General features: G+C 61.8%; 211 protein-coding genes, 2 tRNA genes, 1 pseudogene and 2 riboswitches (2 of these 216 cut by a window edge). Of the genes and pseudogenes, 132 read left to right on the top strand and 82 right to left on the bottom strand.

From position 1 onward, the window contains the following. A protein-coding gene (locus I6E81_RS11225; RefSeq protein WP_197107676.1) for an ABC transporter permease crosses the window boundary here: on the top strand, positions 1 to 960 show its 3' portion. 159 nt of this gene lie to the left of the window's left edge; 960 of the gene's 1119 nt are visible here — the last part of the coding sequence; its start codon lies off the left edge, out of view; its stop codon occupies positions 958 to 960. Between the two features lie 11 nt (positions 961 to 971). On the opposite strand, the gene I6E81_RS11220 is transcribed toward I6E81_RS11225, so the two are convergent. Next, complete coding sequence (locus I6E81_RS11220) at positions 972 to 1580, bottom strand: PH domain-containing protein (protein WP_197107674.1); 609 nt, start codon at positions 1578 to 1580, stop codon at positions 972 to 974. Between the two features lie 53 nt (positions 1581 to 1633). On the opposite strand from I6E81_RS11220, the gene I6E81_RS11215 reads away from it, so the two are divergent. Then, a complete protein-coding gene (locus tag I6E81_RS11215; RefSeq protein WP_197107672.1) occupies positions 1634 to 3307 on the top strand; it encodes an ABC transporter ATP-binding protein in 1674 nt (557 codons plus the stop codon). An 81-nt stretch (positions 3308 to 3388) separates the two neighbouring features. Here I6E81_RS11215 and I6E81_RS11210 read toward each other — a convergent pair whose 3' ends face one another. Continuing rightward, positions 3389 to 4984, bottom strand: a complete 1596-nt coding sequence (locus tag I6E81_RS11210) for a chitinase (RefSeq protein WP_197107670.1) — start codon at positions 4982 to 4984, stop codon at positions 3389 to 3391. Further along, the gene (locus I6E81_RS11205; protein WP_197107668.1) at positions 4981 to 7293 is read right to left on the bottom strand and encodes a glycosyltransferase family 2 protein; all 2313 of its coding nucleotides are present in this window, start codon (positions 7291 to 7293) and stop codon (positions 4981 to 4983) included. Before I6E81_RS11205 ends, I6E81_RS11210 begins: the two co-directional genes overlap by 4 nt. 196 nt (positions 7294 to 7489) lie before the next feature. On the opposite strand from I6E81_RS11205, the gene I6E81_RS11200 reads away from it, so the two are divergent. From I6E81_RS11200 to I6E81_RS11155, 10 genes are all read left to right on the top strand, one after another. Continuing rightward, positions 7490 to 8794: an NAD(P)/FAD-dependent oxidoreductase gene (locus I6E81_RS11200; RefSeq protein ID WP_197107666.1), complete on the top strand. Its 1305-nt coding sequence runs from the start codon at positions 7490 to 7492 to the stop codon at positions 8792 to 8794. Continuing rightward, positions 8791 to 9750, top strand: a complete 960-nt coding sequence (locus I6E81_RS11195; RefSeq protein WP_197107664.1) for a bile acid:sodium symporter family protein — start codon at positions 8791 to 8793, stop codon at positions 9748 to 9750. Before I6E81_RS11200 ends, I6E81_RS11195 begins: the two co-directional genes overlap by 4 nt. Then, positions 9747 to 10703, top strand: coding sequence for an NAD-dependent epimerase/dehydratase family protein (locus tag I6E81_RS11190; RefSeq protein WP_197107663.1), 957 nt, complete (start codon positions 9747 to 9749; stop codon positions 10701 to 10703). Before I6E81_RS11195 ends, I6E81_RS11190 begins: the two co-directional genes overlap by 4 nt. Before the next feature lie 180 nt (positions 10704 to 10883). Then, positions 10884 to 11555 (top strand): GntR family transcriptional regulator, encoded by a 672-nt coding sequence (locus tag I6E81_RS11185; protein WP_197107661.1) that lies wholly within the window; start codon positions 10884 to 10886, stop codon positions 11553 to 11555. 11 nt (positions 11556 to 11566) lie between these two features. After that, complete coding sequence (locus I6E81_RS11180; protein ID WP_197107659.1) at positions 11567 to 13060, top strand: MmgE/PrpD family protein; 1494 nt, start codon at positions 11567 to 11569, stop codon at positions 13058 to 13060. After that, the gene (gene prpB / locus I6E81_RS11175; RefSeq protein ID WP_197107657.1) at positions 13060 to 13965 is read left to right on the top strand and encodes a methylisocitrate lyase; all 906 of its coding nucleotides are present in this window, start codon (positions 13060 to 13062) and stop codon (positions 13963 to 13965) included. The genes I6E81_RS11180 and prpB overlap by 1 nt, the downstream gene beginning before the upstream one ends. Before the next feature lie 48 nt (positions 13966 to 14013). Continuing rightward, entirely contained in the window at positions 14014 to 15156 is a 1143-nt protein-coding gene (locus tag I6E81_RS11170) for a bifunctional 2-methylcitrate synthase/citrate synthase (protein ID WP_197107655.1), read from the top strand. Positions 15157 to 15228: 72 nt separating this feature from the next. Continuing rightward, positions 15229 to 16059 (top strand): aldo/keto reductase, encoded by an 831-nt coding sequence (locus I6E81_RS11165; RefSeq protein ID WP_197107653.1) that lies wholly within the window; start codon positions 15229 to 15231, stop codon positions 16057 to 16059. Between the two features lie 164 nt (positions 16060 to 16223). After that, positions 16224 to 16667, top strand: a complete 444-nt coding sequence (locus I6E81_RS11160; RefSeq protein ID WP_197107644.1) for a hypothetical protein — start codon at positions 16224 to 16226, stop codon at positions 16665 to 16667. Positions 16668 to 16688: 21 nt separating this feature from the next. After that, on the top strand, positions 16689 to 17564 hold the full coding sequence (locus I6E81_RS11155) for a hypothetical protein (protein ID WP_197107642.1): 876 nt from the start codon (positions 16689 to 16691) through the stop codon (positions 17562 to 17564). A 45-nt stretch (positions 17565 to 17609) separates the two neighbouring features. On the opposite strand, the gene I6E81_RS11150 is transcribed toward I6E81_RS11155, so the two are convergent. After that, on the bottom strand, positions 17610 to 17750 hold the full coding sequence (locus I6E81_RS11150; protein WP_197107640.1) for a hypothetical protein: 141 nt from the start codon (positions 17748 to 17750) through the stop codon (positions 17610 to 17612). A gap of 2 nt (positions 17751 to 17752) precedes the next feature. Next, positions 17753 to 18328, bottom strand: a complete 576-nt coding sequence (locus I6E81_RS11145) for a helix-turn-helix transcriptional regulator (protein ID WP_197107638.1) — start codon at positions 18326 to 18328, stop codon at positions 17753 to 17755. A gap of 367 nt (positions 18329 to 18695) precedes the next feature. Here I6E81_RS11145 and I6E81_RS11140 point away from each other — a divergent pair, with 367 nt between their 5' ends. The 4 genes from I6E81_RS11140 (at position 18696) to I6E81_RS11125 (ending at position 27896) form a co-directional block, all read left to right on the top strand. After that, on the top strand, positions 18696 to 25550 hold the full coding sequence (locus I6E81_RS11140) for a PA14 domain-containing protein (RefSeq protein WP_197107636.1): 6855 nt from the start codon (positions 18696 to 18698) through the stop codon (positions 25548 to 25550). A 544-nt stretch (positions 25551 to 26094) separates the two neighbouring features. Then, a complete protein-coding gene (locus I6E81_RS11135) occupies positions 26095 to 26409 on the top strand; it encodes a hypothetical protein (protein WP_197107634.1) in 315 nt (104 codons plus the stop codon). Between the two features lie 29 nt (positions 26410 to 26438). Then, positions 26439 to 27560 (top strand): RHS repeat-associated core domain-containing protein, encoded by a 1122-nt coding sequence (locus tag I6E81_RS11130; protein ID WP_197107632.1) that lies wholly within the window; start codon positions 26439 to 26441, stop codon positions 27558 to 27560. Positions 27561 to 27647: 87 nt separating this feature from the next. After that, positions 27648 to 27896, top strand: a complete 249-nt coding sequence (locus I6E81_RS11125) for a hypothetical protein (RefSeq protein WP_197107624.1) — start codon at positions 27648 to 27650, stop codon at positions 27894 to 27896. 98 nt (positions 27897 to 27994) lie between these two features. Here the strand turns inward: I6E81_RS11125 and I6E81_RS11120 are convergent, their stop codons facing one another. Continuing rightward, positions 27995 to 28768: an MBL fold metallo-hydrolase gene (locus tag I6E81_RS11120; RefSeq protein WP_197107622.1), complete on the bottom strand. Its 774-nt coding sequence runs from the start codon at positions 28766 to 28768 to the stop codon at positions 27995 to 27997. An 11-nt stretch (positions 28769 to 28779) separates the two neighbouring features. Between I6E81_RS11120 and I6E81_RS11115 the strand changes: the two genes are divergently transcribed. Further along, positions 28780 to 30720: a thioredoxin domain-containing protein gene (locus tag I6E81_RS11115; protein WP_197107620.1), complete on the top strand. Its 1941-nt coding sequence runs from the start codon at positions 28780 to 28782 to the stop codon at positions 30718 to 30720. Positions 30721 to 30745: 25 nt separating this feature from the next. Here the strand turns inward: I6E81_RS11115 and I6E81_RS11110 are convergent, their stop codons facing one another. The 8 genes from I6E81_RS11110 to I6E81_RS11075 form a co-directional block, all read right to left on the bottom strand. After that, a complete protein-coding gene (locus tag I6E81_RS11110) occupies positions 30746 to 31090 on the bottom strand; it encodes an HNH endonuclease (RefSeq protein WP_197107610.1) in 345 nt (114 codons plus the stop codon). Positions 31091 to 31121: 31 nt separating this feature from the next. Continuing rightward, positions 31122 to 32351: a CynX/NimT family MFS transporter gene (locus tag I6E81_RS11105; protein ID WP_197107600.1), complete on the bottom strand. Its 1230-nt coding sequence runs from the start codon at positions 32349 to 32351 to the stop codon at positions 31122 to 31124. Continuing rightward, positions 32348 to 33778, bottom strand: a complete 1431-nt coding sequence (locus I6E81_RS11100) for an amidase (protein ID WP_197107599.1) — start codon at positions 33776 to 33778, stop codon at positions 32348 to 32350. Before I6E81_RS11100 ends, I6E81_RS11105 begins: the two co-directional genes overlap by 4 nt. After that, complete coding sequence (locus I6E81_RS11095) at positions 33775 to 34836, bottom strand: P1 family peptidase (RefSeq protein ID WP_197107597.1); 1062 nt, start codon at positions 34834 to 34836, stop codon at positions 33775 to 33777. The genes I6E81_RS11100 and I6E81_RS11095 overlap by 4 nt, the downstream gene beginning before the upstream one ends. Next, entirely contained in the window at positions 34833 to 36656 is a 1824-nt protein-coding gene (locus tag I6E81_RS11090; protein WP_197107595.1) for an ABC transporter ATP-binding protein, read from the bottom strand. Before I6E81_RS11090 ends, I6E81_RS11095 begins: the two co-directional genes overlap by 4 nt. Continuing rightward, entirely contained in the window at positions 36653 to 37531 is an 879-nt protein-coding gene (locus tag I6E81_RS11085) for an ABC transporter permease (protein WP_197107593.1), read from the bottom strand. Before I6E81_RS11085 ends, I6E81_RS11090 begins: the two co-directional genes overlap by 4 nt. Then, positions 37528 to 38475, bottom strand: coding sequence for an ABC transporter permease (locus tag I6E81_RS11080; protein ID WP_197107591.1), 948 nt, complete (start codon positions 38473 to 38475; stop codon positions 37528 to 37530). The genes I6E81_RS11085 and I6E81_RS11080 overlap by 4 nt, the downstream gene beginning before the upstream one ends. Positions 38476 to 38588: 113 nt before the next feature. Beyond that, the gene (locus I6E81_RS11075) at positions 38589 to 40100 is read right to left on the bottom strand and encodes an ABC transporter substrate-binding protein (RefSeq protein WP_197107589.1); all 1512 of its coding nucleotides are present in this window, start codon (positions 40098 to 40100) and stop codon (positions 38589 to 38591) included. A 213-nt stretch (positions 40101 to 40313) separates the two neighbouring features. On the opposite strand from I6E81_RS11075, the gene I6E81_RS11070 reads away from it, so the two are divergent. Next, positions 40314 to 41078 (top strand): FadR/GntR family transcriptional regulator, encoded by a 765-nt coding sequence (locus I6E81_RS11070; RefSeq protein ID WP_197107587.1) that lies wholly within the window; start codon positions 40314 to 40316, stop codon positions 41076 to 41078. 12 nt (positions 41079 to 41090) lie between these two features. Here I6E81_RS11070 and I6E81_RS11065 read toward each other — a convergent pair whose 3' ends face one another. The 4 genes from I6E81_RS11065 to I6E81_RS11050 form a co-directional block, all read right to left on the bottom strand. Then, positions 41091 to 41663 (bottom strand): CoA-binding protein, encoded by a 573-nt coding sequence (locus I6E81_RS11065; protein WP_197107585.1) that lies wholly within the window; start codon positions 41661 to 41663, stop codon positions 41091 to 41093. Between the two features lie 2 nt (positions 41664 to 41665). After that, positions 41666 to 42970 (bottom strand): O-acetylhomoserine aminocarboxypropyltransferase/cysteine synthase family protein, encoded by a 1305-nt coding sequence (locus I6E81_RS11060; protein WP_197107583.1) that lies wholly within the window; start codon positions 42968 to 42970, stop codon positions 41666 to 41668. Positions 42971 to 43042: 72 nt separating this feature from the next. Next, complete coding sequence (locus I6E81_RS11055) at positions 43043 to 44728, bottom strand: dolichyl-phosphate-mannose--protein mannosyltransferase (protein WP_197107581.1); 1686 nt, start codon at positions 44726 to 44728, stop codon at positions 43043 to 43045. Positions 44729 to 44794: 66 nt separating this feature from the next. Next, on the bottom strand, positions 44795 to 45370 hold the full coding sequence (locus I6E81_RS11050; protein ID WP_231600030.1) for a TetR/AcrR family transcriptional regulator: 576 nt from the start codon (positions 45368 to 45370) through the stop codon (positions 44795 to 44797). Positions 45371 to 45506: 136 nt separating this feature from the next. Between I6E81_RS11050 and I6E81_RS11045 the strand changes: the two genes are divergently transcribed. Further along, positions 45507 to 48050 carry an MMPL family transporter gene (locus I6E81_RS11045; RefSeq protein ID WP_197107563.1) on the top strand — a complete coding sequence of 848 codons (2544 nt, stop codon included), beginning with the start codon at positions 45507 to 45509 and terminating at the stop codon, positions 48048 to 48050. Between the two features lie 38 nt (positions 48051 to 48088). Here the strand turns inward: I6E81_RS11045 and I6E81_RS11040 are convergent, their stop codons facing one another. After that, positions 48089 to 48958, bottom strand: coding sequence for a DMT family transporter (locus tag I6E81_RS11040; RefSeq protein WP_197108557.1), 870 nt, complete (start codon positions 48956 to 48958; stop codon positions 48089 to 48091). A gap of 133 nt (positions 48959 to 49091) precedes the next feature. On the opposite strand from I6E81_RS11040, the gene rsmI reads away from it, so the two are divergent. Further along, complete coding sequence (gene rsmI / locus I6E81_RS11035) at positions 49092 to 49904, top strand: 16S rRNA (cytidine(1402)-2'-O)-methyltransferase (protein ID WP_197107561.1); 813 nt, start codon at positions 49092 to 49094, stop codon at positions 49902 to 49904. 65 nt (positions 49905 to 49969) lie between these two features. On the opposite strand, the gene I6E81_RS11030 is transcribed toward rsmI, so the two are convergent. From I6E81_RS11030 to I6E81_RS11015, 4 genes are all read right to left on the bottom strand, one after another. Beyond that, positions 49970 to 50419 (bottom strand): SRPBCC family protein, encoded by a 450-nt coding sequence (locus I6E81_RS11030; RefSeq protein WP_197107560.1) that lies wholly within the window; start codon positions 50417 to 50419, stop codon positions 49970 to 49972. Between the two features lie 78 nt (positions 50420 to 50497). After that, positions 50498 to 52570, bottom strand: a complete 2073-nt coding sequence (locus tag I6E81_RS11025; RefSeq protein WP_197107558.1) for a fructose-specific PTS transporter subunit EIIC — start codon at positions 52568 to 52570, stop codon at positions 50498 to 50500. A 38-nt stretch (positions 52571 to 52608) separates the two neighbouring features. Next, complete coding sequence (locus I6E81_RS11020; RefSeq protein WP_197107556.1) at positions 52609 to 53586, bottom strand: 1-phosphofructokinase family hexose kinase; 978 nt, start codon at positions 53584 to 53586, stop codon at positions 52609 to 52611. After that, on the bottom strand, positions 53583 to 54371 hold the full coding sequence (locus I6E81_RS11015; protein WP_197107554.1) for a DeoR/GlpR family DNA-binding transcription regulator: 789 nt from the start codon (positions 54369 to 54371) through the stop codon (positions 53583 to 53585). Before I6E81_RS11015 ends, I6E81_RS11020 begins: the two co-directional genes overlap by 4 nt. A gap of 209 nt (positions 54372 to 54580) precedes the next feature. Here I6E81_RS11015 and metG point away from each other — a divergent pair, with 209 nt between their 5' ends. From metG to I6E81_RS10985, 6 genes are all read left to right on the top strand, one after another. Continuing rightward, a complete protein-coding gene (metG, locus tag I6E81_RS11010) occupies positions 54581 to 56161 on the top strand; it encodes a methionine--tRNA ligase (RefSeq protein ID WP_197107553.1) in 1581 nt (526 codons plus the stop codon). Then, positions 56158 to 57141, top strand: a complete 984-nt coding sequence (locus I6E81_RS11005) for a TatD family hydrolase (RefSeq protein ID WP_197107551.1) — start codon at positions 56158 to 56160, stop codon at positions 57139 to 57141. Before metG ends, I6E81_RS11005 begins: the two co-directional genes overlap by 4 nt. Then, positions 57138 to 57968 carry a 16S rRNA (adenine(1518)-N(6)/adenine(1519)-N(6))-dimethyltransferase RsmA gene (rsmA, locus tag I6E81_RS11000; RefSeq protein WP_197107549.1) on the top strand — a complete coding sequence of 277 codons (831 nt, stop codon included), beginning with the start codon at positions 57138 to 57140 and terminating at the stop codon, positions 57966 to 57968. Before I6E81_RS11005 ends, rsmA begins: the two co-directional genes overlap by 4 nt. 43 nt (positions 57969 to 58011) lie before the next feature. After that, a complete protein-coding gene (locus tag I6E81_RS10995) occupies positions 58012 to 58239 on the top strand; it encodes a 4-diphosphocytidyl-2C-methyl-D-erythritol kinase (protein ID WP_197107547.1) in 228 nt (75 codons plus the stop codon). Between the two features lie 97 nt (positions 58240 to 58336). After that, positions 58337 to 59275, top strand: a complete 939-nt coding sequence (locus I6E81_RS10990) for a 4-(cytidine 5'-diphospho)-2-C-methyl-D-erythritol kinase (RefSeq protein ID WP_197107545.1) — start codon at positions 58337 to 58339, stop codon at positions 59273 to 59275. A 19-nt stretch (positions 59276 to 59294) separates the two neighbouring features. Next, entirely contained in the window at positions 59295 to 61127 is a 1833-nt protein-coding gene (locus I6E81_RS10985) for an ABC-F family ATP-binding cassette domain-containing protein (protein ID WP_197107543.1), read from the top strand. On the opposite strand, the gene I6E81_RS10980 is transcribed toward I6E81_RS10985, so the two are convergent. Both I6E81_RS10980 and I6E81_RS10975 read right to left on the bottom strand, forming a co-directional pair. Continuing rightward, a complete protein-coding gene (locus tag I6E81_RS10980) occupies positions 61124 to 62272 on the bottom strand; it encodes a sensor histidine kinase KdpD (RefSeq protein WP_197107541.1) in 1149 nt (382 codons plus the stop codon). The two genes, I6E81_RS10985 and I6E81_RS10980, sit on opposite strands and share 4 nt — an antisense overlap. Then, a complete protein-coding gene (locus I6E81_RS10975) occupies positions 62269 to 62967 on the bottom strand; it encodes a response regulator transcription factor (protein ID WP_197107539.1) in 699 nt (232 codons plus the stop codon). The genes I6E81_RS10980 and I6E81_RS10975 overlap by 4 nt, the downstream gene beginning before the upstream one ends. A gap of 162 nt (positions 62968 to 63129) precedes the next feature. Here I6E81_RS10975 and I6E81_RS10970 point away from each other — a divergent pair, with 162 nt between their 5' ends. Both I6E81_RS10970 and I6E81_RS10965 read left to right on the top strand, forming a co-directional pair. Continuing rightward, on the top strand, positions 63130 to 63579 hold the full coding sequence (locus I6E81_RS10970; protein WP_197107538.1) for a DM13 domain-containing protein: 450 nt from the start codon (positions 63130 to 63132) through the stop codon (positions 63577 to 63579). Further along, on the top strand, positions 63576 to 64079 hold the full coding sequence (locus I6E81_RS10965) for a DoxX family membrane protein (RefSeq protein ID WP_197107537.1): 504 nt from the start codon (positions 63576 to 63578) through the stop codon (positions 64077 to 64079). The genes I6E81_RS10970 and I6E81_RS10965 overlap by 4 nt, the downstream gene beginning before the upstream one ends. Positions 64080 to 64198: 119 nt before the next feature. Here the strand turns inward: I6E81_RS10965 and I6E81_RS10960 are convergent, their stop codons facing one another. Then, complete coding sequence (locus I6E81_RS10960; protein ID WP_197107536.1) at positions 64199 to 65275, bottom strand: YeiH family protein; 1077 nt, start codon at positions 65273 to 65275, stop codon at positions 64199 to 64201. Then, complete coding sequence (locus I6E81_RS10955) at positions 65268 to 65759, bottom strand: MarR family winged helix-turn-helix transcriptional regulator (protein ID WP_197107535.1); 492 nt, start codon at positions 65757 to 65759, stop codon at positions 65268 to 65270. Before I6E81_RS10955 ends, I6E81_RS10960 begins: the two co-directional genes overlap by 8 nt. A 149-nt stretch (positions 65760 to 65908) precedes the next feature. Here I6E81_RS10955 and I6E81_RS10950 point away from each other — a divergent pair. The 4 genes from I6E81_RS10950 to I6E81_RS10935 all read left to right on the top strand — a co-directional run bounded on the left by I6E81_RS10950 (position 65909) and on the right by I6E81_RS10935 (position 70276). Beyond that, positions 65909 to 65980 (top strand) — tRNA-Gln (locus I6E81_RS10950). 71 nt (positions 65981 to 66051) lie between these two features. After that, entirely contained in the window at positions 66052 to 67488 is a 1437-nt protein-coding gene (glmU, locus tag I6E81_RS10945; RefSeq protein ID WP_197107529.1) for a bifunctional UDP-N-acetylglucosamine diphosphorylase/glucosamine-1-phosphate N-acetyltransferase GlmU, read from the top strand. A 40-nt stretch (positions 67489 to 67528) separates the two neighbouring features. After that, on the top strand, positions 67529 to 68506 hold the full coding sequence (locus I6E81_RS10940; RefSeq protein WP_197107527.1) for a ribose-phosphate diphosphokinase: 978 nt from the start codon (positions 67529 to 67531) through the stop codon (positions 68504 to 68506). A 66-nt stretch (positions 68507 to 68572) separates the two neighbouring features. After that, positions 68573 to 70276 carry a long-chain-fatty-acid--CoA ligase gene (locus I6E81_RS10935; protein WP_197107524.1) on the top strand — a complete coding sequence of 568 codons (1704 nt, stop codon included), beginning with the start codon at positions 68573 to 68575 and terminating at the stop codon, positions 70274 to 70276. Between the two features lie 64 nt (positions 70277 to 70340). Here the strand turns inward: I6E81_RS10935 and I6E81_RS10930 are convergent, their stop codons facing one another. Next, positions 70341 to 70712, bottom strand: coding sequence for a hypothetical protein (locus tag I6E81_RS10930; RefSeq protein ID WP_197107522.1), 372 nt, complete (start codon positions 70710 to 70712; stop codon positions 70341 to 70343). 95 nt (positions 70713 to 70807) lie between these two features. Next, positions 70808 to 72265, bottom strand: coding sequence for an NADP-dependent phosphogluconate dehydrogenase (gene gndA / locus I6E81_RS10925; RefSeq protein ID WP_197108555.1), 1458 nt, complete (start codon positions 72263 to 72265; stop codon positions 70808 to 70810). Positions 72266 to 72456: 191 nt separating this feature from the next. On the opposite strand from gndA, the gene I6E81_RS10920 reads away from it, so the two are divergent. Then, positions 72457 to 72774 (top strand): putative quinol monooxygenase, encoded by a 318-nt coding sequence (locus I6E81_RS10920; RefSeq protein WP_197107520.1) that lies wholly within the window; start codon positions 72457 to 72459, stop codon positions 72772 to 72774. Between the two features lie 98 nt (positions 72775 to 72872). Here the strand turns inward: I6E81_RS10920 and I6E81_RS10915 are convergent, their stop codons facing one another. Continuing rightward, positions 72873 to 73298: a pyridoxamine 5'-phosphate oxidase family protein gene (locus I6E81_RS10915; protein ID WP_197107518.1), complete on the bottom strand. Its 426-nt coding sequence runs from the start codon at positions 73296 to 73298 to the stop codon at positions 72873 to 72875. 212 nt (positions 73299 to 73510) lie between these two features. On the opposite strand from I6E81_RS10915, the gene I6E81_RS10910 reads away from it, so the two are divergent. From I6E81_RS10910 to I6E81_RS10890, 5 genes are read left to right on the top strand one after another with little or no spacing between them, the layout of a single operon-like run. Beyond that, complete coding sequence (locus tag I6E81_RS10910) at positions 73511 to 74032, top strand: gluconokinase (protein WP_197107516.1); 522 nt, start codon at positions 73511 to 73513, stop codon at positions 74030 to 74032. Between the two features lie 22 nt (positions 74033 to 74054). Next, a complete protein-coding gene (locus tag I6E81_RS10905; RefSeq protein ID WP_197107514.1) occupies positions 74055 to 75464 on the top strand; it encodes a GntP family permease in 1410 nt (469 codons plus the stop codon). 9 nt (positions 75465 to 75473) lie between these two features. Beyond that, positions 75474 to 76247 (top strand): SDR family oxidoreductase, encoded by a 774-nt coding sequence (locus I6E81_RS10900; protein ID WP_197107512.1) that lies wholly within the window; start codon positions 75474 to 75476, stop codon positions 76245 to 76247. Between the two features lie 56 nt (positions 76248 to 76303). Continuing rightward, positions 76304 to 77350 carry an L-idonate 5-dehydrogenase gene (locus I6E81_RS10895; protein WP_197107510.1) on the top strand — a complete coding sequence of 349 codons (1047 nt, stop codon included), beginning with the start codon at positions 76304 to 76306 and terminating at the stop codon, positions 77348 to 77350. A 9-nt stretch (positions 77351 to 77359) separates the two neighbouring features. Next, complete coding sequence (locus I6E81_RS10890; RefSeq protein WP_197107509.1) at positions 77360 to 77761, top strand: NUDIX domain-containing protein; 402 nt, start codon at positions 77360 to 77362, stop codon at positions 77759 to 77761. Positions 77762 to 77822: 61 nt separating this feature from the next. On the opposite strand, the gene I6E81_RS10885 is transcribed toward I6E81_RS10890, so the two are convergent. Further along, positions 77823 to 78539 carry a FadR/GntR family transcriptional regulator gene (locus I6E81_RS10885; RefSeq protein WP_197107508.1) on the bottom strand — a complete coding sequence of 239 codons (717 nt, stop codon included), beginning with the start codon at positions 78537 to 78539 and terminating at the stop codon, positions 77823 to 77825. Positions 78540 to 78840: 301 nt separating this feature from the next. On the opposite strand from I6E81_RS10885, the gene I6E81_RS10880 reads away from it, so the two are divergent. The 3 genes from I6E81_RS10880 (at position 78841) to mfd (ending at position 83896) form a co-directional block, all read left to right on the top strand. Next, positions 78841 to 79464 carry a 50S ribosomal protein L25/general stress protein Ctc gene (locus tag I6E81_RS10880; protein WP_197107507.1) on the top strand — a complete coding sequence of 208 codons (624 nt, stop codon included), beginning with the start codon at positions 78841 to 78843 and terminating at the stop codon, positions 79462 to 79464. A 26-nt stretch (positions 79465 to 79490) separates the two neighbouring features. Beyond that, positions 79491 to 80072, top strand: coding sequence for an aminoacyl-tRNA hydrolase (pth, locus tag I6E81_RS10875; protein WP_197107506.1), 582 nt, complete (start codon positions 79491 to 79493; stop codon positions 80070 to 80072). Positions 80073 to 80194: 122 nt separating this feature from the next. Further along, positions 80195 to 83896, top strand: a complete 3702-nt coding sequence (gene mfd / locus I6E81_RS10870; protein WP_197107505.1) for a transcription-repair coupling factor — start codon at positions 80195 to 80197, stop codon at positions 83894 to 83896. A gap of 3 nt (positions 83897 to 83899) precedes the next feature. Here the strand turns inward: mfd and I6E81_RS10865 are convergent, their stop codons facing one another. From I6E81_RS10865 to I6E81_RS10855, 3 genes are all read right to left on the bottom strand, one after another. After that, positions 83900 to 84814, bottom strand: a complete 915-nt coding sequence (locus tag I6E81_RS10865; protein WP_197107504.1) for a CPBP family intramembrane glutamic endopeptidase — start codon at positions 84812 to 84814, stop codon at positions 83900 to 83902. Between the two features lie 57 nt (positions 84815 to 84871). Beyond that, on the bottom strand, positions 84872 to 85522 hold the full coding sequence (locus I6E81_RS14645) for a thermonuclease family protein (protein WP_197107503.1): 651 nt from the start codon (positions 85520 to 85522) through the stop codon (positions 84872 to 84874). 66 nt (positions 85523 to 85588) lie between these two features. Then, a complete protein-coding gene (locus I6E81_RS10855) occupies positions 85589 to 86314 on the bottom strand; it encodes a GDSL-type esterase/lipase family protein (RefSeq protein WP_231604139.1) in 726 nt (241 codons plus the stop codon). A 190-nt stretch (positions 86315 to 86504) separates the two neighbouring features. On the opposite strand from I6E81_RS10855, the gene I6E81_RS10850 reads away from it, so the two are divergent. The 11 genes and pseudogenes from I6E81_RS10850 (at position 86505) to I6E81_RS10805 (ending at position 95517) form a co-directional block, all read left to right on the top strand. After that, positions 86505 to 87182, top strand: a complete 678-nt coding sequence (locus tag I6E81_RS10850) for a YabN family protein (protein ID WP_197107502.1) — start codon at positions 86505 to 86507, stop codon at positions 87180 to 87182. A 270-nt stretch (positions 87183 to 87452) separates the two neighbouring features. Then, positions 87453 to 87617: pseudogene (locus tag I6E81_RS14395) on the top strand (TetR family transcriptional regulator); the annotation flags it as partial. A gap of 18 nt (positions 87618 to 87635) precedes the next feature. Then, the gene (locus I6E81_RS10845) at positions 87636 to 88052 is read left to right on the top strand and encodes a hypothetical protein (RefSeq protein WP_231600161.1); all 417 of its coding nucleotides are present in this window, start codon (positions 87636 to 87638) and stop codon (positions 88050 to 88052) included. Positions 88053 to 88088: 36 nt separating this feature from the next. Beyond that, on the top strand, positions 88089 to 89378 hold the full coding sequence (gene hisS / locus I6E81_RS10840; protein ID WP_197107498.1) for a histidine--tRNA ligase: 1290 nt from the start codon (positions 88089 to 88091) through the stop codon (positions 89376 to 89378). 27 nt (positions 89379 to 89405) lie between these two features. Further along, positions 89406 to 90362: a CPBP family intramembrane glutamic endopeptidase gene (locus I6E81_RS10835; protein ID WP_307783920.1), complete on the top strand. Its 957-nt coding sequence runs from the start codon at positions 89406 to 89408 to the stop codon at positions 90360 to 90362. 60 nt (positions 90363 to 90422) lie between these two features. Further along, positions 90423 to 91703, top strand: a complete 1281-nt coding sequence (gene eno, locus I6E81_RS10830; RefSeq protein ID WP_197107496.1) for a phosphopyruvate hydratase — start codon at positions 90423 to 90425, stop codon at positions 91701 to 91703. Between the two features lie 30 nt (positions 91704 to 91733). After that, complete coding sequence (locus I6E81_RS10825) at positions 91734 to 92240, top strand: septum formation initiator family protein (RefSeq protein WP_231600028.1); 507 nt, start codon at positions 91734 to 91736, stop codon at positions 92238 to 92240. Next, positions 92237 to 92809, top strand: coding sequence for a DUF501 domain-containing protein (locus I6E81_RS10820; RefSeq protein ID WP_231604137.1), 573 nt, complete (start codon positions 92237 to 92239; stop codon positions 92807 to 92809). Before I6E81_RS10825 ends, I6E81_RS10820 begins: the two co-directional genes overlap by 4 nt. A gap of 26 nt (positions 92810 to 92835) precedes the next feature. Then, on the top strand, positions 92836 to 94053 hold the full coding sequence (locus tag I6E81_RS10815) for a S8 family serine peptidase (protein WP_197108547.1): 1218 nt from the start codon (positions 92836 to 92838) through the stop codon (positions 94051 to 94053). Positions 94054 to 94091: 38 nt separating this feature from the next. After that, positions 94092 to 95408 (top strand): NAD(P)/FAD-dependent oxidoreductase, encoded by a 1317-nt coding sequence (locus tag I6E81_RS10810; RefSeq protein WP_197107494.1) that lies wholly within the window; start codon positions 94092 to 94094, stop codon positions 95406 to 95408. Between the two features lie 35 nt (positions 95409 to 95443). After that, positions 95444 to 95517: transfer RNA gene (locus I6E81_RS10805), tRNA-Leu, on the top strand. A 62-nt stretch (positions 95518 to 95579) separates the two neighbouring features. On the opposite strand, the gene I6E81_RS10800 is transcribed toward I6E81_RS10805, so the two are convergent. Both I6E81_RS10800 and I6E81_RS10795 read right to left on the bottom strand, forming a co-directional pair. Next, a complete protein-coding gene (locus tag I6E81_RS10800; protein ID WP_197107492.1) occupies positions 95580 to 96002 on the bottom strand; it encodes an arsenate reductase ArsC in 423 nt (140 codons plus the stop codon). A gap of 63 nt (positions 96003 to 96065) precedes the next feature. Beyond that, positions 96066 to 97043, bottom strand: coding sequence for a metalloregulator ArsR/SmtB family transcription factor (locus tag I6E81_RS10795; protein WP_197107490.1), 978 nt, complete (start codon positions 97041 to 97043; stop codon positions 96066 to 96068). Positions 97044 to 97109: 66 nt separating this feature from the next. Here I6E81_RS10795 and I6E81_RS10790 point away from each other — a divergent pair, with 66 nt between their 5' ends. Beyond that, positions 97110 to 97796, top strand: a complete 687-nt coding sequence (locus I6E81_RS10790; protein ID WP_197107482.1) for an MIP/aquaporin family protein — start codon at positions 97110 to 97112, stop codon at positions 97794 to 97796. Here the strand turns inward: I6E81_RS10790 and I6E81_RS10785 are convergent. After that, a complete protein-coding gene (locus I6E81_RS10785) occupies positions 97793 to 98095 on the bottom strand; it encodes a putative quinol monooxygenase (RefSeq protein WP_197107480.1) in 303 nt (100 codons plus the stop codon). The two genes, I6E81_RS10790 and I6E81_RS10785, sit on opposite strands and share 4 nt — an antisense overlap. A 55-nt stretch (positions 98096 to 98150) precedes the next feature. On the opposite strand from I6E81_RS10785, the gene I6E81_RS10780 reads away from it, so the two are divergent. The 6 genes from I6E81_RS10780 (at position 98151) to I6E81_RS10755 (ending at position 104409) form a co-directional block, all read left to right on the top strand. Next, complete coding sequence (locus I6E81_RS10780; RefSeq protein ID WP_231600026.1) at positions 98151 to 98891, top strand: hypothetical protein; 741 nt, start codon at positions 98151 to 98153, stop codon at positions 98889 to 98891. A gap of 140 nt (positions 98892 to 99031) precedes the next feature. Next, positions 99032 to 100258: an amino acid deaminase/aldolase gene (locus tag I6E81_RS10775; RefSeq protein WP_197107478.1), complete on the top strand. Its 1227-nt coding sequence runs from the start codon at positions 99032 to 99034 to the stop codon at positions 100256 to 100258. Positions 100259 to 100272: 14 nt separating this feature from the next. After that, on the top strand, positions 100273 to 101622 hold the full coding sequence (locus I6E81_RS10770) for a D-arabinono-1,4-lactone oxidase (protein ID WP_197108539.1): 1350 nt from the start codon (positions 100273 to 100275) through the stop codon (positions 101620 to 101622). A 62-nt stretch (positions 101623 to 101684) separates the two neighbouring features. Then, positions 101685 to 102827 (top strand): FAD-dependent monooxygenase, encoded by a 1143-nt coding sequence (locus I6E81_RS10765; RefSeq protein WP_197107476.1) that lies wholly within the window; start codon positions 101685 to 101687, stop codon positions 102825 to 102827. Positions 102828 to 102919: 92 nt separating this feature from the next. Further along, positions 102920 to 103486, top strand: a complete 567-nt coding sequence (locus I6E81_RS10760; protein WP_197107474.1) for a LemA family protein — start codon at positions 102920 to 102922, stop codon at positions 103484 to 103486. 38 nt (positions 103487 to 103524) lie between these two features. After that, positions 103525 to 104409: a M48 family metalloprotease gene (locus tag I6E81_RS10755; RefSeq protein ID WP_197107472.1), complete on the top strand. Its 885-nt coding sequence runs from the start codon at positions 103525 to 103527 to the stop codon at positions 104407 to 104409. A gap of 51 nt (positions 104410 to 104460) precedes the next feature. Here I6E81_RS10755 and I6E81_RS10750 read toward each other — a convergent pair whose 3' ends face one another. Further along, positions 104461 to 105693, bottom strand: coding sequence for a winged helix-turn-helix domain-containing protein (locus tag I6E81_RS10750; protein WP_197107457.1), 1233 nt, complete (start codon positions 105691 to 105693; stop codon positions 104461 to 104463). A 205-nt stretch (positions 105694 to 105898) separates the two neighbouring features. Here I6E81_RS10750 and I6E81_RS10745 point away from each other — a divergent pair, with 205 nt between their 5' ends. From I6E81_RS10745 to ilvA, 6 genes are all read left to right on the top strand, one after another. Further along, entirely contained in the window at positions 105899 to 107011 is a 1113-nt protein-coding gene (locus tag I6E81_RS10745; RefSeq protein ID WP_197107455.1) for an ABC transporter substrate-binding protein, read from the top strand. Positions 107012 to 107046: 35 nt separating this feature from the next. After that, positions 107047 to 107988, top strand: coding sequence for an ABC transporter permease subunit (locus I6E81_RS10740; RefSeq protein WP_197107453.1), 942 nt, complete (start codon positions 107047 to 107049; stop codon positions 107986 to 107988). Further along, positions 107985 to 108881, top strand: coding sequence for an ABC transporter permease (locus I6E81_RS10735; RefSeq protein ID WP_197107451.1), 897 nt, complete (start codon positions 107985 to 107987; stop codon positions 108879 to 108881). The genes I6E81_RS10740 and I6E81_RS10735 overlap by 4 nt, the downstream gene beginning before the upstream one ends. Then, complete coding sequence (locus I6E81_RS10730; RefSeq protein ID WP_197107449.1) at positions 108878 to 109966, top strand: ABC transporter ATP-binding protein; 1089 nt, start codon at positions 108878 to 108880, stop codon at positions 109964 to 109966. The genes I6E81_RS10735 and I6E81_RS10730 overlap by 4 nt, the downstream gene beginning before the upstream one ends. A gap of 63 nt (positions 109967 to 110029) precedes the next feature. Then, on the top strand, positions 110030 to 111196 hold the full coding sequence (locus tag I6E81_RS10725) for an AI-2E family transporter (RefSeq protein WP_307783918.1): 1167 nt from the start codon (positions 110030 to 110032) through the stop codon (positions 111194 to 111196). Continuing rightward, on the top strand, positions 111186 to 112424 hold the full coding sequence (gene ilvA / locus I6E81_RS10720) for a threonine ammonia-lyase (protein WP_231600025.1): 1239 nt from the start codon (positions 111186 to 111188) through the stop codon (positions 112422 to 112424). Before I6E81_RS10725 ends, ilvA begins: the two co-directional genes overlap by 11 nt. A 13-nt stretch (positions 112425 to 112437) precedes the next feature. Here the strand turns inward: ilvA and greA are convergent, their stop codons facing one another. Further along, positions 112438 to 112929: a transcription elongation factor GreA gene (gene greA, locus I6E81_RS10715; protein WP_197107447.1), complete on the bottom strand. Its 492-nt coding sequence runs from the start codon at positions 112927 to 112929 to the stop codon at positions 112438 to 112440. Between the two features lie 67 nt (positions 112930 to 112996). Continuing rightward, on the bottom strand, positions 112997 to 113452 hold the full coding sequence (locus I6E81_RS10710; protein ID WP_197107445.1) for a DUF4307 domain-containing protein: 456 nt from the start codon (positions 113450 to 113452) through the stop codon (positions 112997 to 112999). A gap of 96 nt (positions 113453 to 113548) precedes the next feature. On the opposite strand from I6E81_RS10710, the gene I6E81_RS10705 reads away from it, so the two are divergent. After that, positions 113549 to 113893, top strand: a complete 345-nt coding sequence (locus I6E81_RS10705; protein ID WP_197107443.1) for a hypothetical protein — start codon at positions 113549 to 113551, stop codon at positions 113891 to 113893. Here the strand turns inward: I6E81_RS10705 and I6E81_RS10700 are convergent. Then, positions 113874 to 114530: a hemolysin III family protein gene (locus I6E81_RS10700; RefSeq protein WP_231604243.1), complete on the bottom strand. Its 657-nt coding sequence runs from the start codon at positions 114528 to 114530 to the stop codon at positions 113874 to 113876. The genes I6E81_RS10705 and I6E81_RS10700 overlap by 20 nt on opposite strands. A gap of 156 nt (positions 114531 to 114686) precedes the next feature. Here I6E81_RS10700 and I6E81_RS10695 point away from each other — a divergent pair, with 156 nt between their 5' ends. From I6E81_RS10695 to I6E81_RS10685, 3 genes are all read left to right on the top strand, one after another. Continuing rightward, a complete protein-coding gene (locus I6E81_RS10695) occupies positions 114687 to 115472 on the top strand; it encodes an isoprenyl transferase (protein WP_197107439.1) in 786 nt (261 codons plus the stop codon). 218 nt (positions 115473 to 115690) lie between these two features. After that, positions 115691 to 117022 carry a PhoH family protein gene (locus I6E81_RS10690; RefSeq protein ID WP_307784167.1) on the top strand — a complete coding sequence of 444 codons (1332 nt, stop codon included), beginning with the start codon at positions 115691 to 115693 and terminating at the stop codon, positions 117020 to 117022. Between the two features lie 94 nt (positions 117023 to 117116). Next, positions 117117 to 117863 (top strand): fumarate hydratase, encoded by a 747-nt coding sequence (locus I6E81_RS10685; protein WP_231604136.1) that lies wholly within the window; start codon positions 117117 to 117119, stop codon positions 117861 to 117863. Here I6E81_RS10685 and I6E81_RS10680 read toward each other — a convergent pair. Genes I6E81_RS10680 through xseA form a run of 5 tightly spaced genes read right to left on the bottom strand, consistent with a single transcriptional unit; the run spans position 117860 to position 122084 of the window. Next, positions 117860 to 119257 (bottom strand): class II fumarate hydratase, encoded by a 1398-nt coding sequence (locus tag I6E81_RS10680; protein ID WP_197107433.1) that lies wholly within the window; start codon positions 119255 to 119257, stop codon positions 117860 to 117862. The two genes, I6E81_RS10685 and I6E81_RS10680, sit on opposite strands and share 4 nt — an antisense overlap. 53 nt (positions 119258 to 119310) lie before the next feature. Next, complete coding sequence (locus tag I6E81_RS10675) at positions 119311 to 119952, bottom strand: carbonic anhydrase (protein WP_197107431.1); 642 nt, start codon at positions 119950 to 119952, stop codon at positions 119311 to 119313. Beyond that, on the bottom strand, positions 119949 to 120596 hold the full coding sequence (locus tag I6E81_RS10670; protein WP_197107429.1) for a DUF4245 domain-containing protein: 648 nt from the start codon (positions 120594 to 120596) through the stop codon (positions 119949 to 119951). Before I6E81_RS10670 ends, I6E81_RS10675 begins: the two co-directional genes overlap by 4 nt. Beyond that, complete coding sequence (locus I6E81_RS10665) at positions 120596 to 120844, bottom strand: exodeoxyribonuclease VII small subunit (protein WP_197107427.1); 249 nt, start codon at positions 120842 to 120844, stop codon at positions 120596 to 120598. The genes I6E81_RS10670 and I6E81_RS10665 overlap by 1 nt, the downstream gene beginning before the upstream one ends. Positions 120845 to 120863: 19 nt before the next feature. After that, on the bottom strand, positions 120864 to 122084 hold the full coding sequence (gene xseA, locus I6E81_RS10660; RefSeq protein ID WP_197107426.1) for an exodeoxyribonuclease VII large subunit: 1221 nt from the start codon (positions 122082 to 122084) through the stop codon (positions 120864 to 120866). A gap of 135 nt (positions 122085 to 122219) precedes the next feature. Between xseA and I6E81_RS10655 the strand changes: the two genes are divergently transcribed. Next, a complete protein-coding gene (locus I6E81_RS10655; protein WP_197108525.1) occupies positions 122220 to 123266 on the top strand; it encodes a 4-hydroxy-3-methylbut-2-enyl diphosphate reductase in 1047 nt (348 codons plus the stop codon). Positions 123267 to 123271: 5 nt separating this feature from the next. Further along, on the top strand, positions 123272 to 123868 hold the full coding sequence (locus I6E81_RS10650; RefSeq protein WP_197107425.1) for a DUF6264 family protein: 597 nt from the start codon (positions 123272 to 123274) through the stop codon (positions 123866 to 123868). Between the two features lie 111 nt (positions 123869 to 123979). On the opposite strand, the gene fbaA is transcribed toward I6E81_RS10650, so the two are convergent. After that, positions 123980 to 125005, bottom strand: a complete 1026-nt coding sequence (fbaA, locus tag I6E81_RS10645; protein ID WP_197107424.1) for a class II fructose-bisphosphate aldolase — start codon at positions 125003 to 125005, stop codon at positions 123980 to 123982. A gap of 212 nt (positions 125006 to 125217) precedes the next feature. Between fbaA and glpX the strand changes: the two genes are divergently transcribed. Continuing rightward, positions 125218 to 126207: a class II fructose-bisphosphatase gene (gene glpX, locus I6E81_RS10640; RefSeq protein WP_197107423.1), complete on the top strand. Its 990-nt coding sequence runs from the start codon at positions 125218 to 125220 to the stop codon at positions 126205 to 126207. A 52-nt stretch (positions 126208 to 126259) separates the two neighbouring features. Here glpX and rmuC read toward each other — a convergent pair whose 3' ends face one another. Next, positions 126260 to 127573: a DNA recombination protein RmuC gene (gene rmuC / locus I6E81_RS10635; protein ID WP_197107422.1), complete on the bottom strand. Its 1314-nt coding sequence runs from the start codon at positions 127571 to 127573 to the stop codon at positions 126260 to 126262. 78 nt (positions 127574 to 127651) lie between these two features. Here rmuC and I6E81_RS10630 point away from each other — a divergent pair, with 78 nt between their 5' ends. From I6E81_RS10630 to I6E81_RS10615, 4 genes are all read left to right on the top strand, one after another. Then, on the top strand, positions 127652 to 128572 hold the full coding sequence (locus I6E81_RS10630) for a LysR family transcriptional regulator (protein WP_197107421.1): 921 nt from the start codon (positions 127652 to 127654) through the stop codon (positions 128570 to 128572). Positions 128573 to 128681: 109 nt separating this feature from the next. Further along, a complete protein-coding gene (locus tag I6E81_RS10625; protein WP_197107420.1) occupies positions 128682 to 130178 on the top strand; it encodes a CoA-acylating methylmalonate-semialdehyde dehydrogenase in 1497 nt (498 codons plus the stop codon). 73 nt (positions 130179 to 130251) lie between these two features. Further along, the gene (ychF, locus tag I6E81_RS10620) at positions 130252 to 131328 is read left to right on the top strand and encodes a redox-regulated ATPase YchF (protein ID WP_197107419.1); all 1077 of its coding nucleotides are present in this window, start codon (positions 130252 to 130254) and stop codon (positions 131326 to 131328) included. A 247-nt stretch (positions 131329 to 131575) separates the two neighbouring features. Beyond that, positions 131576 to 132697 (top strand): PD-(D/E)XK nuclease family protein, encoded by a 1122-nt coding sequence (locus I6E81_RS10615; protein ID WP_197107418.1) that lies wholly within the window; start codon positions 131576 to 131578, stop codon positions 132695 to 132697. Positions 132698 to 132917: 220 nt separating this feature from the next. Here the strand turns inward: I6E81_RS10615 and I6E81_RS10610 are convergent, their stop codons facing one another. Next, on the bottom strand, positions 132918 to 133874 hold the full coding sequence (locus tag I6E81_RS10610) for a class II glutamine amidotransferase (RefSeq protein ID WP_197107417.1): 957 nt from the start codon (positions 133872 to 133874) through the stop codon (positions 132918 to 132920). 176 nt (positions 133875 to 134050) lie between these two features. Here I6E81_RS10610 and I6E81_RS10605 point away from each other — a divergent pair, with 176 nt between their 5' ends. The 5 genes from I6E81_RS10605 to I6E81_RS10585 all read left to right on the top strand — a co-directional run bounded on the left by I6E81_RS10605 (position 134051) and on the right by I6E81_RS10585 (position 136914). After that, a complete protein-coding gene (locus tag I6E81_RS10605; protein ID WP_197107416.1) occupies positions 134051 to 134308 on the top strand; it encodes a DUF4190 domain-containing protein in 258 nt (85 codons plus the stop codon). A gap of 9 nt (positions 134309 to 134317) precedes the next feature. Continuing rightward, positions 134318 to 134704: a hypothetical protein gene (locus I6E81_RS10600; RefSeq protein ID WP_197107415.1), complete on the top strand. Its 387-nt coding sequence runs from the start codon at positions 134318 to 134320 to the stop codon at positions 134702 to 134704. Between the two features lie 123 nt (positions 134705 to 134827). After that, on the top strand, positions 134828 to 135502 hold the full coding sequence (locus I6E81_RS10595; protein WP_197107414.1) for an SDR family oxidoreductase: 675 nt from the start codon (positions 134828 to 134830) through the stop codon (positions 135500 to 135502). A 55-nt stretch (positions 135503 to 135557) separates the two neighbouring features. Beyond that, a complete protein-coding gene (locus I6E81_RS10590) occupies positions 135558 to 136577 on the top strand; it encodes a hypothetical protein (RefSeq protein ID WP_197107413.1) in 1020 nt (339 codons plus the stop codon). A gap of 31 nt (positions 136578 to 136608) precedes the next feature. Further along, on the top strand, positions 136609 to 136914 hold the full coding sequence (locus I6E81_RS10585; protein ID WP_197107412.1) for a hypothetical protein: 306 nt from the start codon (positions 136609 to 136611) through the stop codon (positions 136912 to 136914). A 56-nt stretch (positions 136915 to 136970) separates the two neighbouring features. On the opposite strand, the gene I6E81_RS10580 is transcribed toward I6E81_RS10585, so the two are convergent. Then, positions 136971 to 137555, bottom strand: coding sequence for a nitroreductase family protein (locus I6E81_RS10580; protein WP_197107411.1), 585 nt, complete (start codon positions 137553 to 137555; stop codon positions 136971 to 136973). Positions 137556 to 137736: 181 nt separating this feature from the next. Between I6E81_RS10580 and I6E81_RS10575 the strand changes: the two genes are divergently transcribed. The 5 genes from I6E81_RS10575 (at position 137737) to I6E81_RS10555 (ending at position 142120) form a co-directional block, all read left to right on the top strand. Beyond that, positions 137737 to 138096: a zinc ribbon domain-containing protein YjdM gene (locus I6E81_RS10575; RefSeq protein WP_197107410.1), complete on the top strand. Its 360-nt coding sequence runs from the start codon at positions 137737 to 137739 to the stop codon at positions 138094 to 138096. 74 nt (positions 138097 to 138170) lie between these two features. Beyond that, a complete protein-coding gene (locus I6E81_RS10570) occupies positions 138171 to 138659 on the top strand; it encodes a heme-binding protein (RefSeq protein WP_197107409.1) in 489 nt (162 codons plus the stop codon). Positions 138660 to 138701: 42 nt separating this feature from the next. Continuing rightward, a complete protein-coding gene (locus I6E81_RS10565; protein WP_197107408.1) occupies positions 138702 to 139706 on the top strand; it encodes a Ppx/GppA phosphatase family protein in 1005 nt (334 codons plus the stop codon). After that, on the top strand, positions 139703 to 140740 hold the full coding sequence (locus I6E81_RS10560; protein WP_197107407.1) for an LLM class flavin-dependent oxidoreductase: 1038 nt from the start codon (positions 139703 to 139705) through the stop codon (positions 140738 to 140740). The genes I6E81_RS10565 and I6E81_RS10560 overlap by 4 nt, the downstream gene beginning before the upstream one ends. Positions 140741 to 140851: 111 nt before the next feature. Next, positions 140852 to 142120, top strand: a complete 1269-nt coding sequence (locus tag I6E81_RS10555) for a Fic family protein (protein WP_197107406.1) — start codon at positions 140852 to 140854, stop codon at positions 142118 to 142120. On the opposite strand, the gene I6E81_RS10550 is transcribed toward I6E81_RS10555, so the two are convergent. Next, positions 142105 to 143457 (bottom strand): MFS transporter, encoded by a 1353-nt coding sequence (locus I6E81_RS10550; protein WP_197107405.1) that lies wholly within the window; start codon positions 143455 to 143457, stop codon positions 142105 to 142107. The two genes, I6E81_RS10555 and I6E81_RS10550, sit on opposite strands and share 16 nt — an antisense overlap. Further along, positions 143448 to 143557: riboswitch (TPP riboswitch) on the bottom strand. (Overlaps the previous gene by 10 nt.) Before the next feature lie 195 nt (positions 143558 to 143752). Between I6E81_RS10550 and I6E81_RS10545 the strand changes: the two genes are divergently transcribed. Genes I6E81_RS10545 through I6E81_RS10535 form a run of 3 tightly spaced genes read left to right on the top strand, consistent with a single transcriptional unit; the run spans position 143753 to position 145656 of the window. Then, on the top strand, positions 143753 to 145042 hold the full coding sequence (locus tag I6E81_RS10545; RefSeq protein ID WP_231604133.1) for an iron-containing redox enzyme family protein: 1290 nt from the start codon (positions 143753 to 143755) through the stop codon (positions 145040 to 145042). Next, entirely contained in the window at positions 145039 to 145245 is a 207-nt protein-coding gene (locus tag I6E81_RS10540) for a CDGSH iron-sulfur domain-containing protein (RefSeq protein ID WP_197107404.1), read from the top strand. Before I6E81_RS10545 ends, I6E81_RS10540 begins: the two co-directional genes overlap by 4 nt. Before the next feature lie 21 nt (positions 145246 to 145266). After that, a complete protein-coding gene (locus I6E81_RS10535) occupies positions 145267 to 145656 on the top strand; it encodes a PPOX class F420-dependent oxidoreductase (protein WP_197107403.1) in 390 nt (129 codons plus the stop codon). Positions 145657 to 145750: 94 nt separating this feature from the next. Here the strand turns inward: I6E81_RS10535 and I6E81_RS10530 are convergent, their stop codons facing one another. Continuing rightward, positions 145751 to 145915 (bottom strand): hypothetical protein, encoded by a 165-nt coding sequence (locus I6E81_RS10530; RefSeq protein WP_197107402.1) that lies wholly within the window; start codon positions 145913 to 145915, stop codon positions 145751 to 145753. A gap of 214 nt (positions 145916 to 146129) precedes the next feature. Here I6E81_RS10530 and I6E81_RS10525 point away from each other — a divergent pair, with 214 nt between their 5' ends. Further along, on the top strand, positions 146130 to 147791 hold the full coding sequence (locus tag I6E81_RS10525; RefSeq protein ID WP_197107401.1) for a VWA domain-containing protein: 1662 nt from the start codon (positions 146130 to 146132) through the stop codon (positions 147789 to 147791). An 89-nt stretch (positions 147792 to 147880) separates the two neighbouring features. Here I6E81_RS10525 and ctlX read toward each other — a convergent pair whose 3' ends face one another. Together ctlX and I6E81_RS10515 are read right to left on the bottom strand one after the other, a co-directional pair. Next, on the bottom strand, positions 147881 to 148873 hold the full coding sequence (ctlX, locus tag I6E81_RS10520; RefSeq protein WP_197107400.1) for a citrulline utilization hydrolase CtlX: 993 nt from the start codon (positions 148871 to 148873) through the stop codon (positions 147881 to 147883). Positions 148874 to 148880: 7 nt separating this feature from the next. Then, complete coding sequence (locus I6E81_RS10515; RefSeq protein ID WP_197107399.1) at positions 148881 to 149912, bottom strand: ornithine cyclodeaminase; 1032 nt, start codon at positions 149910 to 149912, stop codon at positions 148881 to 148883. 131 nt (positions 149913 to 150043) lie between these two features. Between I6E81_RS10515 and I6E81_RS10510 the strand changes: the two genes are divergently transcribed. The 5 genes from I6E81_RS10510 to I6E81_RS10490 all read left to right on the top strand — a co-directional run bounded on the left by I6E81_RS10510 (position 150044) and on the right by I6E81_RS10490 (position 157358). Continuing rightward, positions 150044 to 150475: an Lrp/AsnC family transcriptional regulator gene (locus tag I6E81_RS10510; RefSeq protein WP_197107398.1), complete on the top strand. Its 432-nt coding sequence runs from the start codon at positions 150044 to 150046 to the stop codon at positions 150473 to 150475. Between the two features lie 151 nt (positions 150476 to 150626). Then, positions 150627 to 150748: riboswitch (glycine riboswitch) on the top strand. Between the two features lie 139 nt (positions 150749 to 150887). Continuing rightward, on the top strand, positions 150888 to 152045 hold the full coding sequence (gene gcvT / locus I6E81_RS10505) for a glycine cleavage system aminomethyltransferase GcvT (RefSeq protein WP_197107397.1): 1158 nt from the start codon (positions 150888 to 150890) through the stop codon (positions 152043 to 152045). A 2-nt stretch (positions 152046 to 152047) separates the two neighbouring features. Beyond that, positions 152048 to 152419, top strand: a complete 372-nt coding sequence (gene gcvH / locus I6E81_RS10500; RefSeq protein ID WP_197107396.1) for a glycine cleavage system protein GcvH — start codon at positions 152048 to 152050, stop codon at positions 152417 to 152419. Further along, entirely contained in the window at positions 152419 to 155343 is a 2925-nt protein-coding gene (gene gcvP, locus I6E81_RS10495; RefSeq protein WP_197107395.1) for an aminomethyl-transferring glycine dehydrogenase, read from the top strand. The genes gcvH and gcvP overlap by 1 nt, the downstream gene beginning before the upstream one ends. A gap of 257 nt (positions 155344 to 155600) precedes the next feature. Next, positions 155601 to 157358 carry a VWA domain-containing protein gene (locus I6E81_RS10490; RefSeq protein ID WP_197107394.1) on the top strand — a complete coding sequence of 586 codons (1758 nt, stop codon included), beginning with the start codon at positions 155601 to 155603 and terminating at the stop codon, positions 157356 to 157358. 32 nt (positions 157359 to 157390) lie between these two features. Here I6E81_RS10490 and I6E81_RS10485 read toward each other — a convergent pair whose 3' ends face one another. From I6E81_RS10485 to I6E81_RS10470, 4 genes are read right to left on the bottom strand one after another with little or no spacing between them, the layout of a single operon-like run. Beyond that, positions 157391 to 157813, bottom strand: coding sequence for a VOC family protein (locus I6E81_RS10485; RefSeq protein WP_197107393.1), 423 nt, complete (start codon positions 157811 to 157813; stop codon positions 157391 to 157393). A gap of 19 nt (positions 157814 to 157832) precedes the next feature. Further along, on the bottom strand, positions 157833 to 158309 hold the full coding sequence (locus tag I6E81_RS10480) for a GyrI-like domain-containing protein (protein WP_197107392.1): 477 nt from the start codon (positions 158307 to 158309) through the stop codon (positions 157833 to 157835). A gap of 51 nt (positions 158310 to 158360) precedes the next feature. After that, entirely contained in the window at positions 158361 to 159143 is a 783-nt protein-coding gene (locus tag I6E81_RS10475; RefSeq protein WP_197107391.1) for a CPBP family intramembrane glutamic endopeptidase, read from the bottom strand. Next, positions 159140 to 159541: a thiol-disulfide oxidoreductase DCC family protein gene (locus tag I6E81_RS10470; protein WP_197107390.1), complete on the bottom strand. Its 402-nt coding sequence runs from the start codon at positions 159539 to 159541 to the stop codon at positions 159140 to 159142. The genes I6E81_RS10475 and I6E81_RS10470 overlap by 4 nt, the downstream gene beginning before the upstream one ends. Before the next feature lie 249 nt (positions 159542 to 159790). Between I6E81_RS10470 and I6E81_RS10465 the strand changes: the two genes are divergently transcribed. The 7 genes from I6E81_RS10465 (at position 159791) to I6E81_RS10435 (ending at position 169786) form a co-directional block, all read left to right on the top strand. After that, entirely contained in the window at positions 159791 to 161401 is a 1611-nt protein-coding gene (locus tag I6E81_RS10465) for an ABC transporter substrate-binding protein (RefSeq protein WP_197107389.1), read from the top strand. A 137-nt stretch (positions 161402 to 161538) separates the two neighbouring features. After that, entirely contained in the window at positions 161539 to 162468 is a 930-nt protein-coding gene (locus I6E81_RS10460) for an ABC transporter permease (RefSeq protein WP_197107388.1), read from the top strand. After that, a complete protein-coding gene (locus I6E81_RS10455; RefSeq protein ID WP_197107387.1) occupies positions 162458 to 163417 on the top strand; it encodes an ABC transporter permease in 960 nt (319 codons plus the stop codon). The genes I6E81_RS10460 and I6E81_RS10455 overlap by 11 nt, the downstream gene beginning before the upstream one ends. After that, positions 163414 to 165165 (top strand): ABC transporter ATP-binding protein, encoded by a 1752-nt coding sequence (locus tag I6E81_RS10450; RefSeq protein WP_197107386.1) that lies wholly within the window; start codon positions 163414 to 163416, stop codon positions 165163 to 165165. The genes I6E81_RS10455 and I6E81_RS10450 overlap by 4 nt, the downstream gene beginning before the upstream one ends. 108 nt (positions 165166 to 165273) lie before the next feature. After that, positions 165274 to 167076 carry an ABC transporter family substrate-binding protein gene (locus I6E81_RS10445; protein ID WP_307784145.1) on the top strand — a complete coding sequence of 601 codons (1803 nt, stop codon included), beginning with the start codon at positions 165274 to 165276 and terminating at the stop codon, positions 167074 to 167076. A gap of 203 nt (positions 167077 to 167279) precedes the next feature. Next, entirely contained in the window at positions 167280 to 169187 is a 1908-nt protein-coding gene (gene typA / locus I6E81_RS10440) for a translational GTPase TypA (RefSeq protein WP_197107385.1), read from the top strand. Between the two features lie 74 nt (positions 169188 to 169261). Continuing rightward, a complete protein-coding gene (locus I6E81_RS10435) occupies positions 169262 to 169786 on the top strand; it encodes a hypothetical protein (RefSeq protein ID WP_307784144.1) in 525 nt (174 codons plus the stop codon). A gap of 88 nt (positions 169787 to 169874) precedes the next feature. Here the strand turns inward: I6E81_RS10435 and efeB are convergent, their stop codons facing one another. The 3 genes from efeB to efeU all read right to left on the bottom strand — a co-directional run bounded on the left by efeB (position 169875) and on the right by efeU (position 173247). Then, positions 169875 to 171146 (bottom strand): iron uptake transporter deferrochelatase/peroxidase subunit, encoded by a 1272-nt coding sequence (gene efeB, locus I6E81_RS10430; protein ID WP_197107384.1) that lies wholly within the window; start codon positions 171144 to 171146, stop codon positions 169875 to 169877. A 71-nt stretch (positions 171147 to 171217) separates the two neighbouring features. Further along, the gene (efeO, locus tag I6E81_RS10425) at positions 171218 to 172390 is read right to left on the bottom strand and encodes an iron uptake system protein EfeO (protein ID WP_197107383.1); all 1173 of its coding nucleotides are present in this window, start codon (positions 172388 to 172390) and stop codon (positions 171218 to 171220) included. Next, entirely contained in the window at positions 172390 to 173247 is an 858-nt protein-coding gene (gene efeU / locus I6E81_RS10420; protein ID WP_197107382.1) for an iron uptake transporter permease EfeU, read from the bottom strand. The genes efeO and efeU overlap by 1 nt, the downstream gene beginning before the upstream one ends. A 115-nt stretch (positions 173248 to 173362) precedes the next feature. On the opposite strand from efeU, the gene I6E81_RS10415 reads away from it, so the two are divergent. The 4 genes from I6E81_RS10415 to I6E81_RS10400 all read left to right on the top strand — a co-directional run bounded on the left by I6E81_RS10415 (position 173363) and on the right by I6E81_RS10400 (position 177392). After that, positions 173363 to 174559, top strand: coding sequence for a PIG-L family deacetylase (locus tag I6E81_RS10415; protein ID WP_197107381.1), 1197 nt, complete (start codon positions 173363 to 173365; stop codon positions 174557 to 174559). Further along, a complete protein-coding gene (gene fdxA, locus I6E81_RS10410; RefSeq protein ID WP_197107380.1) occupies positions 174556 to 174891 on the top strand; it encodes a ferredoxin in 336 nt (111 codons plus the stop codon). Before I6E81_RS10415 ends, fdxA begins: the two co-directional genes overlap by 4 nt. Next, the gene (dapC, locus tag I6E81_RS10405) at positions 174891 to 175997 is read left to right on the top strand and encodes a succinyldiaminopimelate transaminase (protein WP_197107379.1); all 1107 of its coding nucleotides are present in this window, start codon (positions 174891 to 174893) and stop codon (positions 175995 to 175997) included. The genes fdxA and dapC overlap by 1 nt, the downstream gene beginning before the upstream one ends. A 99-nt stretch (positions 175998 to 176096) precedes the next feature. Continuing rightward, positions 176097 to 177392, top strand: a complete 1296-nt coding sequence (locus I6E81_RS10400; RefSeq protein WP_197107378.1) for a citrate synthase — start codon at positions 176097 to 176099, stop codon at positions 177390 to 177392. 103 nt (positions 177393 to 177495) lie between these two features. On the opposite strand, the gene dapD is transcribed toward I6E81_RS10400, so the two are convergent. Continuing rightward, on the bottom strand, positions 177496 to 178437 hold the full coding sequence (gene dapD / locus I6E81_RS10395) for a 2,3,4,5-tetrahydropyridine-2,6-dicarboxylate N-succinyltransferase (protein WP_197107377.1): 942 nt from the start codon (positions 178435 to 178437) through the stop codon (positions 177496 to 177498). Positions 178438 to 178463: 26 nt separating this feature from the next. Between dapD and dapE the strand changes: the two genes are divergently transcribed. The 3 genes from dapE to I6E81_RS10380 all read left to right on the top strand — a co-directional run bounded on the left by dapE (position 178464) and on the right by I6E81_RS10380 (position 181056). Beyond that, positions 178464 to 179561, top strand: a complete 1098-nt coding sequence (gene dapE, locus I6E81_RS10390) for a succinyl-diaminopimelate desuccinylase (RefSeq protein ID WP_197107376.1) — start codon at positions 178464 to 178466, stop codon at positions 179559 to 179561. Continuing rightward, positions 179543 to 180790 (top strand): mannosyltransferase family protein, encoded by a 1248-nt coding sequence (locus I6E81_RS10385; RefSeq protein WP_197107375.1) that lies wholly within the window; start codon positions 179543 to 179545, stop codon positions 180788 to 180790. Before dapE ends, I6E81_RS10385 begins: the two co-directional genes overlap by 19 nt. 92 nt (positions 180791 to 180882) lie before the next feature. Next, positions 180883 to 181056 (top strand): DUF3117 domain-containing protein, encoded by a 174-nt coding sequence (locus I6E81_RS10380; protein ID WP_197107374.1) that lies wholly within the window; start codon positions 180883 to 180885, stop codon positions 181054 to 181056. A 138-nt stretch (positions 181057 to 181194) separates the two neighbouring features. Here the strand turns inward: I6E81_RS10380 and uvrA are convergent, their stop codons facing one another. Together uvrA and I6E81_RS10370 are read right to left on the bottom strand one after the other, a co-directional pair. Then, positions 181195 to 183663, bottom strand: coding sequence for an excinuclease ABC subunit UvrA (uvrA, locus tag I6E81_RS10375; RefSeq protein WP_197107373.1), 2469 nt, complete (start codon positions 183661 to 183663; stop codon positions 181195 to 181197). A 138-nt stretch (positions 183664 to 183801) separates the two neighbouring features. After that, positions 183802 to 184434 (bottom strand): O-methyltransferase, encoded by a 633-nt coding sequence (locus I6E81_RS10370; protein WP_197107372.1) that lies wholly within the window; start codon positions 184432 to 184434, stop codon positions 183802 to 183804. A 62-nt stretch (positions 184435 to 184496) separates the two neighbouring features. On the opposite strand from I6E81_RS10370, the gene I6E81_RS10365 reads away from it, so the two are divergent. Further along, a complete protein-coding gene (locus tag I6E81_RS10365; RefSeq protein WP_197107371.1) occupies positions 184497 to 184892 on the top strand; it encodes a sec-independent translocase in 396 nt (131 codons plus the stop codon). A gap of 29 nt (positions 184893 to 184921) precedes the next feature. Here I6E81_RS10365 and I6E81_RS10360 read toward each other — a convergent pair whose 3' ends face one another. Continuing rightward, the gene (locus tag I6E81_RS10360) at positions 184922 to 186484 is read right to left on the bottom strand and encodes a succinic semialdehyde dehydrogenase (RefSeq protein ID WP_197107370.1); all 1563 of its coding nucleotides are present in this window, start codon (positions 186482 to 186484) and stop codon (positions 184922 to 184924) included. Positions 186485 to 186544: 60 nt separating this feature from the next. On the opposite strand from I6E81_RS10360, the gene I6E81_RS10355 reads away from it, so the two are divergent. Both I6E81_RS10355 and I6E81_RS10350 read left to right on the top strand, forming a co-directional pair. Further along, positions 186545 to 187942, top strand: coding sequence for an MFS transporter (locus I6E81_RS10355; RefSeq protein WP_197107369.1), 1398 nt, complete (start codon positions 186545 to 186547; stop codon positions 187940 to 187942). Beyond that, complete coding sequence (locus I6E81_RS10350; protein ID WP_197107368.1) at positions 187939 to 189429, top strand: aminotransferase class V-fold PLP-dependent enzyme; 1491 nt, start codon at positions 187939 to 187941, stop codon at positions 189427 to 189429. The genes I6E81_RS10355 and I6E81_RS10350 overlap by 4 nt, the downstream gene beginning before the upstream one ends. 19 nt (positions 189430 to 189448) lie before the next feature. Here I6E81_RS10350 and I6E81_RS10345 read toward each other — a convergent pair whose 3' ends face one another. Next, on the bottom strand, positions 189449 to 189886 hold the full coding sequence (locus tag I6E81_RS10345; protein ID WP_197107367.1) for a GNAT family N-acetyltransferase: 438 nt from the start codon (positions 189884 to 189886) through the stop codon (positions 189449 to 189451). 34 nt (positions 189887 to 189920) lie between these two features. Next, the gene (locus I6E81_RS10340) at positions 189921 to 190835 is read right to left on the bottom strand and encodes a LysR family transcriptional regulator (RefSeq protein ID WP_197107366.1); all 915 of its coding nucleotides are present in this window, start codon (positions 190833 to 190835) and stop codon (positions 189921 to 189923) included. Between the two features lie 72 nt (positions 190836 to 190907). Between I6E81_RS10340 and I6E81_RS14505 the strand changes: the two genes are divergently transcribed. Further along, complete coding sequence (locus I6E81_RS14505; RefSeq protein ID WP_255528508.1) at positions 190908 to 191030, top strand: hypothetical protein; 123 nt, start codon at positions 190908 to 190910, stop codon at positions 191028 to 191030. 94 nt (positions 191031 to 191124) lie between these two features. Here I6E81_RS14505 and I6E81_RS10335 read toward each other — a convergent pair whose 3' ends face one another. The 3 genes from I6E81_RS10335 to I6E81_RS10325 are packed head-to-tail and all read right to left on the bottom strand — an operon-like array spanning position 191125 to position 194093. Continuing rightward, a complete protein-coding gene (locus I6E81_RS10335) occupies positions 191125 to 192246 on the bottom strand; it encodes a P-loop NTPase (protein ID WP_197107365.1) in 1122 nt (373 codons plus the stop codon). Next, entirely contained in the window at positions 192236 to 192775 is a 540-nt protein-coding gene (locus I6E81_RS10330; protein ID WP_197107364.1) for a DUF1003 domain-containing protein, read from the bottom strand. Before I6E81_RS10330 ends, I6E81_RS10335 begins: the two co-directional genes overlap by 11 nt. Beyond that, the gene (locus tag I6E81_RS10325) at positions 192762 to 194093 is read right to left on the bottom strand and encodes a CBS domain-containing protein (RefSeq protein WP_197107363.1); all 1332 of its coding nucleotides are present in this window, start codon (positions 194091 to 194093) and stop codon (positions 192762 to 192764) included. Before I6E81_RS10325 ends, I6E81_RS10330 begins: the two co-directional genes overlap by 14 nt. Before the next feature lie 36 nt (positions 194094 to 194129). On the opposite strand from I6E81_RS10325, the gene I6E81_RS10320 reads away from it, so the two are divergent. After that, the gene (locus I6E81_RS10320; RefSeq protein ID WP_197107362.1) at positions 194130 to 194744 is read left to right on the top strand and encodes a general stress protein; all 615 of its coding nucleotides are present in this window, start codon (positions 194130 to 194132) and stop codon (positions 194742 to 194744) included. Between the two features lie 86 nt (positions 194745 to 194830). Here I6E81_RS10320 and I6E81_RS10315 read toward each other — a convergent pair whose 3' ends face one another. Both I6E81_RS10315 and I6E81_RS10310 read right to left on the bottom strand, forming a co-directional pair. Beyond that, positions 194831 to 196309: an aminopeptidase P family protein gene (locus I6E81_RS10315; RefSeq protein WP_197107361.1), complete on the bottom strand. Its 1479-nt coding sequence runs from the start codon at positions 196307 to 196309 to the stop codon at positions 194831 to 194833. A 96-nt stretch (positions 196310 to 196405) separates the two neighbouring features. Further along, complete coding sequence (locus I6E81_RS10310; RefSeq protein ID WP_197107360.1) at positions 196406 to 197419, bottom strand: endonuclease/exonuclease/phosphatase family protein; 1014 nt, start codon at positions 197417 to 197419, stop codon at positions 196406 to 196408. A 33-nt stretch (positions 197420 to 197452) separates the two neighbouring features. Here I6E81_RS10310 and I6E81_RS10305 point away from each other — a divergent pair, with 33 nt between their 5' ends. Together I6E81_RS10305 and I6E81_RS10300 are read left to right on the top strand one after the other, a co-directional pair. Further along, positions 197453 to 198319: a PHP domain-containing protein gene (locus I6E81_RS10305; protein WP_197107359.1), complete on the top strand. Its 867-nt coding sequence runs from the start codon at positions 197453 to 197455 to the stop codon at positions 198317 to 198319. 58 nt (positions 198320 to 198377) lie between these two features. Further along, positions 198378 to 199550, top strand: a complete 1173-nt coding sequence (locus I6E81_RS10300; protein WP_197107358.1) for a MalY/PatB family protein — start codon at positions 198378 to 198380, stop codon at positions 199548 to 199550. Here I6E81_RS10300 and I6E81_RS10295 read toward each other — a convergent pair. Next, the gene (locus tag I6E81_RS10295; RefSeq protein ID WP_307784142.1) at positions 199547 to 200251 is read right to left on the bottom strand and encodes a TetR/AcrR family transcriptional regulator C-terminal domain-containing protein; all 705 of its coding nucleotides are present in this window, start codon (positions 200249 to 200251) and stop codon (positions 199547 to 199549) included. The genes I6E81_RS10300 and I6E81_RS10295 overlap by 4 nt on opposite strands. Positions 200252 to 200335: 84 nt before the next feature. Between I6E81_RS10295 and I6E81_RS10290 the strand changes: the two genes are divergently transcribed. Together I6E81_RS10290 and I6E81_RS10285 are read left to right on the top strand one after the other, a co-directional pair. Further along, positions 200336 to 201073: an NAD(P)-dependent oxidoreductase gene (locus I6E81_RS10290; RefSeq protein ID WP_197107356.1), complete on the top strand. Its 738-nt coding sequence runs from the start codon at positions 200336 to 200338 to the stop codon at positions 201071 to 201073. A 56-nt stretch (positions 201074 to 201129) separates the two neighbouring features. Continuing rightward, positions 201130 to 202083 carry an L-lactate dehydrogenase gene (locus tag I6E81_RS10285; RefSeq protein WP_197107355.1) on the top strand — a complete coding sequence of 318 codons (954 nt, stop codon included), beginning with the start codon at positions 201130 to 201132 and terminating at the stop codon, positions 202081 to 202083. On the opposite strand, the gene I6E81_RS10280 is transcribed toward I6E81_RS10285, so the two are convergent. Next, positions 202072 to 202806: a hypothetical protein gene (locus tag I6E81_RS10280; protein ID WP_197107354.1), complete on the bottom strand. Its 735-nt coding sequence runs from the start codon at positions 202804 to 202806 to the stop codon at positions 202072 to 202074. The two genes, I6E81_RS10285 and I6E81_RS10280, sit on opposite strands and share 12 nt — an antisense overlap. A gap of 420 nt (positions 202807 to 203226) precedes the next feature. Here I6E81_RS10280 and I6E81_RS10275 point away from each other — a divergent pair, with 420 nt between their 5' ends. Genes I6E81_RS10275 through I6E81_RS10245 form a run of 7 tightly spaced genes read left to right on the top strand, consistent with a single transcriptional unit; the run spans position 203227 to position 211455 of the window. Continuing rightward, a complete protein-coding gene (locus I6E81_RS10275; RefSeq protein WP_197107353.1) occupies positions 203227 to 204876 on the top strand; it encodes an ABC transporter substrate-binding protein in 1650 nt (549 codons plus the stop codon). Next, positions 204873 to 205850 carry an ABC transporter permease gene (locus I6E81_RS10270; protein ID WP_197107352.1) on the top strand — a complete coding sequence of 326 codons (978 nt, stop codon included), beginning with the start codon at positions 204873 to 204875 and terminating at the stop codon, positions 205848 to 205850. Before I6E81_RS10275 ends, I6E81_RS10270 begins: the two co-directional genes overlap by 4 nt. After that, entirely contained in the window at positions 205850 to 206719 is an 870-nt protein-coding gene (locus tag I6E81_RS10265; protein WP_197107351.1) for an ABC transporter permease, read from the top strand. Before I6E81_RS10270 ends, I6E81_RS10265 begins: the two co-directional genes overlap by 1 nt. Beyond that, the gene (locus tag I6E81_RS10260; RefSeq protein WP_197107350.1) at positions 206716 to 208395 is read left to right on the top strand and encodes an ABC transporter ATP-binding protein; all 1680 of its coding nucleotides are present in this window, start codon (positions 206716 to 206718) and stop codon (positions 208393 to 208395) included. Before I6E81_RS10265 ends, I6E81_RS10260 begins: the two co-directional genes overlap by 4 nt. Next, positions 208392 to 209498: an FAD-dependent oxidoreductase gene (locus I6E81_RS10255; protein ID WP_197107349.1), complete on the top strand. Its 1107-nt coding sequence runs from the start codon at positions 208392 to 208394 to the stop codon at positions 209496 to 209498. Before I6E81_RS10260 ends, I6E81_RS10255 begins: the two co-directional genes overlap by 4 nt. Next, complete coding sequence (locus I6E81_RS10250) at positions 209498 to 210271, top strand: transcriptional regulator (RefSeq protein ID WP_255529058.1); 774 nt, start codon at positions 209498 to 209500, stop codon at positions 210269 to 210271. Before I6E81_RS10255 ends, I6E81_RS10250 begins: the two co-directional genes overlap by 1 nt. Next, a complete protein-coding gene (locus tag I6E81_RS10245; RefSeq protein WP_231604131.1) occupies positions 210268 to 211455 on the top strand; it encodes a MalY/PatB family protein in 1188 nt (395 codons plus the stop codon). Before I6E81_RS10250 ends, I6E81_RS10245 begins: the two co-directional genes overlap by 4 nt. On the opposite strand, the gene I6E81_RS10240 is transcribed toward I6E81_RS10245, so the two are convergent. Both I6E81_RS10240 and I6E81_RS10235 read right to left on the bottom strand, forming a co-directional pair. Continuing rightward, positions 211444 to 212175, bottom strand: coding sequence for a transcriptional regulator (locus I6E81_RS10240; RefSeq protein ID WP_197107347.1), 732 nt, complete (start codon positions 212173 to 212175; stop codon positions 211444 to 211446). The two genes, I6E81_RS10245 and I6E81_RS10240, sit on opposite strands and share 12 nt — an antisense overlap. 54 nt (positions 212176 to 212229) lie before the next feature. Next, positions 212230 to 213729, bottom strand: a complete 1500-nt coding sequence (locus tag I6E81_RS10235) for a DEAD/DEAH box helicase (protein ID WP_197107346.1) — start codon at positions 213727 to 213729, stop codon at positions 212230 to 212232. A gap of 175 nt (positions 213730 to 213904) precedes the next feature. On the opposite strand from I6E81_RS10235, the gene I6E81_RS10230 reads away from it, so the two are divergent. Further along, a complete protein-coding gene (locus I6E81_RS10230) occupies positions 213905 to 214621 on the top strand; it encodes a ferritin-like fold-containing protein (RefSeq protein WP_197107345.1) in 717 nt (238 codons plus the stop codon). Between the two features lie 14 nt (positions 214622 to 214635). On the opposite strand, the gene I6E81_RS10225 is transcribed toward I6E81_RS10230, so the two are convergent. Together I6E81_RS10225 and I6E81_RS10220 are read right to left on the bottom strand one after the other, a co-directional pair. Continuing rightward, on the bottom strand, positions 214636 to 214926 hold the full coding sequence (locus tag I6E81_RS10225; protein ID WP_197107344.1) for a hypothetical protein: 291 nt from the start codon (positions 214924 to 214926) through the stop codon (positions 214636 to 214638). A 2-nt stretch (positions 214927 to 214928) separates the two neighbouring features. Continuing rightward, a complete protein-coding gene (locus tag I6E81_RS10220) occupies positions 214929 to 215153 on the bottom strand; it encodes a DUF3107 domain-containing protein (protein WP_129073342.1) in 225 nt (74 codons plus the stop codon). Positions 215154 to 215227: 74 nt separating this feature from the next. On the opposite strand from I6E81_RS10220, the gene I6E81_RS10215 reads away from it, so the two are divergent. Beyond that, on the top strand, positions 215228 to 218329 hold the full coding sequence (locus I6E81_RS10215) for an ATP-dependent DNA helicase (RefSeq protein ID WP_197107343.1): 3102 nt from the start codon (positions 215228 to 215230) through the stop codon (positions 218327 to 218329). Further along, positions 218326 to 221592, top strand: coding sequence for an ATP-dependent DNA helicase (locus tag I6E81_RS10210; protein ID WP_197107342.1), 3267 nt, complete (start codon positions 218326 to 218328; stop codon positions 221590 to 221592). Before I6E81_RS10215 ends, I6E81_RS10210 begins: the two co-directional genes overlap by 4 nt. 12 nt (positions 221593 to 221604) lie before the next feature. Here I6E81_RS10210 and I6E81_RS10205 read toward each other — a convergent pair whose 3' ends face one another. Then, positions 221605 to 222459 (bottom strand): LysR family transcriptional regulator, encoded by an 855-nt coding sequence (locus I6E81_RS10205; protein ID WP_197107341.1) that lies wholly within the window; start codon positions 222457 to 222459, stop codon positions 221605 to 221607. Between the two features lie 87 nt (positions 222460 to 222546). Here I6E81_RS10205 and I6E81_RS10200 point away from each other — a divergent pair, with 87 nt between their 5' ends. Then, the gene (locus tag I6E81_RS10200; RefSeq protein WP_197107340.1) at positions 222547 to 223998 is read left to right on the top strand and encodes an MFS transporter; all 1452 of its coding nucleotides are present in this window, start codon (positions 222547 to 222549) and stop codon (positions 223996 to 223998) included. A 110-nt stretch (positions 223999 to 224108) separates the two neighbouring features. On the opposite strand, the gene I6E81_RS10195 is transcribed toward I6E81_RS10200, so the two are convergent. Beyond that, positions 224109 to 225110, bottom strand: coding sequence for a phosphotransferase (locus tag I6E81_RS10195; protein ID WP_197107339.1), 1002 nt, complete (start codon positions 225108 to 225110; stop codon positions 224109 to 224111). A gap of 67 nt (positions 225111 to 225177) precedes the next feature. On the opposite strand from I6E81_RS10195, the gene nudC reads away from it, so the two are divergent. After that, positions 225178 to 226104, top strand: a complete 927-nt coding sequence (nudC, locus tag I6E81_RS10190) for an NAD(+) diphosphatase (protein WP_197107338.1) — start codon at positions 225178 to 225180, stop codon at positions 226102 to 226104. Next, the gene (locus I6E81_RS14640) at positions 226101 to 227795 is read left to right on the top strand and encodes an ATP-dependent helicase (RefSeq protein WP_197107337.1); all 1695 of its coding nucleotides are present in this window, start codon (positions 226101 to 226103) and stop codon (positions 227793 to 227795) included. Before nudC ends, I6E81_RS14640 begins: the two co-directional genes overlap by 4 nt. Here the strand turns inward: I6E81_RS14640 and I6E81_RS10180 are convergent. Beyond that, positions 227713 to 228603, bottom strand: a complete 891-nt coding sequence (locus I6E81_RS10180) for a hypothetical protein (RefSeq protein ID WP_197107336.1) — start codon at positions 228601 to 228603, stop codon at positions 227713 to 227715. The genes I6E81_RS14640 and I6E81_RS10180 overlap by 83 nt on opposite strands. A gap of 131 nt (positions 228604 to 228734) precedes the next feature. Next, on the bottom strand, positions 228735 to 230078 hold the full coding sequence (locus I6E81_RS10175; RefSeq protein ID WP_197107335.1) for a zinc-dependent metalloprotease: 1344 nt from the start codon (positions 230076 to 230078) through the stop codon (positions 228735 to 228737). Between the two features lie 108 nt (positions 230079 to 230186). Here I6E81_RS10175 and I6E81_RS10170 point away from each other — a divergent pair, with 108 nt between their 5' ends. Beyond that, on the top strand, positions 230187 to 230686 hold the beginning of the coding sequence (locus I6E81_RS10170; protein ID WP_197107334.1) for a S16 family serine protease. It continues 613 nt past the right edge of the window; the window shows 500 of its 1113 coding nt (coding positions 1-500); it begins with the start codon at positions 230187 to 230189; its stop codon lies off the right edge, out of view.

The following is a 230686-nucleotide window of genomic DNA, read 5'->3' as shown; positions in this document are numbered from 1 at the left end:
GTGCTGCTCGCCTTCACCTCGGTGGGCACCGTCATCGGCGGTACCGGCAAGCTCACACCCGACCCCTCCGGCACGCGACTCATCGTCGATGGATTCCGCATCCCCGGTTGGTGGGGCTACACCTGGTGGGAGCGTTACGACATCATGCTCCCCGGTGGTGCCCCGACCTTTACGTGGTGGCCGTTCAGCTTCGGCGAGCACCCCTTCGGGCAAGACAACACCGGTAAAGACGTCTTTGCTCGCGTGATGCGCGGCATGCAACAGTCGCTCAACGTTGTCTTCATCGTGGGAATCATCTCGACCGTTATCGGCGTCGTTCTCGGTGCTCTCGCCGGGTACTACCGCGGGTGGGTCGACCAAGTAATCATGCGCATCACTGACGTGATCATCATCGTGCCGCTGCTCATCCTCGGTGCCGTTCTCGGCCAGACGATCGGTGGCGACGCGTTCCTGCTGGCCGTCATGATCGGGCTCATCGCCTGGACCGGAATGGCGCGACTCGTGCGTGCCGAGTTCCTGAGCCTGCGCGAGCGAGAGTTCGTGGATGCAGCCCGGGTGGCTGGCGCCAGCGACTTCCGCATCATTTTCCGCCACATCCTGCCCAACACCGTCGGCGTGATCGTCGTGAGTGCGACGCTGCTCATGAGCGCCGTGATTTTGCTCGAGACCTCGCTGAGCTTCCTCGGCTTCGGCATCACTGATCCCGACATTTCACTCGGTCAAATCATCAGCCAATACAACGAAGCGTTTAAGACGCGCCCGTGGCTGTTCTGGTGGCCAGGTCTGTTCATCGTGGTCATTGCGCTGTGCATCAACTTCATCGGTGATGGTCTGCGCGATGCGTTCGACCCCCGCCAGAAGCGCGTGCCGCGTCAGCGCAGCCTGGGTTCCGAGGTCGGCAGCTTCTTCAAGGCCTACATTCCCGGAGCACGTCCCGGCGACAGGACGTCGAACAAGTGATGGCGTCGCAGCTAGTTGAACGACGTGAGCATGCTGAGCAGCGTCAGCGCAATGAGAGCCGCGATGGTGCGCCAGTGCCACGTGACTCGCAGCTTGGTGAACTCGCTCGTGGCGGCATCCAAGTGACCGGCATCGCGCAATTGCTCCCAGTGCGTGCGGATAACGAACGCGGCCTGACCGGAATCCGACGTGATGAGGTCGCCGGGTCGCACCGTGCCCGCAAGGTAGCTCGATTCGGGCAGGTTCTTGCCGTCTTGGCGCACGGCGCTGAAGACCGCATGGCGGCCCGGAGCGGGCGCGGCCCACGCCGTGGCTTTGCCGTGCGCGGTTTCCAGAGTGAGAGCGTATTTGGTGTCGATGCGGCGGATCTCGGGCCACGCGACCTCAATGGTGCGCAGCACGTTATGCAAGGTCACGCCGGCAGCGGTCACGCGCACCTGGGGGCGCCAGAACATGGCCCACGTGAGCACGCTGAGCAGTCCGAAAACGGGGGCGACTTGCAGGGCATCCAGCCACCGGCCTTGAACAGCCGTGACAACGAGTCCCGCTGCAAAGGCAGCAATAACAACAATCGAAAGTACGCGCCCGAATCGCGAGTGCAGGGTGAAGTTTGGCGACACGGAACCATGTTCCCACGAGAGCCACGCATCCAGGGTGAAAGGCGAGACTCCTGATGACTGAATCAGCTACTACTGAGGCAACCGCAAAGGTTCCCGCGATCGAGGTCACTGACCTTGGCGTCGACTTCTGGGTCGAAGGCGAGTGGGTCACCGCGGCCAAGAACGTCAGCTACACGCTGCACGGCGGCGACGTTCTCGCCATTGTGGGCGAGTCAGGTTCGGGCAAGAGCACGAGCGCTATGGGACTGCTTGGGCTTCTGCCCGAGAACGGCCGTATCTCGGGCAGTGTGAAGCTCGCCGGTGAAGAACTCGTCGGAGCCTCCCTCCACCGACTGCGTCAGCTGCGCGGTGCCGGCATCGCTGTGATCTTCCAAGAGCCCATGACGGCGCTCAACCCGGTGTACACCATCGGCTTCCAGATCGTTGAGGCGCTTCAAGTGCACAACGCCGGCATGTTGCGGGTGGATGCCAAGAAGCGCGCCCTCGAACTGCTGGCGATGGTGGAGCTTCCCGACCCGCAGAAGGCGTTCGACTCGTACCCGCACCAGTTGTCGGGAGGGCAGCGCCAACGCGCCATGATCGCGCAATCCATCTCGTGCGACCCCCGGGTGCTCATCGCCGACGAGCCGACGACGGCTCTCGACGTGACCGTGCAGGCCGAAATCTTGGAACTGCTGCACCACTTGCGTTCCAAGCTCGACAGCGCGATCATCCTCATCACTCACGATATGGGCGTTGTCGCAGACCTCGCCGACCGCGTGATGGTGATGAAGGATGGCGAAGTTGTGGAGACCGGAACAGCAGATTCGCTGTTCGCCGGCGCCACGCATCCGTACACTCAGGCTCTGCTCGCGGCCGTGCCTCACCTCGGTGAAGCTGGCGAAGCATCCGCCTCGAAGGATGATCGTGAAGTCGTCGTGACGATGACTAACGTCGCCATTGAATACCCCAAGCGGGGTCGGGTTCCCGCGTTCCGCGCCGCCGATAACATCAACCTCACGATTCGTCAGGGTGAAGTGCTCGGCCTTGTGGGGGAGTCTGGCTCGGGCAAGACCACGATCGGTCGTGCCGTTGTTGGCCTGCTCCCCGCGGTAGAGGGCACGCTCGACATCGTCGGCACCAACATGGTGGGCATCAACAAGGCCAAACTCCGCGCGGTTCGTCGCGATATCGGCATCGTCTTTCAAGACCCGGGTTCGTCGTTGAACCCCCGGATGCCGATTGGCGAGAGTATCGGAGAACCGATGCGTCTCGGTGGCGGTTTCAGTCGCAAAGACGAAGAAGCCCGCGTGAGTCTTCTGCTCGACCGAGTGCAGCTTTCCTCTCACATGCGTAACCGGTACCCGCACGAACTGTCGGGCGGTCAGCGCCAACGTGTCGGCATCGCGCGCGCTCTGGCGCTCAGCCCCAAACTGCTTGTGGCCGATGAGCCAACGTCGGCGCTCGACGTGTCGGTGCAAGCGAAGGTGCTTGAGCTCTTTCAAGAACTGCAGAAAGAACTCGGATTCGCGTGCCTGTTCGTGACCCACGACTTGGCGGTGATCGATATTCTGGCCGACCGCATCGCAGTGATGCACCGCGGCAAGATCGTGGAGCAGGGAACGCGCGATCAAGTGCTGCGTAGTCCGAAAGAGGAATACACCCAGCGTCTCATTGCGGCCGTGCCGCTACCGGATCCGGAAGAACAGCGTCGCCGCCGTGCCGAGCGCGAAGGCCTTTTCTCCTAGCGGAACGGAAACTCAGCAGACGGCGGGAACCCGATTCCCGCCGCCTGCCTCCCGTGACCAACCGGGCAAAGAACGGGAAATCTAGCGTTCCGTGCTGGCTGGAGCTAGTGTCGTCGACTCGTCAATCGTGCTGCTGTCGGCGATGGCTTTGACTTCTTCAGAGGTGAGCGGAATCCACGGTGATCCATCTGGATCAGAGGAGAACGCTGCGGGGCTGTCACCCTGAGTCCACCATTTGGCTTCGTAGGGAACACCGTCGAAGAGAACGCGATCCTCTTCTTCGTACACTGACGTGCCATCCCAGTTGGGGTAGGTGCCGTCAGGTACGGTCGGAACCTCGACCGGGGTCTCGCCCTCAAGAACCGGGCCGACAAGCGTCCACGGCGTCTCCCACGAGTTGAGTACTGGGTTATCGGGAACATCTCCGCGAGTCCACCACTTGGCCTGGTACACGTTGCGGTGCAACACGACCTTGGTGCCCGCGAGGTAGCTGGCGTCTTCGTCCCAAATTGCGTAGGGGCTGGTTGCCGGGTCGTCGGCGAGGTCTGCAGGATCAGACGGTTCTTGAGTAGTGATGGTCTTGGCCGAACTGGCGAGCTCGCCCTCGAAGTTCTCTGCCAGCACATCAGCGAAGAAGAGGTCGCCCTGATCCACACCACTGCACGCATCGGAAACACGAGTGACATCGGCATAGTTCGGGCCACAGGTCGTGTCGCGGTTGAGCGACCACATCGACATGCGCCCGATTCCTTGCTCGGTTGTGAATTGGTTGAGGGTCGTGGCGTCGTCCATCGTGAAGACTTCGTCTTCGTTGTCGTTCTGGCCGATCATCGGGGTTGCGCCGAGCTTCGTCCAGAGGGTGGCATCCGTCAGTTCGATTCCCGCTTGGTCATAGAGAATGCCGAGTTGGCGGTGAGTCTCCTGAAGGGCGCGAATGGAGGCATCCCCGCTGGTTTCGTCGTCGGTCATGCTCTGACCAAAGTTCATCGTCATGATGTTGACGCCAGAGACGTCTACTCCGGCATCCAACATTTGCGTGACTGCTGTGGTGCCATCTTCGGTGAGGCCGAAGGTGGCAGCGGGCAGCGTGAGCCATACAGCGAGGTCGTCGCCAGCAGCGCGGCGCGACTGCTGCAGGTCAGCAATAGCGGCGGCGCGACGTTCACCGGCAGCGGTATCGCTGAGGTTCTCGCCCTCAATGTCGAGGTCGATCGTGGTGGAGGCGTAGCGGTCAATCACCGAGCTGTAGGCCTCAACGAGACTGTCGTGATCGGTGCAGGATGTTGCGAGCTCGTCGTTCAGCAGGCCGCCGAACGATACCCCGACATCCCCACCCTGCTGTTGCAAGCGTGCGATGCGGCGATCGAGGTCGAGCGATACTGCTGCCTCATCCATTGTGTAGGCGGTGCCCCAGGTGGGAGTGCAGGCATCATCGGTCGCAGCGACGATGAACGACAGCATGACCTCTTTTCCGCTGTCGTTCACAGCGGACTCGAACTCGTAACTTGGCGTTGCCGTGACATCCACATAGGCGGCGAACCACGGGTCGGGGGCTGGTGCCGCTTGGGTGGAAGCCCAAGCTTGATAGGCGAACAGGCCGCCAGCAGCAACGGCGACAGCCACAATCGCTGCAATAACGAGTCGCCAGAAGGAAAGACGACGGGTAGCTGAACTCATGATCGGACCTCTCTGGTTTCATCAATAGGGGGGAGCATCTCGGCGAAGACAATGGAGTCGCGCACCTTGCGGTGCGATCCGCTGTCATCCCCGTAGTAGAGGATCGAACGCCAGTCGAGCGTGGTCGACTCCGGCTCGGGTTCCGCCTTCTGCTTTTTGGGTTTGCGTTCGACGAACAGAGGACTAGTGACACCGATCCAGATGTCGACGATCGCATTCCAGATGCCGATGTAGGAGACGAGTGCGAGCCCAGCGAGGATCGTGTTGAACGCTGCGAAAGCGGCGTTGCCCCAGTTGCCGGCATTGAGGTCGCGCCAGAAGGTGAAGGCGGAGAACCCAATGATGATCAGCGGTGCAATCACATACAGCAGCGGGGTTGCCGTGCGGTTGCGCACCTTGGGGGTGCGAGCGAACGGAATCTTCTTGCTCGTGATGGCCTGCTCAAGCGACTTCAGCACGCCGGCCAAGTTCACCGGAAGAAGGATCAGGTTGAAGCCGTAGATGCGGAAGATGTCGCTGAACTTGTAGCCGCTGTAGCGCAGGTCGCTTCCCATTGCCAAGAAGTACGGAACCGCCGCCAGCAGAACCACCGGGCTCAGCAGCCGGCTGTCGTACGGGTAGGCGAGGAGGAAGACGAGGCCGAAGCTGGCCCACGTAATCGACGTCATGTAGTTCACGCGCAGGAAGAACTCGGTCCACGGCACCGTTTCGCCACGGGCCCGACGTTCACGCATCTGGCGCATGAGCTTCGGCATGATCAAGAGACCACCGTTGGCCCAGCGTCGGCGCTGAACAACCAAGGATCCGAAGTCGGGCGGGGTGGCGCTGTAGCTCAGGCGCTCGGGGTAGTTGACGAGCGTCCAACCGTGGGTGCCGAGGTCGATGCTCGATTCGGTGTCTTCGATAACCGTGCGGTCTTGAACGTACCTTTTGACGGTGAAGCCGCCCTCGGTTTCGGTCTCGACAATGTCATCCAGAGCAGCCTTGCGGATGACGGCGTTGGCGCCCACCCAGAAGGTGGCGCCGTAGTACGACTTGCCCTGGTGCAGGATGTGCTGCAGGTCGGTGGTGGCCCCAGCGAGGCGTTCGATGCGCGTGCTAGCACCGCGGAACGATGAGTACGGAGTCTGCGTCACGGCAACGCGAGCGTTGTCTTTTTGCTCGAGAAGGTAGACGAGGCGCAGGCAGTAGTCGCGCAGCAGGAGCGAGTCGGCATCGAGGGTGAGGAGGTATTCCGAATCGGGAATAGAGAGGTCGCCGGCTCCGGCGTGGCTTACGGGCCGAAGCACCGTGCCGTCGGGAGTTTCTTCGGGGCGGTAGTTGCCACCCATCAGGCCGATGTAGGCGTTGAGGTTCATCGCCTTGTTCGCTTCGTGAGAAACGGAGGCGTACAACTTGCGCTCGAAGGTCGACAGCTCAGCATCGAAAGTGCGCGCGAGACGGCGGTAGAGCTCGTGCAGTCGAGTTGCTGGCGGAACCATGCGCTCGTCGAGCGCTGCGCCCAACGCGTCGGCCGTCAGTTGCAGTTCGCCAGCCAAGCCCTGAAGGACCTGCGTGACAAAGAACTCATCAACGTGGTCGATGCGCTGCTCGTTGTCTGCCTTGTTCTCGAGCCACGCGGATGCCCACTGGTACTGACCGGCAAGATCCTCGAGCTCAGCGATGCCCATCGGGCGTTGTTGGCGCAGTCGTGATTCGAAGGTCGACAGAGCATCAGCGAAACGTGCGCGGGGCGCTGCAAGCTCACGCTGAATCTCTTCGGTGAGCTGGCGTGACTTCGACAGCTGGGCTGCGGCATCCGGGTCATCGGGAAAGGGCGGGTCATCGAGCAGGAGCACGACGCGAAGGCTGGGGTACTCCTGAAGGCATGCCGACCAGAGGGTGGCACGAACAACATCGGGCTCTTCGCTGTAGCTGGGCACCAACACGGTGATGGAGCCCTGGTTGTCGGCAAAGTGCCGGTCGAGTTCAGCCCGCGGCACACGAGCGTGCGCGCGAAAGCGTTGGAAGGCGCCGTGACGGGCGATCAAGTACATGAGCGCCGAGAAGGTCAGGAAGGTCACCACGATGACGTAGGAGATGGCCTCCGTCGTGAAACGGAAACTCTCGGTGCCGTTGTTGATGAACTGACGAACGATCGTGTAGATCACGTAGGTCAGCCAAAACACAACGGTGGCGACAATAGCGAGGCGAGCGAGCGCGATTTTGCGGTCGCTCGGCGCGGGATGGACAGTGGGCAGCGGTTCGAGGCGCGACTCAGCGCCCCACTGGCGACGCCGTGAAGGCGCAACCGTAGGAGTTTCGGGCATAGTGGTTAGATCCCTTGTGTGCAAGATCGGCATCTTTCGGGTAGATGCCGGCGGGTATCCTGCACGCCCAGTATTCGCACTGGGTTTAGTTCTTGCAACAAAATGCTACGCCTCGACAAATTGGTCTACCCGCCAAAAACGGTCTAGTAGGCTGCGGAAACGCCGTGAATATCGTTGTTCATCCCGGGAGGAACGAATGCCTCGCACCATCGCCATCATCGGCGCTGGTCCTTCGGGACTCGCCGCTGCCCGCGCTCTCGATAAGGCAGGCATCCATTTCGTCGGTTTTGAGTCTGCTAATGACGTTGGTGGCCTCTGGAATATCGACAATCCGCGCAGCACGATGTACGAGTCGGCGCACTTGATTTCGTCGCGCACCACCACCGAGTTTCACGAGCTGCCCATGCAGACCACGGCGGATTACCCCAGCCACCGCGAACTCAAAAAGTACTTTCGGGCCTATAGCGATCGGTTCGATCTGGGCGAGAAGTTCCTCTTCAACACCACCGTCGACCGCCTCGAACCCACCGATGATGACGGCTGGAACGTCACGAGCACTACCGCGGGGCACGAGCCGCGAACGGAACGCTTCGACGGTGTTGTGCTCGCCAACGGCACGCTAGCCCGCCCCAGCATCCCGCAATTTGACGGTGAATTTGCTGGTGAGATCATTCATTCGAGCCAGTACAAGAAGGCGACGATGTTTGCGGGCAAGCGGGTTCTCGTGGTGGGTGCCGGCAATAGCGGCTGCGATATTGCGGTGGATGCCGTGCACCATGCCGACAGCATCGACCTGAGTGTGCGCCGGGGCTACTACTTTGTTCCGCGCTACCTCTTCGGTAAACCGGCGGACACCCTCAATCAGGGCCGCCCGCTGCCAGCCCGCCTCAAACAATTTGTCGACAAGCGAGTGTTGCGCGCGTTCACGGGCGACCCGGTGAAATTTGGTTTCCCGAAGCCGGACTACCGCATCTACGAATCACATCCGATCGTGAACACTCTCGTGCTTGCCCATCTCGGCCAGGGCGATCTGCGCGTGGTGCCTGCTCCCGAACGTTTCGACGGCAACACCGTGCACTTTAGCGATGGCACCGAGGCAGACTACGACCTCATCGTGTTGGCTACCGGTTACACGCTCGCGTACCCCTTTGTGGGGCGGGAGCACCTTAATTGGTCTTCCGACGCGCCCGAGCTGTATCTGAATATTTTCCCGCCCAGCTTCAATGGTCTCTACGTGATGGGGATGATCGAAGCGAGCGGTATCGGCTGGCAGGGAAGGTACGAACAAGCGGAGCTCTTGGCGGCGTATCTGGCAGCTCAAGACACCGCTCCGCGCGCCGCCGCCCACTTTCGAGAGACCGCCGAAGAACCGTGGCCCGACCTCACCGGTGGCTACAAATATTTGGCGCTCGAGCGCATGTCGTACTACGTCAACAAAGATGCCTACCGGCGCACCATTCGACGCTTGCTTGAGACGCTCACCCGGAAGGTCAATTCATGACGATCGATGATGCGCAACTCAACTTCAGCCCGGGTTCACTCATCGCGCTCAGCATTGTGCTCGGCCTCATCATGTTCGGGATCGCACTCGATACGAGTCTCGAAGACTTTCGGGCAGTTCTGAAAGCACCCCGCGCATTCGCGATCTCGCTCGTTGCTCAACTTGTGCTGCTGCCTGCTGTGACCTTTGGGCTTACCCTGCTGCTGCAGGTCGGTCCGTCGATTGCCCTCGGGATGATTTTGGTTGCGTGTTGTCCGCCGGGAAACATTTCCCAAGTGCTCACCTATCGGGCGCGGGGCAACGTTGCTCTCTCGGTCTCGATGACGGCGGTCACCAACGTGATCTACATCGTCATGCTTCCCGTGAACTTGTCGCTGTGGGGCGGCTGGCACCCCACCGCATCCACGATTCTGGAAAGCGTCAGCATCAATGGCTGGCAGATGCTGCTCGAAATTGTGCTCATCATCGGGCTGCCGTTCGCCGTGGGATTCGCCATCAAAAACCGCTGGCCCGCCTTCGCCAAAAAGGTGCAACCCACCGTGAAATGGATCAGTCTGCTTGCGCTCCTCGGATTCATCATCGCGGCGCTCGCCGGAAACTTTCAGTTCTTCATCGCCTATGTAGGGGTAGTGCTGCTCGCGGTGTTCCTGCACGATGCGGTCGCGCTCGGTCTCGGCTACGCCAGTGCGCGACTCGGTGGGCTCGCGCTCTACGAAGCCAAAGCAGTCACGTTCGAAGTCGGAATCCGCAACGCCGGTCTCGGCCTAGGACTTGTCTTCGCCTTCTTTGGGGGACTAGGCGGAATGGCCGTTGTTGCGGGATGGTGGGGTATCTGGGACATCATCGCCGGACTCGCACTCGCGACCTGGTGGGGACGCCGTAAGGCTCGGGGTGCCACAGACCGTTCGGGGCCGATCTCCGGTAACCCCGCAAATGACGCGGAGGCACACGCATGAGTCGAGTTCTTGTGACGGGTGGCACCGGATTCTTGGGTACCTCTGTGGTCGCCGGGTTGGCTGCATCCGATGCCATTGAATGTGTCGTGAGCGCTGATATTCGCACTCCCGGCCCCGGTGTGCGGCTGCCAGGGGTGCTCTACGAACGTCTCGATGTGACGGATGCCGCCGGCCTTCCTGCTCTGTTGCGTCGCCACCACATCGACACGGTGGTGCATCTCGCTTCCATCGTGAACCCTGGCAAGAGCACGACGGTTAGCCAAGAATTCGCGGTGGACGTTGAGGGATCACGCGCCGTCTTCGATGCCTGCGTAGAAGCGGGAGTGTCACGCATCGTTGTGTCATCCAGCGGTGCAGCGTATGGGTATCACCGCGAGAACGCTGAATGGATTACCGAGGGCGATCCGCTTCGCGGCAATGACGACTTTCCCTATAGTCGGCACAAGCGCCTGGTCGAGGAGATGCTGGCTGAGTTGCGCGAGACAGCACCGCAACTCACTCAGACGGTGTTCCGCATCGGCACCATTTTGGGCCCGGCAGTCGACAATCAGATCACGGCGTTGTGGGAAACACGTCGCGTGCTCAAACTTGCAGGCTCAGACAGCCCCTTCGTATTTGTGTGGGTGGATGACGTCGTTGAGGTGATGGTGCGCGCAGCAAGCGGTGGGCCGGCCGGCATCTTCAATGTGGCCGGAAATGGCAAGATGACTGTTCGCGAGATCGCGGCAGCGCTCGGCAAGCGATTGATTATCATCCCGCCGTGGCTCTTCAGCGTGGTCTTGACGGTCGGGCATGCTCTGAAGCTCACGCCGCATAAACGAGCACAGGTGAACTTCTTGCTCTATCGCCCGGTGCTCGACAACGGCGCTCTCAAATCAACGTTCGGGTTCACGCCCCGCAAATCGAGCCGCGAAGCCTTTAGTGCGTATCTCGAGGCCAAGGCGCTGCGCTAGCAACCGCTGCCAGCGGTTGGCCAGTGGCCAGAGAGCTGGCGCGCCTCAGGTCTGTATACAGTTCATCCAAAATTCGGCTTGATTTCTCCCGAATCAGGCCTAGACTGAAGTTCTTGTATACAAACCCGAGCGGGGTGGCAATTCGCCCCCACGGGAAGTTCACGGTCTTGGGAGGTGCGCATGGCAACACCCATCCGCGCCAGTGACCGCGCCTATCAAGCTCTGCGCGACGACATCATCGAGTGGCGTCTGGCGCCCGGAACGATTCTCGGTGAGGTCGAGCAGGCTGCGCGACTTGGGGTGTCCCGCACGCCGCTGCGAGAAGCGCTGTCACGACTGATGACGGATGGGCTGGTGTCGAGCCAGTCTGGTCGCGGCCTTGTCGTTACCGATGTATCGGTCGACAACATCCGCGAACTCTTTGATGTGCGCAAGGCCCTCGAAGTGAAAGCGGTACGTCTGGCGGCGCTGCACCACACGGGAAGCACCTTCGCCGATCTCGAGCGGGAGTTTGAAACCGTTCCTGACCTGCTGGCGCGCGATGACAGCGACCGCAGCGCCTACTTCGATCTCGTGCGTCGCTTTGATGCGGCCGTCGATGACGCCGTGGAGAACGACTACCTCACGGGTGCCCTCAACTCACTGCGCACCCACCTCGTACGCGTGCGTCGACTCGCCAAAGACAACCCCGAGCGCCTAGCGGCCGCGGCCAAAGAGCACCTCCTTATCGTGCAGGCCATCGTTGCCGGCGACCAAGAACTTGCCGCGCACGCTACTCATGTTCATCTCCATCACGCGCTCACAAGCGCATTAGCCATGGCTGCAGATTCCCCTCTGCGCGCCGCCAATTGAAAGGCTCCACCGTGAAAAATCATGCTCTCCGCGTCTACCGCAGCGACGAGAATCTCGCTCGCGAAGACCAACTTGCCCACAAGATCGCGGCGATCGCAGCCGAACAGCTTGAACCGACGGATGCCGTGACCGACATGGTCATCAACCGTGTGATTGACAACGCTGCTGTTGCCACCGCATCCCTCACTCGTGCACCGGTGGTGTCAGCGCGAGCGCAAGCTGAGCGTCACCCCGCGGAGCCGGGCTCCACTGTGTTCGGTTCTGATCTTCGCGTCAGCCCGGAGTGGGCAGCCTGGGCTAACGGTGTTGCCGTTCGCGAGCTCGACTACCACGACACCTTCTTGGCCGCCGACTACTCGCACCCCGGCGACAACATCCCGCCGATCTTGGCTGTTGCTCAGCACACCGGTCGCACGGGGGCCGACCTGCTGCGCGGCATCGTCACGGGCTACGAGATTCAGATCGACCTCGTGAAGGCGATCTGCCTGCACAAGCACAAGATTGACCACGTTGCTCACCTCGGCCCGAGTGCGGCAGCCGGCATCGGTACTCTTCTCGGGCTCGACACCGAAACAATCTTCCAGGCCGTTGGCCAAGCGCTTCACACGACCACCGCCACGCGCCAGTCGCGCAAGGGCGAGATCTCCACGTGGAAGGCACACGCTCCCGCTTTCGCCGGCAAGATGGCCGTCGAAGCCGTCGACCGTGCCATGCGCGGCCAGACCAGCCCCACCCCGATTTATGAAGGCGAAGACGGCGTAATTGCGTGGATGCTCGACGGTCCAGACGCACACTACGAGGTTCCGCTGCCCGAGCTGGGGGAGGCCCGCACCGCGATCCTCGACTCCTACACAAAGGAGCACTCGGCTGAGTACCAGGCACAGGCGTGGATCGACCTCGCCCGCAAGTTGGGGCGCGAGCATCCTGAACTCGTCGAAGAGAACATCAACCGCATCGTGCTGCACACGAGCCACCACACGCACTATGTGATCGGCTCGGGCGCGAACGACCCGCAAAAGTACGACCCCAACGCGAGCCGCGAAACGCTCGACCACTCCATCCCGTATATCTTCACGGTCGCGCTTCAGGACCAGGCATGGCACCACGTCAACAGCTACGCTCCCGAGCGCGCCAACCGCGCAGACACGGTCGCATTGTGGAAGCGTGTGACCACCGAAGAGGACGCCGAATGGACGCGTCGCTACCACTCGATCGACCCCGCCGAGAAGGCATTCGGCGGTCGCGTAGAGATCGAAATGACTGACGGAAGCCGCATCGTTGAAGAGATCGCCGTCGCTGACGCGCATCCGCTCGGTGCTCGGCCCTTCGCCCGTGAGCAGTACATCAACAAGTTCCGCACCCTCGCGGATGGTGTGCTCGCGAGCGACGAAATCGAACGCTTCTTGGACGTCGCCCAGCGCCTGCCGCAACTCTCGGCATCCGAACTTGGTGAGTTGACCGTCCGCGGCAACTTCCCCGCCATCACCGCCAAAGGAATCTTCTAATGTTGTACGCCCAAACCGATCCAGCAACCAAGCGTGCCCAGTTTCGCGAGCGTCTTGCGAGCGGCGAACTGCTGCGCGTGCCCGGCGCGTTCAACCCGCTGAGCGCTCGTCTCATTCAAGACAAGGGCTTTGACGGCGTCTACATTTCGGGTGCTGTCATCAGCGCCGATTTGGGCTTGCCCGACATCGGCCTGACGACTCTCACTGAGGTGGCCGGTCGTTCACAGCAGATCTCGCGGATGACCGACCTGCCGTCACTCGTTGACGCCGACACCGGTTTTGGCGAACCCATGAACGTGGCTCGCACCGTGCAGACTCTCGAAGATGCGGGTGTCTCCGGGCTCCACATCGAAGACCAGGTCAACCCGAAGCGCTGCGGACACCTCGACGGCAAAGCAGTAGTCGACACGGATACTGCGCTCAAGCGCATCCGCGCCGCAGTCGATGCCCGTCGCGACCCGAACCTGCTGATCATGGCTCGCACCGACATCCGCGCCGTTGACGGTCTGGACGTTGCGATGGACCGCGCGAAGCAACTTGTTGACGCGGGCGCCGACGCGATCTTCCCTGAGGCGATGAAGGACCTCAGCGAGTTTGAGGCGATGCGTAACGCCGTGGACGTTCCGATCCTCGCAAACATGACAGAGTTTGGTAAGAGCGAACTTTTCACGACAACCCAATTGGGCAATATCGGCGTAAACATTGTTATTTACCCCGTAACCCTGTTGCGTAGTGCCATGGGTGCTGCGGAGCGCACTCTCGATGCAATCAACGCCGACGGCACTCAGCAGTCTGTTGTCGGCGAAATGCAGACGAGGGCTCGCCTGTATGAACTGCTCGATTACAAAAGCTACAACACCTTCGATTCATCGGTGTTCAACTTCACGCTCGACAACCACCACTAAACGACGCACTCATTAACTTGAACTCGAAAGACACCACCGAGGAGCACCATGACTGACCTAACAGGTACCCCCGCCGCCGAGATTCGCAAGGGGTTGGCCGGCGTCGTCGCCGACACCACTGCGATCTCCAAAGTGAACCCGGAGACTAACTCCCTTCTCTATCGCGGTTACCCCGTGCAGGAACTGGCCGAGAAGTGCACCTTTGAAGAGGTGGCTTATCTGCTGTGGCACGGTGAACTGCCCACCGGCGAGCAGCTCGAAGAGTTCCAGCGCGTCGAGCGGGCGCAGCGTCACCTCGACGCTCACACCAAGCGTGTGATTGACGAGCTGCCGCTCAGCGCGCATCCGATGGATGTCGTACGCACCGCCGTCAGTGTGATCGGCGCGATGGATGACACCCTCACCGACCCCGCCAGCATGATCGACGCAGACCTCAACTTTCAGCGCTCGCTGACTCTCTTTGCGAAGCTGCCCGCGATCATCGCGTACGACCAGCGCCGTCGCCGCGATCAGGAACTTGTTGAGCCGCGCGATGACCTCAGCTATTCGGCCAACTTCTTGCACATGACCTTCGGCGAGGTTCCTGACCTCGTTGTCGTGAACGCGTTCGACGTCTCGATGATTCTGTACGCCGAGCACTCCTTCAACGCCTCAACCTTCACCGCCCGGGTCGTCACGAGCACGCTCAGTGACCTCTATAGCGCCGTCACGGCCGCAATCGGCGCCCTCAAGGGTCAGTTGCACGGTGGAGCGAACGAAGCTGTCATGCACGTCTTCGACGAGATCGGCACTGCCGCGAACGCCGAAGCGTGGCTCGAGACGGCGCTCGCCGAAAAGCGCAAGATCATGGGCTTTGGCCACCGGGTCTACAAGAACGGTGACTCGCGGGTTCCCACCATGAAGGCGGCGCTCGAAACTCTGATCGCCGAGTATCGCCGCCCCGACATGATGGAACTCTACGAGGCACTCGAAACGGCCATGACGAGCCGCAAGAACATCAAGCCGAACCTCGACTACCCGAGCGGCCCCGCGTACAACCTCATTGGCTTCGACACCGACATGTTCACGCCGCTGTTCGTTGCTGCGCGAATCACCGGCTGGACCGCTCACATCATGGAGCAGGCTGCTTCGAACGCCCTCATCCGCCCCCTCGCGGCGTACTCGGGTGTTGACGAGCGCCACATCAGCTAGAAGGTTTGCCCGTTCGCTGGGAGCGTGATCTGCGAGGGTGGAATCGTCAGGCGTGAGTGGCAGGATGGGGACATGACTGTTCCCCAGATTGAACTCAACGACGGCAATTCCATCCCGCAGCTCGGGTTCGGAGTCTTCAAGGTTGACCCCGCAGAAACCGAGCGCATCGTCATCGACGCGCTCGAGGTTGGCTACCGCCACCTCGACACCGCCATGATTTACGGCAACGAGCAGGGCGTCGGCAACGCCATCAAAGCCTCGGGCATCCCGCGTGAAGAAATCTTCCTCACGACGAAGCTGTGGAACAGCGACCAGGGCACCGACTCTGCTCGCGATGCCATGGATCTCAGCCTCGAAAAGCTGGGCCTCGACTATGTGGATCTGTATCTCATCCACTGGCCTCGCCCCGACCTCGACCGGTACCTCGAGACTTGGCTCACGATGGAAGACATCAAGGCTGAAGGCAAGACGCGATCGATCGGTGTCAGTAACTTCCACCGCCCGCACCTCGAGAAAATTCTTGCGGGAAGCGAAACGGTGCCCGCAGTGAACCAGATCGAACTTCACCCCGCGTTTGCTCAGCGCGAGCTCCGCGCCTATGGTGCCGAGCTTGGCATCCACACGGAGGCGTGGGGCCCGCTTGGGCAAGGCAAGTACGACCTGTTCAGCGAGACGGCACTGCAGACTGCCGCCGAAGCACATGGCGTTTCACCTGCTCAAGTTGCGATCCGTTGGCACCTGCAGAGCGGCATCATCGTGTTCCCCAAGTCGAACTCGCGTGAGCGTATGGCCGAAAACTTCGACGTCTTTGGCTTCACACTTTCTGCGGACGAGATGGCATCGATTGATGCGATCGACCGCGACCAGCGTGTAGGCACGAACCCCGACGAGGCTACTTTCTAAGGACAGCTTCGCGCTTCGTATCGAGGCCGGCATCCGCACTCCTTTCGGTGAGCGGATGCCGGCCTCTGTCGTGGGGAGCGCTGGTACGCTTGACCTTCACAGAGTGTTGCTCGCGCTATGAGCGAGCGCGCAACACAACGAATTGAGCGGCGAGGACCAGAGTCATGACAAACCCCGGTCTCTATCAGAGCCCCACAGAGGGTTGGGCGTTTATCCCGTTTCTGGGTGCCGTTGCCACGTTCGGGATCGCTGTGATCGCAGTCCTCTATTGGCTTGCCGGCCCTGGCCGCAAGTTTCGGCTCCGTGCTTTCGGGCTCACCGTGCTGGCGATTGCCGCCGGAACGGCGAGTGCGTTTGGACTGATCGCTGCGGCAGACAGCTTCGATGAGCGCCACACTGCGGCATTTGCGGACTACTCGACTGCCGTGCAGGAGTGGGCAGCAGAAGAATACGGTGTCACCCTTACGGATGATGACGTCATTGATATGAGCCAGGGCCGGCCCGCCATCGTCGAGCGCAATGGTCAGGATTGGCGTGTGCTGCTTGAAGTCGTGGCAGTCAATGGCGACGTGCAGCTGCACGAAACTCGCGAGATCCCGACTCCCTAGCGCTTGGCCGAAAGAGGCAGCATGGACCGGTCTGCGGTACTAGCGCTCCTCAAGGAGCTGGCGGCATCGACTGACGGCGTGCACGCCGAAGTTGGTATCGGGGGAGTGCACCCGAACGATGAGACTTTTCTCCAGCTCACTTCGCTGGCGAACCGCGATGAGTACGCGATCGTTTCCGTGGGTACGGGCGGCTGGTTTCAGCTGGACGTCTCCGGTGGTTTCTATCACGCGCAGGCGGATGATCTTGCCTCGGACGAAACCCTGCGGGAGTACGTAGAGCAATATTTTCAGGCCGCGCTGGCTTACCTTGCCGGCGATTGGTCGACCCGTACGTCAAGGCTTTTCCGACTTCCGATTGTGGTGGTGGATGGCGCTGTGGATCTTTTCGGCCAGCCGCTCGCTCTCGGGCTCAGAATTCGTGATTCGTGGAGAATGCTGTCCCGGCGTCCGCCGCGCGCTACGTTCAGCGATGAACACTCGATGTTTGCTCCCGTGACCGATGAGGATCGAGCGAATTTCCCTATTCCGTTGCTGCCGACGGTGGGCATCTGTCGTGCCGGTGAGTATCAGGGGCTGTACCTGTTTTCGAATCTTCTTAATCTCTTTCCCGTCGCTGAGCGCATGTGGGACATCGTCATTGCCGGAGGCGGCCCCGGCGGCGACGACGAACTATTCTTTGCGGAAGGCGGCCTCGGAGTCGCAACCGTTCGCGACTTCGACATCGAGTGGGCTCCGGCGCACCTGCAGAATGTTGCCCGCCGCGAGTTGTTCCACGGGCTCAGGATTGATGTACCCATTCAGCATCCCTCGGGGTGGGAAAGCGATGGCCACCAACCTCACATTGCCTCACGCGTTGCCGCGGACGGCCCGTGGGCTCGTTTCGAGCAGCCTGCATAAGTACGCCAGTGAGGGCGGCGGTGATTCGCGCCTCCGGAGACGAACCTAGAGATTCATGAACGTAAAGAGCGATAGAGCCGCTCCGCCAACCAACCGGATTCCTGCCACTTCGCCCTCCGCGCGTAGCTCCGCAATCAGTTCACGCAATCCGGTGATGATGTCATTCCTGTCGAGAGTGGTTGCCACGACTACACGCTCTCGAACGTGTCACGCCACGCAAGCACGCCGCGTTTAGCGAACTCGGTGGGGACTTCTGCGAGGGGAGCAACAGGGTCTGCGGGATCCACGTCAAGAGTTCGGTGTTTGCTGAGGAACCGGTTGGGGAGATCAACCCACTGCGGCAGAGGAATGCCCTCGTCTGCGAGTCGCCACGCTACAAGCGCTGCTAGTGCGGCATCCCACACTGGGTCTCGAGTTGACTCGGGCTCGGCAAGCCCGAGGACTCCGCGAATCAGTCCGTGCTCGGCCACAAGGTTGTCGTTGAGCTGCAGCAGCGCTCGGAGAGCCCGGTCCTTATCGCCGGCTGCGAGCTGGTGACGGATTTCGGTGGCGGCGGTTGCGGCGTCGTCCCGGCGAGTGGGGGCCGAATACAAGCGGTGTCCTGCCCCAGCTAAGAGGCGGTCAATCGTATCGAAGCTTGCATCGCGGCCTCGTTCTGAGCGAGAAACGCTGCCCTGATCGACCGAGGAACGGGACGCAAGCTGATCTTGGGTGAGGCGTCGACTTTTTCGGGCAGCGCGGATCAATGTGGATGCATTCGCCATAGTGATCACCGCCCTTCTTGCTCCTAAATATAGCTTACACATCATATTCTGACCTAGTCGGTTCGCAGTCAGTTCGCAGTCAGTTCGCAGTCAGTTCGCAGTCATTACGTTGTTGCCGATAGAGCTGCGTGGTCGTGCCGAGCTCCAACTCGGAGCTCGGCGGGCAAGGCATTGCGCGCCCCCAAAGTGAGGGGATTGCCAGTCGAGCACCCCTGAACTGGGGCCACAAAGAGCTGGGTTGTCCTCATTAATGTGGACAGCGGAGTAAATCTCAGAACCGATAGCTTCTGAATTGGCAGCCATTCGCGTGGATTCGCCCCCACGTCCTCCCCGAGGGTCGCGGGTACCGCCATCCGAAGGTGCTGTTTTGCTTCTTTCTGTTCGTTGGTCCCTGTTCTTCGTAGTTGCCATAACCACATCGTTGGTTCTGATCGCAACGCTGATTCAGCCGGTGCAGCGCGCAGCCGCGGCTCCTGTTGATCTCGCCGAATCGGTTGAGCTGCTTCCGGCAATCGACTCACCACCGGTCGTGCCTGATGCCTCGGAATTTCCGGCAGGCCGCTTTGATGAAGCGTCAAGCCAACCCTTGAACGAAGCAACGCGCAGGGGCCTGGCTAAGTCGGCGCCCCGCTCGACGAATGTCGACCTCGATGAGTTCGATCCGGCCGATGCCGATGTCGTGTCGCGCACCGAGTTCGAGACGACATATCGACTCGAAGACGGAACCAACGTGTCCGAGCTATCGCTCGTGCCGCTGAACGTTCGCACTCCGGATGGAAACTGGGCAGAACTTTCTACCGAGATCACCGATTGGGAAGCTGGCCGGTGGGGAGCAGACGAGCATCCGCTCAAGCCGACTTTTGGTGACGAGGCTGACGACAAGGCGGTGCTTGAGGTTGCCCGTGATGGATACAAGGTGTCTTTTGCACTCGAAGGTTCCGCTGACAGTCGGATGTCGCGCCCGATCGCGAACCGTCGTTTGGCCGACCCGAGCAGCATCGAATACCACGAAGTATTCGACGACGTGGATCTTCGGTACGACGTAGAAGCCGGGTCCGTCAAAGAGACTCTCGTCTTGAACGAAGTGCCGTCGAAGGCAGACTCCTCGTGGGCGTGGATTGTGTCTGCACCCGGCCTCACTTTGGAAACGAACGAGTTCCGCGAGATCGTATTCCTCGACAAGGCTGGCGTCACCAAATTTCACATTCCTGCGCCGATCGCTTGGGACTCCTCGGGTATCGAAGAGGTGCGCGAGCCATCGCTGATCAACCTCGACACGGAGCTGAGTCAAGTCGGCGATAAATGGCGACTGCAGCTATCGGCTGATCCCCAGTGGCTGACGGCACCTGAGCGAGAATACCCCGTGATGATCGACCCGACGATGAGTGTGGGCGACTCGTACATTCACGCCTACAAGTCAGACGGGGTTATCCGTACGGATGCTGTTCAAGTCGGCAACTCGCGAAGTGCGGGCAACACCATCTGGCGTTCGGGAGCAAAGTACGTCTACACCTCCCTCGCGGGCAAGCAAGTTCTGGCAGCCACATTCGCTGGCGCATATGGCGGGTACGGCACCACCACAACTAGAACTCAACGGGTATCGCAGAACATGTGCTGGGGCTACAGCTGTTACAGCTCGACTCTGGGGTCATTCTCGCTCAGCTCCGGTTCAGCCAGTACGTCCGCCACTGCGCTGGCTCAGTTCTACTCTGACCGTGTCAATGCGAATTCACTGCAGGCATCTCTCAATATCCGGGGAGATGAGAGTTCGACCTATACCTACAAACAACTCGATACAGCACTCGCCATTTCATGGAAGAACTACCCGTCCGTTACTGGATTCGTTGCACCGTCACCGGCCAACGGGGCGGTTGGTGCACCTGTCATGCCTCGACTCAAGGCCACCGGTAGTGATCCGGGCGGACAAGGCCTGGCTTACCAATACAAAATCGGCACGACGAGCAACGTTGAGGCTAGCGCTGTCTACACGTCGCCGTGGTCGACAACAGCAGAGCATCAGGTGCCGTCGCAGGACCAGTTGGATGGCGGAATTAAGTACTACTGGAAGGCCTACGTCAAAGACGGCTACAACGGTCATCTCGGTACATCAACCATCCGGTCGTCTTCGACACAATCGTTCACGACTAGTGCGCCGCCGCCCACCCCTGACCGCGCATCAGCTTCACCGGTCGATGACGCCGTGTTGGTTTCGTTGACGCCGACGCTCAGCAGCGACGCCGTCAACGATCCTGAAGGCGCGACGGTGGAGTACCAGTTCCGTATCGCGACGGGCACTGATGGCAAGACGGGCGCCATCATTTCTTCGGGTTGGTTGCCGACGCCATCGTGGGAAGTTCCAGCGGGAACCCTGCAAGACGGCGGTACCTACACCTGGGTGGTGCAAACCAACGACGGTGTTGACGACAGTATCGACCCGTCATGGGTCAATTCATTCAAGGTCGACCAGCGCATCGGTTCTGCGGGTCCAGCTCCGACCGATGCTGCTGGCCCTGTCTCGGTCAACCTCGCCAACGGAAATGTGAGCTTGGGCTTCACCTCGCCGATGGTGTCGACTGTCGGCGGGCCGATGGGCATGTCGTTCGCCTATAACTCGCTGCGGTCACCCGCCTCCAAGAAGGGGCTTATCGGTAGCTACTACAACGCGAAAGCATCGCTGACATCCACCCCGGATTTCGATTTTGATGACAAGCAGCCGGTGCTGGTGCGCACAGACCCAGCAGTGTCGTTCGAGTGGACCGATGAGTCACGTGCGCCGGCAGTGCCAGAAGAAAACTTCTTGGTTCGATGGACAGGTTTCATCACTCCGCCCACGGGTGGCACTGGCGAGTATGTGTTCGAGGTCGTGGGCGATGACGGCGTGAAGTTGCGCGTCGCGGATACTGAACTGCTTAGCGCCTGGACGACCGGCGCGAAAGATCTCCCCGCCACCCCCATTTCGTTGACCGCGGGCGTTCCTGCGCGCTTCCAGTTCGACTACTACCAGGCCACAGGTGCAGCGAACGTCAAGCTCCTGGTGAAATTCGACGGTGCGGCAGAGGCGATGGAGGTTCCACCCGACTGGTTCACCACTGAGATCCCCGTTCTGCCTTTCGGGTGGAACGGTTCCGCGCCGGTGAATGGCAACTCTGGTGTCTACGCTTCGGCGACGGTCACCGAGTCATCGGTGACTCTCACCGACATTTCGGGTTCTGTGCATATCTATGCCAAGAAGTCTGCGGGCGGCTACACGACTCCTAAGGGCGAATACGGTGTGCTCTCGGTTGATGGCAAGGGGCTCGTCACACTCACTGAAGACGACGGCACGGTCTATTCGTTCACAGCGCAAGGCAAAGTGGGGTCGGTAACGAGCCCTGCTGATTCACAGAAGCCCGCGACGCCGATTGTGCACTACCGGGAGGGCACTGGTCAGATTGACCGGATTTCTGACCCGCTTTCTGAGGTGCTACCGGCGACGTCTCCACCGACGTACTCTCGCGAGGTCCGTTTCGCCTATTCTGGCGATGTTGTTGGCGATGTCGGGCTAGGACTGACTGACTCGGCCGACCTGTCAGGCAATGCCTGTCCGTTCGATGCGGCTCTTGGCTATGCTGAGCCACCGGCAAACATGCTGTGCCGCATTGTTTACCCTGGGCATGTCGAGGGCGCAGATGACACGACCCGTCTGTTCTACAACAGCAACGGGCAACTGACCGCGATTCTTGATCCCGGTAACGAGCTGTCGAGCTTCGGATATGACGCCGAGGGTCGCATGTCGTCCATCCGCGATTCGCTGGCTAACGATTGGCTTGCAGCGACGTCAAATGCTCCGGCAGCCGAATCGACGGTTGAGATCGCCTATGACGCAGCAGGTAAGGCGACGTCTGTAACGTTGCCGGCACCGGATGGCACCGCGGCTGCGGATCGCCCTAAGAAGACGTTTACCTATGACGGAAGCAGCACCTATGTAGATGTTGACGGGCTCACGGTGCCTTCGGGCGCCCACGCCAAGACGGTCACGTTCGACTCGGCGTGGCGACAGCTGACGGCAACATCGGCGATGGGGCTCACCGCATCACAGGTGTGGAACGACGACGACATGATTCTGTCGGCGACGGATGCCACGGGACTGATGACGACTACGATCTACGGCGGCGAAGACCGGGCGACCGACAGCTACGGCCCAGCGCCAGCGAGCTGCTTCGGCACGGATCGGCTGCCTTTGCCGTCCTGTGCGATTGTGCCTGCCCATACCGAGACCGCGTTCGACGACTCACTTGACGGCTTGCACATCGCATTCTACTCGAACCCGATCTTGTCGGGCTCCCCGAAGGCATTCAACTTTGGGCTGGAGGGCACGGGTGGCGCGCTGGCCAAGGACTGGGGCGCAGCAGCGCCGGCAGGGCTGGGGGTCACCGATAACTGGTCGCTTCGAGCGACTGGTTTGATCACGTTCCCGGATGCTGGTGTCTACAACTTCCGCACGGTCGCCGACGACGCGACGCAGTTGTGGATCGACGACATTTTGGTGATCGGCGATTGGGCGGGGGAGAACGCTCACACCTCTGCTGAGCGCGATATTCCCGCAGTAACGGCAGGTCAAACGACGAGCATCCGACTGGCCTACGCGGATCGCACAGGCGAGGCAGAGTTGGATCTGCAGTGGAAGGTGCCCGGGTCGGCGACCTGGGCAACGGTTCCTGGCTCTGCGTTCTCACCCGATTATGGGCTGGCGAACCGCACCACCGTGCATGATTCAGCACCGGTATCGAGTGGGCTGTCTGATGCGCAGGTGCCCGATATCGTGACGTCGCTGCAGTATGAGCACCCGTGGTTGGGTGCGGCGACGAGCACAACGATTGACCCCGACGGGTTGGCGCTGACGACGGCGGAAAGTTACGAAGCTCCGGGCGGCAGCGGATATCTACGTCGTCTGACCCGTCACCTTCCGGGTGCTGTTGAGGCGGCAGGCGCTTCCGATCCGGCTGCGTCTGCGGGCAACTCCTCGGTTTACTACGGCGACACTGAGACACTGGCTGAGGCCGGTTTCACTGCGGATGTCTGTGGAGTTCCGTTGAGCACACCGCAGCACGGCTTCATGAAGACGTCGACCGGTGCAACGCCCGCAGTGGGCAGTGCCGTAGTGTCGGAATTCGTTTATGACCTGTGGGGTCGCACGGTTGGAACCAAGCGTTCCGGCGACACGAGTTGGAGCTGCAACTACTTCGATGATCGCGGCAGGGCAACCTCGAGTGTGCTGTCCGCATTCGGCTCGTCTCCTGCCCGCACGGCCACGACAACCTACGGGTTCGTCGGAGATGAAATGGTTGTGACGACAGCAGATTCGGCTGGCGACATAATCTCGACTAGTGACCTTCTTGGCCGCACGGTGACCTACACGGATGTGTGGGGCACGGTGACGACGCCTGAATATGAGGTCAAGACGGGTCGCGTCAAGTCGGTCACGACGACCGGTGGTGGTGGGACGGGCGAGCAGTCCTTCACATACGACGCAGATGGCAAGGTGACTGTGGTCAAACACAACGGCGTTGTCATTGCGACGCCATCGTACGTAACAGCAACGCAGCTTCTGGAGTCGGTGGCGTATGCCAATGGCAGCAGCCTGGGCAGCATCACTCGTAATGAGGCTGGTGCGAGTACTGGTATCAGTTGGAGTTTTCCGGATTCCACGGTGGTGTCGGATTCGGTGGTGCGGTCGCAGTCGGGCCGGATCATTCAGAACACTCTGTCGGATTCGTGGGTGGCTGATCCGCGCACGGAAACCTCGACTTACACGTTCGATGCTGCTGGTCGTTTGACTGAGGCGGTCATCCCGAGGCATGTGCTGTCGTATGGTTTCGGCGACACCACGTGTGGTGCGGGTGCGAGTGATCTTGCGGGTCGTAACGGTAACCGCACCTCGTTCTCTGATGTGAAGGATGCCGGCACCCCGATCACCACTGACTACTGTTATGACGGCTCTGATCGGTTGTTGTCGACGGCGGTGGCGGGTGCTCCGGCTGGGGCAAACACTCTGCTCTCAACAAACCTGGGCGCTGCAACGCTGACGTATGACGCGCATGGCAACACGATCAGGTTGGCTGATCAGCAACTGTTCTATGACGGTGCTGATCGGCATATGAAGACCGTGTTGGATGACGGCACCGAGATCGAATATCTACGGGATGCGACGGGGCGGATTGTTCAGCGCAGCTCCCAAGCGCCGGGCGAGGATGCGGAGGTTATCCGTTACACGTTTACTGCCGGTGGCATGTTTGGTGTTCTAGATGGTGCCGGTGCGTTGATTGAGGAGACGCTGTCGCTACCGGGCGGGGTGAGTGTGTCTCTGCCGGTGGGTGCGGATGCGAAGTGGTCGTATCCGAACCTGCACGGTGACTCGATCATCCTCACCGACCATCTTGGTGCTCGGATCGGTGCGCGGGCGGCGTTTGATCCGTTCGGGCAACCCATCGACCCGGTCACCGGCGACATTGGCACGGAGGTTGCGGATGATGCGGTCACTGATACCTCGCCGGGGGATGCTGACTATGCGTTTGTGGGGCAGCATCGGAAGTTGTATGAGCATCAGGGGTCGATCGCGACGATCGAGATGGGTGCCAGGCAGTATGTTGCGGGACTCGGCAGGTTCCTGGAGGTTGATCCTGTTGAGGGTGGGGTGACGAATGCGTATGACTATCCGGCAGACCCGATTAACCAGCTTGACCTGAGCGGCGAGATGACGGCGGATAGGGCGGAGCGTTACGGAACTAAAGCTCGAGTAATGTTCCAAGCCAATCGACCTCTTCCTCCGTGTACGACTTCGCGATCTTCGGTTTGTGGTCACTTCATTGCCGCACCCCGCCCTGTTCCAGTGTCAGCGGCTCAAAACGATAAGAACTGGGCGAATTTCGGAAGTGGCCTATCAGTTGTGGCTGTCGCCACGGGGGCGATCGCGCTCGTGCTTGCGGCAACAGGGGTTGGCCTTCCTTTTGCAGCTGCGCTTGGCGTAGTGTCTACGGTTGCAAATATAGGGTCGGTCGTAATCGATTGTGTTCGCGGAGAAACCGGAAAGTGTATTTCTGGCGGGTTAACCGCAGGGATGGGGGGCATGCTCGGTTTTGCTGCTCGTTGGGCGGGGGTAGGGGCGCGTGAGGTCATGATTACAACCGGTATATTTGAGGTGCCAACTGGAGCGGTTACATTCCTCCAGTATCTGGGGTCCTAGGGAGCAGATGTGTCGACAAGTGAAAGAGTTTCTCTGCTGCCTGGCCCCTCAGCGCTCCGCATCCACAGGCAGCAGAACGCTATCGCGGGAGCGGCGCTACTTGTGATGGTGGTGTCCGGCATCGTTGGGCTTGTTGGCACTCAAGGAAACGCTGTCTTGTTATATATCGCGGTGCCTTTTTTCGGTATAAGCGTCGTTGTTGTGAAATGGACGTCACTCTATGGGAGTCTGCGAGTGGACCGAAGGGCAGCGATGGAGGCCGAAGCGGGTTACAACACGATCAGTCACTTGAGATACGAGTTGCCGTTGGTCGACGATCGAACAGGTCTCGTGCTGCGAACGGCTTCGAAAACGTATCGTGGTGACCGTCCGTGACGCCGCGTCGCAAAAGCTGACACAGTTTCCGGGGCTGAGAAGCCCGATCTCGAGGCAGCGGGCGGCCTTGTAAGGCACAAGCGAAGTCTAGTCCTTAGGAATCCAACGCTGCATCCCGGTGCGGTCGCAGTCGGGCCGGATCATTCAGAACACTCTGTCGGATTCGTGGGTGGCTGATCCGCGCACGGAAACCTCGACTTACACGTTCGATGCTGCTGGTCGTTTGACTGAGGCGGTCATCCCGAGGCATGTGCTCTCGTATGGCTTTGGCGACACCGCGTGTGGTGTGGGGGCGAGTGATCTTGCTGGTAGTAACGGTAACCGCACGTCATTCTCGGATGTGAAGGATGCCGGCACTCCGATCACAACGGATTACTGTTACGACGGGTCTGACCGGTTGTTGTCGACGGCGGTGGCGGGTGCTCCGGCTGGGGCAAACACTCTGCTGTCAACAAACCTGGGCGCTGCAGCGCTGCAGCGCTGACGTATGACGCGCATGGCAACACGATCAGGTTGGCTGATCAGCAACTGTTCTATGACGGTGCTGATCGGCACATCAAGACGGTGTTGGATGACGGCACCGAGATTGAATATGTGCGGGATGCGACGGGGCGGATTGTTCAGCGCACTTCGATCGCTCCGGGTGAGGATGCGGAGGTTATTCGTTACACGTTCACTGCGGGTGGCCTGTTTGGTGTGTTGGATGGTGCCGGTGGTCTGATTGAGGAGACGCTGTCGTTGCCGGGCGGGGTGAGTGTGTCACTCCCAGTGGGCGCGGATGCGAAGTGGTCGTACCCGAATCTGCATGGTGATTCGATCATCCTCACCGACCACCTCGGTATCCGAATTGGTGCACGCGCGGCGTTTGATCCGTTCGGGCAACCCATCGACCCGGTCACCGGCGACATCGGCACAACAACAGCGGATGACGCGGTCACGGACACTTCGCCGGGTGAAGTAGATTACGCGTTCGTCGGGCAGCACCGAAAGCTGTATGAGCATCAAGGTTCGATCGCGACGATCGAGATGGGTGCCAGGCAGTATGTTGCCGGCCTTGGCAGGTTCCTGGAGGTTGACCCTGTTGAGGGTGGGGTGACGAATGCTTATGACTATCCGGCAGACCCGATCAACGAACTCGATCTGAGTGGGAGGTGTTCCTGGGACCCAGAATGTGGGACGGTAAGTTGGGAGCCTCCAGCGCAATCGCAGGCAGATATTGAATTACAGGCAGCGGTAGATCGCCTAACGTATGCATCGTTCAACGATTCGAGTAAACCGCTGTGGCTTCGAGATGCCGCGCGGTGGCAATACGAACATCAAGACGCGATGAAGGCGTCGGTTGCGCTGATTGCTGCTGGAGCGGTGGGTCTGCCTACGCGGGCACCCGCTATACAGTTCGGGGGGAACCCGAACGCGACATATCACACATTCCGACACACGGACAAGGTTGGCCTTAGCCGGGTAGCAGTATCGAAAGTCGTACGTGCGGACCTGAGGCCGATTGCTCGAGGCCTTACTGGTCAACGCTCGGGTGGAGTCACTGTGTCTGGGGTAGCCCTGACTTATAGTGCCTTTAGGGTATCAAGCCAAGTCATAAATGTCGGACGCATCACTGTAAACAGAAGGGCGGTTTGACCGTTGGAACCAACCTATCGTCCCCCCACCTCTGGTGAATTGCGACTGATTAGAGCCTTATTGGAGAGAGCGCCCAAAATTTTGGCTTTGAACGCCACGTTTCCAGACATTTCCGTCTTGGAAATGGACGACGGTGGCATGGGCAGTTTGACAATACGTGGCCGCGCAGTAGAAGAGCGGGTTGAGAGGCAAGTAGCGGAGGTGACCTTCTTTGACTCTGATGGAATGTGGGTTTCCGCCACGCTGAACGTCGATCAATTCGATGACTTGTTTGAACTTGACGTTTTCAAGGGTGACTTTTCTCCGCTGATCGAGATCCCCCAAGCGTTCAATTGAACCGGCGCTCTCGCCGCAGCTCGTTAGACGCTCGCTCGTCGAGCAAATCAGATGGTTTGTGGTGTCCCACCATTGATGCTTAGCGACGAAAGTAGAGCTCAGAGACCGGCCAAGCGTCTAGTCCCAACCTCCACCTCAACCCCTGGCGGCGTCTCCACGAGCAACCCCGTCCCCGCGAACGCAGCCTCGAGGTCGGCGCGGGTTTCGGTGAAGTGTTCCCACCCCTCGGTGTGGAGGCCGACCACATGGGTGGCGCCCAAGATGCGGGCGGCTTCTGCGGCATCCGCTGATGTCAAAGTGAGAGGGCCGTTGACGGCGGCGATGCGGGCAGCACCCGCGAAGAGCACGGCGATGCTGATGTCGGGGAAGCGGTCGGCGATTTGCTGCACCAGCGGCAGGGAGGCGTTGTCGCCGCTGACGTAGATGGTGGGTTCGCCCTCGGCCTGCAGCACGAAACCGGTGACCGGGCCGACGCGGGCTTCTGCGCCGGGAGGGCCATGCAGGGCCGGCACTGCGGTGACGGTCACGGCGCCGACTTCGCGGGATTCCCAGGAGTCGAGGCCGAGAACGCCGCCGCCGAAGAGGTCAGAGCCCGCCTTCATGGTGCTGATCGTCAGCACACCCGTAGCGAGGAGTTCGAGTCCCTCGTAGTCGAGGTTGTCTTGGTGTTCGTGATGTGAGAGCAACACCAGATCGACAGCGCCAACATCCGCTCGGCTCAGCGCCGGACCCGCCGTCTTGGTGAGCGGCACACCGCCCTCGTCGGGGTAGAGCTGCGGGGCATCGAATGTGGGATCAGTCACGATGCGCAATCCCGCATATTCGAGCAACGCGGTGGGGCCGCCAATGTAGGTCACGGTCAACTTCGACATACTCTGAGACTATGCCCAATCGTCTGGAAACTGCTGCGAGCCCGTACCTGAGATCACACGCCACCAATCCGGTGGACTGGTGGGAGTGGTCTGCCGAAGCTTTTGCCGAAGCCGAGCGCCGAGATGTGCCCGTGCTCGTCTCCATCGGCTACTCCACGTGCCACTGGTGTCACGTGATGGCGCGCGAATCCTTCAGCGACCCCGTGTTGGCCGCCTACCTCAACGAGAACTTCGTGGCGATCAAAGTCGACCGCGAAGAGCACGCCGAAGTGGACTCCACCTATTTGGCGGCGGCATCCGCCTTCACTCCCAACCTGGGCTGGCCGCTCAACGTGTTCGTCACCCCTGCGGGGCGAGCATTCTTTGCCGGCACCTACTGGCCGCCGACCGCGGTGGGGCAGCATCCCGCATTCCGGCAAGTACTTGAATCGGTGACGGATGCGTGGACTGCGCGGCGTGAGCAAGTGGAGACGAGTGGTGCTGCGATTGCCCAAGCGCTCGCCCAGAGCCGCGGTGTGGAGAGCGAACTCGTCACCGACTTTGCCGACGTTATTGACGCGCTCGCGGCCGCCGAAGATCTTGACCATGGCGGATTCGGCGACGCCCCCAAATTTCCGGTCACGCCGGTGCTGCGGTTCCTTCTCGATCGCGGTGCCCGCTCCGCCGAACACTCGCCCGAGGCAGCCGGCCTCGCCGACCGCACGCTGACGGCGATGGCGGCATCCGCCCTGCGCGACCCGGTCGATGGCGGCTTCTTCCGCTATTCCACCCAGGCCGACTGGACCGACCCGCACTACGAACGCATGCTCTACGACAACGCCCAACTGCTCGCCGCCTACGCGCTCGCCGATTCGGCTGAGATCGCCACGGGCGTCGCCGAGTTCTTGCGCGACCGATTGTTGCTGCCCTCTGGAGCATTCGCATCGGGCCTCGACTCCGAGAGCACTGTCGACGGCAAACGCGTCGAAGGTTTCTACTATTCGCTGGATGCCGCGAGCCGCGCCCGCGTCGAAGCCCCGCCCCGCGACGACAAGATCCTCACCGGCTGGAACGGTCTCGTCATCGAAGCTCTCGCCCTCGCCGGCGCTCGTCACGGCAACACCGAGTGGATCGCGCTGGCTCGCGGTGCCGCTGACTTCTTGCTGGCTGAGCATGTGGGCGGTGTTGGCGGTGCGGGGCAGCGCCTCGTGCGCACCTCCATCGATGGCATCCTTTCCGACGCCGCCGCAACCCTTGAAGACAGCGGAATGCTCGCCCAAGGTCTGCTCGAGCTCTCGATCGCTACCGGCGAGGTTCGGTACGCGCTCGCGGCCCGTGACCTCGTCGACGGAGCGCTCGCAGCCGGAGCCGCGGGCTCGGGAAGCTCGCCCTTCGGCCTCCCCGGCGGCAGCGATTCCGTGCTCGCCGCGCAGGGTCTCTCGACCGAAGCCGACATCAGCGACGGAGCCCACCCCAGCGGCCTCAGCGCCATGGCCGCCGCCGCTCACACCCTTTTCGCTCTCACCGGCGACGCCCAATATCGGGATGCCGCCGAGGCTTCTATGAAGCTGGTCGGCCAACTCGCAGCCCAGCAACCGATCTCGTTCGGAACCGCCCTCACCCTCATGTCGGAGCTCGGTGCACCCTTGCGCCAACTCGTCGTCGTGACGGCGGAGGAGACAGGCGCGGCGGACTCCGGTGATCCTGCCAGCGAGGCTGGCGGCACCTCCGACGGAAGCGCCGCAACGAGCGGCGAGCTCACGAGTCTGGCGCGCAGGCTGCACCGCGCTGGGGGCATTGGTGTCGCGGTCTCGCAGGCTCAGGCGGACGCGTTTGCGGCATCCGGTTTCGAGCTGTTTGCCGCGCGCACCGCTACCGGCGGCGCACCGACGGCGTATCTGTGCGAAGAGTTTGTGTGTCGCCTGCCACTCACGGATGCACCTGCGCTGCGAGCATTGCTGGGAGCGAGCTAACGGTCGACAACGTCACGCGGGCGAGCTACAGAATCCCGAGCGCCTGCCGCACGTGCACGTACTGCGTGAGGAAGGCGCGTTCATCGAGGCGTTTGCGGCGCATCCACGACGTCACTTCGCTGTTGCTTTTGCTGGCGTTGCAGGAGCCGCAGGCGGGCACGACGTTGCCCACGGTGTAGCTGCCGCCGCGGGAGATCGGTTGAACGCAATCTTTTTGAAGCGCAGCATCGGCAGCGGTGCAATACGCGCAGCCGCCCCACTCGCGCTTGAGCGATTCCCACTGCTCGGCGGTGAGATCGTTGTCGGCAGCGTCGACACGACGTTTGCGGCGTCGTGCAGCGCGCGCCCGTCGAGTGTGCGCTACAGCCATAGAGCTAAGTTAGTGCACCGCTGGCCACCGCCTAGGCTGACGTCGCCGTGGCATGCGACCGCCGCGAGCCCCCACCCGGATTCTCTAGAGTTCCCGGAGTCATCAGTAGCAGTGCAACGCCACCAACCACGGCGGAGGCGACGAGCAGCACGATGAGGGGCGCCGTCCAGTTGCCCGAGATGGCGTGAACGACACCGACCGACAGCGGTCCGAGGGCTCCGAGCACGTAGCCGACTCCCTGCACGAAACCGCTGAGCGCGATTGAGCCTTCATAGGTGAGGGTGCGTAGGTTGACCAGCAGCAGGCTCAGCGGAAAGATCAGCGTGCCGATTCCGAGGATGGAAACCCACAGCCAGGTCATGACCGACGGTGCCAGGATGAGCCCGAGATACCCGACAACGAAGGCGGCAACGCCCGGGTAGACGAGGAGCAGTGGCTCGCGCATCCGGTTCGCAATAAAGGGCACGAGGATCGCGGCAGGGATGCCGATGGTCGCGAACAGCGAGAGAAGTTGCCCGGCTTCGGTTTCGGTGGCGCCCGCGGTCGATACCAGCATGGGGGGCAGCCACGCGAACATCGCGTAGCCGTTGAAGCTGGAGATGGCGAAGATGAGCGAAACGCCCCACGCGATCCGCGATTTCCAGAGGCCACCGATGCGGGGCGTCGGGATTGTGGAGGCGGCATTGGCGGTGTCTCGACTGCGGCGCCCGACAACGAGTGCGATCCACGGGATGATCGCCAGCATGCCAATGAGTGCCCACGAGCCGAGCGACTCACGCCAGCCCGTCGCCTGCGCGAGAGGCACCGCCAGCAACGGTGGCACGAGCGCGCCAACGGAGATAAGCGTCACATACAGCGACGTGACGAGCCCGATGCGTCGCGGAAAGTACTTCTTGACCAGCGGAGGCAAAAGAACGTTCGCGACGCCCATGCCGAGGAACGCGAAGATGCCACCCAGGAGGAGGCCCGCGAAGGAGAAGCTCGTCGCACGCACGAGCTGACCGCCCACAATCGCCACGAGAGCGCCAAGCAGAATCCACTCCGCGTGCAGGCGACGACTGACCAGATGCATCGTGAGGCCGGCGACAGCGAAACATGCCGGCGCGAGCATACCGAGGATGCCGAGAGCAACACTGTCGAGCGAAATGTCCCGCTGCACTGCGACAATAATCGGCGACAACGATGCGACCGCCGGGCGAAGGTTCAGGGCGACGAGCAGGATGCCGGCCAGGGCGAGGGGGCCGCCCCAGCGTCGATTCACAGTGGCCAAGCCGGGGCGGCGGTGGACGGGCGGGTCTGCTCGTACCAGTGGCTGGCGCGCATGACTTCGAGGTCGTCATAGCGGCGCCCGGCGATCTGTAGTCCGATCGGGCGACCGTCGGCGGTGAAGCCGCAGTTGAGCGTCGATGCTGGCTGTTCCGAGAAGTTGTAGGGCGCCGTGTAGGCAATGTGGTGCAGCGAGGTTGCGGCATCATTGCTGGGCATCGGCCACTCGGCAGGGAACGCCGCGACGGGCGATGCTGCCGACAGCACCAGATCGTAGGGCGCGGTGGAACGCACCGTGCTGTCACGCATCGACTGAATCGTTTGGTAATGACGCAGTGATTCAACGCCCGTGACTCCCCGACCGGCGAGAACCCAGTCTTGGATGAACGGCAGCACCATCGCTTGACGCTCCGGGCTCAACGCCTCGAAGTCTCCGAGCGAACGCACCCGCAAGAACATGTCGAGGTCATCGAGATACTCCTCGGTCATGGGCGGAGCTATCTCGGTGATCTCGGCACCGGCGGCAGCAAAGTGGCTGACGGCATCCTGAATCGCAGCGGCGACCTCAGGGTCGGTCGGCAAGCCAGCGCCACCCTCCAAGTGGAAGGCGACCTTCTTGCCGCGCATCGCAGCCTCAAGGTCGGGATAGTGGATGTCGCTCCAGTCGAGATCTTGCTGGCCGAGGCTCGTGTAGTCACGAATATCGGGTCGCGTCATCACGCTCATCATGAGGGCAGCGTCATCGACCGTGCGGGTGAGGGGGCCAGCGACGCGACCCATGTAGGGCGGATCGACGGCGACGCGTCCCGAGCTGGGCTTGAGCGTGACAAGCCCGAGCCACGTTGCCGGAAGGCGCAGTGATCCGCCGATGTCAGAACCGGAATGCAGCGGGCCAACGCCCGCCGCCGCTGCAGCACCGGCTCCACCACTGGAACCACCAACAGTCCACGCGGGGTTCCAGGGGCTGCGGGTGATGCCGTGCAGCGACGAGACACCCGAGGAAAGCATCCCGTAATCAGGCATCACAGTGATGCCGAAAATGACGCCACCCGATTCTTTGAGGCGGGCCGCGAGAGGGCCGTCGGCGGTGGCCGGAGGCGCGTCGAACTTCGCTGCCGTGCCCGAGGGCTGGCTGAAGCCGGCCAGCGCTACGTTCTCTTTGATCGTGGCCGGAACGCCGTCGATGGCGCCCAGCGGTTCGCCAGCAGCCCAGCGCTTCTCGCTCGCCTCAGCCGCAGCGGTAGCCCCCGCGGCATCGATGGCATAAAAACAGTTCAGCTCAGCCTGCTTGGCTTCCGCTCGCTCGAGCACAGCGCGGGTGACCTCGACGGGGGAGATCGCTCGGCTCGCGAAGAGAGAAACAAGTTCAGTAGCGGTCAGCGTTGCCAGCGATGCGGTGCTGCCGGTGGGGGTGGCGGTCATGCGAGGACACTCCAGTCGAGGTCAGTGGGGAGAGGGAAACGTTCCAGAGTCACTACCGGGGTCGTCACGGTGCGAGCGCAATCAATGGCATCCAGGATGGCGAGACGCATGGCTTCGGCCGCTGCGGTTTGCAGAGCGAAGAGCGACGCTACGCGGCCGCTGCGGTCATCGCCGGCCAGTTCCTTTTTGGACGTAGCGAGCACAAAAATGGTGTCGCCATCGGTAAGCGTGTGCACGGGGTTCAACACCCGAGCGAACCCATCGTGGGCGGTCGTCGCCGTGCGCGACGCTTCCGCCGGATCGAGAATCGCATTCGTCGCGACTACAGCGATGGTCGTGTTGAGTCCCTGCGGCGGCGATGCCGAACGCACCGGCTCGAGTCCAGCCGCCGCGGCTGCAGCTTTACCGCCTGCGGTAGTAGACGCAGCCGTCTGAGGAAGCCACGGCATCCCGACCGCATTAACGACCACGATTGCCCCGACGACGATGTCTCCGTTGTCTCCGGGGAGAGTGACCGAGGCTGTGCCGACGCCGCCCTTGTAGAGTCCGCCGAGCGCGCCACCGGTGCCAGCACCGACGTTGCCGCGCTCAACAGGGCTGAAGGGTGGGCTGGCGGCAGCGGCTGCTGCGGCGTCGTAGCCCATCTGCTCGGTAGGGCGATTGCCAAATTCTCCACCGCGCCCGAGATCAAAAATTGCGGCAGCGGGAACAATCGGCACCACCTCGTGGGGGAGAGTTCCGACGAGAATTCCGCGCTCATCCTCGGCACACCAGCGCTGAGCGCCCTGGGCCGTAGCGAGCCCAAAAGCACTCCCGCCCGTGAGTACAACTGCATCGACCGTGGGCACCAGCGTGCGTGGATCGAGGGCATCGGTTTCGTGGGTGCCGGGGCCACCGCCGCGCACATCAACGCCGCCGATGGTGTCGGCGTCAGGCAACACCACGGTCACGCCGCTGAGCCAACCATCGCCCTGCTTGTTGACCTGACCAACACGGATGCCGTCGACATCAGTAATGGAACCAACGTCGCGGCGGCCGGCGCCGGCTGCGCCGCTCACGAGCGGGCCCGTCCGGCGAGCTCGGAGATCGACGGAGTCGCACTCACGAGCTTCTGGGTGTACGGGTGAAGGGGATTGTCGTAGACGTCATCGGTCGGGCCGCATTCGACGATGCGACCATCCGACAGCACCGCAACGGTGTCGCACGCGTGCCGGATAACCCCGAGGTCGTGGGAGACGAACAACAGCGTGAGCGCGTACTCGTCGACTAGGTCTGAGAGCAGGTTGAGCACCTGTGCGCGCACCGAAACATCCAGAGCGCTCACGGCCTCATCGGCCACCAACACGCGAGGACGCGTGATGAGGGCCCGCGCGATCGAAATGCGCTGGCGCTGACCGCCGGAGAACTGGTGCGGATGACGGTGCATGACATCCGCCTCCAAACCGACAGATTCCAGCTGGGCAATCACTCGCTCGCGGGACTCATCGCGGCTGACCCCGCGCAGTGGCTCAGCCACGATCTGCTCGACCTTCATGCGCGGATCGAGCGACCCCATGGGATCTTGGAACACGATCTGCACTTGGCTGCGGAAGTCGCGCAACTCGCGCTCCTTTGCGCCCGCAAGCTCTTGCCCGGAGACCGTGATGCTGCCGCCGGTGGGCTCATCGAGGGCACACATCAAGCGCATCAGCGTCGACTTTCCCGACCCTGATTCGCCGACGATGCCGAAGCGCTGGCCCTTGGCCACATCGAAATCAAGCCCGCGCAGACCGTGCACGACGGGCGGCTTGCCGAAGAGCTTGCCACCACCGCGGCGCTTGTACTGGCGCGTGAGGTCGCGCACCCGAATCAGCGGTTCGCCCTCGATTTCGTTGAAGATGATCCGCTCATCCGGGTCGGTGCGGCGCTGGTGAGGGATCACGAAATCGAGCGTGCTTGCCGACGCCGGAGTGGCGATGGTCGGCTCCACCGGGGCGGTCGGAGCAGCAGGCTCCTCCAGCGCAGCGGCGAGCTCGGCAGCGGTGGGAAGCGTGATCGCACTGGTCGCAATCGTGTGCAGACGACCCCGCTCATCCACGACAGAAAGGTTCGACGCGGCGATGAGTGCTTTCGTATACGGATGCTGCGGGTTGGTGATGACCTGCTCGACCGTTCCGTCTTCCACAATGTCGCCCTTGTACATGACGAGTACGCGCTCGCAGACTTCGGCGACCACTCCGATGTCGTGGGTGATGAAGAGGAGCGAGGTGCCGCGTTCGGTGACGAGCCCCTCGATCAGGCGCAGCACTTCTGCCTGCACCGTGACATCCAGAGCGGTGGTCGGTTCGTCGCACAGCAGCAGCTGGGGGTCGTTGGCCATGGCCATGGCGAGCATGACGCGCTGGCGTTGACCACCCGAGAGCTGGTGGGGGAACGCGAGCGCGGCTTCGGCGGGGTTCGGTAGCTTCACTTGCGCCAGCAGCTCAACGGCGCGGGCGGCGGCCGATTGGCCGGCCGGAACCGTGCCGTGCTGCGTCATGATTTCGGCGACTTGCGCGCCAGCTTTCATGAGCGGGTTCAGCGCGGTCATGGGCTCTTGGAACACCATGGCCATGGTGTTGCCGCGCAACTGGCTCAACGTGGATTCGGAGGCGTGCACGAGATCTCCGTGGCCACCGGCAAGGTGAATCTCGCCATTGGCGGCGAGTGTCTCGGGCAGTAATCCCATAACGGATGTTGCGGTCAGCGACTTGCCAGAACCGGATTCTCCGATGAGTCCGACGCGCTCACCGGGGGCGATGTCGAAGCTGATGCCGTGCAGTAGCTCGGCGAAAGCGGAGTTGACGGTGAGGTTGCGAACGCTGAGCGTCGGTTCGATGGGGGAGTCTGTCGTGGTCATCGTTTTACCTGCATTCTGGGGTCGAGCCGGTCGCGTAATCCGTCACCGAGGAGGTTGAAGCCGAGCACCGCAATCGCGATCGCGATTCCGGGCCAGACGACCAAGAGCGGTTGAACGTAGAGGTAGCCCTGGGCGTCTTGCAGCATGCGGCCCCAGGACGGTGTCGGCGGGGTGGTGCCGAGGCCGAGGTAGGAGAGGGCTGCTTCGGCGAGCACGGCGATGCCGAAGGAGACGGATGCTTGCACGATAAGAATTCCGGAGATGTTGGGCAGCACGTGCTTTACGCCCACAAACCAGCCGTTTTTTCCGGAGGCTTTGGACGCCTGCACATACTCACGGCTCATCACCTGTTGAGTGCCACTGCGGGCGATTGAGGCGAAGGATGGCGCTGAACCGATGCCGAGCGCGACCATCGCGGTGGTGGTGTTTGCTCCGAAGACGGCACCAAAGATGATGGCGAGCAGCAGGGCGGGGAAGGCGAGCAGGATGTCGTTGCCGCGCATCATGAACTGGTCGAGTCGTCCTGGGTTCATGCCAGCGACGATTCCGAAAGGAACTCCGAGTACAGCCGCAATGCCGACGGCGACGATTCCGACGATCAGTGAAATTTGGGCGCCACGAAGGATCGAGCTGAGCACGTCACGCCCGAAGTTGTCGGTGCCGAGGAGGTGCTCGGCACCGGGTGGAAGCAGAAGTTCTCCGGGAAAGACACCTTCGGGGTCGAACGGAGTCCAGAACGCGGAGAGCACGGCGGCGAAGACGATGAGCCCGATCAGGATGATGCCGACGACGAGGTTGCCGTTGCGGCGTTTGCCCGAAGGAATGGCGTTTTTGCGCAGGCGCGGGGCTGCGGGAGCGGGAGTGGTTGTCGTCATGATGCGCTCCGGAGTCGGGGGTCAACGATGGTGTATGCGATGTCGATGAGAAGGTTGAGCAGCAGTACGAGGGCCACGAGAACCATCACAATTCCTTGGATGCTTGGCAGGTCGCGCAGGGCCACCTTGTCGAGCAGGAGGCTGCCGAGGCCGGGGATTGCGAAGACGCGTTCGATGACGACGGCGCCAATCAGCAGCGATGCAATTTGAAGGCCGAGCACGGTCATCACAGGAATGGCGGCGTTACGAAGGCCGTGTCGCATGAGCGCACGGTTGGGGGTGAGGCCCTTGGCGCGGGCGGTGCGAAGGAAGTCCTCGCGCATCACCTCGAGTACCGATGAGCGAACGTAGCGGCTGAGCACTGCGCCCTGCACCGAGCCGAGCGCGATGGCCGGAAGGATGAGGTGCTCGAGAAAGCCAATGAAGTCTTCTCCCGGGTCGTCCCAGCCTCCAGCCGGCAGCCATTTGAGCTTCACGGCGAAGAGCGCCACAAGAAGGATTCCGAAGAGAAAGCCGGGGATCGAGATTCCGATCTGGCTGATGCCGGAGATGATCACGCCGTCGGCTTTGTTCTGGCGAACGGCCGAGAGGATGCCCATGGGGATGGCGAAGAGCAGCGCGAGGATCACGCTCGAGATCACGAGCACTCCGGTGATGGCAAGAGCGTCGCCGATCTGGGGCCCAATTTCTTGACCCGACACCGTTGAGGTGCCGAAGTCGCCGATGAGGAGGTGTCCGAACCAGTCGAAGAACTGAGCGTAGAGGGGGCGGTCGAGGCCCATGAGTTGCTCTTGGGCGGCGACTTGAGCTTCGGTGGCGTCGATGCCGAGGGCGACGCGCGCCGCGTTGCCGGGGAGGATCGACAGCATCAGGAAGGTGATGATGGATGCCGCCACCAGAGTCGCAGCAAAGATGCCGATTCGGCGGGCGATGGTCAACAACATGATTGGGCCTTTTCGCAGTGATGGATCTGGGGCCTGGCGGGCGGAGCCGGAGCGTCAGGGATGGTGACGTACCGGCCCCACCCGTCAGGGGAGTGGTGCTGGTGAGGCTAGTTCTAGCGTGCGATTGTTGTCAGGTCGAATGACAACGTCGGCGCGTTCAGCGGAACCCCGGTGAGGTCAGCGTCTGCCGCCGTCACGTTCGGGTTCAGGAAGAGCCAGTCGGCCGCGGCTTCTTCGGCCATGGTCGCGGTGGCTTCCTTCATCAACTCGACGAAGGTTTCTTCGTCGCTCGCGTCAGCTTCAGCGAACAGTGCCATTACTTCGGGGTTGTCGTATCCCGCGTAGTAGGTTGGCGCCGCAAATGCGCTGACATCGCGCGGTTCGGTGTGAGCGATGATCGAGATGTCGTAATCGTGGTTGGTGAAGACCTCGTCGAGCCAGACTGCGGGGAACTCCAGTGTGGTGACGTCGGCGGTGATGCCGACCTGCGCGAGCTGATCCTTGACGACCTGTCCGGCATCCACCGCGTAGGGCAGGTTGGGGAGCTTCATCGAAACGGTGAGGTCACTGACGCCTGCTTCGGCCAAAAGTGCTTCTGCCTTGGCGGGGTCGTAGGGGTAGAGGTCAACGAGTGAGTCATCGAACCAGGGGTCAGTCGGCGGAACCATCGAGCCGATGATCGAACCGTAGCCGCTGTTCACGGTGTCGAGCACGGCCTGGCGGTCGACGGCGTACATGACGGCTTGACGAACGCGAACGTCGCTGAAGGCGTCGCTCTGGTTGTTCAAGGTCATCGTGGTCTCGCCGGTTGATGTTCCCTCGTAGACGGCAAAGTCGTCATCCGATTCGAACTGACCGATGAGCTGGTACGCGGTGAGGGCGGAGATGAGGTCGATATCTCCACCGAGCAGGGCGTTGGTCTGTGCTGTGGCGTCGGCGTAGTAGTTGAACGTGACGTCGCTCATGAAGGGTGCTTCACCCCAGTAGTCGTCACGCTCGGTCAGCTCGAGGCTGGTGCCTGAGGTGAATTCGCTCACGTCGTAGGGGCCGGTGCCGACCGGGTCGGTGGCGAGGTCATCGATGCCGTCCGGGCTGAACATGGTTCCGACCGGGCCGGCCATGTTGAAGAGCCAGCTGTTGCTCGGAGTGCTGAGCGTGATCGTGACCTCGGTGTCGGAGACAACATCGACGGATGCGATGGGGTCGAGGTAGCCAGGGCCGTTAGCGGTCCAGTTGTCGGCGACGCGTTCGAGGCTGAACTTGACGCTCTCGGCGGTGAAGGGCGAACCGTTGGAGAAGGTCACGCCTTCGTGGAGCAGGAACGTGTAGACGAGTCCATCGTCGCTGACCGAGTAGGACTCAGCGAGCAGCGGCTGGATGTCGCCGGCGTTGTCGATTTTGACGAGGCCTTCGTAGACGTTGTAAAGCAGTGCCTGCGGGATCGCGGCACCGCCGGTGGTCGAGTAGTCGAGGCTTGCCGGGGAAGCAAGCAGGCCGACAACAAGCTCGGTGCTTGCGGCAGCATCGCTGGAATCGTCGGCGGCTGAACATCCGACGAGTGCGAGGGAAGCAACCATTGCGGTTGCGGTGATGGCGAGGGATTTCCGCCGGGTAAAGGACCTCATGTCTTGACAATCTCCTTGGTTTGTTTCCGATTTATTGCGGGAAAGGGAGTGGTGCGAAACGGGGTTGAAATGTGATGGATAACGGCCCGAAACAACTGGTCTGACCAGTACACTTGGGACGTGTCCGATAGTGTTGCACGCTCCACGAGGGTCGTCAACACGGGGCGCGAAATGATTAAAAATCGGCAACAATGATGTGCAAAAGGAAAGTAGATGACTGACAAAACTGAGTTCGTCGCCGTCAAGCCTGTGCGCGCGTATGAAGCGATCGTGGAACAGATCGAGCAAGCGATCGCCACGCGTCAACTCAACCCCGGAGATCGTCTGCCGAGCGAACGAGACCTGATGGGCACCTTCGCTGTGAGCCGCGCGACCGTGCGCGAAGCCCTTCGTGTGCTCGAAAGCGGTGGGCTGGTGCGCTCACGGCCCGGCGATCCTCGCGGGCCAGAGATCCTCCAAGCATCACCGGCAACGCTGCATAAAGCGATGAACCGCTTGGTGCGCAGCGGCACAATCCAGCTCACTGAGCTGGTTGAATTCCGCGTCATGCTCGAAGGGGCATCCTGCACCCTGGCTGCCGAACATCGCACACCGGAGCAGCTCGAAGTAATGCGCACCGCGGTGGAAGCCATGGAGTCGAGCATCGCCGGCGGCTCAGCGGCGTTTAGCCAAGCAGATGTCGAATTCCACGCCACGGTGTGGGAGGCAAGCCACAACCAACTCATGCAGATTTGCGGTGATGCCGCCCGCGGCGCGCTCGTTGATCTGGTGAACGACCGCATCAACAGTGCGCCAGACTCCGGCGCGCAAATGAAGCTGTCGCTCGCCCATGACTACGAAATCTTCAACGCCATCGAAGCCCAGGATGGCGCTCGGGCTGGGCAGCTCGCCCGCACCTTCGTTATTGAGTACTACGGCGACATGATCGAGCACGGCGATCGCAACGGCCTTGCCCTGCTGGGAGTGCCGAGCGAGTAACGCCCCGTGAGGCTAGCGCCCCGCGCGACGCGACGAGATAACCCCGGTGTCGAAACCCATGAGGTTGAGGCCACCGTTGAAGCGTGCGTGCTCGACCTTAAGGCAACGGTCCATGACGATGGTGAGCCCCTGCGATTCGGCGTAGACGGCGGCTTCTTCATTCCAGATTCCGAGCTGCACCCACACAGTCGTTGCGCCGATCGCGAGTACGTCCTCGATGACGGCGGGGATGTCGCTGGCTTTGCGAAACACGTCGACGATGTCGGGCACTTCGGGCAGTGACGCAAGGTCGGGGTAAGCCTTCTGGCCCAGAATCGTGTCAGCGTTGGGGTTCACGAAATACACCCGGTAGTCGGTCGACTGCAGCAGGTACGTGCCCACGAAGTAGCTCGACCGTGAGGGACTGGGGGAGGCCCCCACAATCGCAATTGACTTCGCCGCGCGGAGGATCGCCGCTCGTTTTTTGGCATCCGGTCCCACCCAGGTACGCTGCGATTTCAGCGACTTGGCGAGCGGGGAACTGGCGGGCAGATCGCACGTGAGCCCATTGCTGAGCTGGGTGGTCTGCACTTCTTCTGTCGGCATCCTTAGCCCTTCACTGCGGTGGTCAATGCCTGATCGAGATCGGCGATGATGTCTTCTGGGTCTTCGATTCCGACGCTGATGCGCACAACGCCGGGCAATACGCCGCCGTCGATGAGTTGCTGCTCGGTGAGCTGCGCGTGCGTCGTTGACGCGGGATGAATCACGAGCGTTTTTGCGTCACCAATGTTGGCCAGGTGGCTGGCCAGCTCGACGCTTTCGATGAACTTCTGACCGACGGCTCGACTGTTCTGCGTTCCCGTGCCGCGAACCTCGAAGGAGAAGACCGAACCGGCACCCTTGGGCAAATACTTCTGCGCGCGGTCGAAATGCGGATGCCCCGGCAGGCCAGCCCAGTACACGGTTTCGATGCGCGGGTCGGCTTCGAGCCACTCGGCAACGATGCGGGCGTTGTCGACGTGGGCTTGCATCCGGAAAGGCAGAGTCTCAACACCGGTCGCGAGCAACCAGGCCGAGTGCGGCGCAAGGGCGGGCCCGATGTCGCGCAACTGCTCAGCGCGCAATCGAGTGAGGAAGGCGTATTCGCCAAAGTTGCCGCTCCAGTTGAGGCCGCCATAACTGGGAACAGGCTCATCGAAGAGGGGGAAGTGCTCGTTGGCCCAATCGAAACGACCACTCTCGACGACGACACCGCCGAGGGTGGTGCCGGCACCGCCGAGAAACTTGGTGGCCGAGTGAGTGACGATATCGGCGCCCCACTCGATCGGGCGGCTCAAGTACGGGGTCGCGACCGTCGAGTCGATAACGAGCGGAATGTTGTGGGCGTGCGCGACCTCAGCGAGTCCCTCAATGTCCGCGATCTCGCCGGAGGGATTCGCGATGGTCTCCGCAAAGATCAGCTTCGTCTTCGGGGTGATCGCCGCCGCATAGTCGGCAGGGTCGGAGGAGCGCACAAACGAGGTCTCGACCCCGAAACGGCGCAGCGTGACATCCAACTGCGTAATCGAGCCGCCATAGAGGTTGGCACTCGAGACAATGTGATCGCCTGCACCCGCGAGCGCCGCGAACGTGATGAATTGCGCGCTCAGTCCGCTGCCGGTGGCCACAGCGCCGAGGCCGCCCTCAAGCGAAGCCACGCGTTCCTCAAAGCTGGCGACGGTGGGGTTGGCCAGCCGGGAATAGATGTTGCCGTACTTCTGCAGAGCGAAGCGGGCTGCGGCATCCGCGGTGTCATCAAAGACGTAGGCGCTGGTCTGATAGATCGGCAGAGCGCGAGCGCCCGTCGCCGCATCAGGGATGTTGCCCGCGTGAATTGCACGCGTGCGGAAACCATAGTCGCGATCAGCCATGGCTTCAGGCTACAGAGAACGGATGCCGCCAGCGGTCTTTCGACGTAACAGAACGCCACGAAAGTGGTCGGTCTAGATCCACGTCGGCAGCCACCAGCGCAGCCGCAGCAGGTCGTAGTCGATGGTTTGGCCGGTCCAGAGCGGCCAGAAGAACACGCTGACCGCGATGGCGACGACGACAAAGACGGCGACGACGCCGAGCCCGCTCGTGCGTCGATAGCGATCGTCGTCGCGACTGCCGATGATCACCCCGAGTGCGGCCACGAGCGCCAGGATCAGGTACGGCTCGAACACGATTGTGTAGAACTGGAACACGGTGCGGTTCAGGTAGAGCAACCACGGCAGGTAGCCGGCGGCGATGCCCATCAGAATGAAGCCGGTCTGCCACTGGCGGTAGCGCACCAGTCGGTACACGAGATACAGCATGGCCGCGGTCGCAGCCCACCAGATGATGGGGTTGGCGATTCCAGAGATGGAGGCGCCGCAGGCATCCGCGAGACAGCCGTCGTCGCCGCGGGACAAGTTTTCGTAGAACATGCTCGTGGGGCGGATGAGCAGCAGCCAGGTCAGCGGGTTTGCTTGATACGGATGTGGTCGGCTTTCGCCCACGTGGTAGCTGTAGACGCTCGACTGAAAGTGCCACAGGCTTTGCAGGTCGAGCGGCACCCAGCTGAAGAAACCTGTCCACGCGTTGCCGTCGTTTTCGGCCCAGTTGCGGTCGTAGCTGTTGTCGCTGAGGAACCAGGCGGTCCACGTGCTGAGGTACACGAGCAGCGCAATCGGCACGGTCAGCAGGAAGCTGACGGGGGCTTGCTTGAAGAGAGTGCCGGAGCCCCAGAAGCTGATGCCGGCGCTGCGGCGCGCCAGAGCATCCACTACCAGGCTGTAGACGGCGAAGGCGGCCAAAAAATAGAGACCATTCCATTTGACGGCGGCAGCAAGCCCGAAGGCGACGGCGGCGAGAATGAGCCAGGGCCGCCACCACAGCGCAGGACCCCATTCGGTGCTCGCGCCGCGGAGCCCACGGCGACTGATCCACAGCGCCAGCCGGGTGGCTGAATGCTCGCGATCCAGCAGCATCGCACCGACCCCGAGCAGGGCGAAGATCATCACAAAGTTGTCGAGCAGCGCGACCCGACTCATGACAATCGCGTTGCCATCGATCGCCATCAAGAGCCCGGCGAGAGTCGCCAATAGCGTGGAGCCAAACAGTTTCTTGGCGATCAGCATGAGCACCACGACCGCGAGAATGCCGACAATGGCGGTCGCGATGCGCCAGCCAAAGGGATCTTCGCCTCCGCCCGGCAGCATGCCCAACCCGATCAGCCACTTGCCGAGCGGCGGATGCACCACAAACGACGGGTCATTCAGAAAGATGTTGACCTTGCCACTGTTGAACAGGGCGTCGGCTTCGGCTGGCCACTGTGCCTCGTAGCCGAGGTTCACGAGCGTCCACGAATCCTTCACATAGAAGGTCTCGTCAAACACCAGCGACGACGGATGCCCGAGGCCAACCAGTCGCGTGATTGCCGCGATCAGCACCACAATCGCCGGCCCAGCCCAGCCGAGCCAGCGCCGGGTCAGCGGACTTCTCGCCGCCCACCAATCGTCGAGACCCGAGCCTTCGTCGGCGGCATAGTGGCGGCCAGGGGGTGCTGAAGAATCCGAAGCCTCTGAGCCGTCCGAAATCTCAGACGCACGTGCCGGCGACTCGTTCGACAGGATGTCGTCGAAGTCGCGCGGGTTCGTCTGGCTCACCCCGCAATGGTACTGAGGGAAACCATGCGCTGCAGACCGGAGCCCAGTGTTCTGGGGGAGTCGACGCTAGCTCGCGGGAAAGATTTCGTCCCAGCGCCCACTCGGAGTTCCGAAGGACTGCCAGATCCAGGTCACTGCGGTCTCGGCCGATGGGCGCGGTTCCATGGCGAGCCACGCTTCGATGATGCCGAAGGTTGCGCCGGTGATGCTGGCACTTTCAATGTCGAGGGCGATGCCTTCCAGCTGGTCGCTGCCGTGGTTGATGATTCCTTCGCGCACGATCTGTTTGAGCCGGGTGCGCATGCGCGAGGCGACGAGGGCTGAACCTCGTGGACCTAAAACGCTCGAGTAGACCGCCGCATTGGCATCGATGTGGCCGAGATAGTTGCTGAGCGCGGGTGGGGCTGTGGCGCTTTCGGGGTCGAGGTCGGCGAGTTGAACGCCGGCCTCATCCGCCGCGGCTTCGATGGCGAAGGCCAACAGGGTCTCTTTGTCGGCGTAGTGCTGGTAGAAGCTGCTGCGGTTGACGCCGGCGCGTTCGGCGATGTCGCTGACGGTTACTTCGTCGAAGGCGCGTTCTTGGGTGAGGGCGAAGAGTGCCTGTTGCAGGCTCTGTCTTGTTCGTTCTACGCGCACATCCATTCTTTGATTCTGGCAGACAATCTCACCGCGAATGTGAGTTTTCCGACAGTTGTTGGAAAACTCGTTGAAGACGAATACGATGGCCATGGCCCGATGAAGTGCCCCGTACTGTTTTCTACGAGAGGTCCTCTTCAGCATGGCTGAACTTCTGTATCGCCTTGGCCGACTCTCGGCCCGCCGCGCTTGGCTCTTTATCGTGAGCTGGATCGCTGTTCTTGGTCTCGCCGTTGGTGGCTTCGCCCTCTTCGGCGGCACGCTGTCGTCGACGATGTCGATTCCCGGCACCGAAACAGAGCGTGTGGCCTCCGAACTCACCGACCGCCTCGGCGACATTGGCGGCATCTCCGCCACCGTTGTGTTCGGTTCAGAAGATGGCGAAGCGTTCTCTGCTTCGCAGCAGTCTGAGATCACGGATGCTCTCGCCGAGCTCACCTCACAGAACGATGTCAGCGCGGTCATCGACCCCTTCGAGACTGACGCCCAACGCGACGAGCAAGCGCAACAAATCGTCGACGGTCGCGAGCAGATCGACGCAGGCAAGCAGCAGATCATTGACGGCCAGGCCCAATTGGATGCAGGCGCTCAAGAACTTGAGGCTGGTCAGACCCAACTGGATGCCGCGATCGAGCAGGCCAAAGCGGCAGGCTTCTACGAGGCATCCGTCGCCCAGTTCGATGCCCAACAGGCTCAGATTGATGCCGGACTAGCCGAGCTCACCGCCCAGCAGGCCACGATCGACGAGAACGCGACGCTGCTCGACGAGCAGGAGCAGCAGCTTGGCTACGGCGAGCGCCTCATGGATGCCGCCGCCGCAATCACTTTTGTCTCCGACGATGGCGCTACGGCGCTCGGCCTCCTCACGTTCGACAGCGAACTGCTCGACCTCTCGGGGGAGACGAAGAGCGCGATCGCTGCTGAGCTCGATGCCATCCAGATCGATGGAGTGACCGTCGACTATTCGTCGTCGATTGCGACCTCGACCGATGGCCTTCTCGGCATCGGCGAGTTGATCGGTGTGCTGCTTGCAGGTCTCGTCTTGCTCGTGTTGTTCCGTTCGTTCTTGCCTGCGGTGCTGCCGATTGTGTCGTCGCTGATTGGTGTTGGCGTGGGTGTTGCGGGTTCGCTCGCGCTGTCGGGCGTCGTAGAAATGACCTCGGTGACACCGATTCTTGGTGTGATGCTTGGCCTCGCTGTCGGAATCGACTACACACTCTTCATCGTGCAGCGTCACCGTCGTCAGTTGGCGGCGGGCATGGAGCTCCACGAGTCGATCGGTCTCGCCAATGGCACGTCTGGCAATGCGGTGTTGTTCGCCGGGTCGACGGTGTTGGTGGCGTTGCTCGCCCTCAATGTCAGCGGCATCCCGTTCCTCGGTGTGATGGGAACGGTCGGCGCCGTCTGCGTGCTCGTCTCGGTTCTCATCGCGGTCAGCCTCACTCCGGCACTGTTGTCGTTGCTCGGCACTCGCGTTCTGTCGCGTCGTGCCCGCCAGGAAATCGGGCATGAGGTGCACAAGCAGGTTGCCGCGCGACCGATGCGCACGAGCCGCGCGATTGCGATTCTCGTGGTTGCCATTCTCGGACTGCTCGTGGTTGCCATCCCCGCGCTCTCGATGCGTCTCGGTTTGCCGGATGGCTCGTCTGAGCCGGCCGATTCGACCCAGTACCGTGCCTACACGACGGTCGCCGAAGAATTCGGTGCCGGTCAGAACGGTGCGCTCTTAGTCACGGCCACCCTGCCCGAAGGTGTGGAGGAGGATGCGGTTGTCGAGACGCAAGCCGACCTCGCCGACATGCTGCTGGCCTTCGATGACGTCGTCGCGGTTGCCCCCGTTGGTGTCTCGGATGAGTCAGATTACTTCGCGTTCCAGGTCATCCCTGTTGACGGTCCGTCGAGTGAGTCGACCGGCCAACTCGTGCACGACCTGCGCGACAGTTCGCCGCTCGATGGTGGAATCGAACTCGGTGTTGCGGGTTCGGCCAGCGGAAACATCGACATCTCCGAGAAGCTCGCGGGAGTGCTGCCGCTCTATCTCGCCGTGGTCGTGGGGCTCTCGCTGCTCATCCTGATTCTGGTCTTCCGTTCGCTACTCGTGCCGGTTATTGCGACTCTCGGCTACGTGTTGTCGCTGCTGGCCGCGTTCGGCGCGATGGTCGCCGTGTACCAGTGGGGCTGGTTGGGTGCCGTCTTCGGCGTCACCGATCCGGGGCCGCTGTTGAACTTCGCCCCGATCATCATCATGGGCGTGCTGTTTGGCCTCGCCATGGACTACCAGTTGTTCCTAGTTTCGGGCATGCGCGAAGCGTACGTTCACGGTGTCCCGGCTAGGGCCGCGGTCATGAGCGGATTGCGCAGCGGGCGAGCGGTTGTCACGGCCGCCGCGATCATCATGATCGCCGTCTTCGGAGGCTTCGTCTTCTCGCACCTCGCGATGGTGCGCCCGCTCGGCTTCGGTCTTGCCGTCGGCGTGCTGTTCGATGCCTTCGTCGTGCGGATGTTGCTCATCCCGTCGCTCATGCACTTGCTTGGGGCCTCCGCGTGGTGGCTGCCGAAGTGGCTTGACCGCATCCTGCCCAGTGTGGATGTCGAGGGCGCCGCTCTCGAGCGCAGTCACCCCATGCACGTTGTTGCTCCGGATGACGCGAGCAGCAGTTCAGAGCCTGCACCCGCTGAGCGCTAACCGCTAACACTCGCTCCCGCTGCCCGGGGAGGCTTCCGCTACAGCGGGGTCTCTTCGGGCAGTAGTGCGTTCGGCCCAGCCCCGGGTTCTCCCGGCACGCGGGATGCCGCTCGCACTGCCCCGATTGATGCCGCGATCACGAGCGCAATTCCGACTCCCTGAATCAGGGTGATGCTTTGCCCGAGCACGAAGAAGCCAGCGCCGGTCGCGATAGCGGGAGCTAGAGCCATGAGCACCGAGAACGCGGCGGCGGAGATGCGACGCAGTGCGATGAGTTCGAGGGCGTAGGGAATCGCTGATGAACAGATGGCGACCGCGAGGCCGCGCACGAGAATCGATGGTTCAAGCAGAGTGCTTCCGGCCTGCGAGATGCCGAAGGGGAGGCTGATGATCGCGCCGATTGCCATGGCGATAGCGAGGCCATCCAAGCCGGCAAAGACTTGGCCGGTTTTGCGGGACGCCAAGATGTAGCCTGCCCACGACACGGCGGCGGCGAGCGCGAAGGCAACACCGACGGGGTCGAGGGCGCCAACGCTGCCCAGGCTGAGCAGGGCGACACCGGCGAAGGCGAGCACCGCCCACAGCCATGCGCTGGCGCGGCGGGCGACAATAACCGAGAGCACGAGGGGGCCGAGTACCTCAATCGTGACGGTCGCGCCTAGGTCGACGCGAGAGAGGGCTTCGTAGAACAGCAGGTTCATGCCGCCGAGCGAAATACCAAAAATGACCGCCATGATCCACGCGCGCTTCGAGATGGCGCGCAGGTTGGGGCGGGCAATCGCCAGCAAAATCGCGGCGGAGAAAACCAGGCGCAGCGACACCATTCCGGCGGGGCCGACTTCGGGGAAAAGCAGCACCGCTACCGAAGCGCCGACGTCCTGAAAGATCAGGCCCAACACCACAAGCATGACAGCGCCGAGGGGCGTTCCCCTCAAGGGCGGACGAGTCGACATAGTGCAACCCTACGACCTCAGAAGGGGTGATCTGCGCGCGAACGGGAGCCGAATTCTGCGCGTTGTGCGCGGGTGGGAGAATGGCCGAGTGATCATTCTTGCGGCGACTCCCATTGGCAACCTTGGCGACGCGTCTCAGCGCCTCATCGAGGCCCTCACGAACGCTGAGGTGATCGCGAGCGAAGACACCCGCACGACCATCCATCTCATGCGCGCTCTCGGCATCGACAACCGGCCGCGGCTCATCCCGCTGCACGAACACAACGAGTCAGAGAAAGCCGCCGAGATCGTCGAGTTGGCCCGTGACGCCGACGTTCTGGTGCTCAGCGATGCTGGGATGCCCGCCATCAGCGACCCCGGATTTCCTCTCGTCTCGGCAGCCGCCGCTGCGGGGGTAACCGTGACAGCTCTGCCCGGACCGAGCGCTGTGCTTACCGCCCTCGCCGTCTCCGGCCTGCCGACTGACCGCTTCAGCTTCGAAGGTTTCTTGCCGCGCAAGGGCCGCGTCGCCTACTTCCGCACCCTCGCGCGCGAAGAGCGCACGATGGTGTTCTTCGAGAGCCCTAACCGTCTGCCCGCGGCGCTCGCCGACCTCGCCACCGCCTTGGGCGATGACCGTCGCGCCGTCGTCTGCCGTGAACTCACCAAGATGTATGAAGAGGTTGCCCGCGGCACCGCCGCTGAACTTGCCGCCAAGTTCAAAGACGGCGCCCGAGGCGAGATCTGTCTCGTCGTCGAGGGTGCCCCGCCCGCGACATCCGATCTCCCGACCGCAGTCACTTACGTGCTCGCGCTGGTCGCCGATGGTGCTCGCCTGAAAGAGGCGGCGACCGAAGTGGCCGAGCAAACCGGGCTCAGCAAGCGCGAACTCTACGAAGCGGCCTTGCGCTCCAAGCCGTAACCTCTCGACTCCAACTGACGGTCATCCCGCCGCTGAAGCGAGGGATCGTTGTCATCGTGAGCGGTTTAGGCCGCTGACTCGCACGCAACCTTCAACTCGTGGTGGTCTTTCGTGAGCGCCTTCTTTGTTGCGCCGAGGAACAGTAATCCGACCACGCTCATGAGACGTGCCCCGAAGGTGAGCGGTGTCATCGTGAAGCGGTAGTCCAGCCGAGTTCCACCGTGACTCGGCATGAACAGGTACACACTTTGGTAGTGCATGCCGTGCGACTGCGCATCCACGGTGTACGACACATCTTGCTCGTAGGCCGTCACCCACATCACTTCGGTGGCTTCTTTTCCCGCAAACACGCGGGTCTCACGCCACTTGGTGCCGACAGAGAGTTGCGCAGGGCCCTCAAGAACTTCGAGCGAGAGGATGCCGCTGACTCGGGACGGTGTGCCGTCGAGGTCAGTGAAAATCTCGAAGACGCGTTGCGTTGGCGCATCAATGTGCACGCTTTCGGTGATCTTCATTGAGTCTCCCAAATTCGACGCACGACGTGAAGCTCTCGGCGCATGAGCGGCAGCGTTGCGTAGATGAAGCCTACGACCTTATGCCGCGACGGGCACCTGCGCGTTCGCGTCAGTGACGGTGCTGCTCTTGCGCACGAAACGCTTGAGGGCGACGACGATGAGGGCGGTGACGATGGTTCCGGCAACAATCGCGAGCAGGAACATCGGGAATGGATTGATCGCGAAGAACACGAACACTCCACCGTGCGGCGCCTGCGAGGTAACGCCCGCAGCCATGATGATTCCACCCGTGACGGCACTGCCGATGGCGCTGGCAGGGATCACGCGCAGCGGGTCAGCAGCAGCGAACGGGATGGCGCCCTCCGAGATGAACGAAGCGCCGAGCAACCAGGCTGCCTTGCCGTTTTCCTTCTCGACAGGCGAGAACAGGCGGCGAGCAAGCACGGTGGAGGCGAGCGCCATCGCGAGAGGCGCAACCATTCCTGATGCCATGACGGCGGCCATGATCATCCACGGTGCCTGGTTGTCGATGGCACCGGCACCGAGACCGGCGACAGCAAAGGCGTACGCCACCTTGTTCACGGGGCCACCGAGGTCGAAGCCCATCATGGCTCCCAAGATGAGACCGAGAACGACAGCGGAGGCGCCGGTCAGGCCGTTGAGGAAGTTGTTGAGAGCAACGGTGAGGGAGGCGATCGGCCCGCCGAGGATCAGCACCATGAGGCCGGAGGCGAAGATCGACGCCAGCAGCGGGATCACGACGACGGGCATGAGACCGCGGAACCAGGCTGCGGTCTTGCGCTGAGCAAGCCAGTGCGCGGCGACACCGGCGAGGAGTCCACCGACGATTCCGCCGAGGAAGCCAGCGCCCATCAGACCCGCGACAGCTCCGGCGGTGAAACCGGGGGCGATGCCGGGGCGGTCAGCAATCGCGTAAGCGATGTAACCGGCAAGGGCGGGCACGAGGAAGCCCATCGAGGCGGCACCGATCTTGAAGGCTGCAGCGCCGAGGTACGCCGCGAGGCCACCCTCAGGCAAGTTCCAGAGGCTGTTCTGCGCGATGATGTCGCTCGCGGTGTCGGTGATCAGGTAGCCACCGAGCAGGAAGCCGAGAGCGATCAACAGACCGCCACCCGCCACGAACGGAATCATGTAGCTCACACCCGTGAGCAGGGCGCGCTTGACGGTCTGACCGAAGTGCTCGTCGCTCGTGCTGCTGGTGGCCTCGCTTGCTGCGCTGTCACCGGCAACGCGCGCAGCGTCGGGGTCGCTCGCGGCGGCGAGAGCTTCAGCGATCATCTCGTCTGGCGCGTCGATGCCGCGCTTCACGGGCGACTGCACAAGAGCCTTGCCGGCGAAACGAGCCTTGTCGCGCACATCCACATCCACAGCAAAGATGACAGCGGATGCCGCAGCAATAACCGCAGGATCCAGCGGCGTTGCCCCTGACGAGCCCTGAGTCTCGACGTGGAGTTCGACGCCAGCTCGTTCTGCGGCGGCGGCGAGTGAATCGGCGGCCATGTAGGTGTGGGCGATGCCGGTGGGGCACGCGGTGACGGCAATCAACACGGGGCGCGCGGCGCCGTCTGAGCCCGAGGCAGCGGTCGCGGCGGGAGCAGCGTGCTTGGCGGTGCTCGCTGCCCCGGCGGCACCAGCACCAGCAGCAGATCCAGCCCCAGCGGCGGGAGCAGCCTTCTCTTCGGGCGCGGTGGCCTGCTCGACGAGAGCAACGATGTCTTCGCGGGTTTCCGCGGCACGCAGGCTGTCAACGAACTCGGGGTTCACGAGCGACCGGGCAAGAGCGGAGAGAACCGTGAGGTGTTCTTGGTCGGCGCCGGCCGGGGCCGCGATCAAGAAGATGAGGTCGGCTGCAGCATCCGTCGCCCCGAAATCAACGGCGGGCTTCAGGCGTGCCATCACGAGGGTGGGTTCGGTGACGGCTTCTGAACGGCAGTGGGGGATGGCGATTCCGCCGGGAACTCCCGTGTCGGTGAGCTGTTCGCGAGCCCAGGCGTCGTCGAAGAGCGACTCCGCGTTCGTGGCACGGCCCTGTTCGGCGACGAGATTCGTCAGCGCGCGAATGACACTTTCGCGGTCGGTGCCGAGATCGGCATCCAACAACACGAGGTCGGTGGTGATGAGGTGCGACATTGCTTTCTCCTTGTAGGCAGCAGTGGTGATGCTGAGATTTATGGTGCGGTGGGGCGGCTGAGTAGGCGCACGTCAGCGGCGGTGGGGGTGGTGTCTTCGGGGCTCGGCATGGTGCTGCCGGGCAGGGAGGCGGCGGCTGCTCCGTGAGCGACGGCCTGCGCGAGGCGTCGTTCGGGGGCAGCACCGCGCTGGTCGGCGAGAAGGTAACCGGCTAAGGAGGCATCTCCGGCGCCGACGGTGCTCTTGGCCGCCACGGGAGGCATGGTGGCGCGCCAGGTCTCGTCGGCGGTCACGAGAAGTGCTCCGCGCGATCCGAGGGTCGCGAGAACGGCACGGCAGCCGCGGTGCACGAGCGTGAGCGCGGCGGCGGCCGCGGCATCCGGATCGTCCTCAAAACTGTCGGGAAGGCCGGTCATTTCGGCGAGCTCCTCGGCGTTGGGCTTAATGAGGTCAACGCCAACACCCGACTCGATGAGGGCCAGCATGGGGGAGCCGGAGGAGTCCACGGCGATGCGCGGGCACGCGCCAGCAGCCGTATCGTCAGCAGCGGCAGCGCGAATGGCTTCAATGATGCGCACATAAAAGTCGTCGCTCAGGCCGGGAGGAAGCGAGCCGGCAAGAACAACCCATTCAGCACGGCGAGCGTGCGAGACGACAAGGTCGATGAGGGCGGCATCGTCATCAGCGGTGAGCTGCGGGCCGGGTTCGTTGATCTTGGTGGTCGTGCCATCGGGCTCGGTGATCGTCACGTTGGAGCGCACGCGACCCGCGATCGGCAGCCCAGCGGTCGGAGTGTGCTCGGCGCGCAGGGCGACCAGCATCGGGTCAGAAGCATCGCCGGGCAGCACAGCAATCGTGTCGAGGCCCGACGCAATGAGCGCTCGCGACACGTTGACACCCTTGCCGCCTGGCTGCTCACTGCTAGCTGCCGAGCGCTGAACTTCGCCGCGGTCGAGAGCAGAGTCGAGCTCGATCGTGCGATCGAGGCTGGGGTTGGCGGTGACGGTGACAATCATGCGATCACCGTTTCGACATCCGCACGCTCGAGCGCTCGAGTGAGGTCGTCGTCGGGGGAGTGATCTGTGATGATCGTGTCGACCTCCGAGAGTGACGCGAAGCTGATGAGGGTTTCGATGCCGAGCTTAGAAGCGTCGACGAGGGCGATCGCGCGACGCGAACCGCGAGTGAGCGCGCTCTTGACGGCTGCTTCGTCGGGGTCTGGCGTGCTGAAACCAAAGTCGGCGTGAACACCGTTGGCTCCCAAGAATGCGATATCGGGGCGGATGCCCGCCAGCTGGGTGAGCGTGGCGGAACCGACCGCAGCCCCGGTGATGCCGCGCAAGCGACCGCCGATGAGCTGAACCTCAATGTGCGGGCTCTCGCTCACGATGGCCGCAATGGAAATCGAGTGAGTGATGACGGTCAGCGAACCAGTGGATGCCGCGGGCTGCCAGTCACGCAAGTGCTGCGCCAAGCGACTCGTGGTGGTGCCCGAGTCGATGCTGATCGCGCCGGTGAAGGTGGACGGAATAAGGGCCATCGCGGCCACCGCAATGCGTTCTTTGGCATCCGAGTTGCGGTCGGTGCGGGCAGCGACACTTTCCTCGACGCGACTAATCCGAGCCGCCGAGACCGCGCCCCCGTGCACGCGACGCAATACGCCTCGTGCTTCGAGCTGATCGAGGTCTCGACGGACCGTTTCGCTTGACACGTCGAACGTGCGGGCGAGGTCGATTACGGCGACGCGACCAACGTCAGCAAGCGTGCCCTCTATGTGCTGTTGCCGCTCTTCTGCGTACATCCGTAATCTCCAGTGATTGCCAACGCACCCGACTGCGTTTCTGCGAGAGTACGCCTGTTGCCGCGGCAATGCAACACAAATACAGAAAAAACCACACACTCCCACATCGGGAGGCGTGCATCCGACTCCCGACTCGGTCGTGGACTGTCACTGCTGCGCTCTGAACACCCCCGGCGTAATCAATCGACACAGGCGAATAGAATGGGGGCATGTCTGCCGGCGACTCCTTCTACATTGCGACGCCCATTTTCTATGTAAACGACGTTCCCCACATCGGGCACGCGTATACGGAGGTGGCCGCCGACGTTCTTGCGCGCTGGCACCGTCAGCGGGGTGAAGACGCCTGGTTGCTCACAGGCACCGACGAGCACGGCCAAAAGATTCTGCGCACCGCCGTGGCCAACAACACGACTCCGCAAGAGTGGGCCGACCGCCTCGTTGCCGACTCCTGGCAGCCGCTGCTCGAGACGATCGACATTGCCAACGACGACTTCATCCGCACGACTGACGAGCGTCACGAGAAGGCAGTGTCGACCTTCCTGCAGCGCCTCTATGACGACGGCCACATTTATGCCGGCGAATACGAGGGTTACTACTGCGTCGGTTGCGAAGAGTACAAGCAGCTTGATGACCTCGTCACAGCCGCCGACGGCGAATACAAGGGGCAGCTCGTGTGTGCGATTCACTCGCGCCCCGTCGAAATTCTCAAAGAGAAGAACTACTTCTTCCGCATGAGCGACTTCGGCCAGAAGCTGCTCGACCTCTACGAAAGCCAGCCCGACTTCGTGCAGCCCGCGAGCGTGCGCAACGAAATCGTGCAGTTCGTCAAGCAGGGGCTCGACGACCTCTCCATTTCACGCTCCAGCTTCGACTGGGGTGTCAAGGTTCCGTGGGATGAAACCCACGTCGTGTACGTCTGGTTCGACGCCCTGCTCAACTACGTCAGTGCCATCGGTTACGGCGTCGACGACGAACAGTTCGCTAAGCGCTGGCCTGCCGTACAACTCGTCGGTAAAGACATTGCCCGCTTCCACGCGGTCATCTGGCCCGCCATGCTCATGGCCGCTGGGCTACCCGTGCCGCGCGCCGTCTTCGGACACGGCTGGTTGCTCGTCGGTGGCGAAAAGATGTCCAAGTCGAAGCTCACCGGTATCGCCCCGAGCCAAATCACCGACACGTTCGGTTCGGATGCGTTCCGCTACTACTTCATGAGCGCCATCACGTTCGGTCAAGACGGCTCCTTCAGCTGGGAAGACCTGAGCGCGCGCTACCAGTCAGAGCTGGCCAACGGCTTCGGCAACCTTGCCTCGCGCGTTATTGCGATGGTGAATAAGTACTTCGATGGTGAGATTCCGGCGCTCGGTGAGCTGACGGCATCCGACGAAGCGATTATTGCCACCCAGAAGCGTGCGACCGAGCAGTCGAACGCGTTAATTGACACGTTCGCGATCAACGAAGCGCTGGCCTCGGTATGGCAACTCGTGGATGAACTCAACGGGTACATCACCGAGCAAGAGCCGTGGGCGCTGTCGAAAGACCCCGCCAACCGCGAGCGTCTTGGCACCGTGTTGGCCATGACCGTCAACGGTCTGGGCACCCTCGCGATTTTGCTGTCGCCCGTGCTGCCGAAGGCAACCGAAAAGCTCTGGCAAGCCATCGGTGGTGTGGGTGAACTGCGCGAGCAGCGCATCGACGATGCCACGAACTGGTCGAACACCGGTCGCGTGACCGCGCTCGAATCGTCACTGTTCCCGCGCATCGAAGTGGATGCCGAGAGCGGCACGGCGTGACCGAACCGTTTATTAGGCAGCGTCACCGCAGCGCCGACGATAAAGCCTCTGAGAAGATGCAGTATCCGCCGCTGCCCGAGCCGCTCGAGGGCGTTGTCTACGACAATCACACGCACCTCGAGATCGCTGACGGCGGGCCAGACGGCGCGCTCGACTTCACCGAACATCTCGCGCGCGCAGCCTCGGTCGGTGTGCGTGGCGTCGTGCAGGTTGGCACCGATGTCGCCACGAGTCGCTGGTCGGCTGAACTTGCCGCGACCAACCCGCGCGTTCTCGCTGCGGTAGCGATTCACCCGAACGATGCCCCCGAACTCGACGCAGCAGGAGAGTTGGATGCCGCGCTCGCGGCCATCGACGCACTCGCCGCGCTTCCACGAGTGCGCGCGGTCGGCGAAACGGGTCTCGACTTTTTCCGCACGGATGACGCGGGCCGCCCGGCGCAGTTCCGCTCCTTCGAAGAGCACATTGCGATTGCCAAGCGGCACGGCCTTGCGCTGCAGATTCACGATCGCGACGCCCACGACGAGGTCATTGAGACGCTGTTGCGCGTCGGCGCTCCGGAGCGCACGGTCTTCCACTGCTTCTCGGGCGATGCGGCAATGGCGCGCATTGCTGCCGACAACGGCTGGTTTTTGTCGTTCGCCGGCACGGTCACGTTCAAGAACGCGGCGAACCTGCGTGAAGCGCTCTCGGTGATCGATCTCGACCGCATCATGGTCGAAACCGACGCTCCCTACCTCACGCCGCATCCGCTGCGGGGGCGGCCCAATGCGCCGTACCTGATGCCGCACACGGTGCGCGCGATGGCAGCCCACCTCGAGATCACCGAGCTCGAGCTTTCGGCTCAGCTCTCCGCCACTACCGAGGCCGTCTATGGTTCGTGGGATACCGAACTTCCCGCCGACATCGAGGCCGCACCCGCGCGCGGCGACGCGACCGCTGCATCCGTCTCGAGCGCACAGAATGTAGGCACGCGATGAATACTTTGCTCGGTCCCGCCGAGATCCGCGATCTTGCTGATCTGCTCGGCATCCAGCCCACCAAGAAGTTGGGCCAAAACTTTGTCATTGATCCCAACACGGTGCGCCGCATTGTGAAGGCCGCGCACGTCGTCTCGGGCGAAACAGTGGTCGAGGTCGGTCCAGGGCTGGGATCGTTGACCCTCGGGTTGCTCGAGACCGGGGCATCCGTCGTCGCCGTCGAAATCGATAAGCGCCTCGCCGCCCAGTTGCCCATCACCGTCAGCCAGATGCAGCCGGATGCTCAGCTCACCGTCATCACCGACGACGCGTTGCGCGTCACTGAGCTACCCAACGACCCCCGTGTTTTCGTCGCGAACTTGCCGTACAACGTGTCGGTGCCGGTGTTGCTGCACTTCTTGGAGCACTTCGATTCGCTCGACCGCGGCCTCGTCATGGTGCAGGCCGAAGTCGGCAATCGCGTCGCGGCAGGCCCCGGCAGCAAGGTCTACGGTTCGCCGAGCATCAAGGCGGCCTGGTACGGCGAGTTCTCCACCGCCGGTCTCGTCAGCCGCCAGGTGTTCTGGCCCGTGCCCAATGTCGACTCGGTGCTCGTGCGCTTCGAACGCCGCGAACAGCCGGGCACGATCGACGAACGCAAAGCTACCTTCGCGCTCGTGGATGCCGCCTTCCAGCAGCGTCGCAAAATGTTGCGTCAGTCGCTCTCAAGTCTGTTGGGCAGCTCAACCGCCGCCTCCGACCGTCTCATTGCGGCGGGTGTCGCTCCGACGGCTCGGGGCGAGGAGCTCACGGTGCACGATTTCCTTGCTATTGCCCGCGCGGCGTAACGCAGCCATTCCGTTTGGTGCCGAACGACGGTAGGTTTACCTCATGTCGGAAGCAACGAACAGCACCCCCAGTGACCGCGACGTTCTGGAAGGAACAGGGCGGCATCCCGATGAGTGGTTTGCTTTTCTCGATATGGCGGGCGCAACCACGTGGCAGCACTCCCAGTTTCTGAGCTGGTTTGAAGCCAATGCTGCTCACGTGAGCAGCGAGTGGGCGGAGTCAGTTACAGCGCGCTATGCGGCGATCCGCGGGCTCACTATTTCCCCGTGATTTCGCTACGGTAACGAGACCCTCACAATTGTGCGCGGGGGCCAGTTATCCCCATCCGGCGCACAGACAGGTCCGCCGCACAAGGTAAGTTTGGTTCATGACTACCGCCCCGGCAGCCTCCACAATGGTTCACGCCCGTGCCCCCGGCAAGGTCAACGTCTTTCTCAAAGTGGGCTCGCTGCTCGACGATGGCTATCACGATGTTGCGATTGCCTATCAGGCCCTTTCGCTGTGTGAAGATGTTCGAGCATTCCACGCCGACGACTTCTCTGTTTCTGTCACGGGAACGGTAAACCTGTCGCGCGTTCCCACTGATGGTTCGAACATTGCGATTCAAGCAGCCCGCCTGCTTGCCCGCCGCACCGGCTACCGCGGTGGCGTTCGTCTCGAGATCGAAAAGCATGTTCCTGTCACCGGTGGCATGGGTGGTGGTTCTGCGGATGCCGCAGCAACGCTTCTTGCCTGCGACGCGTTGTGGGGCACCAACATCTCTCGCGAAGAAATGCTCGGCCTCGCTTCTGAACTGGGTTCCGACGTGCCGTTCGCGCTCACCGGCGGAACCGCGATCGGAACAGGTCGTGGCGACCGACTCAGCCCGGCTCTCGCCAAGGGACAGTTTCAGTGGGTGTTGGCGCTCGCCGACTTCGGGCTCTCCACCCCGGAGGTCTACACCGAGCTCGACCTCCACCGTCAGCGTCACTCTCAAGACATTTTTCCCGCCGAGGTTGCCCCAACGGTCGAGACCGATGTGCTGCAGGCGTTGCGCGCCGGCGACCCGCACATGCTCGCCGAATGTCTCCACAATGACCTTCAGGCTCCCGCCCTCAAGTTGCAGCCGTCTCTCGCCGCGGTCATCGAACTTGGCGAAAAGAATGGTGCCCTTGCTGGCGTCGTTTCGGGCTCAGGGCCAACCGTAGCGTTCCTCACGGCCGACCTCGATTCGGCTCTCGAACTGCAGATTGCGCTCAGCGCAGCGCAAATGAATGTGGTGCGAGCAACCGGTCCAGTGCACGGAGCGCGAATCATTAACGCCTAACCGCAGTAGGCTTGCCCGAATGGCACACCTTCTTGGCGCTGAGTCCCTTCATCTTGAATTTCCGACCCGCGTAATCTTCGACAATGTCACCATCGGCCTCGACGAGGGCGACCGTATCGGCATCGTCGGTCGCAACGGTGACGGCAAAACCACCCTTATGCGGATGCTCTCGGGCAAGCTCGACCCCGACGACGGGCGAGTAACCAGACGCAACGGCGTCACCCTCGGCATGCTCGATCAGGCCGATGAGCTCGATGGCACCAAGACGGTGCACGAGACCGTCATTGGCGACATTGATGAGCACGTGTGGGCGGGCGACCCCAAGGTTCGCGACGTCATTGCGGGTCTTGCTGCTGACATCCCATGGGAAGCCAAAGTTGGCGACCTTTCCGGTGGTCAGCGTCGCCGGGTTGCTCTTGCTGCTCTCCTGATTGGTGACTGGGATGTCATCTTCTTGGATGAGCCCACTAACCACCTCGACGTCGAAGGTATCTCGTGGCTTGCGAACCATCTCAAGCGCCGCTGGGGCACTAACGCCGGTGGGTTGCTGGTCGTCACTCACGACCGGTGGTTCCTCGACGAGATTTGTACCGCAACGTGGGAGGTGCACGATCGTCTGATCGAGCCCTTCGAGGGCGGCTATGCGGCCTACATTCTGCAGCGTGTTGAGCGTGACCGCATGGCGGCTGCATCGGAGTCGAAGCGTCAAAACCTCATGCGCAAGGAGTTGGCGTGGTTGCGCCGCGGTGCTCCGGCGCGCACGACGAAGCCGAAGTTCCGCATCGATGCGGCGAATGATTTGATCGAAAACGAGCCGCCCGCCCGCGATAGCGTTTCGCTGTCGTCGATGGCGATGCAGCGTCTCGGCAAGGATGTCGTTGACCTCGAAGACGTCACCGTCACCTATCAGGTAACGGATCCCGCCTCCGGAGCCGCGGGCGAGAAGACTGTACTGAAAGACGTCACCTGGCGCATCGCTCCTGGTGAGCGCACGGGCATCCTGGGCGTCAACGGCGCCGGAAAATCGACGCTGCTGTCGCTCGTCTCGGGAACCCTCTTGCCCACCAAGGGTCGCGTCAAGCGCGGTAAGACCATCAAGGTCGCCACGCTCACGCAGCAGCTTGCTGAGCTCGAAGACATTTGGAACGAGCGCGTCAGCACGGTCATCGGTCGCCACAAGAGCACCTATGTCACGGGCGGCAAAGAAATGACGCCGACCCAGATGCTGGAGCGCGTTGGTTTCACAAGCACGCAGCTCTCCACCCCGGTGAAAGACCTCTCGGGTGGTCAGAAGCGTCGCCTCCAGTTGCTGCTCATTTTGCTCTCCGAGCCGAACGTGCTGATTCTCGATGAGCCCACTAACGACCTCGACACCGACATGCTTGCGGCCATCGAAGACCTTCTCGACACCTACCCCGGCACGCTGCTCGTCGTGAGCCACGACCGGTACTTGCTCGAGCGCGTCACCGACCAGCAGTATGCCGTGATGGAGGGCAGCTTCCGCCACCTTCCGCGCGGTGTTGACCAGTACCTCGAATTGCGCACGCAGCAGCTCAAGGGCTCCACGGGGGCAAGCGGCGCTGCCGCTGGTGCTCCGGATGCCACAGCCGCCAAAGCGAAGCCCAAGTTGGGCGGTGCTGAACTGCGCAACTCGCAAAAGGAGCACGCTGCGGCCGGTCGCAAGATCGCCAAACTGCAGGGGCAGATCGCTGAGCTTCACCAGCGCATGGCCGCTCATGACCAGTCAGACTTTGCTGGTCTTGGTGCCCTTGTTGGCGAGCAGCAGGCTCTGCAAGAGGCTCTCGACACCGTCGAGAACCGCTGGCTCGAACTCGACGAACTACTCGCTTAGCGGGCTGCCACACCGGTCGGCAGCGCGACGTTGAGGCGGAACCCCTCGGGGCCGTTCTCGGCGTTCACGCCGCCACCGTGTGCTTCGACGATGCCGCGCACAATCGCGAGCCCGAGTCCTGCACCGCCTGAACCGCTCGACTCCTGATCGGGAGTGCGGGCTTCGGTGGCACGCCAGCCAATCTCAAACATGTGGCTGAGGTCTTCACTGGCGACCCCGCTGCCCTGATCGAGCACCGAAAGCACGAGGCTCGTGTCGTCGCGCTGGTCGGCACTCACCAGAATCTGCGAGTCTGCCGGCGAGTACCGGATGCTGTTGGTGAGCAGATTCACGACGACGCGAGTGAGCTCGTGGGGGTCGGCCCAGAGCATCCGCCCCTCCACACCGGCATGGCTGATCTGGATGCCGCGGGCCGCAGCCAGCTGGCTGACGTCGGCAACGGCATCCGACACAATATCGAGCAGCTCAACGTTCTCGGGCCGGAGCTTGAGGGTGCCGCTCTGGATAAGCGACAGCTCGAAGAGGTCATCGACGAGACGATTCATCGTGCCAACTTGGGCGCGAATCTGGCGCAGGTAGTCACTCGGGTCATCCACGACTCCCGCATCGAGGGCTTCGGCGAGGGCGCTGATGCCGGTCAGGGGAGTGCGCAGGTCGTGGGAGATCCAGGCGAAGAACTGGCGGCGCGAGGCGTCGAGGCGAGTGATTTCGTCGCGAGCGGCAGCAAGCCGCTGGGAGGCTTCAGAGAGTTGCACCGATACTTCGGCAACCTCTTTCCACGTGTCGGAGTTGGCCGCGACGACGTCGCCGGCACCAACCTGCGCGACGCTTTCTCGCAGCTTGGCAAACGCCCGCCGAACCGCACGCCCGCTCACGAGGGCCGCACCGAGACTCATGACCGTGGAGATTCCCACGACCCAGAGCACGACCTGCAGATCGTGGGCCGAGAGATACATTTGCGCGGTCACCACCACGGTCGTGAGTGCGATCGACACAATCGCGGCAATCACGACAACAGTGAACTGGAAGGCGATTGAGCGGCGACGCCCGAGCCGCAGAACGAGAAGCGCGACCAGCATGACGACGGCCGTGCAGACGGCAGCGGTCGCGAGAATGAAGAGCAGCTCGCTGGAGTTGAGGATCATGCGGCATCCTTCACGGTGAAGCGGTACCCCTTGCCCCACTCCGTGAGGAGGTAGCGGGGGTAGCGCGGTTCGGGTTCAATCTTTTCGCGCAGGCGGCGAACGTGCACGGTCACGGTGGAGGCCTCGCCAAAGCTCCAGCCCCACACCTCGCGCAAAATATCGTCGCGGCTCAGCACGCGTTCGGGATTCTGCAGCAGAAAGAGAAACAGCTCGTATTCGCGGGTGGTCAGCGTCATGTCGTGGCCGTCGAGCAAGATCTTGCGATGCGCCGGATCAACCCGAAACTGCCCGAGAGCGAACGGTTCGGATGACACGTGCGAGCTGCGCGTGCGACGCACCATCGCGTCCACCCGCAGCTGCAATTCGCGCAGCGAGAAGGGCTTCGCGATGTAGTCGTCGGCACCGTGTTCGAGACCATCGATGCGTTCTTCGACGGCATCCAGAGCGGTCAACATGATGATCGGCAGTTGCGGGGATTCCGCACGCGCCTGGCGACAGAGTTCGTCGCCCGCGACGCCGGGCAGCATCCGATCGAGAATAAGAACATCGGGCAATGGCCCGCGCAAGGCATCGCGGGCCTGAAGGCCATCGCTAATGCCGGTAACGGAATATCCACGTGCGCGCAGAAATTCGGTGACAACCGAGAGCACGGTGGCATCGTCTTCGACGATCATGACGCTCGGCTGGTTTTCCATAACCCCAGCCTAGATTGAGCGGTCGCGGCGTAACGGGTTTCAATTCTTACGCTCTTGAAACATTCGTCATTTTCAGGGATGCCGCGGCTTACCTTCGTAACCGTCACCGCGTCATCGACTCGGAGGCATCACCCATAACCTCACGAACTTAGGAACTCCCTCATGAGAAAAACAGCTATTCCAGCCGCAGCAATTCTCGCGCTCTCCCTCATGCTCAGTGCCTGCAGCGGTGCAGCCACTGACACGTCGAGTAGTGAATCCACGGCTCCGGAATCCTCGGAGACCGAAACTGACACGGAGATGATGCACGAAGAGGTCACAGGAACCTTCGAGGGCGCCGGTGAACACTCCGTCGAAGGAACCGTCACTGTCAGCGACATTGAGATCGTGCTCTCGGGCTATTCCTCCGACGAGGGTCCCGACCTGAACATTTATCTCACCAACGGTGCCGATGAAGATGCCGTAGCAGCAGGCATGCAGGTCGACTCCGTCGTGTTCGACGAAGCCAGCCAGACCTTCACCTTCGACGCCATGGATATCTCCGGCTACGACACCGTCGTCATCTACTGCGACAAGGTCAAGGCAATCTTCGGATCAGCACTCCTCTCATGATGAACCGCGCGCTTTCCCTCGTCGCTTCCGTCATCACGGGAGCGGCGAGGGTGGGCCTCGGCATCCTGTGGTTGAACGAAGGTCTCTTCAAGATCAAGGCAGGATTCGACGGGGCCGACATCGGTCTGGTCGTTCAAAGCACGGCATCCAATAATCGGGTGGCTGATGGTTTCGAGGCTTTCACTGCCACTTTCCTTGGTGGTGCCACCGGCTTTTTCGGCTGGGCCATTCCCGCTCTCGAAGTGGGGCTGGGTATCGCCCTGATCGTGGGCGTGCTGACCTTCCCCGCCGCGCTCATGAGTGCGGTGACGCTTCTGTCGTACTGGTCGGCCGACCAGCTGATCGAGGAGTACCCGATCATGCTTGCGCTCTCGGTCGTTGTTGCGGCGTTCGTGGTCAGTGCTTCACGACTGTCGGTGACGACCATCATCGAAAAGCTGGTTCTTCGAAAGAAGCCAGAATCTCGTTGGTTCGCAGCACCCGTTCGTCGCTGGCTCTAGTCGGCTTCGACGATCCACGAGGTATCGTTCACGGCCCGTCGCTCGCACTCTGCGGGTTGCGGGCCGTTTCGCGTGCCAGCAGTAGATCTAGCCGACAGGAGACCTAGCCGACAGGAGACCTAGCCGAGAGCTGCGACGCCTGCGGCGCGGGCGATCTCGACCGCGCCGAGCGAGATCAGTGCGATAAACGCCCACGAGATGAGGGCGACAACCAGTGAACGACCACCGGTGCGGATGAGGTTGCCAATGTTGATCGCGGCGCCAAGCCCGAACAGCGCCATTCCGAGCATGAGTTCTTGACCGTAGCTGGCCACCTCAAGGAAGCCGTCGGAGACGGGCACGAAAGTGCGCACGAGCACGGCGGCGAGGAAGCCAACAACGAACAGCGGCAGGATCGCGGGGCGCTTCACGGCACCGCCGTCGGCAACGGGTACTCCCGATGCTGCCGCTGCGGCGGCCTCTTTGCGGTCAACGCGCGCGGCAACAACACCAGCAAGAGCGACCATCGGCGCGAGCATCGCGACCCGGGTGAGCTTCACGACAACAGCGACGGCGAGGGCTGTTGCTCCGGCGATTTGAGCCGTAGCGACGACCTGGCCGACATCATGCACACTCGCGCCCACCCACATCCCGAACTCCGCGGTATCGAGACCGAGGAGCGGGCGCAAGGCAGGAAGGAGCGCGATCGCGAGAGTGCCACACAGAGTGACAAGCGCGATTGGGGTTGCCGTGTCAGAGTCTTTGGCGCGCGTCACACCCGCCATGGCTCCAATGGCCGAAGCGCCACAGATGGAGAACCCGGCAGCGATCAAGACGGACTGCTGACCGGGGAGGCGCATCATCCGGCCAAGCCCCCAGGTGAAGAAGAACGTGATCACCACGATCGCCACAATCATGCCGAGCACCAACCAGCCCAGCTCGGCGATGTTGACGAGGCTCAACTTGAAGCCCAACAACACCACGCCGATGCGCAACAAGCGGCGAGCAGCAATGGCGAGCCCTGGCTTCACCTCGGCGCGAACGGCATGACGCCACGGCAGGGCCGTGAACAGGATGCCCAACACCACGCACGCCGTGAGTGTGGGGATCGCCGGCACCAGAAAACTGATGATTAGCGCGAGCCCGAATGCCCCTAGTGCCAACCCCAATCCGGGAATGTTGCGTCGGAATGCGGTTTGCGCGGGGGTGTTATTCACCGTCGAGGCTCAACTTTCTGAGCAGTCCGCTCAATCGCTCTTGTTCTGCAGGAGACATGCGGGCCAGTAGTGCCGTTTCGTCATGCACCAAGGATGTGATGGCGCCATCGACGCTTTCGCGACCGCTCGCCGTCATTCTCACAATCACACCACGACCATCATTGGGGTCGGTACGACGTTGAACGAGACCGCGCGAGACCATACGATCAATGCGATTTGTCATGGTTCCGCTCGACACCATCGTCTGCTGCACGAGAGCGGTGGGGCTCAACTGGTACGGAGCGCCCGCCTTGCGCAGCGCCGACAACACATCAAACTCCCACGGCTCAACACCCGCAACAGCGAACGCCGACCGACGGGCGCGCTCCAAGTGCTTGGCGAGGCGACCAACCCGGCTGAGAACATGCAGCGGCGCAAAGTCGAGATCAGGACGCTCGCGGGACCACGCTTCGACAATTCGGTCGACTTCGTCGCGTTGGGGCATCCGGTCATTATCCCAGTTTCACGACACGGATGTGTGCAGCTAAACCGCCCCGAAAGGCGCCGTGAGCGTGTGTGAACGCTCCGAATGAGGCTAGGTGCACGACAGAGTGCCAAGGACATGGCAGAATTGGTTAGCGCCTTCGGGTGCGGTCCGCTTTGGTGTAATGGCAGCACGGCAGCCTTTGGAGCTGTCCAGTCTAGGTTCGAATCCTAGAGGCGGAGCTTTTTCTCCAGCTTTTCCCGACTTCGGCGGCGGCGTTTTGAGTGCCGCTCATTCAGGGCAGAATAGGTCTATGACCGAACACAAACTCGCCGTCATTGTTCTCGCTGCAGGCCAAGGCACCCGCATGAAGTCCGCTAAGCCCAAAGTGTTGCACCGCCTTGCCGGTCGCGAACTCATTGGGCACGTGGTGGCTGTCGCCCGCGAGCTGAACCCTGATCATGTGATTGCCGTTGTGCGACACCAGCGTGACGAAGTTGTAGCGAGCTTGACGGAACTCATGCCCGACATCCTCATCGTTGACCAAGACGATGTCGCCGGCACTGGTCGTGCCGTTGAGGTCGCGGTCGATTCTTTGCCTGCTGACTTCGACGGGGATGTCGTTGTGGTCAGCGGAGACGTTCCTCTTCTCGATTCGGCCACTCTGGCGGCGCTGCTCGAGCAGCACCGCGCGCAGTCTGCTGCCGCCACCGTGCTTTCCGCCATTCTTGACGACGCCACCGGCTATGGCCGTGTTGTGCGTGACGCTCAGGGCGGCCTCGATCGCATCGTTGAGCAAAAAGATGCAAACACCGACGAGCTCTCGATCACCGAAATCAACTCGGGAACCTACGCGTTCCGTGTTGGCCCGCTGCGTGAGCAACTTGTGCGTTTGACGACCGACAACGCCCAAGCCGAGAAATACATCACCGACGTCGTCGGGCTGCTTCGTGGCGTTGGAGCCACGGTTGCTGCGATGCCTGTGACGGCTGGCTGGATGGTCGCCGGCGTCAACGACCGCGTGCAGCTGGCCGAAGCCGCTCGTCGCATGAACGAACTCATTGTGCAGAAGTGGCAGCGCGCCGGAGTCACGATCGAAGATCCAGCCACGACCTGGATCGATGCGGATGTCACACTCAACGCTGACGTCGAAATTCTGCCCGGAACCCAGCTCAAGGGCGCAACGCTCGTGCAGTCTGGCGCCATCATCGGCCCGGACACGACCCTCGTTGACTGTGAGGTTGGCGAGAATGCTGTCGTGAAGCGCACGGATGCCACCCTCAGCGTGATTGGAGCAAACGCCTCCGTTGGCCCGTTTGCCTATCTCCGCCCCAACACCAAGCTCGGTGTCGGCGGCAAGATCGGTACGTTCGTCGAGACCAAAAATTCCACTATCGGTGAGGGAAGCAAGGTGCCTCACCTCAGCTACATCGGTGACACCGAAGTGGGTGTTCAGTCCAATGTTGGTGCGGGAACAATCACGGCAAATTACGACGGAGTGAACAAGAGCCGCACAGTAGTTGGCTCGCACGTGAGAAGTGGGTCGCACAACGTCTTCGTCGCTCCGGTTAGAATTGCTGATGGAGCGTATACCGGAGCCGGGTCGGTCATCCGAAAAGATGTACCGGCGGGGTCTCTGGCAATCAATGTTGCTCCGCAGCGCAATATCAGTGGCTGGGTTGAAACCAATCGGGCGGGTACTGCAGCGGCTCAGGCAGCTGCCGCAGCACACGACGAAAACGACGCCTGACCGAAGTACGCCGTAACCACGGCAGAGAGCGAGTCCCCACGTGGCCAGCATTAAAGTTTCCGGTCAGAAGCGACTCGTGCTCGTCTCCGGACGAGCTCACCCCCAGCTTGCGCTCGACATCGCTGAAGAGCTCGGCAGCGATCTGGTTCCCACCGATGCTCGCACCTTTGCAAACGGTGAAATCTACGCCCGCTATGACGAAAGTGTTCGTGGCTGCGATGCGTTCGTCATCCAGTCGCACACCGAGCCCATCAACGAGTGGCTCATGGAACAGCTGATCATGGTGGATGCCCTCAAGCGCGCTTCCGCTAAGCGCATCACCGTCGTCTCGCCCTTCTATCCCTACGCCCGCCAAGACAAAAAGGGCCGCGGTCGCGAACCGATTAGCGCTCGCCTGATTGCGGATCTCTACAAAGCCGCCGGTGCTGACCGCATCATGAGCGTTGACCTTCACGCCGCCCAGATCCAGGGCTTCTTCGACGGCCCCGTCGACCACCTGTTCGCGATGCCGGTTCTGCTTGAGCACTTCCAGAAGCTGCTCGACCCCTCCACTCTCACCGTGGTGAGCCCTGACATGGGCCGCGTGCGCGTTGCCGATATCTGGAGCGACAAGCTTGGTGCGCCGCTGGCGATCATCCACAAGCGTCGCGATCCTCTGGTTCCCAACAAGGTCACCGTTCACGACATCGTCGGCGATGTCGACGGTCGCGTGTGCTTGCTCGTTGACGACATGATCGACACCGGCGGAACCATTGTGAAAGCTGCCGAAGCGCTCAAGCGCGCCGGGGCGCTCAAGGTCGTTGTGGCTGCAACTCATGCCATCTTCTCTGACCCCGCTCCCACCATTTTGCAGAGCGAGTTCATCGACTCCGTCGTTGTTACAGACACGCTGCCGGTGCCGGAGCACAAGCGGTTCCCCACCCTCACCATTCTGCCGATTGCTCCGCTGCTGGCGCGCGCCATTCACGAAGTCTTCGATGATGGTTCGGTTACCTCGATGTTCGACGGCGCTGCCTAAGCAACCACGGCATTTGCCCGGCGCACTGTGTTTTTTGAGTGCGTCTCACAGGCATACAGTTAACGTATGACTGCGTTGTCCGACCGCCCGTGGCTTAAGAGCTATGCCGACGGTGTACCCCAAGAAATTCCGCTCCCCGACGGATCACTTTACGATCTGGTCGAGGCATCCATCGCTGAGTATCCGCGCGGTGTTGCGCTGGAGTTTTTTGGCAAAGAGACCACCTACGGTGAGCTGGGCGCACAAATCGACCGTGCGGCGGAAGGCCTTCGCCTTCTTGGTGTACAAAAGGGTGATCGTGTCGCCCTCGTGCTGCCCAACTGTCCTCAACATGTTGCGGCGTTCTATGCGGTGTTGCGTCTCGGCGCGATCGTGGTCGAGCACAACCCGCTCTACACTGCGCGGGAACTCCGCCATCAGTTCGAAGATCATGGTGCGCGTGTCGTCATCGCCTGGAATAACGCGGTAGAGACCCTGCAAGATTTCCCGGATGACCTCGCGCTCGAGACCATCATCTCGGTTGACGTGCCTCGGGCGATGCGCCTCGTTACGCGAGCGCTGCTGCGGTTGCCCATCGCGAAAGCGCGGGAGTCACGCGCTGCATTGACCACGAGGGTGCGCGGCACGATCACGTGGGAAGAGTTGATTACGTCGAATCCGATCGACGCGCACATCGTGCGGCCAGGGTCTGACGACCTTGCACTTATTCAGTACACCAGCGGCACGACCGGCTTCCCCAAGGGAGCCATGCTCACGCACCTCAACCTGCTCACCAACGCTGCGCAGGCGCGTGCCTGGGTGCCGGCGGTGCCTCGGGGAACCTCTGTCGTTTACGCCGTCTTGCCGATGTTCCATGCTTACGGCCTCACGCTCTGCCTCACGTTCACTACGAGCATGGGAGCGCGGCTGGTGTTGTTCCCCAAGTTCGATCCCGACCTCGTGCTCGCTGTGGTCAAGAAGCGTCCCGCCACATTTTTCCCGGCCGTGCCGCCCATCTATGCGCGTCTCACGGAGGCAGCTGACGCTGCCGGGGTATCACTCAAAGGTATCGAGATTGCCATTTCTGGTGCGATGCCGCTCTCGGCCGCCGTCGTAGAGCCGTGGGAAGAACGCACTGGCGGCACGCTCGTCGAAGGTTACGGTCTCTCGGAAACCAGCCCGATCCTCATCGCTAACCCGGTCGGGCCCACGCGACGCGCGGGCACCGTCGGGCTGCCGCTGCCCAATACCGAGATCCGCGTTGTTGACCCCGACAACCCCACCGTCGACCGTGCGCTGGGGGAGGAGGGCGAGCTCATCGTTCGCGGGCCTCAGGTGTTCTCGGGTTACTGGGGCAAGCCCGACGAGACCGCGGAAGTGTTTGCGCCCGCATCGGATGACGGCAAAGAGTGGTTCCGCACGGGCGATATCGTCACGGTGGACTCCGATGGTTTCGTCACGATCGTTGATCGCATCAAAGAACTGATCATCACGGGTGGCTTCAATGTTGCTCCGAGCGAGGTCGAAGAAGCGCTGCGGAGTCATCCGTCCATCGCGGATGCCGCCGTGGTGGGGCTTCCGAGCGAGCACAGTGGTGAAGATGTCGCTGCGGCCGTGGTTCTCGCGCACGGCGAAAGCCTCGACCAGGAGGCTGTGCGCAGCTACCTGCGCGAGCATCTCTCGGCCTACAAGGTTCCTAAAACGATCGTGAGCGTCGAGGATCTTCCGCGGTCGCTCATCGGCAAGGTGTTGCGCCGCCAGGTTCGCGACGAACTGCTCGCTGACCGGTAGCAGTCGCTGACCGGTAGCAGTCGCTGACCGGTAGCAGTCGCTGACCGGTAGGCGTCGCTAACCGCTAGGTGTTATCGGCCGGGCTTGTCGGAATCACCGCAGGCCCGGGAATCAACCCCAGCGAACGAAGCAATGTCTCTTTGCCGTTGAAGGCGATTGCGTAGCATTTCCAGCCGGGATCGCCATCGCCGGTGAGCTCGAAACGCACCGAATACGACACCGCTTGGGGCGCCAGATACTGCACGTAGGTCGCGCAGGTGCGATTGGCTGTGTTGTCGGCGGTGGCGGCAGCAGAGACGATGCCGGGAACCACGAGCCCGATGAGTCCTAAGACGACAACAACGCGCATCACCCATACGAAGGTGCGCGAGCGCAACGGTCGTTCGTTGTGCGGCTCGTAGCCATCGAGCTCGGGGTGCTCATCAGAGGTGCTCATCGTTGGCCATTCTGTCACTTGCAGGTGGTGACGACGCTACTGTCGCCGAGTTAAGACACGAATGGCGGCGAACCCACGGTTCGCCGCCATCTCGATTAGTGCGAGTCAGTCGCTTCGATCTCGGTGCGATCGCCCGACCACAGGGTGTGGAAGGTGCCATCCATGTCGACGCGCTTGTAGGTGTGTGCGCCGAAGAAGTCGCGCTGACCCTGAACGAGGGCGGCAGGAAGGCGCGGTGCGCGCAGGCTGTCGTAGTAGGCGAGCGACGAGGAGAATGCTGGAGTGGGGATGCCGGCAGAGGCAGCGCCACCCACAACACGACGCCACGAGTCCTGCGTGCCTGCCATCGCGTCGGTGAAGTACGGCGCAGTAACAAGGGCCACGAGGCCGGGGTTCTCGGCGTAGGCCTCGGTGATGCGGTTCAGGAAGCGCGCACGGATGATGCAACCACCGCGCCAGATCTTGGCGATCTCGCCCTTCTTGATGTCCCAGTTGTATTCTTCAGCGCCGGCAACAATGGCGTCGAAGCCCTGGCTGTACGCGATGATCTTCGAGGCGTAGAGAGCCTGGCGAACATCTTCGATGAACGCGGCCTTGTCTTCGACGGTAGGCACCGAGCTCGGTCCGGGGAGGGCGCTGGCGGCCGCACGCTGGGCGGGCTTCGAGGAGACAGCGCGAGCGAACACCGCTTCGGCGATACCGGATACGGGGACTCCAAGGTTGAGCGCGGTCTGCACGGTCCACACGCCGGTTCCCTTGGAACCAGCCTGGTCGAGGATGATGTCGACGAGGGGCTTGTCAGTCTTGGCGTCGACCTGGCGCAGAACTTCAGCGGTGATCTCGATGAGGTAGCTCTCGAGCTCGCCCTTGTTCCACTCGGCGAAGATGTCAGCGATTTCGGCGGGGGTGGCGCCGGTGCCTTGGCGGATGAGGTCGTAGGCCTCAGCGATGAGCTGCATGTCGGCGTATTCGATGCCGTTGTGGATCATCTTGACGAAGTGGCCAGCACCATCGGTGCCGACGTGGGTGACGCAGGGCTCGCCTTCGGCAATTGCGGCGATCGACTTGAGGATCGGGCCGAGGGTCTCCCAGGCTTCAGCGGAACCGCCAGGCATGATCGATGGGCCGAGAAGCGCGCCCTCTTCGCCACCAGAGATGCCAGCGCCGACGAAGTTGATGCCGGTCTCGCGCACTGCCTTCTCGCGACGGATGGTGTCGGTGAAGAGCGCGTTGCCGCCGTCGACGATGATGTCGCCGGGCTCGAACGCTTCGGTCAGAGCGTCAATCACGGCATCCGTGCCCTTGCCGGCCTGCACCATGATGATCGCGGTGCGTGGCTTCGACAGCGACGCCGCAAATTCTTCATACGTGGATGCGGGAACGAAGTTAGCTTCGGGGTGCTCGGTGAGCAGCGTCTCGGTCTTCGAGTAGGAACGGTTGTAGATGGCAACGGTGTTGCCTTCGCGACTCGCGAGGTTACGGGCGAGGTTGGAGCCCATAACTGCGAGCCCTACTACGCCAATGTTTGCGGATGCTTGCTCAGCAGCGGTCATATCGTTCACTCCTTGACTCTGGGACAAAGTGGCGGGCTCACGACTGGTTGGCCCAATCATCAAGCCTAGGGCACACCGCGGAACAGCCTCGCGGCATCCATTCAGGCTTCACGGCCGCGGGGAAGCCGCAGGGAGCCTGACGCCGTAGTCGTCCCAGACAACGTACGAGATCTGAGGAGTAGCGTGGGGGTATGAGCCAGCCAGTGATCGTTACCGCCATTTTTCACATTCGACCCGATAGCCGCGATGCCGTTGTCGAGGCACTTCACACCGCACTTCCGCTCGTGCATGAGGAGCCCGGTTGCGAGCTCTACGCCATCCACGAGACGGCAGACGGCACGCTTGTCATGATCGAGAAGTGGGAGTCGGAGGCACTTCTTGATGCTCACGGTCAAAGCCCGGCTGTCGCCGCTCTTGTCGGCGAGATCGGTCAGTACCTCACGGCCGAGGTTGCCGTGACGCGAATGTCACCCATCCCCATCGGCACCACGGGAAAGGGTGCGCTCTAAGCGGCAGCGTTCTTCTCACTGTTCCGCGTCGATCGATTGCGTCTTCTGGGCGCAACCGATCGACGCGTTCGTGTGTGCGGGCGCAGCAGCGCCTCGTTCTAGTACCGCTCGGGCTCAGGGCCCAAGAGGAAGCGTCGCCCGCTGATCTCGGTGGGAGTGATCTCGACCCAAATGTATTTGAGCGTAGGAATGAGCGGGCGAAGCGGCAGTTGGTCTGCTTCGTAAATCTCATCCTGAGATTCGATGACGCGCGCGGTGCCTTTGGCTACGACACTCCACGCAGTGTGCGGGCCCACGAAGTCGGTTTCGAAGGCGACGCGCTCATTGATGGTGAGTTTGAGAAGCTTTGTCCCCTGCGACGTACGCAAGAGCAGCCGCTCGCCGACCGCAATGAAATTGACGGGCGTAATGTCAGGTTCTCCCTGAAAGCTGACGGCGATCCTGCCCAGATCGGCGGTGCGCAGCAATTCCCAACAGGTTTCCAGCGCTAATTCTTCAACTGGCTCATTCAGATTCTCGCTCATGGAGTGATCCTTCCGTGGCCCAATTCTCCCACTGTGGTCCGCGAGTTACCAGCCTTTGTTGCGGGGAAATGCGCGGTTAGTGGGCAGCACTGGAGGCATCCGCGTGCGGGCCTTCGGAGATATATTCTCAACAACTTTGCATTAAGTCTGCTTTAAGGCACACTGGTCAGATTGATATCAGACGTAACGATGCGTCGAATGTTAGGAAAACAGTGGCTTCACAATTTCCACCCCTCATCGTGATGGGTGTCTCGGGATCCGGTAAATCGACCGTTGGCGCTGCCCTCAGTGAATCTCTGGGAATGCAGTTCATCGACGGTGACGACCTTCACCCGCGAGCTAACAAAGAGAAGATGGCTGCAGGCCACGCTCTGAACGACGAAGACCGCGCTCCGTGGCTTGAGATCATCGCTGACCGTATCGGCGCCGAACTCGCTGAGGGAAACCCCATCATCGTCGCGTGCTCATCGCTCAAGCGGTCGTATCGCCGCATCCTCACCGCGCACGCTCCCTCGACGGTCTTCGTCCACTTGCAGGGAGCCCGCGAAGTCATCGCCGAGCGTCAGTCGCACCGCAACCACGAGTACATGCCCAACAGCCTGCTCGACTCCCAGTTCGACACTCTCGAACCGCTCCAGGCCGATGAGCGCGGTGTGCTCGTCGACCTCACTCAGACTCCGGATGACATCGTCCGGTCCATCAAAAAAGACCTCACCGACCACTACGTCGGCTGAGCTGCACTAGAGAAAAAGGACAATGATGACCGATCTCCAACTGCTGTGGGAGTTGCCCACGTGGGGCCTGCTGCTGCTCGCTGCAGGCGCCATTGCGCTCCTGCTTGTATTGATCATTGTGGGGCGCGTTCACGCGTTCCTTTCGCTGATCATCGTCAGCCTCGTGACTGCGCTTGCCGCAGGTATCCCCACGAACCAGATAATTCCGACGCTCACGTCGGGCTTCGGTGGCACTCTCGCCAGCGTTGCGCTACTGGTCGGTCTAGGAGCGATGCTCGGTCGGATGCTCGAGATGAGTGGCGGAGCGCAAGTGCTCGCCGATTCACTCATCAACCGCTTCGGTGAAAAGCGTGCGCCGCTGGCTCTCGCTGTAGCGTCGCTCATGATGGGGTTCCCCATCTTCTTTGACGCCGGTCTTGTCGTCATGCTGCCGATCATCTTCACGGTTGCTCGTCGCCTCGGCGGATCGCTCCTGCTCTACGCCTTCCCCGCCGCAGTGGCGTTCTCGGTCATGCACATCTTCGTGCCGCCGCACCCCGGCCCCGTTGCAGCAACCGGTCTTCTTGGCGCTGACGTCGGACTCGTTCTGATCTTTGGTCTCATCGTCGCGATCCCCACTTGGTACGTCGTCGGTTACAAGTTCGGCACCTGGACCGGTAAGCGCTTTGATATTGCGATTCCCGACATCCTCTTCGGTGTTCACGACGACGAGAAGGCTGCAGAGTTCAAGTCGAACCCCAAGCTCGGTACCATCCTCTTCCTCCTCCTCCTTCCTCTCGTGCTCATCTTCATGAACACCGGCCTCAACGCCCTCGCAACCGCTGGCGTCGTTGACCTTGAGAGCCCGCTCGTTCAGGCGCTTCGTCTCCTCGGCGAAACTCCCATCGCTCTGCTCATCACTGTCGTGTTCGCCATGTGGCTGCTCGGCTGGAAGCGCAACAAGAAGCGCACCCTCATCGAGACCATCGTTGACAGCGCCCTCGGCCCGGTTAGCTCGATCATCCTCATCACCGGTGCCGGTGGAATGTTCGGTGGCGTACTGCGCGCCAGCGGAATCGGCGCCAGCATCGCAACCTCGCTCGAGTCGATCGGTATGCCGCTGATCGTTGCCGGCTTCGTGATCGCCGCGATCATCCGCGTCGCCCAAGGTTCCGCAACAGTCGCGCTCACCACTTCGGCCGCGCTCATTCAGCCTGTCGTACTCGCTGACGCAAGCCTCAACCCCGTCGAACTCGCCGCCATCGTGCTCGCGCTCGCCGCCGGTTCAGTGTTTGCTGGTCACGTCAACGACTCAGGCTTCTGGTTGGTCAGCCGCTTCTTCGGCATGGACACCCAGACCACCCTGCGCACGTGGACCGTCGGCCAGGCACTCATCGGTGTCATGGGCTTCGCGATTGCGTTCGTCATTTTCATCATCGCCGGATTGTTCTAGGAGATAGCCGTGGCATCCACTCTGTTTGACCTCACTGGGCGCATTGCCCTCATCACCGGATCGAGCCGAGGAATCGGGCGCGTAATTGCGCAAGCCCTCGCCGAAGCCGGTGCAACGATCGTGCTGAACGGTCGCGATGAAGAGCGCCTTGCCGCGACTCACGCCGACTTCAGTTCCGAATTTGGGGCCGAACGCGTCTACGCTCGTGCGTTTGACGTCGCGGATGCCACGGCTGTCGCCACCGCGATCGCCGAGATCGAGGCGTCCATCGGTGCGATCGGGGTGCTCGTGAACAACGCGGGTATTCAGCATCGCGAACCGATGCTCGACCTCGACGTGGAGGACTGGAACCGAGTCATCTCCACCAACCTCACCAGCGCGTTCCTCGTCGGTCGCGAAGTTGCGCGCCACATGCTGCAGCGCGGCGCGGGCAAGATCATCAACATCGCTTCGGTGCAGACCGATCTTGCACGACCGACCATCGGGCCGTACACGGTCTCGAAGGGCGGCATCCGCAATCTCACTCGTGCCATGACGGCGGAGTGGGCCAACGGCGGGCTGCAGATCAACGCGATCGCGCCCGGGTACATCCACACCGAGATGACGCAGGCGCTCGTCGACGACGACACCTTCAACAACTGGATTCTCGGGCGCACGCCTGCCGGTCGCTGGGGAACTCCCGCCGACCTGGGCGGCCCTGCCGTCTGGCTCGCCTCGAGTGGTTCCGATTACGTCAACGGCCAAGTCATCTTCATCGATGGCGGCATGACGGTCGTCGTCTAACCTCCTGCTTTATCGCCGAGCGTCGCTGCCGGCACCGTTCTACAGAAAAGATTGTCATGACAAGTGCAGCCCCCGCCGAAACTCTCGCGGTCACGATTCACGCTCAAGATGACTTGCGCGTGGAGAGCATTCCGTTGGCCGCTCCGGCCGCCGACGAAGCCGTGATTCAGATTGCGTTCGGCGGGGTCTGCGGGTCTGACCTGCACTACTGGTCGCACGGTGCGGCGGGCGAGTCGATTCTCAAGGCGCCGATGATCCTCGGCCATGAGGTTGTCGGCACCGTCGTTCAGCAAGCTGCTGATGGCACCGGCCCTGTCGCGGGAACGGCCGTGGCCGTGCATCCTGCAACCCCCGGCGGCACCGAGCCTCGCTGGCCCGAAGACCGCCCCAACCTTTCTCCCGGCTGCACCTACCTTGGCAGCGCGGCACGCTTTCCGCACACCGAAGGTGCCTTCGCCGAGTTCGTTACTTTGCCGAGCCGGATGCTGCGAGCACTCCCCACCTCGTTGACCCTGCGCGATGCCGCTCTCGTCGAACCCGCCAGCGTGGCTTGGCATGCCGTCTCGCGTGCCGGTGACGTTCGCGGAAAACGTGCTCTTGTGATTGGCGCTGGCCCCATCGGCGCCCTCATCGTCGCTGTGCTCAAGCGCGCCGGTGCCAGCGAGATTGTGGCCGTCGATATGTTCGCCGGCCCCCTCGCGATCGCCCGCCAAGTCGGCGCAACCGACACTCTTCACGCCACCGACGTGGATGCCATTGCCGCCGTAGACGCCGACATCGTCTTTGAATCATCGGGCAGCTACCGCGGTCTCGAGTCTGCCGTGCGCGGAGCCACTCGTGGCGGTCGCGTTGTCATGGTGGGGCTCTTGCCCTCCGGCCAGCAGCCCGCACTCATCTCTCTCGCCATCACGCGCGAGCTCGAACTCGTCGGGTCATTCCGCTTCAACGACGAGATCGACGAAGTCATCGCGGCGCTCGCCGACGGAAGCCTCGTTGTCGCGCCGATCGTGACACACGAGTTTGCGGCATCCGATGCTCACGAGGCCTTTGCCGTTGCCAAGGACTCGGAGAACAGCGGCAAGGTGCTGCTGCGCTTCTCATAAGCTAAGGCCATGGACGATCCGCTCAGACACCAAGTTGCGTGCGGATTACTGGCGAGACACGGCCAAGTTCTTCTGGTTCACCGATCGCCAGACAAGCGGTGGTTTCCCAACGTGTGGGACTTTCCGGGAGGACACCTCGAGCTAGGGGAGACCAGCAGCGCAGCACTAGTGCGGGAGCTGCGGGAAGAACTGGGCATTGAGATCGCTCCACCAGAGGGAACGCCTCTGCTCACTCTCCAGACGCGCAATGCCAGCATTGAAATCTGGAAAGTTATTGACTGGGCGGGCGTAGTCCATAACGCCGCCCCTGAAGAGCACGACGCTTTCGGATGGTTCTCGCCGCAAGAAGCACGTTCTCTCGCGCTAGCCGACTCCGCATATCCAGCACTCATCTACCGCGCGTTGTCGTGAGAGTGCCCGGCGGCGCCGCAGAAGCTGAAGCCGGATGCTCCGCTATCGGAATGCCGCGCGTCTAGTCGAGGAAGATGCGCGGTTCGCCAGCCCAGATGGGCTCGACTTCTTCGATCGTGCGGCTCATGATGCGCTCCATCGAGGCGAACGCGTCGGCCGGACGCTTGCCCTGGATGGCATCCGCAACATCCACGTGTAGCTGTAGTGCTTCTTCGTGCGGAGTCGATGGCATGAGACCACGGTGGGTGCGGCCCGTCAGCACTTCGGCGATCACGCGGTCGAGGCGTGCAAACATCTCGTTGCCGCTCGCGGCAAGAACCAGCGAATGAAAGCGGATGTCGAGCTCAAGAAACAATTCGAGGTCGCCTGAGCGCCCCACGGCCCGCATTCGCGCGGCCAGCGCCAGTAGCTCGCCGGCTGCCTCGTTGGAGGCGTGCAGGGCTGCGAGTTTCGCGGCCTGCGGTTCGATGGCGCTGCGCAGCTCGGTGAGGGAGCGCAGTTGGCGTCCATTTTCGGCCTGCTCGAGGCGCCACCGGATTACGAGGGGGTCGTAGAGACTCCACTCTGACATCGGCAGCACGCGCATCCCGACCCGCTTCACTGAGGCGACCATGCCGAGGGACTGGAGCACGCGAACCGCTTCGCGAACGACCGAACGGGAGACGCTGTACCGCTCTTCGAGCTGTTCGGCGAGGATCGTAGAATCGGGGGAGATCTCGCCCGAGACGATGCTGAGCCCGAGATCGTTAAGCACGCGTGCGTGAAGACCTCCGGACATGCTCCTACAGTAGCGGGTGAGGGCTCCCGCGAAGGGCGGCGCTCAGGCCCGCAGAAATACGGAGTGCAGTCGCTCATTAACCGTGTAAACTCGGCAGTTGAACTTCGGCGAGGGAACCATTTGGTTCCGTTATCGACGCGGCGGGCAAGTCACAGGGCTTTTCCTCACGCGGCAGATCTTTGGTCTGCCGGCGTTCGAGTTGAACTACAGACAATGATCTGGGCGCTGCGCCCGCCACGAGCACTCCGCTCGTTGCAGGCACCGGGCCCACAACAGACTTCGGTCTTACTAGGAGATAACAATGGCTAAGCCAGGCGTTAACCACGTAGTCACGGATGCCCGTGAATCCTTCGGCAAGGGTGCTGCTCGCAAGCTCCGCGCTGCAGGCAAGATCCCCGCCGTCATCTACGGTCACGGCACCGACCCCATCCACGTTGCCCTCCCGGGTCACGAGATCGGGCTCATCCTCCGCAAGTCGAACCAGATCTTGGACCTCGACATCAACGGCAAGAGCCAGCTCGCCCTCGTGAAGGACGTGCAGAAGGACCCCGTTCGCCAGATCATCGAGCACATCGACCTCGTTGTCATCCGCAAGGGTGAAAAGGTCATCGTTGACGTGCCGATCCACGTCACCGGCGAGTCGGCTCCTGGCACCATCGCCAACCTCGACGCACCGACCATCTCGGTTGAGGCTGAAGCAACTCACATTCCTGAGTTCTTCACCATCGACATCGAGGGCCGCGAAGACGGCGCTCACATCTACGCCAAGGACATCACGCTCAGCGAAGGTTCGGACCTGCTTTCCGACCCCGAGCTTCTCGTTATTGGTGTCAGCACCCCGCGTTCGTCGGTCGAAGCTGAAGCTGCTGAAGAAGAAGCCGCAGCAGTTGCTGCCGAGGCTGCTAGCACCGCGGCTGCTGAATAATCAGATTCTTTCGTAAGCGAGAAATCGTGGATGACCAATGGTTAGTAGTCGGGCTCGGTAACCCCGGGCCCGGCTACGCCGGTAATCGCCACAACGTGGGCCACATGGTGTTGGCCCATCTGGCAGACGAATTGTCTGCCACATTCAAGAACCACAAAGCTAACGCTGCGGTCGCTGAAGGCCGCAGTTTTGGCGACGGGCCCAAGCTGATTCTGGCGAAGCCCAATTCTTTTATGAATCTTTCGGGCGGCCCCACCGCGGCGCTGCTGCGGTTTTACAAGATCCCTGTCGAGCGTCTCATCGTCGTGCACGATGAACTCGACATCGACTTCGACACGGTGAAGCTCAAGACCGGTGGCGGTCACGGAGGCCACAACGGCATCCGCGATATTGCTGCCGCTGTCGGCTCTCCCGACTTCACGCGGGTGCGCGTGGGCATCGGGCGTCCTCCTGGTCGCCAGCCCGCGGCAGATTTCGTCTTGCGCGACTTCTCGGGCGAAGAACGCAAAGCGTTGCCGAATCTCTTGAGCGATGCCGCGGATGCCGTCACGATGGTGGCGCGCGAAGGCCTCGAAGCTGCGCAGCAGCGGTTCCATAGCCCGCGCTAGTTCCTGCGAGTGCGGCAGTCGCGCTGACGCCGTGGAGCCCACGCAGCGTTGCCTGCCTTAGCGTTGCTGCGCTGTGGGTGAACTCGCACCGGAGCGTCAGTGGCCGCGAGTAGAGTAATCCGGTGACTCTCGACGGAATTATCTCAGCACTTTCGCGCGCCCAAACCGTAGAGAGCGCCCTTCGTTTCTCTGAACGAAGCGCAGACTTCTCGCTCGTTGATGGCATGCGTGCGCCCCTGCTCGGCGGGTTGCTCACGAAGTCGAATGCACCGCGGTCTCTGTTGGCGGTCACGGCGACCGGTCGTGAGTCCGAATCGCTGCGCCGCGCTCTCACGAGCTATCTGCCCGATGCCCAGATTGTCGAATTTCCGGCGTGGGAGACGCTCCCGCACGAACGGCTGAGCCCGAGTGCCGAAACGGTCGGCAAGCGGATGCAGGCCCTGCGCGACTTGGCCAAGTGGCAAGCGAACCCGGTCGGCCAGTTTGTGCTGGTGGCATCCGTTCGGGCAGCGCTGCAGCCCATCGCCGATAACCTCACGACGATCGAACCGGTCGAGCTCACCAAGGGCGGCCGCAACTACGATCTTTCGGCGCTGTCGGAACGACTCGTAGCTCTGGCATATTCCCGCGTCGACATGGTGACGCGGCGCGGAGAGTTTGCGGTGCGCGGTGGCATCCTCGACGTGTTTGCGCCCAACCACGAGCATCCGCTTCGCCTCGAATTCTTTGGCGATGAACTTGAGCAGTTGCGCGAGTTCTCGGTTGCCGACCAGCGCTCCATCGAGGGTGATGTTGAGTCTGTCGAGTTGGTGCCGAGTCGTGAACTGTTGTTGAACGATGCGGTGCGTCAGCGTGCCCGCGAAATGCAGCACGAGTTTCCGAGTCTCTCTACGATGCTCGCGAAGATCGCCGAGGGCATCCCGGTTGATGGCATGGAATCGCTAGCGCCCGCGTTGGTCGACAAGTTGGTGCCGATCACTCACTACCTTCCGGCGGATGCTGCCATAGCGGTGCTCTCGCCCGAGAAAGTGTCGTCGCGCGCGATCAGCCTCGCTGAGACGAACCAAGAGTTTTTGAGTGCGGCGTGGAACGCGGCAACGGCCGGCGCCGAAGCGCCCATTGACTTGGATGCCGGTGACTTTGTCACGCTCAACGCACTCCGTGCCTCCGCGGGGGATCGCCCTTGGTGGACCCTCAGCACCTTCGACTCGGGGGCAGCGGATGCCGTCGACCTGCTGGATGGTGCGGAAGAGGCATCCGAATATGTTCGAATCGCTGCCACGGCAACCCCCTCGTTTGCGGGAACTCTCGATGGCGCCCTCGACCACGTTGGTCACTTGCTCGCCGACGGTTGGACGGTAGCGATCGTTGCCGAGGGAGCCGGGCTCGTGGAGCGCACGGCGGGCCTTCTGGCCGAACGCGAATTGGCGGGGCGTGCCGTTGAGGCCTTCCCCGCCGAGACCGAGCCGGGAGTGGCGTATCTGCTGCGGGCATCCGTCGATCATGGTTTTGCGATGCCCGAGGCGAAGCTTGCGGTGCTGAGCGAGGGCGAGTTCTTCGGTCGGTCGGTCGGCTACGCTTCGCGCCCGGCGCGCAAGCTCGCGGCCAGACGCAAGAACGTTGTCGACCCGCTGCAACTCTCGAGCGGCGACCACGTTGTTCACCAGACGCACGGCATCGGCAAGTTCATCGAGTTGGTGTCGCGCGAGGTCAGCACGGGCGGCCGCAATGCGGTCAAGACTCAGCGCGAGTTTTTGGTGCTCGAGTACGCGCCGAATAAGCGTGGCTACCCTGGCGACAAACTGTATGTGCCCACCGATCAGCTCGACCTGCTCTCGCGCTATGTCGGCGGCGAATCGCCAGCCCTCAACAAGATGGGCGGCAGCGACTGGTCGGCCGCTAAGACCAAAGCACGTCGTGCCGTTCGCGATATCGCTGTCGAGCTGGTCAAGCTCTACAGCGCCCGCATGGCCAGCAAGGGGTACGCCTTTGGGCCCGATACCCCGTGGCAGCGTGAGCTCGAGGAGGCTTTTGCCTTTGCGGAAACTCCTGACCAGCTCACCACAATCGATGAGGTGAAGGCCGACATGCAGAGCCCAGTGCCGATGGACCGCCTGCTGAGCGGTGACGTCGGCTACGGCAAGACGGAAGTTGCGGTGCGCGCCGCGTTCAAGGCTGTGCAAGACGGCAAACAGGTCGCGATGATCGTGCCGACGACGCTGCTCGTACGCCAGCACGTCGAGACGTTTGCCGATCGTTTTGCGGGCTTCCCCGTGCACTTGCGGGCTCTCAGCCGTTTCCAGACCGAGAAAGAGTCGCGCGAAACGATCGCCGGCCTCGCCGACGGCACTGTGGATGTCGTCATCGGAACCCACCGCCTACTCTCGAAAAGCATCGCCTTCAAAGACCTCGGCCTCGTCATCATCGATGAAGAGCAGCGCTTCGGTGTTGAACACAAAGATGCCCTCAAGAAGCTCAAAACCAACGTCGACATCCTGGCGATGACAGCGACGCCGATTCCGCGCACGCTCGAGATGGCGGTCACGGGCATCCGCGAAATGTCGACGCTCGCGACTCCACCAGAAGACCGGCATCCGATCCTCAGCTTCGTTGGCCCGTATTCAGAGCGTCAGGTTGGCGCTGCGATTCGGCGCGAATTGCTGCGCGAGGGCCAAGTGTTCTACGTGCACAACCGCGTAAGCTCCATCAACCGGGTAGCGGCCAAGATTGCCGAACTGGTGCCGGATGCTCGCATCGCGATTGCTCACGGCCAGATGCCCGAGGCGGCTCTCGAGCAAGTGATGGTCGACTTCTGGGATCGAAAGTTTGATGTGCTCGTCTCCACCACGATTGTGGAAACCGGGCTCGACATCCCCAATGCCAACACGCTCATCATCGACCGGGCCGACAAATATGGCCTCAGCCAGCTGCATCAGTTGCGCGGCCGAGTGGGTCGTGGCCGTGAGCGGGCCTACGCCTACTTCCTGTACGACGAAGAGAAGCCGCTGAGCGAAACCGCGCACGAACGTCTCGACACCATCGCGGCCAACAATGAGCTGGGTGCCGGTATGCAGATCGCGATGAAGGACCTCGAAATTCGTGGTGCCGGAAACCTGCTCGGTGGTGAACAATCTGGCCACATTGCTGGTGTCGGCTTCGACCTTTATTTGCGGATGATCGGCGAAGCCGTCTCCACATTCCGTGGTGATGTTGCCGAGGGTCAGACCGAGCTGCGGCTTGAGTTGCCCGTGGATGCCAGCATCCCCGAGGACTACGTCGAGAGCGAGCGCCTGCGCCTTGAGGCCTACCAAAAGCTCTCCACGGCAAGCGCGCCATCGGCATCCGCCGACAGCATTGACCGTGTGCTCGAAGAACTCACTGACCGCTATGGCGAACCACCCGAGGAAGTGAAGCACCTGATTGCGGTGTCTCGCTTGCGGCGGATGTCGCAGCGACTCGGGCTCAGCGAGGTTGTCGTCATGGGCGACAAGCTCCGCATCGCGCCCGCCGATCTGCTCGACTCGAAGCAGATCCGTCTGCAGCGGATGTATCCAGGATCGAAGTATCACTCGGCCGCCTCCACGGCGATCATTCCGCTGCCAACAGGCGCAAGCGATGGCGACCTCATCGACTGGGCCAAGGAGCTGCTCGTGTCCGTCTTCGGCGCTCAAGACACTGCAGCTGAACTCGCTGAGGTAGCGCTTGCGACCGAAGCGGCCGAGAAGCTTGCGGCCGACAAGGCCGCAGCCAAAGCGAAAGACGCAAAAGAGACGAAGGATGCTGCCGCTGCGTCCGGCACGTCTGGTACGTCTAGCGCGAGCTAAGAACTAGGGCGCCGTCTCCGGCGCTGGTTCCGGCGTGGGTGCCTCGGCCTCGGCTGCTGTGTCGCTCGAAGCACGCTCAACCTCGGGCTCGGCCTCAGTAAGCGTCGCAGGCTTCGCCGTCGGTTTGAACGCAAATGGGTTTCGTCGACCGTCGATTCGGTGCACGCCCCCGATCGCCATCGGGATCAACACGAGCGAGCGCAGGTCGAGAAGCGCGTGAGCGATGATCGTGATGAGGATGCTTCCGGTGAGCACGTAGATGGCCATGAAGACTGCGCCGAGCACCGTCGTGACGATGATGCCTGTGAGTCCCTGGTAGGAGTGCATGAGTCCGAATAGGAGAAGGCTCAGCACCACCGCGACGATCGCATTGCCGGTGGTGGCAAAAAGCAGCGCCGGCAGAGCGAGGCGGAAAAGCAACTCTTCAACGATCCCGGCATTGATGGAGAGCAATCCGCCCAGTACGAGCTCTTGGCGATTGCGGGGGAGTATCGCTTGAACATCACCGAGGCTCACGACTTCGTCGCCCTCGTTACGTACCGAGATGATCGCAATGACTGTGACAGCGATTACGCCGATCGCGAGGCCCACGAGCACTCCGGCGGTGAGGGAGGGACGGGCGGCGAGCACGCCAAGCAACCAGGACACCCACGGCCACGATTGAACATCGGCGAGGAGGGGAGCGGCGAAGGCTCCGCTCGCGAGCAGAGTAAGGAGCGCGAGGCCGCCAAACAGTGTGAAGGAGATCAGTAACCAGCGTCGCAACATCTTTTGGCGACGCTTGGTGGTGCGAAAACGCTTGAAGCGGCGGTACTCTCGCTGATCCCGGCGGAAGGTGCGCACAGCGAGAACCGTCAGAACCCCACCGAGCGTAAGCCAGAGCAGCGCGAGCATGAGGGGGTTAGCGGGGTCGAGCATGCTCCAATCGTGCCATGGGGCGGCTGAGTGACCGACGCCGGACGCGGGGGAGGCGACCTAGCAGGAACCCCACATGCCGAGTTTCGCCGCGTAGGCGTCATCTTCAGCGTCGCGCAGCTCGGGCCAGTAGTGATCGTTGAGTCCGACCTTGAGGGCTTCAGCGGCGCCGAGCTCGACCATGGCTAAGTTCACGAACGTGCCATCTTGCAGGTAGACGTAGAGCAGCGAGCGGCCGTAGCGATCCTCGGGTTCGCGATCCTCAGCGGCCCACACCGTGGTGCCTTCGGGCAGAAAGTCGCGCAGCAGCTCGCGCGCTTCGATTCCGTAGCATTCTTCGGCATCCGGATTTTGTTGGCTGGAAAGTTCGGGGGTGTCAAGGCCGATCAGGCGCACCTTCAATTCGGCGCTGCCGTTCTGGAGATAAAGGGTGTCGCCGTCGTGCACATAATTGACGGTCGCCGCGAAAGCGTCAGTCGGGATGCCGATGGTGGCGCTCGCTGCGTCGGTGTTTTCGGCGTCAGCGTCTGCGGTCTCGGGCGCGCTTTCGGGAGCGGAATTCGAGCTGTTCGGGGTGCCAGCGATCTCAGAATCGTTGGGAGTGAAGCCTGGTGTTCCGTTGCCGAAGTAGGTGGCAATCGCGATAACCGCGACGAGCACGACAACGACAAGAGTGCCAAGAGTGCGGGGACGGTGAGGGGAGGCTGCCACGGGAAGATTCTTGCATGTTGTGGCGCGCACTCAACGAATCGAGCGGCTCCTGCTCGCGAACGTTACCTAGTTGTGGTCGCTCGGTCCAGGGCTCTCGGGGCGTCGTTGCGCACTGAGCGCGAGAGCAGTGCTTGCGCCGAGCGTCTTTCCCCAGAGTGAATGGGCGCTTTTCCAGTTCCGACTTTCGCGGATGAAAGGTGAACCGGGGTCCACGCTCGGAAAAGGTGAATAGGTCACGCCAGGAATCGACTCGGCGACGCTCAATGATGCGTCGTTCAGTCGAGAAATCTGCAGGGAGAGTATGCGCTTTACCATCCGGGGCAGTGGACGAAAGTGGTGCATCGGTGGAACGGCGGCTACCACGATGAGGCAGTCGGGGCGGGTGTTTCGGCGTGCAGCCGTCGTGAGGGCAACGAGTTCGTTGCGCCAGGTGGTGGCGGATGTCCCTTGGAGCACGTCGGGTACGCCCAGAACGACGACTACTGCATCCACCTCGACTGGTGTCTCGGCAAGCTGTCGCGCGGCACGAGCCATGGTGAGTTCCGTGTCGGTCATTGTCGTCCAGGAGCATCCGACGCTGTGCTCGCGCGCGACGAAGCGTGCAGTCTGTGAGACGACGGCGAGCCCGTGATTGAGCACACCCAATCCGGATGCCGCAGTATCGCCGATAAACAGCATGCGGTAGGCGTTGCGGCCGTCTACTGTTCCCTCTGGCGGATCGCTAGGAAAAAGTGAGCCCGCTACCTCGACCCGGTAGGCGATCCAGCTCACCTTGAGAAGCGGGCGAAACAATTGGATCAGTCGGCCTCTCGCACGCTCTGCGAGTCGGCCTCCTGTAGGCACACCGGTGGCACGCTCAGGAGACGTGTTCTTCGGGTCCACACGACACATAGTGGGGGAGAGTTCGACGGTCGCGTCGGAGGACATACCCAAATAAGGAACGTGATTTTAGCTTAATTTGAGAAGTGGGAGAATGGTGGGCATGACCGAGCCTGCTGCGCCTCATCCTGAACTCGACACCCTTATTGCAACTCTCGAACGGTTGCGTGCGCCGGGAGGGTGCGCGTGGGATCGCGATCAGACGCATGAGTCGCTCGTGAAGCACCTCGTGGAGGAGACCTACGAGCTGGTGGATGCGATCGAAGGTGGCGATACCGCCGACATGGTCGAAGAGCTCGGCGATGTGCTCTACCAAGTGCTTTTTCATGCCGACATTGCGACCGAGGCGGGGCGCTTCACTCTCGAAGATGTCGCCGCTCACATGAACACCAAAATGGTGAGCCGTCACCCTCACGTGTTTGCCGACGCCACCGCAGAGACTGCTGATGACGTCGTGGCAGCGTGGGACGAACTCAAGAAGACAGAGAAACCTGAACGCACCAGCGTCACCGACGGCATCCCGCAAAAGATGCCGGCGTTGGCGCTCGCCGACAAGCTGCTCGGTAGAGCCCACAAGGTGGGACTCTTGGATGCCACTACACCGGGGGCGATCAACGTCACTGAAGAAGACGAACTCGGCCCGCTACTGCTCGCGATTGTGGCATCCGCGAAGGCAAACGGTTTGGATTCGGAGCGGGCACTGCGCACGGCGCTGCGCCAGCTCACCGAAGAGATCAAGGATTACGAAGTGTCGACCGCTCAGGCTGATTCAGCGAGCTAACACCCCGAAGGGTGGTGCCCCCCTTAACCCGAATAAGGAGGGCACCGGCGCAACGCCGGCAAACGAGACATGTGATCGCACGTCGATCGTCTACTGAATGGCATCGCGCGCTGAAGGATCGGTGGGATTACCCGGCCTACCGATCCAGCGTTGGAGAAGCCCCTGGTGAGGGGGATTCAAGTAGATGTGGCGCCGTTAACAGGTTTCCGGCACAAGGAGAAATCATAACCACTGCCGATCTCATTAGCAAACAACCGTTATGTTTATTTTATGGCCCGTAGACCCGACCCGACGCGCAAGCCAGCTCTTCTTCAGCAAACTATTGCCTATCTTGCTGATAAACCGCTGTCTAGTCTCACTTTTCGTTCGCTCGCACGAGCACTCGACGTCAGCACATTCACGCTTGTTTACCATTTTGGAACGCGTGCAGAGCTGGTTCGAGAAATCGTACGTATGAATGCGCGTGGAGTGAGCCCCCACGAAGCCGCGATGCTTCCGGCCGGCACCCTTGACGACTACTTTGCGAGCCTCTCGCAGTCGTGGCGATGGACGCAGCTGCCCGAGAACCTGCACCGTCAACGCCTTGAGCTCGAAGCAGGGCTGCTTGAAGCGGTTGAACGCGACGAGCTTTCGATCACGCGCGACTACTTTGGGCGATGGATCGCGATGGGCACAGCGGCGCTAGTGGCCCTAGGGGTAGAACGCGGCGCGGCCGAGGTGGAGGCTCGCTTGCTCGTCAACACGTTCCACGGAGTGCAGTTCGACCTCGTGCTCAACCAGAATATCGATGCCTCTAACGCCGTCTTTGAGACGGCGATCGCGCACCACCGCTCTCGGGTCGAACAACTCATTGCCGAAGTAGCTCGGTAGCCGCACGCGCCTCGTCGGTGCGAGAGAATAGGAATCATGGCGTCCACTGTTAATCCTCCCCGCGGCATGCGGGATTTCCTCCCCGCAGAAAAAGCTCAGCGCGAACGTGTGCTCGGTGTGATCCGGGGGAGCTATCGCGCTCACGGTTTCGACGAGATCGAAACCCCCGTGATGGAAGACAGCTCACGCTTGCACGCCGGCTTGGGCGGCGACAACGAGAAGCTCGCATTCGCTGTCATGAAGCGAGGGCTCACGAGTGAGAAGCTGCAGGCGGCATCCGATGCACTTGAACTCGCTGACCTCGGAATGCGGTTTGACCTCACGGTGCCGCTCGCTCGCTTTTATGCCACCCACCGTGCTGAGCTGCCGAAGGTCTTCCGGGCGATCCAGATGGCGCCCGTCTGGCGTGCCGAGCGCCCGCAGAAGGGGCGTTACCGCCAGTTCGTGCAGTGCGACATTGACATCATGGGCGAGGCCGGGCCCAGCGCCGAGATTGAACTGATCACCGCCACGGCTGCCACACTCGATGCTCTCGGCATTGACGGGTGCACCATTCGCGTGAACGATCGTCGACTGCTCACGAGCTCGCTCAGCATCCTCGGCTTCCCCGCGAAGGAACACGAAGCGGTGCTCATCACGGTCGACAAGCTCGACAAACTCGGTGCCGACGGCGTGGTCGCTGAGCTGCGCGAACGTGCCTTCCCCGATGGACCGGTGGCGGCGCTCGCCGAATTCCTGACGCGTCCGGCCCCCGAAACTACTCCTGAGTTCAGCGCGGATGCCATCCGTGCCGCTCTGCCTGCAGGCGTCACCGAGGAGGTCATTCTCGAACTCGCGGCGATCGGCCAGGCGGTTGAATCGGGCCGCGACGACTCCGGCTCTCTCATTGAGTTTGACCCGTGGTTGGTGCGGGGGATGGGTTACTACACGGGCGCAATCTTTGAGGTCGCGCATCCGTCGCTCGGGTATTCGCTCGGTGGCGGTGGCCGCTACGACGGAATGATTGGCCGTTTCTTGGGCAGCGATGTGCCCGCTGTGGGATTCTCGCTCGGCTTCGAACGTCTTGTTGATCTGGTCGAGCTCGGCGATGCCGCCAATGACGATCAGCTCGCCCTGATCTATGACGCCGATGTCGATGCTGCGACCCTCGTGCGCTTACAAGCGGCGTTGATTCGGGATGGCAAACGCGTGCGACTCGAAGCTCGACCGAAGAAGTTGCCGCAGCTTCTCGACCAGTTGAAGGCTGCCGGTTTCACCAGTTTCGCAACGGTCCGTGCCGAAAACGTGAGTTTTGATAGCCTTGAGTTCAAGCCGCTGGGTGGCTAGCGGAACACAGCCTTCGAGGGAGACGCCGTGAACGTCAAAGCAACACCCATTCTTGTTTTTGTGGGCGTCAGTTTCGGGCTCGCGTGGCTCTTCGCCCTTCCTCTCTGGTTCACGGGCGGTCTCGAGAATCCGTTCTTCACCGTGTTTGCACTAGCGATAATGTTTACGCCGGCGATCGCGGCGCTCGTGGTCGTCTTCTTTGTCGAGAAGCATCCGGATGCTCGCGCACGACGCGCGGCGCTGGGGCTGGGTTCGGTGCGCCCCGTCGGCCGGTTCCTGCGCTACTTGGCGTTGGCGCTCGTCGTTCCACCCGCCTTGATCCTGGCGGCGCTCGTCGTCGGTGCGATCGTGGGGGTCTACCCCGCCGACTTTGTGAACTTCTCCGGCTTCCAAGCGATGGTCGATAGCCAGCTCGCAGCGATTGGCGAAGAGCCGCTGCCGGTCCCGATTGGCCTGTTGGTCGCGCTGCAGTTCGTGAACGTGTTGATCGGTGCGGTCATCAATACGATTCCCGCGTTCGGTGAAGAGCTCGGCTGGCGCGGCTGGCTGTTGCCCAAGCTGCTGCCCCTCGGCATCGTTCCGGCCATCCTTATCTCGGGAGTGATCTGGGGTCTGTGGCATGCCCCGCTCATCCTGCTCGGCTACAACTACCCTGGTGCTCCCGGCTGGCTCGCCCTCACCGCCATGGTCGGCATGACGATCGTCGTTGGCGGCGTGTTCGCGTGGCTGCGCATCCGTTCGGCATCGGTGTGGCCTGCCGCCTTGGCTCACGGTGCCTTCAACGCAGCAGCTGGTTTTTCAATCATTTTCATCATGGTTGGCGAGTCTTTCGACCCCCTTCAGGCCAGCATTTTGGGCTGGACCGGATGGCTCGTCCCGATCGTTCTCGTGATCGTCCTGTTGGTCACCGGGCAGTTTCGCTCGCCAGCCCCGTCACCGACTGTTAGCCGTAACGAGTCAGCGCCCGTCGCTGGCGCGGAGTAGGCTTTCACACGGACATCCACCACTTCCAGTCCAAACAAACTTTCTTTAAGGAGACCCCCTGTGGCTTTGATCGAAGCAGTTGGCGCCCGCGAAATTCTTGATTCCCGTGGTAACCCCACGGTCGAGGTTGAGGTTTTGCTCGACGACGGCGTAGTTTCCCGCGCCGCAGTTCCTTCGGGAGCATCCACTGGCGCATTCGAGGCTTACGAGCTTCGCGATGGCGACAAGGACCGTTACCTCGGCAAGGGCGTTCAGAAGGCCGTTGACGCGGTTATCGACGACCTCGGCCCCGCAATCGAAGGCCTCGACGCCTCCGACCAGCGCCTCATTGACGCTGAGCTCATCGCCGTCGACGGTTCCGAGAACAAGAAGAACCTCGGCGCCAACTCGATCCTCGGTGTGTCGCTCGCCGTGGCGAAGGCTGCTGCTGACTCGGCAGACCTGCCCCTCTTCCGCTACCTCGGTGGCCCCAACGCTCACGTGCTTCCCGTGCCGATGATGAACGTCATCAACGGTGGCTCGCACGCCGACAGCAATGTCGACATCCAAGAGTTCATGATCCTCCCGCACGGTGCAGACACCTTCAGTGAAGGCCTTCGCTGGGGCGTTGAGACGTACCACGTGCTCAAGGGACTGCTTAAGAGCAAGGGCCTCAGCACCGGCCTCGGCGACGAGGGTGGCTTTGCCCCCGACCTCTCCAGCAACCGCGCTGCACTCGACCTGCTCATGGAAGCAATCGAGAAGGCTGGCTTCACGCCGGGCAAGGACATCGCTGTTGGCCTCGACGTTGCTGCGACCGAGTTCTACAAGGATGGTTCCTACACGTTCGAGGGCACCTCGAAGTCGGCTGGCGAGATGAGCGCGTACTACGCCGAGCTCGTTGCCGCGTACCCCCTCGTATCGATCGAAGACCCGCTCGACGAAGACGACTGGGAGGGCTGGGCTCAGCTCACCGCCGAGATCGGTTCGAAGACGCAAATCGTCGGAGACGACCTGTTCGTCACCAACCCGAAGCGTCTCGCCAAGGGAATCGAGCTGGCAACGGCAAACTCGATCCTCGTCAAGGTGAACCAGATTGGTTCGCTCACCGAGACCCTCGACGCTGTGGCTATGGCCCAGCGCGCTGGTTACACGGCCGTCATCTCGCACCGTTCCGGTGAGACCGAAGACACCACGATCGCTGACCTCGCGGTCGCGCTCAACACGGGCCAGATCAAGACTGGTGCACCGGCTCGCTCCGAGCGCGTAGCTAAGTACAACCAGCTGCTGCGCATCGAAGAAGAGCTTGGCGATGCCGCTGTTTACGCTGGTCGCACCGCCTTCCCGCGGTTCAACGGCTAGCGCCCATCAGCGTCGTCTAGCATCGAACGCATGGCTAGGCGAGTACGAGCAAAAAAGGTAGCGGTGTCGCTGCCCGAGGAGAGCGCGCCCGAACACTGGTTGCGCACGATCCGCTTCTCGGGCTTCACCGTGCTCATGCTTGGTTTGCTCATACTCGCCGTCATCGTTCTAGCGCCCAACCTGCGCATTCTGATCGAGCAACAGCAGACAATTGCGCAACTGCAGTCTGAAGTAGAAGAGGCTCAAGAGTCTGTCGACAGCCTTACCGAAAACGTTGCCCGCTGGGATGATCGCGCCTACATCGAGTCCCAAGCCCGCGACCGGCTGTACTACGTGTACCCGGGCGAAGTGAGCTACCTAGTGACCGGTGAAGCGGCCGATGTCACCACCAATGATGGTGTTCCGGTGAGCGCGACCATCCAAACCACCCAAATTGATTGGGTGCAGACTCTCGTATCGTCCATTTACACTGCTGGTCTCACTGAAGACGCGCCCGACAAGCTGACCGCCCCCGTGATTGAAGGACCCAAGCAATGACCACCCCACCGTTTGACGCCGTCAGCGATGAAGATGTGCGCATTGTGTCGCTTCAACTCGGCCGCCCCGCTCGCGATGTGATCGGCATTGCCGCGCGCTGCGTGTGCGGAGCTCCCACTGTCGTGTCGACGAAACCGCGCCTGAGCGATGGAACACCGTTCCCCACGATCTATTACCTGTGCCACCCGGCGGCTACGGCATCCGTGTCGACGCTTGAAGCTGAGGGCCAGATGCCTGAACTTGCGGCAATGCTTGAGGGTGAGATTGCTGCGCAGTATCAGGCTGCCCACAAGGCCTACATTGCCGACCGGGATGGCATCGAGGTCGTTCCCGAGCTGGCCGGCGTTTCTGCTGGCGGCATGCCCACGCGAGTGAAGTGCTTGCACGCTCTCGTCGGGCATTCACTGGCAGCAGGCCCTGGCGTCAACCCGATTGGCGACATTGCTCTTGAGCGCGCCTCGTGGAGCCCGACCGTGTGCCAGTGCCCCGACTATTCAGGGGTGGCCAGCGCTGGCACCTCCGCGACGACAAACGCCTCAGCGAAGGCGGCGGGGGAGACACAACCGTGAAGCGGTGGGCTGCTGGCGCGATACTGATGGCGAGCCTCGCTTCGCTATTGGTGGCGACTCCTGCCCACGCGGATGCGGTGCGCGACCAGGAATATTGGCTTCAGGAGTACGGCATTGAAGCCGCGTGGAAGACCACCAAGGGTGCCGGCGTCACGATCGCCGTGATCGACACCGGTGTTGACGGCTCGGTGAAAGAGCTCGTCGGGGCTGTCACAGGGGGAACAGATTTCTCGGGCCAGGGTTCACCTGACGGCCAAACGCCGGTAGGCGACGACAATCCAGCCCACGGGACACTCGTGGCGTCGCTCGCGGCTGGCCGTGGCACCGGCACGGGTGCTGGCGTGATTGGTGCGGCTCCCGCAGCTAACATTTTGGCGATCTCTATCGGCTTCACAGGTGGTCCGATCAGTTCGGATGACCAGATCGCTCAGGCAGTTCGCTATGCGGTCGATCAGGGCGCTGATGTCATCAACCTGTCGCTGACCCGCGAGACTCTGGACTGGCCGCTCAGCTGGGACAGCGCATTCCTGTACGCAATGGACAATGACGTTGTTGTCGTGGCGGCGGCGGGCAACCGTGGCAGCGGAACTGCCTCCGTGGGCGCGCCCGCGACGATGCCCGGCGTTCTGACCGTTGCCGGCGTCGATGTTAACGGCGTCGCGAGTTTCAACGCCTCCACTCAGGGCATCACGATTGGTGTGGCCGCGCCAAGCGAAGACCTGGTCGGCGTCGCTCCCGGCGGTTCGCACGTCTTGTGGAACGGCACCAGCGGGGCAACCCCGATTGTGGCCGGTGTCGTTGCGCTCGTGCGGGCCGCGCATCCTGAACTGGATGCGAACAACGTTATTAATCGCATTGTGTCGACGGCACATGACACGGGTGCTCCCGGCGCAGACGCGATTTACGGCTTTGGTCTGATCGATGCCGAAGCAGCGGTGACAGCAAACGTTCCGCTCGTCGACGAGAACCCGATGGGCAGTCTCGCGGAGTGGATCACGATCTACCGTCGCGCGGCGTCAACGCCGATTCCGGTGCCGAGCTTTAGCCCGACGGCTACGCCGATTCCTGAGGTGGCTCCGGATGTCGCGGGGCCGGTCAGTCCGCTTGGAACCGTGCTGCCTACCGTGAGCATGCTTCGCAATGTGGGCGTACCACTTGCAATTTATGCGATTTTCTTGATGATTTTGGCCGGTTCGGGCGTCTTAGCTTGGCGTCGGTTTAGGAGTCTGCGCGAGACAGAGTAAGTTTGGTGGCGAACTTCCCTTTTAGGAGACTCTAACTCGTGCCAAAAATCTTGATTGTCGGCGGCGGTTACGCCGGTTTTTACACTGCTCGTAAGCTCGAAAAGTGGCTGCGTCGCGGCGAAGCTGAGGTCACCATGGTGGACCCTCTTCCCTACATGACGTACCAGCCTTTCTTGCCTGAGGTTGCAGCAGGCTCCATTGAGCCTCGCCACGCGGTTGTTCCGCACCGTCGCCACTTGAAGACCACCAAGGTCGTCACGGCGAAGGTCACCGGAATCAACCACGAGGCGAAGACTGCAACGATTCAGCCTGAAGTGGGTGACTCGTGGGAGATCGACTACGACCTCGTTGTCGTTACCGCTGGCGCCGTTTCACGCACCTTCCCGATCCCGGGCGTTGCTGACGAAGCCATCGGCATGAAGACGATCGAAGAGGCTGTTGCCGTTCGTGACCGTCTTCTCACCAACTTTGACAAGGCATCCAACCTGCCTGCAGGCCCCGAACGCGACCGTCTGCTGACGTTCGTCGTTGTCGGTGGCGGCTTCGCCGGTATCGAAGCCTTCGGCGAAATGCGCAGCCTGGCCTCGTCACTGCTGCCGCTCTACCCGAGCCTTAACTTCGAAGACACTCACTTCCACCTCATCGAAGCCATGGGCCGCATCATGCCCGAGGTTTCGCTCGAGACGAGCAAGTGGGTTATCAAGAACCTCGCCGACCGTGGCGCACAGATCCACCTCGACACCCAGCTGAAGTCAGCTGTGGATGGCGTGGTTGAGTTGTCGACCGGGGAAAGCTTCGAGTCAGACACCATCGTGTGGACCGCTGGCGTTATGGCCAACCCGGTCGTGCGCAGCACTGACCTTCCCATCGAAGAGCGTGGACGCATCCGCGTACAGGCAGACCTCCGTGTCATCAACGATGACGGTGTTGTCGAGGGTGCCTGGGGTGCCGGCGACGTGTGTGCTGTTCCTGACCTCACCGGTGGTGGCGTTGGCGGCTTCTGCGTTCCGAACGCTCAGCACGCTGTTCGCCAGGCCAAGCTCATGGCCAAGAACATTGTGGCTTCGCTTCGCGGCGAAGAGACCAAGGACTACTTCCACAAGAACCAGGGTGCCGTTGCCGGTCTCGGTCTCTACCACGGCGTTTTCCAGTCGGGCAAGATCGCGGTCAAGGGTTTCCCAGCGTGGTTCATGCACCGTGGCTACCACGGCATGGCGATGCCAATGTTCGAGCGCAAGGCTCGCGTCTTCAGCAACTGGATCACGAACTTCTTCTGGGGTCGCGACACCATTTCGCTCGAGGCACGCGTAGAACCGCGCCGCGCATTCGAAGAATTCGCTTCACGCCCCAAGTAGCGTGACTGCATGCTCCACGCAAAAGCGTGGGGCGTGCCCCGATAGCCCAATTGGCAGAGGCAGATGACTTAAAATCATCACAGTCAGGGTTCGAGTCCCTGTCGGGGCACTGCACGAGTTAACGAGTAAAGGCGGTCGCACAGCGACCGCCTTTACTCGTTTAATCAATCCTTAAGCGGGAAGGATCTCCGCCAGCAGCTTCTGGATGCGCGCCTTGATGTCATCACGAATCGGCCGAACCTCGTCGAGGCCCTTGCCCTTCGGGTCGACGAGTTCCCAGTCTTCGTAGCGCTTGCCGGGGAAGATGGGGCAGACGTCGCCGCAGCCCATCGTGATGACAACATCCGAGGCCTGCACCTGGTCGGTGGTCATGAGCTGGGGGACTGCCTTCGAGATGTCGATGCCCTCTTCGGCCATGGCCTGAATCGCGATGGGGTTGATTTCGTTGCCGGGCTCAGAACCTCCCGAACGCACCTCGACCGCGCCATCCGATAGCGCCGTCATGTAGCCGGCGGCCATTTGCGAGCGGCCAGCGTTGTGGATGCACACGAACAGAACGACGGGCTTGGCGGTGGTGGCGGTCTCAGTAGTCATGCACAAAGCATAGATGAAGGTCTATGTCTCGCGCGAACGAAGACAGGGTGGGCGTGAGTTAGTTCACGCAGCGTTCACCGGCGGCAGCGACTGAAGCAGCGCACGCACTCGCGCGTCGATGTCATCACGCACGGCTCGCACGCCATCCATGCCGAGCTCGGCGGGGTCGGGGAGTTCCCAATCGAGGTAGCGACGGCCGGGATAAATGGGGCACGCATCGCCGCAGCCCATCGTGATCACGACATCCGCACCCCGCACGACCTCGTCAGTGAGCGGCTTCGGGTACTCACCATCGACCGAGACGCCAATCTCGTCGAGAGCCGCCACGATCTTCGGATTGATGGTCTCGGTGGGCTCTGATCCGGCGGTGAGCACGCGCACCCGATCGCCAGCAAGAGACCGCAAAATTGCGGATGCCATTTGCGAGCGACCCGCATTCTGTACGCACACAAACAGCACGTCGGTTGGCGCACCGGATGCCGCGGCATCCGTCACCTCGTCGGAGTCAGCAAGCGCAAGCGACCCCAGACGGTCGGCGGCGAACCGGGAGGTGTGCGACGACAAATGGCGATCGCGCGGCGCGCCCTGGCGCAGCAGTTCGTAGCTGCTCGCCACATACTCGGCGACGGTTTCGCGAGAGAAGACCCCCGCGAAGCGCAGGGCGAGGTCGTCGGTGATGCGGGCCAGAATCGCAGGATCGACGGCAGCGGCGGAGGCGTCAGCGGGGGAGTGCTGCACAAAGTCGAAGACGTCGGCGAGGCGGGATTGCACGAGCGAATACCAGACCTGGCGGCCCTCTTGAGTGCTCTGCAAGATTCCGTCGGTGGCCATGATGCGCACGTGATGGCTCACGGTCGGTTGCGTGAGGCCGAGGCGGGCGGCAAGGTCGGTGACCCCGCGGCGGCCATCCGGGGCATCCATAAGCAGACGCAATATTTGCACCCGGGTGGGATCCGCAATGGCGCGCATGCTGTGAGCGATGCGCTCGGCAATGGCGCGTTCGCTTTCGCGAGCGGAGGCGGGTGACTCGGTCGCTGGCATGGGTAGAAGTCTAAAGGACAACATCCGATTCATAGACAGTTATCAATGTTTGGGTATGATCGCGGAATGACTGCGACCCATTCCTTTGCCGTGGCCCGACGCCTCACCGCCGAATTCCTCGGAAGCGCCGGCCTTGCCGCCGTCGTTATCGGCTCCGGAATTGCCGCCCAACAGCTTTCCCCCAACGATGTGGGCCTGCAGCTTCTCGAGAACGCCCTCGCGACCGCCTTCGGTCTTGGCGTGCTCATTCTGGTCTTCATGACCGTCAGCGGCGCCCACTTCAATCCGGTCGTGTCGATCGTCGATTCGCTCAGCGGGCTGCGCTCGTGGCGTGACACCGCCCTCTACATTCCGACCCAGATTGTCGGATGCATCGTCGGCGCGATTCTCGCGAACCTCATGTTCGGGCAGGCCGCCGTGACCATCAGCACCACCGTGCGACTCACACCGGGGCATTTCTTGAGCGAGGTCGTGGCAACCGCCGGACTCATCATGGTGATCTTCGCCCTCGTGCGAACGGGTCGCGCGAACCTGGCGCCTATCGCTGTTGGCGTCTACATCGGCGGCGCCTACTTCTTCACGAGCTCCACGAGCTTTGCGAACCCCGCCATCACCATCGGCCGGATGTTCAGCGACACGTTCGCAGGAATCGCCCCAGGCTCGGCTCCCGGTTTCATCGCGGCGCAACTCATCGGTGCTGCGATCGGCTTCGGGCTGGTGCGCTGGGTCTTCCCGGAACGCCGTATCGCTTAGCTGCGCAGTGGTGACCCGACAACCTCGAAGCGGTGCCCGCCCATCTCGCCGCTCAGTAGCGGAAGTGCTTCCTTAATCGCTGCCTGCACGCTCGCGAGTTGCAGCGAAAGTTGGTGGGCTTCTGCTGATTCCCAGAGCTCCGAAACGAACACGGTGTCGGGATACTCGTCGCTGACGCCCACCTCGTAGCTGAGGCATCCGGCGCTATCGAGGTCTGTGCTGCGGCGCGTGAGGATGGCCACAACTTCGTCGCGGTGGCCGGGCTGCACTCCGATGGTGCCTACGTTTGCGAAAGTCATCCTCTTACCTAAAATCACCTCAGCCAATTCGTCAAGGGCGGAGTGATAATGAGCCGTGCCCAAGAAATCTCGCGACGAAACTGACGTCGACGCCCAGCAAGACAAACTCATCAAACGCCATGCTCGCGGTGAGCATCGGTGGCCGGCCGCCGCCGGTGTGCTGGTGGTATTGGCCAGCTATGCCTTCTTGCCGACCGTGATCATGCCGGTCCCCGTGCGCATTGTGGTCGTGGCGCTTGGCCTGGTCATGCTGATTCCCGTGATCGCCCTCAATCCGGTGCGGCTGGTGAAGCAAACCTCATGGTCACGCACTCTGTCGGTGGGTCTCGCGCTGTTGCTCGCCATCGCCAACGTGGCCGCGCTCGTCTTTGTGGTGATTGTGCTCGTCACTACCGGGGCGAAGGATGGCCCCTCGATGCTCTTGGCCGCCACGCAGGTCTGGCTCACCAACATGATTGCGTTTGCGCTTGTCTATTGGGAGTTGGATCGCGGTGGTCCGGTCACGCGTCACACGAGTGATCGTTCTGCGCTTCCGCTCGCCGACTTTCGCTTCGCCCAGGACGAAGACCATGATGCGATTGATGAGGTAAAAGGCCGATCATCCGCCGCCATCGGCTGGACGCCCTCCTTCACCGACTACCTCTACGAATCGGCCATCGGATCGATGGCGTTCAGCCCCGGTGCCGCGATGCCGCTCTCGCCGCGCGTGAAGCTGTTGTTGCTGGTGCAGTCGCTGGGTGCCTTCATCATGCTCGCCCTTGTGATCGCTCACGCCGTCGGCCAATTGGGGTCGTAACTTCGCACCGGATGCTCGCCGCAGTGGTTCGCGGCAATTGTGCTGCGCGCAGGGTTCTGGGAAAGTTGAGCAACTAAGGCGCTGGTGCCGCAGCAGGTTGCATCAGCGCAGGACCGCCCACGCCCTGCCCGAAGGAACCCGTGAAGCTGCTCAGCACCCCCGCACCGCTCTGGCACAGCCCCGAGAGCTATTGGCAGAGCCTCGCGGATGCCACGCACTCCCTCGACGCTCCGTATGGGGTGCTGTCGCTCGAGGCGCTGTCACACAATGCTGCCGATATGGTTCGCCGGGCTTCCGGGGTGCCGATTCGGGTGGCGAGCAAGTCGATTCGAGTTCGTGCGGTGATGGATGCCGTGCTCGAGCTCGACGAGTTCCGGGGCGTTCTCGCCTACACGCTCACCGAGGCGCTCTGGCTGGCCGAGACCATTGACGATGTGGTGGTCGGCTACCCCGCGGTGGATCGTGCGGCGATCGCGGCCCTCGGCACTAGTCCGGCGCTCGCCGAACGTGTCACGCTCATGATCGACTCGGTCGAGCACCTCGATTTTGTTGACTCAGTGGTGTCTCCTCAGCACCGCGAAACGATCCGCGTCTGCATTGATGTGGATGCCTCGTTCCAGTCGCCCCTGCTCGGTCACGTCGGTGCGCACCGCTCTCCCGTGCGCTCGGCGGCGCAAGCGCGCACGCTCGCGAGCACGGTCGTCGATCGTGCCGGATTCACGCTGGTCGGAGTGATGGCGTACGAAGCGCAGATCGCGGGAGTCGGCAATCGCCCGCCGCACAAGGCCGCTTATGGCCGCCTGCTCGATGTCATGCAGACGGCATCCGCCAAGGAACTGCGCGAACGTCGGGGCGAGATTGTCGCCTCCATCAGCGAAATCGCCGAACTCGAGTTCGTGAACGGTGGGGGAACCGGCTCGCTTGAGTCCACTGCCGAAGACGCCGCGGTCACTGAAATTGCGGCGGGCAGCGGACTCTTCGGCCCGCACCTTTTCGACAACTACAGCCACTTCACCCCGGCGCCGGCCGCAGCGTTCGCGCTCGCGGTCGACCGCAAATACTCCCTCGATATTGCGACAGTGCACGGTGGCGGCTGGATCGCCTCGGGTGAAGCGGGCGTCGACCGGATGCCCCAGCCCACCTGGCCGAAAGGGCTCAAGTATGTGCCGCGCGAGGGCGCCGGCGAAGTGCAGTCACCGCTCACGGGCCCCGCAGCGGAGCACCTCCAGATCGGAGACCGCGTCTGGTTCCGCCACACGAAAGCGGGCGAGCTGTCTGAGCACCTCAACGAGTTCGCGGTCGTCGCTGACGGTCGCATCGTCGATACCGTTCCGACCTACCGCGGCGAAGGCAAAGCCTTCCTGTGACGACTCCCGAGTGGATGCCGCCAGCCGAGCGCCGCGCGTCGAGCCCGACTCCGGCATCCCTGAGTCCCGGTTCCGTGTGGCGCAATTGGGGCCGTTCTGAGCGTTCGCGTCCCGAGTTCGCGGCTCGCCCGGAGAGCGTCGACGAGGTCATCGCGGCGGTGCACTTCGCGCGCGAGAACGGCGTGACTGTCAAGGCCTGGGGTGCCGGCCACAGCTTCACCTCAGTTGCGGCAACCGATGGCGTACATCTCGACGTCGGTGCACTCGCCGGAGTGACGGCGGTCGAAGGAACGCACGTAACGCTCGGTGCCGGCACACACCTCTTCGAACTCCCGGCGCTGCTCGAACCACTCGGGCTCGCCCTCGCCAACATGGGCGACATCGATCGCCAGACGATTGCCGGCGCGATCTCCACCGGCACCCACGGCACGGGGGCGCAGTTCGGCGGCATAGCCACTTATGTGCGCGGCGTCACGCTCGTGACCGCCGCGGGCGAAGTGCTGCGCATCAACGCGACCGAAAACCCAGAACTGCTCCCGGCCGCGGCCCTCGGCCTCGGTGCCCTCGGCATCCTCGTCGATGTGACGCTCGAGTGTGTGCCGACCTTTCTGCTGCACGCGGTGGAGCGCCCTGAACCCGCTGCCACCGTCCTCGCTGAGTGGCTGCAACGCAGTGCCGAAACTGACCACTTTGAGTTCTACGTCTGGCCGCACACCGAGACAGCTCTCACCAAGAGCAACACACGCTTACCGGGTGATGCGCCGCGGCATCCGCTCACGAAGTTCTCGCACTGGTTCGATGATGAGTTCATGGCCAACGGGGTCTTTCGCGCGATCTGCGCGGCGGGTAAAACCGTGCCAGCGATCATCCCGCCCATCAATCGTCTCGCCGTGAAGCTCTCGGGCAATCGCGAGTTCACCGACGTCTCGAGCACCGTCTTCGTCACCGATCGCACCGTACGCTTTCGCGAAATGGAATATGCCCTCCCCATCGAGGCTGTTCCGGATGCCGTGCGCGCCATCCAGAAGCTGATCGCTGACCGAAAGTGGAAAGTTTCATTCCCCATCGAGGTGCGTTCGGCCGCTGCGGACTCATTGCTGCTGTCGACCGCGTCGGGGCGGGCCACCGGCTATGTCGCGGTGCACCGGTATTGGCGCGAAGACCCGGCCGAGTATTTTCGGGAGGTGGAGGCGATCATGATGGCCCACGATGGGCGACCTCACTGGGGAAAATTGCATAACCGGCAAGCCGAATCGCTCGCGGCGGCGTATCCGGGTTTCAATGAGTTCTTGAGCATTCGCGATCGGCTTGATCCTGGTCGCGTGTTTGCGAACGACTATCTGCGCCAAGTGTTGGGGCGATAGCGGCTCAAGCTTTAATGCGCGAGTCGAGCAGTACGAGAAAGGGCGCGATTATCAAAGCCATTGTGTGTGGAGCAGGAATCGCTGGACTCACGGTCGCCGGTCAGCTGGCTGAACGCGGGTGGGAGGTTGTGCTTCTGGAGGCTGCTCCCGAGCGCCGCACGCAGGGTTACATGATCGACTTCTTTGGGCCCGGCTATGACGCCGCCGAGAAGATGGGCATTCTGGATCGTTTGCGCGAGCTGCGATACCCGATTAGCGAGGCCCGTTTTGTGCGCCCCAACGGTCGCAGTCAAGCAATTGATTATGAGCTTGTGGCGGCCAACGAGGGCGGCAAGTTGATGAGCCTGATGCGCCAAGACCTCGAACAAACCCTTTTCGACGTGCTCCCCGAGAGCGTTGAACTGCGGCTCGGCAGCGCCGTTGTATCGGTCGAAGACCGCACCGATTACGTCACCACGGTGCTCGCCGATGGGTCGCGCATTTCGGGAGACATTGTGGTGGCAGCGGATGGCATCCATTCGGCTGTTCGGCATGATCTTTTTGGTGATTCGGCGGCGTTCGATCGCCAGCTGGGGATGCACACCTGCGCTTATACGTTCGACTCTCCTCGCCTTCACGCCAAGCTCGGCGACGCTCTGATCTCAACAGATGAGCTGGATCGCATGGTCGGTTTGTATGGATTGCGCGATGGCAAGGTGGCGCTTTTCGCTGCCCACCGCGTGAACGACACGGTGCTTCCTGCCGATACGCGTGCGGCCATTCGCTCTGCCTACGCGGGCATGGGCGATGACGTTGCTGAGGCGCTCGAGAAGTGCCCGGAGCCCGACAAGATTTACTACGACCAGGTTGCCCAGATCGAACTGCCCGTGTGGAGTCGTGGCCGCGTTGTCTTCGCGGGCGATGCGTGCCAAGCGGTTTCGTTGCTTGCCGGGCAGGGAGCGTCGTTGGCGATCGCTGGTGGATTGCTCTTGGCCGAAAAGATTTCGAGCGATCGAGAACTCAGCGCCACCTTCGCCGAATACGAAGAAGAATGGATGCCGCTGGTCGCCGATAAGCAGGCCGCTGGTCGTCGGGCGGCGAACGGTTTTCTGCCGCACACCCTGTTCCAGCTCTGGAAGCGCCGCGCGGGCCTCGCCCTGCTGACAGCGCCGGTGATTGGCAAGTTCGTCACCTCCACGATCACGGGAACTAAGACGTTCACATAGCCGGAGTAGAGCGGTGTGTCGGCCCTTTATTGGGGGTCGCAAGTGGCCCAGTTTCTCGGTGGAGGCACAGGAGCACGTTCTATAGTTGAGGCATGGAATTCCTGATCGTAATCGGCGTAATCGTCCTGCTCGCAGTCATCGTCGGCATCTACCTGTGGTCGACGTATAACTCGCTGGTCACGCTCAACGTGCGCGTTGATGAGGCGTGGAGCGATATCACGGTGCAACTCAAGCGTCGTGCTGACCTGCTGCCTAACCTCATCGAGACGGTCAAGGGCTATGCCGCGCACGAGAAGGGCGTCTTTGAGGCCGTCACGAAGGCCCGCGCCGAGTCGTTGAACGCTCAGGGTCCCGTCGATGCGGCTGCTGCCGAGAACCACATGCAGTCTGCCCTCAAGAGCATCTTTGCTGTCGCTGAGGCGTACCCGCAGCTGCAGGCCAGCCAGAACTACCTTCAGCTTCAGGGTGAACTTGTTGACACTGAAGACAAGATTCAGGCCAGCCGTCGTTTCTACAACGGTGGTGTGCGCGAGCTCAACACCAAGATCAAGATCTTCCCGAACACGTTGTTCGCGCGCAATCTTGGTTTCCACGAGCGTGAGTTCTTCGAGGTTGCGGATGCCGCATCCATCGCTGAACCGCCGCGCGTGCAGTTCTAAGTCTTCGTCTTTCTAACCGCGTGACCAGGATGTTCTAGATGTATCGCGCCATAGCGAAAAACAAGCGCAACACCGTTCTGATCGTCATCCTGTTCGTTATCCTGATTGGGTTTCTCGGCTTTGCGCTGAGCTTCCTGATGGGGGGCGACCCGATGACAATCACGATCGGCACGATCATTGGTGCCGGTGCGTTCACGCTGATTCAGTACTACGCGGCGTCGAAGCAGGCGTTGGCAATGAGCGGCGCTGTCGAGATTCAAAAATCCGACAATCCGCGGTTGTACCGCATTGTCGAGAACCTGTCGATCACGACGGGCACGCCGATGCCGAAGGTGTACATCGTCAACGATCCAGCGCCGAACGCTTTCGCGACCGGGCGTGACCCGGAACATGCTGCTGTTGCTGCGACGACTGGGCTCCTAGAACTGCTCGACGATTCGGAGCTCGAGGGTGTGATGGCCCATGAGATGGGTCACGTGCAGAACTATGACATCCGGGTATCGATGATCGTGTTCGGTCTCGTCGTTGCTGTCGGTTTTATTTCGGACATTGCGTTGCGCTTCACTCTGTTTGGCGGTCGCGGCAATAACAACAACTCGAACCCCGTGATGATTATTGTTGGTTTGGCTGCTCTCCTCATTTCGCCGCTTGTGGCGGCGGCAGTGCAGGCGTCGATTTCGCGTCAGCGTGAATATCTTGCGGATGCCACTGGTGCGTTGACGACGCGTCACCCGGATGCTCTGGCTAGCGCTTTGCAGAAGCTTTCGGATTACAGCCGTCCGATGCAGAAGCAGAACTCGACGATGGCGCACATGTGGATTTCGGATCCGACGAAGCCGGGCATCATGGATCGTCTCTTCAGCACGCATCCGCCGCTCGCTGACCGCGTTGCGCGTCTTGGCAAGATCGGCGGAGGCTTCTAGCCGACGGAGCTGATTCTGGCTGCCGCAGTCGCGGCGTTCAGCTGGTGCTGGCTAGCGCTGCAACTCTGCCTCGATGGCGGGGGAGAGGCTTCCGCGGCCGGTCACGGCGATCTCGCCCATGCCTTGCCAGTGCGCGATCTCACGCAGGGTGGGCACGATGCGTTCGGCGAGGGCTCCGGTGCCTCCGGGCAGGGCGTCGAGTCCGTCTTCGTGCCACGCGGATTGCACGCGAAGCACACCCGCTTGGCGGTCGGTCTTGAGGTCGATGCGGCCGACGAGGGCGTCATCCACGAGCACAGGCAGCGAGTAGTAGCCGAAGGTGCGTTGGGGCTCGGGGAGATAAATTTCGATGCGGTAGTGGAACCCAAACATGCGCTCGGCACGCTTGCGATCCCACACCACGGGGTCGAAGGGCGAGAGCAGCGCGACGTGTTCGATGCGGCGGGGGAGGCGGGCATCCCGGTGCAGCCAGGCAGGCTGCTCCCAGCCGCGCACGGTCACGGGAACGAGCTCGCCAGCATCCGCCAGTTCGGCAATAGCCGGGCGAACGTCAGCGCCTTTGAGGCGAAAGTAGTCGGCGAGGTCGGATGCCGTGCCGATACCCAGCGCCCGTGCGGATTCCGCAATCAGGGCGCGGTGAGCGTCGGCGCGGGACACCTCACGCTCGCGCAGCTCGACCGGAATCAGGTGCTCGGTCAGCGCGTAGGTGCGTTCGAAGCGGGTGCGGCCGGCGCTGACGACTTCGCCCCAGCGGAACAGCATTTCGAGTCCTTGCTTCACGTCGGACCACCCCCACCAGGGTCCGGTGCGGCGGTTGGCGTCGTGCTCGATCTGGCGGGCGGTAACGGGTCCGGTGGTGGCGAGTTCTTCGCGCAGCCACTGCAGCATGGGCTGGTTGTCACGCACCCATTCGTAGCGCACGGCATCGCGTTCGCGCAGCGACTCCATCTTCCAGCGCCACAACGGCCACGATTCGAGCGGAATGAGCGCGGCTTCGTGCGCCCAGTATTCGACGTACCGGCCGGGCATGCGCGCGGTTGGCGTGCGGAACGTCAGCGCATCAAGAGCGGCCTTGTCGTAGTGGCCGAGGCGAGCGAACACCGGCTGGTAGTGACTGCGCTCGAACACGTTGACCGAGTCGAGTTGCAGCAGCCGGATGCGGTCAAAAAGTAGGTTGAGCTGTCGCGTTCCCGCGGGGTTGGCCGCAGTCGCGGTGCCGCGCCCAAAGCCTTGGGCGGCGAGCAGCACTCGGCGTGCTTGCGCTGCAGAGAGGGAATCAACCACGGCTCGACTCTACCGAGCAGCGGCGACATCCACTCGCTAGGGCGCCGAACAGCTCCACCGAGTAATTGTGTTTGTATCGTTCATCGTTCGTTTACCAAGATGAAAGCGAACGCCGCATCAGGCTGCGTACCGTCAACTCCGGATCGTTTCGGTACCCTCTGCCCGTTTACAGCGCGGGCGGCTGCGACGGTCGTTGGAGGAAGTCTTGTTCACTAAGCGCACCCTCGCCGCTGTTGCACTCGTTGCAGCTTCGGCGATTTCACTCAGTGGTTGCAGCACCACTGAGGCAGCTGCTGGCGATGTTGACGCATCGACTGCCACCACCGTTGAAGACTTCGGTGGAATGGACGCTCTTATCGCAGCCGCGCAGGCTGAGGGCGAACTCAATGTCATTGCGTTGCCTGACAACTGGGCAAACTATGGCGAGATCAAGGCTCTCTTCGAAGAGAAGTACGACATCATCGTCAACTCGGCTGACCCCGACGTTTCTAGCGCCGAAGAAATCGCCGCTGCTGACAACCTCAAGGGCCAGGACACCGCTCCTGACGTCTTCGACCTCGGTACCGCTGTCACGCTCGACAGCCTTGACTACTTCGCTCCCTACATGGTTGCCAACTGGGATGAAATTCCTGAGGGCAACAAGGAAGCAACCGGCCTCTGGGTCAACGACTACACCGGCAGCATGTCGATCGGTTATGACTCCAACTCGGTTCCCGAGCCCACGAGTCTCGATGACCTGCTCAAGGCTGACTACCGTGGCGCTGTTGCGCTGAACGGTGACCCCACGCAGGCCGGAGCGGCTTTCGCTGCTGTCGGACTCGCCACGGTTCACAGTGGTGGAACCCTCGATGACTTCACGCCCGGCATCGAGTTCTTCGAAGAGCTCAACGACGCCGGCAACTTCATCCCGGTCAACGTCACGGGAGCAACCATTGCTGCCGGCGAGACCAAGGTTGCCTTCGACTGGAGCTACAACAACCTCGCTGCCGCAGCAACGGTTGACGGCTGGAAGGTCACGACTCTTCCCGGCGCTGTGTACACGAGCTTCTACAACCAGGCCGTCAGCAAGGATGCCCCGCACCCGGCTGCTGCTCGTCTCTGGCAAGAATTCCTCTACAGCCCCGAAGCGCAGAACCTCTTCATCGTCGGTGGCGCTTACCCGGTCACGATTCAGGCTCTGCAGGATGCCGGAACCGTTGACACCGCAGCACTCGACGCGCTCGGTGCCCTCGAGGGTGAACTTGTCACCCCGACCCCCGAGCAGGCTGAAGAAAACGCAACGATCCTGGCTGAGAAGTGGGCTGCGGCAATCGGCTAACGCTGATTCCCTCACGCACCTTTAGCTAATACATCGTGTCGCTAGCCACCGCGCCAGCGCCCGAACAGGATGGTGTCGAGCTCACCGCTCGGCACCATCCTCGGGTGGCCCTGGTCAAGCCGTCGAATCGGCGTCGTCGCCTCGCTTATGCGGGGCTAACGCCGTTTGCGGCCTACGTTCTCATCTTCCTTGCCCTTCCCACCATCCTTGCGGTGGTCACGGGCTTCTTCTCCGACGACGGTTCGCTGACGTTCGACAACATCACGGGACTGTTTACCCCGACCATCCTCGCCACCTTTGGTAGCTCGTTCTGGCTCTCGGGTGTCACCGCCGTGATCGGTGCCGTTGTGGGTGCCCTCATTTGCTACGCGATGCTCGGCACCAAGGTTGGTGGCCTACTGCGTACGATCATCGAGTCCGCGGCCAGCGTGCTCGCCCAGTTCGGTGGCGTGATGCTCGCCTTCGCGTTCATCGCGACGATCGGCGTGCAAGGGCTCGTCACGGTCATTCTGCGTGACACCTTCGGCGTCGATATTTTTGCGGATGGCGTGTGGCTCTATCAGGTGCCCGGCCTCATCCTTCCCTACGTCTACTTTCAGGTTCCCCTCATGGTGATCACTTTCCTGCCCGCCCTCACCGCGCTGCGCCCGCAGTGGGCCGAAGCCAGCGCAACGCTCGGCGGCACCCGCTTCGCCTACTGGCGCTACATCGCCGCCCCCGTGCTCGCCCCGGCGTTCCTCGGCTCGTTGCTGTTGCTCTTCGCCAACGCCTTCTCGTCGTTCGCCACGGCCGCTGCGCTCATCAGCCAGGGCTCGCAGATCGTGCCCCTCCAGATCCGTGCGGCGCTCGTCAGCGAAACCGTGCTCGGCCGCGAAAACATGGCGGGCGCTCTTGCGCTCGGGATGATCGTGGTCATGGTCGTCGTCATGTGGGCGTACTCCGTGCTTCAGGCTCGCACCTCGCGGTGGCAAAAGTGAGCGCCGACATCGCCGCGCCGCTGAGCCCCGTGGAGCCCGCTCCCGCGTCAGCGCCCGCAGAACGGCGCCCGAAAACCGCGAACCAGGCCGTGCGCATCGGAGCCGAACCGAGCACGCTTGCCCGCCGACTCATCCTCGGCATCATCGGCGGCATCTTCCTGATCCCCGTGATCGCGATGATCGAGTTCACCTTCCGCAACGGCCTCGCCGGCGACTACACGACCAGCCACTGGACGGGACTCTTCACCGAAGACAGCGCCCGCACCTACCGCGGTCTGTATCAGGCGATCGAGAACTCGCTCGTGCTCGCCGCCGTCACCGTCGCCATCGTGCTCGTGTTGCTGCTGCCGACGATGGTGCTTGTGCACATGCAGTTCCCGCGCCTCAAGCGCACCCTCGAATTCATCTGCATCATCCCCATCACGGTGCCCGCCATCGTGCTCGTCGTCGGTCTCGCGCCGGTGTACTCGGTGGTCGTGCAAGTGCTCGGCGGCTCCACCTGGACTCTCGCTTTCGCCTATGGCATCACCGTGTTGCCGTATGCCTATCGCGCCATTCAGGGCAACCTCGATGCGATCCCCGTGAAGACCCTCAGCGAAGCGGCCAGCACGCTTGGCGCCGGCTGGCTGACCGTGCTGTGGACGATCCTGCTGCCGAACCTGCGCCGGGGAGTGCTCGCGGCATCCTTCATCTCGATTGCGGTCGTGCTTGGCGAGTTCACCATTGCGAGCCTGCTCAATCGTCGCAACCTGCAAACCGCGCTGCTTCAGGTCTCGCAGTCCGACCCCTGGGTTGCTGTGATCTTTGCGCTCGCCGCCCTTGCCCTCGCTTTCGTCTTGCTGCTGATCATCGGCCGCCTCGGATCAGCAACGCCCTCTAGGAGAAAATCATGACCGCCACGTTTACTATGACGGGCCCCACCGCCACCCACACGCCGACTGCGGGAGCAACCGTTCAGCTCAGTGCCGTCGTGAAGGCTTTCTCGGGCCACACCGCGCTCAACAGCATCGACCTCGACGTTGCCCCCGGCGAACTCGTAGCGCTGCTCGGTCCCTCCGGCTGCGGCAAGACCACCGCGCTGCGCAGTATCTCCGGGCTTGAGAGCATCGACAGCGGTCGCATCCTCATCGATGGCGTGGATGTCGCAGACACTCCCACGAATAAGCGCGACATCGGGATGGTCTTTCAGGCCTACTCGCTGTTCCCACACATGACGGTGCTCGAGAACGTGGAGTTTGGCCTCAAGATGCGCAAGGTTACCGCCGCTCGTCGCCGCGAACGTGCCCTCGAGACCTTGGACATGGTCGGTCTCACGAAGCACCAAGACCGCTTCGCCCACCAGCTCTCGGGTGGCCAACAGCAACGTGTTGCTCTCGCCCGTGCCCTCGTCACGCGCCCCCGAGTGCTGCTCCTCGATGAGCCGCTCAGTGCCCTCGATGCCAAGGTGCGGGTGCAGCTGCGCGAAGAGATTCGTCGCCTGCAAACTGAACTCGGCATCACGACCGTCTTCGTGACCCACGACCAAGAAGAGGCGCTCGCCGTCGCCGACCGCGTCGCCGTCATGCGCGACGGTCGCATCGAACAAATCGGCACGCCAGAAGAGCTCTATGCGACGCCAGCCAATGCCTTCGTCGCCGACTTTGTTGGTCTCAGCAACCGGATGCCCGCCGAGCTGATTGACGGCCAAGTCACCCTCCACGGCTGCAGCCTCAACCTTCTCGGCGACCCCATGCCTGATGGCCCCGTCATCGCGCTCGTTCGCCCGGAAGACATCGCCCTCTCCACCGACGGAATCGCCGGCACGGTCATCTCGTCGAGCTTCCTGGGCTCCCTGCGCCGCACGCGCGTGCGACTCTTCGACGACACGGTCGTTGCCATCCAGCATGAGGTGGAGCGGCATCCGCTGCCCGGTGAGGCCGTCACGGTGCGGCTCAAGGGTGCACCCGTGAGTGCGCTGCCTCCCAAGGTGAAGAAGTAACGGCCGCGCGCGATCGAATTGGGGCGCAGCAAGCGCGCACTCTGGCACAACTAAGATAGGCACGTGATATTCGGTCGACCTAAGAAACCAGACAGTCGGGTCTCGTCACGCGCCAGCACAACAGACGCCGCTGAGGTTCCCGCCGGGCTTTCGATAGCGGCTGCCTACTCCTGGCGCATGCTTGTCGTATTGGGCCTCGTCGCAGTGCTCATTTATTTGGTAATTACGCTCAAATACATCGTGATTCCGTTCCTGATCGCGATTCTTATCGGGGCGCTTCTCGTTCCCGTTGTCGGTTTCTTGGTGCGCATTAAGTGGCCGCGCTGGCTTGCCGTCACTGTGGTTTTGATCGGATTTTTCGCCGTTGTCAGCGGCCTCGTTGTGGTCGTCGTCGGCCAAGTCCGTTCCGGGCTTCCCGCTCTTCAAACTCAGTCGGCCACCGCCTACGAGAACCTGCGTGAATTCCTGCGCAACTCTCCGCTGCAGCTCAGTGACCAAGACCTCGATGGTTACCTCACCGAGATTTTTGACGTCATCCAGCGTGACTCTCAAGCGCTCGTCTCGGGCATCCTCTCGGTCGGTTCCACAGCCGGTCACGTTCTCACCGGTGCGCTCTTGAGCCTGTTCGCAACCATCTTCGTATTGGTCGATGGCAAGGGCATCTGGGCGTGGACGGTTCGACTCTTCCCGCGCAAGGCTCGTAACGCGGTCGATGGCGCCGGAGTAGCGGGATGGCTCACCCTCACCACGTTCGTCAAGGTGCAAATTTTTGTGGCCGCGGTGGATGCCATCGGCATCGGCGTCGGTGCGTGGATCCTCGGTTTGTTTTACGGTGGGTTCCCGCTCGTCATCCCCATTGCCGTCGCCGTGTTCTTAGGTTCGTTTATCCCTGTCGTGGGTGCACTTGTTACAGGGGCGCTCGCGGTGTTCATCGCCCTCGTCTTCTTGGGTCCACTCCCCGCCGTGATCATGTTGGGAATCGTTTTGCTTGTGCAACAACTTGAAGGTCATATTCTCCAGCCGCTCGTGATGGGCACGGCAGTGAAGGTTCACCCCCTCGCCGTCGTCTTCGCGGTAGCCGCTGGCTCATTCGTGGCCGGTATCCCCGGCGCGCTGTTTGCCGTGCCGCTCGTCGCGGTCGTCAATGTCATGACCAAATACATCGCCAGCGGCGATTGGCGTCTCAATGGTCGCCCCACGATCACGGACGTGCTCGGTAATGGTAAATAACCGGATGCCCGGCCCCACGCTCGCTGAGTACGAAGCAGCACGCGTCCGGGTCGCAGAAGTTGCCGATGTCACCCCCATGCAGACTTCGCGTTTTCTCGCGGAAATCTTGGGCTCACCTGTCTTTCTCAAGTGCGAGAACCTTCAGCGCACGGGCTCCTTCAAGTTGCGTGGAGCCTATAACCGTCTTGCGGGGCTCTCCGAGGAGGAGAAGGCGCGCGGAGTCGTGGCCGCCTCGGCCGGAAACCACGCCCAGGGCGTCGCTTTCGCCGCCCGCGAGCTAGGTATCAAGTCGACCATTTTCATGCCCGTAGGCGTGCCCCTGCCGAAGCTGCAGGCCACGCGCGATTACGGTGCCGAGGTCGTACTGCGCGGTCACACCGTCGAAGAGCCGTTGCGTGCGGCCGCCCGTTTCTCTGAAGAGACCGGTGCCGTGCTCATCCATCCCTTCGATCATGAAGATGTGGTGGCGGGTCAAGGAACTCTCGCGCTTGAAGTGTTCGATCAGGTTCCCCAGGTCGACACGATCATCGTTCCCATCGGCGGCGGCGGACTCGTTTCCGGCGTTGCCGGTGCGATCAAACAGCGTGCCCGCCTCGAAGGACGTAACGTGCGCGTCATCGGGGTGCAGGCAGCCAACGCGTCTGCGTACACCCCCTCGCTCGAGAAGGGCGAAATCGTTGAAGTGCGCACCACTCCCACGATCGCTGACGGCATCGCTGTCAGCCGCCCGGGCGTGCTCAACTTCAGCATGGTCCGCGACCTCGTGGATGAAGTGATCACCGTCTCTGACGACCAGATCGCCTACGCGGTGCTCGTTCTTCTTGAGCGCGCCAAGCAGGTCGTCGAGCCGGCGGGCGCGGTCGGAGTTGCTGCCATCTTGGCGGGCAAGATCTCGCCAAGCGGCAACACTGTGGTGCTGCTGAGCGGTGGCAACATCGACCCCATGATGATGGAACGCATCATCAGTCACGGACTTTCGGCATCCGAACGCTATTTGCGTTTGCGCATCCCGCTGCCAGACCGCCCCGGTCAATTGGCGCGCATCTCGGCGCTCGTCGCCGAAGCGAACGCCAACGTTGTTGAGGTGCTGCACAGCAGGCACAACAACAAAGTGCAGTTCAGCCAGGTTCAGCTCGAACTGCACATTGAAACCCGTGGCCCTGAGCACGCGGAGTCAGTGCTCGCGCGGCTCAGAGACGAAGGATTTGACCCTCAGGTCGACTTCTAGTCAGGCTAGATAGTTAGCCGGAGTAGGTCGCGATCTTTAGAATCTTGACGGTAATCTCTTTGCCGTTAGGGGCGGTGTACTTCTTCGACTGCCCGACCTTGAGCCCGTTGATGGCGAGACCGAGCGGGCTCTTCTCGCTGTAAACATCGAGATCGCTATCTTCGGCAACGATTTCGCGGCTGCCGAGCAAGAAGACACTTTCTTCGCCCATGATCTCGGCCGTGACCAGAATTCCGGGCTCAACGACACCGTCGTCATCTTGAACGTCGCCGACTACGGCATGGCGAAGAAGCTGGGTGAGAACGCGGATGCGGGCCTCAATTTTGCCCTGCTCTTCCTTGGCAGCGTGGTAGCCACCGTTCTCTTTGAGGTCGCCTTCTTCGCGGGCGGCTTCAATCTTCTTGGCGATGTCGTACCGTGCTTCGCCCGTGAGCTGTTCCAGTTCGGCGGTGCGACGGTCGAACGCCTCCTGGGTCAACCACGTGACGTCGTTTTCTGCAGCCACTGTGTTTCTCCCTATACAAAAGAGAAACCGGCCGAAGACGACCGGTTTCGAGATGATTTGCTACAGCCTAGGTGAGCCAGCACCGGTAGATCAAGCCTGACACTGCTAGTTCGGTCGTGCGAACGGTGGTGCTCAACTCCCGATTGCGCTGATCGCTCCCGGGAACGTCGACGACTTTCCAACCGATGATGGCAAAAGTGGAGTTGAGGGCCTGCACTGCACAGCGAGCATCCTGGTTCTCGGCAACGTTGAATTGCCACCGCACCTCGACCGCGGTGTCATCAATGAGCTCGTAGCCGGTGTCTTTTGCCTCGAACTGAGCGGGTGATTCCAACAGGCCGCCCCATACCAGCCAGGCGGTGAAGACCGCAACGAAGGCTGCTGCGACGGCGATCACGATCACCCGGTTGTTGCGTTTCGCTTTCGGGCTGCGACCATAGCGGGCATCCAAATCGGTGGGTGTCGCCGTGCCGGATGCGGCGCTATCAGCGGTGCCAGTCGGGTTACTGGATGCTTCGGGCACGCGGGGCTCCTTCTTGCGACGGTATTCTTGTTACTGCAAGGTTATTCGCAAACTCGCATGATGAAATCATGGAGTGAACATCCCAGAGGACAACAGTTGATTTCTTTCACTTCGCTCGCAACCAGTGCGATTCTCTGGACGGCTACTCCCAGCCCTGAGCCGACGCTGTACCCGGCCTACGAGGGCGACCCCAACTTGGTCACTCCCGGTGTGCTCGGCTTCATCGGCATCCTGTTCGTCGCGGTCGCCACGTTGGTTATCGTCATGGACATGAACCGTCGCGTGCGCCGCGTTCGCTACCGGGCGCTCGCGCAGGAAACGATCCGGGCCGAGCAGGCTGCTGCCGCTGGCGAAACTGATGGTCTCACCGAGGGTGCGGCTGATGATTCGGCTGATTCCGGCGATGCTGATGATGCTGCGCCTACACAACGGGCGGATTAGTCGCCACAAGGAAGATGCCGACCCAGTGGCAGAGGAACGCCAGTAGCGTCAGTGTGTGAAAAATCTCGTGGAACCCAAACACTCCGGGCACGGGATTCGGTCGCTTGAGACCGTAGATGACGGCGCCAACGGTGTAGAACAGTCCACCGGCCAAGATGAGGGTCATCATGATCCAGTTCGCTTGGAAGAAGTCGACGATAAACATCATCGCGCCCCAACCGAGCAGCACATACAGGGGAACGTAGAGCCAGCGCGGGGCCCCTACCCAGAAGATGCGGAAGCCGATGCCGAGAGCAGCGCCGCTCCAGACGATCCACAGCAAAATGGTCGCCTTCTCCGGCGGAAGCGCTAAGACCGTGATCGGGGTATAGGAACCGGCGATGAGCAAGAAAATATTGGAGTGATCGAAACGCTTCAGCATCATCCGCGTCTTCTCGCTCCAGTTGAAGCGGTGATACAGGGCAGAAACGCCGAACAGCATGAGCGACGACGCTACGAAGACCGCTGAGCTGACCTTGGCAGCGGTGCCATCGGCCATCACGAGCAGAATGACGCCCAGCGCTATAGCGACGGGGAACGTGCCCGCGTGGATCCAACCACGCCACGTCGGCTTCTTCTCCGCCGGGTCGTTCGTCATCACATCATCGACGAACGGAAGCTCGGGAAGGCGCGAGGCGTCTTCCTGTTCAACGGCCGCTGCAGCAGCGATATCGGCGGCATCTTGGTTCATGCTCACAGTTTACGCCTGACGCAGATTCACTTGCTGAGCGCCGCAGTGGTCTAACGTAGTCCCGTGAGTAAGCGACAGTCTGCATTAGGTCGCGGTTTTCTTTACGGTCTTTACCAGAAAAAACTGCGGCGCCAGCTAGAGGGCCAGCAATTGCCGCGCCACGTGGCCATGATCATTGATGGCAACAGGCGCTGGGCTAAATTGAAAGATCTCGAGACGGCAGCGCACGGCCATCGAGCCGGTGCGGCCAAGTATCGAGAGTTTTTGGTGTGGTGCGACGACCTCGACATTTCAGTGGCGACGCTCTACCTGCTCTCCACCGACAACCTCACCAGCCGATCGCCCGAAGAGCTGAAAGAGCTCTTCACGATCATTGGTGACCTTGCCGAAGACCTGTCGCACTTCCGCGACTGGCGCGTTCAGCATGTGGGATCGGATGTTGGTCTCCCCGAGCAGCTCAAAGCGCAGCTCAAGGGCGCTCACGAGCGCACCGCAGACAACACCGGCCTGCACGTGAACCTCGCCATCGGCTACGGCGGACGCCACGAAATCGCTGAAGCCATGCGCCGTATCGTGCGCAACCACAGCGATGAAGGTCACAGCCTTGACGCGCTCGCTGAACTTCTCACTCCGGAACTCATTGGTGAGCACCTCTACACCAAGGGTCAGCCCGATCCCGACCTCGTTATCCGTACCTCGGGCGAGCAGCGTATTAGCGACTTCATGTTGTGGCAATCTGCCCACAGCGAGTTGTATTTCATGGAAGCACTCGGGCCCGATCTGCGTGAGGTCGATTTCTTGCGCGCCCTTCGTGATTTCTCGCGGCGCAACCGTCGCTTCGGTGCCTAACCGCGAACGAAATGTGACGCGATGGTGTCTTGTGGCGTGTCGCTGCGCCCAGATTGCGTGACGGGTTTAGCGTTCAATCCATCAGGTATGGCGCCTGATCGAGACGGCCACGTAAGTTCGTTTTCGTAAAGTACTGGCCGTCTTCGCAGACTGGATCCGAGTGCTCGCACTCGGGGATGGAGTGCACGTTGGCCGACCTAGCAACCCCCAAGACCACGATCACCACGTCGAAGGCGGGAGGGCGGGCCCAACGACAAGCCGAACGTACTTACGTTCTGGATACGTCTGTTTTGCTCTCCGATCCGAGCTCGATCAAGCGGTTTGCTGAACACAATGTTGTTCTGCCCGTTGTGGTGATCACCGAACTCGAAGCCAAGCGCAACGACCCCGAGATTGGGTACTTCGCCAGGCAAGCGCTGCGCAGTCTCGATGAGATGCGCGTGAAGCATGAGCGCCTCGACTTTCCCATCTCGGTGGGCGACGACGGTGGCACGCTGCGCGTCGAACTCAACCACTCCAATATGTCTGTGCTTCCCTCCGGGCTGCAGCTAGGCGATAACGACTCGCGAATCCTTGCCGTTGCGCTCAACCTCGCCAACGAGGGGCTGGATGTCACGGTCGTCTCGAAAGATCTTCCCCTCCGGGTGAAGGCGGCATCCATCGGTCTCGCGGCCGAGGAATACCGCGCAGAACTCGCTGTCGACTCGGGGTGGACTGGCCAGGCTGAGATTGAACTCAGCGGCGATCAGGTCGCCGAGCTCTATGACAAGGAGCGTTTGCAGACGCGGGCGGTGGGAGATCTGCCCATCAACACCGGGCTTGTGGTCACCTCCGAACGAGGTTCGGCCTTGGCCCGGGTGACGGCCCGCGGCACGATGTCGCTCGTTCGAGGCGATCGCGAAATCTTCGGACTGCACGGTCGTAGCGCCGAGCAGCGACTAGCGATCGAAATGCTTCTTGATCCTGAACTGGGCATCGTCTCGCTCGGGGGAAGCGCCGGTACGGGAAAGTCTGCCCTCGCTCTGTGTGCTGGCTTGGAAGCAGTGTTGGAGAAGCAGCAGCACCGCAAGATCATGGTGTTCCGTCCGCTCTACGCCGTCGGTGGTCAGGAATTGGGCTACCTACCCGGCGATGCGGCCGAGAAGATGAACCCCTGGGCGCAGGCAGTGTTCGACACTCTCGGCTCCGTCGTCTCGGAAAACGTTCTCGAGGAAGTGCTTGATCGGGGACTGCTCGAGGTGCTTCCGCTCACTCACATCCGTGGTCGTTCGCTTCACGATGCATTTGTGATTGTGGATGAGGCGCAGTCGCTTGAGCGCAATGTTCTGTTGACGGTGCTCAGCCGCATCGGTCAGAACTCACGTGTGGTGTTGACCCACGATGTGGCACAGCGCGACAACCTCCGCGTCGGACGCCACGATGGAGTCGCTTCAGTGATTGAAACGCTCAAGGGACATTCGCTCTTCGGGCACATCACCCTCACGCGTTCGGAACGATCGGCAATCGCTGCCCTTGTCACCGAGCTTCTGGAGGGCAACGACATCGCCTAACGATTGGCTCTCAAAGTCTGAGCGCGCCGCGTGAGTGTCAGCGCGGCGCGCTCAGACAACGTAAGGTTTTCTCGTGGGCTCGGTGTGGTGGTTTTTGGCAATTCCCCTTGGGGTTGCCGTGGTGTGGGCGATACTCGCACCCCGAAACCAATGGCGGAGCCTTTTTTCGTGGTCGGTAGCAAACGCCCACTCCTCAGAGCCAGGCGGCGCGGCTTACGCTTCTCGCCAACTCATCGCTGGCATTGCGCTCGGGCTCGCCCTGCTCGTGGTGGTTTTCGCCGTGATCGCTACTACCGCACGCACACCGCAAGAGCCCTCGCACGTCAGCGTTCTCGAACAGACGTGGGGATCGCCAGCACCGTTGTTCGTGTACCGCACGTTCCAACCCGCGACGACGCCTGATCCCGCCCTCGTTGAGGTACCGATCGAGAATTACCTCCCGGTGAACGACGATGAGGCGGCGCCGCTGTATTTGCTCGACCTCGAACCGTTTTCGCGGCTAGGCACCACGAACATTCCGGGCTACATCGGCAGTGAGCCCGACGAAACAGATTCGACGATTGGTCGAGCTGATGTCTTGATTCATGTGCGTGGCCCGCTGCTGTGTGTTCCTCGTCGGGTTGTCGTCGTTGAGGGGCCCGAGAGCGTGCAAATCGCGGTTCAGTATGGCTTGCCCACGCCAAGCGATGGTTCGAAGCCCGACAACGCAGAAGCGTGCCCGCTCGGTGAAGACCTCACCGGCTCAGTGCTCATCCCGATCACATTGAATGATGTGATCGGCGAGCGTTCCGTCGAGGGCCTCGACGGAACGCCGCTCACACTGCTTGATACAACTAGTTAGCCAGGTGTCGTCATCGACAGAACGTCGAGGGCGGCATCCAACTGTTCGAGCGTGACTTCGCCGCGCTCAACAAAGCCGAGATCAATGACGGCTTCACGCACGGTAATTGACTGTGCAACAGCGTGCTTGGCAATCTTGGACGCTGCTTCGTAGCCGATGATCTTGTTCAGCGGCGTCACGATCGACGGCGATGATTCGGCAAGGGCGAGGGCGCGCTCGAGGTTCGCTTCGAGACCGTCAACGGTCTTGTCGGCGAGGGCGCGCAGCGAGTTGGAGAGCAGGCGGCTCGACTCGAGCAGCGAGGTTCCCATCACGGGGATCGCAACGTTGAGTTCGAAGGCTCCGGATGCTCCACCCCACGCGATCGTCGCGTCGTTTCCGATAACGCGAGCACAGACCATGAGCACGGCTTCGGGGATGACCGGGTTGACTTTGCCGGGCATGATCGAGGAGCCGGGCTGGAGATCGGGGATCTGCAATTCGCCGAGACCGGTGTTGGGGCCTGAGCCCATCCAGCGGAGGTCGTTGCAGATCTTGGTAACGGAGACGGCGATCACGCGAAGAGCACCGGATGCCTCTACGAGGGAGTCGCGCGCACCCTGAGCTTCGAAGTGGTCTTCAGCCTCGGTGATCGGCAGACCGGAGTTCTCGGCGAGGATCTCGATGACGCGCTGCGGGAAGCCGAGTGGGGTGTTGATGCCTGTGCCGACGGCGGTGCCGCCGAGGGGAACCTCTGCGACGCGGGGGATTGCCGACTGGATGCGGGCGATGCCGAGACGAATCTGGCGGGCGTAGCCGGCAAATTCTTGGCCGAGGGTGACGGGAGTGGCATCCATGAGGTGGGTACGGCCAGCCTTGACCGCGCCCTTCCACAGTTCTGCCTTCACGTCGAGTGCTGCAGCGAGGTGCTCAAGCGACGGGATGAGGTCACCGATAAGCGCACCGGTCACGGCAAGGTGCACCGAGGTGGGGAACACGTCGTTCGACGACTGCGATGCGTTGACGTGGTCGTTGGGGTGAACGGCGCTGCCGAGCGAGTCGGTCGCGAGTCGAGCAAGAACTTCGTTCATGTTCATGTTCGAGGAGGTGCCGCTGCCGGTCTGGTAGGTGTCTACCGGGAACTGGTTGTGGAACTGACCGTCGATGATCTGGTCTGCGGCGCCCACAATGGCATCCGCGATGGCGGGGTCGAGCTTGCCGAGTTCGCTGTTGGCGATTGCGGCGGCACGCTTGACGCGGGCGAGAGCGACGATCTGAGCGGGCTCAAGGCCGGTGCCCGAGATGGGAAAGTTCTCTACTGCGCGCTGCGTCTGAGCGCCGTAGAGGGCATCCTTGGGCACGCGTACCTCGCCCATGGTGTCGTGTTCGATGCGGTATTCGGTGGAACTCGTCACAGCGTTGTAATCCTTTGTTTGCGAGCGAACTGGGTGAGACGTGGTGGAGGGCGCTAAACCGTGCCGATAACGAGATCGGGCACAGCCCGACCCTCAAGCAAACGGTAGTTCGCGCCTACTACTGCAAGGGTACCTGCGGCCACAGCATCGCTGATGAGCTCGGACGCATTCATGAGTTCGAGGATGGTGGCACGCAAATGAATGCGCCCCACGTCATACGCATTGATCGAGTCGATCTCCACGGTGCCAGATTCACTGCCAGCAACGCGACGCACGGCGGGCACAATTTTTGAGATCAACGATTGGATGTGTGGGGGCAGCGCGGGAGCATCCGCTGTCTGGGATTCGATGGCAGCAGCAACAGCACCACATTCGTCGTGGCCGAGAACGAGAATCAGTGGAACGTTGAGCACGCTCACCGCATATTCGAGAGAGCCCACGACGGAGCTGGAGATGACTTGACCGGCGTTTCGCACGACGAAGAGATCGCCGAGGCCTTTGTCGAAAATGATTTCGGCTGCGAGGCGGGAGTCGCTGCAGCCGAACAGCGCGGCGTGCGGTGCTTGAGCATTGGCCAGCTCGGTGCGACGATCTACATCTTGACGGGGATGCGCCGGTGCGCCAGAAACGAATCGCTCGTTGCCGCGCGACATCTCATTCCACACTTGGGCGGGTGTTTTGGTGGGGTTCGTCATGGTGTCTCCACATCGGCGGCGATGGATGCCGCAAGTAGTTCGAACTCTGAATCGGCGGCGGTTCCGTGAAGCACAACAGTGCTGCCTGCAAGCTCCGCCGAGAGCACGTACGCATAGTTTCCGGTGTCCGAGTCCGAACGGCGATCGTAAATCGTCCACTCGATTCCATCGATCACGATCGTGCCGGTCGCGAGGGCGCCATCCGTCACGATTCCGACCCACGTGGGGTTCGCTTCGATGCCCTGTTCAAGCGCGATGAACTGCGCCCCCGAGGTGTCGGTGGATGGCGTCACAAGTCCGATGTACCAGGTCTGCACTGACGAAGTGGTTCCCAGTCGCGCCGAGTTGGCGTACCAAGACTCTGGCAAGGAGGGGGCGAGAAGCGGCGCGCTCGAATCGACTTGAGCATCGGCGGCGATGGTCTGGTAGTCGGCGACCACGGGGGTTTCTTCGCCGGGGCGAACAACAACGAGCACAAGAAATAACACGACAACGAGGGATGCCACCGTGGCGCCGACCAGGTTGAGGAGCGTCTGGTTGGCACGGTGCTTGCGCGAGTTCTCTGCCTTGCGCGCGAAAGTCTCTTCTGGCGTCTCGGGGCGACCCAGCTCAGCGACGATGGGCGGTTCGGTGCTCTTAGCCATTACTGGTCGGTGCTCGCGTCAGCAGAGTCACTAGCCGTGCCGGCGCTGCGGGCGGCGTCAAGCCGGGCGCGGGCGCCAATCAGCCACTCTTCGCACCGCTGGGCGAGAGCCTCGCCGCGTTCCCAGAACGCCAGCGATTGTTCGAGCGTTGCCGAACCCTGTTCGAGTTCGTTGACTACAGCAATGAGCTCATCCCGAGCTTCTTCATAACTGAGCTCACTGACAGGGGTTTCATTGGGGGTAGCCACGATGTAATTCTACTGTTCTCTAGTCGTCTGCCGGCTGGCCGGTAACGGTGGTGGAAATCTTGCCGTCGGCAACGGTGAGCAGGAGCTCAGTGCCGTCGGGGGCATCAGAAGTGGAACGCACGGCAGTGCCATCAGGCAGCTGCGCGATGGCATAGCCGCGCTGCAGTGTGCGTTGAGGGGAGAGGGCTCGCAATTGGCCCGTCAGCTCGGTGACCCCGGCGTGCGCTTTCTCAATCGCGCGCTCTACCAGTTCGTTGCTGCGCGAGACGTACCGCGAAAGCTCATCGGCGTGCGCGTCGACAAGCGACACCGGGTTCGCTAGTACCGGACGGGTGCGCAGCGATTCCAAACGATCGCCCTCATAACTGAGGCGCTGGGTGATGCGCAGTCGCATGCCTGAACGCGCTTGCTGCACGCGACTCAACTCTTCAGCGACATCCGGCACGACACGTTTCGCCGCATCAGTGGGGGTGGATGCCCGCAAATCAGCGACCTCGTCGAGCAGCGGTCGATCGTTCTCATGCCCAATCGCCGACACCAGCGGAGTGACGCAGGCCGCGGCCGTGCGCACCAAGGATTCATCGCTGAACACGAGTAGGTTCTGAAAGTCGCCACCCCCACGGGCGACGATGATGACATCGACCTCGGGATCGGCATCCAATTCTCGGATGCCCTGAGACACCTCGTTGACGGCACGCTCGCCCTGCACGGCCGCATGGGCGGTGCGGAACTTCACGGCGGGCCAGCGTAGCTGAGCGTTGCGAATCACGTCTTTTTCAGCGTCGCTGTCTTTCGCCGTGACAAGCCCGATGCAGTTGGGCAAGAAGGGCAGGGGCTTTTTGTGCTCGAAGAGGCCCTCGGCGCGCAATTTCTGGCGCAGCAGTTCGAGCTTCTCGAGCAAGTCGCCAAGCCCGACGTGCCGCATCTCGAGCACCTGCATGGTGAGCGTTCCGCCCTTGACCCAGTAGTTAGGTTTGACGAGCGCGACAACGCGATCGCCCTGCTTGAGATCCTTGGGCAACTTGGTGCGCACCGACGACCAAATGGTGAACGAGATGGTGGCATCCACTTCAAGGTCTTTGAGCTTGCCGTAGATGTTGCCGCCCGAACCACCCCACTGGGTGATCTCGCCTTCGACCCAGGCCGTGCCGAGTCGTTCGATCCAGCCGCGGATCTTGTGCGACAGCACCGACACCGGCCATGGAGTATCGACGGTGGGCGGTCCCTCTGTGATCGTCACCTAGCCTCCTCAAGCTTGTGATTACAGGGTAGAGGATGCCGCTGATACTGCTCTCCGTTCGGCGTTCGTGCAGCGGTGTTCGGTAGAATCATCCAAGTGAGCACCATTTCTAACGGAAGCGCCCAAGCGCTAGCGATGCCCCCGATGCCCGCACGCCGAGAGCAATTGAAAAATTTGCCGGTCGCAGGCTCAAAACGTGTCGTATTAGCGGCCCCGCGCGGCTACTGCGCGGGAGTCGACCGCGCTGTCATTGCTGTCGAAAAAGCGCTCGCTAACTACGGCGCTCCTGTCTATGTGCGCAAGCAAATTGTTCACAACATTCACGTCGTGACGACGCTCGAAGCGCAAGGCGCCATTTTTGTGGATGAGGTCGACGAGATCCCCGAAGGATCAACCGTTGTCTTTTCTGCCCACGGTGTCTCGCCGGCTGTTGTTAAGGGAGCCTCCGACCGCGAGCTGCATGCAATCGACGCAACCTGCCCGCTCGTCACGAAGGTGCACCGCGAAGCAACGCGGTTCGCTCGCGACAACTACCAAATCTTGCTGATCGGCCATGATGGCCACGAAGAGGTTGAAGGCACGATGGGCCACGCGCCCGAGCGCACCATCCTCGTCAATAGCCCCGCCGATGTGCCCAACATTGTGGTCGAGAACACCGACAACCTCGTCTGGCTCTCGCAGACCACGTTGAGCGTCGATGAAACGATGGAGACAGTTCGCCTGCTGCGCGAACGGTTCCCTACACTTCAAGATCCGCCGAGCGACGACATTTGTTACGCCACGCAGAACCGTCAGGTGGCCATCAAGAAGGTTGCTGAAGACGCTGAACTCGTCATCGTCGTCGGCAGCGCCAACAGCTCCAACACGGTGCGCCTCGTCGATGTCGCCCTCGAATACGGCGCCAAAGCGGCTTACCGGGTCGATTACGCGAGCGAGATCAAGCAAGAGTGGCTCGACGGTGTCGCCACGGTTGGCGTCACGAGCGGAGCATCCGTTCCCGAAGTTTTGGTTCAAGAAGTGCTGGCTGACCTCGCAGAAGCAGGGTACGGCGACGTCTCGACTGTCGTCACCGCCGAGGAAGATCTGATGTTCTCGCTGCCCAAAGAACTGCGCACCGACGCTGCAGGCAACCCCGATGAGCGTGGCCTCGGTGGCCGCAATCGCAAACTTGATTGGCAATAAAATCTATGACAGACCCGCGCCCACGCCCGAAATACGGCGAGTATGCACCCCTGCCTCCCACGGCGCCAGAAGGCACGAGCGAGGTCGGCGCTGGAGAGTCAGCGACTGATCCTGCCGCGATGGCACCGCCGATCATGCCGATCATTCCCGATTCCTCGCTCAACGCGCAGCATCAGCGTGGTGCGGCGGCTGGCCTCACCGGTCACGGCGCTAACGCGGAGGCACCCGCGCGTAAACATCGCCTGTGGGACGTCTTTCTTACTGCAACCCTGTTGCTCTTCGGCGTCGCGGACATCATCAACACGTTCAGCACGGTAGCTAACCTTGGCCCGGTACTGCGGGAGGGCCTCGCGGCTCAGGGCATGGACGATTTCTCGTCTGACGCCATCGCCACGGATGCCGGCGGTGTTGCCAACATCGTTCGCATCGCCGCCCTCGTGCTCACGATCATCTTCGCGTTGCTGCAAATTCAGCGCAAACGAATCGCCTTCTGGATTCCCCTCATCGGTGCGAGCGTCGCGGGGCTAGCGCTCATGGTGGCGATCTTCGTTGCTGTGCTCAGCGACCCCGGTTTCATGGCGTACGTCGAAAGCCTGCAGTAGCCGTTCCTGCTGTCGTTGAGTGCGCCGAGCTGCTGGCGGCGACAAAGCCGCCACCGCTGTTAACGACGAATAGGGGCTGACCCGAAGGTCAACCCCTATTCGTAACGAGCGCTACTTGCTGGAGAATCCAGCCGAACCGAGCTGCTTGGTGGCTTCAACAACGCGGAGGGCGAGAGCCGACTCTGCTGTCTTGCCCCAGGCGCGGGGGTCGTAAATCTTCTTGTTGCCCACTTCGCCGTCAACCTTGAGGAAGCCGTCGTAGTTCTTCAGAACGCTGTCAGCAATCGAGCGGCTGTAGGCGTACTGGGTGTCGGTGTCGATGTTCATCTTGATAACACCGTTGGCGACAGCGGTCGCGATCTCTTCATCGGTCGAACCTGATCCGCCGTGGAAGACGAGGTCGAGCGGGTTAGCATCGGTGCCGTACTTCGCGGCGATGCCGGCCTGGATTTCACCGAGCAGTTCAGGGCGAAGCTTCACGTTGCCGGGCTTGTACACGCCGTGCACGTTGCCGAAGGTGAGGGCTGCGATGTAGCGGCCCTGCTCGCCGAGGCCGAGCGCTTCGACGGTAGCGATAACGTCATCCAGTGTCGTGTAAAGGCTGTCGTTGATGTCGTGGCTGACACCATCTTCTTCTCCGCCGACGACGCCGATTTCAACTTCGAGAATCGAGTTGATGGCCTTCATGCGGGGAAGGATGTCGCGTGCGATGGCGAGGTTCTCGTCGAGGGGAACAGCTGAGCCGTCCCACATGTGCGACTGGAAGATCGGGTTGCGACCGGCCTTGACCTCAGCTTCGGATGCCGCGATGAGCGGGTAGACAAAGTCATCGAGAGCGTTCTTGGGGCAGTGGTCGGTGTGCAGAGCAACCGTGACGGGGTAGTTCTTGGCGGCTTCGGTGACGAACGCAGCGAAAGCGAGTGCTCCGGATGCGCGTGCCTTGACCGACTGGCCAGCGAAGTAGTCTGCGCCACCCGTGGTGACCTGGATGATGCCGTCAGAGCCTGCATCGCTGAGGCCCTGAAGCACGCCGTTGATGGTGGACGACGACGAAACGTTGATGGCGGGGTAGGCGAAGGAGTTCTTCTTCGCCTTGTCGAGCATTTCTGCGTACTGGTCTGGGGTTGCGACTGGCATTGTTGTCTCTCCTCATGCGGTACCGACTACCGCTCTGGTCCGGCTCGCCTCGATTCTATCCACCGCCTCTGTGTGGGCGCGAACTGTTGCACGTTAGTGCGATCTCTCCGGTAACGACCGAAGGCGGTGGAACGATTCGGATAGACTGAGGGCTGCGCTGACCACCACCGGCGCGTCCCCAGTCGACCACTCTCAACGAAGGATGCCTCTAGGTGAGTACAGAAACCGGCACGCTATTCCTCCATCCCGATCGCAACCTCGCTCTTGAGCTTGTGCGGGCAACCGAAGCGGCCGCGATTCGCGCCGTTCCCTTCATTGGTAAGGGCGACAAGCTTGGCGCCGATGGCGCCGCGGTTGATGCGATGCGCAAGTTCTTGGGCACCGTCGACTTCGATGGCCTCGTTGTTATTGGCGAGGGCGAAAAAGACAACGCCCCCATGCTCTTCAACGGTGAGCACGTCGGCACCGGTCGCGGGCCAGCCTGCGACATCGCGGTTGACCCTATCGACGGCACGTCGCTCACGGCAGCCGGGCGACAGAACGCAATCTCGATGATTGCTGTGTCTGACCGCGGCACGATGCTCGACGCATCCACCGTTTTCTACATGGACAAGATCGTCACGGGTGCTGAAGGCATCGGGGTTATCGACATCCACAAGCCCATCGGCGAGAACATCCGCGCGCTCGCGAAGGCTAAGGGCAAGCGTCCAGAAGACATCGTGGTTGCTGTGCTTGACCGTCCGCGTCACGCTCAACTCATCGACGACATCCGCGAAGCTGGTGCGGGTACGCGCCTCATGCTCGACGGTGATGTTGCCGGCGGAATCAATGCTGCGCTCTATGGCACTCGCATCGACATGTGTGTCGGCATCGGTGGCAGCCCCGAGGGTGTTGCTACGGCGTGTGCCATCAAGGCACTCGGCGGCGAGATCCAGACGATCCTGTACCCGCAAAGTGATGATGAACGTCAACGCGGAATGGATGCCGGGCTCAAGTTTGATCACGTCTACACGGCTGACGAAATGGTCGCCAGCGACAACACGTTCTTCGTTGCGACGGGTGTAACCGATGGTGGACTCGTGAAGGGTGTGCGTCGCTACGGCCCCATCATCCGCACGGAGTCGATTGTGTTGCGTTCACATTCGGGAACGATTCGCCGCATTTCGGCTGATCACCTCGCCGAGAAGTGGCTCGACCACTAAAGACAGCCTTCAATTGGCGCGTTCTCCGTCTCGGAGAGCGCGCCAGTTCTCGTTAACGGCCGTCGCTGTCGGTAGGCAGTTCGAGTTCCATTTCGGCTGCCGTGATGTGCTTTGGCGTGCCCTCTACCGTGTGGGTATCGCCGATGACTTTCGATTCGTCGAGGGCATTGAGCTTGCGGGCGGTCACGAGCACGCGGCTCTCGAGCGAGTTCGCGAACTGGTTGTAACTGTTCACGGTGGTGTCTATTGAGCGACGCAGTTTGTCGGCGTGCTCGGCAAGCGTGGCGAGGCGCTGGTAGAGCTCTTTGCTGAGATCAAACAGCGTCTTGGCTTGGTCGGTGAGCACGTCTTGCTGCCAGGAGAACGCCACCGTCTTCAACACTGACCACAGGGTCACGGGGGAGGCGAGAGCGACGCGCTTGCTGAAGGCGTAATCCATGATTGACGGGTCAGCCTCCATCGCTGACGATACGAGCGATTCGCTCGGGATGAACGCAATAACGAGCTCGGGGGAGGCCTCGAGCCCGGCCCAGTAGGCCTTGCTGGCGAGGGTGTCGATGTGGCCGCGCATGACCTTGACGTGCTGCTTGATGAGGGCCTCGCGGCGGGCACCTTCTTCTCCCGTCGCGGTGACCGAGATCTGGCTCGCCTCCAAGAAGGCGGTGAAGGGAACTTTGGCGTCGACCGCGATGTTCTTGCCGCCGGGAAGGTGCACGACCATGTCGGGGCGGCCGGCACCGGCATCCGAATTGATGCTCGATTGCAGGTCGAAGTCGACCCGTTCGATGAGGCCAGCGGCCTGCACGACGTTGCGCAATTGGGTTTCGCCCCAGACGCCACGCGTGGAGTTGTTGCGCAGGGCCGATGCCAACGATTCGGCGGTGCTGCGCAGGCGCTCTTCGGATTCGGTGGCCGACTTGAGTTGCTGGCTCAGTTCGCCGTGTTGCAGACTGCGCTGCGACTCCAACTCGGTGACCTTGTTCTGCATCGTGCGTAGCGTCTCTTGCACCGGAGTGAGGGCCTGCAGCACCTTCGACTCGCGACGTTCGCGCTCAACGAGCGCTGCCGCCTCATCACGCTGACGATCGAGGGTCTCGCGGTACTGCGCTTGCAGTGACGCCACTTGCTCGCTCAGCGCTTCAGACCGTGCCGTGATGGATGCCAGTTCCGCTGCCAGTCGAGACTGCTGTTCGCGCTCAGCGGCAGTCACGTTCGCGATCGCCGCCTGATGGCGAGCCTCCAGCACTTCGGGGTCAACGCGGCCCGTCGGCGCGGTCGCGCGAACACGGGCAATGAGCAGGCCAATCACGACGCCGAGGACGGCGCCCACGAGTAGACCAACGATGAGGGCGACGAGGGGATCCATTCCGCCAGTGTGCCAGCCGGCGACGACATTGCAGGATGCCCTGCGGCAGTTGTCCCGAAGCGCCCCTAGGGTTAACGCATGGCTAGCGATTCCGTGCATCCGCTCGATGTGAGCACCGACGATCTGCGCTACCTCATTGCTGTGGCCCGCGCCGGCCGAATGGTGTCGGCAGCAACCCTGCTCGGCGTCGACCACACCACCGTGCGTCGCCGCATCGACCGGCTTGAAGCAGCCCTCGGGGTGCGGCTCCTTGACCGTGGCGCTGACGGCTGGGAACTCACCGCCATCGGCCGCGAAGTTGCCACCCGCGCCGCCGGGCTCGAGAACATCGTCGAAAACGTCGTCGGGGCCACCAGCGGGGGAGCGGACGAAGTGCGCGGCACCGTGCGCATCGTCGCGCCCGATGGATTCGGGGCCACCTTTGTGACGGCAGCGCTCGCGGCAGTGCAGGCGGAGCATCCTGCCATCACGGTCGAGCTGGTCACCTCTACCCGCCCGCTGAGTTTGCGTGGCGCAGGCTTCGATCTGGCGATCACGATCGGCACCACGGCGACCTCACGCCTCGCCTCTGAGCCGCTCGCCGCCTACGCGTTGCGTCTCTATGCTTCGCCCGGCTATGTCGCGACGCATCCACCGATTCATTCTGTTGCCGATCTCGACAGCCATCCGCTGGTCTTTTATGTGGATGCCCTGCTCACGGTTCGCGAGCTCGACCTCGCCCCGGTACTCGGCGGCATGCGCGTCGGATTCGGTTCCACGAGTGTGTTTGCGCAACTCGAGGCCACACGTCAGGGAGCAGGCATTGGGTTGCTGCACGCCTTCATGGCTGAGCCCGAGCCTGGCCTGGTTGCGGTGCTGCCCGACGAGGTCAGTTTCCGCTTGGAGTTCGCTCTTTCGGTGCGCAAAGAGGCCGCGGATGTCGAGGCCGTTCAGCTGGTGCGAGCGGCTTTGCATCGCGAGGTCGCGCGGCGCGGCTCAGAGCTATTGCCCTTCAACTAGCGCCTCACACCACCGTGTGCGTTTCTGCAGATTGCCCGTGCACTAATAGGTCTTGATTGCAGATCGGATGGGTTGCAGACTGGGCACACCTCCGATCGAAAGTAGGCCCATGTACTCCACGATTCCGCACTGGATCAACGGCTCCGCTACCGAGGGCGATTCGCCCAACCGTGGCGACGTCTTCAACCCCGCAACGGGCGCTGTCGCTCGCACCGTTCCTCTCGCATCCGTCGCTGATGTCAACGCTGGTGTTGCCGCGGCTAAGGCTGCCTTCCCCGCCTGGGGCAACACGTCGCTCGCCAAGCGCACCGCGGTAATGTTTGCTTTCCGCGAGCTTTTCAACGCTCGCAAGGATGAGCTTGCTGCCATCATCACCGCCGAGCACGGCAAGGTGCTTTCAGATGCTGCTGGCGAGATCGCCCGTGGCCTTGAAGTTCTCGACTACGCCTGTGGCATCGCCCAGCTCAGCAAGGGCGAGTACAGCGAAAACGTGTCGACCGGTGTTGATGTGTACTCGTTGCAGCAGCCGCTCGGCGTTGTCTCGATCATCAGCCCCTTCAACTTCCCGGCCATGGTGCCGATGTGGTTCTTCCCGATGGCCGTTGCCGCCGGTAACACGGTTGTTTTGAAGCCCAGCGAGAAGGACCCGTCCGCCTCGCTCTGGATGGCAGAGCTTTTCACCGAGGCAGGCCTTCCTGACGGTGTCTTCAACGTCGTTCACGGTGACAAGCTCGCCGTTGACACCCTTCTTGAGCACCCCGATGTTGCCAGCGTCTCGTTCGTTGGTTCCACTCCTATCGCCAAGTACATCTACGAAACCGCTGCTCACCACGGCAAGCGCGTTCAGGCTCTTGGTGGCGCCAAGAACCACATGCTGGTGCTTCCGGATGCGGACCTCGACCTCGTTGCTGACTCTGCTGTCAACGCTGGCTTCGGTTCCGCTGGCGAGCGTTGCATGGCGATCTCGGTCGTCGTTGCTGTCGAGCCTGTTGCTGACGAGCTCATCGCGAAGGTCAGCGAGCGGATGTCGACCCTCAAGGTTGGCGACGGAACTCGCTCCTGCGACATGGGTCCGCTCATCACGCAGCAGCACCGCGACAAGGTTGCTGGCTACATCGAGCTTGCTGAAGCTGACGGCTCCACTGTTGTCGTTGACGGTCGCGGCATCGAGATCGATGGCGACGCTAACGGCTTCTGGCTCGGCCCGACGCTCATCGACAACGTCTCCACGGATTCGGATGTCTACAAGCACGAAATCTTCGGACCGGTTCTCGGCGTGATTCGCGTTCAGAGCTACGAAGAAGGGCTCGCCCTGATCAACTCCTCGCAGTATGGAAACGGCACCGCGATCTTCACGAACGATGGCGGAGCGGCTCGTCGCTTCCAGCGCGAAGTTGAGGTCGGCATGGTCGGCATCAACGTTCCGATCCCCGTTCCGGTTGCCTTCTTCTCCTTCGGTGGGTGGAAGGACTCCATGTTCGGCGACACGAAGGCTTATGGCCCCGACGCCATCCGTTTCTTCACTCGTCAGAAGGCTGTAACCAGCCGCTGGCTCGACCCCAGCCACGGTGGAATCAACCTCGGCTTCCCGCAGAGCGACGCCTAACACCTAGTCCGCATTACCGTCGCGATAGCGGTCCCGTACCTCGGGGCCGCTATCGCCGGTAGGATTGTCTTCTGTGGCTCTCACTATTGCAATCGTTGGACTCCCGAATGTCGGCAAGTCCACCCTCTTTAACGCCCTGACCAAGAATTCGGTGCTCGCCGCGAACTATCCGTTCGCGACCATCGAACCTAACGTGGGCATCGTTAACCTGCCCGACCCGCGCCTCAAGGTGCTTGCGGGCATCTTCGGCAGTGAGCGCATCCTGCCCGCTCCGGTCTCCTTCGTTGACATCGCCGGCATTGTGCAGGGCGCCAGCGAGGGCGAAGGCCTGGGCAACAAGTTTTTGGCGAACATCCGCGAGGCTGACGCCATCGCTCAGGTCGTGCGCGGCTTTAGCGACCCGGATGTTATTCACGTCGACGGCAAAGTTGATGCGGCATCCGATATGGAGACCATCAATACCGAGCTGATTCTCGCTGACCTACAGACGCTTGAAAAGGCTGTTGCGCGGTACGAGAAGGAACTCAAGACCAAGCGTGTTGAGCCCGCCGTTCTCGAGGCTGCGCTTGCTGCGCAGGCGTTCCTCAATGAGGGCAAGCCGTTGTCGGCGGCGACCAAGATCGAACTTGAGCTGATCAGCGAACTGGGTCTGCTCACCTCCAAGCCGTTCATTTACGTTTTCAACGTGGATGAAGCGGTGCTGGGCAGCACCGAGAAGCTCGCCGAATTGGCGGCCCTGGTTGCCCCCGCGAAGGCGATCTTCCTTGACGCCAAGTTGGAGGCCGAACTCATCGACCTCGACGAAGAAGATGCCGCAGAGCTTCTCGCAAGCACCGGCCAGGAAGAGAGCGGTCTCGATCAGCTCGCTCGTATCGGCTTTGACACTCTCGGCCTGCAGACGTATCTCACGGCGGGTCCGAAAGAGACTCGTGCCTGGACGATCCCGAAGGGTGCCAAGGCGCCTCAGGCTGCCGGCGTCATCCACACCGACTTCGAAAAGGGCTTCATCAAGGCGGAGGTCATCGGCTTCGACGACCTCGTTGAGACAGGCTCCATCGCTGAGGCTCGCGCCAAGGGCAAGGCCCGCGTTGAGGGCAAGGAATACGTCATGAGCGACGGCGACGTCGTGGAGTTCCGCTTCAACAACTAGTTCAACGGACTTCGGTTGCTCGGGCGGTGTTCGTGCATGAGGGCGTCAAGGCATACAAAACCTATGTCGCGCGGGTGGAGATCCTCGCCGATTGTGGCATGAACATGGGAGACTGAGCGAGTGCAGCTATAGATCTCGGCACCGTGCTGTTTGCGACCTCTTCGAAAGTGAGTTGATGCTGGTGTCCGGAGACCTCCTGAACTTACTTCTGCCTGTTCTCGGAAGATCACTAGATCAGCGTTTTAACGTGTTCGACGTCATGCATCACGGAACCCACGAGAAACAACTCTCAAATGTGTTTGGTTGGTTGCTCGATGCTGGCGGTTCTCATAATCTTGGAGATTTATTTCTCGGCATCTTTATCGATGAGATTAACACTTCACGAGTGAAGGACAAGCCTCTATTCCCAAGACAGGGTTACCTGGTGCGACAAGAGGTAAACACGACACGAATGGATGAAGTTGCCGATATCGCGGACATCGTGATCGACAACGATGAGTTCAGGGTTGTCGTGGAGAACTTTCATTCGTCAGACGGTCACGGCCACGATTTCGAGCAGTACTCTCGCTACAGCGTTAACGAGGGACGTATCGGGGCGGTTGTGCTTCTCTGTCGCGACGAAGATAGATCGCGACTCACTGACGGGTGGGAAGAAGCTCATGTCCTGACATACAGCGGATTGCTCACGCAGCTGTACCAGTCGGTAGATGGTGATGCTCCATATCGCCGAGAAAACCCAGACGTGGTCTCATTTATTGAGCAGATGCACCGCAAATTTTCTACCGAGGCGGGGATCGTGGGAGATCGAGAAGTTCTTAAGTTCCTTCAGGTGATGACCGAGGCTGGCGAGGGAGTCCGTTTCAGGAAGACGCCCCACGAGCAGGCCGCTGAGGAGTTCGCGAGCGACTTAGCCACGCAGGCGCGGCAGCGGTACCTCGAAGCACGGCAACTGCTTCAACGAATCAAAAATCTTCTGAGATCATTTGCCGATGGATCGATTCGCTCTCAGCTGATGACAACATTTGGTGACGATGTCATGCTGGGCCTGCAAACCAATTACAAGGGCAACTACCAGTGGACTGTCGCGCTTGAGCTGACGGCTCCTCCAACTTTTCCGAACCCGATCATGGTGCAACTGAAGTTCGGGCCGAGTGCTTGGTTTGCGAATGAACAAGACCCTGACTGGAAACATCGCGTCTCGCCCGAGCACACGGACTACTCGCGTGTATTTGTCACCCGCACGGACACGCAGACAGTGGTTGAGTCTGGCGTTACTTTGTACGAGGTGCTCGACGTCCTGGACCCAAACGACCACAGACTCCGCGATGTCATTCTTGACCTGCTGGGTGAAGCGAGCAACTCTCTCTGATTATTGTCGCCGCTGCCTTCCCGTACCAATGATCGTTAAGCGATCGATTCGCCGGGTTAATTGGCTACGGAATGCGGTGGAGTTCCGCTTCAACAACTAGGGGTTTTCTGATCCGGGCGCAGGGGTATTCGTCCGCTCAGTGCTCAAGCACGACGTGTGTGAGGTCGCCAGAGAGCGTATTTTGGCGCCAAGCTGCTCACAATCTCTGTGAGAAGAACACCTAGCGCGCTGAGACCTTCAGCGTGTTGGTGGTTCTGGTGATGCGCTCCCCGTCCTTCTCGAGGAAGACGATCTCGCCGAACTTGAGCTGCGACCAGTCATCACCCTCGGTCAAAGGCTCGGAGGCGAATATGACACCGGTCGCGTCATCCTCGCTGCTCTCCTCAAAATCGTAGGTCGTTGCGTCGTCCTCGAAGTTGCGCCCCATCAGTAGGTACATCGGTTCGAGGAGCATCGAGAGCGCGAAGTCGTCGCTGTCGGGGGCTGACTTCCGCAGCTCCTTCCAGTCACCAGCGGGGTTGGTCTCACCGTGGTGACCGAGGCCGACGTTGACACCGATGATGCGGTCGGCTGACACGAGGGCCATTTTCAGCTTGGTCAGAGCGCCAAGGTCGAGGTCCTTCATCGCCTGGGCGATCAGCTCGATGAGCTTCTCGATCGCTCGTTGGACGTCCTCGTTACTGTCGCCTTCGAGCAGCGAGAGGAGTAGCACGTAGATGAACTCGGTGTCCGTGTTCCCGCGCATTTGTTTGAGATACCGATCCTCGCAGTGCTGCAGCAGCTCGCGCTGCAGGAGCTGCCAGTTGGGCAGATAGCCATTTTGGGCGACGATCCACGGGGTCTCCTCGAAGGAGAACGGGTGGCAGTTCTCGTCGACCATCACGACCTTCGAGTCGTACGCCGCGGCTCGCACATGCGCCAACATTGTGCTGGCCTGGAGGCTGGGGATCATCCGGCTGGCGTTGTCGTCGTAAAAGGCCGCCATGGGTCGGCGGTAGATGAAGGGTTCTTCGGGCTTCAGCAGGTGCTCGCCCCAGATCCCGAATCCCCATCCGGCCAGCTGGAGCTCCGGGTGCCGTTCGGGGTCGAGTGCCTGGTTGATCAGGCTGTTCTCTGGCTTGAGGAGGAGGTTCTCCAGTGGTGTCTCAGGACCGAGGTAGGCGAGCACGCGGCACATAAGTCTCCTTCGTTGGGCTCCTGTCATCCTACTGTCGTTGCATGGAGCCGGTGCTGGTCATCTGAACAACACACCGAGGTCAATCGGCTACGGAACGCGGTGGAATTCCGCTCCAACAATTAGGCGCGTCTCGCAGTGTCGCACGACGTCTTTCCGCGGTCGTGCCACTATGACGTATGACAACAAGCCCTGTCCCGCGCACCAACACGCTCGCACTCATCGGATTCATCGCCGCGTTCATGATTCCGATCGTGGGGGTGGTGCTGGGCGCAATGGGTCGCAAGCAGATCACGTCGAGTGGGGAATCGGGTCGCGGGCTAGCTCGCGCAGCGATCATCATCGGCATCGCGGGCACGTTGTTCCAAGTCGCTTTCTTCGCTGTCTGGCTCACGATCATGACCGCTGGGCTGACGCAGAGCGGACTTCTGGGCTAGGCCTAGACCATGATTCGGTCTTTCTGGAAGAAGCATGTCAAGCCTCCGATCCCGGACGAAACCCTGGATCCGTTCGAGGGAGGCGTTGGTGTCTTAACGAAAGATGGCGTCGAAGCCGGCCACATCGCGTCAGTCGTTGGACACTTCGTATCGCCATTGAGTCTCTTCCAGCAGACATGGTGGGTCTGGTACATCGTCGTCTGGGCCGACGGCACTCACGAGCGATCCCAGGAAGACTATCCACCGTGGATCACCGTGCGGGAGCTGCAAGCGGGATACTTCGAATTCAGCGGCCACAAGTCGTCACACAACGGTCGCTACGATTTCGCTTGGCTCGACGCGGACGAAGCGGCCGCTACTAAAGAGAAACTAGGCATTACAGACGAAGAGTTTTAGCGGCAGCACGCGCTTGCGTCATCGCCATTGTTCGTGAGTCATCCCGTTCGAATTGATCAGGAGAACGCCGGTAGGCTTTTTCAAGCAGCACAGCCCGCCAAACACGTCCAGCGAAGGAATCTCATGCCCGTTATCGCCATCATCGGAGCAGGCCCCGGACTCGGCGCTGCAGTCGCCCGCCGGTTCGGACGCGAAGGCTTCGCTGTCGCCCTCATCTCGCGGGATCAGTCGAAGCTCGACGCGCTTGCCGCTGAGCTCGAAACGGATGGCGTGACAGCCCGCGGTTTCGCCGCCGACGTGCGCGAGCCGGCGCAACTCGAGGGCGCGCTCGCTCGTGCCGCTGCTGAGCTGGGGCCGATCACGTCAGTCCAATACAGCCCGCTTCCGTCGCGCGATTACCTGAAGCCGGTGCTCGATCTGACTCCCGAACTCGCACTCGAAGCGCTGCAGTTCTCCGCCCTCGGGCTCATCCACACCGTGCGTGCAGTGCTGCCCGCAATGCGGGAGGCTGGCCACGGCAGCATCATCCTGATCAACGGCGGAACCTCGGTGAAGGCCCGTGCCGGCTTCGCGGGAACGTCCCTCGCGTTCCCCGCCGAAAGCGCTTATGGCGAGATGTTGCACGAGACGCTCGAAGGGGAGGGGATCCGCATCCGTCAGCTCGTCATCCCGGGCGGCATTCCCAAGCTGCAGCTGCCCAACGGCATTGATGACGTCGCTTCTCGCATCTGGGACATCCACGCCGCAGAAGGCGAGTTTCGCACGATGCTCATCCCGCTCGAAGACGGCCGCGAATAGTGCGCTCTTCCGCGACTAGTCGCACAACCTGCCGGCTTTCGAAAGGAATCAGTTCATGACGACAGCGGAAGAGTACCTTCGCGACATTCCCGCGGCCCACCGCTCGGCGACAAACACCATTGTTGCGCGGCTCTCGCTGTGGGCTAAGGACCTTGCGTCTGAACTGCAGCCGGTGGTGTTCCTTCCCGGCCAGAAAGATCACCCGGTCTTTGACGACGCTGCTCGAGTCTTCGACGAAGCTGTCGAGCAGCTGTTGCTTGCGGATGCTCCGCGACCCAACGAGGTGCCGCTGCTGTTCGTCGGCTACCACGCCATGAATCGCTTCACACGAAAGCGCCAGACTCTGGGTTTTCTCGTCACCGATCAGCGCATCGTTATTCAAGACAAGTTCGCGGGAGTGTTCGGGCGAGAGCTTCCCAACTATCGGATGCTGCCCGTCACCTCGGTAGATCCGGTCGCCTCTAGCCATGCCCTGATCAGTTCCGTTGGCAGTGCGTTCGACTGGTCAGACATGGTGAAGCTCATCGGCGCCGATTCGCCTGAGGGCCACTCTCCAGAGTTCCGGCTCACTCAGCTTCTTGAGGACGCTGTGACGAGCGTCGTGCAGCTTTCGCAGGCGCTCGGGCTCGCCGTCGCGGGTGAACCGGGCGAGGAAGAGGCTGAGAACTCGACTGCTGCTGAGCTGGTTCCGCGGCTGGCAGAGCTCGGCATCCGTAGTGACGTGTTGCTCGCCGAGGACCCCCGCTTGGCCAAGATGCTGAAGAAATTTGGCCCCAAGATTGGCTTAGGTGACGGCGAGACCATAGCGTTCGCATCGCTCGATAAAACCTTCGCGGGTGTGTACGGCATTGTCGTTACCGATGTCGCGGTTCGCTCGTGTGACCTGATGGAAGAACCGGTCGTGTCTCTCCGCAGTGCAATCGACCCGGCATCCATCAAGCTGGATGACAAAGCGACCGCGATCATTACCGAGCCGGGCGTTGCACACGTCCTTGTCTCGCACCTGTCGGCCGACGTGAAGAATGGGATTGTGACCGCGCTGCGTGAACTGATCGCCGGCGACATTGTGGCATAAAGACGATCCGCATCGGCCGGTGGATATCTGGATGGCATCACCGCCGAGTCGTGGCAGAGTCACGGTCATCATGATGGCCGTTATTGCGGCGATGGGTTTTTATTTTTTGCTGTTCGCTCTAGTCTCCGGCCTTGCTGAGTACTCGGGCGATTGGAACGGTCCGCTCATTGTCGAAACCCGCAAGCTTGGTAGATGGGAGTTCGCGCAAGCGTGGCACTTCTTCGTTCCCGTGGGCTCAGTTCTGCTGCTCTCGGTAATCGGGATGTTCGGGAGCCTGATTCATATCGTCATGAATCCGCGAGACGGGCGATCAGCCGCGCCATCGCGCGGTGAATAACCAGGCGGCGTGGAGTCGCGCTTAACAAATAGGCGGACTCCACAAGACATCAAGCCTTAAGCGTTAACGAGCACCGACTCTGCAGCGGCACGTCGTGCGCGGGGTGCGGTTTCGCGCTCGCGGATGACGTCGGTCATTTCCGCGGGGTCACCCAGTGCGCCAACGGCCATGACCGTGGTGGGGGTGAAGTGGGGGTCGATGTCGAGGGCCGCTGCTGCGGCATCCGGGTCGAACCCTGACATCTGGTGGCTGAACAGTCCGTGGCTCTGAGCCTGGATCGTGAAGTAGGCGACGGCCTGGCCGGTGTCGTAGAGGGCTGTCGGCTGCGGCTTGCCCTCGGGGTTGTGGTGTTCCGTCAGGAAGACGAGTAGTGCTGATGCGGACCCGGCCCACGACTGGTTGAACGCGATAAGTGAGGAAACGATGGCGTCGTGCTGCGGGGTTCCACGACGGGCGACGACGACGCGCCAGGGCTGGCTGTTGTATGCCGAGGGTGCCCAGCGAGCAGCTTCGAGAGCATTCTGCAGCGCCGCCTCATCGAGCGGTGCGGTGGCATCGAAGTGGCGGGGGCTCCACCGTTCGGCAAGCACATCAAGGATGGGGGAGTCGGTCGCGGCGAGACGGTCGTGAAGCATGGTCATGAAGAGGCCTTTCAGGAGCTGAACAGAGTCGATCTGCGATGTCGTGGGGTGCAACGTGAGCGTGGCCGGTCGTATTCCAGATCGGCTCGCTAATCTGCAACGGTGCAATCAGGTAAAATTGACCATTAGCGACTAGTTCAGCGCTGCGCCAGCCCGATTGGTGCCTAGCCGAAAGTGCCTTATGTCTGACGCTCTACCCCTCTGCCCGAACTGCTCAAGCGACCTCGCCTACGAAATGGGCTCGCTGCTGGTGTGCCCGATGTGCGCGCACGAGTGGTCGCCGAGTGAAGCGGATGCCGCTGCCGAAGCAGAACAAAACGCCGCAGTCATCAAGGACGCATTCGGCACGCCCCTCGCCGATGGCGACACGGTGAGCATCGTCAAGGACCTCAAGGTCAAGGGCAGCCCCACGTCGATCAAGGTCGGAACGAAGGTGCGCAACATCCGCCTCGTTGATGGTGTTGGCGACCACGACATCGACTGCAAGGTCGACGGTTTCGGCCAGATGCAGCTCAAGTCGAGCGTCGTCAAGAAGGTCTAGGCTCCCGCAACCGAGGGCTTCCTGCACGGTGAATCGTCAGGCTCGTTCAAGGCGCGCAGGCGTAGGGTGACGGCATGACCGAAAAGCAGCCGTACACCGTGATTTCTGAGCATGATGGTTACGAAGTGCGGCTCTATCCGGCGCACATTCTTGCTCAGGTGGATGCCGACGGTTCGTTCTTTGAGGCCGGCAATCAAGGATTTCGTCCGCTCATCCGGTACATCAGCGCATCGAACATTTCTATGACCGCGCCGGTCATTCAGGCTCCCGGAGAATCGAAGAAATACACCGTGAGTTTTGTGATGCCTGCCGGAGCAACGAGCGTTCCCGCCCCTCGTGACGCCACCGTGCGCACGACCGAGGTTCCCGAGCAGCGGGTGGCCGCGCGGCGATTTAGCGGTGGTTCCAACGAAGAGAAATACCAACAGAATGCGGATGCTCTGCTCGCTGCCCTCAACCGTGACTGCGTCGCACCCTTGGGTGCCGTGTACTTCGCCCGCTACGACCCACCGTGGAAGCCGGGATTTTTGAAACGCAACGAAGCCCTCGTGGTCGTTCGCTAGTCCGCGCCCGCTAGCCCCACCCACCGCACTTCAGGAGAACTCATGACCCGAGTCGCCGCCATCGATTGCGGAACCAACTCGATCCGCCTGCTCATCGCCGACCTCGACGGGCACGGCGGGCTGACCGATGTGCTGCGCACCCTCGAAGTCGTGCGTCTGGGGGAGGGCGTCGACCGCACCGGCCAGTTCAGCCAGGGTGCCCTCGATCGCACCATCGCGGCCGTACGCCGCTACGCCGATCTGTGCCGCGAGCACGGTGCCGAGCGCATCCGTTTCGTCGCTACCTCTGCCACACGGGATGCCGCCAACCGCGCCGAGTTCACCGACGCGGTCGTCGCAATTCTTGGCGTGCCGGTCGAAGTGATTCCCGGAACCGAAGAAGCCGCGCTGTCGTTCCGCGGAGCGCTCACGGCGTTGCCTGCACCCGAGCCAGATGCCGCAACCAACGGCGCGCTAACGCCCCAACACCTCGTCGTTGACCTCGGCGGGGGCTCCACTGAGCTTGTGATCGGTGGCAACATCCCTGAAGCGGCATATTCGATGGATGTTGGCTGCGTGCGCTTGGCGGAGCGCAACATCACGAGCGACCCGCCCTCCGAATCTGAGCTCGCCGCCATCCGTAGCGACGTTGGCGCAGCGCTCGACATCGCAACCGCAACCGTCGACCTCTCACAGGCAACCGAGGTCATCGGAGTCGCGGGCACCGTCACCACAATCACCGCGCACGCCCTCGGCCTCACGAGCTACGACCCGGTCGCGATCAGCGGAAGCCGGTTACCGCTCGCAGACGTCCTCCGTTCGTGCGAAGCGCTCACTCTTATGCCGCGCACCGAACGCGAAGCCTTGCCCTACATGCACCCTGGCCGCGTCGACGTGATCGCCTCCGGCGCCATCATCTGGGCCACGGTGCTTCACCGAGTGGCGGAGGCGGCGGCTGCAGCAGGTCACCCGCTCGAGTGGGTCACGACGAGCGAGCACGACATCCTCGACGGCGTTGCCCTCTCGCTCGGGAATAGCGCGCCCGAGTCACCGGTTTCGCCGGTATGACAAAACTTGGGTTCCTCTCTTTCGGGCACTGGCAAGACGTTGAGGGGTCGCGCACTCGCACTGGAGCTGACGCGCTGCTGCAGGCAGTGGAGCTCGCCGTTGCGGCAGAGGAAGTCGGCGTCGACGGTGCCTACTTTCGGGTGCACCATTTCGCGCGCCAGCATGCATCGCCGTGGCCGTTGCTCTCCGCCGCGGCTGCCCGCACCAGCACCATCGAGCTCGGTACCGGCGTCATCGACATGCGCTACGAGCACCCTCTGGCCATGGCAGAACTAGCGGCGCAAGCAGATCTCATTTCCGCGGGACGACTGCAGCTAGGCATCAGCCGAGGCTCACCCGAAACGGTGATCGACGGATGGCGCGCTTTCGGTTACGAACCGGCAGCGGGAGAGAGCGATGCCGACATGGCTCGCGACCACACGGACAAGTTTCGCCGTGCGATCACGGGCGAAGGGCTCGCTCCCGGCAATCCGCAGATGATTGGCACGAGCGCTTTGCAGCCGATTCAGCCGCAGGCACCCGGACTCAGCGAACGCATCTGGTGGGGCGCAGGCACCCGGGCCACCGCGATCTGGACGGCTGAGCAAGGGATGAACCTGATGAGTTCGACGCTTCTCACCGAAGACACCGGAGTTCCCTTCGATGAGCTGCAGGCCGAACAGATTGCGATGTTCCGGGATGCGTGGGCGAGTGCCGGCCACGACCGTGCACCACGGGTTTCGGTGAGCCGCAGCATCCTGCCCATCATTGACGATGAGACCGAGTACTACTTTGGCATCCAGGGGCAGGTCGAGCAGCGCGATCAAGTCGGCATGCTCGACGGTTCGCGCTCCCGTTTCGGCCGCTCCTATATCGGAGCCCCCGACCTGATCGCAGCCGAGCTCGCGCGCGACGCAGCCATTCAGGCTGCTGACACCCTGTTGGTTACCGTGCCCAACCAGCTCGGGGTCGAGTTCAACACTCGTATTCTCGAAGCGCTCGTGAAGCACGTGATGCCCGTGGTCGATGCGGAGAGCGCGCCTTCGGTCGCCTGAGAATCCGACCTCTTCGACGGCGTAGACCCGTCACTCGCGACGACGCCTAAAATAAGGTTAGATGCACTAAACTTATTTTATCGCCCCATTCGCGAACCTTAGGTGGCCACCATGTACTACGTCGATCTGCTGTGGAATCCACAAGATGGCGCTGGGTTGAGCCGCAAAGACCGCGCAGCTGGCACGTTTCGTGCGTTCGTTCCCGACGAGCTAGATCTAGTGCTCCCACGAATTTCCGATGAAGCAAGCCAGGCGGCAACGGATGCCCTCGCCGTTCTCGCGCGGGCAGACGAACGCATTGGCGCGAAAAGTGGATACCTCAACCATCTCCTGATCCGGTCCGAAAGTATCTCTTCGTCGTGGATTGAAGGAAACCGGGTCACTCCCAAAAAACTCGCGATCGCCGAAGTGTTGCACCAGGGCAAGAGCGTTGCTCTCGACGTGATTGCAAACGTGAGAGCAACGGAAGAGTCGATTGATGTGCTGGCCGACCGCACGAGGCCGGTCAGCCTCTCTGACATCGAACATCTGCAACACGTTATTGAGCCGTCCCTCCCACCCGGGATTCGTCGCGAGCAAAACTGGGTCGGCGGAAATGGCTGGTCGCCGCTGAGGGCAGAGTTCGTGCCGCCTCCCGAAACTGAGGTGCGCCGATTGCTCGATAACCTTGCCCACTTTGTCACCGCCACTGAAGGCAACCCTGTCGTTCGGGCGGCGCTCGCCCACGCTCAGTTCGAAACCATTCACCCTTTTATCGATGGCAACGGTCGCACGGGCCGAGCTCTCATCCACACGGTGCTGAAGCGGTCGGATGCCCTGCGCAACATTCTCGTGCCGATCTCCACCGTTTTCGCCGGCAACAAAGACTCCTACATCGACGGCCTCACCGATTTCCGGGCAGATCGTGTCGATGATTGGATTGTCGGATTCTCACGTGCGGCCGAGCAGGCTGCGTCCAACGCCGTCGAACTCGCCCAAGACATCACGCAGCTCGACGGTGTACTGCTCGATCAGCTTTTCGCTTTTCGAACCGAGAGCGGGCTGTCGCCAGCGCAACCACGGCGGGGAGCCGTCGTTGTGAGTGTGCTCAAGAATCTCCCATCCGAACCTGTTCTGACAGCAGAGCGGGTCGCAGCAACCTATGGAGTCTCGACGGTCGCGGCACAGGGCGCTCTCAACCAACTCGGTGAGGCGGGCATCCTGTCTCGCACCAAGGATCACAAAGGGCGACTGGTGTGCTGGACCTCGGACCGACACCTCGGACTCGTTGCGCTCACCGAACGCAGCAATCGAATCGGGGGCGGGGACACCTCCGACGGTAAGCCCCGCCATGCGCCGGCCGCCCCCGACGTCGATGCAGTGGGTCAGCTGCGCAACTGAGGCTGCGACTCACCGTCAAGATCAACCCCCGCCGTCTCCGGCCCCAGAAACGCCCCCACAGCAATCAGCACCCCGCCGAGTGCGAGCAACGCCGCAACCGCACCCTGCTGCCCCAACACGCCTTGCATCGCGGGCAGGTAGTACGGGTAGAGCGCGGGAATCACGATCGACAGGCTGTACCCGACCCCGTACCCGCTCGCGCGCACCGAAGTGGGGAACCGCTCCACGAGGTACGCCCCGACTGGCCCGTACGCCGACACCGTCACGACTTGAAGCGCGACTACTCCGAGCACGAGCTGCCCCAGACTGGGTGCCGCAAACACCGCGAGAAACGCGAGCGGTCCGGCCACGGCGGTCAATAGCCCAAAACCCATAAAGAAGCGTCGCCGTCCGGTGAAGGTCGAGAGGTGACCGCAGGCTGCCATGGTGAGAGCGGATGCCGCGGTGCCGATCATCATCGCGAATGACAGGGTTCGACCATCCAGTGTCCCTGTCGCGCCCAGCGCCCCTGCGCCGGAACCGAGTTGACCGGCCAGCACGGGAATCGCCATGTTGGTGAGTAGCCAGAGCCCGCTCATCATGATGAACACTTGCCAGAGCGCGCGGCGGTGGCGGCCGACGAGAATCTCTTTCAACGGGTTAGTGCGCTGCCCCGGGCGTTGCCACTGCGGCGACTCTTCGACCCGCGCACGGTAGTAGAACAGCATGGTGAAGGCGAGCAGCGAGCCCAGAATGAAGAGCGTTCGCCAGCCCCACTGGCTATAGGCGGCGGCGTCGAGCACGCTCTGCAGCACGAACACCATGCCCGCGATCGACGCGTTGGCCCAGGGCGACATCCACATGATGAGGCCGCTGACGAGGCCGCGCCGTTCGGGCCGCGACCATTCCATCGCGAGCGGAATGGCGGAGGTGTATTCGCCGCCCAGGAAGATGCCGCCCACAAAACGCAGCAGCAAAATCGCGGCCAGCGTGCCGCTGCCCAGCACCGTGTGATTGGGCACGAGCGCGATCAGCAGCGTCGTGAGAGCGACACCGAGCAGAGCAACTTTCGTGGTTGCCGTTCGCCCGATGCGGTCAGAGATCGATCCGAAGATCGCCGCCCCGATCGGGCGCCCCAGCAGGGTTGCGACGAAGATCAGGCCTGCGTTCCCGACCAGATTGTCCGAGCCAAACAGCTGAGCGGATGCCGGGGCCAGGGCGATGACCGGCAAGAAGATGTCGAACTGGTCGACATAGTTGCCGAAGATGCCGCCGCGCACCGCGCGTCGGGTGCCGAGCGGAGCAGCAGAGTCGGTTGCAGCAACAGAGACAGCGGGGGACGAGCTAGTGGGGCGCATGAGCCGTACTTCCTTCGCCGGCATTACCCGGGAGGTTCAACGGTCGAAGCTGCGTCAGCTTCCTCTCAGCCCTTGCCTGTGGGCTCCCGTGGGGACGTGCAACAACATAGCACTCGCGCGCCGCAGCAGCGCCGGCTCGCGAGCAGCAGTGACCCGACGTGCCGGCTGCTCGACGCCGCGGCATCCACCGGTAGACCTATCAGTTGAGCGTTCTCGGTGAGCTTACTGAGAAATATTTGGGAGCGCGGCAATTGCGTTGACGGCGCCCGAAACGGTTGGCAACATAAGTTCACCAATGAAGCTGAGCGGGCAATCGGGTGCCCGCTCTCAGGGCTTCGACACGATCGGAGAGGTCATGATGCACCCCACGGAGAACTCTCCAGCGCACGAAACCGCACCCCACAACGGCGCAGGTTACGACGCACCCGCAGTAGCCCCCAACACCAGTCCAGATGCAGCCAGCGCTCTCTGCGAAAATTGGCACGACGAGGAGATTGAGCCTCGCGGCCCGATCAGCTCGCTGCTCATCGACGCTTTCGCGAGCCAGTCGCCACCTCACACGATCGACGGTCTTGCCGACGAAGTGACCGCGGCTATCGAGAGCGGGCGCGACCTAGTGCGTGATGACGACGTGCAGCTTGCCCTCTACCTTCTTTACGGTCTGTACTACGGCCGCGTCGTCGAAAACGGTGACCAATGGGAATGGCATGTCGATACCATCGCCGCTCGCCTTGAGCTGGAACGAGCGTTCGAAGGCCAGCTCCGACGCCTAGTGCCCACGCCAGAGCTCCCCAACGCAGCGGCAGAAGATGTCGCGAAGGCGCTTTTCGCCCTCACTGCCCCTGATCCGGATGCCGGACCGAGTCTCTCGCGCCACGTCGCGAAGAGTCTTACCCGCGAACAGGCCGTCGAGTTCATGGTGCAGCGCTCCGTGTACACGCTGAAAGAGGCCGATCCACACTCGTGGGCGATCCCGAGACTTACCGGGCGGGCTAAGGCTGCGCTCGTGGAGATCCAGGCGGACGAATACGGCAACGGTCGACGCGAACGGATGCACTCGGAGTTGTTCGCGCGATCGATGCGGGGCATTGGGCTCGACTCTCGCTACGGCACCTATGTTAATTTCGCCCCGGCCATCACGCTCGCCTCGTTCAACATGATTTCTCTGTTCGGCATGAATCGCCGTCTCCGGGGCGCGATCGCAGGGCATCTGGCGGCATTCGAAATGACATCGTCGATTCCCAACGGGCTCTACGCCCGCGGTTTTCGTCGATTAGGTTTCGGCAAGAACGTCACCGAGTACTTCGACGAACACGTTGAAGCGGATGCCGTTCACGAGCAAATTGCCGCCCGCGACCTCGCCGGCGGGCTTGCCGAGAGCGAGCCGGCCTTGCTCAGTGAGATCTTCTTCGGTGCCCGTGCGTGCCTGCTGATCGACGACTGGGTAGGCGAGCACATCCTCGAGTCGTGGGTGGCCGGAGAGTCGTCGCTGCGTAAGCCTTTCCCCTTCGACGCAGTGCTCACCGGTAGGGGCGATGATCCCGCGTCCTCCGCATCGATCACGAGCGCGGGAGCGGGCCGATGAGTTCGTCAGAGAGTAAAGATGACGTTGAGATAGTGGCCTGCACCAACGGGCCACTGCTCGTCCGCGGCGAGATTGACCTGCGCTCCTCCGACGGTGAAGCTATTGAGCAGACACGCACAACGGTTGCTCTTTGTCGGTGTGGGGTCTCGGCGATAAAGCCGTTTTGTGACGGCACTCACAAGCTGATCAACTTCAAGGCGTAGTGCCACGGGGATAATGGGCGCATGACTGCCGCTGACTTTTCCACACTCGCCACCGAGACCTATGTCTCCGTCACTACCTTCCGCAAGTCAGGGGAGCCGGTGTCGACACCGGTGTGGGTGGTCGCCGACCGGGACCGATTGTTCGTCACTACGGCGCCCTCCTCAGGCAAGGTGAAGCGGGTGCGGCACACCCCTCGGGTTGAGGTCACGCCCTGCGATATGCGCGGCAACATTGTCGAAGGAGCCGTTGCGGTGCCGGCAACGGCAGCCGTGCGCGACGATACAGCGACGTTGGATGTAATGGATGCGGCCTTGAAGAAAAAATACGGTGCCAAGTACACCGCGATTCGCCTCGCGCAAAAGGTCCGTGGCACTGCGGGGCAGTCTGTGGCGCTCGAGATTCGGCTCTAGAGCCTGCGGCGACGCGCACTCCGCTGGCGGCATCTGTAGACGGCTCGATGAGTCTCGAATCCGAACCTTTTGACTACGAAGTCACGAAAGCTGGCTAGGTGCGCTTTTGTCGTGGCGGGCGTGAGGCTGTTGTGGCGGGCGTGAAGTTGTTGCGGTGCGCGATGCCGCTGCCAGCGCTCTGATTGAGCGACGACGCATTGTTGCGCAGGGGCTCGATTGTGCGCGCCTTTGTGGTGACATCGGCAGTTTTCGATCGCATAAGTGAGAAAAGCCTGTGGGTAACCGTTTCACTGACGCGAAATTGTGTCACTATTGTGTAGACCCCCGAAAGGGGGTCAACTTGTGGTTCCCCCGAAACCATGAGCACCCGTGATCGATGGAGTCCCCCTGTGTCCCGACCTCGCCACCGTTCCAGAACAATTAAATCCTGGTTCCTCCGCGCTAGTACACCCGCCCTCGCAACCCTGCTCACTTTGTCCCTCGCCGGTGGTGGCGCTCTCGTAGCGCTCGCCGCCCAGAACAAGCTCGACGATTTTGTGGCCCAGACTTTCGGATGCCCGAACGCAACCGAACTCGTCGTCGTCACCGATCCCACCATCTCGTCGACCGTCCAAACGGTTGCGAATGCTTTCAACGCTGAGCACGTTGGCCAGTGCCTCTCCGTCAAGATCGTGACGCAGCGCTCCGCTGATACTGCCGCGTTGCTGGCATCTGGCACGTCCACTGGTGCCGACGCCTGGATCCCTGATTCGCCGATCTGGCTCAACCGAGTGGAGAGCACAGCGACTGCTCTCGGCCGCGAAATCCCCAAGATTCAGGAGTGGGATTCGATCGCCTCGAGCCCGCTTGTGCTGGCAACCCCGGCCGTGAAGGTCGCGGAGTTCGAAGCGTCAGAGGTGGGCTGGGGTGCAATCCTCGACGGCCGCTACCGCACGTTGCTGCCCGATCCCGAGTCGTCATCAGCGAGCATGATCGCGCTGGCTACGCTCAATGACCTTGCCGCAGACACCGACCCTGCTGACTTCGATCGAGTGCTGATGAATCTGGGGCGCTCAATTCCCGATTCCACGAAGGCAGCGTTCACCGAGCTCCAGATCTCCGACTCCCGCATGGTTGCGCTCGCGACCGAGCGCGAGATTGTGGAACACAACGCGTCCAGCCCTGACGAGCCTCTGGTGGCGCTCTATCCGTCCGAAGGTACCGTTGCCCTCACCTACCCCTTTGTGGTGGTTGATAGCTCGGGAGTCACCGAGCTCGAAGCGTCACGGATGACGGAAGAAGAGCGCACAGAACTCGCCGAGCTTGAGACCTCCCGCACGAAACTCCTCGAGGAATTTGCTGACCTCGTTCGAGGCTCATCTCAGGTTTTGAACGCCGAAGGCTTCCGCGACAACGCCGGTGAGGGGGAGATCCTCGCGTCCGGTGTCATCGCAGCCCCGGTGGCCACCAAGACCGTCGGAGACACCGACGAACTCGTCGGCATCCTGCGCAACTGGAACGCCCTCAACCTTCGCTCGCGCATCCTCACCGTCGTTGACGTGTCTGGTTCCATGCTTGAGCGGGCCTGGGATGGTCAGCGCCGCATTGAGATGTTCCAAAACTCCGCGGAGGATGCCTTCAGCACTCTCTCGGAGGATGACGAGCTGGGCATGTGGCTCTTCTCCAAGGAGCGAGTCGGTACTGAAGACTGGGAAGACGTCGCGGGCATCCGCTCGATGAATGACCCCGAGCATGTCGAGAGCCTTCAGGCGATCATCGACACACTCCCGTCGCGCATCAACGGCTACACCGGACTCAACGACACCGTTCTGGCTGCGGTGACGCACGTGCGCGAAGACTTCAACCCCGACAAAGTCAACTCGGTGATCCTCATCACCGACGGTCGCAACGAAGACGACAACGGCATCTCCTTGGAGAAACTGGTCGACGAACTGAACGCGATGATCGACAAGAACACCGACGAGCCCGTTCCCGTGGTGCTCGTCGGAATTGGGCCAGACACCGACGTCGAGGCGATGCGAAAGATCGCCCAGGTCACCGGTGGAACGGCCTACCAAGCAAACAACCCCACCGAGCTCAGCAATGTGATGCTCGAGGCGTTGTCACAGCGCGACTGCCGCCCGAACTGCAGTTAGCGAACGCCCAGCACCTGCGGCACCACCGGTGTCGCAGGTTGCTGCGGTCTGCGGCGAAAGCGGAGGGACCCGCTTCCGCCACAGATTGGCTAGGCGCCTGCTGTCGGGGCTGCTTCGGCAGCGCCGGCAGCAGGAACGCCGGCGGCAACATCGGCCGCCATGCGTGAACGACGATCCAAGTGGATGCCGGCCACCATGCAGCGCACAGAACCACCAGCCAACTCAATTGTCGGAATATCCAGCGGCACGATCTCGCAACTCGCTTCGATCACCGAGCGCTGAGCCGGCGTGAGGCTCGCGAGCGCCCGGGTAGAGAGTGCCAAGATGCGGCCGTTCGGAGTCTTCAGCTCGAGAGCGTTGCCCGCGAAGTTCGCAATCTGATCAGCCGTGAGGTCGATCAGAGTGCGGCCCGGAGCGGTCAAGCGTTCAGCCATCTCCATCCGGCGGTCTCCCGAGGCGATCAGGTCGAGACCGATCATGGCGAAATCGGTCGCGATGCACATCATGACGTTGGTGTGATAAATCGGCACACCGTGGCTATCGCGGGCCTCAAACATCATCGGCTCGTAGCCAAACGAAGCGCAGAACCGCTCTAACGCGAGCGGGTTGGCGCGGTGCGACTCAGCCGCATACGCCACCCGGTTGGTGTGGTCGATGACCATCGCGCCGGTGCCCTCGAGGTAGATGCCGTCGTGTTCCAGGCCGGAATAGTCGACAACATCCTGCACCCGAAAGTCGTGCTTCAACATCTCGATGACATCGGTGCGTCGTTCCGTGCGGCGGTTCGGCGCATACATCGGGTACACGGCAACGCGGCCACCACTGTGTGTCGAGAACCAGTTGTTCGGGAACACACTGTCGGGGCGCGTGCTCTCCTCATCCTCGAACACGTGGATGTTCACGCCCGCGTCACGCAACGTCTCGGCCACCTGGGTGGATTCGTCGTACGCGGCGCGAGCGATCTCATCCGGGGTTCGGCTGGGATCCGTTGACTGGAAGGCATTGTCGCCCGCAGTTTGACTATTCGGTGTGAACCGGTGAGGGCGGATGAGAACAGCGGCCGTCGGGGCTTGAACGCTCACCGGTGGTTTATGCGGTCAGCGCAGGAACGCGCGATACGAGCGAGAACAGGTCCTTGGGGTCTGCCGGGTCGGCAATGAGGTCAAGGTCGGTGGCGTAGTCGGTGTCGCGCACGGCATCGAAGACATAGCGCAGGGCCGAGAAGTCTTCGATTGCGAAGCCAACGGAGTCGAAGAGGGTTACCTCTTCGGCAGACGTGCGGCCAGTTGCGGTCCCAGCGAGCACTTCCCACAGCTCGGTGATGGGGGAGTCAGCTTCAAGCTGCTGGATCTCACCCTCGATGCGGGTCTGCTCCGGGAACTCGACAAACACGGTCGAGTTGCGCACGATGGCCTCTTCGAGCTCTGTCTTGCCCGGGCAGTCTCCGCCAATGGCGTTGAGGTGCATTCCGGGTTCGATCATGTCGGCGGTGAGAATCGTCGCGTTCTTCTTGTCTGCGGTGCAGGTCGTGACGATGTCGGCGCCCGCAACAGCGTCTGCTGCTGAGGTTGCGCGCACGATGTCGAAACCGAGTGGCTCAACGTTGCGAATGAACTTGTCCATCGCAGCGGGGTCGGTGTCCCAGACGCGCAGGCTCGTGATGCCGAGGCCGGCGCGGAAGCCGAGTGCCTGGAACTCCGACTGAGTGCCGGTGCCGATGAGGGCGAGAACGCTCGAGTCGGGGCGAGCCAAGGCGCGCGCCGCCATGACGGAGGTCGCAGAGGTGCGCAATGCCGTGAGCAGGGTCATCTCCGAGAAGAACGTGGGGTAGCCGTTGTCGACGCGAGCGAGCATGCCGAGCGCGGTGACGGTCTGGAAGCCCAGTGCAGGGTTGGAAGGGTGGCCGTTGACGTACTTAAAGCCGTACGTTTCGCCATCGCTCGTCGGCATCAATTCGATGACGCCTTCGGGGGAGTGGGCGGCAACGCGAGGTGACTTGTCGAACTGGGGCCACTTGGCATAATCCTGTTCGAGGTAACCCACGATGCCCATAATGATCGGCTCGATGCCGGTGTCGGCAATCCAGCGGCGCATGTTGTTGACGTCTACGTAGTGAACCATGGTCACTCCTTTCGTTGCGGTATTAGAGCTTCCTACGTTACGAATATGCACTATGTACCTACAACTCCCAGTCAACCCTATTTCCGGCCAATAACTATGCATAATGGGAGGCAGAATTGTACAATTTGTTCATGTCTGACTTAGATGACCTTGATCGCCGCCTGTTAGCCGCCCTTCGAGCTGATGCGCGCGAGTCAGTGGCGAGCCTCTCGCGTCGACTTAACGTCACGCGCGCGACCGTCACAAGCCGTATCGATCGCCTCGTGAGCAACGGCACCGTTCTCGGGTTCTCGATCCGCATTAGAGAAGACCGCGACCCTTCTTTCATCCGGGCGATTGCCTTTGTCGAGGTAGAAGGGCGATCGACGGATTCCGTGATCAGCCAGCTGCGCGGTCTGCCCGAGATCCATGAACTCCACACCACCAATGGCGCGTGGGATCTGGTCGCCGACATCCGCACCGACAGCCTGAGCAACTTTGACCGTGTCTTGGCCCGCATGCGCAATGTGGAGGGTGTCGTGAACAGTGAAACCAGTTTGTTGCTCAGCTCAGCACTCCTCTAGCCCGACCGCCGATGCCCATCCGCGTCGCTGCTGTAGACCACCCGAGCACCAGTCGGCCGAAAGGGCACGAATTGCTCGCTCTCGGCGTGCTCATCGGCGCGAGCATCCGCCCCGCATTGCTATGCTGAACTCACAACTGAACATCGGGCCGCAACACGATGCGGGAGAGCCGGGCATCTAGCGCTAGTCAACAGAAATTGGCAGGCGCCAGGCCGGCACCGAAGGAGCAAGCCTCCCCGCCAATCTCTCAGGTTCATGTACCGCATCGCACTTGGCCACTCTGGAAAGAGAACCTCGCATCACCCTGAGGTTCCGCCGACGGTGAAAGCTCGCTAGCGTTTAGCGTGTGAAGCTCTCAGGCTCATCACAGAGGGGGAGTTCTATTCACTAGCCCATGCGCCAGGAGAACTCCGTGACCGATGTATCAAGTTCTGAAGCTTCATCCGCTGAATCTTCGCCCACCGCGGTGAGGTATTCACCGCTGCACAGCATCCATGAGCAACTCGGTGCTGCGTTCACCGATTTCGCTGGCTGGATGATGCCGGTGCGGTACAGCTCCGACCTCGCCGAGCACCATGCCGTGCGCACCGCTGCCGGCATTTTCGACATCTCGCACATGGCCGAGATTCACGTGCGCGGCGCTGACGCTGGCGCGTACCTCGACTATGCGCTCGCGGGCAAGCTCTCGGGTATTGCCTTGGCTCAAGCCAAGTACAGCCTGTTGCTCAATGAGGCGGGTGGCATCATCGATGACCTCGTCACCTACCGCCTCGCTGATGACCACTTCTTGGTTGTCGCCAATGCCGGAAACCGCTTTGCCGCAGCAACAGCGCTCACTGAACGGGCCGTCGGCTTTGAGGTCGCGGTCACCGATGAGAGCGACGACTACGCGCTCATCGCCGTTCAAGGTCCGGTGTCGCGTGCCATCCTCGAGGCGACCGCGGGGCTCACCGGCTTTGCGACACCGCTCGACGAACTCAAGTACTACCGCGAAACCGCGGCCACCTTCAACGGCACCGACCTCATTATCGGCCGCACCGGCTACACGGGCGAAGACGGCTTCGAGCTATACATTCATGTGGATGCCGCGGCCGACCTCTGGGCTGCACTCACGGTTGCCGGCGAACCTCTCGGTCTCGTGCCCGCCGGTCTCGCGTGCCGAGACACTCTCCGCCTCGAAGCGGGCATGCCGCTGTATGGACACGAACTCAACCTTGGCACCTTCCCCGTGCAAGCTGGCCTCGGCCGCGTTGTTGCACTCAGCAAAGAAGGTGACTTCGTCGGTCGCAGCGCGATCGAAGCGGGCCCGGATGTCGGTGCTCGCGTTCTCGTCGGTCTCGCCGCCGAGGGCCGTCGCGCCGGTCGCGCTGACTACCTTCTTTTTCACGGTGACACCGAGGTGGGAGTCATCACCTCCGGCGCGCTGTCGCCAACGCTGGGGCACCCGATCGCTATGGCTTACGTCGACTCCGACGTGAGTGAGGTCGGCACCGAGCTTCACATTGATGTGCGGGGCAGTCGCATTGCTGCATCCGTTGTTTCCCTACCCTTCTACAAAAGAGAGGCCTGATCATGGCTGAGAAGAGCGAATTGCAGTACACCGCCGAGCACGAATGGGTGCTGGTCGACGGCAACATCGCGACGGTCGGAATCACCGACTTCGCGGCAGGCAAACTGGGCGACATCGTCTTCGTTGACCTGCCCAAGGTCGGAGCCACCGTCGCTGAGGGCAAGATCGTCGGCGAGATCGAGTCGACCAAGTCGGTGGGTGAACTCTTTGCTCCCGTTGCGGGAACCGTTGTCGAATCCAACGATGCTGTCGCCGACAGCCCAGAGCTCGTCAACAGCGACCCCTTCGGTGAAGGCTGGCTCGTGAAGATCGAATTTACTGAACTCCCGTCGATGCTCAGCCTCGACGAATACACCGCATTGACAGGCGAATAATGCCCAACCCTTTCATCAGCGGCACGTTTGCTGACCGCCACATCGGCACGGATGACGCAGCCCAGGCCAGCATGTTGGCCGCTGTCGGCTACGACAGCCTCGAATCGCTCGTGGATGCCGCGGTTCCGCCCGCCATTCACCAGACTCCGGTCGTGAATTCCACGATCCCGGCTCCTGCCTCTGAGCGTGAGGCGCTCGCCGAACTGCGCGCCCTCGCTGGCGCGAACAAGGTTCGTCGCAGCATGATCGGTCTCGGGTATTACGACACCATTACGCCCGCTGTGATCAAGCGAAACGTGCTCGAGAACCCGAGCTGGTACACGGCGTACACGCCGTACCAGCCGGAAATTTCGCAGGGTCGCCTTGAGGCGCTCCTCAACTTCCAGACGATGGTTGCAGACCTTGCAGGCATGACCACGACAAACGCGTCGATGCTCGATGAGGGCACCGCCGCTGTGGAGGGAATGCTTCTTGCGCGCCGTGCGGCTCGCGTGGAGTCGCCCGTGTTCATCGTGGATGCCGACACTTTTCCGCAGACCAAGGCTCTGCTGGCGAACCGCGCGGAGGCTCTCGGAATTGAGCTTGTAGAGCTCGACCTGGCCACGCTCGGTGCGAACCCAGAGCTGCCGGAATGCTTTGGTGCGCTCATCCAGTACCCGGGTGCAACCGGTCGCGTGTGGGATTCCAGCGAGGTTATCGCTGCGGTCAAGGCTCACGGCGGACTCGCTGTTGTTGCTGCCGACCTGCTCGCCCTCACGATGCTGAAGTCGCCAGGAGAACTCGGCGCAGATGTTGCTGTCGGCACCACGCAACGCTTTGGCGTTCCGATGGGCTTCGGCGGACCGCACGCCGGCTACATGTCCGTGCGCAAGGGCCTCGAACGTCAGTTGCCCGGCCGCCTCGTCGGCGTATCTCAGGATGCCGCCGGCGACCCCGCCTATCGTCTGTCGTTGCAGGCGCGTGAGCAGCACATCCGCCGCGAGAAGGCGACCTCCAACATCTGTACTGCACAGGTTTTGTTGGCTGTCATGGCATCCATGTATGCCGTCTATCACGGTCCCCAAGGTCTCAAGCGAATCGCTCAGCGCATTCACCACGACACTGCCAAGTTCGCGGCACGCCTGACCGCCGCGGGCTACACGGTCGAGAACAGCACCTTCTTTGACACCCTCTCGGTGACGAAAAAGGGCCAGGCTCAGGCGATCGCCGCCAAGGCACTCGAGAGTGACATCCTGATTTATGTCGTGGATGCTGACACTGTGCGTGTGAGCTTCGACGAAGTATCGACGCAGCCCTATGGCGGAATGCTCGCCGCACAAGAGAATGATCTCGCCGACGCCTTCGGGCTGGAGAGCGGCTACACGACGCCGCTTGACGACTCCAGCATTCCCGAGGCTCTCAACCGCACGAGCGAGTACCTCACGCACCCGGTCTTCAATACGCACCGCTCGGAGACGAGCATGATGCGCTACCTCAAGTACCTCGCCGACAAGGACTACGCGCTCGACCGCGGCATGATCCCGCTGGGCTCGTGCACGATGAAGCTGAACGCTGCAAGCGAGATGGAAGCGGTGAGCTGGCCGGAATTTGCGGGCATCCACCCCTTCGCTCCTGCCGAAGATGTCTCCGGCTACCTCGTCATGATTTCGCACCTCGAGTCGTGGCTCACCGAGGTCACCGGGTATGACACCGCGTCGTTGCAGCCGAACGCGGGCAGCCAGGGCGAACTCGCGGGGCTCCTCGCGATTCGTGGCTACCACCGCGCGAACGGTAATCCGGAACGCACGATCTGCCTCATCCCGTCGAGTGCTCACGGCACCAACGCCGCCAGCGCGATGCTCGCCGGAATGCGTGTCGTGGTCGTGGCCTGCGATGACCTCGGCAACGTCGACCTCGATGATCTGCGCGCCAAGATCGCTGAGCACGCGAGTGAAATCGCCGCCCTCATGATTACCTACCCCTCGACTCACGGGGTGTACGAGCACGAAGTGCGTGAGATCACGCAGGCTGTGCACGACGCTGGTGGACAGGTGTACGTTGACGGTGCCAACCTCAACGCTCTGCTCGGTTACGCGCGGTTCGGTGACTTTGGCGGCGACGTCAGCCACCTCAACCTGCACAAGACCTTCTGCATCCCGCACGGCGGCGGCGGCCCCGGGGTTGGTCCGGTCGTTGCGAAAGCACACTTGGCCAAGTTCTTGCCTGGCCACCCCATGGCGCAGAGCCAGCATCATCCGGCATTCGATATGCAGACCGGTGCTGCCGGTCCGTATGTTCACGCCGGGGGAGCGGTCAGCGCTGCGCCCTACGGAAGCCCGAGCATCCTGCCCATCACGTGGGCGTACGTGCGCATGATGGGATCGGCCGGCCTCAAGGCGGCAACCGGTGCCGCGGTGCTCTCCGCGAACTACATTGCGGTGCGCCTGCGCGACCATTTCCCCGTGCTCTACGCGGGAGACAACGGCCTCGTTGCTCACGAGTGCATCCTCGATTTGCGTCCGCTCAAGGAGGCGACCGGCATCGACAACAACGATGTCGCCAAGCGCCTCATTGACTACGGTTTCCACGCACCGACGATGTCGTTCCCGGTGTCGGGCACGCTCATGGTCGAGCCCACCGAGAGCGAAGACCTCGCCGAGCTTGATCGCTTCATCGACGCGATGATTGCCATCAAGGAAGAAGCGGATGCCGTGGCGGCCGGAACGTGGCCAGCAGACGACAACCCCCTCATCAATGCTCCGCACACGGCGCATTCGGTGATCGCGGGCGACTGGGATCACTCGTACTCGCGGGAGCAAGCGGTGTATCCGTTGAGCTCCCTCGTGTCGGGCAAGTACTGGCCGCCGGTTCGTCGTGTTGACAACGCGTATGGTGACCGTAATTTGGTCTGCTCGTGCCCTCCGATCGAGGCGTTTGCGCACTAACAAATCGCACTAGTTTCCGTCGCTTCTGCGACGGAAAATGGCGCGTGCAGAACCGATCCAGTTCGGTTCTGCACGCGCCATAAATTTGTCCCCCGAAAGTGGGACACCAGTATTCATCTGGCATCGGCCTCTCCTGTGGAGAAAATTCTTCACTTTGGCTGGATTTTCCCTCTCCGGATGTTGTAATGTGCGTCTGGTGTACGGCGAGTGGTTGACCCGACAACCCCAAATCGCTGTTTCACCGACTGGAGACGTTCGTGACCACCCGACGGCATCGACACCGTAAGACCTTTTGGCAGCGGTGGAAGAAACGCTGGTGGCTGGCGCCTATTGCGCTAGTTGCTATTGCTGCGCTCTCGCTCGCTGGCATCCAATTGGGTGCTATTGGATGGATTTCCAACGCTGTTGCGCCTCTCGCTGGCGGCTGCACTGAGACTCGCCCTGTGGTGATTGCGGCTGACCCGTCGATTGCTCCCGCACTGACCATTGTCGCGGCGGAGTTCGATGAGGCTGACGGCAACTGCACCGAGACCGAAGTGCGTTCACTCGTTTCCGCAGACACGGCTGCGCTGTTCGCTTCGGGTGTTGCGGGCGATCTTGATGCGTGGGTTCCCGATTCGGCGGCCTGGCTCGATCGCGTTACGTCGATGGCTGATTCGCTCGGGCGCACTGCTCCCGAGCTCGAGATCACCGACTACGTCGCGAGTACCCCCGTCGTGCTGGCCACATCGGCGTCCCAAGTAGCCAAACTCGGAGACACCCCGCTGTCGTGGGAATCACTGCTCACCGGAACCGTAACGACCCTTGTGCCCGATCCCGAGGCGAATACCGCGAGTCTTGCCGGGCTTGCGCAGCTCCAGTCGGTCTCGTCTGCTGAAGATCCGCGCCAGTTCGCCGGCGCCATGATCGCCATGGGAAAGACAATTCCCCAAACGTCCGAAGAGGCTTTCGGGCTGGCGACTGATGCAACGCTGCCCACCGTTGTCGTGACGACGGAACGCGAAGTTGCCACCTACAACAGTGCGTCAGAGTCCTCGCCCATGATTGCGCTGTATCCGACGGACGGCACGGTCGAATTGACCTACCCCTTCGTTGAGGTCATCAGCGGGGATGAGACAGCGGAGACTTCCGCTTCCGCCACGTCGACGTCTACTACGGCTTCTGCTGCAGTGGCGAGCGAGATAAGTGCGGCCGACTCTCCCCAACGGCTTTTGACGGCACTGGCTGCGGCGACGCGCTTGTCCGCTGAAGTCTTGGCCAAGCAGGGGTTCCGCGATGCTGACGGCGGCGGTGACTTGAGGGTGACAGGAGTCCCCGAGACAGCGACCGAAGCGAAGCCGACGGCGGATGCTGCCGTCCAGATCGAGATTCTTCGCTCGTGGAGTGTTCTGACGCTTCGTTCGCGACTTCTCGTTGTCATTGACACTTCAGGTTCCATGCTCGACCCGGCGAGTAACGGCCTGCGCCGCATCGACGTGTTCCAGCTTGCGGCAAGCGAGGCGCTGTCAAAGTTCTCGGGTGAAGCCGAGCTGGGGGTGTGGGCCTTCTCGCAAAACCGTATCGGCACCCAAGACTGGGAACCGCTGTCGCCGATTGCGCCGCTGTCTGATCCCGCTCACGTGTCGCAGATCAACGGCGTCGTCGCATCGTTGCCGGATCGCATTTACGGCTACACGGGGCTCTATGACACCATCTTGGCTGCGGTCAAGGAGGTCAAGGAAGATTACGACCCGTCGAAGATCAACTCGGTTCTGCTCATTACTGATGGCTACAACGAAGATGACAACGGCATCAGCCTGTCGGCGCTTCTGAAAAACCTGAAGGCGATTGACGACCCGAATGAGCCCGTTCCGGTGATCTTGATCGGATTCGGTCCCGACACTGACCTCAAGTCAATGACGGAGATTGCCCAGTCGACGGGTGGTGCAGCGTATTCCGCTGCTGTGCCCGAGGACCTCGGCAAGGTGCTCGTGGATGCCCTGAGTCAACGGTCGTGTCGCCCGAACTGCACGTAGCAGCCGGGGTGGCCGGCTGAACTGGCCGAGAGCTAACGAGTCTCGTTGTCGTCGCTGATGCTGACGATCCAGTTCACGGAGTATCGGTCGAGCACCATTCCGAAGATCCCGCCCCATTCGGCGCGCTCGAGCGGCATGTCGATTCGTCCACCGTCGCACAGCTTGTCCCAGTAGTTCTCGATGGCGGCTTTTTCGCTGAGGAATCCCGCAATTGAGATCGACATCGGTCCACCGGGTGCGTATTCCTGTGTTTTCGGGGTGTCGGCCATCATGAGAGTGATTCCGGCCGGGGACTCCAGCTGTCCGTGCATGACCCACTCTTGTTCATCAGGATCTTCACTGGCATTGAAATCGGCAAAGGTGTGGATTTCCGTGGTGCCGCCGAAGACGGACTGGTAGTAGGTGAGGGCTTCGCGAGCATTGTCTCTGAAGCTCAGGTAAGGGTTCGTTTTCATCGGCGTTTCCTCTCGGGGGCTATCCCGCGGCGGGAACCACGGGAAACTCGATGCGGGTCAGGAGTTCCGCGTCATCGACCTCGCCAGGGGCATTGAGATAGATCTCGCGCGGCGCTCCGGCGTAAGTGTGACCGTGTTCGGTGAACCATCCAAAGATGGCGCTATAGGCCGTCTTCAGGCCGTCGTACGGGCCCGTGTGCGTGACGGTGGCGACACGGCCACCGGCGAGTTCATGTGTCGTGAGAACCGGATGATCGATGAGACCGTTTGCCACCGGAACGCAGACCTCGCAGTTCCACGGCCCATCAGCGCGCATCTCGTCGGTGTATACGGCCATCACGGGCCCGAGGACGGTGATGGCAGAGTCGGCGGTTTCGGCGAGCAGGGTATCGATAACGCTGCTCATGTCGGCAGGCAGAGTCTCCATCGTTGTCGAGAACTCGATGGCGGCAACGATATGGCTTGGCACTGTTTCAATAGTGATTTCCGGCGACATGCGCCACACTCTACGCCTCGCATCCGGCGAGCGGTACCGGTTGTGGAGAACTTATTCGGTGGTGCCCAAGAGCGCGGGGAAGGCGCCGAGAGCCCAGCCGTAACCGACAAAGATCGCGGCGTCGATGAGCGTGTGGGCGATCACGAGAGGCAACACGCGGCGATAGCGCGTGTAGAGCCAGCCAAAGAGCAACCCCATGGCGACATTGCCAATAAACGCGCCGATGCCCTGATAGAGGTGGTAGGTGCCGCGCAGTATTGCAGTCGAGATAATGATCTGCCACCGGCCCCAGCCAAGGTCGCCGAGTCGGGCGTACAGGTAGCCGATCACGATGACTTCTTCGGTGATGCCCGCACGCAGAGCCGAGAGCAGTAGCACGGGCACGGTCCACCAGAACTGGTCGAGTGCAGCCGGAACCACGTTCACGGTGACGCCGAGAGCGCGCCCGCCGAGGTACACGGCAATTCCGGGGATTCCAATCGCTAGTGCCAGTGCGACGCCGGTCAGGCCATCGCGAACCGGTCGTGTGAAGTCGATTCCGAGTCGCGACAGTCGAGGCTTTGTGGTGTTCCACAAGAGAAACGCTACGAGCGCGACGGGCGCGAGATCAAAGGTGATTCCAAGCAACTGGTAGATCAGGTCGAAAGTTGGCCGTGTGCTGAGTGACGAGTTCAGCGTTGCGGTTTGCTGCGACAACGATTCGGTGCGGGTCAGCCTGTTCGTGATCGAGACGATCGAATAGATCGCGGATGCTCCAAGCGAGAGTGCAAGAACGATCGATATTTCTGACCACAGTCGCCCGCGCGATTGGTCAAGTGCTGGTGTTGAACTCACGCGGAGGGGCGCACGGCGCAGGCTGGTGTTCCGCCGGGCAGACGGTGGCGGTAGCGCGCGACGAAGCGGTAGCCGAGAGAGGCGATGGTGCTGAATGGCTCGGTGGCAATGAGGTGGCCGAGGAAGCGCCATCCGATCTGTGGCTGAATTCTGAGGAGGGCGGAGAAAGCCATGTGTCCAGCGAACTGTCGAGTAGGAGTCACGAACCAGGCTGCTTTCTCGACGTCGTCCTGAGTCAGCGCGTAGTCATCGAGATCGGTCCATTGCCAGGGAGTGCTTTCGGGAAACACCGGAAGAATGGCCTGCAAACGATTGACCCAGAGAGTGCAAAATGCGCAGTCACCGTCAAAGATCAGTATGGACTGGGGCGTGCGGGAAGCCGGGCTCGGTTGCGACATGGAAAGATGTTAACTCACGTTGCTGGGCGCTGCTCCGGAGGCGATTGCGCAGATTTGTAGTGAATGACAGCGTTAGTGCGCGGGAATTCTGCAAAGTATGCACATAATCTTCACGAGCGTTACTGCTGTGTAACGTTTGGCTTTACAGTTTTGCTTGGGGCATCCCCCCGTTTTAGGGTGTGAACTATCAAGCGCGGTGCGGCGTCAAAAATTCCGTGCCGTTTGCACAATTCTGCACAGGAGGAAACATTGAAGAGATCACGCATAGGCATCAGTGCAGTCGCACTGCTGTCAGCCTCAGCGCTCGCTCTTGCGGGCTGCTCGGCGAGCGAGGCGCCTGCCGAAGGTGACAGCGCCGCGATCATCACCACGAACGGAAGCGAGCCACAGCAGTCGCTCATTCCGACGAACACCACTGAAACTGGCGGTGGAAAGATTGTTACCTCGATCTTCGCTGGTCTGGTTTCGTACACCGCCGATGGCGATGTAGAAAACGAAGTTGCTCAGTCGATCGAGTCTGAGGATGGCCAAAACTGGACCGTCACGCTTAACGAGGGCTGGACCTTCACTAACGGTGAGCCCGTCACGTCGGACTCCTTCATTAAGGCCTGGCAGTACGGCGCGCTCCTCAGCAACGCACAGAGCTCCTCGTACTTCTTCGACAACATCGAAGGCTTCAGCTACGACGAAGAGTCAGAACTTACCGGTCTTGATGCTGTAAGCGACACTGAGTTCACCGTTGCTCTCATCAACCCTGAAGCAGACTTCCCGCTGCGTCTCGGCTACTCGGCATTCATGCCGTTGCCTGAGGCTGCATGGGAAGACCTCGACGTTTTCGGCGAGAACCCCATCGGTAACGGTCCGTACATGCTCGCCGAAGAAGGCGCTTGGCAGCACGACGTACAGATCGACCTCGTCACGAACCCTGACTACGACGGTGTTCGTACGCCCGCCAACGGTGGCGTTTCGATCATCTTCTACACCAGCCAGGACGCGGCATACGCTGACGCTCTCGGTGGCAACCTCGATATCCTCGATGCTGTCCCCGACTCGGCATTTGCTACCTACGATTCAGACTTCCCGGGTCGTTCGGTGAACCAGCCTGCAGCAATCTTCCAGGCGTTCAACCTGCCGTACTACCTCGAGCACTGGTCGGGCGAAGAGGGAGAGCTGCGTCGTGCAGCGATCTCGATGTCGATCGACCGCGCTGAGATCACGGATGTCATCTTCCAGGGCACCCGTACCCCCGCTACCGACTTCACTTCGCCGGTAATCGCTGGTCACTCCGACAACCTTGCTGGTGCTGAAGTTCTTGACTTCAACCCGGATGAGGCCAAGAAGCTGTGGGCAGAAGCTGACGCAATTGCGCCGTACGGAGACACTGTCTTCGACCTCGCATACAACGCTGATGGCGGACACCAGGCATGGGTTGACGCTGTTGCTAACAGCATCAGCAACTCGCTCGGAATCGAAGCTCAGGGCAAGGCATACCCCACGTTCGCTGACGCACTCAACGACCGTGACGCTAACGCACTCACCGGTGGAACTCGTGCTGGATGGCAAGCTGACTACCCGTCGCTGTACAACTTCCTCGGCCCGCTCTACGTTGATGGCGCTGGCTCGAACAAGGAAGGCTACTCGAGCCCCGAGTTCGAAGCCATCCTTGCTGAGGGTGCTAGCGCAACCTCGGTAGAAGAGGCAACAGCGAAGTACCAGGAAGCTCAAGAAGTTCTCTTGGTCGACCTTCCTTCGATCCCGCTGTGGTACTCCAACGTCACCGGTGTCTACTCTGACAGCGTTGACAACGTTGTATTCGGTTGGGACTCTGTCCCGCTGTACAACGAGGTAACCAAGAACTAAGTAGTTCATCGGTTTACCCAGTTTCCACTCTCAACGTGTGATGCCCGGGGCTGTTTTGGCCCCGGGCATTACACTGAGTACCCTCATTCAGTGATTGTGACTCTTATGCTTATCCGTTCCTCCGAGGAAACCATCTAATGCTGTGGTACGCCGGCAAGCGTTTCCTTCAGATGATCCCCGTATTTTTCGGCGCGACCTTTCTGATCTACTTCATGGTTTTCGCCGTTCCTGGCGATCCCATCGCCGCTCTGTACGGCGACCACCCGCCAGCTCCGGGAGTGATCGAAGCGATTCGGGCCGAGTACAACCTCGACAAGCCGTTCCTCGTTCAGTACCTGCTCTACATTGGCGGACTGTTTCAGGGTGATCTCGGAACCACTTTCTCGGGTCGCCCCGTGGTTGATGTCATGGCTCAGGCCTTCCCAATCACTGCGCGCCTCGCCATTCTTGCGCTCGCGATCGAAGCATTCTTCGGAATCATCGTTGGTCTCGTTGCTGGTCTTCGCAAGGGAAAGCTCTTCGACGCTTCCGCTCTTGTCATCAGCCTTCTGCTCATTTCGGTCCCCACCTTCGTGGTTGGTTTCGTGCTGCAATTCGTCTTCGGTATCCAGCTTGGCTGGGCGAGAACGACGGTGAGCGGCTCGGCCCCCTGGGGCGAGTTGATCTTGCCCGCGATCGTGCTGGCCTCGGTGTCGTTTGCCTACATCGTGCGGCTTACTCGTGCGAGCGTCGCAGACAACCTCAACGCTGACTTTGTGCGCACCGCAACGGCGAAGGGACTTTCTCGACGTCGTGTGGTTACCGTGCACGTTCTGCGGAACTCGCTCGTTCCCGTCGTCACCTACCTGGGTGTCGACATCGGTTCGCTCATGGTCGGCGCGATCGTAACTGAAGGAATCTTCAACATTAACGGTGTCGGTGGAACCGTCTACCGAGCAATCACGTTGGGAGAAGGCCCCACAGTCGTCTCGTTCGTTGCAGTGATGGTCATCATCTTCGTGCTCGCCAACTTGCTCGTCGACTTGCTCTACGCCGCGCTCGACCCAAGGATTCGTTATGCAAAGTAACAACACTGGCCGCCAACGGCCCGGTCAAGAACACTTCATCGCCTCGCTGGCGGAAACCCCGGTAGCCGAGGTCGATCAGGTTGACGAAACCGGAAAGGCTCGCAGCACATGGACCGATGCGTGGGAGGCCATGCGTCGTCGTCCCATGTTCTGGATTTCCTCCAGTCTCATCTTCGTGATCCTTATCGTCGCCCTGTTTCCGGGATTATTTGCGAGCGTCGATCCACGCGAGTGCTACCTGAAGTTCAGCAATGGCGATCCGCAGGCCGGTCATCCGCTCGGGTTCAACCGTCAAGGCTGCGACGTCTACTCGCGAATCATCTTCGGAACCCAGGCTTCGGTAACGATCGGTCTGTTGACCACCGTGATCGTCACGCTCTTCGGCGGCGTCATCGGAGCTCTTGCTGGCTTCTATGGCGGGCTCCTCGATTCGATCGTCTCGCGTCTTGGTGACGTCTTCTTCGCTGTCCCCACCGTTCTCGGAGCAATCGTTCTGTTCTCGGTTATCTCGGTTCGCGACGCTCTGACGGTCTCGCTCGTACTGTCGCTCTTTGCGTGGCCACAGATCGCTCGAATCATGCGTGGTGCAGTTCTCTCGGCACGCAACTCTGACTACGTCACTGCGTCAGCAGCACTCGGTGTCTCGCGATTCAAGACACTCGTGCGCCACGTCGTGCCCAACGCAATCGCGCCGGTAATCGTCGTAGCGACCGTGTCGCTGGGTATCTTCATCGTTGCTGAAGCGACGCTGGGGTTCCTCGGAATCGGGCTGCCCCCGACCGTGATGTCGTGGGGAAACGAGATCAACCAGGCGCAAGTAACGGTTCGCACGCATCCGCAGACCCTGTTGCTGCCATCGGCTGCGCTGTCGATCACCGTTCTCGCCTTCCTCATGTTCGGCGACGTAGTTCGCGATGCCCTTGACCCGGAAGCGAGAGCACGCCGATGACCAATCCAGAAACAGTTCCAGTGACTCCTGACGCTTCTACCGAAGAAACCCCGCTGCTGAAAATCCGCGGGCTCGAAGTGGGCTTCGAAACGCAGCGCGGAATCGTCTCCGCCGTACGTGGTGTCGACCTCACGCTCTACCAAGGGCAGTCGTTGGCGATCGTTGGCGAATCCGGATCGGGCAAGTCCACGACGGCCCAAGCTGTCATCGGGCTTCTTCCCGGCGCCGGAAAGGTCGTCGGCGGTTCGATTGAGTTCGAGGGAAACGATCTTTCTACCTTCACTGACGCTCAGTTCGCTGAAGTGCGCGGTAGCCAGATCGGTTACGTTCCCCAAGACCCCATGTCGAACCTCAACCCCGTCTGGAGCATCGGCTTTCAAGTCGAAGAGGCGATCAGGGCCAACGGGCTTGCTCAAGGCAAGCAAGCGAGAGAGCGCACTATCGAAGTGCTGCAGGAAGCTGGTCTGAGCGACGCGAGCGAGCGCCTGAAGCAGTACCCCCATCAGTTCTCGGGAGGAATGCGCCAGCGCGTACTCATCGGTATCGGGCTCTCCGCCCGCCCGAAGCTCCTGATCGCCGACGAGCCGACCTCAGCACTCGACGTCACGGTGCAACGTCAGATCCTCGATCACCTGCAAACGCTCACGCGTGACTACGGCACGTCAGTGTTGTTCATCACGCACGACCTCGGCCTTGCCGCGGAGCGCGCAGAACAGCTCGTGGTGATGTACAAGGGCAAGGTTGTTGAGTCAGGCCCGTCGCGGGAGATTCTTGAGAACCCGCAGCATCCTTACACTCAGCGTCTTGTTTCTGCGGCGCCGAGCTTGGCATCGCGTCGTATTCAATCGATCAAGACGTCGAGCCCCGACGGCGAAGCCCCGAAGATTTTCGGGGAAGGATCGCTCGATGAGGCCCTCATTGCTCGAGCCGCGACTCGAGAAGCTGCGGCAGATCAAGACCTGATCAAGGTAAGCAACATCACCAAGGTCTACGAGATTCGCAAGCAGGGGTTCCGCAAGGACAAGCTCCTCGCAGTCAACGACATCTCGTTCGGCGTCAAGAAAGGCACGACGACCGCCCTGGTTGGAGAGTCTGGTTCTGGCAAGTCCACGGTGGCCAAGCTGATTCTGCAACTTGAGTCCCTCACGAGCGGAACCATCGAGTTCGATGGCAAAGACCTTGCCGGAATCAAGGGACAGGAGCTCCTCGAGTTCCGTCGCCGTGTACAGCCCGTGTTCCAAGATCCCTACGGTTCGCTCGATCCGCAATACAGCGTAGGCAACACGATCGCTGAGCCGCTGCTGGCTCATAAACTGGGCACAGCGAAAGAGCGTTTCAAGCGCGTGAGCGAATTGCTTGATCAGGTCTCGCTTCCGCAGGCCGCACGTCATCGTTACCCCGGCGAACTCTCCGGTGGTCAGCGTCAGCGGGTGGCTATCGCTCGGGCGTTGGCGCTCAAGCCAGAAGTTCTGGTGCTTGACGAAGCAGTGTCGGCGCTCGATGTGCTGGTTCAGGGGCAAGTTCTCAACTTGCTCACTGAACTGCAGACTGAGCTCGATCTGACCTACCTGTTCATCACCCACGACCTTGCTGTCGTGCGGTTGGTCGCGGATAACGTCTGCGTCATGCAGGGTGGCCGCATCGTAGAAGCCGCGTCAACAGACGAGGTCTTTGAGAACTCCAGCAATCCCTACACACAGGAATTGCTCGAAGCGATCCCCGGCGCCAACATCACACTCGGCGCCTAGTTTCTCGGTGCAGAAGGGCCGTTCCCCACTCGGGGAGCGGCCCTTCTGACTTAGACTCGTTTCTAGCGTGCCACCGCGCGCTGTGTGTCCGTGTGCAGGAGGGGTTTCGTGAGCGCCACAAGAATTACGGCGAGCCTTGCTGTTGCCGCCGCCGCAGCATTGGTGTTGGCGGGCTGTGTTCCTCAGCAATCGCCCACCATCGAAGGCTCTGAGCTCACCGTCGCGGTCACCCACCCCTATACGTCGGGAAACCCGTCAACGTCCTTTGGCGCAAGTGACACCAACGCGACGATCGCCTATGCCACAGGCTCAGGCTTCACCTATTTTGATGACACGTCAGCGCTTGTGCGCGATGAGTCTTTTGGCCACTTCGAGAAGGTCTCCGACGACCCCCTCGCGGTGACCTACACGGTGTCTGACGGCGTGCGCTGGTCGGACGGTTCCGCCGTGGACGCCGTTGATCTGCTTCTCGAGTGGGCTGCGACATCCGGTGCGCTTAATGCCCCTGATGCGGATGCCGCCAGCACGGTGGATCCCGAAACCGGGGCGCCAATAGATCGTTCGGATGACCGCGTGCTGTTCGACGCGAGCGCTACGGGAGATACCGGAATCGCTCTCGTCACTGAAATGCCGCAGATGAGCGACGACCGGATGTCGCTCACCCTCGTGTTCGATGAACCGACAGCCAACTGGCAATCTGCCTTCTTTGGTGCGGAGTCTGCCGCCAAACCCGCTCATGTTGTTGGCATGATGGCGTTTGCCAGTGACGACTCGATTGCGGCGAAAGAGCGCGTTTTCTCGGCCATTAGTGAGGGCAATGAGAATGATCTTGCCGCGATTGCTCGCACCTGGAATACGGTCTTCAATTTCGAAGGCATGCCCGCGAACAAAAGCCTTGTTGTCTCGAACGGGCCGTACGTAGTTTCAGATTTTGTGGCGAATCAATACGTGACGCTCCGTGCCAATGAAAACTACAGCGGCATGCGCGAGCCGACGTTTCAGGAGATTCGCGTTCGGTTCATGAGCGATCCGCTCGCGCAGGCACAGGCGTTGCTTGTCGGTGCTGTGCAAGTGGCAGTGCCGACGATGAATCAGGATGTGCGCAATGCTCTCGCGACGATGAACGCCACCGTCATCGATGGCACCACCGATAGTTTTGAACACCTTGACCTGCAATTCGCGGAATCAAAGAGTGGCGCCTTCGACGACCCGCTCGTGCGTCAAGCCTTCCTCGCAACGGTGCCGCGCGCCGCAGTTGTTCAGACTGCGCTGGGGGAGCTGTATCCCCGAGCAACGCCGCGTGACTCATTCCTTTTCGCTCCCGGCGATGAGGACTATCGCAGCGCGCGTGCCGCTAACGGTTCCGCCGACTTTGTCGAGCCAGACATTGCCGGCGCCAAAGAACTCCTTGCCGAAGCGGGCGTCTCGAAGCCTGCCGTATGCATCCTCTATGACGCCGCCGACGACATGCGTGCCTCCGAGTACGCGTTCATTGCCGAGTCTGCCAAGGCGGCGGGTTTCGTGGTGAGTGATTGTTCGACTGATGACTGGCGTGACCAACTCGGCACCCCCGGTGCATACGATGCAGCGCTATTCAGCTGGCAGAATCCTCGCCCCGGCGTAGGTCTTTCGGCGGCTATCTACGGCACCGATGGCTATGCCAACCTCAATTACTTCTCGGATCCAACGGTCGATTCGCTGATCGCCGATGCGACTGACCCGGCCCTCGATGACGAAGGGCGATCAAACGCCCTGAAGACGGCGGATGCTGCGCTGTGGAGTGCATCCTATGGAATGCCGTTATTTCAATACCCCAGCACAATCGCGTTCGACCAAGATCGGGTTGCTAACGTCTCGCTATCGTCGCTGAATCCAGGCGTATGGTGGAACGTGTGGGAGTGGAAGCCTTAGCATTTTCGACTCCCTGATGGGGCGGCTGCGATAAATCTTGTCAAACAGGGTAAACTGGTGGAGCAGGATACTCTGAATGATCTTCTGCGCCCTCCCAAGATCTTTACCCGGTGGCATCAGGCCGCCGATCTGCTGCCGAGAATTTCTGCGCAGCGTCTGCGGTGAAAGACCGCACAGCCTCCAATGAATTAAGGAATATTGCTATGGCTATGGCCACTCGCAGCGATTTGCGCAACGTAGCAATCGTTGCCCACGTTGACCACGGAAAGACAACTCTCGTTGACGCGATGCTTCGCCAGACGAACTCGTTCGAAGCGCACGCGCACCTCGAAGAGCGCGCAATGGACTCGAACGAGCTCGAGCGCGAAAAGGGCATCACGATTCTCGCGAAGAACACCGCGATTTCGTACAACGGCAAGTACGCCACCGATGGTCCCATCACGATCAACGTCATCGACACCCCCGGCCACGCCGACTTCGGTGGCGAGGTTGAACGTGGACTCAGCATGGTTGACGGTGTTGTTCTGCTCGTTGACGCCAGTGAGGGCCCGCTTCCGCAGACTCGCTTCGTTCTTCGTAAGGCTCTTGAAGCCAAGCTTCCCGTGATCCTGTTGGTCAACAAGACTGACCGTCCGGATGCGCGCATTGACGAAGTTGTTGCCGAAAGCCAGGACCTGCTCCTCGGCCTCGCGAGCGACATGGCAGACGACGTTCCCGACCTCGACTTGGACGCCATTCTTGATGTCCCGATCGTTTACGCTTCCGGCCGTGCCGGTGCTGCAAGCTGGAACAAGCCCGAGAACGGCACCTTGCCTGACAACGATGACCTCGAGCCGTTGTTCGACGCCATCCTCAAGCACGTTCCCGCACCGTCGTACGACGACGAGCACCCCCTGCAGGCCTGGGTTACCAACCTTGACTCCTCGCCGTTCCTCGGCCGTCTTGCTCTTCTGCGTGTCTTCAACGGCACCATCAAGAAGGGCCAGACTGTTGCCTGGGTCAAGCACGATGGAAGCGTCGCTAACGTGCGCGTCACCGAGCTCATGATCACGAAGGCTCTCGACCGTTACCCTGCCGAAAGCGCCGGCCCCGGCGACATCGTCGCTGTTGCAGGCTTCGAGGACATCTTCATTGGTGAAACTCTCTGTGACCCCAACGATGTTCGCCCGTTGCCGACCATCACGGTCGACGACCCCGCAATCTCGATGACCATCGGAACCAACACCTCGCCGGTCATCGGCAAGGTCAAGGGCCACAAGCTCACCGCTCGCATGGTCAAGGACCGTCTCGACCGCGAACTCGTCGGTAACGTCTCGCTCAAGCTCGTCGACATCGGTCGTCCGGATGCCTGGGAAGTTCAGGGTCGTGGAGAGCTTGCTCTCGCCATCCTCGTTGAGCAGATGCGTCGCGAAGGCTTCGAGCTCACCGTCGGTAAGCCCCAGGTAGTTACCAAGCGGGTCGACGGCAAGCTTCACGAGCCGTTCGAGCACCTCACGATCGACGCTCCAGAAGAGTACTTGGGTGCAATCACTCAGCTTCTCGCCGCCCGCAAGGGCCGCATGGACGGCATGAGCAACCACGGCACCGGCTGGGTTCGCATGGAGTTCGTTGTTCCTTCGCGTGGTCTCATTGGATTCCGCACCGAGTTCATGACCATCACCCGCGGTGCTGGTATCGCCAACGCGGTCTCGCACGGCTATGACCAGTGGGCCGGCGAAATTCTTACCCGTGTCAACGGCTCAATCGTCGCTGACCGTGCCGGTGCGGCTACTCCGTTCGCGATGGTTGCTTTGCAGGAGCGCATGTCGTTCTTCGTTGAGCCCACGCAGGAGGTTTACGAAGGCATGGTTGTTGGCGAGAACTCACGCGCCGACGACATGGACGTCAACATCACTAAGGAAAAGCAGCTCACCAACATGCGCCAGTCGACCTCGGACTCGTTCGAGCGTATGACTCCGTCGCGCAAGCTCACGTTGGAAGAGTGCCTCGAATTCGCTCGCGAAGACGAGTGCGTAGAGGTAACTCCGGAGTTCGTGCGAATCCGTAAGGTCGAGCTCGATGCCAACGCTCGCGCGCGCAGCACGTCGCGTATGAAGAAGCAAAACGCCTAACCTTTCTTCTCGCAGCAGGCTCACATGAGTCAGCAATCTGCGCGGAGTACGATGCAGCTACGGTCATCCTGATCGTGGCTGCATCGTTGGTTAACGGCGCATTCAGTCGCACCATCGCGTCACTTCTGGAGTTAGTCATGTTGAGCGCCCGCCGCAGTGTTAGCGCATCCGTTGCCCTCGTTCTGGCCTTGGCCATTACGCCAGCGCTATCGGGCTGTTTCGGCGATAACCCCATCGGTGGAATCGTGGAACAGGCTACGGGCGGCAAAGTGAGCCTCGGCGGCGATGAGGTTCCCGAGGGCTTCCCCAGCGCGGTGCCACTGGCCGCCGGCGAAGTGCAGTTTGGTATCGCTGCCGGCGACGGAGATAACCGCGGCTACAACATCACCATCTTGACGGGCACTGAATCGCCCCTCGATGCCATCGAAACGCAATTTGCGGATGCCGGTTACGAGTCACAAGTGCAAGCCAGCGGTGCTGATGGTGCCGGTTCGGTTCTCTTCTCAAACGATTCGTGGAATGTCGTCGTCCTCGTCGCACACACCGATGATGGCTACACCGCGAACTACACTGTCGCGCCCGCTTCGATGGGCGAATAGGCTACTTCGGCACAGAGCTCGGAAGGTCAGTGGTCGGAAGGGCGAGCAAGCCCGACGGCTGGCTGCCTAGCGGCGGTGGTCGACCGTGTTAGGCGAGGTCGAACATCCCAGCTCCGATGAAACTGCCCGAGTGCGCCCCTGGCGGCACGGCGAAGATCGCTGAGCCGACGTAACGCACGTATTCGTTCATGAGGTCGTTGCGGGAGAGCGCAAGCTGAATCGGCACGAACTGGGTTTCGGGATCGCGCTGGAAGCTGATGAAGAACAGGCCAGCGTTGAGGCGCCCGAGCTCATCGTTGCCATCGACGAAGTTGTAGCCGCGTCGCAGAATTTGTGCGCCGCCGTGAGTGTCGGGGTGGGCGAGCTTCATGTGTGAATTCTCGTCAATCAGCGGCGCATCATCGCGACCAGCCTGTTCAAAGTCGGGGTCGGTGAACTCGGAACCGCCGCTGAGCGGTGCGCCTTCACCCTTGGTGCGCCCGAAGATCGTCTCTTGTTCACGGAGCGAGGTGCGGTCCCACGTTTCGATGGTCATGCGAATCTTGCGGCTGACGAGATAGGAGCCGCCGGTCATCCACGAGGTTCCATCGTTGGATGCCGCCCACACATGTTCATTCACGCCGTCGGTATCTTCGGCGCGGAGGTTTGCAGTGCCGTCTTTGAAGCCGAACAGGTTGCGGGGCGTCTTCTGCGCTTGCGTTGTTGACGAGGTGCGGCCGAAGCCGAGCTGAGACCAGCGCAATGTGGCGCGGCCAAAGGCGATGCGCGAGAGGTTGCGGATCGCGTGAACGGCGACCTGCGGGTCGTCACTGCACGCTTGGATGCAGAGGTCACCGCCGACGAGTTCGGGCAGCAGAGCGTCACTGGGGAACTTGGGGAGGTCAATGAGGGCTGCTGGTCGTTTGCCGGCGAGCCCGAAGCGGTCATCGAACAGGGCGGGGCCGAACCCGAAAGTGATCGTGAGACCACCCGGTGGCAGGTCGAGGGCTTCGCCCGTGTCATCCGGTGGCGCATCGTAGGGTCCACTCGCGGGGCCGTAGTCGCCTGCGGCTTCGCCGGTAGTCATGCGCGCGGCGGCGTAGCTCCAGTCTTGAAGCAATTCGATGAGTTCGTCGCGAGAGATGTCATTGACGTCAAAGGCGGCGAAGTGCAGTCGATCCTGAGCCGGCGTAATGATGCCCGATTGGTGATCGCCGAAGAACGGGTAGGTCGCGGCGACATCGTTGCCCGTCGTCGACGAGCCGTCACCGCCGCCGAAGGCGAAAGCCCCACCAACGCCGAGTCCGGCACCCACGACACCAGCCCCGGCGAGCCCGAGGAGGCCGCGGCGGGAGAGACCCTTGGTGTCATCTGTCGGCATTGCAGTTCTTTCGGTGTGGGGTGGTGGGCGGCGCTTGCTGTCTGCAGCGGCCAGGGAGGGGCGGAGTGGAGTTAGAGCACCAGCACCGCGGTGAGACGGGACAGGGGCTCGGCGAGTGCGTTCACCTGATCGGAGAACGCGCGAATTTCGCTCGTGGACAGCTCAGTGTAGAGGCGGAAGCCATCGCCTTCACGCTGGGCATCCAGCAATACCTGCAGCTCGTCGAACTCCGCGTCGAGGGTGGCCGCAAGATCGGCATCCTTCGCGACGAGGATGTCGCGAACGCCGTCGTAGAGCACGCGAGCGCCATCAATATTGGCTTGGAAATCCCAGAGGTCGGTGTGCGACCAGAACTCTTCTTCTCCGGTCACCTTGCCACTGGCCACCTCGTCGAGGAGGCCGATGGCGCCGTTGGTCTGCTGGTCGAGTGTGAACTCAAGATCTTGCACGTTGTTGTACAGCGTGTTGGTGTCTTCGACGAGTTGCGAGGCTAGCGCTTCACGTTTGGACTGGTCGTAGGGTTCGAAGCCGGCTTCGGCATCCGCAGGCCAGAGATCTTTCTCCATGGCGTGCCAGCCGGTCCACTCTTGACCGTCTTCGAGGTCGGCTTCGCGCAGATCCATGCGGGGGTCGAGGTCACCGAACGACTCAGCGACTGTTTCGACACGCTCCCAGAACACGCGCGTGGGGGCGTAGAGAGCGCGAGCAGCGTCATCGTCGCCCGCGATGTACGCGGCAGCAAAGTCTTCTGTGCCTACGACGAGATTCTCAATCTGATCCTTGACGTAGCTCTTGTAATTGGCGTTAGCCGCGGCGATTTGCTCGGCAGTGTCACCGCTGAACGACAAATCTGTACCCGAATCGGTGACCGTAAACGCGGCCGTGCCAACTCCCTCGCCGATCATGCCTGGCTTGCAGACCGTGAAGTAGTCACCAGGTTGAGCCAATACGACGAGATCGCGACTGATGCCGGGGCCGATGTTCTCGACCTCGCCGACGATGCGCAGCCCGTCATCCGCCAGCAGGTAGAACTCGGTGACCTGGTCACCGGAGTTCGTGACGGAGAAGACAAGGGTGCCGCTTGGCGCTTCGCTGGCGCTCACGGCGCAGTCTGTGGCGCTGCTGTCGACAGTGATTGTGTTGTCGGCGGTGGCTTCGGTGCTGTTGGCAACGCAGCCGGTGAGAGCGAGCGCAGCGACAGTTGCCGCCGCGGCGAATCCGTAGCGGGTGGGGCGGGTGGTCATCAGGCTCCTTGAGTGCTGAGGTGTGCTTCGGGCAGCAGCGGCTTGTCAGCACGCTTGTTGCCGCGAACAGTGCGGATGAAAATCGTCATGACAGCCCCGACATAGGCGAGCCACACACCGGCTTCGAGCCACGTGGTTGCGGGGGAGAAGTTGAGCGTGCCCTTGAGCAAAGTGCCGTACCAGCTGTCGGGCGGGATAGCCGCGCTGACGTCGAAGGCGAGCGCGTGGAGACCCGGCAGCACGCCAGCCTCCTGCAGATCATGCACACCGTAGGAGAGCACGCCGGCGGCGACGATGATGAGGATCGCGCCTGTCCAGGTGAAGAAGCGAGTGAGGTTGATGCTGACGACGCCGCGGTAGATGAGGTAGCCGAGCACGATTGCGGCAGCAATACCGAGTGCTGCGCCAGTGAGGGGGAGTGCGGTCGAGCCACTCGCCTGCACTGCTGCCCAAATAAAGAGGGCGGTTTCGATACCTTCGCGACCGACCGCGAGGAACGCGACGAGAACGAGACCCCAGCCGGCGCCCGTGAGATGAGAATCAACCTCGCTGCGCAGTTCGCGACCGAGGCCGCGTGCTGCGCGCAGCATCCAGAAGATCATCCACGTGACAAAGGCGGTCGCAACGATAGAGAGGATGCCGCCGATGAGCTCTTGAGCCTGGAATGACAAGCCATAGGCGCCAAACGTGAGACTCGCACCGAGGCCGAGGGACAACACGACGGCAATAGCCACTCCGAGCCAGATGCGGGGGAGTACATCGGTGCGATCGATCTTGCGAACGTAGGCGATGAGAATGCCAACCACAAGCGCGGCTTCAAGGCCTTCTCGTAGGCCGATCAGGAAGTTTGCGAGCACGAGACTCTCTTGTCGATTGAGTTCTGGACAGGTTGGTAAGCCTAACCTAAGCAACCCTAATTCGGCTACCTGTGCTTATTCTGTCTACTGCAGAATAAATGGTGGAGGAATGGCCGTGAAAGATCGCGCACAACGGGTATTGGTTGTTGCCGCACGCCCAGAAGATGAGGCGTACGTCTTCGGCGCCACCATTGCAACGCTTGTTCAGCGTGGCACTGAACTCATTGTGCTCAGCTGCAGCAACAACGCGACCGCCGCTATTGAGGCATCGCCCTCGACCGGAAGCGTGCCAGAGACGGTCTCGCACGGCGCCGCAGTGCCTGGTTCTGTGGCCTTAAGCGCCGCGACGGGCAGCAGCGCTGAAGCGAACACCGCAGTTGCTGACTCCGCTACTGATGCGGATGCCGACTCCGCTACTGATGCCGACACCGACACCGGGGAACGCACGGCGGTGTCCGTCGATGAGGTTGTCCGCGAAATTCTTGGCATTACCTCTCACCACATCTTGCGTGAAGACAACGGTCGCCAGTTCAGCAAGCTCGACGCCCGCGCTCTCGCCTCTGACCTCGCTGCAGCGATCACCTCGTTGAAGCCGGATGTCGTCGTCAGCTACGCCAAGGAGTCCAGCGGTACGGCGCGCGGCGCAGAGGCGCTGCTCGTGCACGAGGCCACGGTGCTGGCGACAGAGCTTGCGGGGGTGCCTTTCTATACGGCATCCGCTGTTCCTGTTGATCGTGGCGTGGCGGTGTCGTCGGCAACGGCGCTCGCGTTCAAGCGCCGGGCTACCGAGATTTATCGCAATGAGGTGCCGGTGGGGGAGAGCGTCTCGACGCCGCCGGAATATTTGCGCCGCTTGCGTCGCCGCGAATTGGTGATCGGCGAACGTAGCCGTGTGGAGCGCGTCATCTTGGCGCTGGTGTCGCTCGCCTTGGGCGCATTGGTCGGTCTCGTCTTGACCGCGGTGCATCAGTCGGCGTTCACGATCGGCAATGTTCGTGTGCCGTGGGGAATTGTGGTGTCTGTCACGCTCGTGACGGCGCTCATTCTGGGCCTGCGCTTGATCTATGACACCCGAGTCGCGGCAGGTTTTGCCTCGCTCGGTGTTCTGGTGATGTCGGCAATCTTGGCTACGGCAATGCCAGGCGGAACAATTTTGATCCCGGCAAATGTTGCGGGTTACGTGTGGACCTTTGCGCCGGTGCTTGTGGTGCTCATTGTGGTGGGGTGGCCTCGGGTGAACCGTCAGGTTTCGTCGGCGAGCCGCGCTAACATTGAGTTGAACTCTCCCGTGAAAGGTGCGGATATCTCTTGACCTACGTCATCGCTCAGCCCTGTGTCGATCTTAAGGATCGCGCGTGTGTAGATGAATGCCCAGTCGACTGTATTTATGAAGGCGACCGCATGCTCTACATCCACCCGGATGAGTGTGTTGACTGTGGTGCGTGCGAGCCGGTGTGTCCGGTTGAGGCCATCTATTACGAAGATGACCTGCCCGATAAGTGGGCCGACTACTACAAGGCCAACGTTGAGTTTTTTGATCTCCTCGAGGTGAGCTCACCCGGCGGCGCAGCAAAGGTCGGTGTGATCCCCAAGGATCATGCCCTCATTGCGGCCCTGCCTGAGGGTGGCGGGTCCTCAGACTAATGGCGCGCACGCCGTTGGCTCTCCCCGATTTTCCTTGGGATTCGCTTGTGCCGTACGGCACGATTGCGCGCACTCACCCCGACGGCTTCGTTGATCTGTCTGTCGGTTCACCGGTAGACCCCACCCCCACGGTTATCCGCGACAGTTTGGCGACGGCCACGGATGCTCACGCCTACCCCACCGCTATGGGCACAGTTCAGCTGCGCGAGGCCATCGTGGAGTGGTTCGAGCGCCGCCGTGGTGTGCCAGGGCTCACCGTCAACAATATTCTGCCGACCGTCGGTTCCAAAGAGTTGGTGGCACTGCTGCCGCTGCTGCTGGGGCTCGGCAAAGATGACGTCGTCGTGCATCCTTCGGTTGCGTACCCGACGTATGCCATTGGGGCGGCCATGGTTGGCGCTACTGCTGTGGCATCCGACGACCCGGCATCGTGGCCCGAGAACACTGCTCTCGTCTGGCTGAACAGCCCAGGCAACCCTGATGGTCGTGTGGCTGACGTTGAACAGCTGCGCGCTGCTGTTGCCCGCGCTCGCGAATTGGGTGCGGTGATCGCCTCAGACGAGTGCTACGCCGAACTCAACTGGAACGGCCCCGACCCCACGCCATCCATTCTCGATCCCGAGGTAATTGGCAGCGATCGGTCGTCAGTGCTTGCGGTGTATTCGCTCAGTAAGCAGTCGAATTTGGCCGGCTACCGTGCCGCTTTTGTGGCCGGATGCTCGGGGCTCATCTCAGAGCTACTCGCCGTGCGCAAACACGTCGGACTCCTCGTGCCCGGCCCCGTGCAAGCCGCGATGGTCACCGCCCTTCAGGATGACGCCCACGTTGCCGCCCAACGGGAGCTCTATCGTGCACGTCGTGCCAAGCTGCTGCCCGCTTTGAAACGGGCGGGATTCTTCGTGGACGATAGCGTTGCTGGTCTCTACTTGTGGGCCACAAAGTACGAAGACTCGTGGCAGACGGTCGGAGATTTGGCGCAGTCCGGCATCCTCGTGGTCCCGGGTTCGTTCTACGGCGAGAGCCCTGCGCGACACGTGCGAATCGCGCTCACCGCGAGTGACGACACTATTGCTGACGCGGTCGCTCGCCTCGATTTGCTCGCTTAAGTGCACTAACCGGCGAAGGCCTTGTCGTTGACCTCTAAAACCGGTCTGGTTTGGTTGGTTGGTGTGACAGTGGCCATTCAACCCTTGTAGGCTGTAGCGGTGAATGAAGCCCCTCAAGACCCAGAGAAGGCCACCCTCCACTTTCCGGGCGGTGCTGCAGAATTTCCCATTATCCGTGGGGTCGATGGTCACAACAGCATCGATATCTCCACCTTCATGAAGCAGACCGGATACACGGCGCTTGATCAAGGTTTCGTGAACACTGCGTCAACCCGCAGTGAGATCACGTACATCGATGGCGACCGTGGAATCCTGCGCTACCGCGGGTATGCGATCGAAGATGTCGCGGCCAACTCCACCTATCTCGAAGTAGCGTGGCTGCTGATTTACGGTGAACTGCCGTCGAAGTCGCAGCTCGAAGAGTTCGATGAGAAGATCCGTCGGCACACGCTGCTTCACGAAGACCTCCGTCGCTTCTTCGACGCCCTTCCGCCGAGCGCACACCCCATGTCGGTGCTCTCCAGTGCGGTGTCGGCTCTATCGACCTATTACGAAGACTCGCACGACGTGCGTGACCCGGAGCAGGTCGAGATCTCGACCATCCGTTTGCTGGCAAAGTTGCCCGTCATTGCGGCCTATGCTCACAAGAAGTCACTCGGTCAGGCGCTGCTGTATCCCGACAATTCGATGAGTTTTGTCGACAACTTCTTGAAGCTCAACTTCGGCAACATGGCCGAGGAGTACGAGGTCAACCCCGTGCTGAGCAAGGCGCTCGATCGCCTGCTGATTTTGCACGAAGACCACGAGCAGAACGCGTCCACCTCCACGGTGCGCCTGGTCGGCTCGACCGAAGCCAACATTTTCGCTTCGATCTCCGCCGGTATCAATGCTCTCTACGGTCCGCTTCACGGTGGCGCCAACGAGGCCGTTCTGAAGATGCTTGGCGAGATTCAGGAGTCGGGCGAAGGCGTTCAGAAGTTTGTTGATCGTGTGAAGCGCAAAGAAGATGGCGTGCGCCTAATGGGCTTCGGTCACCGCGTCTACAAGAGCTTCGACCCGCGTGCACGTCTCGTCAAAGAGAGTGCGGATGAGGTGCTCGCCAATCTGGGCGTCAGCGACCCGCTGCTCGATATTGCTCGTGAACTCGAAGAGGTCGCTTTGGCCGATGATTACTTCATCGAGCGCAAGCTGTACCCCAACGTCGACTTCTACACCGGTGTTATCTACAAGGCAATGGGTTTCCCGCCGCGCATGTTCACGGTGCTCTTCGCCATCGGTCGTCTGCCGGGCTGGATCGCCAACTGGCGCGAGATGAACCAGGACCCCAAGACCAAGATCGGTCGCCCGCAGCAGCTCTACACGGGCCCTGCAGCCCGCGACTGGCCGCAGCGCTAGCGCACCAGCAGCTTAACGACGAACGGCCGGTTCCCCTCGGGGAACCGGCCGTTCGTGTTTGGGGGCGTGCGGTTCGGATGAGCGGACCGCACAGTGCGGATCGTTAGGCGTGCAGTGCGGTGTTCAGCTCGACACCGCTGCCGCTGCGAGGCAGCACCTCGACGGCGCCGGTCACAGAGTTGCGGCGGAATAGCAGTCCGTTGACTCCGCTCAGTTCGACGGCCTTGACGCGGCGCGGCGTCGCCGAACCATCAATGATGGTGACCTTGGTGCCGGCCGTGACGTAGAGCCCAGCCTCGACGACAGTGTCGTCACCGATCGCGATTCCGATTCCCGAGTTGGCGCCCAAGAGCGCGCGCTCACCGATCGAGACACGCTCGGTTCCACCGCCACTGAGGGTTCCCATGATGGATGCTCCACCGCCGATGTCGGCACCGTCACCCACAACGACACCCTGAGAGATGCGGCCCTCGACCATCGAGCTGCCGAGCGTGCCGGCGTTGAAGTTGACGAAGCCCTCGTGCATGACGGTGGTGCCGGGAGAGAGGTAGGCGCCGAGGCGCACGCGCGAGGCATCGGCGATACGCACACGCTCGGGCAGGACGTAGTCGAGCATCCGTGGGAACTTGTCGATGCCGGTCACGACGATGCCGTGGCGCTTGAGCGAGACGCGCAGTTCGCGGAAGTCGTCGGGGTGCACCGCGCCGGCGTTGGTCCAGACGACGATCGGCAGGGCGCCGAAGAGACTGTCGAGGTTGATGCTGTTGGGCTGCACGAGCAGGTGGCTGAGTAGGTGCAGACGCAGGTAGGCGTCGGCGACGTTCTGCGGCGCGGCATCCAAATCGATCTCGACGGTCACGAATTCGGTGCGCACGCGGCGACGCTCGTCGGAGCCCAAGTGCTCTTCAAGATCGGCGGGGGTGTAGTGCGGGTCAGTGCCCTCAGGGATGGATCCCAGGTGCGGAGCGGGGAACCACACGTCAAGTGTTGTTCCGTCGCTGGCGATTGTTGCGAGTCCGTATCCCCATGCTGTGCGCGAAGTCATGCATCAAGGTTACTTACACTGGGTGCATGCCTGCGACCGATCTCACCGTTCCCGTGCTCGATTTGGGTGCGTCAAGCCCCGACCTGACCCGCCAGATTTGCGATATCGAGTCGGTTTCTGGCAACGAACAGCGCATCGCGGATGCCGTAGAGACGGCCCTCAAGGCGTTCAGCCACCTTGAAGTGATTCGGGATGCGGATGCCGTCGTTGCCCGCACGAACGGCGGCAAGGCGCAGCGCGTCGTGATCGCCGGGCACCTCGATACGGTTCCCGTGAACGAGAACCTGCCGACAACCCTCGAGTTGATCGACGGTGAGGAACACCTCGTTGGCCGCGGCACCGTTGATATGAAGGGCGGCGTTGCGATTGCTCTCAAACTGGCGGCAGAACTCACCGACCCCGCCGTCGATGTGACCTGGATTTTTTACGACCACGAAGAGGTCGCTGCCGACCTCAACGGCCTCGGCCGGATTGCGCGCAACCGCCCCGACCTGATGGCGGGTGACTTCGCGATTATCGGTGAACCCTCGAACGCGACAGTGGAGGGCGGCTGCAACGGCACCGCTCGCATCGACATTTCGCTCACGGGGCTGCGCGCACACTCTGCGCGTGCCTGGATGGGCGAGAACGCCATCCACGCCGCAGCGCCCGTGCTGGCCATTCTGGCCGCCTATGAGCCCGAACAGCACGAAGTCGATGGCCTGGTCTATCGTGAGGGCCTCAACGCCGTCGGCATCACCGGTGGTGTTGCCGGCAATGTGATTCCGGATGCCGCGACGGTGACCGTGAACTTTCGGTTCGCCCCCGACCGCAGTACCGAGCAAGCGATCCAGCACTTGCGCGAGGTCTTTGCCGGCTTCGAGTTCGAAGTCACCGACCTTGCTGGCGGCGCACGCCCTGGACTGGATGCTCCGCTCGCCCGTGACTTCCTCGCCGCGGTCGGTGGCACAGCAGCCCCGAAGTATGGCTGGACCGATGTGGCACGCTTCGCTGAACTCGGCGTTCCCGCCGTGAACTACGGCCCCGGTAACCCGTTGCGCGCCCACGCCGACGACGAGCGCGTCGCCACCAGTGAGATCGTGGCGTGCGAGCAGGGACTGCGGGCGTGGCTGACGGCTCGCTAGCCTCCACCAGCTCGCTCACCTCCACGGTGCGCCGCGCAACAACCGCGATACTCGCTCCCGAGCGCTGGTGGATCGCCGTTATCGCGATCTTTGCTGCCTCGCGGGTCGTGACGACTTCGCTGCTGCTGTGGTTCGCATCCATCCAAGGGCAAAACCCGTGGACGGGCCCTGCCCCCGACTATTTCTCGTTCGCGAAAATCTGGGACGGCCACTGGTATTACATCATTGCGCTGACCGGGTATCCCTCGGAGTTGCCGCTGACCGACGCCGGTCACCTCGCCGAGAATGCGTGGGCTTTCATGCCCGGTTATCCCGCCGTTGTGCGGTTCGTCATGACGCTGACAACGCTCGACTTCGCCGTGGCGGGCGTCATCGTCTCCGTCGCGTTCTCGCTGGGGGCCGCACTGCTGTTCTACCGCGTGATGCACCTTGTGTTGCCCGCCGGCACCGCCCTGTTCGCGGTCGCCATCTTCTGCTTCGCGCCACTCTCGGCCATCCTGCAGGTCTCCTACGCCGAGTCGATGTATCTCTTCTTGCTCACCTTGGCGCTCTACTGGTTGATGAAGCGCCAGTACTGGATGCTGTTGCCGGTGATCGCGGTCATGTCCCTCACCCGCCCGAGCGGCTTGGCCTTTGCGCTCGCGCTCGGGTTGCACGTGGTTTATCGCTGGTGGGTTCGCCGCAGTGAGGACTTTCCGCTGCGCGAGCGCGTTGCTGCACTCTCGGCAACTGCGTTCAGCCTCCTGATGGGCTTTGCCTGGCTGCTCATCGCAGCGGTGACCACGGGGTCGCTCACGGCGTACACCGACACCGAGCTCGCGTGGCGGGCGCCCTACGTCGGGTACGGCGAGTTGGTACCGTTCGCGGCCTGGATCCAAGGGGCCGAATTTTGGGCTCAGTGGTGGCGGATGCCGCTGTGGCTCTTGCTGGTGATGCTCGTCGCTGGTGTTCTCGCTTTCTTTGTTTTTCTTTTCACGAATCCTGCGCGACGCCTTGGGGTAGATCTGCGCTTGTGGGTTGCCAGTTATGCGCTGTATTTGTTGGCTGTATTCTTTCCACAATCGAGCACATTCCGTCTCCTGATGCCCATGTTCCCGCTGGCGGGCGCTCTCGCGTTGCCGCAGTCGCGGGTGTATCGCGGACTGCTCCTCGCGGCGTGCGTTGCAGGACAGTGGGCCTGGATCCACCTCGCGTGGTGGGTGGATCGCTATGACTGGACCCCGCCCTAGGGGTACCCCTGGGGTTAATGACTCGACAGAGTTTCAGTATCGGCGGTCTTTGCTGGATAATAGAACGTAGTACCGATGAAAGGGGACTATCTATGGCAGCCATGAAGCCGAGGACCGGTGACGGGCCGATGGAGGCTGTCAAAGAGGGCCGACTTATTGTCGTGCGTGTACCTCTCGAAGGCGGCGGTCGTCTCGTTGTTTCTGTAAACGACGATGAAGCAAAAGAATTGCACGACGCACTCGCGGGTGTTGTTACTCCCGCCTAGCTTTCCTTCTCAGCCTTAATCGGCGGCCCACGCTCACAGCGTGAAGCTAGTCGACACACAGCACCGAACACGATCACTTCGTGTTCGGTGTTTTGTGGTTAACGCGCGATGGTTGTGGTTAGCCCGCGGCGCGTGCGGTCAGCCCGCTGCTCGGGTACCGATCCACTCGCTGAGGTACTTCGCTGTCGCGCCGTCGCCCGCGGCAACCTCGCGGGGGGTTCCTGTGGCGACGATCGTGCCGCCCTTGTCTCCGCCGCTGGGGCCCAAGTCGATCACCCAGTCGCTCGCAGCAATGGTGGCGAGGTCGTGCTCGACAAGCACGACAGTGTTGCCGGCATCCACGAGTTGTTGAAGCTGGGCGAGCAAAAGCTCGGTGTCGGAAGGATGCAGCCCCGACGTCGGTTCGTCGAGCAGGTAGAGCGCGTGGCCGCGACGGGCGCGCTGCAGCTCAGTCGCGAGCTTGATGCGCTGCGCTTCTCCACCGCTGAGTTCTGTGGCTGGCTGGCCGAGACGCAAGTAGCCGAGGCCAACATCGCGCAGGGTGTCGAGGCTGCGCAGCGCCGAGGTGGATCCGGCAAAGAAGTCGGCGGCGGTGTTGACGGTCATGCCCAGTACTTCGGCGATGTTCTTGCCAAGGTAGGTGACTTCGAGCGTTTCGTCGTTGTAGCGCGCCCCGTGGCAGGTGTGGCAGGGAGCGCACGTTCCGGGCAAGAACAGCAGTTCGACCGAGACAAAGCCCTCGCCCTGGCAGGTCTCGCAACGTCCGCCGGCCACGTTGAAGGAGAACCGGCTCGCGGTATACCCGCGCTTCTGAGCTTCGTCGGTTGCCGCGAAGAGCTTGCGAACGACATCGAACATTCCGGTGTAGGTCGCGAGGTTCGAGCGCGGGGTGCGTCCGATGGGGCGCTGGTCGACGAGCACGAGGCGATCGAAAGAGTCGAGCCCGGTGGTGTCTTCGAGCGTCAGGTCGTGCGGCTGGTCATCCGCTTCGGTGGCGTCATCCGGAGCAGCGCCGAGATGAGAGCGCACTGCCTGCGCGAGTACCTGGGTCACGAGCGTTGACTTGCCCGACCCTGACACGCCCGTGACGGCAGTCATCACGCCAAGCGGAAAGTCGACGGTGAGATCGCGGATGTTGTGCAGCGACGCCTTGTCGAGGCGCACCCAGGACTCCGGAGTGCGCACCTCGCGCAGCGGTTGCGCTTGCTGCGGAAAGAGATAGCGGCCGGTGACCGATTCGGGCACATCCTTGAGGCCGTCAACGGGGCCGGAGTACACGAGCTGCCCGCCGCCTTCACCAGCACCGGGACCGATGTCGACGATCCAGTCGGCACGCCGAATGACGTCAAGGTCATGCTCCACGACGAAGAGAGAGTTGCCGGATTCTGTCAAACGGTCGAGCACTTTCAATAGCGGTGCGGCATCCGCCGGGTGCAGTCCCGCTGAGGGCTCATCGAGCACATAGACGACCCCGAAGAGGCCGGAGCGCAGTTGAGTAGCGATGCGCAGGCGCTGGGCTTCGCCGGGGGAGAGGGTCGTGGAGTTGCGACCCAGACTCAGGTACCCCAAGCCAAGGTCGAGAAGAACATCCACGCGGGCGATCACGTCATCGCCGATGCGATGTGCAACCTCGTTGCCTTCGGACGATTCGCTTTCGGAATCAGCCCGACCCATGCCTTCCCGCAATCGGTCCGCGAGAGCGGTGAGCGGCACCTGGTTCAGTTCGGCGATGCTGAGCCCCGCGAAGGTAACGGAGAGGGCGTTCGCCTGCAGACCGCTGCCGCCACACTCGGGGCACGTCATGCTCTGCACGAAGCGAAGCGCGCGCTCGCGCATCCGCTCGCTCTGGGACTGCGAGAGCACGTTCATGATGTGCTTGCGGGCGCTCCAGAACTTGCCGTTGTAACCGTGATCGATGCGACCCTCTTCGCGCTGGATAAAGACGGAGGGCTGTTCTTCGGTGTACAGCAGCCAGTCGCGATCCTTGCGGCTGAGCGAGTTCCACGGCGCGCGGGTATCGATGCCGAGGCCGTTGACGATGCTCTTGAGGTTCGCGCCCTGCCAGGCGCCGGGCCAGGCAGCGATTGCACCGTCGCGAATCGAGAGAGAGTCATCGGGAACGAGGAGGTCCTCAGTGACGTCATGCACCACGCCAAGACCGTGACAGCGCGGGCAGGCGCCGGCCACCGTGTTGGGCGAGAACGCTTCGGCAGACAAGTGCGAGACACCAGCGGGATACGTGCCGGCGCGGGAATACAACATGCGCAACAGGTTGGAGAGTGTGGTGATTGTGCCGACGCTTGAGCGCGAGCTGGGCGCTCCGCGGCGCTGTTGAAGCGCAACCGCCGGGGGCAAACCAGTGATGTCGGTGACGTCCGGAGCGCCGACCTGATTGAGTAGTCGGCGTGCATAGGGTGCGACCGACTCGAAGTAGCGGCGCTGAGCCTCGGCGTAGAGCGTTCCGAACGCAAGGGAGGACTTTCCCGAGCCGGAGATGCCGGTAAAGGCGACCATGCAATCCCGGGGCACATCGAGGTCGATGTTGGCGAGGTTGTTTTCGCGGGCCCCTCGAACGCGAACCCAGCCGTCACGATCATTGCTGTTCATGGATGCTCCGTTCTCACGGCGTGCGGAGACCCCAAGTTCCTCGGCAGCGCGCGCTCTGTCGTGTACGTACAGGGTGGCGATTGTTCATCCACAGTACGGACACAATGCTGAACGCCGAGTGAGCGTTCGCTGAGCGCGTTAGTCGCTGAGCTTGGTGAGCTGCAAAAGCCCGTCGCCGACGGGGATCAACGAACTGATCACGGCGGTCGACTGAGAAATCTCTTTGAGCAGCGAACGGAAGTTCGAAACCGTGGCATCGCGCTGCGCGGGATCCGGAACACGATCGCGCCAGAGGGCATGCGCGACAGCCACAACGCCACCGGGACGTACCAAGCGGAGGCCGTGCTCGACATACTCGATCACTGACTGTGGGTCGGCATCGATAAACACGAGGTCGTAGCTTGACTCGTTCATGCGAGGAAGAACCTCGGATGCCCTGCCGCCGATTTGGCGCACACGGTTCGCCTGAATGCCTGCCTCAGCAAAGACTGAGCGAGCAACCTGCTGGTGGTCGATCTCGGAGTCGATAGTGGTGAGCAAAGCGCCGGGACTGCCGGCGAGCATCCAGAGTCCACTAATGCCGACACCGGTGCCCACTTCGATGATGCTCTTGGCGCCGGTAGCGGCAGCAAGCAACGCCAACTGGGCGCCGACGGCGGGGCTCACCGCTTCGATTCCCAGCTCACTGGAATGCACGCGCGCCGCAGCGATCTCTGGGGGTTCGACGACGAACTCCTCGGCGTACTTCCAACTCAACTGCTTGTCTGACACATTGCTCCTATCGCTGTGTCAACTGTAGACGCAGCGAGCGAAGGCACCGGTAAGCTAAACGGGTGTCCTTCGGTCTCACATTCGACAAACTGCTGATCATTGGGATCATCGCTGTCTTTTTGCTTGGCCCCGACCGTTTGCCCTACTACGCGTCGCAACTCGCCCGCCTCGTCCGCTCGCTGCGTGACATGGCCAATGGCGCTAAAGATCGCATGCGTGAAGAGATGGGCCCCGACTTCGACGACATCGACTGGAAGCAGCTTGACCCGCGCCAGTACGACCCGCGTCGCATCATCCGCGATGCCCTGCTTGAAGATGAGACGCCGCCCGTTAAAGTGCGGCCCCCGCGCTCAGCCGCCTATGCCGAACGGCAAGCAGCGCTCGCTGAACGCCAATCGCAACTCAAAGCTGAACTGAAGGCCGGCGAAGTCGCGCCCTTCGATAACGAAGCGACGTAGCTCCCCATCTCCCTCGCGACCAGCCGCGGTTAGCGGCGGCGCAGCAACTTCAGCACGCCCAACAGCGTCACCATGAGGCCAGCCATTGCCGCGAATTCGGCGCCCGAGCGAGGCAACTGCAGAATGCCGTTCGACTGCGAGACCGTGCGCGATTGCACGAAACGCAGGATGCCCTCGGGCCCATTGCGGCGCCCTAGCCCCGAGTGCTTCATTCCACCCATCGGCGCATCGACGCTCGAGAAGCTACCGCGGTAGCCCTCGTTGATGTTGACGCTGCCCGCATCCAAGCGATCGGCAAGGCGGCGCGCATGGGCGATGGAGCCACTGAAGATCGAGGCGTTGAGCCCGAACTCAGTGTCGTTGGCGCGGTCAATTGCTTCGGTATCGCTCTCGACAGCCGTGATAGCAACGACCGGGCCGAAAGTTTCGTTCGCAAAGCACTCCATCTCGGCGGTGACATCCGTCAGCACGGTCGGAGCGTAGAAGTAGGGGCCGAGATCGGGGCGGGGAACACCGCCAGCGAGCACGGTGGCGCCCTTTGTGATGGCATCCTCCACGTGCGCCTGGACGCGCTCGAGCTGAGCCTGCGACGTGAGTGAGCCCACGTCTCCCGAATAGTCGAGAGCAGAGGTTTGAGTGAGCGCCTTCACACGCGTGGCGAACTCGCGACTGAACTCCGCTGCGATCGACTTGTGCACGTAGATGCGTTCGATGGAGACGCACAGCTGGCCCATGGAGGCGAAGCAGGCATAGACGGCATCCTCAGCGGCCTGCACCGGGTCGGCGTCACCGAGCACGAGCAGCGGGTTCTTGCCACCCAACTCAAGGGAGGCGCCGATGAGACGTCCGGCGGCGCGCTTGCCGACCTTGGTGCCGGTGGGCGTTGAGCCCGTGAAGCAGATGTAGTCGCTGTTATCGACGACAGCGTTGCCGACCTGGTCGCCGGGGCCCGCCACAATCGGCCAGACGGCGGCGGGGACGCCCGCGTCAATGTAGGCCTCGCGGGTCGCGAGCATCGAGAGCGCACCCTGATTGTCGATCTTTTGAATGACGGCACTGCCGGCAGCGAGGGCGGGAACGATATCCATTGCCCCGAGGGCGATCGGGTAGTTCCACGGCGTGACGACACCGATGAGTTGCTTGGGGGAGTAGCTGACGCGCGTCGACATCAGCAGCGGAATACCCGCTCGGCGACGCTTCGTGGCCAACACCCGCTCGGCAGAAACGGCGTAGTAGCGCGTGATTGTCGCGGCCTGAAAGATCTCTTCGAACGCTTGACCACGCGTCTTGCCCGACTCGGTTTGCAGCAGGTCGAGAAGCTCATCCTTGCGTTCCAGCAGCAGATCGTGGGCGCGCAGCAGCACGCGGCGACGGTAGGCAAAGCCAGCGGACTGCCAGGCGCGTTGCGCTCGGCGGGCGGATGTCGCGGCATCCCGAACATCGCGGGTCGAACTCTGCGGCAGCTCATGCAGGGCCTTGCCCGTGAAGGGCGCAATCACGGTGGCCGTGTCGGAGGTGGTGCACCGCAATTGGGCGACGAGAGTGTCGCGGCGACGTGACCCGATGAGCGAAGTGACTGTGTGTGGCGACATAACTCAACACTACGACCGTGCGCCACAATTTCGGCTGAGCAAAGCGCTAGGCTCACGAAGATGACGACCGCAGCGCCGCGAGCTCTTACCCGAAGCTCCATCGCCACCTATGCCATTGGTTCGCTCGGCACTGGGGGTTTTGGTGCCTTGCCCGGGCTCGTGCTCGTGTACTACCTGACCGACACTCTGGGGATCGCCGCGCTCGCCGCCGGCATCCTCGTCACCGCAGCCAAGGTGTGGGACGTGATCATCGATCCCGTGATCGGTGCCCGCAGCGACCGCAGTCTGGCTCACCGCGGCACTCGGCGACCGGCCATGCTCGTGGGCGCCATCCTCTTGCCGATTCTGTTTGTTGTCACGTTTGCGGTGCCCGCCGGTATTGGCCCGCTTGCGTCGGGCATCTGGGTGTTCATTGCCTTTGTCGCTACGGCGACGGCCTTCAGCCTGTTTCAGGTGCCGTATATCGCCCTGCCCGCCGAACTCACCCGCAGCTATGACGAACGCACGCGGTTGCTCGCGGTGCGCGTCGTCGTGCTCACAGTGGCGATCTTGCTATTCGGTGCGGGGGCGCCCGAGATTCGTGATGCCTTCGCGGATGAACGGCTCGGCTATCTCGTCATGGCACTTTCTGCGGCCGCCCTCATGGGCGTCTCGCTCGTCATCTCCTCGTTCTCGGCGCCCACCGGCACGATGTCGGTGACGCCGACCGTATCGATCGTGGAGACGTATCGCGCCGGAGTTGCCGCGCTCAAACGCAGCCAACCGTTCCGCGCCCTGCTGCTGACATTCTTGCTGCAGGGGCTCGCGACTGGAGTCATGCTGGCCGGTGCCCAATACGTTGCTACCTGGGTGCTCGGCACCGGTGTTGCGATCCTGTTCGTCTCGCTGATCGGGCCAGCGCTTCTGTTCGCGCCGGTGTGGGCGGCTATCTCTCGCCGCATCGGCAAGGAGCGCGCGTTCGTGTGGGCCTCCGCCTGCTACGGCCTCGGCGCCCTACTAATCGTGCCGCAACTGTGGGCGCCCGGTGCGTGGATTTACGCCCCCGTCGCGCTCGCCGGAGCAGGCTACGCGGGAATGCAAGCACTGCCGATGTCGATGCTGCCCGACGTGATCTCCCACGACTCCCGTCGCCACAAGCTGGCCTCGGCCGGCACCTTTGGCGGCGTGTGGACTGCGGGCGAAACCACCGGCATGGCACTCGGTGCCACCGTGCTCACGACCGTGCTCGCGGCATCCGGCTACCTCGAATCGGTCGCCAATCAGACGGTCGCCCAGCCCGATTCGGCCATCGCTGGAATCATCATCAGCTTCAGCATCGTGCCCGCCGTGATCATCGGCCTCTCGCTGCTGACCTTTATGCGCTACCCGTTGCGCCGCAGCGACATTGACCATGCCGACGCCGAACCACACCCCACAAGTGGCCCAACCACCACTTCGAACGATCAGGAGACCCGATGAAGTTCGACCACCAGCCCGCCGATATTCTTGAGCGCCTTAACGCGCTACGCGAAGCGGATGCTCCCACCCACGGCGGGCATGTGCTGTCGTATGTCTACGACTCCGGCCTCGCGGAGCTCGACGAACTGGCGGCGCACGCCATTCGTGCCGTGCAGCCTGTCAACGGCCTCGACCCGACGACCTTCACCTCGGTTGCCGTCATGGAACGCGAAGTGCTCGGCTTTGCCCGCGACCTGCTCGGTGGCGATGAGGATGTCGTCGGCACCGTCACTACGGGCGGCACCGAAAGTTGTCTGCTGGCCGTCAAGACGGCGCGCGACGTGTGGCGGGGAACGGGCGCTTCGGCGCGCACGGGAATGCCCCGGTTGTTGGCTCCCGTGACGGTGCATGCGGCGTTCCAGAAAGCAGCACACTACTTTGGCCTTGAACTCGATCTCGTGCCGGTCGGGCCGGGCGGCGACGTTGCCGCGGACGATCTCATTGCACGCATGGGCGACGATGTTGCGCTCGTAGTGGTCTCAGCTCCGAGCTATGCGCACGCCGCGATGGACCCTGTCGTTGAGGTCGCGGCTGCGGCATCCGAGCGTGGAATCGCCTGTCACGTTGATGCCTGCATCGGCGGCTGGGTTCTGCCGTTCTGGGAGGGTGTTGAGCCCTGGAACTTTGAAGTACCGGGCGTCACGAGCATCAGCGCCGACCTGCACAAGTTTGGCTACTCGCCCAAGGGTGCCTCGGTAATCCTGCAGCGCGGCCGTGACCGCCAACGCACGCAATACTTTGCGACAACGCAGTGGCCCGGCTACCCGATCGTCAACCCCACCATCTTGGGCTCGAAGTCGGCGGGGCCACTCGCGGCTGCGTGGGCGATTATTCAGGCACTCGGCACGAGTGGGCTCGCCGAGCTCTCCGAGTCGTGTGCGCGGTCCACTCAGGCCCTGCGCGAGGTGATTGGCGAGATTGAAGGCCTCCGCGTTGTGGGCAACCCGGTCGGACCGCTGTTGGCTATCGCATCCGATGATTCCGTTGCTGCGGATCGTCGCGTTGACCCGCACCACTGGGCCGACCAGACGCGCGAGCACGGCTTCTTGCTGCAACTGCAGCCCTCACTCGTGCAGAGTGACGGCACGATGCTGCCCGCCACGACCCACCTCACTGTGACTCCCGTGACTGCGAACGTGCTCGACGACTTGAGCGCGGCGCTGCGGGTGGCGGCTGACGAAGTGCGCGGTGTGCCCGCCGTCTCTGTCGAAGCTGTGCTGGCCACGTTGCCCGCTGAGGCGCTCGCAGCGTTGGGTGACCCGGATGCCGCACCCCTCGATTCGGCGACCGCAGCGGGTCTCCTCGGCGCGTTGGGCATCGGTGCTGGCGACCAAGGACTTCCCGACCGGATGGCGCCACTGTTGGCTCTCATCGCCGCGATGCCGGCACCGCTCACCGAACGCCTGCTTATCGAGTTGCTCGCGCGACTGATCGAGCCGACTGAGTAGGGCGCCGTCGCTTCGAGTGCTACGAGACGGAGGCGGGTCGCGTCAGCCACACGTCGTGGTCGTCGTGGTCGTAGGGCGTGAAGCCATGTCGTTCGTAGAGTCGCAGCGCGGCGCTGCCCTGCAGCACCATGAGCCGGAAGGGGCGGTGGTCTGGTCGGGCGAGCACCTCGGTGAGAACCTGGCTGCCAATGCCCTGCCCCTGCAGACGCGCGGGCAGGTAGAAGTGCTCGATCCAGCGGGCATCCGCTTCGTGGCGCACGCTGATGGAGCCAACGTCTTCGCCAGCAACCTGAATGATCTGGGTGTTCTCGGGTGCGAAGGCCTCGCTCATCCAGGTGCGCACCCGCACGGGGTCGAAGATGCTGTGGCGTTCGAGGTCGGCCCGAAGTTCGACTGTGCGAAGGTCAAGCAACCAGTCGAGATCGTGCGCGGTGCTGGGGCGTAGCGAGTATTCCACTCCGTGATTCTAAGCGGGCGGATGCGCGGCGGCGCTAGACCGTGTGCTCACGTTCGAAGCGCGTCGCCTCATCGACGAGGGCCTTGACGATCGCGCGCACGGAGGGACGTTCTGCGCGGTCGGGGCGCAGCAGAGCTGAGATGAGGCGCGACGAGGGAACACCTTTGAGGGGGCGGGTGATGAGGCCGTTCTCGCGGTCTCGGGTCGTGAAGCGCGGCAGGATGGCGATGCCGTGCCCTGCCGCCACGACAGCTTCCACAATGCTGTTGTCCGTCAGGCGCTGGGCAACCTTCGCGGGGGCACCGTTTGCCGCTTCGATTCGTCGGAGGATGCGGTCGAATGGCAGGCCGGATGGCACGCCGATCCACGTTTCGTCGAGAAGGTCGGCGGGGGTGAGCGCCGCCTTGCGGCCGAGCGGATGATCTTCGGGCAGAGCGACATCCAGAGACTCACGCATGAGCGGAACCACAGCCAGCCCCCGCTCGGTCCAGGCGGGGAGAACGTGAGGCGAATCGGAGACGACAACGTCGTAGTCGGCGGTGAGGTTGGCGACATCTTCGAGCACAGAGTCTTGGTCGTTGCAGCTCAGGGTGAGCCCCGGCTGCCGATTCACGGCGTGAAAGAGCCCCGGTAGTAGCATCTCGCCGCCGGTGGGGAAGATGGTCATGGTGACGTCACCGCGTGGGGACTCTCGAAAGTCGTTCCACAGCGCTTCGGCTTTCTCGATTGCGGTAGCCACATCGGCCGCCGTGTGGGCGAGCGCCCGGCCGGCCGACGTCAACACGATGCCGCGACCTACGCGCTCGGTGAGAGGGATTCCGGCCTCGCGTTCCAGAATTTTGAGCTGCTGAGATACCGCGGATGGCGTGCGCATCGTCGCCTTGGCGACCGCGGTAATGCTGCCGCGGTCGGCTAGCTCGCGAAGCAACTCCAAGCGTCGAATATCCATGTAGTTACTCTACAAGGTTAGATAAGGAAGATCATCTTGTTCTAAAAGGTTGGTCGCGGCCAGACTATAGACATGAACTTCGAAATCATCATCATCGCGGCACTAGCTGCAACCGGTATCGCCGCAACCCTGCGTGCCGTTGCAACCGACGGATACCGTCGCGTGCCCACCCGTCGCTACAACACCATGCCGTAGCCAACCGCCAGCCGGTTTACGCAACACCACAGCAACTATTGCTGTGGTGTTTTTGCGTTAACGGGGCGAATTAGCGCGCAATCGGGGCGCACCGCTAGCGGGGGCTGAGCCCCAACTTGCGGCCGGCAACGCTGCGCTTGAGCGAACGGAGAGTCGTGGCAAGAGCCGTGATGGCCTGAGCCGCCGGATCCTCGGGAGCCGCGATCACTACGGGCACCCCGGAATCGCCACCCTCGCGCAGGGCGATGCTAAGCGGGATCGAGGCCAGCACCGAGACCGGCTCGTCTGGCGTGGAAAGCTTGGCTGCGGCATCCGCCCCACCACCAGAACCAAAGAGTTCGAGCACGCTGCCGTCGGGCTGGGGGAGACCGGCCATGTTTTCGATGACGCCGATCACGCGTTGACCGGTTTGGCGCGCAACGAGGCCGCTGCGTTCAGCAACATCGGCGGCGGCCGACTGCGGGGTCGTGACGACAACCACATCGGAGTGCGGCAGCAATTGCCCGAGCGAGATAGCGACATCGCCGGTGCCGGGAGGCAGATCGAGCAGCAACACATCGAGATCGCCAAAGAACACATCGGTCAAGAATTGTTGAATCGTGCGGTGCAACATGGGCCCACGCCACGAAACTGCCGTGTTCTCTTCGACGAACATGCCGATCGAGATGACCTTTACGTCATAGGCGACAGGCGGCAAAATCATCTCGCCCACCTGAGTGGGCTTGGCACCGTGCAGACCCAGGAGTCCCGGGATCGAGAAGCCGAACACGTCGGCGTCGATCACTCCGACGCGCAGGCCGCTCTGGGCCATCGAGACCGCAAGGTTCGCGGTGAGCGTCGACTTGCCGACGCCACCCTTGCCGCTTGTCACAGCCACAATCTGGGTGAGCGAATCTGGCCCGAACTGCATCGTCTTGGGCTTGCCCTTGCGCAGCTTCTCGGTGAGAGCAGTGCGCTGCGCCGGCGACATGATCGACACGTCAACCGTCACCGCCGTGATGCCGGGCACACGCTCGGTAGCCTCGCGCACCTCACGTTCGATGGAGGTCGCGGCCGGGCATCCGACAATCGTCAAAGTTAGACCCACGGATGCCGCACCAGCGTCGTCGACAGAAACCCCAGAGATCATGTCGAGCTCTGTCACGGGTCGCCGAATCTCGGGGTCGATCACCGAGGCGAGGGAGGTAAGTACCGCGGCTTCGAGCTCAGCGTTCACGGTTCTCCGTGTCGGCTTCGGCGTCGTCGTCTTTCTCGAGTTCTTCGAGCAGACCGCGAAGTTCAGCGCGAATGAAGTCCTTGCTGGCAAGGTCAGTCATGGCCAGGCGCAGCGCAACAACCTCGCGTGCCAAGTATTCGGTGTCGTTGAGGTTGCGTTCTGCACGCTGACGGTCTTGTTCAATCTGCACGCGGTCGCGGTCATCTTGACGGTTCTGGGCGAGCAGAATCATGGGCGCAGCGTAGGAGGCCTGCAGCGACAGGATGAGCGTGAGCAGGGTGAAGTTGGTGGAACGCGGGTCAAACTGCGCATCCAGCGGCGCACTTGTGTTGTAGATCAACCAGACGCCCACGAAGGCGGAAAGGCCGACGAGGAACCACGGGGTTCCCATACCGCGGGCAAAAGCCTCGGAGTAGCGGCCCATGCGGTCGCGGCTTTGGAACATGCCAAAACCGCTGCGCAAACCCTTAGGGGTATCGAGGCGCTGTTCATTGCGCTGTGATCGAGATGACCGCTTAGCTAGTGCCACGGGGTGCCCTCCCTGCGCGAATTTCTTTCTGCTGAACGATGGTTAGAGGTCTAGTTGAGGTGTCGTCGAAGCTCGCCGACTCGTCGGTGGTACTTCGCCAGTCATCGGGAAGCAGATGGTCAAGCACGTCGTCAATGGTCACCACCCCGAGCAAGCGATGGTTGTCATCGACCACGGGCACTGACACGAGGTCATAACTCGCGAGAATGCGCGACACTTCTGCGGCAGTCGTGGATGAGCGTACCGGTTCAAGCGATTGGTCGATCAGGGCGCCCAAGCGTTCATTGGGCGGGTAGCGCAGCATCCGTTGGAAGTGCACCATGCCGAGCAGGCGACCTGTCGGCGGCTCATAGGGCGGCAGCGTGACACAAATAGCGGCACCGAGCGCCGGGGCAAGGTCGTGACGACGGATGAGGGCGAGACCCTCAGCAACAGTGGCGTCAGCAGAAACAATGATGGGCTCGGTGGTCATGAGTCCACCTGCCGTATCGGGGGCGTAGCTGAGCAAGAAGCGCACATCTTCGGCTTCTTCGGGCTCCATGAGATCGAGGAGTGTCTCGCCGCGCTCATCGCTGAGATGAGCGATGAGGTCGGCCGCGTCATCCGGCTGCATCTCGTCGAGCACATCAGCCGCACGATCGTCGTCGAGCTTATTGAGAAGAGCAACCTGCTCGTTCTCGGGCATCTCTTCGAGCACGTCAGCGAGGCGGTCGTCAGAAAGTTCTTCAGCCACTTCCATCATGCGCTGCATGGGAAGTTCGAGCATGGCATTCGCGAGGTCGGCAGGCAGCAGGTCAGAGAAGCTCGCAACCAGTTGAGTGGCCGACTGTGCTTCGCCCTCGTGCGTGTTGTGCTTCAGCTCATCCCAGGCCGCGAAATCGGTGGGGCCCTTCGCGAAGAGCGGTGAACCGCTGGCCTTGGGGCGACGTAAGAACAGCTGGCTGATTTCCCACTCGCCAATGTCGACCTCTTCGATCGACACATCTTCGATTTGAGCTTCGCCAGAGCCATCGCGCATCGACACGCGCCGGCCCAATAGCTCAGCCATGACACGGATTTCGCCACCGCGCTGCTCGAAGCGGCGCAAGTTCAGAAGACCCGTGGTGATGATCTGGCCGGAGCCAATGCTCGTGACGCGACCAATCGACAAGAAAACATGGCGTTTACCGGGAACTTCAGCGATCATTCCGACTACGCGAGGGCTCGCATCGCCGCGCTCAACGACCAGCACGTCGCGGACCTTGCCCACGCGGTCGCCGTTGGGGTCGAAAATTGAGCAGCCCACCAATCGGGCGACGAATACTCTTGAGGTGCTCACAAGTAAAACCCTACCCCTGCATGGGAGAATGAACCGATGAGTAACTTCAGTGGATTTTCCCGCCGCGCACCTCTTCAGACGAGCGTGCCCCGCGGAGACGTACTTGGCCGGTATGCCAGCTACACCGACGCCCAAGCCGTAATCAACCAACTAGCCAAAGCAGAGTTCGATATCAAAGGCGTCGCGATCGTCGGTCGTGAGCTCACGACCGTCGAAGTGGTCACTGCACGCCTCAGTTATGGTCGTGCCGCACTCTCCGGTGCCACGAGCGGTGCCTGGCTCGGACTCTTCTTCGGACTGATCTCCACGATCATTTCGCCGTTCAGCACGCAGCAGATCGGCATCTTCTTTGCCGCTATCGTGGCCGGTGCTGGAATCGGCATGATCTTCGGTGTCGTCAACTACTCGATCATGCGCAAGCGTCGCGACTACGCGGCGAGCTCTCAACTGCTTGCCGAGCACTACGACATCATCATCGCTCCCGGCCTCACCGCCAAGGCTCACACAATTCTGGGAACGGCTGCCAGCGCGCATGGCGTACACGCAGCACCGCACGTGCCGACTCCCTCAGGAACGGTCGAGAGCAGCGAGAGCACAGAGTCGGATGCCGAAGGCTCCGATACCGAACGCTCAGACAAAGCCGCCAAATAGCGGGCAGGCGCCGCTTACTCGCAGTGCTGCGGTCTCGCAGTGCTGAGGCGGCGCGCGCCGCGATTGGCTGACGCGCGCCTACACAACTAGGAGCGGGCGATCCACGCTTCTACGGCATCCGCTGTTCGTGGGATGTTCACCGACAGGTTCTCGGCACCGTCTTCGGTGACGACGATGTCGTCTTCGATGCGCACGCCGATGCCGCGGTATTCCTCGGGAACGGTGAGATCGTCGGGCTGGAAGTAGAGGCCGGGCTCGATCGTGAAGACCATACCGGGCTCCAGCACGCCATCAAGGTACATGTCGCGACGGGCTGCAGCGCAGTCGTGCACGTCAATGCCGAGGTGGTGGCTTGTGCCGTGCACCATGTAGCGGCGGTGGAACTGCTTGTCAGCCTGCAGCGACTCTTCGGCGGAGACAGGCAGGAAGCCCCACTCGGCGGTCTTCGCGGCGATGACCCGCATTGCTTCGGCGTGGATGTCGCGGAACTTGATTCCGGGGCGCACGATAGCAAACGCCGCATCTGCCGCTTCCAACACCGCGTTGTATACGCGACGCTGCACCTCGGTGAAGGTGCCGCTGATGGGCAGGGTGCGCGTGATGTCGGCCGTGTAGTAGCTGTCGAGCTCAATACCGGCGTCGATCAGGATGAGGTCGCCGGCATTGACCGGACCATCGTTGCGGGTCCAGTGCAAGACGCACGCGTGCGGGCCAGAAGCGGCAATGGTGTCGTAGCCGACCGTGTTGCCCTCGGCGCGGGCGCGACGGTTGAAGGTGCCCTCTACGAGGCGCTCGCCGCGGGTGTGCTCCACGATGGCGGGCAGGTCAGCGATGACGTCGTTGAAGCCCATCTGCGTGGCATCAACGGCGGCGCGCATTTCGGCGACCTCGTAGGAGTCCTTGACGAGGCGTAGCTCGCTGAGGTCGCGGCTCAATTCGTCGTCACCGTCATGCTCGAGAGCTTCAGAATCGGCGGCGAGCAGACGGCGGCCATCAACCTGGTCGGTGACGTCGCGGTCGGCGTCGCGCACGATCACAGTCGAGGCGTCGACGCTGTCGAGCACTGCCTCAAACTCCACCAACGGGAGAGTCGCAAGGCCGAGATCGGTGGCGACGTTGTCGAGAGAGGGGCGCGGTCCGGTCCAGAACTCTCCGACATCCGGGTTCGCGTAGAACTCACTCGTGTCACGGCCTGCAGTCGGACGGAAGTACAGGGTGGCCGAATGACCATCAGCGGTTGGTTCCATCACGAGCACACTGCCGGCAACAACATCCGAACCCCACCCGGTGACGTGCGCAAAGGTGGAGTGGGCGCGGAACGGGTAGTCGGTGTCGTTGGAACGCACCTTGGCGGCACCTGCCGGAATGATGAGGCGCTGGCCGACATGAAGCTGCGAGAGGCGCTCGCGGCGGGCAGCAGCAAAAGCAGACTGCTCGCGGGGAGTGACCTCGGCGTCAACGCGCTCAGCCCACCCCGAAGAGATGTACTCAGCGAAGCCCGAAGACTGCGGAGTTGTAGAACGGTTAGAGGTCGCGCGGGGGCTGGGTGTCGAAGTATCTGCCATACCTCTAGTGTCTCTCGTTGCACGGTAAAACGCACTATCGAGAGGGTCCCTCAGTGTTCGCCTGATTGCGGGGTAGTCGGCGCTCAGGCTGGGCGGCTACTGAGTGCGAGAGAGTGTCGCGAGAATAGGGCGGTGGTCACTGCCGAACCCATCATGAGACTCGACTACGCGCATCCCCGTCGTGGTCCACTCGCTGGTGGACATCACATGATCGATGGGAGCACCCAGGAGCGACGGCAACTGGGTCGGCCAGGTGCCGATGGCGGCGTTATCGGTCGTGGACGCGGCATCCGTGCAACTACCGAGCGCAAAGTCTGCGCCATCGGTGAGCGACGCGTAGTGGTCGAGGGTCGAATTGAAATCCCCAGCGAGGATGACATTGGTTGCGCGGCACTGTTCGGCCAGCCAGTCGAGGTCGGTGCGCCAGTTCGTCATCTCGCCTCGCACGGGGGCGACGGCGTGCACGGCCACAATCGTGGGATTGGCGGGGTCTTGAGGAATCGCTACGACACTCGGCAGCGTTGACGTGGTGCGCGCCTGCAGGTCTACGTCGTATTCGCCCAGAGCAACGCTGATGAGCACGGTTGTTGATCGCGACTTCGAGATCTGGTCGTAGGCAACCGTGTGAACCCACATCGGTCGGTCGGCTGCTGCCATCAGTTGGGCAATCTCAAAGCCCAACTCTCGGGTGGTTTCGGGCAATGCCACGATGTCGGCGTCATTTTCTAACGCGAGGTCTGCAATCGCTTCGGCCCCGGGAGCGTCGCCGAGAGTGTTCCACGACAACACGGTCACGTCGCCTTCTGCTTTCGTCTCGAAGCCCGGGCTGCCGAACCCGCGAGTCGCCAACACCACAAGAGTGAGCGCGCTAAAAGCGAGAGTGACCACAGCGAGGGATGCCGCGAAGCGGTGCATCCGCGCCGACAAGAGTGCAATGAGCGTCAAGGCCAGCACAGCGATGAAGGCTGCGGCGGCGCTGAGTCCGCGCAACGAAACCACCTGGGCAATGCCAACCGTCTGCTCAAGAGAGAACAGTTGTGGCCAGGCCGCGACAATAAGGGCGGCTGCGGTGGCGAGTATAAAGATCGCCGCAAGAAAGCGTTGAATCATAGCGACCTGAGCCTAGAGCAATAGGCTTGCATAATGCTCAACACACCGATCGACCTGCACACTCACAGTGCCGTGTCCGACGGTACCGAAACGCCAACCCAGCTCGTGCGGTCCGCCGCTCGCGCTGGGCTCGGAACGGTAGCGCTCACCGACCACGACTCCACCGCTGGCTGGCAGGAGGCGATCTCTGCGGCATCCGTGTCGGGAATCAACGTGATTCCGGGCATGGAGTTGAGTACCAACTTTGGGCCAGCAAGCGTTCACGTGCTCGCCTATCTGTTCAATCCGCTCGATCGCACCATCGTGACCGAAACGGCACGCATTCGTGATGGTCGGCTTCGTCGTGCCGAGCGCATTGTCGAGAAGATTTCTCTCGACTACGACCTGACGTGGGATGACGTGCTCGCCGAATCGTCGGACGGCACAACGCTGGGGCGCCCGCACATCGCTGACGCACTCGTGCGCAAGGGGCACGTCGCCAACCGCAGCGCTGCGTTCGAGAGCATCCTGCACTGGCAGGGCGGGTATTACGAGAAGTACTATGCGCCGACTCCGCTCGAGGGCGTCAAGATGATCGTCGCTGCCGGGGGAGTGCCCGTGCTCGCGCATCCGGCCGCCCACGGAAAATACCGCTCAATGGATGACGCGGTGATCCGCGAACTCGTCGACAACGGGCTCTTCGGGCTCGAGGTTTATCACCGCGACAATACCGACGATGGCAAAGAGTGGTTGCTCACCGTCGTCAAGAAATTTGGTCTCGAAATCACCGGCTCGAGCGACTACCACGGAGAAGGCAAGCCCAACCGTCTGGCCGAGAACACGACTGATCCCGAAGTGCTCGACAAACTTATTGCCCGTGCGACCGGTTCGAAGCCGTTCATCGCGGACACCACTCCCTAACGACTGCGTGGCCCCACAGGCCAGCGCACACGCATCACCCCGCCGAGTAGGAGACAGCATGACCAGCAACGCCGAACAGTGGAACGCCCTCACCCCCGAATTGCTCCGCAGCCGAGGCAGCAACAAATGGACTGCACCCGAAGGTGAACTGCTGTGCGCCGGCGTCGCTGAGATGGACTTTGGCACGGCACCTGCTGTGCTCGACGAATGGGCCTCGATCGCCGAGCGCCTCGAGTTCGGGTACCCGAATGAGTCAGTTGCTCTTGAGATGAGCGCGGCAACCGCGAAATGGCACCGAGAACAGTACGGCTGGAAAGTGGATGCCGCCGACGTTCACCCGCTCCCTGACGTGCTTAAAGGGCTAGAGCTTGCCATCCTCGAGTTCAGCAAGCCTGGTGCGCCGGTAATCGTGCCGACGCCCGCGTACATGCCATTCCTCATGCTGCCGAAAATGTTCGGCCGCGAGCTCATTGAGTCGCCCATGCTGCGCGGCGAAGACGGCAGTTTCTCAATTGACCTCGACGACGTAGCTCGTCACTTCGCTGCGGGCGCGAACCTTTTCGTTCTCGCTAACCCCGGCAACCCCACCGGCAAGGTTTTCACGGCTGATGAGTTGTCGGCGCTCGCCGATGTCGCCGATGCTCATGGGGCTCGTGTCTTCAGTGACGAGATCCACTCGCCGCTCACGCTGTTCGGCACGAAGCACGTGCCGTTGGCGAGCGTCTCGGATGCCGGAGCACGCGTTGCGATCACCGCGACCAGCACGTCGAAGGCCTTCAATCTGCCCGGGCTCAAGTGTGCCCAAATCATCCTGAGCAACGACGCCGACCGCGCGCTGTGGGAAACGATCGGCTGGATGGCGTCACACGGTGCCAGCACCCCCGGAATGCGCCTCAACACCGCCGCGTACCTCGGTGGCGAGCCGTGGCTCGGCGAAGTGCGCGAGTACATAGAAGGCAACATCGAGTATGCGCGGGCGGCGCTCGCAGAACTGCTGCCGGAGGCACGCATGGCTCCGATGCAGGGCACTTATCTGGCCTGGCTCGACTTGCGCGCCTACTCGGACGAGCCAGAACTGGCGGAAATGCTGGCGGAGAAGGCGGGCATCCGGGTCAATGGTGGTGTCGGCTACGGTGCGGTGGGCGCCGGTCACATCCGGGTGAACCTGGCGACGTCGCGCCCCATTCTGGAACGCATCATTGCGCAGCTTGCTGCGGCGATGATGGCCTAGCGCGTAGCGACCGCCTCGCCCCAGCCGGGGAGGGGCAGGCGCTGTTCGAGTGAATCGAGGATGAGGTCGAGGCCGATCTCAAATTCGTTGGCGTAGCTGTAGCCGGGCAGCATCGCGTGGCCAACGGCCATTTCGGTGAGGTGCGGAAATTCGCCTGCCGGCATCTCGGTGACGATTCCGTCGGCGACTTCGGCGAGCTCCTCAGCCGTTTCGAAGGGCAGGCTGAGTTCTTGCAGCACGAAACCGTAGATATAGCTGTCGAGCGCGGAAAAGGCATGGGCAGCACCGGCAATGGAAAAACCGCCGGCGCGCAGGGCGCCGATGACGGCATCGTGGTGACGAAGCGTCGAAAGACCGGGGTCTCGGCGTGAATCCATGAGCCCGATGGCCCAGCGATGGCGCACGAGCACGTTGCGGGTGGAGACGGCGCGGTCGTTCATGGCCCGCCGCCAACCGTGTTCGGTGGTGGGGAGTTCGATTTCTCCGAAGACCAGATCGACAAGGCCCGTGAGGATCGCATCCTTGTTCGGCACGTGGTAGTAAATCGACATCGCTTCTACGCCGATGCGATCGGCGAGTTTGCGCATCGTGAGAGCGGCGGAGCCCTCTGCATCGGCAAGCTCGAGGGCGGCGGCGAGCACGGATTCGCGCGTGATCGGGGGGCGCTTCTTGGCGGTGCGCGTTCGGCTCTTGTCTGCCACTCGGCTGCTCCTTGTCGTAGGGGGCATTGACTATCTTACTTCGTAAGGTAATCTTACGGCGTAAGGTTCATTCGAGAGGAAACCATGACCAGCTCCGAAAACAGTCGTCCAGCAACCCCGGCCGCACGCCAGCGCGTGTGCATCGTTGGCATCTCCGGCAAGCTCGGCCAGTATTTAGCAGTTCACGCACTTGAACGCGGTTATGAAGTCGCGGGAGTGTGCCGCCCGAAGAGCGTGACGAAGCTTGAACACTTCGGCGACCGCATCACCGTTATCCAGGGAGCGACCTCCGACCGCGCTGTCGTTGAGCGAGCGGTCGCGGGCTGCACCGCCGTACTGACGGTTCTTGCGCCGTGGGGCGTGCGGGATTACTCGTCACGCACAGCGCAAGCCGTCATGGATTTCGCTCCGGCTGGGGCACGACTGATCTTCTCGTGCGGCTGGCATGTGAGAGCGAGTGCAGCCGACGTTTATTCGCGACGCTTCCTCGCGACGGTGGCCATCGCATCCTGGCTCGCGAAGGCGGTGCGCGCCGTCGACATCGCTGACCAGACCCGCGCCGCAGAACAGATCTTCGCGAGCAACACGCAGTGGACGCTCGTGCGAGGCAGCGATCTTGAAGAGGGCGAGAGCGAGGGCCTGCCCGTCTGGAGCTCCGCCGTCGGTTCGCCGATCTTGGAGAGTAATCTCACGCGCCGCACCGATTTTGCCCTCTTCATGGTGGAGGCAATCACTAATGACGCCCTCATTGGGCAAGCGCCAGCGATTGTCGGATGCCGCAGCGAGTCCGCCCTCGCGTACGCATCGGCCGCCCGCGCCTAGCTGGTGCCACGGCCAAGGCCGCGACCGGCGCAGGGCAGTCGTGGGACACTAATCGCATGAGCCTTGTCGAGAACTCAAAGCTGACCATTGTTGGAGCCGGAAGCGTGGGGGCTAGTGCCGCCTACGCTGCGCTGATCAGAGGGTCGGCCCGCCAGATTGCGCTGTACGACATTGCCACTAAAAAGGTGGATGCCGAAGTGCTTGATCTTGCCCACGGCACTCAGTTCACCGGGTCGAGTCAGATTATGGGCGGGAGCGACATCTCGGTCGTGAAGGGCTCGCACGTTGTGGTGATCACCGCTGGCGCGAAGCAGAATCCCGGCCAGTCCCGCATCGAACTTGCTGATGTCAACGCGCGCATTATCGGTTCGATGATGCCGCAGCTGATGGAGGTCGCCCCCGACGCGATTTATGTCATCGTGACCAACCCCTGTGACGTGCTCACGGTGCTCGCGCAAGAGCAGTCGGGCCTGCCGCCGGAGCGTATTTTTGCGTCTGGCACTGTGCTCGATACCTCGCGACTGCGCTGGAAGCTTGCCGAGCGCGCTGGCGTCTCACCTTCTAGCGTTCACGCGTCGATTATTGGCGAACACGGTGACTCAGAGTTTCCGCTGTGGTCGCGCGCCACCATCGGTGGCGTGCCGATTCTGGAATGGCAACGCGACGGCCACCCCCGCATGACAGAAGCCGAGCTCGACGAGATCGCCGACGGTGTCCGTAACGCCGCCTACAAAGTCATCGAGGGCAAAGGCGCGACGAACTATGCGATCGGGTTATCGACCGCCCACATCGTGGAAGCGATCCTTGGTGACAAACACTCCGTCATGCCGGTTGCTCCCGTGCTCACTGACTTCCATGGACTCAGCGGTGTCGCACTGTCAGTGCCCTGCATCGTGAGCGCAGCCGGGGCGGCACCGATCAAAGAAACCACCTTTAGCGAGACTGAGTTGCGCCTGCTCACCGAGTCGGCGAACACGCTTCGTGGTGTCGCTGACTCGCTACGACCGTAGAAGCGACCTCGCCCGCGAGCGCGACCGTGTCCGAGGCTTCGGCGATGCCGTAGTGGCGGTGGCCTCTGCGGCAGTGTTGGCGACGAGCATCCGGCAATCATCGATGGCACCCTGAAGCAGCGCTTTGAGCCGCGCGTCAGCGCTGGGGGAGCACGCGTAGGCGATGCCAATGACGGACGTGCGGATGATCGACTGGGCCATTCGCGTCACCTCACGACTATGGCGCGCGCGATGATCGCTGGGGCACTCCGCACTGAACGTGCGTGCCCAGAACTCAGCCGCTGGGGCTTGCGCGAACGCGAAGGCAACCGCATCTTTCAGATCGTCGTGGGGGAGGGGCTCGAATGCAGCCAGTTGCGACTGTGTCGAGAGGATGCCAACGGCAAGAGCACGCTGACGTCCTTCACTGGCGATCGGCAGAGCGGTCGTTGCTGCACGCAGCGCGATACGAAGCGCCAGGCGTGGATCGTCGCTTGTGACGCCAATCACCGACGGAATGAGCTCCACGAGCTCAGAGCGGTCGTGGTCGGCGGTGCAGTCGTTCACGAGACGCGCCAGAAGGGCCAGCGCCGGATGAGTGCACGAAGGATGATCGCTCCATTTTTCGCCGGCAAGATAGGAGGCGAACTCCATGAAGCAGCCGCCCCGGCGGGGAGTGCGATGGCGCCCGGCAGAGAGAACGGGCATGAAATCTGGTGAAGAGTTCTTCTGTTGCACCGGCATTGTTCTCCTCCTTCGCTACCGTGCGCTGAGGAACATTTTTTCTATTGTGCGCCTGTTGCGGCGAGAAAACCAGAGTCATTGTCGATGGCATCGGGCGTCCTCAGCGGACGCGAGCGGTGGGCGGTGAGAATGGCCGGACGTAACAGTTGATACGCGTGTTTTGAGGTGATTACCGTCGTTTTTTGGTTTTCGCCGATATCAATAATTACTCAACACCGTGTTGCATTTTTGCGCTAAAACCTGCAGAGGTTTCAACTATGTTTCAGGCACCTCCACAAATTGTTGCTTAAGTTACTTTCTTGTTGCGTGCTTCAACAGCTATTGCAAGGCCTCCACTGTTTGTCATAACGTCGCCTCCAACGCGCCAATGATGCCCCGTTTCTTCACATCCCGACCTGGAGCCGACCCAAGGAGACATCGATGTTGAACACACCCTCGAGGCGCACAATGCGTCTCGTCACGAGCGGGGCAGCAGCCCTCGCGATCACGGCGGGACTCGTCGCGTGCAGTGCAGAAGAAAGCACGACTGCGAGCGGGGGAGAACCCGTTTCGGGCGGGACCCTAACTTTCGCCTCGAACGGCGACACCGATTGCCTCGATCCGCACCAGAGCGCGGCGGACCTAGCGGCCCTCTACTCTCGCCCCATCCTCGACTCCCTCGTGAGCCTCACTGACGACGGAGAGGTTCATCCCTGGCTGGCTAAATCGTGGACGGTCTCGGATGACCAACTGACCTACACGTTTGAGCTGCGCGACGACGTGACTTTCACCAATGGCGAGAAGTTTGATGCCGCTGCGGTCAAAGCGAACTTCGATCACATCGTTGACCCAACCACAGCATCCGCACTCTCAGCCGGATATATCGCACCGTTCGTGGCGGCAACAGTCCTAGACGACTACACCGTGAGTGTGGAGTTCTCATCTCCCTTCAGCGCATTTCTCCCGTCGGTTGCTACCGCGTACTTCGGGATGGAAGCGCCCGAGACGCTTCTGCAAGATCCAGGGGAACTCTGCAAGGTAATCGTGGGCACCGGCCCCTTCATGAGCGAGACGGGATATGTGGCTCAGCAGGGCATTACATACCTCAAGAACCCCGATTACAACTGGGCTCCGGAAACAGCCAACCATCAGGGCGCTGCTTACCTCGACGAGCTTGTCATGACGATCGTTCCGGAAGATTCTGTGCGACTTGGCTCACTCTCGAGCGGAGAAGTCGATGCGATCGCGAGCATTCCACCGGTGAATGTGGAAGCGCTCGAGGCGGACTCCAACCTCTACACCGATAGCGCTGCGGCGCCAGGCGGAAACTACAACTACTTCCCCAACACAGAGATGGGCGTATTCGCAGATATCGATGTTCGCGAAGCATTCCGCATAGGTATTGATTTCGATACGCTCGTCGGCTCGGTCTACTTCGGTGCTTTCGAACCAGCGAACTCACCCATTGCACCGAACACCGCCTACTACGACCCCTCGCAAGAGTCCTCGTACGAATATGACGCGGATGCAGCAGCGAAACTGTTGGACGACGCAGGCTGGGTGATGGGCGCTGACGGTGTTCGAGTGAAGGACGGCGAGAAGCTCGCGATCCAGATGCCGATGATCTCCGGGGCACGCGAACAACGGGACACGCTCGCTCAGCAGGTGCAAGCGGAGGCCGCCAAGCTCGGCTTTGAGATGGTGATTGAGTCCCAAGACCTCGGTAGCTACGTCGAGGCACTCGGGAGCGGCTCTTACGATCTCATCGAGATCAGCTGGCAGCGGTCGTCACCCGATGTCCTTCGCACACTATTCGACAGCGCCAACATCCCCGATGGCGGCTTTAACACCGCGTTTTCACGATACACATCACCCGTGATTGACGATTCGCTGTCGGACGCGCTCGCCACGCTCGACCCGGATGAGCTCACCGATCTGTATGGCACAGCCCAGCAGGAAATTGCGGATCAGGTGTTGGTATTCCCGCAGTACGTTTTCTCGTACATTCTCGGAGCCTCGAACTCTGCGCAAGGGATCGAATGGGAACCGCAAGCGTTCCCGATCTTCTATGACGCTTGGAAATCCGAATGACCGTTTCGACACCCGTCGAACTGATTGTGGCGGCTCCGGGACGCAAGTCCCGGGGCCTCGCCCAAGCAATTGCTCGACGCATTGGAATCGCGGTCATCGTGATTTGGGGAGCGATCACGGCATCGTTCCTCGCGTTGAAATCGATGGGCGGGGACCCAGTGCAGTCCATCGCGGGTGGTGTGGTGCAAGTTACTCCAGAGCTACGCGAACAGATCATCGCGAAGTATGGGCTCGACGATTCATTTTTCCAGCAGTATCTGAGCTATCTCGGTGGTGTGCTGCAGGGTGATCTCGGTACTTCGTATGCGCTACGCCGCCCCGTGGTCGACGCGATTGCGGAACAGCTCCCCAACACCATGACGCTCCTGATCACCGCCACAGTATTCGCCGTTGCCGTAGCTTTCATCGTCTCATTGACGACCGCTCATCGCGGCAAACGAGTGCGCTCTATTTTTCAAGCGTTGGAGTCGATCGGTGTAGCGGTACCGGCCTTTTGGTTGGGCATCATGCTCATCACCATTTTCTCCTTTGGTTTGAGGATGTTTCCCTCCACCGGGGCGAACGGTGTGGCCGCTCTGGTGCTGCCAAGCATCGCGCTCGGGCTCCCCGTTGCTGCCACCTTGAGCCAGGTGATGCGGGACACTCTGGAGAAGACTCTGGATGAGCCGTTCATCGTGACAGTCCGCGCACGCGGTGCAGGGGAATTTGTGGTTCGCGTGCGGCATGCACTGCGTCACAGCCTTGTCTCGGTGATCACTCTGGTGGGGTGGCTCTCAGGCACTCTCATTGGCGGGGCGGTCGTAGTTGAGCAGGTGTTCTCTCGGCCGGGAATCGGGCGAATGATCTTCTCCGCCGTTCTCAATAAGGACATGCCTGTCGTGCTCGGCATCGTGATCGTAGCGGCTGTCTTCTACGTCATTGTCAACACTGTCATTGACCTGCTCTACCCAATTATTGATCCGAGGCTCCGATAATGACGACACTTGCTTTGAAGCCGACTGTTTCGAACTCCATCCGCGAGGTATGGCATGCAATCGCTAGGGCGCCTATCACTGTGGTGTTATCGGCGCTTATGCTCGCCTTCTTCGTCCTCGCGGCGGTGTGGCCAAACCTGATTGCACCGGGAAACCCGCTCGCAGCGGACCCTCTCCAGACGCTCAAGGCACCGAGTGCAGCGCACATCCTCGGCACCGACGAAAACGGTCGCGACGTGTTTACCCGCATTGTTCACGGTGCGACCCCATCGCTGTTGACCGGTCTTGGTGCCTCCGCGCTCGCGCTTATTGCAGGAACTCTGCTAGGCGTGATTGCCGCGCAGGGCGGAAAATGGGCGGATGCCGTAGTCATGCGTTTCGTTGACATTCTGCTGGCAATTCCAGGACTGCTTCTCGTGCTCGTCATCATTGCGGTGATGGGCAAGGGCACGCTTAACGTCATCATCGGCATCGCGCTTTTCTCCGTGCCGGGTTACGCGCGCCTAGTGCGTTCAGAGATCATGGTCATCCGTCGTTCCGGTTACGTCGATGCGTCAGTGTCGCTGGGCATTCCGCGATTGCAGATCGTGATGCGGCATATTGTGCCGAATGCGATTCGTCCCGTGCTTATCCTCGCCACAATCGGCATCGGATCGGCGATCGGCACGGGGGCGACGCTTAGCTTCCTCGGGCTGGGCCCGCAGCCACCAGCTCCAGAGTGGGGTGCAATGTTGGCGTCCAGCCAGAGCTACTTCTCCGTGGCTTGGTGGGCGGCGCTCTTCCCCGGCCTAGCGATCACCGCTGCGGTGCTTTCGATCACCGTCCTTGGTCAATATCTTCAACGTCGTCTCGATGGGAGAACAGCATGACGAATACAGTCTCGAAGTTGGAAGATGCCGCTCCTCTCGTCGATGTGCGTCAATTGCGGATCGCATTTGGCGAGGGAGAAAAACGCGTCGAAGTTGTCCACGGAATCGACTTTCATATCGCCCGTGGTGAGTGCGTTGCGATCGTAGGCGAGTCTGGTTCAGGCAAGACAGTTACAGCACGCAGTCTCATCGGGCTCACAGGTGCTGGTGCCGTGGTCACTGCCGACGAGATCGCCGTCGGTGGGCGGAGCATCATGGCGCTCAACAACAAGCAGTGGCGAGAGCTGCGCGGAGTCGAGGTGGGTCTGGTGCTGCAGGATGCGTTGGTCTCGTTTGATCCGCTCCGTACCGTCGGAAAGGAAATCTCGGAACCGCTCGAGCTCCACAAGACAGTTCCGTCAGCGGAAATCGAGGAGAAGGTGATCGAGCTGCTTCGGCAGGTTGGCGTTCCCGAACCTGAGTTGCGCATGAACCAGTACTCCCACCAACTATCGGGAGGGCTCCGTCAGCGGGCGCTCATCGCATCAGCAATTGCAGCGAATCCTGCGCTGATCATCGCCGACGAGCCCACAACGGCGCTCGACGTCACCGTGCAAGCTCAAGTCCTAGAGCTGCTGGCGGCGCGCAAGCGGGAGAACACCGGCATTCTGCTTATCAGCCACGATCTTGCGGTTGTTTCGCAGGTCGCAGACCGGGTGTACGTCATGCGCTACGGCGAATTTGTCGAAGACGGGCCAACGGCTGAGGTTCTGAACAATCCCCAACACGAATACACCAAGGCGCTCCTGGCCGCCGATCCTGTAGAACATGCGAAGGGCACTCGGCTCTCGATCCAGGTCGGTGAGACTTTGGTTCAACCTCGTGCCGAAATCTCCAGTGATGTTGTACTGAGCGCTACGAACCTCGTGAAGAGTTTTGGCGATCGCACCGTTGTTCATGGTGTCAGTTTCGACCTTCACCGCGGCGAAACGATTGGCATTGTCGGGGAGTCAGGTTCTGGCAAATCAACGACGGCCCGGATGGCGCTAGCGCTTGACGAGCCAGATAGTGGCAATGTGTCGCTCGATGGCTGTCCATGGTCGGGGATTCCAGAACGGCAGCGCCTCGCTCGGCGACCGCGAATGCAGGTTATCTATCAGGACCCGCTGAGCTCGTTCGACCCGCGTTATAGCGTGAGCCAACTTCTCGGTGAGACCCTCGCGAGGATCGACCATCCGCGCTCGGATCGGAAGGCGCGGAAGCTGGAACTGCTGGATCTAGTCGGTCTCACGTCGAGCATGTTGGAGCGTCAACCTCTTCAGATGTCTGGTGGCCAACGTCAGCGCGTTGCGATCGCTCGGGCGCTCTCAATGCGTCCCGAAATAATTGTGTGCGACGAGGCAGTGTCGGCGCTCGACGTGTCAATTCAAGCGCAAGTCCTCGACCTTCTTGCCGATCTGCAAGCAGAATTTACGATGTCGTACCTCTTTATCTCGCACCACCTCGGCGTAGTTCGTCACGTTAGCGACCGCGTTCTTGTCATGAAAGACGGCTGGGTAGTGGAGCAGGGCGATGTCGACGACGTATTCGAGCATCCACAACATCAGTACACCCAAGAACTGCTGGCGGCTATTCCGCGCATCAGCAGCGTCGCCGAAGCAGCGGCAGCACCGCAACAAAGGAGAACTGCATCATGACTCAACATGTCGACACCGTCGTAGTCGGGGGCGGAGCGATGGGCTCATCAACCGCCTGGAATCTTGCGCGACGCGGGAGGCCCGTTGTCCTTCTAGAGCGTTTCGCCCCAGGCCACAAAAATGGGGCTTCGCATGGCGCGACGCGCAACTTCAGCACGGGGTATGTAGACGAGGTGCACAACTCAATGATTCATGAGTCACGACGGCTCTGGAATGAACTCGAGGATGCAACCGGAGAAACCCTTCTCGATGTTATTGGCACCGTCAACCATGGCGGAATTGATGTGACGCGAAACGATTGGTTGAGGGAGCACGGCGTTCCCGTTGAAATGCTTGCAGCCGAAGAAGCCCACGAGCGGTGGCCGGGCATTCGATTTGCTACTGCGGTGCAGTACATGCCGGAGGGCGCCCGGGTGCGGGCAGATGCTGCCGTGGCCGCGCTTCAGCAACAAACGGCGGCGCTAGGTGGCGTGGTGAAACACAACACCGAGGTGCTCAAGATAACCGTGCTCTCAGACGACGCGGTGGAAATCGTGACGGGTGACGAAACCTATATTGCGAAGACCGTCGTCGTAACGGTGGGCGCGTGGACAACGAAACTGTTGGGCGCAACAATGGCCCTTCCACAACTAGTCGTCACCCAAGAGCAGCCTGCGCATTTTCAACAACGGGATATCGCAACGCCGTGGCCGAGTTTCAATCACGCGCCCATCGCAGGTGACTCCGATTACGACTACTGGTACTCGCCCATCTACGGCATGTTCACCCCAGGAGAAGGAATCAAGGCCGGTTGGCACGGCGTTGGTCCGGTGACGGATCCTGATTTGCGCAGTTTCGTTCCGGAATCAGTGCAACTCGCCGCGCTACAACGCTATGCGCGTGACTGGCTGCCCGGCACGGACCCAGACGATTTCATTGCGATCAGTTGCACCTACACGACGAGTCCCAACAGCGTATTCGTGCTCGACAGGGTCGGACCAATTGTAGTTGGTGCGGGGTTCTCGGGCCATGGGTTCAAGTTCACGCCGAGTGTGGGGCGCATTCTTGCTGACCTCGTTGATGGCACGTCACCTTCTGCGCCGGTTTTCTCGCTGGCTCGCTAATGAAAGTGGATCGCGCCAGAAGTGATGATTATGAATCCTCGGCATCACACGAACTGAGCGCAGACGGAGAGCGGGTTCTCGAACTGTTTGCAGGGCTTGTTGAGCCGCTCTGGCGGAGCTTGAGCACAGATAGCGAAGTGGTGCTGCACGAGATCCGTTTGCTGCCGAATTCCGTGGTTGCTATCGCAGGCACGGTGACGGGGCGGCAAGTGGGCGACCCCGCAACTGATTTGCTCCTTGAGCAGCTACGGAATGTTGACCGGGTGCAGAACAACATCGATTACCAGAGTGTATTGCCCGATGGTAGGCGGTTGCGTTCCTCCACGATGATTGTGCGGGACAGCGGCGGTATCCCGGTTGCTGCGCTGTGTATCAATACCGATATTTCGGATTGGCTCACTGCGCAGGAGCAGGTTGATGCGATGGTGTTGGGGCGTGCATCATACGCACGTTCTCGACCGCCAGCGCGGCTCGAGAGTCCCGCCGTTCCTGCCGGGGAGAGGGGGAAGTCGGAGCGGGGGGAATCATTCCCTCGCAGTGTCGACGAACTGGTGTCGGAGCTAATCGGAAGCGCGATTGAGAACACCGGTGTCCCCGTCGAACTTATGAAGAAGCAACACAAGCTGGCCGTCGTGGAGCAGCTTGAGGCACGTGGCCTCTTTCTCCTGAAGGATGCCGTCGAAGTCATCGCCGTAGCGCTCGGTGTGACTCGCTTTACTATCTACAACTACCTCAACGAACTCGCTGCAGCGGGAAAGAGTGAAAAATCATGACGATGACCAACCCGATTAGTCCATTGGCCGCCCAATGGGATGCGACCAGTATTGATGAGCTCGTCGCACGAGGCAGCGCCAAATGGAGCCTAGAACCCGGTGTGATCGGAGCGTGGGTGGCGGAGATGGATTTCGGTACCGCACCTTCGGTTATTGAGGCGTGGCGAACATCGGAACGGCGTCTCGAATTCGGCTACCCGCCCGCAGCGTTAGCCGCGGATATGTCGGCAGCGACCGCCCAGTGGTACTCCTCGCACTATGGCTGGGACGTTGACCCCGAGGACATCTCTCCGATTGCGGACGTTATCAAAGGCCTTGAGCTGGCGATCGTGGAATTCACCGCACCCGGCGGCGCGGTTATCGTGCCGACACCGGCATACATGCCGTTCCTCTTTGTGCCGCCCGCCCTCGGGCGAGAGGTTATCCAAGTGCCCATGTTGACCGATGAGAACGGGCTGCTGGTGCTCGATTTGGAGACGATGGCGACGCACCTCGACGGTGGGGCGAATCTCATCATCCTGGCAAACCCGGGTAATCCCACGGGGCGTGTCTATACAGCGGCTGAGCTCACCGCGCTCGCCAACCTCGCGGATGCCCACGATGCTCGGATCTTCAGCGACGAGATCCACGCCCCGTTGACGTTGTTTGGCAACCGTCATATTCCGCTCGCGAGTGTGTCAGACGCAGCCGCGCGTGTCTCCATCACTGCTACATCCGTGTCGAAGGCATTCAATCTTCCTGGGCTCAAGTGTGCGCAGATTATCCTGAGCGCTGACGCCGACCGCGAGAAGTGGAAAACGATTGGATTTATGGCCAGCCATGGGGCGAGCACGCCTGGTATCCGAGCCAATACGGCGGCGTATAAAGACGGCGCACCGTGGCTTGATGAGGTAACACGCTACCTCGAGTCGAACTACCTAATACTCAAGGATGCGCTCGCTGCACAGCTGCCGGATGCCAAGCTGCTACCGCTTCAGGGTACCTATCTGACGTGGGTTGATTTCAGCGCCTATGAAGTTGCTGGTGAGGTCGGCGAGGTCTTGCTGGAAAAGGCAAACGTGAAGCTCAACAGTGGCCCCGCATTTGGCGAAGGATACAACGGTTTCGTACGGTTGAACATAGCAACGCCGCGGCCCGTGCTCGAAACCATCGTTGATCGAATCACGCAAGCGTTAACTGCCTGAGGGCCCGTCGGCGTCCCCGTGTTCGTTGCCGGGGGCGCCCTCGAGCTCGTTCAAGTAGTTGTAGATCGTGAAGCGGGTCACTTCCAGTGCGCCGGCGACGGTTTCGACTGCGTCCCTCAGTAGGAACATGCCACGCTCGCGAAGGCGGGCGACTACGGCGAGCTTGTGCTCTTTCTTCATCAGATCGACCGGAACCCCTGCGCGGGCGATGGTATCAGCGATGAGGTGATCGGCCAGCTCTTCAACGTCGTGTGCGAAGCGTTCGTTCGAGCCTGTCCCCAGGGTCTCTGCGGTGGCGGGAACAAGCGGGAAACCGCTCATCTCTGACACCAGGTCGCGTAGTCGTTCCCAAGCGCCGAGATCAGAATTGACGCACAGGGCGGCTACTGGTTCACCCCGCGAATTTCGAAAGATCGTCGTGCTCGACGTTAGCTGTCGGCCATCGGGGAGCACCGTGGAATAGCCCTGAAGAAAGTCCCGTGAGCTCCCACTTGCCACGGTTTCGAGGAGAACATCCGTAGCGGGATCGCCAACGGCACGACCGGTGACGTTTCCAGCAACGGCAACGATGGACTCGGGCAGTTTCGCGATCTCGTGGAGCACCACTTCGGCCGTACCTGGCACGATCGGCGTGATGGTGCGCACAACGTTCTCAAGCATCGTGATGATGCTCGCGTTCTCGGCGACAATCCCGACTTTGGGCGTTTCCTTTTCGGCCATAACTCTTATTCTGCGTGACTCCGCCGCTAATCGTGGCGATTCTCGTCGTTTGTTCTACGCGGTCGGAGGCGCAGTGGGTGCGCCTTCGTTTCCGCCGCGACGGCGACGCGTGCGCTTGCGACGGGCGGGGGCTCCACCATCGTGGGTGCCGCCGCCTTCGGGGCGGACGTTGTCGTCAGCCGCGCGTGCGCTGGAAACAGAATCGCCCTCGCTCGAGCGTGAACGCGCATTGGAGTCGGAACCCGATCCAGAGCGCGTGCGGTTGCGGGGAGGACGTGATGAGTCGGTTGAACGCTGTGATCCGCGGCCACCGCCTGAGCCTGATCCCGAGCCCGAAGCAGCGCCACTGGTGCGCACAGCCGGAGCGTGCGAACCAGGAAGGCGGCCCTTGGTTCCCTCAGGAATGTCGAGGTCGGAGAAAAGGTGCGGGCTCGACGAGTAGGTCTCGGTCGGCTCGGGGATGCCCATTTCGAGCGCCTTGTTGATGTGCGTCCACTTGAGCATGTCTGCCCAGTCCACGAACGTGACAGCAACACCGGTCTTGCCGGCGCGACCGGTACGGCCAGCACGGTGCAGGTAGGTGTCGTGGTCGTCGGGGATGGTGTGGTTGATCACGTGGGTGACGTCGTTGACGTCGATGCCTCGTGCCGCAACATCCGTCGCGATAAGAATGTCTTTCTTGCCAGCCTTGAACGCAGCCATGGCGCGCTCACGCTGCTCTTGGTTGAGGTCACCGTGCACGGCAGCAGCGTTGAAGCCGCGGTCGTTCAGCTCTTCAACAAGCTTGGCAGCAGCACGCTTGGTGCGCGTGAAGACAACAGTCTTGCCGCGACCCTCCGCCTGCAGGATGCGCGCGATGACCTCGTCTTTGTCGAGGTTGTGCGCGCGGTAAACGACGTGCTTGATGTTCTTCTGCGTCAGGCCCTCGTCGGGGTCGGTGGCGCGGATGTGGATGGGCTTGTTCATGAAGCGACGAGCGAGAGCCACAATCGGGCCGGGCATCGTTGCCGAGAACAGCATCGTGTGACGAGTAGGAGGCGTCTGCGCGAACAGCTTCTCGATGTCGGCAAGGAAGCCGAGGTCGAGCATCTTGTCTGCCTCATCCAAGACCATCACCTTGATGTCTTTGAGCGAGAGCATGCGCTGGCTGGCGAGGTCGAGCAATCGACCAGGAGTGCCGACGATCACTTGGGCGCCGGCCTTGATCTGCTCGACCTGACCTTCGTAAGCTTTGCCACCATAAATGGCAGCGACCTTGGTTGAGCGGTTGGATGCCGCGAGCACGAGGTCTTCAGCTACCTGAACACAGAGTTCGCGAGTCGGCACCACAATGAGTGCCTTTACTCCGGGCTCGGGATCTTTGCCGAGCGACTGCAGCACGGGAAGCCCGAAGCCGAGTGTCTTACCGGTACCGGTCTTAGCCTGACCGATGATGTCCTGGCCTGCGAGGCCCATAGGAATGGTTTGAGTTTGGATCGGGAACGGTTCGATGATGCCCTTGGTGGCAAGAGCATCGACCATGTCCTGATCGATATTGAGTTCTGAAAAAGTCACGTATGAAGCCCGTCTAGGTGCGATGCGCCCTTTTTGACCTGGGGCGCCGGACCCCCTCCTGAGTCGGGGGGATGCCCGTAGTTTAGCGGGTTCTGCTGGGTCGAGGCCGTGAATTGAGGCGGCGAGGCGGGTTGTTGCAACTGCGCAGGGCTCTCACACGCTCTAAGCTGGCTCCGTGGTTAAGTGGTTTTCGCGCAAGCCAGGTCGCATCGAAGTGCCTCGCCTTCGGTCACGATCTGATGTTGCAGCGACCGAAAAAGTAGCCCTCGCGGAGTTCACTCCCGACATTCTCGCCTTCTTGGGGCGCGCAGCGTATGTGCAGCTCAAGATCTTTGAGAACCTCTCGCGCGTCATTTCTAACGCTCCCACTACCGCTGCGAAGACCTCGATCGGCAAAGCGGCGGAGTTGTCGCTGTCGAAGCACCGCCGGTTGGTGGAAGAAATCACGAAGGCTGGCGGCTCGCCTGCCGAAGTGATGGACCAATTCACTGAAGCCGTCGACAACTTCGAACGCATCGCTCGTGGCGCTGACTGGTACGAATCGCTCATCACCGCCTACCTGAGCGCCGGATTCTTTGACGACTTTTACGCGCGACTTGCTGCCGGGCTTCCCACGGAATCACACACTCGACTCGTCGAAATTTTCCGCGGAGAGTCAGGCGAGAAGGTTCTCGCTGAATATCTGCAGGCAGCGATCGATGCCAATCCCCGCCTTGATTCGCGACTGGCGATGTGGGGCCGTCGGCTCATGGGCGACATGATGCTGTTGGCGCGTTCCGCGCTCGTGTTCCCTGACCACACTCGCACCACGGAGGCGCAGGTTGAGCCGGTGTTTACCGAGCTCATTGCCGCGCACACCCGTCGAATGGATGCGCTCGGCCTGACCGCCTAGCGAACTGCGTTCAGTTAGCTGCGCGAGAGCGCTTCGAAGGAACGCACATCGGCGACTTCGCGGTGACGCGGTAGGCGGATAGCGACGACCAGAGCCACGGCAATGCCGGCGAGCAGGCTCGCAACCCAGATCCAGGTGCCGTCAAATGTGAGGCCGACCCAGACCAGAGCAACCCACACGGTTGCGGTAACGGCAGCACCGATAGCGGGCAACAGCGCCGCACCGTACATGCCGCGCGACGGCAGCAGGTAACGAATGATGGTCGCGAGCGACGCTCCGATGACGGTGACGAACAGCAGTTCCACTGTTAGGCCACGAATCCGATGCGGCGCGACTCTTCTTCGCCGAGTTCGACGTAGGAGACTGACGCGGTAGGAACGATGTAAAGCTTGCCCTTGGCGTCACGCAGGCTCACGTACTTGGCATCCGAGTTCAATGCCTCGGCGATGATGGTCTCGACCTCGCTCGACGACTGTGCCGACTCGAAGTTGATCTCACGGGGGCTGTTGTTGATACCGATGCTAATGTCCACGACCCAAGATTACGACACAACGGGGCGCGATGAATATCACGTTCACTGTCAGCGCATCCCGATAGCGTTGACGCATGGTCACCTTGCCCTCTGAGCGTGCGGATGCCGCGGCTAACGCACCGCATACGCTCGACGATTCTCAGCGCGCTGTTGTCGACCTCGCCGACGGTGTGAGCGCGATCGTTGTTGGAGCGCCGGGCACGGGTAAAACCGAGACTCTTGTTGAGCTGGTGGCGCAGCGTGTGCACGCCCGCGGCTGGTCGCCCGAGCAGATTGTGGTGCTGTCGGCCACCCGTCAGAGCGCGACGGCGTTGCGTGATCGTTTGGCGGCACGCATCGATGCGCCCACCTTGGGGCCAATGGCACGAACCGCGAACTCTCTCGCGTTCGAAGTGATTCGCGAGGCTGCTGCTGTTGCCGGAGAAGGCCCGCCAACGCTGCTCACAGGCGCCGAGCAAGACCAAATTATTTCTGACCTACTGGCGGGCGAAATCGCCGACGGCACGGGAGCGCCGTGGCCGGCCCACCTCGATCCAGAGGTTCGCCGCCTGCGGGGGTTCCGCACCGAGTTGCGAGATCTCATGATGCGCTGTGTCGAGTTTGGGGTCACTCCCGCTGACTTGGCGGCGCTCGGGGAACGCACCGATCGACCGGAATGGGTGGCGGCATCCGCGTTCATTTCTGTGTACGACCAGGTGAAGGCCAGCTATCGCGATCGGCATTTCGACGCGAGCGAGCTGCTGGCTGAGGCCGCTGGGCTGATTGAGGGCGGCCACTATGCGGCGATCGATCGGCTGCGGTTGGTCGTGGTCGATGACGCCCACGAACTCACCGAGGCCACCATTTCTCTCGTGCGGGCACTCGCCAGTCGCGGCATTACGATCATCGGTTTCGGCGATCCTGACCTCACCACGGGGTCGTTCCGGGGCGCGCAGCCTGCCGTGCTGTCGCAGTGGGCAACACGCCTTCACCTTGAGCACTGTGAATCGTTGTTTTTGTCATCGGTGCATCGGCACAGTGCTGAGCTGCGTCAGACGGTTACCAATCTCACCCAGCGCATCGGTGTTGCGGGGCTCATTGAGCAGCGCAAGTCGCCGGCGGTCGCCACAGCGCCGTCGAGCATCCACAGTTTTCAGCTGACGACACCGGCCGAAGAGGTTGCGTTCATCGCGCGCCACCTGCGCGAGAAGCATGTGCTCGAGTCGGTGCCGTGGTCGCGAATGGCCGTCATTGTGCGCACCGGTTCGCTGATTCCATCGCTGGCCCGGCAGTTGCGCACCCTCGAAGTTGTGACGAGTGTGTCGAGTGCGCGCAGTGCCGTGCGCGACGAATTCAGTGTCAACGGCTTAATCGTTCTGCTTGAGCTGGCATTGAAACGTCGCCCGCTGGATGCCGCAGCAGCCGTCGAGCTGCTGTGTAGTTCCGTTGGCGGTTTCGACACCGTCTCGCTACGGCGCCTCAAGGCTGCGCTGCGTCACGAAGCGCTCGGTGCCGAAATTTACGACTCGGCCGACGAGTTGATCGCGCAGGCGCTTGCGGCTCCGGCCGGGTTCGTCACGATCGACAATCGCGTCGCCCGGCAGGCTGCAGCGGTCGCCAAGAACCTTCGCGAAACCGCCGCTGCGGGGGCCGCAGGCGACACCATCGAAGAACTCCTGTGGGGCGCATGGCAGCGCAGCGGGCTCGCCGATCGCTGGTTCGAGCAAGCACTGGGCGCGGGCGTTGTCGCCGAAGAAGCCAACCGTCACCTCGATGCCGTGGTTGCCCTGTTCTCCTCGGCCAAGCGCTTTGTGGAGCGTCGACCGGATGCCCCCGCCAACGTTTTTCTCAACGAATGGCTCTCGGCCGATGTCGCGGAAGACACCCTCGCCGCGCGGTCGATCGTTGACTCGGTCACGGTCGGAACGCCGGCATCCGTCATCGGCCAAGAGTTCGATGTTGTGGTGGTTGCCGGCATGCAAGAGAACGTGTGGCCCAACCTGCGTGTGCGTGGCTCGTTGCTCGGAGCCCACGATCTGCCGCGTGTGCTGGCGGGGGAGAAACTCGCGGTCGCCGACCGTCGCCGCGAAGTGCTCCACGACGAATTGCGGATGTTCGCCCAGGCCGTGTCGCGGGCCACGAGCGAGGTGATCGTCACTGCCGTGGCCGGTGACGACAACATGCCGTCTCCATTCTTGACGCTCATTCCTGAACCGGATGAGCCCGTGCGTTCGCGCCCGCCGCTCAGCCTGCGTGGGCTCGTGGGCGTGCTGCGCCGCGAGCTGACCACGGGCTCTCAGCCGGAGGCTGCTGCTGCGTCGCTGGCACGCCTCGCCGGCGAAAGCGTTCCCGGTGCCGATCCGCGTTCCTGGTACGGGCTTCGTGCGCCAAGCACCACAGCGCCGCTCGTCGACCTGAGCGAACCGGATGCCGAAGTGCGGGTGTCTCCCTCGCGCATGGAATCGTTCGAAACGTGCCCGCTGCACTGGGCGATCGACCAGCTGGGTGGCTCCACGACCAATGTGGCCTCCAACCTTGGCTCGCTCATCCACGGTGTTGCTGAAACGGCCACCGACTTCAGTGCCGATGCGCTGTATAAGGCGGTCGAAGAACGCTGGGGCGAGATGACCTTCGAGGCCTCCTGGCAATCGGAGGCCGAGAAGCTGCGGGCGAAGAAACTCACGCAACACCTCGCCACCTATCTGCGTGATTTCGCGGCCGATGGCGGAGAACTCATCAGCAACGAGATGAAGTTTGAATTGCCGCTCGAACAAGCCCTGCTGAGCGGAAAGATAGACCGCGTCGAGATGTACGGCGGCACCACTGCCGTGATCGTCGACCTCAAGACCGGCAAGAACGAGCCATCGAGCGATAAGGCCGTTGCCGATCATCCGCAGCTCGCCGCTTACCAACTCGCCTTCGCCTCCGGAGCCATCGACGGCGTGCCCGAAGGCCTCGTCAACGGGGGAGCGAAGCTTGTCGTGCTCTCGCCGTCGGCCAAGACGCGCGACTATGACGCACCCAAGCAGCAACCGATGAACGACGAGGAGCTCGAACTGTTCCGACAGCGCGTGATTGAGGATGCCCGCGGAATGGCCGGCAGCGTATTCGTAGCCAGGGTCAGCAGCCACTGCACCGATCCGTGGAGCTTCGGCAACTGCCGCATCCACGTCGTGCCGGCGGTGAGTGCCCGATGATCTCTTCTGTCGACCTCGCCGGTCTCATGGGCATCCACGCTCCCACCGAACAACAGCGTGTGGTGATCGAGGCTCCGCTCAGCCCCGCCCTCGTCGTCGCCGGCGCGGGCAGCGGCAAGACCGACACGATGGCCAGCCGCGTTGTGTGGCTCGTCGCCAACAACCTCGTGAGCCCCGACCAGATTCTCGGCCTCACTTTCACCCGAAAAGCCGCTGGTTCGCTCAGCAAACGCGTGAGCGAGCGCATCGCGATTCTGCGTGAGGTGCAGAGCGCGCATCCCGAACGATTTGTGGCGACCCCCGAAACAGCTTCGATCGAGTTCGATCAACCCACTATCTCCACCTACAACTCCTTCGCCAGCGCACTCTTCACCGAGAACGCGCTCCTGATCGGCCGCGAACCCGAATCGACTCTCCTCAACGATCCGTCCTCCTGGCAACTGGCCCGCAAGCTTGTGGTGTCGAGCACGGATGAACGGCTCATCGGCCTCGAAAAGTCGATCAGCGCGCTCACCGAGGCCGTTCTCGACCTCAGCCATGCGCTCAGTGACAACGTCGCCAATGCCGCTGACGTTGCCGTCTACGCGGAGCGCTTCACCCAGATTTCCGAGCTTCCCTACGCCGAGACTGCCCGCAAGAAAACCCCCTACGCCTCGGTTATTGACGCCGTGAAAGAGGTTGGTTCGCTCGCGCCGCTGCTGACGTTGGCTGTTCAGTATGCCCAGCAGAAGCGGGCGCAGGGTCTCCTCGAATTTAGCGACCAAGTTGCTCTCGCCCTGGAAGTGGCTGAGCGCTCCGACGACGTTGTTGCGCACTACCAAGACCGCTATCGGGTCGTTCTTCTCGACGAATACCAAGACACGAGCGTCGTGCAAACCCGACTGCTCGCACGCCTCTTCGGCAACCATTCGGTCATGGCCGTCGGTGACCCGCACCAGTCCATTTATGGCTGGCGTGGAGCCAGCGCCGCTAACCTCGCGCGTTTCAGTCGCGACTTCACCGAGAACGCTGATGCGCAATATTTCGCTCTCTCTACGAGTTGGCGCAATGCCACCACCGTGCTCGACGCCGCCAACGTCATCGTCGAACCGCTCAGCGCACGCTCACCAGTGCGCGTCGAATCGCTCGGTGCTCGGCCCGCCGCCCCCGCTGGATCGGTCGACACGTTTTATTTCGAACGCATTGATGAAGAAGCCCACGGCGTCGCGAAGTGGTTTGCTCGTGCCCTAGCGCCGCAGGCGTGGAACCACTACAACCCCGATCCTGACGCTCAGGCTCCCACCCCGCCGACCGCCGCCATCCTGTTCCGGCGTCGCAGCGACATGGAGCGTTTCGCAACTGCCCTCGGTGCAGAAGACGTTCCGTACCACGTGCTCGGCATCGGTGGCCTGCTCTCGACCCCCGAAATCGTTGATCTTGTGAGCGCGCTCACCGTGATCCACGACCCCACCGCCGGCTCTGAACTCATTCGGCTGCTGTCGGGCGCGCGCTGGTCCATCGGCCCGCGCGATCTCCAAGAGCTCGCGTCACTCTCGCGCTGGTTGCTGAGCCGCTCAGTCACGCAGCAGGAGCTGAGCGCCGAAGTGCGCCAGCGGATGCGGGACTCCGTCGCCGTCGATGATTCGGCATCCATTGTCGATGCTCTCGACTTCGTAGGCGAAGCTCCCGCAAGCCACTCGCAGCTCAAGGGTTTCAGCGAAGAAGGCCTGTCTCGACTCAAGGATGCCGCCAAGCAATTGGCATTCTTCCGTTCGCGTGCAGGGCTCGAACTCGGCGATCTCGTGCGCTTGCTTGAGCAAGAGCTGCTCCTCGACATCGAGGTGGTGGCGAGCCGCCCACAGGCCTACGGAATGGCGAATCTGTATGCCTTCCACGATGAGCTTGCAGGCTTCTTGGCCAGTGATGATCAGGCAAACTTGGGCAGCTTCTTGTCGTGGTTGCGACGGGCAACGCAGCAAGACATGATGGGCCCGCGCAGTGACGATGCCGAAGCCGGCACGGTGCAATTGCTCACGATTCACGCCTCCAAAGGGTTGGAATGGGATCTCGTGGCCGTGCCCCGCTTAGTGGAGGGCGAAGTGCCAGCCACCTCTCGCGAGGGCAAAGGGTGGGTAAGTTTCGGCAAGCTGCCCTTCGCGTTTCGTGGCGATGCCGGCGAACTACCCGAACTCGAGTGGGAGAGTGCGCACTACCAATCCGAGTTTGATGGCTCTCTCAAAGAATTCAAATCGGCACTGGCCGACCGCCACCAGGCAGAAGAACGACGCCTCGGCTACGTTGCGATCACGCGTGCCCGCGACAATCTGCTGCTTACCGGTTCGTTCTGGTCGAGCCGCAGCAAACCACAAGCACCGAGTATCTTCCTGCAAGAGCTCGAAGAGCGCGGGCTGATCGAAGAGCTTCCCGCCGACCCGGTCAACGATGAGAACCCCACCCTCAACGATGTCGTCGACCCGCTCTGGCCCTTCGATCCGCTCGGCAACCGTCGTACGAGCGTTGAAACCGCCGCGCACCTCGTCGCCACAGCCGACCCCGGCGCCGACGGCCTCTGGTCGCACGAGATCGACCTTCTGCTCGCTGAGCGCAGCCGTGCCGCTAGCGAAGCGCGGCGAACCCCGCTGCCGCAGCGCATCCCGGCCTCTCGCTTCAAGGACTACATCGCCGACCCCGAAGCCGTCGCTCTCTCGCTCCGTCGTCCCATGCCCGAAAGGCCCTACCGGGCCACGCGCCTCGGAACCCAATTTCACGAGTGGGTCGAATCGCGATTCGGTTCTACAGCATCCACCGAAACGCTTGATGCTTTTGTTCTCGAAATTGATGGCACTGACTTCGATGGGTTCGAAGGCGAGAACGCGGCGGATGTCGAAAAGCTCGCCGAATTGCAAGCCACCTTCGAGCGTTCGGCGTGGGCCACGCGCAAACCGGTCGATGTTGAGATCGAGATTCACGTCCCCTTCGGTGACCGCGTCGTCATTTGCAAGATCGATGCCGTGTATGCCGACGGTGACCGTTTCGAAATCGTCGATTGGAAGACCGGCCGGGCTCCGCAGGATGCGGCCGACCTCGAAGCGAAGCAACTGCAGCTTGCGCTCTACCGCCTGGCCTACGCGCAGTGGAAGGGCGTGCCGCCCGAGAAGATCGATGCGGCGTTCTACTTCGTCGCTGATGACATCGTGATTCGGCCTGAACACATCTCCGACGAGGCCGAACTGCGTGACGCCTGGGCGAAGTCTGTCGGCGCCGCACCCAGTTTCGGTGGTTGAGCCTGCCGGTGGCTAGGCGCGCCGCTGCACCGGGCGGCTCAGAATGGCGGTGCTGAGCGCTTCGATTGGTTCTCGGGCTGCCATGGGGTTATCGAGCAACACAAAGTCGACGTCGCCGAGCTCTGGCAGATCGAATGATGCTGGCACCTGGGCCAAGTCGGGCGGGATGAGCGACTGCGGAAATACTGCGATTCCGATGCCTGCCCGCACAGCGGCGAGAGCCCCATTCACTTCCTTCACATTGCAGGTGATGCGCCAGGTGCGTCCGACAGCCTCAAGCGCGCGCATCGCGTACGCACGCCCCAGACTGGGCGCCTGATAGGCGATGAGCGGAACCGGTGTCCCCGATTCCACGGTCATGCTCTTGTGGCCAAGCCACACCATCCGGTCGCGGCGCACCAAGCGTCCGCCCTCCGCTCCAGCGTCTTGCTTGACGAAAACGAGGTCGAGCTGACCGGCCTGCAGGCGGCGTACGAGATTGCCGCTCTGACTCACGGTGAGCTCGAGATTGATGTGTGGATAGAGCTGGCGAAAGTCACGCAGGATGCGCGGCAACTGGGTAAGGGCAAGGTCATCTGCTGATCCGAACCGAAGCCGGCCGCGCATCGCAGAGCCAGTGAAGTACTTCACCGCCTGGTCTTCGGCCGCGAGGATCGCGCGCGCAAAGCCGAGCATGGCTTCACCGTTGTCGGTGAGGGAGACGGTGCGAGTGTCGCGCAGTACGAGCATCCGGCCTGCAGCAGCCTCAAGTTTGCGGATGTGTTGACTGATCGTGGGCTGGCTGAGTTCAAGGGTGCGAGCGGCGTCGGTGAAGCTGCGGGTGTCGGCGACGGCGACGAACGATTTCAGCAAGACAGGATCAAACACAATGCCCCATTACGAAACGTAATCGAATTTATAGCGTTGATTATGCCGCGAAATGAGTGAGCAGACAATACGCTTGAGCGTGTGAGCATGCCATCTGAGACGTCGCCGGCGACCGTGCCAATTTCGGCGGTCATGCAACGGCCGCTCTGGCGCGATACCTTCAGCTCCCTGCGGCTCCACAACTACCGCCTCTACGTCATCGCGCAATTCATCGCGTACACGGCGGCGTGGGTGCAGCGCATCGCCGTCGACTGGCTCGTTCTGGAACTCACGGGCAACGTAGCGCTCGTCGGCCTGACGATCGCCATTCAGTTCACGCCGACGATCATCCTTGGCGCGTATGCCGGAGTGATCGCCGACCGTTTCGACAAGCGGGCGACTCTGATGGTCGCGCAGTCCATCATCGGCATGCTCAGTCTTGCGCTCGCAATCATCACCATCATGGGGGTCGCCCAGCTCTGGCTCGTCTATCTGCTCGTGCTCCTGATGGGTATCATCCAGGTCTTCGACAACCCTGCTCGTGCGGTGTTCGTCAACGAGCTCGTTGGCCCTCGCCATTTGCGCAATGCCATCAGCCTCAACGCCTCGATCTTCCACTCGGGTGCCTTCCTCGGGCCCGCCCTGAGCGGAGCACTCATCGTTGCCGCTGGCTCCGGCTGGGCAATCGGCATCAACGCTGTCGCGGTGGTCATCGGAGTGATCATCCTGGCGTCCATGCGCAAGAACGAACTGCTGATCGCCCCGCGGGCTCCGGAATCAAAGGGCCAAATTCGCGAAGCGATTCGCTACATTCGTGCCAAACCCACACTGTTCTGGACAATGGTGATGGTCTTCGTTGTCGCTGTGTTCGGGATGCCGATGCCCACGCTTCTCGCCGCCATGGCCAACACCGTCTACGACACCGGCGCCAGCGGTTACGGCCTGTACAACTCACTCGCTGCGATCGGTGCCCTGCTCGGAGCGCTTGCTTCAGCCCGCCGAGCGAGTCTCCGCCTGCGCACGATCATCTTTGGAGCGGTGCTCTACGGTGCCATGATGATGCTCGCGGGCATCGTGCCTATCTACGGCATGTTCTTGGGTGTGCTGATCGGTATCGGCCTCAGCCGACTGCTCCTCATGACTGCCGCTGAAACGATGGTTCAACTCTCGTCGAACCTCGTCATTCGTGGTCGCGTTATGGCCTTCTGGGTCATGGTGATTCTTGGCGGCCAGGCCGTCGGTGGTCCGCTCATGGGAACCATCGCCGAACTCTGGGGCGCCAAGCTTGCCTTCGTCATCGCCGGTGGTGTGCCCGCCGCGGTCGCGATCGGCATCGCTATCGTGCTCGCCCGCTCCGGTCGCCTCACAGTAAAAGTGGCGCCGCGCCGAGCCGGTCGTTGGGTGGCCATCGTGCCGAAGCATCAGTCGCGCGCGATCACCGAGCCCATCACCATCGTGGATGCCGCAGCAGTGCCGTCGGAACCTCACGGCATGAAGTTGCGAAAGTTGCGCTCTACGCTCCTGCGTTCTTCGTCGAAGAGGCGCCGCGAACGCAAGTAGCGAGCAGGCGCGGTGAGAATGGCGCATGCGGAACGGCGTGTGCGGCACGCGCAGTGCGGCACGGCAACGTGCCAACGGACCAACGAGCCACGGCGCTAACGCCGGTGAAACTAAACTGCGCGGTTGTCCTTGCGCAGCATTGCCTCAACTTCGTCCACTGCCATGGTCGGCATCGTGTTGGCGCTGATGGGGTTCATGACGTCGTCGCGGATGTCATCGAGCAGCGTCGTGAGCATCTCACCCGCGTCGTCAACGATTTCGGTACTGCGCACTTCGGTGCCGTGCAGCAACCACTTCGCGACCGAGAGTTCGGCATAGAAGGTGGCGCGTTGCTTGAGCTGGCGGTCGCCGGCTCCGCGAGCATCCGCATAGGCACCGAAGGCGGTGTCGATGATCGCGTCATTGCGCGGACCAAGCAGCCACTGTAGGTCTGTTGCCGGATCGCCGACCTTGATGTCTTGCCAGCCGAGCACGCCGGTCACAGCGTTGTCGGCGCTCAGGAACGAATCGGAGACGAGGGAACCATTGACGACGCTGGGCTGGAACTGCCAGAGCTTGGAATCTTCGGCCGCTTTGCGCCAGCGTTCGAGCAGTGCTGCGGGCACCAGCTTAGTGGCGGCGGCGCGATCGATGATTGAAATGCAGGAACGGAGGCACTCGCCGGCGGTCTGCACGGGGAGTCCGGCATCCGCAACGAAGCTTGTCGGAAGAGCGTGAATCGCGGCGATCGCGGAACCAATGGATGCCGCAAGCGACCCAGCACCGGTGGTGTACGAGCGCATCGGAACTTTGCTGCCGTACACAAATTCGTAGACGATGCCGCGCGTTTGTCCGACGGGAACCTGGCCCGCATAGCTCGTGACATTGAACGGGAGTCGAGTGCGTACGCCGGCGCTTAATGCGCGCAAAGCGACGAGGTCGGCGGACTGTACGTTCTCGGCCGCAGCGTTTCGCGGCACACGAATAATCCAGTGTTTGCCGGCGCGGTCAGTGATGAGCGCCGAATCGAAGTCGTTTCCGTTGCCGGTGCCGAACGGGGCGGCTGCGGCAACTTCGAGTCCCTCGACAGCAGAGGTCGCCAGCGCGGCTAGAGTGAGATGTGATCTGGCCATAACACTCAGGGTAGGTTGCTCTGACGTGCATTTGCCGCACGCCACGCACTTGGGACGGGGTCGATACATGTCACAGGCTTTTCTTTCGCGACTGCCACTGTCGCGATATGAGATCGATCGTGACCACCTAGCTCGGGAAGACCCGCGTCTTCTTGACCGCTTGTGGCGCGAATCGGGCACCCGCGTGCTGCCCATTTTCAATGGCTCGGCGCTGCTGTCTGCCGACGGTTCGTTGGCGCTCTTGCACCCGGATGCCATCGAGCGCGGCCACACGAGCGTCTATCTGGGGCGCTCGATGTCGACCACGAGTCCGGAACCAGTGGGCACCCCCATCGTGACGGTCGAACTTGAGGATGCCGGACACTTTGCCGAGGCCGAGTGGGGCAACCTGCGCAGTATTGCTCCACAGCTGAGCGATCGCGATGCGGGGCTCTTCACTGAAGCGCTCGCGATCTTGAATTGGCATTCCTCGCACTTGTTCTCACCTCGCACGGGAGAGCCGACCGTCGTGGAGAAGGCCGGTTGGGTGCGCCGCGATGTCGCCTCCAAGCTTGAAGTCTTTCCGCGCACTGATCCCGCGATCATTGTGGGCGTCACCGACAACGACGACCGCTTGCTGCTTGGGTCGAACGCACTCTGGGAGTCGAACCGGTACTCGTTGCTTGCCGGCTTTGTGGAGCCGGGGGAGTCGTTGGAGTCTGCCGTGCAGCGCGAGATCTTTGAGGAATCCGGCGTTCCCGTGGTTGATCCCGTCTATTTGGGCAGCCAGCCCTGGCCGTTTCCGGCCTCGCTCATGCTCGGCTTCACGGCATCCGTTGCTCCCGGTTTCAAGGGCCCCGGTACCCCGGATGGCACCGAGATTCTTGACCTGCGTTGGTTCAGCCGCGACGAGCTTGCGAACTCTCTCAATGACATCCGCCTGCCGGGCCATGCTTCGATCGCTCGCGCCATCATCGAGCACTGGTACGGCCAACCGATTGACGAACAACCGTGACGCTTGACGCTAACGAATTACTCGACGCACTAGACGAGGGCCAGCGTCAGGCCGCCGAAACGCTCCTCGGACCGGTATGCCTTCTCGCGGGTGCCGGCACGGGAAAGACTCGCGCAATCACTCACCGCATTGCGTACGGCGTCGCGACCGGTGTGTACCCTCCTGGCCGAGTGATGGCTCTGACCTTTACGAATCGCGCCGCGGGGGAACTGCGCGGGCGCCTGCGTGGCCTTGGGGCAGAAGGCGTCGCCGCGCGCACCTTCCACGCCTCGGCTCTCTCCCAGCTCAACGCTTTTTGGCCGCAGACCATCGGTGGCACGATGCCGCGTCTCCTCGAGGGCAAAGCGCGCATGATTGCGCACGCTGCCGACTCGATCAAACTCAAGCTCGATACCGCAACGTTGCGGGATGTCGCTGCCGAAATCGAGTGGCGAAAGACGTCGCGGATGTCGGTGGAGCAATACGGCCATGCCGGCCGTACGGTGCCCGCGGCCCTCACTATCGACAAGATGGTTGAACTCCAATCCGCCTACGAGTCGATCAAGGATGCCCGGCGCCAGATCGATTTCGAAGACGTGCTTTTGGCCGCCGCAGGCATGATCGAGGCTGAGCCCCGCATCGCTCAGCAGGTGCGCGAGCAATACCGTTTCTTTGTCGTGGACGAATATCAGGACGTTTCCCCGCTGCAACACGAACTGCTGCGGCTGTGGGTGGGCGACCGCGATGATCTTTGTGTCGTCGGCGATGTGAGCCAGACCATTTACTCCTTTGCCGGAGCGAGCCCTGACTTCTTGCTGCGCTTCGCTTCGCAACATGACAACGCTGCGGTACTTCGGCTCGAACGCAACTACCGTTCGACTCCCGAGATTGTGCACACCGCGAACAAGTTGATGGCGAACCAGAAGGGTGCGCTCACCCTGCAGGCGGCAACAACCGAGCACTCGCCGACCCCGCAGGTCACTGGCTACGACGATGACAACGCCGAGGCCGTCGCCATTGCCGCCGCAGTCGCGGCCCAAATTGCCGCGGGAACCAGCCCCGAAGACATCGCCGTGCTCTATCGCATCAACGCTCAGTCGCAGCCCATTGAGGCCGCGCTCACCGCGGCCGGCGTGCCTTTCCTCGTGCGCGGAGCGACTCGCTTCTTTGACCAGCGCGAAGTTAAAGAGGCCATCATGCTGTTGCGTGGTGCCTCAATCACCACGGCGACCGAGCCACTGTTCAAGTCAGTCAGCGACATCCTGCGCTCCATTGGATGGTCGCAAGAACCACCCGAGACCGCCGGCGCCGTTCGCGAGCGGTGGGAATCGCTCAACGTGATCATGCGTCTCGCCGAGGATGCCGCTGCCGAGATGACGCTGCGGGAGTTCGTGGCCGACCTTGTCGATCGCCAGAGCAGCAACAACGAACCTCTGCGTTCCGCTGTGAACCTCGCGACCCTGCACTCGGCCAAGGGTCTGGAGTGGGAGTGCGTGCACCTCATTGGCCTCAATGAGGGCCTTTTGCCCATCAGCTACGCCCGCACCCCAGAAGCGATCGACGAAGAACGTCGTCTGCTGTACGTCGGTATTACCCGTGCGCGACGATCACTCGGGATGTCGTGGTCGGCTAGCGCACAAACAGGCCGGGCTGCGCGTCGTGCCCCCAGCCGCTTCCTCGACGACCTTCGGGACCGGACTCAACGCTTGTAACGTTCGTCACCTGTTGGCAACCACATTCTGGATGCCGAAAGCGCAAGCTTTCATCGCGGCGGCCCGTGGCGTGATCGATGCGCACCGATGACGTCGCGTCGGCCGGTGTCTGGTCGAAGACGGTGTACCCGCTGCGACCGAGACGATGCAGGGCCATGCGGCTCGCCTCCCCGGCGGCTTCAGCAACGAGCGTGGGGGTGTGCGCGAGTGAGGTGCGACCCATGAGTTGGGTGGCGATGGCAGGCCAGGACGGGTCGGCATCTCGGCGATGAAGATCGATGCATAACAGACATCCGGTGATTCCAGGAGTAACGACCGGGCCAACTTCGGCAGCAGAGTCGGTGATGACGACGGGCATGTGGGGCACATCGCGGCGAAGCCAGTGTGAGTGCACCGATGGCGGAATCACGAAGTGACCGACGACGATCGCAAGATCTGGATCGGGGTTAGTGAGTTCATCAGGAGTGGAAGCGACATCAACGCTCACCCCGCTGGCGGCGAGAATGCGCGCAATGGACTCGACGAGAACGCCTGAACCTAGAACCGCGACGTGAGCGCTCGGCGGCTGCGGGGGAGTAGCGACCAGCACCCGCGAAAGCGCATCAAGCAGATCGTTGCATTCGTCGGGGTGCGACTTCGCCAGCATGCCGATGCCACTCCGGCTGATGCCGGCCACGAGAGCAGAGAGGATCTTCTCTTGAGTCTCGGTGACGCGGGGCAATACAACGACGGGTGGGTCAATGCCGAACTGAGCACTCGTAGGGGATCGCCACACGAGCGGTAGTCGGGGGTCTACACGCAGCATCATGTGCCCATTGTGCACAACTGTCCGATTGGTCAGTGTGAAGATTCCACAGCCCGAAGATGAACTATGGACGACAAAAACTTGCTACACGAGCGCCCGTCGTAGTGGGAGGCCCGCAGTCTGCTCGCTGAGGGCTAGGAGCTTTCGCCCTCGTGAGGGCGATCTCCCGACTCATCGTTGAGAAGGTCATTGATGGCTTGATCAACGTCGTCCAGAGTGCTGCCGCCATCACGCAGTCGCGCAACCAAGGCCGCGGGATCGTCGATATCGGCTGCCGTCGGCATCAAGTCGGGGTGTGACCACAGTGCATCGCGTTGGTCGGCGCCAAGTTCGTCGGTGACGTGTTGCCACATCGCTGCCGCTTCACGCAGGCGGCGCGGGCGCAATTCGAGACCCACGAGAGTGGCAAAAGCAGACTCGGCGGGGCCGCCAGAAGCACGACGGCGTCGTACTGTCTCCGCGATCGCACTGCGCGCAGGAAGTCGCGAAGTAGCGGCCGCCGTCACAACATCCACCCAGCCTTCGACAAGGGCCAGCACGGTCTCGAGGCGCTCTAGGGCCTCGCGCTGTTCTTCGCTCTTCGGCGGAATCAGCGAACCGTTCGTCATTGCGTCGCGAAGCTCTTCAGGGTTGTTGGGGTCGAAGCCGCTGGCCAGCTCAGCAATGGCATCCGAATCAATGTGGATGTCGTGCGCATAGGCCGTGACGGAGGTCATGAACTGCAGACGCAGCCACTTTGCGTGGCGGAAGAGTCGGGCGTGCGCGAGCTCGCGCACCGCCAAGTAGAGGTGAATCTCGCTGTCGGGCAGGTCGAGACCGTTGCCGAACGCGAAGACACTCTGCGGAACAAGCACCGCCTGTTGCTCGTCGAAGAGGGGGATGCCGATGTCGCCGCCCGACACCACTTCGCTCGACAACTGACCAACGACCTGGCCGAGCTGCATGGCGAAGAGGGTGCCGCCGATGTTGCGCATGACTTTGCTGGCACCGCTGAGCATCTCATCCATCTCTTCTGGCGCGTTCTGCTTGAGAACGTCCGTGAGGGAATTGGCGATCGAGTTGGCCACTGGTTCAGCAAGCTGGGTCCAGATGGGCATCGTGATGGTGACCCATTCGCTGCGGCTGAGCAGCTTGGGTTCCACGGTGAGCTCGGAGATGTCGGTGACCTCGTCGAGCCAGAGCGCAGCCACATGGAGGGCCTGCTCGAGTTTGGTGCGTTCGGCAGGCAACGACACCACGGTGCTTTGTGACGCGAGGTTCTTGGCCTGCTCAAGAGCAATGTCCCAGTTAATTCCATCGCCGCTCTTGCCGAGCGCGTTCTGGAGCTGGCTCAGCAGTTGCTGAATCATCGCAGGATCGTTGGGCAACCCTGCCGCACCAGCCAATTTCGCCGGATCGATTTCGCCCTCGCCCGACAGAAAGTCGCGCATCATGTCGCGGAACTCGTCTTCGGAATTGTTCTCAGCATCGTCAGCCATGCTTTAACGCTAGCCGCTCGATGCCGTGCGCGGCTGAGTTTTGACCTAGGCTAGTGACTCTTACCGTGCGCCTGTGGCGAACACCGCTCCCACCCCGTAAGGACCTAGGTGGCCCTGTTTACTGATAATCGACCCGAACCTTCATCGAGCCGCGCCCGAAGTGGCTGGCTGGGATGGCTGGTTCTGAGCGTCGCGCTTGTAGGAACCCTGCTGGCAACCCTCGTACCTTCGCCGTACATCATCGAGCAACCTGGCCCGGTGTACGACACTTTGGGCGACGTGGAAATTGAAGGCGCCCTCGTGCCGCTCATTCAGATTCCGGTCGAGACGACCTACCCCACAGAGGGTGCGCTCGACATGCTGACAGTCAACGTGTTGGGAAACCCCGATTCACCGCTCAGCTGGTTTGAGGTTGGCGCCGCCTACTTCGATCGCAGCAAAGCAATTGTTCCGGTCGAAGCTGTTTATCCCGTTGGCGTAACGGTCGAGGATTCCACCGAAGCCGGTCGCATCCAGATGGAGACCTCGCAGCAGGAAGCAATTGCCGCAGCGCTCTCTGACCTGGGCTACGAATTTGATGCCACGCTGACCGTTGCGGAAACCTCCGC

This window comes from Salinibacterium sp. NG22 (assembly GCF_015864925.1).
Taxonomy (GTDB): domain Bacteria; phylum Actinomycetota; class Actinomycetes; order Actinomycetales; family Microbacteriaceae; genus Rhodoglobus.
The sequence above is the reverse complement of the archived record's forward strand: the minus strand, read 5'-3'. Positions and strand labels throughout refer to the sequence as shown.

Bases quoted from the DNA above. Each gene is read 5' to 3' on its own strand.
- I6E81_RS10970 (WP_197107538.1), top strand. From the start codon at position 63,130: ATGAGAAAAACAGCTATTCCAGCCGCAGCAATTCTCGCGCTCTCCCTC.
- I6E81_RS11120 (WP_197107622.1), bottom strand. From the start codon at position 28,768: ATGTCGAAGTTGACCGTGACCTACATTGGCGGCCCCACCGCGTTGCTC.
- I6E81_RS11065 (WP_197107585.1), bottom strand. From the start codon at position 41,663: ATGCCGACAGAAGAAGTGCAGACCACCCAGCTCAGCAATGGGCTCACG.
- I6E81_RS11160 (WP_197107644.1), top strand. From the start codon at position 16,224: ATGACAAACCCCGGTCTCTATCAGAGCCCCACAGAGGGTTGGGCGTTT.
- I6E81_RS10980 (WP_197107541.1), bottom strand. From the start codon at position 62,272: ATGATCCTCAACTCCAGCGAGCTGCTCTTCATTCTCGCGACCGCTGCC.
- typA (WP_197107385.1), top strand. From the start codon at position 167,280: ATGGCTATGGCCACTCGCAGCGATTTGCGCAACGTAGCAATCGTTGCC.
- I6E81_RS10200 (WP_197107340.1), top strand. From the start codon at position 222,547: ATGCCATCTGAGACGTCGCCGGCGACCGTGCCAATTTCGGCGGTCATG.
- I6E81_RS11030 (WP_197107560.1), bottom strand. From the start codon at position 50,419: ATGAAGATCACCGAAAGCGTGCACATTGATGCGCCAACGCAACGCGTC.
- I6E81_RS11210 (WP_197107670.1), bottom strand. From the start codon at position 4,984: ATGAGTTCAGCTACCCGTCGTCTTTCCTTCTGGCGACTCGTTATTGCA.
- I6E81_RS10480 (WP_197107392.1), bottom strand. From the start codon at position 158,309: ATGTCGCCGGAAATCACTATTGAAACAGTGCCAAGCCATATCGTTGCC.
- I6E81_RS10965 (WP_197107537.1), top strand. From the start codon at position 63,576: ATGATGAACCGCGCGCTTTCCCTCGTCGCTTCCGTCATCACGGGAGCG.
- I6E81_RS10605 (WP_197107416.1), top strand. From the start codon at position 134,051: ATGACAACAAGCCCTGTCCCGCGCACCAACACGCTCGCACTCATCGGA.
- I6E81_RS10800 (WP_197107492.1), bottom strand. From the start codon at position 96,002: ATGACTACTGAGACCGCCACCACCGCCAAGCCCGTCGTTCTGTTCGTG.
- I6E81_RS10895 (WP_197107510.1), top strand. From the start codon at position 76,304: ATGACAAGTGCAGCCCCCGCCGAAACTCTCGCGGTCACGATTCACGCT.
- I6E81_RS10730 (WP_197107449.1), top strand. From the start codon at position 108,878: ATGACCGCCACGTTTACTATGACGGGCCCCACCGCCACCCACACGCCG.
- I6E81_RS10815 (WP_197108547.1), top strand. From the start codon at position 92,836: ATGGCGAGCCTCGCTTCGCTATTGGTGGCGACTCCTGCCCACGCGGAT.
- I6E81_RS10290 (WP_197107356.1), top strand. From the start codon at position 200,336: ATGACCAGCTCCGAAAACAGTCGTCCAGCAACCCCGGCCGCACGCCAG.
- I6E81_RS10380 (WP_197107374.1), top strand. From the start codon at position 180,883: ATGGCAGCCATGAAGCCGAGGACCGGTGACGGGCCGATGGAGGCTGTC.
- I6E81_RS10585 (WP_197107412.1), top strand. From the start codon at position 136,609: ATGGCATCACCGCCGAGTCGTGGCAGAGTCACGGTCATCATGATGGCC.
- I6E81_RS10245 (WP_231604131.1), top strand. From the start codon at position 210,268: ATGACGATGACCAACCCGATTAGTCCATTGGCCGCCCAATGGGATGCG.
- I6E81_RS10455 (WP_197107387.1), top strand. From the start codon at position 162,458: ATGCAAAGTAACAACACTGGCCGCCAACGGCCCGGTCAAGAACACTTC.
- I6E81_RS11060 (WP_197107583.1), bottom strand. From the start codon at position 42,970: ATGGCTGATCGCGACTATGGTTTCCGCACGCGTGCAATTCACGCGGGC.
- I6E81_RS10320 (WP_197107362.1), top strand. From the start codon at position 194,130: ATGAGTAACTTCAGTGGATTTTCCCGCCGCGCACCTCTTCAGACGAGC.
- I6E81_RS11185 (WP_197107661.1), top strand. From the start codon at position 10,884: ATGGCAACACCCATCCGCGCCAGTGACCGCGCCTATCAAGCTCTGCGC.
- I6E81_RS10590 (WP_197107413.1), top strand. From the start codon at position 135,558: ATGACGACAGCGGAAGAGTACCTTCGCGACATTCCCGCGGCCCACCGC.
- I6E81_RS10550 (WP_197107405.1), bottom strand. From the start codon at position 143,457: ATGCGCCCCACTAGCTCGTCCCCCGCTGTCTCTGTTGCTGCAACCGAC.
- I6E81_RS10880 (WP_197107507.1), top strand. From the start codon at position 78,841: ATGGCTAAGCCAGGCGTTAACCACGTAGTCACGGATGCCCGTGAATCC.
- I6E81_RS10770 (WP_197108539.1), top strand. From the start codon at position 100,273: ATGCCGCCAGCCGAGCGCCGCGCGTCGAGCCCGACTCCGGCATCCCTG.
- I6E81_RS10975 (WP_197107539.1), bottom strand. From the start codon at position 62,967: ATGGAAAACCAGCCGAGCGTCATGATCGTCGAAGACGATGCCACCGTG.
- rsmA (WP_197107549.1), top strand. From the start codon at position 57,138: ATGAATACTTTGCTCGGTCCCGCCGAGATCCGCGATCTTGCTGATCTG.
- I6E81_RS10955 (WP_197107535.1), bottom strand. From the start codon at position 65,759: ATGCCCCAACGCGACGAAGTCGACCGAATTGTCGAAGCGTGGTCCCGC.
- I6E81_RS10570 (WP_197107409.1), top strand. From the start codon at position 138,171: ATGACCGAAAAGCAGCCGTACACCGTGATTTCTGAGCATGATGGTTAC.
- I6E81_RS10630 (WP_197107421.1), top strand. From the start codon at position 127,652: ATGGCTAGCGATTCCGTGCATCCGCTCGATGTGAGCACCGACGATCTG.
- I6E81_RS11100 (WP_197107599.1), bottom strand. From the start codon at position 33,778: ATGACCGCCACCCCCACCGGCAGCACCGCATCGCTGGCAACGCTGACC.
- I6E81_RS10300 (WP_197107358.1), top strand. From the start codon at position 198,378: ATGACCAGCAACGCCGAACAGTGGAACGCCCTCACCCCCGAATTGCTC.
- gndA (WP_197108555.1), bottom strand. From the start codon at position 72,265: ATGACCGCTGCTGAGCAAGCATCCGCAAACATTGGCGTAGTAGGGCTC.
- I6E81_RS11020 (WP_197107556.1), bottom strand. From the start codon at position 53,586: ATGATTGTCACCGTCACCGCCAACCCCAGCCTCGATCGCACGATCGAG.
- I6E81_RS10275 (WP_197107353.1), top strand. From the start codon at position 203,227: ATGTTGAACACACCCTCGAGGCGCACAATGCGTCTCGTCACGAGCGGG.
- I6E81_RS10360 (WP_197107370.1), bottom strand. From the start codon at position 186,484: ATGTCGCCACACACAGTCACTTCGCTCATCGGGTCACGTCGCCGCGAC.
- I6E81_RS10825 (WP_231600028.1), top strand. From the start codon at position 91,734: ATGGCTAGGCGAGTACGAGCAAAAAAGGTAGCGGTGTCGCTGCCCGAG.
- I6E81_RS10315 (WP_197107361.1), bottom strand. From the start codon at position 196,309: ATGGCAGATACTTCGACACCCAGCCCCCGCGCGACCTCTAACCGTTCT.
- I6E81_RS10915 (WP_197107518.1), bottom strand. From the start codon at position 73,298: ATGAGCGAGAATCTGAATGAGCCAGTTGAAGAATTAGCGCTGGAAACC.
- I6E81_RS11115 (WP_197107620.1), top strand. From the start codon at position 28,780: ATGCCCAATCGTCTGGAAACTGCTGCGAGCCCGTACCTGAGATCACAC.
- I6E81_RS10270 (WP_197107352.1), top strand. From the start codon at position 204,873: ATGACCGTTTCGACACCCGTCGAACTGATTGTGGCGGCTCCGGGACGC.
- I6E81_RS10905 (WP_197107514.1), top strand. From the start codon at position 74,055: ATGATGACCGATCTCCAACTGCTGTGGGAGTTGCCCACGTGGGGCCTG.
- I6E81_RS11155 (WP_197107642.1), top strand. From the start codon at position 16,689: ATGGACCGGTCTGCGGTACTAGCGCTCCTCAAGGAGCTGGCGGCATCG.
- I6E81_RS10575 (WP_197107410.1), top strand. From the start codon at position 137,737: ATGTCTGACGCTCTACCCCTCTGCCCGAACTGCTCAAGCGACCTCGCC.
- I6E81_RS11195 (WP_197107664.1), top strand. From the start codon at position 8,791: ATGACGATCGATGATGCGCAACTCAACTTCAGCCCGGGTTCACTCATC.
- I6E81_RS10350 (WP_197107368.1), top strand. From the start codon at position 187,939: ATGAAGTTCGACCACCAGCCCGCCGATATTCTTGAGCGCCTTAACGCG.
- prpB (WP_197107657.1), top strand. From the start codon at position 13,060: ATGTTGTACGCCCAAACCGATCCAGCAACCAAGCGTGCCCAGTTTCGC.
- I6E81_RS11190 (WP_197107663.1), top strand. From the start codon at position 9,747: ATGAGTCGAGTTCTTGTGACGGGTGGCACCGGATTCTTGGGTACCTCT.
- I6E81_RS10890 (WP_197107509.1), top strand. From the start codon at position 77,360: ATGGACGATCCGCTCAGACACCAAGTTGCGTGCGGATTACTGGCGAGA.
- I6E81_RS10625 (WP_197107420.1), top strand. From the start codon at position 128,682: ATGTACTCCACGATTCCGCACTGGATCAACGGCTCCGCTACCGAGGGC.
- I6E81_RS11040 (WP_197108557.1), bottom strand. From the start codon at position 48,958: ATGCTTGTGGTGTTGGGCCTGATCTTTCAGGACGTCGGCGCTTCGGTA.
- glmU (WP_197107529.1), top strand. From the start codon at position 66,052: ATGACCGAACACAAACTCGCCGTCATTGTTCTCGCTGCAGGCCAAGGC.
- I6E81_RS10215 (WP_197107343.1), top strand. From the start codon at position 215,228: ATGGTCACCTTGCCCTCTGAGCGTGCGGATGCCGCGGCTAACGCACCG.
- nudC (WP_197107338.1), top strand. From the start codon at position 225,178: ATGTCACAGGCTTTTCTTTCGCGACTGCCACTGTCGCGATATGAGATC.
- metG (WP_197107553.1), top strand. From the start codon at position 54,581: ATGTCTGCCGGCGACTCCTTCTACATTGCGACGCCCATTTTCTATGTA.
- efeO (WP_197107383.1), bottom strand. From the start codon at position 172,390: ATGACCACCCGCCCCACCCGCTACGGATTCGCCGCGGCGGCAACTGTC.
- I6E81_RS10935 (WP_197107524.1), top strand. From the start codon at position 68,573: ATGACTGCGTTGTCCGACCGCCCGTGGCTTAAGAGCTATGCCGACGGT.
- I6E81_RS10755 (WP_197107472.1), top strand. From the start codon at position 103,525: ATGTATCGCGCCATAGCGAAAAACAAGCGCAACACCGTTCTGATCGTC.
- I6E81_RS10795 (WP_197107490.1), bottom strand. From the start codon at position 97,043: ATGCCAGCGACCGAGTCACCCGCCTCCGCTCGCGAAAGCGAACGCGCC.
- I6E81_RS10820 (WP_231604137.1), top strand. From the start codon at position 92,237: ATGACCACCCCACCGTTTGACGCCGTCAGCGATGAAGATGTGCGCATT.
- I6E81_RS10850 (WP_197107502.1), top strand. From the start codon at position 86,505: ATGACCGAGCCTGCTGCGCCTCATCCTGAACTCGACACCCTTATTGCA.
- I6E81_RS10530 (WP_197107402.1), bottom strand. From the start codon at position 145,915: ATGCGATCGAAAACTGCCGATGTCACCACAAAGGCGCGCACAATCGAG.
- I6E81_RS10280 (WP_197107354.1), bottom strand. From the start codon at position 202,806: ATGCCGGTGCAACAGAAGAACTCTTCACCAGATTTCATGCCCGTTCTC.
- I6E81_RS10595 (WP_197107414.1), top strand. From the start codon at position 134,828: ATGCCCGTTATCGCCATCATCGGAGCAGGCCCCGGACTCGGCGCTGCA.
- I6E81_RS10995 (WP_197107547.1), top strand. From the start codon at position 58,012: ATGTCGGAAGCAACGAACAGCACCCCCAGTGACCGCGACGTTCTGGAA.
- I6E81_RS10990 (WP_197107545.1), top strand. From the start codon at position 58,337: ATGACTACCGCCCCGGCAGCCTCCACAATGGTTCACGCCCGTGCCCCC.
- hisS (WP_197107498.1), top strand. From the start codon at position 88,089: ATGGCGTCCACTGTTAATCCTCCCCGCGGCATGCGGGATTTCCTCCCC.
- gcvH (WP_197107396.1), top strand. From the start codon at position 152,048: ATGGCTGAGAAGAGCGAATTGCAGTACACCGCCGAGCACGAATGGGTG.
- I6E81_RS10310 (WP_197107360.1), bottom strand. From the start codon at position 197,419: ATGATTCAACGCTTTCTTGCGGCGATCTTTATACTCGCCACCGCAGCC.
- I6E81_RS11170 (WP_197107655.1), top strand. From the start codon at position 14,014: ATGACTGACCTAACAGGTACCCCCGCCGCCGAGATTCGCAAGGGGTTG.
- I6E81_RS11110 (WP_197107610.1), bottom strand. From the start codon at position 31,090: ATGGCTGTAGCGCACACTCGACGGGCGCGCGCTGCACGACGCCGCAAA.
- I6E81_RS10610 (WP_197107417.1), bottom strand. From the start codon at position 133,874: ATGTGCCGCGTGCTCGCCTACCTCGGTCCTGAGACACCACTGGAGAAC.
- I6E81_RS11085 (WP_197107593.1), bottom strand. From the start codon at position 37,531: ATGACGACAACCACTCCCGCTCCCGCAGCCCCGCGCCTGCGCAAAAAC.
- dapC (WP_197107379.1), top strand. From the start codon at position 174,891: ATGGCGCGCACGCCGTTGGCTCTCCCCGATTTTCCTTGGGATTCGCTT.
- I6E81_RS10510 (WP_197107398.1), top strand. From the start codon at position 150,044: ATGTCTGACTTAGATGACCTTGATCGCCGCCTGTTAGCCGCCCTTCGA.
- rmuC (WP_197107422.1), bottom strand. From the start codon at position 127,573: ATGGATCCCCTCGTCGCCCTCATCGTTGGTCTACTCGTGGGCGCCGTC.
- I6E81_RS14505 (WP_255528508.1), top strand. From the start codon at position 190,908: ATGAACTTCGAAATCATCATCATCGCGGCACTAGCTGCAACCGGTATC.
- I6E81_RS10920 (WP_197107520.1), top strand. From the start codon at position 72,457: ATGAGCCAGCCAGTGATCGTTACCGCCATTTTTCACATTCGACCCGAT.
- efeB (WP_197107384.1), bottom strand. From the start codon at position 171,146: ATGCCGACAGATGACACCAAGGGTCTCTCCCGCCGCGGCCTCCTCGGG.
- I6E81_RS10250 (WP_255529058.1), top strand. From the start codon at position 209,498: ATGAAAGTGGATCGCGCCAGAAGTGATGATTATGAATCCTCGGCATCA.
- I6E81_RS11080 (WP_197107591.1), bottom strand. From the start codon at position 38,475: ATGTTGTTGACCATCGCCCGCCGAATCGGCATCTTTGCTGCGACTCTG.
- gcvP (WP_197107395.1), top strand. From the start codon at position 152,419: ATGCCCAACCCTTTCATCAGCGGCACGTTTGCTGACCGCCACATCGGC.
- I6E81_RS11045 (WP_197107563.1), top strand. From the start codon at position 45,507: ATGGCTGAACTTCTGTATCGCCTTGGCCGACTCTCGGCCCGCCGCGCT.
- I6E81_RS10485 (WP_197107393.1), bottom strand. From the start codon at position 157,813: ATGAAAACGAACCCTTACCTGAGCTTCAGAGACAATGCTCGCGAAGCC.
- I6E81_RS10540 (WP_197107404.1), top strand. From the start codon at position 145,039: ATGAGTTCGTCAGAGAGTAAAGATGACGTTGAGATAGTGGCCTGCACC.
- I6E81_RS11015 (WP_197107554.1), bottom strand. From the start codon at position 54,371: ATGTACGCAGAAGAGCGGCAACAGCACATAGAGGGCACGCTTGCTGAC.
- I6E81_RS11205 (WP_197107668.1), bottom strand. From the start codon at position 7,293: ATGCCCGAAACTCCTACGGTTGCGCCTTCACGGCGTCGCCAGTGGGGC.
- I6E81_RS10985 (WP_197107543.1), top strand. From the start codon at position 59,295: ATGGCACACCTTCTTGGCGCTGAGTCCCTTCATCTTGAATTTCCGACC.
- I6E81_RS11145 (WP_197107638.1), bottom strand. From the start codon at position 18,328: ATGGCGAATGCATCCACATTGATCCGCGCTGCCCGAAAAAGTCGACGC.
- I6E81_RS10285 (WP_197107355.1), top strand. From the start codon at position 201,130: ATGAGCCTTGTCGAGAACTCAAAGCTGACCATTGTTGGAGCCGGAAGC.
- I6E81_RS10545 (WP_231604133.1), top strand. From the start codon at position 143,753: ATGAAGCTGAGCGGGCAATCGGGTGCCCGCTCTCAGGGCTTCGACACG.
- dapE (WP_197107376.1), top strand. From the start codon at position 178,464: ATGCCTGCGACCGATCTCACCGTTCCCGTGCTCGATTTGGGTGCGTCA.
- I6E81_RS10565 (WP_197107408.1), top strand. From the start codon at position 138,702: ATGACCCGAGTCGCCGCCATCGATTGCGGAACCAACTCGATCCGCCTG.
- I6E81_RS11090 (WP_197107595.1), bottom strand. From the start codon at position 36,656: ATGACCACGACAGACTCCCCCATCGAACCGACGCTCAGCGTTCGCAAC.
- I6E81_RS10785 (WP_197107480.1), bottom strand. From the start codon at position 98,095: ATGACTTTCGCAAACGTAGGCACCATCGGAGTGCAGCCCGGCCACCGC.
- I6E81_RS10580 (WP_197107411.1), bottom strand. From the start codon at position 137,555: ATGACCATGCTTCACGACCGTCTCGCCGCGACCGACTCCCCCATCCTT.
- I6E81_RS10515 (WP_197107399.1), bottom strand. From the start codon at position 149,912: ATGGTTCACTACGTAGACGTCAACAACATGCGCCGCTGGATTGCCGAC.
- I6E81_RS10535 (WP_197107403.1), top strand. From the start codon at position 145,267: ATGACTGCCGCTGACTTTTCCACACTCGCCACCGAGACCTATGTCTCC.
- I6E81_RS10255 (WP_197107349.1), top strand. From the start codon at position 208,392: ATGACTCAACATGTCGACACCGTCGTAGTCGGGGGCGGAGCGATGGGC.
- I6E81_RS11200 (WP_197107666.1), top strand. From the start codon at position 7,490: ATGCCTCGCACCATCGCCATCATCGGCGCTGGTCCTTCGGGACTCGCC.
- I6E81_RS11165 (WP_197107653.1), top strand. From the start codon at position 15,229: ATGACTGTTCCCCAGATTGAACTCAACGACGGCAATTCCATCCCGCAG.
- I6E81_RS10260 (WP_197107350.1), top strand. From the start codon at position 206,716: ATGACGAATACAGTCTCGAAGTTGGAAGATGCCGCTCCTCTCGTCGAT.
- I6E81_RS10340 (WP_197107366.1), bottom strand. From the start codon at position 190,835: ATGGATATTCGACGCTTGGAGTTGCTTCGCGAGCTAGCCGACCGCGGC.
- I6E81_RS10670 (WP_197107429.1), bottom strand. From the start codon at position 120,596: ATGGCTAAGAGCACCGAACCGCCCATCGTCGCTGAGCTGGGTCGCCCC.
- I6E81_RS10555 (WP_197107406.1), top strand. From the start codon at position 140,852: ATGTACTACGTCGATCTGCTGTGGAATCCACAAGATGGCGCTGGGTTG.
- I6E81_RS10845 (WP_231600161.1), top strand. From the start codon at position 87,636: ATGAATGCGCGTGGAGTGAGCCCCCACGAAGCCGCGATGCTTCCGGCC.
- dapD (WP_197107377.1), bottom strand. From the start codon at position 178,437: ATGACTTCGCGCACAGCATGGGGATACGGACTCGCAACAATCGCCAGC.
- I6E81_RS10650 (WP_197107425.1), top strand. From the start codon at position 123,272: ATGACAGACCCGCGCCCACGCCCGAAATACGGCGAGTATGCACCCCTG.
- I6E81_RS10675 (WP_197107431.1), bottom strand. From the start codon at position 119,952: ATGACGAACCCCACCAAAACACCCGCCCAAGTGTGGAATGAGATGTCG.
- I6E81_RS10305 (WP_197107359.1), top strand. From the start codon at position 197,453: ATGCTCAACACACCGATCGACCTGCACACTCACAGTGCCGTGTCCGAC.
- I6E81_RS11050 (WP_231600030.1), bottom strand. From the start codon at position 45,370: ATGGATGTGCGCGTAGAACGAACAAGACAGAGCCTGCAACAGGCACTC.
- I6E81_RS10450 (WP_197107386.1), top strand. From the start codon at position 163,414: ATGACCAATCCAGAAACAGTTCCAGTGACTCCTGACGCTTCTACCGAA.
- I6E81_RS10865 (WP_197107504.1), bottom strand. From the start codon at position 84,814: ATGCTCGACCCCGCTAACCCCCTCATGCTCGCGCTGCTCTGGCTTACG.
- I6E81_RS11075 (WP_197107589.1), bottom strand. From the start codon at position 40,100: ATGAGGTCCTTTACCCGGCGGAAATCCCTCGCCATCACCGCAACCGCA.
- I6E81_RS11215 (WP_197107672.1), top strand. From the start codon at position 1,634: ATGACTGAATCAGCTACTACTGAGGCAACCGCAAAGGTTCCCGCGATC.
- I6E81_RS10355 (WP_197107369.1), top strand. From the start codon at position 186,545: ATGACGACCGCAGCGCCGCGAGCTCTTACCCGAAGCTCCATCGCCACC.
- I6E81_RS11025 (WP_197107558.1), bottom strand. From the start codon at position 52,570: ATGTCGCACCTCATCACCACCGACCTCGTGTTGTTGGATGCCGATCTC.
- I6E81_RS10210 (WP_197107342.1), top strand. From the start codon at position 218,326: ATGATCTCTTCTGTCGACCTCGCCGGTCTCATGGGCATCCACGCTCCC.
- I6E81_RS10470 (WP_197107390.1), bottom strand. From the start codon at position 159,541: ATGTCGCAACCGAGCCCGGCTTCCCGCACGCCCCAGTCCATACTGATC.
- I6E81_RS10175 (WP_197107335.1), bottom strand. From the start codon at position 230,078: ATGGCTGACGATGCTGAGAACAATTCCGAAGACGAGTTCCGCGACATG.
- I6E81_RS10240 (WP_197107347.1), bottom strand. From the start codon at position 212,175: ATGGCCGAAAAGGAAACGCCCAAAGTCGGGATTGTCGCCGAGAACGCG.
- I6E81_RS10930 (WP_197107522.1), bottom strand. From the start codon at position 70,712: ATGAGCACCTCTGATGAGCACCCCGAGCTCGATGGCTACGAGCCGCAC.
- fbaA (WP_197107424.1), bottom strand. From the start codon at position 125,005: ATGCCAGTCGCAACCCCAGACCAGTACGCAGAAATGCTCGACAAGGCG.
- I6E81_RS10460 (WP_197107388.1), top strand. From the start codon at position 161,539: ATGCTGTGGTACGCCGGCAAGCGTTTCCTTCAGATGATCCCCGTATTT.
- uvrA (WP_197107373.1), bottom strand. From the start codon at position 183,663: ATGAACAGCAATGATCGTGACGGCTGGGTTCGCGTTCGAGGGGCCCGC.
- I6E81_RS10885 (WP_197107508.1), bottom strand. From the start codon at position 78,539: ATGTCCGGAGGTCTTCACGCACGCGTGCTTAACGATCTCGGGCTCAGC.
- I6E81_RS10790 (WP_197107482.1), top strand. From the start codon at position 97,110: ATGACTGCGACCCATTCCTTTGCCGTGGCCCGACGCCTCACCGCCGAA.
- I6E81_RS10180 (WP_197107336.1), bottom strand. From the start codon at position 228,603: ATGATGCTGCGTGTAGACCCCCGACTACCGCTCGTGTGGCGATCCCCT.
- I6E81_RS10760 (WP_197107474.1), top strand. From the start codon at position 102,920: ATGGAATTCCTGATCGTAATCGGCGTAATCGTCCTGCTCGCAGTCATC.
- I6E81_RS10600 (WP_197107415.1), top strand. From the start codon at position 134,318: ATGATTCGGTCTTTCTGGAAGAAGCATGTCAAGCCTCCGATCCCGGAC.
- I6E81_RS10265 (WP_197107351.1), top strand. From the start codon at position 205,850: ATGACGACACTTGCTTTGAAGCCGACTGTTTCGAACTCCATCCGCGAG.
- ilvA (WP_231600025.1), top strand. From the start codon at position 111,186: ATGGTAAATAACCGGATGCCCGGCCCCACGCTCGCTGAGTACGAAGCA.
- I6E81_RS10195 (WP_197107339.1), bottom strand. From the start codon at position 225,110: ATGGCCAGATCACATCTCACTCTAGCCGCGCTGGCGACCTCTGCTGTC.
- I6E81_RS10700 (WP_231604243.1), bottom strand. From the start codon at position 114,530: ATGACGAACGACCCGGCGGAGAAGAAGCCGACGTGGCGTGGTTGGATC.
- I6E81_RS11070 (WP_197107587.1), top strand. From the start codon at position 40,314: ATGACTGACAAAACTGAGTTCGTCGCCGTCAAGCCTGTGCGCGCGTAT.
- I6E81_RS10655 (WP_197108525.1), top strand. From the start codon at position 122,220: ATGCCCCCGATGCCCGCACGCCGAGAGCAATTGAAAAATTTGCCGGTC.
- I6E81_RS10560 (WP_197107407.1), top strand. From the start codon at position 139,703: ATGACAAAACTTGGGTTCCTCTCTTTCGGGCACTGGCAAGACGTTGAG.